Source organism: Actinoplanes sp. NBC_00393 (genome assembly GCF_036053395.1).
GTDB lineage: Bacteria > Actinomycetota > Actinomycetes > Mycobacteriales > Micromonosporaceae > Actinoplanes.
Genome location: NZ_CP107942.1, coordinates 9,585,566 through 9,816,251, shown reverse-complemented (window position 1 = coordinate 9,816,251; position 230,686 = coordinate 9,585,566). Strand labels below are relative to the sequence as shown.

Annotated in this window: 195 protein-coding genes, 4 tRNA genes and 4 pseudogenes (1 of these 203 only partly in view); 97 read left to right on the top strand and 106 right to left on the bottom strand. The window is 69.3% G+C overall.

Going from position 1 to position 230,686, the window contains the following annotated elements:
* Window positions 1-131: the 5' portion of a DMT family transporter gene (locus OHA21_RS45545; protein WP_328466176.1), read on the bottom strand. It extends 742 nt beyond the left edge of the window; only the first 131 of its 873 coding nucleotides appear in the window; the start codon lies at window positions 129-131; the stop codon falls past the left edge of the window.
* A gap of 155 nt (window positions 132-286) precedes the next feature.
* Window positions 287-493: a hypothetical protein gene (locus tag OHA21_RS45540; protein WP_328466174.1), complete on the bottom strand. Its 207-nt coding sequence runs from the start codon at window positions 491-493 to the stop codon at window positions 287-289.
* Between the two features lie 73 nt (window positions 494-566).
* Here OHA21_RS45540 and OHA21_RS45535 point away from each other — a divergent pair, with 73 nt between their 5' ends.
* Together OHA21_RS45535 and serA are read left to right on the top strand one after the other, a co-directional pair.
* Window positions 567-1,490 carry an aminoglycoside phosphotransferase family protein gene (locus OHA21_RS45535; protein ID WP_328466172.1) on the top strand — a complete coding sequence of 308 codons (924 nt, stop codon included), beginning with the start codon at window positions 567-569 and terminating at the stop codon, window positions 1,488-1,490.
* 179 nt (window positions 1,491-1,669) lie between these two features.
* Window positions 1,670-2,887: a phosphoglycerate dehydrogenase gene (serA, locus tag OHA21_RS45530; protein ID WP_328466170.1), complete on the top strand. Its 1,218-nt coding sequence runs from the start codon at window positions 1,670-1,672 to the stop codon at window positions 2,885-2,887.
* A 40-nt stretch (window positions 2,888-2,927) separates the two neighbouring features.
* On the opposite strand, the gene OHA21_RS45525 is transcribed toward serA, so the two are convergent.
* Both OHA21_RS45525 and OHA21_RS45520 read right to left on the bottom strand, forming a co-directional pair.
* Entirely contained in the window at window positions 2,928-4,229 is a 1,302-nt protein-coding gene (locus OHA21_RS45525) for a hypothetical protein (protein WP_328466168.1), read from the bottom strand.
* Between the two features lie 87 nt (window positions 4,230-4,316).
* A complete protein-coding gene (locus OHA21_RS45520; RefSeq protein ID WP_328466166.1) occupies window positions 4,317-4,973 on the bottom strand; it encodes a response regulator transcription factor in 657 nt (218 codons plus the stop codon).
* A gap of 225 nt (window positions 4,974-5,198) precedes the next feature.
* Between OHA21_RS45520 and OHA21_RS45515 the strand changes: the two genes are divergently transcribed.
* The 5 genes from OHA21_RS45515 to OHA21_RS45495 all read left to right on the top strand — a co-directional run bounded on the left by OHA21_RS45515 (window position 5,199) and on the right by OHA21_RS45495 (window position 8,854).
* On the top strand, window positions 5,199-5,690 hold the full coding sequence (locus tag OHA21_RS45515; RefSeq protein ID WP_328466164.1) for an HTH domain-containing protein: 492 nt from the start codon (window positions 5,199-5,201) through the stop codon (window positions 5,688-5,690).
* A 65-nt stretch (window positions 5,691-5,755) separates the two neighbouring features.
* Window positions 5,756-6,364, top strand: coding sequence for a class I SAM-dependent methyltransferase (locus tag OHA21_RS45510; RefSeq protein ID WP_442875210.1), 609 nt, complete (start codon window positions 5,756-5,758; stop codon window positions 6,362-6,364).
* Between the two features lie 9 nt (window positions 6,365-6,373).
* Entirely contained in the window at window positions 6,374-6,847 is a 474-nt protein-coding gene (locus OHA21_RS45505; protein ID WP_328466160.1) for a MarR family winged helix-turn-helix transcriptional regulator, read from the top strand.
* Window positions 6,844-8,487: an MDR family MFS transporter gene (locus tag OHA21_RS45500; protein ID WP_328466158.1), complete on the top strand. Its 1,644-nt coding sequence runs from the start codon at window positions 6,844-6,846 to the stop codon at window positions 8,485-8,487. The genes OHA21_RS45505 and OHA21_RS45500 overlap by 4 nt, the downstream gene beginning before the upstream one ends.
* 58 nt (window positions 8,488-8,545) lie before the next feature.
* Entirely contained in the window at window positions 8,546-8,854 is a 309-nt protein-coding gene (locus tag OHA21_RS45495) for an antibiotic biosynthesis monooxygenase family protein (RefSeq protein WP_328466156.1), read from the top strand.
* Here the strand turns inward: OHA21_RS45495 and OHA21_RS45490 are convergent.
* The gene (locus OHA21_RS45490; RefSeq protein WP_328466154.1) at window positions 8,851-9,654 is read right to left on the bottom strand and encodes a GAF and ANTAR domain-containing protein; all 804 of its coding nucleotides are present in this window, start codon (window positions 9,652-9,654) and stop codon (window positions 8,851-8,853) included. The two genes, OHA21_RS45495 and OHA21_RS45490, sit on opposite strands and share 4 nt — an antisense overlap.
* 49 nt (window positions 9,655-9,703) lie before the next feature.
* The gene (locus tag OHA21_RS45485; protein ID WP_328466152.1) at window positions 9,704-9,907 is read right to left on the bottom strand and encodes a hypothetical protein; all 204 of its coding nucleotides are present in this window, start codon (window positions 9,905-9,907) and stop codon (window positions 9,704-9,706) included.
* A 289-nt stretch (window positions 9,908-10,196) separates the two neighbouring features.
* Here OHA21_RS45485 and OHA21_RS45480 point away from each other — a divergent pair, with 289 nt between their 5' ends.
* The gene (locus OHA21_RS45480; protein WP_328466150.1) at window positions 10,197-10,400 is read left to right on the top strand and encodes a hypothetical protein; all 204 of its coding nucleotides are present in this window, start codon (window positions 10,197-10,199) and stop codon (window positions 10,398-10,400) included.
* On the opposite strand, the gene OHA21_RS45475 is transcribed toward OHA21_RS45480, so the two are convergent.
* Entirely contained in the window at window positions 10,397-10,915 is a 519-nt protein-coding gene (locus OHA21_RS45475; protein ID WP_328466148.1) for a DUF1360 domain-containing protein, read from the bottom strand. The two genes, OHA21_RS45480 and OHA21_RS45475, sit on opposite strands and share 4 nt — an antisense overlap.
* 39 nt (window positions 10,916-10,954) lie before the next feature.
* On the bottom strand, window positions 10,955-11,206 hold the full coding sequence (locus OHA21_RS45470; RefSeq protein WP_328466146.1) for a DUF6158 family protein: 252 nt from the start codon (window positions 11,204-11,206) through the stop codon (window positions 10,955-10,957).
* 86 nt (window positions 11,207-11,292) lie between these two features.
* On the opposite strand from OHA21_RS45470, the gene OHA21_RS45465 reads away from it, so the two are divergent.
* The 3 genes from OHA21_RS45465 (at window position 11,293) to OHA21_RS45455 (ending at window position 13,393) form a co-directional block, all read left to right on the top strand.
* Entirely contained in the window at window positions 11,293-11,724 is a 432-nt protein-coding gene (locus OHA21_RS45465) for a hypothetical protein (protein ID WP_328466144.1), read from the top strand.
* A 31-nt stretch (window positions 11,725-11,755) separates the two neighbouring features.
* A complete protein-coding gene (locus tag OHA21_RS45460) occupies window positions 11,756-12,079 on the top strand; it encodes a DUF3817 domain-containing protein (RefSeq protein WP_328466142.1) in 324 nt (107 codons plus the stop codon).
* A gap of 351 nt (window positions 12,080-12,430) precedes the next feature.
* Window positions 12,431-13,393: a C40 family peptidase gene (locus OHA21_RS45455; protein ID WP_328466140.1), complete on the top strand. Its 963-nt coding sequence runs from the start codon at window positions 12,431-12,433 to the stop codon at window positions 13,391-13,393.
* A gap of 71 nt (window positions 13,394-13,464) precedes the next feature.
* Here OHA21_RS45455 and OHA21_RS45450 read toward each other — a convergent pair whose 3' ends face one another.
* Window positions 13,465-14,466 (bottom strand): sigma-70 family RNA polymerase sigma factor, encoded by a 1,002-nt coding sequence (locus tag OHA21_RS45450; RefSeq protein WP_328466138.1) that lies wholly within the window; start codon window positions 14,464-14,466, stop codon window positions 13,465-13,467.
* Between the two features lie 524 nt (window positions 14,467-14,990).
* Here OHA21_RS45450 and OHA21_RS45445 point away from each other — a divergent pair.
* Window positions 14,991-15,680 carry an SDR family NAD(P)-dependent oxidoreductase gene (locus OHA21_RS45445; protein ID WP_328466136.1) on the top strand — a complete coding sequence of 230 codons (690 nt, stop codon included), beginning with the start codon at window positions 14,991-14,993 and terminating at the stop codon, window positions 15,678-15,680.
* Here the strand turns inward: OHA21_RS45445 and OHA21_RS45440 are convergent.
* Window positions 15,671-16,417 (bottom strand): thymidylate kinase, encoded by a 747-nt coding sequence (locus tag OHA21_RS45440; protein WP_328466134.1) that lies wholly within the window; start codon window positions 16,415-16,417, stop codon window positions 15,671-15,673. The two genes, OHA21_RS45445 and OHA21_RS45440, sit on opposite strands and share 10 nt — an antisense overlap.
* A 140-nt stretch (window positions 16,418-16,557) precedes the next feature.
* Here OHA21_RS45440 and OHA21_RS45435 point away from each other — a divergent pair, with 140 nt between their 5' ends.
* The 7 genes from OHA21_RS45435 to OHA21_RS45405 all read left to right on the top strand — a co-directional run bounded on the left by OHA21_RS45435 (window position 16,558) and on the right by OHA21_RS45405 (window position 21,894).
* Window positions 16,558-17,142: a nucleotidyltransferase family protein gene (locus OHA21_RS45435; RefSeq protein WP_328466132.1), complete on the top strand. Its 585-nt coding sequence runs from the start codon at window positions 16,558-16,560 to the stop codon at window positions 17,140-17,142.
* 1 nt (window position 17,143) lies between these two features.
* Complete coding sequence (locus OHA21_RS45430) at window positions 17,144-17,392, top strand: hypothetical protein (RefSeq protein WP_328466130.1); 249 nt, start codon at window positions 17,144-17,146, stop codon at window positions 17,390-17,392.
* The gene (locus OHA21_RS45425; RefSeq protein ID WP_328466128.1) at window positions 17,389-18,132 is read left to right on the top strand and encodes a metallophosphoesterase family protein; all 744 of its coding nucleotides are present in this window, start codon (window positions 17,389-17,391) and stop codon (window positions 18,130-18,132) included. The genes OHA21_RS45430 and OHA21_RS45425 overlap by 4 nt, the downstream gene beginning before the upstream one ends.
* Before the next feature lie 55 nt (window positions 18,133-18,187).
* Window positions 18,188-18,334 carry a GPGG-motif small membrane protein gene (locus OHA21_RS45420; protein WP_328466126.1) on the top strand — a complete coding sequence of 49 codons (147 nt, stop codon included), beginning with the start codon at window positions 18,188-18,190 and terminating at the stop codon, window positions 18,332-18,334.
* A 202-nt stretch (window positions 18,335-18,536) separates the two neighbouring features.
* Window positions 18,537-19,478, top strand: a complete 942-nt coding sequence (locus tag OHA21_RS45415; RefSeq protein ID WP_328466124.1) for an MHYT domain-containing protein — start codon at window positions 18,537-18,539, stop codon at window positions 19,476-19,478.
* Window positions 19,479-19,520: 42 nt separating this feature from the next.
* On the top strand, window positions 19,521-20,240 hold the full coding sequence (locus OHA21_RS45410; RefSeq protein ID WP_328466122.1) for an HD domain-containing protein: 720 nt from the start codon (window positions 19,521-19,523) through the stop codon (window positions 20,238-20,240).
* 28 nt (window positions 20,241-20,268) lie between these two features.
* A complete protein-coding gene (locus OHA21_RS45405) occupies window positions 20,269-21,894 on the top strand; it encodes a glycoside hydrolase family 13 protein (RefSeq protein WP_328466120.1) in 1,626 nt (541 codons plus the stop codon).
* Here the strand turns inward: OHA21_RS45405 and OHA21_RS45400 are convergent.
* The 5 genes from OHA21_RS45400 to xylA form a co-directional block, all read right to left on the bottom strand.
* Window positions 21,802-23,268, bottom strand: a complete 1,467-nt coding sequence (locus OHA21_RS45400; protein ID WP_328478936.1) for an MFS transporter — start codon at window positions 23,266-23,268, stop codon at window positions 21,802-21,804. The two genes, OHA21_RS45405 and OHA21_RS45400, sit on opposite strands and share 93 nt — an antisense overlap.
* Before the next feature lie 161 nt (window positions 23,269-23,429).
* Window positions 23,430-24,893 (bottom strand): RICIN domain-containing protein, encoded by a 1,464-nt coding sequence (locus tag OHA21_RS45395; RefSeq protein WP_328466118.1) that lies wholly within the window; start codon window positions 24,891-24,893, stop codon window positions 23,430-23,432.
* 2 nt (window positions 24,894-24,895) lie between these two features.
* Window positions 24,896-26,326 carry a pectinesterase family protein gene (locus OHA21_RS45390; RefSeq protein WP_328466116.1) on the bottom strand — a complete coding sequence of 477 codons (1,431 nt, stop codon included), beginning with the start codon at window positions 26,324-26,326 and terminating at the stop codon, window positions 24,896-24,898.
* Window positions 26,327-26,475: 149 nt separating this feature from the next.
* Window positions 26,476-27,876: a xylulokinase gene (gene xylB / locus OHA21_RS45385; protein WP_328466114.1), complete on the bottom strand. Its 1,401-nt coding sequence runs from the start codon at window positions 27,874-27,876 to the stop codon at window positions 26,476-26,478.
* Between the two features lie 2 nt (window positions 27,877-27,878).
* Window positions 27,879-29,066 (bottom strand): xylose isomerase, encoded by a 1,188-nt coding sequence (gene xylA / locus OHA21_RS45380; RefSeq protein ID WP_328466112.1) that lies wholly within the window; start codon window positions 29,064-29,066, stop codon window positions 27,879-27,881.
* 139 nt (window positions 29,067-29,205) lie between these two features.
* Here xylA and OHA21_RS45375 point away from each other — a divergent pair, with 139 nt between their 5' ends.
* Window positions 29,206-30,264, top strand: a complete 1,059-nt coding sequence (locus tag OHA21_RS45375; RefSeq protein WP_442875018.1) for an ROK family protein — start codon at window positions 29,206-29,208, stop codon at window positions 30,262-30,264.
* Between the two features lie 58 nt (window positions 30,265-30,322).
* Here OHA21_RS45375 and OHA21_RS45370 read toward each other — a convergent pair whose 3' ends face one another.
* On the bottom strand, window positions 30,323-31,912 hold the full coding sequence (locus OHA21_RS45370; RefSeq protein WP_442875017.1) for a VWA domain-containing protein: 1,590 nt from the start codon (window positions 31,910-31,912) through the stop codon (window positions 30,323-30,325).
* A 365-nt stretch (window positions 31,913-32,277) separates the two neighbouring features.
* The gene (locus tag OHA21_RS45365; protein ID WP_328466108.1) at window positions 32,278-33,336 is read right to left on the bottom strand and encodes a lactonase family protein; all 1,059 of its coding nucleotides are present in this window, start codon (window positions 33,334-33,336) and stop codon (window positions 32,278-32,280) included.
* Between the two features lie 161 nt (window positions 33,337-33,497).
* On the opposite strand from OHA21_RS45365, the gene OHA21_RS45360 reads away from it, so the two are divergent.
* Window positions 33,498-34,547: a LacI family DNA-binding transcriptional regulator gene (locus OHA21_RS45360; protein ID WP_328478932.1), complete on the top strand. Its 1,050-nt coding sequence runs from the start codon at window positions 33,498-33,500 to the stop codon at window positions 34,545-34,547.
* A 14-nt stretch (window positions 34,548-34,561) separates the two neighbouring features.
* Here the strand turns inward: OHA21_RS45360 and OHA21_RS45355 are convergent, their stop codons facing one another.
* Genes OHA21_RS45355 through OHA21_RS45340 form a run of 4 tightly spaced genes read right to left on the bottom strand, consistent with a single transcriptional unit; the run spans window position 34,562 to window position 38,705 of the window.
* A complete protein-coding gene (locus OHA21_RS45355; RefSeq protein ID WP_328466106.1) occupies window positions 34,562-35,161 on the bottom strand; it encodes a GTP-binding protein in 600 nt (199 codons plus the stop codon).
* Window positions 35,142-35,528, bottom strand: a complete 387-nt coding sequence (locus tag OHA21_RS45350) for a DUF742 domain-containing protein (protein ID WP_328466104.1) — start codon at window positions 35,526-35,528, stop codon at window positions 35,142-35,144. Before OHA21_RS45350 ends, OHA21_RS45355 begins: the two co-directional genes overlap by 20 nt.
* Entirely contained in the window at window positions 35,518-35,940 is a 423-nt protein-coding gene (locus tag OHA21_RS45345; protein ID WP_196419524.1) for a roadblock/LC7 domain-containing protein, read from the bottom strand. Before OHA21_RS45345 ends, OHA21_RS45350 begins: the two co-directional genes overlap by 11 nt.
* Window positions 35,937-38,705 carry a sensor histidine kinase gene (locus OHA21_RS45340; RefSeq protein ID WP_328466102.1) on the bottom strand — a complete coding sequence of 923 codons (2,769 nt, stop codon included), beginning with the start codon at window positions 38,703-38,705 and terminating at the stop codon, window positions 35,937-35,939. The genes OHA21_RS45345 and OHA21_RS45340 overlap by 4 nt, the downstream gene beginning before the upstream one ends.
* A 305-nt stretch (window positions 38,706-39,010) precedes the next feature.
* Here OHA21_RS45340 and OHA21_RS45335 point away from each other — a divergent pair, with 305 nt between their 5' ends.
* On the top strand, window positions 39,011-39,718 hold the full coding sequence (locus OHA21_RS45335; protein WP_328466100.1) for a hypothetical protein: 708 nt from the start codon (window positions 39,011-39,013) through the stop codon (window positions 39,716-39,718).
* Window positions 39,719-39,729: 11 nt separating this feature from the next.
* Window positions 39,730-40,737 (top strand): hypothetical protein, encoded by a 1,008-nt coding sequence (locus OHA21_RS45330; protein WP_328466098.1) that lies wholly within the window; start codon window positions 39,730-39,732, stop codon window positions 40,735-40,737.
* Window positions 40,738-40,802: 65 nt separating this feature from the next.
* Here OHA21_RS45330 and OHA21_RS45325 read toward each other — a convergent pair whose 3' ends face one another.
* Window positions 40,803-41,261: a hypothetical protein gene (locus OHA21_RS45325; protein WP_328466096.1), complete on the bottom strand. Its 459-nt coding sequence runs from the start codon at window positions 41,259-41,261 to the stop codon at window positions 40,803-40,805.
* Window positions 41,262-41,422: 161 nt separating this feature from the next.
* Complete coding sequence (locus tag OHA21_RS45320; RefSeq protein ID WP_328466094.1) at window positions 41,423-43,258, bottom strand: M48 family metalloprotease; 1,836 nt, start codon at window positions 43,256-43,258, stop codon at window positions 41,423-41,425.
* 90 nt (window positions 43,259-43,348) lie between these two features.
* On the opposite strand from OHA21_RS45320, the gene OHA21_RS45315 reads away from it, so the two are divergent.
* The gene (locus OHA21_RS45315; RefSeq protein WP_328466091.1) at window positions 43,349-44,554 is read left to right on the top strand and encodes a cytochrome P450; all 1,206 of its coding nucleotides are present in this window, start codon (window positions 43,349-43,351) and stop codon (window positions 44,552-44,554) included.
* Window positions 44,555-44,558: 4 nt separating this feature from the next.
* On the opposite strand, the gene OHA21_RS45310 is transcribed toward OHA21_RS45315, so the two are convergent.
* A complete protein-coding gene (locus tag OHA21_RS45310; RefSeq protein ID WP_328466089.1) occupies window positions 44,559-46,001 on the bottom strand; it encodes a family 20 glycosylhydrolase in 1,443 nt (480 codons plus the stop codon).
* On the opposite strand from OHA21_RS45310, the gene OHA21_RS45305 reads away from it, so the two are divergent.
* Together OHA21_RS45305 and OHA21_RS45300 are read left to right on the top strand one after the other, a co-directional pair.
* Window positions 45,988-46,533 (top strand): GNAT family N-acetyltransferase, encoded by a 546-nt coding sequence (locus tag OHA21_RS45305; protein WP_328466087.1) that lies wholly within the window; start codon window positions 45,988-45,990, stop codon window positions 46,531-46,533. The genes OHA21_RS45310 and OHA21_RS45305 overlap by 14 nt on opposite strands.
* Window positions 46,526-47,032, top strand: coding sequence for a GNAT family N-acetyltransferase (locus OHA21_RS45300; protein ID WP_328466085.1), 507 nt, complete (start codon window positions 46,526-46,528; stop codon window positions 47,030-47,032). The genes OHA21_RS45305 and OHA21_RS45300 overlap by 8 nt, the downstream gene beginning before the upstream one ends.
* Window positions 47,033-47,542: 510 nt before the next feature.
* On the opposite strand, the gene OHA21_RS45295 is transcribed toward OHA21_RS45300, so the two are convergent.
* The 3 genes from OHA21_RS45295 to OHA21_RS45285 form a co-directional block, all read right to left on the bottom strand.
* Complete coding sequence (locus OHA21_RS45295; RefSeq protein WP_328466083.1) at window positions 47,543-48,445, bottom strand: IS5 family transposase; 903 nt, start codon at window positions 48,443-48,445, stop codon at window positions 47,543-47,545.
* Between the two features lie 646 nt (window positions 48,446-49,091).
* A complete protein-coding gene (locus tag OHA21_RS45290) occupies window positions 49,092-49,649 on the bottom strand; it encodes an NADAR family protein (RefSeq protein ID WP_328466081.1) in 558 nt (185 codons plus the stop codon).
* A gap of 163 nt (window positions 49,650-49,812) precedes the next feature.
* Window positions 49,813-50,766 carry a helix-turn-helix transcriptional regulator gene (locus tag OHA21_RS45285; RefSeq protein WP_328466079.1) on the bottom strand — a complete coding sequence of 318 codons (954 nt, stop codon included), beginning with the start codon at window positions 50,764-50,766 and terminating at the stop codon, window positions 49,813-49,815.
* Between the two features lie 62 nt (window positions 50,767-50,828).
* Between OHA21_RS45285 and OHA21_RS45280 the strand changes: the two genes are divergently transcribed.
* The 4 genes from OHA21_RS45280 (at window position 50,829) to OHA21_RS45265 (ending at window position 56,482) form a co-directional block, all read left to right on the top strand.
* Entirely contained in the window at window positions 50,829-51,773 is a 945-nt protein-coding gene (locus OHA21_RS45280; protein ID WP_442875016.1) for an ATP-binding cassette domain-containing protein, read from the top strand.
* 2 nt (window positions 51,774-51,775) lie between these two features.
* Complete coding sequence (locus OHA21_RS45275; protein ID WP_328466077.1) at window positions 51,776-52,522, top strand: ABC transporter permease; 747 nt, start codon at window positions 51,776-51,778, stop codon at window positions 52,520-52,522.
* Window positions 52,523-52,542: 20 nt separating this feature from the next.
* On the top strand, window positions 52,543-53,628 hold the full coding sequence (locus OHA21_RS45270; RefSeq protein ID WP_328466075.1) for a magnesium and cobalt transport protein CorA: 1,086 nt from the start codon (window positions 52,543-52,545) through the stop codon (window positions 53,626-53,628).
* A gap of 268 nt (window positions 53,629-53,896) precedes the next feature.
* Complete coding sequence (locus OHA21_RS45265) at window positions 53,897-56,482, top strand: lipopolysaccharide biosynthesis protein (protein ID WP_328466073.1); 2,586 nt, start codon at window positions 53,897-53,899, stop codon at window positions 56,480-56,482.
* Between the two features lie 173 nt (window positions 56,483-56,655).
* Here OHA21_RS45265 and OHA21_RS45260 read toward each other — a convergent pair whose 3' ends face one another.
* Window positions 56,656-57,303: a hypothetical protein gene (locus tag OHA21_RS45260; protein ID WP_328466071.1), complete on the bottom strand. Its 648-nt coding sequence runs from the start codon at window positions 57,301-57,303 to the stop codon at window positions 56,656-56,658.
* Window positions 57,304-57,530: 227 nt separating this feature from the next.
* On the opposite strand from OHA21_RS45260, the gene OHA21_RS45255 reads away from it, so the two are divergent.
* Window positions 57,531-57,881, top strand: coding sequence for a PRC-barrel domain-containing protein (locus OHA21_RS45255; RefSeq protein WP_328466069.1), 351 nt, complete (start codon window positions 57,531-57,533; stop codon window positions 57,879-57,881).
* A 171-nt stretch (window positions 57,882-58,052) separates the two neighbouring features.
* Here OHA21_RS45255 and OHA21_RS45250 read toward each other — a convergent pair whose 3' ends face one another.
* The 3 genes from OHA21_RS45250 to OHA21_RS45240 form a co-directional block, all read right to left on the bottom strand.
* Window positions 58,053-59,039, bottom strand: coding sequence for a 3-oxoacyl-ACP synthase III family protein (locus tag OHA21_RS45250; protein WP_328466067.1), 987 nt, complete (start codon window positions 59,037-59,039; stop codon window positions 58,053-58,055).
* A 159-nt stretch (window positions 59,040-59,198) separates the two neighbouring features.
* Window positions 59,199-60,191 carry an MHYT domain-containing protein gene (locus OHA21_RS45245; RefSeq protein WP_328466065.1) on the bottom strand — a complete coding sequence of 331 codons (993 nt, stop codon included), beginning with the start codon at window positions 60,189-60,191 and terminating at the stop codon, window positions 59,199-59,201.
* A gap of 284 nt (window positions 60,192-60,475) precedes the next feature.
* The gene (locus tag OHA21_RS45240; protein WP_328466062.1) at window positions 60,476-61,342 is read right to left on the bottom strand and encodes a response regulator; all 867 of its coding nucleotides are present in this window, start codon (window positions 61,340-61,342) and stop codon (window positions 60,476-60,478) included.
* Window positions 61,343-61,493: 151 nt separating this feature from the next.
* Between OHA21_RS45240 and OHA21_RS45235 the strand changes: the two genes are divergently transcribed.
* Window positions 61,494-62,735, top strand: a complete 1,242-nt coding sequence (locus OHA21_RS45235) for an FAD-binding protein (protein WP_328466060.1) — start codon at window positions 61,494-61,496, stop codon at window positions 62,733-62,735.
* On the opposite strand, the gene OHA21_RS45230 is transcribed toward OHA21_RS45235, so the two are convergent.
* The gene (locus tag OHA21_RS45230) at window positions 62,732-63,157 is read right to left on the bottom strand and encodes a rhodanese-like domain-containing protein (RefSeq protein WP_328466058.1); all 426 of its coding nucleotides are present in this window, start codon (window positions 63,155-63,157) and stop codon (window positions 62,732-62,734) included. The two genes, OHA21_RS45235 and OHA21_RS45230, sit on opposite strands and share 4 nt — an antisense overlap.
* Before the next feature lie 70 nt (window positions 63,158-63,227).
* Here OHA21_RS45230 and ftrA point away from each other — a divergent pair, with 70 nt between their 5' ends.
* Window positions 63,228-64,214 carry a transcriptional regulator FtrA gene (gene ftrA / locus OHA21_RS45225; RefSeq protein ID WP_328466056.1) on the top strand — a complete coding sequence of 329 codons (987 nt, stop codon included), beginning with the start codon at window positions 63,228-63,230 and terminating at the stop codon, window positions 64,212-64,214.
* Here ftrA and OHA21_RS45220 read toward each other — a convergent pair.
* Entirely contained in the window at window positions 64,102-66,099 is a 1,998-nt protein-coding gene (locus OHA21_RS45220; RefSeq protein WP_328466054.1) for a beta-galactosidase, read from the bottom strand. The two genes, ftrA and OHA21_RS45220, sit on opposite strands and share 113 nt — an antisense overlap.
* A 45-nt stretch (window positions 66,100-66,144) precedes the next feature.
* Between OHA21_RS45220 and OHA21_RS45215 the strand changes: the two genes are divergently transcribed.
* The 3 genes and pseudogenes from OHA21_RS45215 (at window position 66,145) to OHA21_RS45210 (ending at window position 70,750) form a co-directional block, all read left to right on the top strand.
* A complete protein-coding gene (locus OHA21_RS45215) occupies window positions 66,145-68,265 on the top strand; it encodes a glycosyl hydrolase family 95 catalytic domain-containing protein (RefSeq protein ID WP_328466052.1) in 2,121 nt (706 codons plus the stop codon).
* A gap of 66 nt (window positions 68,266-68,331) precedes the next feature.
* Window positions 68,332-68,844: pseudogene (locus OHA21_RS52860) on the top strand (hypothetical protein); the annotation flags it as partial.
* A gap of 236 nt (window positions 68,845-69,080) precedes the next feature.
* Window positions 69,081-70,750 (top strand): annotated as a pseudogene (locus tag OHA21_RS45210) (ISAzo13 family transposase).
* A 601-nt stretch (window positions 70,751-71,351) separates the two neighbouring features.
* Here OHA21_RS45210 and OHA21_RS45205 read toward each other — a convergent pair.
* From OHA21_RS45205 to OHA21_RS45195, 3 genes are read right to left on the bottom strand one after another with little or no spacing between them, the layout of a single operon-like run.
* Window positions 71,352-72,287, bottom strand: coding sequence for a carbohydrate ABC transporter permease (locus OHA21_RS45205; RefSeq protein ID WP_328466050.1), 936 nt, complete (start codon window positions 72,285-72,287; stop codon window positions 71,352-71,354).
* Entirely contained in the window at window positions 72,284-73,294 is a 1,011-nt protein-coding gene (locus OHA21_RS45200) for an ABC transporter permease (protein ID WP_442875015.1), read from the bottom strand. The genes OHA21_RS45205 and OHA21_RS45200 overlap by 4 nt, the downstream gene beginning before the upstream one ends.
* Window positions 73,291-74,952 carry an extracellular solute-binding protein gene (locus OHA21_RS45195; RefSeq protein WP_328466048.1) on the bottom strand — a complete coding sequence of 554 codons (1,662 nt, stop codon included), beginning with the start codon at window positions 74,950-74,952 and terminating at the stop codon, window positions 73,291-73,293. The genes OHA21_RS45200 and OHA21_RS45195 overlap by 4 nt, the downstream gene beginning before the upstream one ends.
* 172 nt (window positions 74,953-75,124) lie before the next feature.
* Here OHA21_RS45195 and OHA21_RS45190 point away from each other — a divergent pair, with 172 nt between their 5' ends.
* The 3 genes from OHA21_RS45190 to OHA21_RS45180 all read left to right on the top strand — a co-directional run bounded on the left by OHA21_RS45190 (window position 75,125) and on the right by OHA21_RS45180 (window position 80,001).
* Entirely contained in the window at window positions 75,125-76,306 is a 1,182-nt protein-coding gene (locus OHA21_RS45190; RefSeq protein ID WP_328466046.1) for an ROK family protein, read from the top strand.
* 163 nt (window positions 76,307-76,469) lie between these two features.
* A complete protein-coding gene (locus OHA21_RS45185; protein WP_328466044.1) occupies window positions 76,470-79,301 on the top strand; it encodes a glycoside hydrolase family 3 C-terminal domain-containing protein in 2,832 nt (943 codons plus the stop codon).
* Between the two features lie 64 nt (window positions 79,302-79,365).
* Window positions 79,366-80,001, top strand: a complete 636-nt coding sequence (locus OHA21_RS45180; protein WP_328466042.1) for a LysE family translocator — start codon at window positions 79,366-79,368, stop codon at window positions 79,999-80,001.
* A 263-nt stretch (window positions 80,002-80,264) separates the two neighbouring features.
* Here the strand turns inward: OHA21_RS45180 and OHA21_RS45175 are convergent, their stop codons facing one another.
* Window positions 80,265-82,019, bottom strand: coding sequence for a cellulase family glycosylhydrolase (locus OHA21_RS45175; protein ID WP_328466040.1), 1,755 nt, complete (start codon window positions 82,017-82,019; stop codon window positions 80,265-80,267).
* 567 nt (window positions 82,020-82,586) lie between these two features.
* On the opposite strand from OHA21_RS45175, the gene OHA21_RS45170 reads away from it, so the two are divergent.
* On the top strand, window positions 82,587-83,141 hold the full coding sequence (locus tag OHA21_RS45170) for a hypothetical protein (protein ID WP_328466038.1): 555 nt from the start codon (window positions 82,587-82,589) through the stop codon (window positions 83,139-83,141).
* A gap of 18 nt (window positions 83,142-83,159) precedes the next feature.
* Here the strand turns inward: OHA21_RS45170 and OHA21_RS45165 are convergent, their stop codons facing one another.
* From OHA21_RS45165 to OHA21_RS45155, 3 genes are read right to left on the bottom strand one after another with little or no spacing between them, the layout of a single operon-like run.
* Window positions 83,160-83,774, bottom strand: a complete 615-nt coding sequence (locus OHA21_RS45165) for a GNAT family N-acetyltransferase (protein ID WP_328466036.1) — start codon at window positions 83,772-83,774, stop codon at window positions 83,160-83,162.
* Between the two features lie 23 nt (window positions 83,775-83,797).
* Window positions 83,798-85,363, bottom strand: a complete 1,566-nt coding sequence (locus tag OHA21_RS45160; RefSeq protein WP_442875208.1) for an APC family permease — start codon at window positions 85,361-85,363, stop codon at window positions 83,798-83,800.
* Between the two features lie 35 nt (window positions 85,364-85,398).
* Window positions 85,399-86,040, bottom strand: a complete 642-nt coding sequence (locus OHA21_RS45155; RefSeq protein WP_328466032.1) for a GOLPH3/VPS74 family protein — start codon at window positions 86,038-86,040, stop codon at window positions 85,399-85,401.
* 249 nt (window positions 86,041-86,289) lie between these two features.
* Between OHA21_RS45155 and OHA21_RS45150 the strand changes: the two genes are divergently transcribed.
* Window positions 86,290-87,138, top strand: coding sequence for a helix-turn-helix domain-containing protein (locus OHA21_RS45150; RefSeq protein ID WP_328466030.1), 849 nt, complete (start codon window positions 86,290-86,292; stop codon window positions 87,136-87,138).
* Between the two features lie 40 nt (window positions 87,139-87,178).
* Complete coding sequence (locus OHA21_RS45145) at window positions 87,179-87,391, top strand: DUF397 domain-containing protein (RefSeq protein WP_328478924.1); 213 nt, start codon at window positions 87,179-87,181, stop codon at window positions 87,389-87,391.
* A 614-nt stretch (window positions 87,392-88,005) separates the two neighbouring features.
* Here OHA21_RS45145 and OHA21_RS45140 read toward each other — a convergent pair.
* Together OHA21_RS45140 and OHA21_RS45135 are read right to left on the bottom strand one after the other, a co-directional pair.
* The gene (locus OHA21_RS45140; protein ID WP_328466028.1) at window positions 88,006-88,794 is read right to left on the bottom strand and encodes a hypothetical protein; all 789 of its coding nucleotides are present in this window, start codon (window positions 88,792-88,794) and stop codon (window positions 88,006-88,008) included.
* A gap of 68 nt (window positions 88,795-88,862) precedes the next feature.
* Window positions 88,863-89,159 carry a hypothetical protein gene (locus OHA21_RS45135; RefSeq protein WP_328466026.1) on the bottom strand — a complete coding sequence of 99 codons (297 nt, stop codon included), beginning with the start codon at window positions 89,157-89,159 and terminating at the stop codon, window positions 88,863-88,865.
* Window positions 89,160-89,316: 157 nt separating this feature from the next.
* Between OHA21_RS45135 and OHA21_RS45130 the strand changes: the two genes are divergently transcribed.
* The gene (locus OHA21_RS45130) at window positions 89,317-91,149 is read left to right on the top strand and encodes a sensor domain-containing diguanylate cyclase (RefSeq protein WP_328466024.1); all 1,833 of its coding nucleotides are present in this window, start codon (window positions 89,317-89,319) and stop codon (window positions 91,147-91,149) included.
* A gap of 39 nt (window positions 91,150-91,188) precedes the next feature.
* On the top strand, window positions 91,189-92,370 hold the full coding sequence (locus OHA21_RS45125) for a helix-turn-helix domain-containing protein (protein ID WP_328466022.1): 1,182 nt from the start codon (window positions 91,189-91,191) through the stop codon (window positions 92,368-92,370).
* A 35-nt stretch (window positions 92,371-92,405) separates the two neighbouring features.
* On the opposite strand, the gene OHA21_RS45120 is transcribed toward OHA21_RS45125, so the two are convergent.
* A complete protein-coding gene (locus tag OHA21_RS45120; RefSeq protein ID WP_328466021.1) occupies window positions 92,406-93,836 on the bottom strand; it encodes an LVIVD repeat-containing protein in 1,431 nt (476 codons plus the stop codon).
* 132 nt (window positions 93,837-93,968) lie between these two features.
* Here OHA21_RS45120 and OHA21_RS45115 point away from each other — a divergent pair, with 132 nt between their 5' ends.
* Entirely contained in the window at window positions 93,969-94,637 is a 669-nt protein-coding gene (locus tag OHA21_RS45115) for a DUF305 domain-containing protein (RefSeq protein WP_328466020.1), read from the top strand.
* A gap of 53 nt (window positions 94,638-94,690) precedes the next feature.
* Here the strand turns inward: OHA21_RS45115 and OHA21_RS45110 are convergent, their stop codons facing one another.
* On the bottom strand, window positions 94,691-95,890 hold the full coding sequence (locus OHA21_RS45110; RefSeq protein WP_328466019.1) for a cytochrome P450 family protein: 1,200 nt from the start codon (window positions 95,888-95,890) through the stop codon (window positions 94,691-94,693).
* A gap of 363 nt (window positions 95,891-96,253) precedes the next feature.
* Here OHA21_RS45110 and OHA21_RS45105 point away from each other — a divergent pair, with 363 nt between their 5' ends.
* The gene (locus OHA21_RS45105) at window positions 96,254-97,771 is read left to right on the top strand and encodes a sulfatase family protein (RefSeq protein WP_328466018.1); all 1,518 of its coding nucleotides are present in this window, start codon (window positions 96,254-96,256) and stop codon (window positions 97,769-97,771) included.
* Here OHA21_RS45105 and OHA21_RS45100 read toward each other — a convergent pair.
* A complete protein-coding gene (locus tag OHA21_RS45100) occupies window positions 97,764-98,414 on the bottom strand; it encodes an NADPH-dependent FMN reductase (protein WP_328466016.1) in 651 nt (216 codons plus the stop codon). The genes OHA21_RS45105 and OHA21_RS45100 overlap by 8 nt on opposite strands.
* Before the next feature lie 212 nt (window positions 98,415-98,626).
* Here OHA21_RS45100 and OHA21_RS45095 point away from each other — a divergent pair, with 212 nt between their 5' ends.
* On the top strand, window positions 98,627-99,217 hold the full coding sequence (locus OHA21_RS45095; RefSeq protein WP_328466014.1) for a DUF4190 domain-containing protein: 591 nt from the start codon (window positions 98,627-98,629) through the stop codon (window positions 99,215-99,217).
* Window positions 99,218-99,396: 179 nt separating this feature from the next.
* On the opposite strand, the gene OHA21_RS45090 is transcribed toward OHA21_RS45095, so the two are convergent.
* From OHA21_RS45090 to OHA21_RS45080, 3 genes are all read right to left on the bottom strand, one after another.
* Window positions 99,397-99,469: transfer RNA gene (locus tag OHA21_RS45090), tRNA-Lys, on the bottom strand.
* 59 nt (window positions 99,470-99,528) lie between these two features.
* Window positions 99,529-100,503: an SEC-C metal-binding domain-containing protein gene (locus OHA21_RS45085; RefSeq protein ID WP_328466012.1), complete on the bottom strand. Its 975-nt coding sequence runs from the start codon at window positions 100,501-100,503 to the stop codon at window positions 99,529-99,531.
* A 68-nt stretch (window positions 100,504-100,571) separates the two neighbouring features.
* Window positions 100,572-100,644 (bottom strand) — tRNA-Lys (locus OHA21_RS45080).
* 138 nt (window positions 100,645-100,782) lie between these two features.
* Here OHA21_RS45080 and OHA21_RS45075 point away from each other — a divergent pair.
* Both OHA21_RS45075 and OHA21_RS45070 read left to right on the top strand, forming a co-directional pair.
* Window positions 100,783-102,027 (top strand): L,D-transpeptidase, encoded by a 1,245-nt coding sequence (locus OHA21_RS45075; RefSeq protein ID WP_328466010.1) that lies wholly within the window; start codon window positions 100,783-100,785, stop codon window positions 102,025-102,027.
* A 151-nt stretch (window positions 102,028-102,178) separates the two neighbouring features.
* Window positions 102,179-103,408, top strand: coding sequence for an Ig-like domain-containing protein (locus OHA21_RS45070; RefSeq protein WP_442875014.1), 1,230 nt, complete (start codon window positions 102,179-102,181; stop codon window positions 103,406-103,408).
* Between the two features lie 52 nt (window positions 103,409-103,460).
* On the opposite strand, the gene OHA21_RS45065 is transcribed toward OHA21_RS45070, so the two are convergent.
* From OHA21_RS45065 to OHA21_RS45035, 7 genes are all read right to left on the bottom strand, one after another.
* Window positions 103,461-104,219, bottom strand: a complete 759-nt coding sequence (locus tag OHA21_RS45065; protein ID WP_328466007.1) for a hypothetical protein — start codon at window positions 104,217-104,219, stop codon at window positions 103,461-103,463.
* Window positions 104,212-104,724, bottom strand: a complete 513-nt coding sequence (locus tag OHA21_RS45060; RefSeq protein ID WP_328466005.1) for a SigE family RNA polymerase sigma factor — start codon at window positions 104,722-104,724, stop codon at window positions 104,212-104,214. Before OHA21_RS45060 ends, OHA21_RS45065 begins: the two co-directional genes overlap by 8 nt.
* A gap of 149 nt (window positions 104,725-104,873) precedes the next feature.
* Window positions 104,874-104,949, bottom strand: a tRNA-His gene (locus OHA21_RS45055).
* A gap of 74 nt (window positions 104,950-105,023) precedes the next feature.
* A complete protein-coding gene (gene orn, locus OHA21_RS45050) occupies window positions 105,024-105,620 on the bottom strand; it encodes an oligoribonuclease (protein ID WP_328466003.1) in 597 nt (198 codons plus the stop codon).
* 207 nt (window positions 105,621-105,827) lie between these two features.
* Window positions 105,828-107,021 (bottom strand): winged helix DNA-binding domain-containing protein, encoded by a 1,194-nt coding sequence (locus OHA21_RS45045; protein WP_328466001.1) that lies wholly within the window; start codon window positions 107,019-107,021, stop codon window positions 105,828-105,830.
* Window positions 107,022-107,134: 113 nt separating this feature from the next.
* Complete coding sequence (locus tag OHA21_RS45040; protein WP_328465999.1) at window positions 107,135-111,355, bottom strand: hypothetical protein; 4,221 nt, start codon at window positions 111,353-111,355, stop codon at window positions 107,135-107,137.
* Between the two features lie 141 nt (window positions 111,356-111,496).
* Entirely contained in the window at window positions 111,497-113,197 is a 1,701-nt protein-coding gene (locus OHA21_RS45035; protein ID WP_328465997.1) for a copper resistance CopC/CopD family protein, read from the bottom strand.
* Window positions 113,198-113,244: 47 nt separating this feature from the next.
* On the opposite strand from OHA21_RS45035, the gene OHA21_RS45030 reads away from it, so the two are divergent.
* The 4 genes from OHA21_RS45030 (at window position 113,245) to OHA21_RS45015 (ending at window position 116,067) form a co-directional block, all read left to right on the top strand.
* Complete coding sequence (locus tag OHA21_RS45030; protein WP_328465995.1) at window positions 113,245-113,784, top strand: sigma-70 family RNA polymerase sigma factor; 540 nt, start codon at window positions 113,245-113,247, stop codon at window positions 113,782-113,784.
* Window positions 113,785-113,864: 80 nt separating this feature from the next.
* Window positions 113,865-114,371, top strand: coding sequence for a MauE/DoxX family redox-associated membrane protein (locus OHA21_RS45025; RefSeq protein ID WP_442875207.1), 507 nt, complete (start codon window positions 113,865-113,867; stop codon window positions 114,369-114,371).
* Window positions 114,368-115,108 (top strand): DsbA family protein, encoded by a 741-nt coding sequence (locus OHA21_RS45020; protein WP_328465993.1) that lies wholly within the window; start codon window positions 114,368-114,370, stop codon window positions 115,106-115,108. Before OHA21_RS45025 ends, OHA21_RS45020 begins: the two co-directional genes overlap by 4 nt.
* Entirely contained in the window at window positions 115,105-116,067 is a 963-nt protein-coding gene (locus tag OHA21_RS45015) for a hypothetical protein (RefSeq protein WP_328465991.1), read from the top strand. Before OHA21_RS45020 ends, OHA21_RS45015 begins: the two co-directional genes overlap by 4 nt.
* On the opposite strand, the gene OHA21_RS45010 is transcribed toward OHA21_RS45015, so the two are convergent.
* Window positions 116,054-116,410 (bottom strand): Asp23/Gls24 family envelope stress response protein, encoded by a 357-nt coding sequence (locus OHA21_RS45010; protein ID WP_328465989.1) that lies wholly within the window; start codon window positions 116,408-116,410, stop codon window positions 116,054-116,056. The genes OHA21_RS45015 and OHA21_RS45010 overlap by 14 nt on opposite strands.
* 198 nt (window positions 116,411-116,608) lie before the next feature.
* On the opposite strand from OHA21_RS45010, the gene OHA21_RS45005 reads away from it, so the two are divergent.
* The 3 genes from OHA21_RS45005 (at window position 116,609) to OHA21_RS44995 (ending at window position 118,277) form a co-directional block, all read left to right on the top strand.
* On the top strand, window positions 116,609-117,034 hold the full coding sequence (locus OHA21_RS45005; RefSeq protein ID WP_328465987.1) for an S-adenosylmethionine decarboxylase family protein: 426 nt from the start codon (window positions 116,609-116,611) through the stop codon (window positions 117,032-117,034).
* Window positions 117,027-117,503: a thioredoxin-dependent thiol peroxidase gene (gene bcp / locus OHA21_RS45000; RefSeq protein WP_328465985.1), complete on the top strand. Its 477-nt coding sequence runs from the start codon at window positions 117,027-117,029 to the stop codon at window positions 117,501-117,503. The genes OHA21_RS45005 and bcp overlap by 8 nt, the downstream gene beginning before the upstream one ends.
* 690 nt (window positions 117,504-118,193) lie before the next feature.
* Window positions 118,194-118,277 (top strand) — tRNA-Leu (locus OHA21_RS44995).
* Window positions 118,278-118,339: 62 nt separating this feature from the next.
* Here OHA21_RS44995 and OHA21_RS44990 read toward each other — a convergent pair.
* From OHA21_RS44990 to OHA21_RS44975, 4 genes are all read right to left on the bottom strand, one after another.
* Complete coding sequence (locus tag OHA21_RS44990; protein ID WP_328465984.1) at window positions 118,340-119,296, bottom strand: expansin EXLX1 family cellulose-binding protein; 957 nt, start codon at window positions 119,294-119,296, stop codon at window positions 118,340-118,342.
* A 41-nt stretch (window positions 119,297-119,337) separates the two neighbouring features.
* Complete coding sequence (locus tag OHA21_RS44985; RefSeq protein ID WP_328465983.1) at window positions 119,338-120,147, bottom strand: MOSC domain-containing protein; 810 nt, start codon at window positions 120,145-120,147, stop codon at window positions 119,338-119,340.
* A gap of 73 nt (window positions 120,148-120,220) precedes the next feature.
* Window positions 120,221-120,469 carry a hypothetical protein gene (locus OHA21_RS44980; RefSeq protein ID WP_328465982.1) on the bottom strand — a complete coding sequence of 83 codons (249 nt, stop codon included), beginning with the start codon at window positions 120,467-120,469 and terminating at the stop codon, window positions 120,221-120,223.
* Window positions 120,466-126,618 (bottom strand): polymorphic toxin-type HINT domain-containing protein, encoded by a 6,153-nt coding sequence (locus OHA21_RS44975; protein WP_328465979.1) that lies wholly within the window; start codon window positions 126,616-126,618, stop codon window positions 120,466-120,468. The genes OHA21_RS44980 and OHA21_RS44975 overlap by 4 nt, the downstream gene beginning before the upstream one ends.
* An 856-nt stretch (window positions 126,619-127,474) precedes the next feature.
* Here OHA21_RS44975 and OHA21_RS44970 point away from each other — a divergent pair.
* From OHA21_RS44970 to OHA21_RS44950, 5 genes are all read left to right on the top strand, one after another.
* Window positions 127,475-128,233, top strand: a complete 759-nt coding sequence (locus OHA21_RS44970; RefSeq protein ID WP_328465977.1) for a TnsA-like heteromeric transposase endonuclease subunit — start codon at window positions 127,475-127,477, stop codon at window positions 128,231-128,233.
* Window positions 128,227-130,530, top strand: a complete 2,304-nt coding sequence (locus OHA21_RS44965; RefSeq protein WP_328465975.1) for a Mu transposase C-terminal domain-containing protein — start codon at window positions 128,227-128,229, stop codon at window positions 130,528-130,530. Before OHA21_RS44970 ends, OHA21_RS44965 begins: the two co-directional genes overlap by 7 nt.
* A gap of 238 nt (window positions 130,531-130,768) precedes the next feature.
* Window positions 130,769-131,317, top strand: coding sequence for a TniB family NTP-binding protein (locus OHA21_RS44960; RefSeq protein ID WP_328465973.1), 549 nt, complete (start codon window positions 130,769-130,771; stop codon window positions 131,315-131,317).
* A gap of 152 nt (window positions 131,318-131,469) precedes the next feature.
* Window positions 131,470-132,573, top strand: a complete 1,104-nt coding sequence (locus OHA21_RS44955; RefSeq protein WP_328465971.1) for a TniB family NTP-binding protein — start codon at window positions 131,470-131,472, stop codon at window positions 132,571-132,573.
* The gene (locus OHA21_RS44950; protein WP_328465969.1) at window positions 132,570-134,516 is read left to right on the top strand and encodes a TniQ family protein; all 1,947 of its coding nucleotides are present in this window, start codon (window positions 132,570-132,572) and stop codon (window positions 134,514-134,516) included. The genes OHA21_RS44955 and OHA21_RS44950 overlap by 4 nt, the downstream gene beginning before the upstream one ends.
* 1,191 nt (window positions 134,517-135,707) lie before the next feature.
* On the opposite strand, the gene OHA21_RS44945 is transcribed toward OHA21_RS44950, so the two are convergent.
* On the bottom strand, window positions 135,708-136,847 hold the full coding sequence (locus OHA21_RS44945) for a molybdopterin molybdotransferase MoeA (protein WP_328465967.1): 1,140 nt from the start codon (window positions 136,845-136,847) through the stop codon (window positions 135,708-135,710).
* A 425-nt stretch (window positions 136,848-137,272) separates the two neighbouring features.
* Here OHA21_RS44945 and OHA21_RS44940 point away from each other — a divergent pair, with 425 nt between their 5' ends.
* Window positions 137,273-137,605: a winged helix-turn-helix domain-containing protein gene (locus tag OHA21_RS44940; RefSeq protein ID WP_328465965.1), complete on the top strand. Its 333-nt coding sequence runs from the start codon at window positions 137,273-137,275 to the stop codon at window positions 137,603-137,605.
* A complete protein-coding gene (locus OHA21_RS44935; RefSeq protein WP_328465963.1) occupies window positions 137,602-138,216 on the top strand; it encodes a hypothetical protein in 615 nt (204 codons plus the stop codon). Before OHA21_RS44940 ends, OHA21_RS44935 begins: the two co-directional genes overlap by 4 nt.
* Window positions 138,217-138,243: 27 nt before the next feature.
* On the opposite strand, the gene OHA21_RS44930 is transcribed toward OHA21_RS44935, so the two are convergent.
* From OHA21_RS44930 to OHA21_RS44900, 7 genes are all read right to left on the bottom strand, one after another.
* Window positions 138,244-139,446 carry a hypothetical protein gene (locus OHA21_RS44930; RefSeq protein ID WP_328465961.1) on the bottom strand — a complete coding sequence of 401 codons (1,203 nt, stop codon included), beginning with the start codon at window positions 139,444-139,446 and terminating at the stop codon, window positions 138,244-138,246.
* Window positions 139,443-140,555 (bottom strand): helix-turn-helix domain-containing protein, encoded by a 1,113-nt coding sequence (locus tag OHA21_RS44925; protein WP_328465959.1) that lies wholly within the window; start codon window positions 140,553-140,555, stop codon window positions 139,443-139,445. Before OHA21_RS44925 ends, OHA21_RS44930 begins: the two co-directional genes overlap by 4 nt.
* An 813-nt stretch (window positions 140,556-141,368) precedes the next feature.
* Window positions 141,369-141,683, bottom strand: a complete 315-nt coding sequence (locus OHA21_RS44920) for a putative zinc-binding protein (protein WP_328465957.1) — start codon at window positions 141,681-141,683, stop codon at window positions 141,369-141,371.
* 59 nt (window positions 141,684-141,742) lie between these two features.
* A complete protein-coding gene (locus tag OHA21_RS44915) occupies window positions 141,743-143,011 on the bottom strand; it encodes a TIGR04053 family radical SAM/SPASM domain-containing protein (protein WP_328465955.1) in 1,269 nt (422 codons plus the stop codon).
* A gap of 48 nt (window positions 143,012-143,059) precedes the next feature.
* Window positions 143,060-143,350, bottom strand: a complete 291-nt coding sequence (locus OHA21_RS44910) for a sulfurtransferase TusA family protein (RefSeq protein ID WP_328465953.1) — start codon at window positions 143,348-143,350, stop codon at window positions 143,060-143,062.
* A gap of 389 nt (window positions 143,351-143,739) precedes the next feature.
* Entirely contained in the window at window positions 143,740-144,372 is a 633-nt protein-coding gene (locus tag OHA21_RS44905) for a hypothetical protein (protein ID WP_328465951.1), read from the bottom strand.
* Between the two features lie 33 nt (window positions 144,373-144,405).
* Entirely contained in the window at window positions 144,406-144,645 is a 240-nt protein-coding gene (locus OHA21_RS44900) for a hypothetical protein (protein WP_328465949.1), read from the bottom strand.
* A 375-nt stretch (window positions 144,646-145,020) separates the two neighbouring features.
* Between OHA21_RS44900 and OHA21_RS44895 the strand changes: the two genes are divergently transcribed.
* The 3 genes from OHA21_RS44895 to OHA21_RS44885 all read left to right on the top strand — a co-directional run bounded on the left by OHA21_RS44895 (window position 145,021) and on the right by OHA21_RS44885 (window position 147,748).
* Complete coding sequence (locus OHA21_RS44895) at window positions 145,021-145,788, top strand: SRPBCC family protein (RefSeq protein ID WP_328465947.1); 768 nt, start codon at window positions 145,021-145,023, stop codon at window positions 145,786-145,788.
* A gap of 246 nt (window positions 145,789-146,034) precedes the next feature.
* On the top strand, window positions 146,035-146,502 hold the full coding sequence (locus OHA21_RS44890; RefSeq protein WP_328465945.1) for a hypothetical protein: 468 nt from the start codon (window positions 146,035-146,037) through the stop codon (window positions 146,500-146,502).
* 442 nt (window positions 146,503-146,944) lie between these two features.
* A complete protein-coding gene (locus OHA21_RS44885; RefSeq protein WP_328465943.1) occupies window positions 146,945-147,748 on the top strand; it encodes a hypothetical protein in 804 nt (267 codons plus the stop codon).
* 60 nt (window positions 147,749-147,808) lie between these two features.
* Here the strand turns inward: OHA21_RS44885 and OHA21_RS44880 are convergent, their stop codons facing one another.
* Genes OHA21_RS44880 through istA form a run of 3 tightly spaced genes read right to left on the bottom strand, consistent with a single transcriptional unit; the run spans window position 147,809 to window position 150,226 of the window.
* Window positions 147,809-148,048 (bottom strand): hypothetical protein, encoded by a 240-nt coding sequence (locus tag OHA21_RS44880; protein ID WP_328465941.1) that lies wholly within the window; start codon window positions 148,046-148,048, stop codon window positions 147,809-147,811.
* Window positions 148,048-148,809 (bottom strand): IS21-like element helper ATPase IstB, encoded by a 762-nt coding sequence (istB, locus tag OHA21_RS44875; RefSeq protein WP_328465939.1) that lies wholly within the window; start codon window positions 148,807-148,809, stop codon window positions 148,048-148,050. Before istB ends, OHA21_RS44880 begins: the two co-directional genes overlap by 1 nt.
* Entirely contained in the window at window positions 148,802-150,226 is a 1,425-nt protein-coding gene (istA, locus tag OHA21_RS44870; RefSeq protein ID WP_328465937.1) for an IS21 family transposase, read from the bottom strand. The genes istB and istA overlap by 8 nt, the downstream gene beginning before the upstream one ends.
* Before the next feature lie 148 nt (window positions 150,227-150,374).
* Here istA and OHA21_RS44865 point away from each other — a divergent pair, with 148 nt between their 5' ends.
* The gene (locus OHA21_RS44865; RefSeq protein WP_328465935.1) at window positions 150,375-151,199 is read left to right on the top strand and encodes an MCP four helix bundle domain-containing protein; all 825 of its coding nucleotides are present in this window, start codon (window positions 150,375-150,377) and stop codon (window positions 151,197-151,199) included.
* Window positions 151,200-151,294: 95 nt separating this feature from the next.
* Here the strand turns inward: OHA21_RS44865 and OHA21_RS44860 are convergent, their stop codons facing one another.
* The 3 genes from OHA21_RS44860 to epsC form a co-directional block, all read right to left on the bottom strand.
* Window positions 151,295-151,771: a Crp/Fnr family transcriptional regulator gene (locus OHA21_RS44860; protein ID WP_328465933.1), complete on the bottom strand. Its 477-nt coding sequence runs from the start codon at window positions 151,769-151,771 to the stop codon at window positions 151,295-151,297.
* Between the two features lie 257 nt (window positions 151,772-152,028).
* Window positions 152,029-152,949: a cysteine synthase A gene (cysK, locus tag OHA21_RS44855; RefSeq protein WP_328465931.1), complete on the bottom strand. Its 921-nt coding sequence runs from the start codon at window positions 152,947-152,949 to the stop codon at window positions 152,029-152,031.
* Between the two features lie 3 nt (window positions 152,950-152,952).
* A complete protein-coding gene (gene epsC / locus OHA21_RS44850; RefSeq protein WP_328465929.1) occupies window positions 152,953-153,516 on the bottom strand; it encodes a serine O-acetyltransferase EpsC in 564 nt (187 codons plus the stop codon).
* Window positions 153,517-154,092: 576 nt separating this feature from the next.
* Between epsC and OHA21_RS44845 the strand changes: the two genes are divergently transcribed.
* Together OHA21_RS44845 and OHA21_RS44840 are read left to right on the top strand one after the other, a co-directional pair.
* A complete protein-coding gene (locus tag OHA21_RS44845; protein WP_328465927.1) occupies window positions 154,093-154,677 on the top strand; it encodes a TraR/DksA family transcriptional regulator in 585 nt (194 codons plus the stop codon).
* A 235-nt stretch (window positions 154,678-154,912) separates the two neighbouring features.
* Window positions 154,913-155,554 (top strand): rod shape-determining protein, encoded by a 642-nt coding sequence (locus OHA21_RS44840; protein ID WP_328465925.1) that lies wholly within the window; start codon window positions 154,913-154,915, stop codon window positions 155,552-155,554.
* Between the two features lie 275 nt (window positions 155,555-155,829).
* Here OHA21_RS44840 and OHA21_RS44835 read toward each other — a convergent pair whose 3' ends face one another.
* A complete protein-coding gene (locus tag OHA21_RS44835; RefSeq protein ID WP_328465923.1) occupies window positions 155,830-156,642 on the bottom strand; it encodes a DUF2249 domain-containing protein in 813 nt (270 codons plus the stop codon).
* Window positions 156,643-156,691: 49 nt separating this feature from the next.
* Between OHA21_RS44835 and OHA21_RS44830 the strand changes: the two genes are divergently transcribed.
* From OHA21_RS44830 to OHA21_RS44815, 4 genes are read left to right on the top strand one after another with little or no spacing between them, the layout of a single operon-like run.
* Window positions 156,692-157,429 (top strand): helix-turn-helix transcriptional regulator, encoded by a 738-nt coding sequence (locus OHA21_RS44830; protein ID WP_328465921.1) that lies wholly within the window; start codon window positions 156,692-156,694, stop codon window positions 157,427-157,429.
* Window positions 157,426-158,559, top strand: a complete 1,134-nt coding sequence (locus OHA21_RS44825; protein ID WP_328465919.1) for a hypothetical protein — start codon at window positions 157,426-157,428, stop codon at window positions 158,557-158,559. The genes OHA21_RS44830 and OHA21_RS44825 overlap by 4 nt, the downstream gene beginning before the upstream one ends.
* Window positions 158,556-159,785, top strand: a complete 1,230-nt coding sequence (locus OHA21_RS44820) for a hypothetical protein (RefSeq protein ID WP_328465917.1) — start codon at window positions 158,556-158,558, stop codon at window positions 159,783-159,785. Before OHA21_RS44825 ends, OHA21_RS44820 begins: the two co-directional genes overlap by 4 nt.
* Window positions 159,786-159,788: 3 nt before the next feature.
* The gene (locus OHA21_RS44815; RefSeq protein WP_328465915.1) at window positions 159,789-161,180 is read left to right on the top strand and encodes a multicopper oxidase domain-containing protein; all 1,392 of its coding nucleotides are present in this window, start codon (window positions 159,789-159,791) and stop codon (window positions 161,178-161,180) included.
* A gap of 216 nt (window positions 161,181-161,396) precedes the next feature.
* On the opposite strand, the gene OHA21_RS44810 is transcribed toward OHA21_RS44815, so the two are convergent.
* The 4 genes from OHA21_RS44810 to OHA21_RS44795 form a co-directional block, all read right to left on the bottom strand.
* On the bottom strand, window positions 161,397-162,863 hold the full coding sequence (locus OHA21_RS44810; protein WP_328465913.1) for a nitronate monooxygenase: 1,467 nt from the start codon (window positions 162,861-162,863) through the stop codon (window positions 161,397-161,399).
* 417 nt (window positions 162,864-163,280) lie between these two features.
* A complete protein-coding gene (locus tag OHA21_RS44805) occupies window positions 163,281-163,883 on the bottom strand; it encodes a hypothetical protein (protein ID WP_328465911.1) in 603 nt (200 codons plus the stop codon).
* Window positions 163,884-164,522: 639 nt separating this feature from the next.
* On the bottom strand, window positions 164,523-165,356 hold the full coding sequence (locus OHA21_RS44800) for a universal stress protein (RefSeq protein ID WP_328465909.1): 834 nt from the start codon (window positions 165,354-165,356) through the stop codon (window positions 164,523-164,525).
* Between the two features lie 664 nt (window positions 165,357-166,020).
* The gene (locus OHA21_RS44795; protein ID WP_328465907.1) at window positions 166,021-166,395 is read right to left on the bottom strand and encodes a hypothetical protein; all 375 of its coding nucleotides are present in this window, start codon (window positions 166,393-166,395) and stop codon (window positions 166,021-166,023) included.
* Between the two features lie 471 nt (window positions 166,396-166,866).
* Between OHA21_RS44795 and OHA21_RS44790 the strand changes: the two genes are divergently transcribed.
* The gene (locus OHA21_RS44790; protein ID WP_328465905.1) at window positions 166,867-167,364 is read left to right on the top strand and encodes a response regulator; all 498 of its coding nucleotides are present in this window, start codon (window positions 166,867-166,869) and stop codon (window positions 167,362-167,364) included.
* Window positions 167,365-167,554: 190 nt separating this feature from the next.
* Entirely contained in the window at window positions 167,555-167,767 is a 213-nt protein-coding gene (locus tag OHA21_RS44785) for a MarR family transcriptional regulator (RefSeq protein WP_328465903.1), read from the top strand.
* A 573-nt stretch (window positions 167,768-168,340) separates the two neighbouring features.
* On the opposite strand, the gene OHA21_RS44780 is transcribed toward OHA21_RS44785, so the two are convergent.
* Genes OHA21_RS44780 through OHA21_RS44765 form a run of 4 tightly spaced genes read right to left on the bottom strand, consistent with a single transcriptional unit; the run spans window position 168,341 to window position 171,064 of the window.
* Window positions 168,341-168,814: a nitroreductase/quinone reductase family protein gene (locus OHA21_RS44780; protein WP_328478920.1), complete on the bottom strand. Its 474-nt coding sequence runs from the start codon at window positions 168,812-168,814 to the stop codon at window positions 168,341-168,343.
* Window positions 168,815-168,816: 2 nt separating this feature from the next.
* Entirely contained in the window at window positions 168,817-169,788 is a 972-nt protein-coding gene (locus OHA21_RS44775; RefSeq protein WP_328465901.1) for an Acg family FMN-binding oxidoreductase, read from the bottom strand.
* 50 nt (window positions 169,789-169,838) lie between these two features.
* Window positions 169,839-170,327: a Crp/Fnr family transcriptional regulator gene (locus tag OHA21_RS44770; protein ID WP_328465899.1), complete on the bottom strand. Its 489-nt coding sequence runs from the start codon at window positions 170,325-170,327 to the stop codon at window positions 169,839-169,841.
* Window positions 170,328-170,377: 50 nt separating this feature from the next.
* Window positions 170,378-171,064, bottom strand: coding sequence for a CBS domain-containing protein (locus OHA21_RS44765; protein ID WP_328465897.1), 687 nt, complete (start codon window positions 171,062-171,064; stop codon window positions 170,378-170,380).
* A gap of 239 nt (window positions 171,065-171,303) precedes the next feature.
* Between OHA21_RS44765 and OHA21_RS44760 the strand changes: the two genes are divergently transcribed.
* From OHA21_RS44760 to OHA21_RS44740, 5 genes are all read left to right on the top strand, one after another.
* Entirely contained in the window at window positions 171,304-171,612 is a 309-nt protein-coding gene (locus tag OHA21_RS44760) for an STAS domain-containing protein (RefSeq protein WP_328465895.1), read from the top strand.
* Window positions 171,613-172,038: 426 nt separating this feature from the next.
* The gene (locus OHA21_RS44755) at window positions 172,039-172,380 is read left to right on the top strand and encodes a response regulator (protein WP_328465893.1); all 342 of its coding nucleotides are present in this window, start codon (window positions 172,039-172,041) and stop codon (window positions 172,378-172,380) included.
* Between the two features lie 561 nt (window positions 172,381-172,941).
* Window positions 172,942-174,567 (top strand): PAS domain S-box protein, encoded by a 1,626-nt coding sequence (locus tag OHA21_RS44750; protein WP_328465891.1) that lies wholly within the window; start codon window positions 172,942-172,944, stop codon window positions 174,565-174,567.
* Between the two features lie 702 nt (window positions 174,568-175,269).
* Entirely contained in the window at window positions 175,270-176,475 is a 1,206-nt protein-coding gene (locus OHA21_RS44745) for a PP2C family protein-serine/threonine phosphatase (RefSeq protein WP_328465889.1), read from the top strand.
* Between the two features lie 474 nt (window positions 176,476-176,949).
* The gene (locus tag OHA21_RS44740; protein WP_328465887.1) at window positions 176,950-178,158 is read left to right on the top strand and encodes a globin domain-containing protein; all 1,209 of its coding nucleotides are present in this window, start codon (window positions 176,950-176,952) and stop codon (window positions 178,156-178,158) included.
* Between the two features lie 54 nt (window positions 178,159-178,212).
* Here OHA21_RS44740 and OHA21_RS44735 read toward each other — a convergent pair whose 3' ends face one another.
* Together OHA21_RS44735 and OHA21_RS44730 are read right to left on the bottom strand one after the other, a co-directional pair.
* A complete protein-coding gene (locus OHA21_RS44735) occupies window positions 178,213-178,689 on the bottom strand; it encodes a hemerythrin domain-containing protein (protein ID WP_328465885.1) in 477 nt (158 codons plus the stop codon).
* A complete protein-coding gene (locus tag OHA21_RS44730) occupies window positions 178,682-179,866 on the bottom strand; it encodes an MFS transporter (protein ID WP_328478918.1) in 1,185 nt (394 codons plus the stop codon). The genes OHA21_RS44735 and OHA21_RS44730 overlap by 8 nt, the downstream gene beginning before the upstream one ends.
* Before the next feature lie 372 nt (window positions 179,867-180,238).
* Between OHA21_RS44730 and OHA21_RS44725 the strand changes: the two genes are divergently transcribed.
* Both OHA21_RS44725 and OHA21_RS44720 read left to right on the top strand, forming a co-directional pair.
* Window positions 180,239-180,619, top strand: a complete 381-nt coding sequence (locus OHA21_RS44725) for a response regulator (RefSeq protein WP_328465883.1) — start codon at window positions 180,239-180,241, stop codon at window positions 180,617-180,619.
* Window positions 180,620-180,772: 153 nt separating this feature from the next.
* Window positions 180,773-181,315 (top strand): PAS domain-containing protein, encoded by a 543-nt coding sequence (locus tag OHA21_RS44720; protein ID WP_328465881.1) that lies wholly within the window; start codon window positions 180,773-180,775, stop codon window positions 181,313-181,315.
* A 38-nt stretch (window positions 181,316-181,353) separates the two neighbouring features.
* On the opposite strand, the gene OHA21_RS44715 is transcribed toward OHA21_RS44720, so the two are convergent.
* Together OHA21_RS44715 and OHA21_RS44710 are read right to left on the bottom strand one after the other, a co-directional pair.
* Entirely contained in the window at window positions 181,354-182,343 is a 990-nt protein-coding gene (locus OHA21_RS44715; RefSeq protein ID WP_328465879.1) for an Acg family FMN-binding oxidoreductase, read from the bottom strand.
* A gap of 179 nt (window positions 182,344-182,522) precedes the next feature.
* Entirely contained in the window at window positions 182,523-183,335 is an 813-nt protein-coding gene (locus tag OHA21_RS44710; protein ID WP_328465877.1) for a universal stress protein, read from the bottom strand.
* 729 nt (window positions 183,336-184,064) lie between these two features.
* On the opposite strand from OHA21_RS44710, the gene OHA21_RS44705 reads away from it, so the two are divergent.
* Both OHA21_RS44705 and malQ read left to right on the top strand, forming a co-directional pair.
* Complete coding sequence (locus OHA21_RS44705) at window positions 184,065-186,443, top strand: phosphoketolase family protein (protein WP_442875206.1); 2,379 nt, start codon at window positions 184,065-184,067, stop codon at window positions 186,441-186,443.
* 348 nt (window positions 186,444-186,791) lie between these two features.
* Window positions 186,792-188,627, top strand: coding sequence for a 4-alpha-glucanotransferase (malQ, locus tag OHA21_RS44700; protein WP_328465873.1), 1,836 nt, complete (start codon window positions 186,792-186,794; stop codon window positions 188,625-188,627).
* Between the two features lie 17 nt (window positions 188,628-188,644).
* Here malQ and OHA21_RS44695 read toward each other — a convergent pair whose 3' ends face one another.
* A complete protein-coding gene (locus OHA21_RS44695) occupies window positions 188,645-191,080 on the bottom strand; it encodes a glycogen/starch/alpha-glucan phosphorylase (protein ID WP_328465871.1) in 2,436 nt (811 codons plus the stop codon).
* 337 nt (window positions 191,081-191,417) lie between these two features.
* Here OHA21_RS44695 and gap point away from each other — a divergent pair, with 337 nt between their 5' ends.
* From gap to OHA21_RS44680, 3 genes and pseudogenes are all read left to right on the top strand, one after another.
* Entirely contained in the window at window positions 191,418-192,419 is a 1,002-nt protein-coding gene (gap, locus tag OHA21_RS44690) for a type I glyceraldehyde-3-phosphate dehydrogenase (RefSeq protein ID WP_328465869.1), read from the top strand.
* A gap of 6 nt (window positions 192,420-192,425) precedes the next feature.
* Window positions 192,426-193,622, top strand: a complete 1,197-nt coding sequence (locus OHA21_RS44685; RefSeq protein WP_328465867.1) for a phosphoglycerate kinase — start codon at window positions 192,426-192,428, stop codon at window positions 193,620-193,622.
* Window positions 193,622-193,929, top strand: a pseudogene (locus tag OHA21_RS44680) (triose-phosphate isomerase); the annotation flags it as partial. The gene OHA21_RS44685 and the pseudogene OHA21_RS44680, both read left to right, overlap by 1 nt.
* 87 nt (window positions 193,930-194,016) lie before the next feature.
* Here the strand turns inward: OHA21_RS44680 and OHA21_RS44675 are convergent.
* The 3 genes from OHA21_RS44675 to pflB all read right to left on the bottom strand — a co-directional run bounded on the left by OHA21_RS44675 (window position 194,017) and on the right by pflB (window position 198,443).
* Complete coding sequence (locus tag OHA21_RS44675; RefSeq protein ID WP_328465865.1) at window positions 194,017-195,135, bottom strand: acetate/propionate family kinase; 1,119 nt, start codon at window positions 195,133-195,135, stop codon at window positions 194,017-194,019.
* A 231-nt stretch (window positions 195,136-195,366) separates the two neighbouring features.
* The gene (gene pflA, locus OHA21_RS44670; RefSeq protein WP_328465863.1) at window positions 195,367-196,173 is read right to left on the bottom strand and encodes a pyruvate formate-lyase-activating protein; all 807 of its coding nucleotides are present in this window, start codon (window positions 196,171-196,173) and stop codon (window positions 195,367-195,369) included.
* An 8-nt stretch (window positions 196,174-196,181) separates the two neighbouring features.
* Entirely contained in the window at window positions 196,182-198,443 is a 2,262-nt protein-coding gene (pflB, locus tag OHA21_RS44665) for a formate C-acetyltransferase (protein ID WP_328465861.1), read from the bottom strand.
* Between the two features lie 654 nt (window positions 198,444-199,097).
* Between pflB and OHA21_RS44660 the strand changes: the two genes are divergently transcribed.
* Window positions 199,098-200,747: an aspartate:alanine exchanger family transporter gene (locus OHA21_RS44660; protein ID WP_328465859.1), complete on the top strand. Its 1,650-nt coding sequence runs from the start codon at window positions 199,098-199,100 to the stop codon at window positions 200,745-200,747.
* A 233-nt stretch (window positions 200,748-200,980) separates the two neighbouring features.
* On the opposite strand, the gene OHA21_RS44655 is transcribed toward OHA21_RS44660, so the two are convergent.
* The 3 genes from OHA21_RS44655 to OHA21_RS44645 form a co-directional block, all read right to left on the bottom strand.
* A complete protein-coding gene (locus tag OHA21_RS44655) occupies window positions 200,981-201,856 on the bottom strand; it encodes a universal stress protein (RefSeq protein ID WP_328465857.1) in 876 nt (291 codons plus the stop codon).
* 346 nt (window positions 201,857-202,202) lie between these two features.
* Window positions 202,203-202,805, bottom strand: coding sequence for a GGDEF domain-containing protein (locus tag OHA21_RS44650; RefSeq protein WP_328465855.1), 603 nt, complete (start codon window positions 202,803-202,805; stop codon window positions 202,203-202,205).
* A gap of 340 nt (window positions 202,806-203,145) precedes the next feature.
* Entirely contained in the window at window positions 203,146-203,295 is a 150-nt protein-coding gene (locus tag OHA21_RS44645; RefSeq protein WP_328465853.1) for a hypothetical protein, read from the bottom strand.
* A gap of 261 nt (window positions 203,296-203,556) precedes the next feature.
* On the opposite strand from OHA21_RS44645, the gene OHA21_RS44640 reads away from it, so the two are divergent.
* The 4 genes from OHA21_RS44640 to OHA21_RS44625 are packed head-to-tail and all read left to right on the top strand — an operon-like array spanning window position 203,557 to window position 207,626.
* Window positions 203,557-204,444, top strand: a complete 888-nt coding sequence (locus OHA21_RS44640; RefSeq protein WP_328465851.1) for a universal stress protein — start codon at window positions 203,557-203,559, stop codon at window positions 204,442-204,444.
* Complete coding sequence (locus tag OHA21_RS44635; RefSeq protein ID WP_328465849.1) at window positions 204,441-205,601, top strand: GNAT family N-acetyltransferase; 1,161 nt, start codon at window positions 204,441-204,443, stop codon at window positions 205,599-205,601. The genes OHA21_RS44640 and OHA21_RS44635 overlap by 4 nt, the downstream gene beginning before the upstream one ends.
* Window positions 205,517-207,100, top strand: coding sequence for an acetate--CoA ligase family protein (locus OHA21_RS44630; protein ID WP_328478916.1), 1,584 nt, complete (start codon window positions 205,517-205,519; stop codon window positions 207,098-207,100). The genes OHA21_RS44635 and OHA21_RS44630 overlap by 85 nt, the downstream gene beginning before the upstream one ends.
* A 25-nt stretch (window positions 207,101-207,125) precedes the next feature.
* On the top strand, window positions 207,126-207,626 hold the full coding sequence (locus OHA21_RS44625) for a flavodoxin domain-containing protein (RefSeq protein WP_328465847.1): 501 nt from the start codon (window positions 207,126-207,128) through the stop codon (window positions 207,624-207,626).
* Between the two features lie 88 nt (window positions 207,627-207,714).
* On the opposite strand, the gene OHA21_RS44620 is transcribed toward OHA21_RS44625, so the two are convergent.
* Window positions 207,715-208,356 carry a response regulator transcription factor gene (locus OHA21_RS44620; RefSeq protein ID WP_328465845.1) on the bottom strand — a complete coding sequence of 214 codons (642 nt, stop codon included), beginning with the start codon at window positions 208,354-208,356 and terminating at the stop codon, window positions 207,715-207,717.
* A 71-nt stretch (window positions 208,357-208,427) separates the two neighbouring features.
* On the opposite strand from OHA21_RS44620, the gene OHA21_RS44615 reads away from it, so the two are divergent.
* The 4 genes from OHA21_RS44615 to OHA21_RS44600 are packed head-to-tail and all read left to right on the top strand — an operon-like array spanning window position 208,428 to window position 213,483.
* On the top strand, window positions 208,428-210,152 hold the full coding sequence (locus OHA21_RS44615; protein ID WP_328465843.1) for a GAF domain-containing sensor histidine kinase: 1,725 nt from the start codon (window positions 208,428-208,430) through the stop codon (window positions 210,150-210,152).
* Between the two features lie 45 nt (window positions 210,153-210,197).
* The gene (locus OHA21_RS44610) at window positions 210,198-211,007 is read left to right on the top strand and encodes a helix-turn-helix domain-containing protein (protein ID WP_328465841.1); all 810 of its coding nucleotides are present in this window, start codon (window positions 210,198-210,200) and stop codon (window positions 211,005-211,007) included.
* On the top strand, window positions 211,004-211,906 hold the full coding sequence (locus tag OHA21_RS44605) for an ABC transporter ATP-binding protein (RefSeq protein WP_442875012.1): 903 nt from the start codon (window positions 211,004-211,006) through the stop codon (window positions 211,904-211,906). Before OHA21_RS44610 ends, OHA21_RS44605 begins: the two co-directional genes overlap by 4 nt.
* The gene (locus tag OHA21_RS44600) at window positions 211,903-213,483 is read left to right on the top strand and encodes a hypothetical protein (protein WP_328465839.1); all 1,581 of its coding nucleotides are present in this window, start codon (window positions 211,903-211,905) and stop codon (window positions 213,481-213,483) included. The genes OHA21_RS44605 and OHA21_RS44600 overlap by 4 nt, the downstream gene beginning before the upstream one ends.
* Window positions 213,484-213,586: 103 nt before the next feature.
* On the opposite strand, the gene OHA21_RS44595 is transcribed toward OHA21_RS44600, so the two are convergent.
* The 11 genes and pseudogenes from OHA21_RS44595 to OHA21_RS44545 form a co-directional block, all read right to left on the bottom strand.
* Window positions 213,587-214,546: an Acg family FMN-binding oxidoreductase gene (locus OHA21_RS44595; RefSeq protein WP_328465837.1), complete on the bottom strand. Its 960-nt coding sequence runs from the start codon at window positions 214,544-214,546 to the stop codon at window positions 213,587-213,589.
* Between the two features lie 296 nt (window positions 214,547-214,842).
* Window positions 214,843-215,142: pseudogene (locus OHA21_RS44590) on the bottom strand (transposase); the annotation flags it as partial.
* A gap of 284 nt (window positions 215,143-215,426) precedes the next feature.
* Window positions 215,427-215,714: a hypothetical protein gene (locus OHA21_RS44585; protein WP_328465835.1), complete on the bottom strand. Its 288-nt coding sequence runs from the start codon at window positions 215,712-215,714 to the stop codon at window positions 215,427-215,429.
* Window positions 215,701-216,516 carry a slipin family protein gene (locus tag OHA21_RS44580; protein WP_328465833.1) on the bottom strand — a complete coding sequence of 272 codons (816 nt, stop codon included), beginning with the start codon at window positions 216,514-216,516 and terminating at the stop codon, window positions 215,701-215,703. Before OHA21_RS44580 ends, OHA21_RS44585 begins: the two co-directional genes overlap by 14 nt.
* A complete protein-coding gene (locus OHA21_RS44575; RefSeq protein WP_328465831.1) occupies window positions 216,513-217,175 on the bottom strand; it encodes a hypothetical protein in 663 nt (220 codons plus the stop codon). The genes OHA21_RS44580 and OHA21_RS44575 overlap by 4 nt, the downstream gene beginning before the upstream one ends.
* Window positions 217,172-219,544 (bottom strand): nitric-oxide reductase large subunit, encoded by a 2,373-nt coding sequence (locus OHA21_RS44570; protein ID WP_328465829.1) that lies wholly within the window; start codon window positions 219,542-219,544, stop codon window positions 217,172-217,174. Before OHA21_RS44570 ends, OHA21_RS44575 begins: the two co-directional genes overlap by 4 nt.
* 229 nt (window positions 219,545-219,773) lie before the next feature.
* Window positions 219,774-222,413 carry a bifunctional acetaldehyde-CoA/alcohol dehydrogenase gene (gene adhE, locus OHA21_RS44565; RefSeq protein ID WP_328465827.1) on the bottom strand — a complete coding sequence of 880 codons (2,640 nt, stop codon included), beginning with the start codon at window positions 222,411-222,413 and terminating at the stop codon, window positions 219,774-219,776.
* A 228-nt stretch (window positions 222,414-222,641) separates the two neighbouring features.
* The gene (gene narI / locus OHA21_RS44560; protein ID WP_328465824.1) at window positions 222,642-223,391 is read right to left on the bottom strand and encodes a respiratory nitrate reductase subunit gamma; all 750 of its coding nucleotides are present in this window, start codon (window positions 223,389-223,391) and stop codon (window positions 222,642-222,644) included.
* Window positions 223,388-224,056, bottom strand: a complete 669-nt coding sequence (gene narJ / locus OHA21_RS44555) for a nitrate reductase molybdenum cofactor assembly chaperone (protein WP_328465822.1) — start codon at window positions 224,054-224,056, stop codon at window positions 223,388-223,390. The genes narI and narJ overlap by 4 nt, the downstream gene beginning before the upstream one ends.
* The gene (gene narH / locus OHA21_RS44550; protein WP_328465820.1) at window positions 224,053-225,654 is read right to left on the bottom strand and encodes a nitrate reductase subunit beta; all 1,602 of its coding nucleotides are present in this window, start codon (window positions 225,652-225,654) and stop codon (window positions 224,053-224,055) included. The genes narJ and narH overlap by 4 nt, the downstream gene beginning before the upstream one ends.
* Entirely contained in the window at window positions 225,654-229,274 is a 3,621-nt protein-coding gene (locus OHA21_RS44545) for a nitrate reductase subunit alpha (protein ID WP_328465818.1), read from the bottom strand. The genes narH and OHA21_RS44545 overlap by 1 nt, the downstream gene beginning before the upstream one ends.
* Window positions 229,275-229,834: 560 nt before the next feature.
* Here OHA21_RS44545 and OHA21_RS44540 point away from each other — a divergent pair.
* Window positions 229,835-230,578: a YwiC-like family protein gene (locus OHA21_RS44540; RefSeq protein WP_328465816.1), complete on the top strand. Its 744-nt coding sequence runs from the start codon at window positions 229,835-229,837 to the stop codon at window positions 230,576-230,578.
* Window positions 230,579-230,686: the final 108 nt, after the last annotated feature.

Genomic DNA, 230,686 nt, shown 5'->3' with positions numbered 1-230,686 from the left:
AGCAGCGCCACCGCCCACCGCGACCAGCCACGATGGCCGTGCTCGGCGAGACGCTCCTGGGCGACGGCCGCGGTCGCGTAGGCGCCTGCAGAGAGCAGGGAGAGCCCGACCGCCCACCCCAGCGACCCCATCGCCCACCTCGCTGCCCCGCCGGACCGCGGGCCGCGAACCGCACGGCCCCGCACCGGTCGCTCGCGTCGCGGTCACGGCGTCACCCGATCGCGCGAACCTCGCTCCATCGACCATACCGACCAGGGAGTCGGCGAAATCTACAAAGGGGCATCATCTACCCATCCGGGCCGACCGGAGTCACCCGGGTCCGGGCTCGGGCCAGCCGGGCCGCGTTGCGCTCCACCAGACCGTGTGCCCGGCGCTGTGCGGCTGATCGCCGCGCGGCCGCACGCGCTGCCCGGCGCCGTGCCGCCTCCGCCGCCCGCTGCTGCAGATCGGCCCGCCACTCGCGGGCCGCCGACTCAGAGCTGTCGATGACCATGCCCGCATCATCGCGCCCGGGTACGACAAGAAATGCGTTTCCCGGTGGCGGCCGGTCCTGCCACGATCCCCGCATGGTCACAGCGAGCGGAGTCCGGATCGGCTGGGCGGATCTCCCCGTCCCGGTCCGGCACCGGGTCGAGGATGTCATCGGCGGCGGCCCGGTCATCGAGGCCCGGTCCCAGCCCGGCGGTTTCTCGCCGGGCACGGCCGACCGGGTCTGCACCGCCTCCGGCCGGCGGGCCTTCGTGAAGGCGGTGACTCCCGCCATCAACCCGGACTCGGCCGTCATGGCCCGGCGCGAGCTGCGGATCACCGCCGCGCTGCCGGGCCACGCGCCGGTGCCCCGCCTGCTGGGCGGCTTCGACGAGGACGACTGGGTCGTGCTGATCCTCCAGGACGTGGCCGGCGCGCATCCGCGTACCCCGTGGGTTTCTTCGGAGATCGATGCGGCCGTGACCGCGCTGCACGACCTGGCGGCCGCGCTCACGCCGGCGCCGGTGCCCGGCCTGCCCCGGGCGACCGACTATCTGGCTGCTGACTTCGGTGGCTGGGCGGCGCTGGCCGCCGGCCCGCCGGCCGACCTCGATCCCTGGGCGGCACACCACCTGGACCTTCTGGCGGACGCCGCTTCGCGCGGCATCACCGCGATCTCCGCCGGGGAGACCCTCGTGCACGGTGACATCCGGGCCGACAACATGCTGGTACGCGAAGACGGCCGCATCATCATCGTGGACTGGCCGTGGGGCTGCCTCGGCCCGGCCTGGCTGGACTCGGTGCTGCTGGCGGTGAACGTGATCGTGCACGGCGGCGACCCGGCCCGCGTGCTGGCCGGCGTCGACCGGGACGACGCGGTGGCGGTGATCGCCGGCGTGACCGGTTACTTCCAGCGCCAGTCCCGGCGCCCGCCGCCACCGGGCCTGCCCACGGTCCGGGCCTTCCAGCGTTTCCAGGGCGACGCGCTGCTGCCCTGGCTGCGAACCGCCCTGACCAGGTGACGCCGAAACGGAGCTGAACCACACCCGCTGCCTGCCCGTAACAGTTGACGGGTTGACCGGCAGATGGGACCTCAAGCACACCGCACCGGGCCCCGCTCGCCGGGGGACTAGGCTTGACGCCCTGTGAACTGGGCTTCGGCGTGGCGGCCCGGGCGGCCAACCGAAACATGGAACGGAAGATGATGATCGACCAGGCCAAGGTGCGAGTCCTGCTTTTGGAGAGCATCCACCCCGATGCGGTGTCCCGGCTCGAGGAGGACGGCTTCCAGGTCGAGTCCCTGCGCAACGCCCTCGACGAGACCGAGCTGATCGAGCGGATCCGCGGGGTCAACCTGCTCGGCATCCGCTCCAAGACGCAGGTGACCGCGAAGGTGCTGGAGGCCGCCGACAAGCTGGTGGGCATCGGCGCGTTCTGCATCGGCACCGACCAGATCGACCTGCCGGCCGCCACCGCCGGTGGGGTGGCCGTCTTCAACGCGCCGTTCTCCAACACCCGCTCGGTGGTCGAGCTGGCGATCGCCGAGATCATCGCGCTGACCCGGCGGCTCACCGAGAAGAACGCGCTGATGCACACCGGCGTCTGGGACAAGTCGGCGGACGGCGCGCACGAGATCCGCGGCCGCCGTCTCGGCATCATCGGGTACGGGAACATCGGCACCCAGCTGTCGGTGCTCGCCGAGAACCTGGGCATGTCGGTCTCGTTCTACGACACCGCCGACAAGCTGGCCCTGAGCAACGCGCACCGCTGCGCCAGCCTGGACGAGCTGCTGGAGAGCAGCGACATCGTCACCCTGCACGTGGACGGACGCCCCGGCAACGCCGGTTTCTTCGGCGCCGAGCAGTTCGCCAAGATGCGCCCGGGCAGCCTGTTCCTCAACCTGTCGCGCGGCATCGTCGTCGACCACCTGGCCCTGCGGGACGCGCTGAAGAGCGGGCACCTGTCCGGCGCCGCCGTCGACGTCTTCCCGAAGGAGCCGAAGGGCCGCGGCGACGAGTTCCTCTCCGAGCTGCGTGGCCTGCCGAACGTGATCCTCACCCCGCACATCGGCGGTTCGACCGAGGAGGCCCAGTCGGACATCGGCGGCTTCGTGGCGAACAAGCTGGCCAAGTTCGTGAGCGAGGGCAACACCACGCTCAGCGTGAACCTGCCGGGCGTGACCCTGCCCGAGCTGCCCGGCATGCACCGCATCGTGCACATGCACAAGAACACCCCGGGCGTGCTGGCCCAGGTCAACCGGATCCTCGCCGAGCACGGTGTCAACGTCGAGGGCCAGATGCTGAGCACCCGCGGGGAGTACGGCTACCTGATCACCGACATCGCCCGCGGCTACAGCGACGAGGTGCTGGAGCAGCTGCGCTCGATGGAGCAGACGGTCCGGCTGCGCGTCCTGTCCTGAGCAACGGCCCGGTGCGGCGTCCGGAGGGGCGCCGCACCGGTCAGGACTGCTCCACGGTCAGCTGGGTGATGGCGGAGACCGCGTCGACGTCGTACCGGTTCGCCTTCTGCCAGTCCTTCGGCGTCAGCGTGGAACCCGGCGGCAGGTCACGCAGCGTGCGGGAGCCGGCCGTGACCGTTGCCGCACCGCCGCCGACCCGCACCCGGATCGGGTTGTCCGCGGGCGCGCGCAGCACCAGTTCCTCGATCCCGCCGGTGATCTTCATCGGGACCGTCCCGGCCGCCTCGGCGAGCGTCATCTCGGCCCGCCGGGTTCCGCCGACCAGTTCGATCCGGGTGACCCGTCCGTTGCTGAGGTCGAGGACGCGCTCGGCGGCGTACCCGGAGAAGCGCAGCGTCCAGCGCACCGTGGCGGCCAGCACCACTTCGATCTCGCCGCCGGTGCCGGCCTGGTCGCGGGCCAGGTCCAGGGTGAGCCGGTCCTCGCGCAGTTCCGGGTTGGGGCGGATGCCGGCGCCGTCCGGGGCGCTGATCCGGTACAGGTCGGTGCCGAGGTCGGCGACGCTCAGCCGGACCCGGTCGGTCGCGGCGAGCAGTTCGAAGGTGGCGACGGTACGCCCGTCGAGCGCCCCGCTGACCGTCCGTTCGTCGTTCTTGCCGAGCTGCAGCATCTGGCTGAGCTCGGTGTCCGGCCCGGTGTAGTAGACGAATCCGGTCAGCGCGAGGGCGGCCAGGGCGACCGTCCCGAGCAGCGCCATCCCGAAGGAGACCAGGCGTGACTGCCGGCGCCTCGGGGGCGGGGCAGCGGCGGGGGTGTCGCTCCAGACCGTGGGTTCCGACGGCCCGGTGTCGCCTCCGGGCCACAGCGCGGCGACGGCCGGGGTCGCCCATCCGTCGACGGTCGCCGCCCGCGGCGCGGCAGGCTCGAACGGCACCGGGATCCAGGGAGTTGGCTCCGGAGCAGGATCCGCGGGCGGCGTCGCGGACGCGTCCACCTGGACAACCGGCAGCTCACCGGACTCGGTCGCGCTGCGGGCCGGATTGCGCAGCCCACCGATCGGCCCGTCACTGAACCCGAACGAGGCGCGCCCCGGCCCGGCCGGGGAGGCCGGTCCGAACGCCGGCGGCGAAGACGCGGGCGCGGGCGCAGGCGTGGGCGTGGGCGTGGGCTCAGCCGAAGGCGGGGTGTCCCCGAACCAGTTCACCGACGTATCGGACGGAACCTCAGCCGCCCGCGACGCCTGCGGCGTGCGCTTCGGCAAGGGCGAAGCACCGGCCGAGCCTTCCTCGGCCACCCCACTCACCACCGGCTCCGACGATGTGTCGACAGCGGTACGGTCCACTGCTTCCTCCCTGCCCCAGCGCCCTCGCATTGACGCCCCCGCAGGGAGTACGGATGAATCGGCCTGTCGGATGAGTGACCGGAAGGTTTACCGCGGGTCAGGTCGCACAAGTCCACGCCGGGTCGCGATCGCCACCGCCTCGAGCTGACTGTGCGCGCCCAATTTGGCCAGAACCGCCTTCTGATAACCACGGCACGTGTGCACGCTGATACCCAGCCGACGGGCCACCGCCCGGGCGTCCAACCCGGCCGCCATCAGCTGCAACACCTCGTCCTCGCGGGCGGTGAGACCACCGCCGCGGGGTGCGCTGACCGGCGTGGTGCTGCGCAGCAGCCGGGCCAGGATGTCGGTGGACACCGTCATCCCGCCGCCGTGCGCGGTGCGCAGCGCGTTCAGCACGTCACCGAGGGCACCGTTCTTCGACAGGAACCCGGCGGCACCGGCCGCCGTGGCACGCCGCACGAGCGCCTGCTCCTCGCTGGCAGTGAGGATCACCACACGAGTGTCGGGCTGGCGCACCCGGATCAGCTCGGTGATCGCGATCCCGTCGGCATCGGACAGTTCCGGATCGAGAACGATCACGTCCGGCACCAGCTCGGCGCAGAGCCGCAGTGCCTCCGCCCCGGTCCGCGCATGTCCCACGCACCGCAGGTCGGACTGCCCGGCGAGGGCGTGTCCGAGCAGCTCGGCGAAGGTCTGGTGGCCATCGACGACGAGCACTCTGATCGCCTCGTCGCTGTCCATACGTCACCTTCCTCTATCGCCCGGCGGGCTCCGCGCAGTCTAAGGATTACCCGAACCGAAGCCCGCCCTACCAACAGGTGCCCGTTGTGCCGCCGGGCCCGGCGGCGCCGGTACTGCCGACAGAAGGATGCCGCCAAGCGGATGCGATAACCAGTCTTTCGGCCGACTTACCCCCTCGCATTGGGGCTTGCCGCCGTACGGCCCCCGGCCGCACAGTTTTTGATCATGTACGACATCCAGCTCTTCGGCCACGTCGAGGTCCGCACCCGGGGTATCCGCCTCGCCGGCGACGACTTCGGTGGCGAGCGCCCGCGGCACCTCCTCGCGCTCCTCGCGCTGCGGGGTGAGCAGTCGCTTGTGGAGCTGGCCGACACGCTGGGTATCACACCGGCCACGGTGAAGAGCGATCTCAAGATACTCCGTGAGCACCTGGATCCGGGTACCCGTGGCCGTGACTCCGTCGTCATCGGCCACCGCGGCCTCTACTTCCTGGACCCGGAGCGGGTTCGCATCGACGTCGCCACCTTCGACGCGCTGATCAGCGCCGCCGCCGGCCGCCCGGCCGAGCGCGCCGCACGCCCGCTGACCGCCGCGGCCTTCCTCGCCTCCCGCCCGCTGCTGGAGGGCGAGGACGCCCCATGGGCAGCCGAGGCCCGCGCCGAGTACCGGGCAAAACTCGTGATGGCACGCCCGGAAAGCGCCGCCCAGCCGATCTGAGCGAGCGACGGCACGCCCGGAACGCCGCACAGCCGATCTGAACGAGGAGCAGAATCACCGGCGTGCTGCCGACGAAGCTGCAACCCGTCCCGTTCACCCCGGAACTCTCGCTCCACCTGGTCGACCGCCCGGTCGGCCTGTTCGACCTGACCGGCGGCGAGTTCCGCAGCGACGAACCACCACCGTTCTGGGCGTTCGCCTGGGCCGGCGGCCAGGCCCTCGCCCGCTACCTGCTGGACCATCCGGACCAGGTGGCCGGCCGCCGGGTCCGCGACGTCGCGACCGGCTCCGGCGTGGCCGCGATCGCCGCCGCCTTCTGCGGCGCCGCCGAGGTCGAGGCCGCCGACATCGATCCGGCCGCGGTCGCGGCCGCACACCGCAACGCCGCCGCCAACAACCTGACGCTGGCGGACCGGGTCACCGACCCCGAGGTGGTTCTCGCCGGGGACGTCTTCTACAGCCCGACCGTCGCACCGGCGATGACCTCGCTGCTGCGCGCGGCCCAGCAACGGGGTGCGTCCGTGCTGGTTGGCGACCCCGGCCGCGGGTATTTCCCGGAACGTCTCTTCGAGCTGGTCACCGAGTACGTCGTTCCGGTGCCGGCCGTCCTGGAGGAAACCGAGTCCCTGACGACCGGCATCTGGAAAATGCGTGGTCCACGCAACAAGTTGTAGGGTGCAAGCATGCAGGAGCAGGACATCACCCGGCTCGCCGACGAGATCGTGCGGTTCGTCCGGATGGGCACGCGGTTCCGGGGCATGCTGAGGACGAGTGACCTCGGCGCGGAGTTCTCCGCGCTGATGCTGCTCCTCCCGCTCCAGTCCTCCGGCCCGATGCGGGTCACCGATCTCGCCGAGATCAAGCAGGCCGACCCGTCGACGATCAGCCGGCAGGTCGCTCAGCTGGTGAAGGCGGGCCTGGCCCGGCGCGAGGCCGACCCGGTGGACGGCCGGGCCTCCCGGCTGGCGGTCACCGAGGCCGGCGAGGCCGCCTGCGAGCGGCTGCGCGCCGCCCGGGTGGCGCTCCTCGGCCAGGCGCTGAGCGACTGGCCCGCCGAGCGAATCACCGCGTTCACCGACCTCTTCGAAGAGTTCAACAGCTCGATCGAGGCGCTACCCAAGACCGAACCGATCGCACCCACACGGGAGATTCCGTGAGCCACGCCAGCCCAGCGGCCGTCAAGCCGGTGGAATTCACGCACCGCCAGATCCTGACGATCCTCGGCGGCCTGATGATGGGCATGTTCCTGGCCGCCCTCGATCAGACGATCATGGCGACCGCGACCCGTACGATCGCTGACGACCTGCACGGCTTCGACCTGCAGGCCTGGGCGACCACGGCGTTCCTGATCACCTCGACCATCTCCACGCCGCTGTACGGCAAGTTGTCCGACATCTACGGCCGGCGCCCGTTCTTCCTGTTCGCCATCGGCGTCTTCATCGTCGGCTCGTTCCTCTGCGGCCTGTCCGACAACATGTGGCAGCTGGCCGCCTTCCGGGCCATCCAGGGCATCGGCGCCGGCGGCCTGATGTCGCTCGCGCTGGCGATCATCGGCGACATCGTCCCGCCCCGCGAACGCGCCAAGTACCAGGGCTACTTCCTCGCCGTCTTCGGCACCGCCAGCGTGCTCGGCCCGATCCTCGGCGGGTTCTTCGCCGGCGCCGACAACATCCTCGGCACGGCCGGCTGGCGCTGGGTGTTCTTCATCAACGTGCCGATCGGCATCGCCGCGATGGCCGTGGTGGCCAAGGTCCTGCACCTGCCGCACCACCGCGTCGACCACCGGATCGACTGGCCCGGCGCGCTCACCCTGATCCTCGGCCTGGTGCCCCTGCTCACCGTCGCCGAGCAGGGCCGCGACTGGGGCTGGGACTCCGGCCGGGCGATCGCCTGCTACGTGATCGGCGTGGTCGGCCTGATCGGGTTCATCCTGGCCGAGCGGGCCTACAAGGAGGAGGCCCTGCTCCCGCTGCGGCTGTTCGGCAACCGCACGGTCGCGGTCGGCGCCGCCTCCAGCACGATCCTCGGCATGGCCATGTTCGGCGGCCTGATGACCGTCCCGCTCTACCTGCAGATCGTGAAGGGCTCCTCGGCCACCATGGCCGGCCTGCAGATGATCCCGTTCGTGGTCGGCATCATGGCCGGCTCGATCACCTCCGGCCAGCTGATCTCCCGGACCGGCCGCTACCGGATCTTCCCGATCGTCGGCAGCACCCTGATGGTCATCGCGCTGTTCCTGTTCTCCCTGGTCGGCGCGGACACCCCGCTGTGGCAGACCATGCTCGTCATGGTCCTGATGGGCCTCGGCCTGGGCAGCAACATGCAGCCGATGATCACCGCCGTGCAGAACGCGGTCTCGCCACGCGAGATCGGCACGGCCACCGGCGCGGTGACGTTCTTCCGCTCGATGGGCGGCACGCTGGGCACCGCGGTCTTCCTGTCGGTGCTGTTCAACGTGCTGCCGGGCAACATCCGCGACGCCTTCACCAGCGCGCAGAAGACGCCCGAGTTCCAGGCCGCGCTGCAGGCCGATCCGGCCCAGCAGGAGCTGCTCAAGCACGCCACCAGCAGCGACGCGCTCAACGACACGTCGTTCCTGAGCCAGCTCTCCGACGTGATCGCCCACCCGTTCAAGGTCGGCTTCTCGGACAGCGTGCACGTCGTCTACCTGATCGCCTTCGGCGTCATGCTGATCGGCCTGGTCGTGGTCTTCTTCCTGCCGGAGCTGCCGCTGGCCCAGCGCTCGGCGCAACAGGCCAGGGCCGAGGCCGCCTTGCAGGCGGAGACCGAGGACTGAAACCCTGTGGGGTACGGCGTAAGCACCATCTCCGTGCCCCGCAGGTAGCGTGACTGGCATGGCTGTTGTGAAGATCAACGCGATTGAGGTCCCCGAGGGCGCCGGCCCCGAGCTGGAGAAGCGGTTCGCCGCCCGGCACGGCGCCGTGGAGAACTCGCCCGGATTCCTCGGCTTCGAGCTGCTGCGCCCGGTGGCCGGCGAGAACCGCTACTTCGTCTACACCCGCTGGGAGTCCGAGGAGGCCTTCCAGGCCTGGTCGAACGGCAGCGCCAAGGAGGCCCACGCCGGCGAGCGCAGTCGCCCGGTGGCCACCGGCGCCAGCCTGCTCGAGTTCGAGGTGGTCCAGCAGGTCGAGAAGCCGGCCTAACCAGCGTTGCGGGCGGCTGCGGTCAGCAGCCGCTCGGCGACCGTGCGGCGGTCCAGGCCGAGACGCTGGGCGCTCTCGTGCAGCACCGCGTACGCCTCCTGCACACCGCACCCGCGCTGCGCGATGATCACACCGACCGCCCGGTCCACCTCGGCGCCCTCGGTGAGCACCTCCCGCCGGTGCAGCTCGCCGAGCAGCACCTCCGCCTGACCGGCCACCGCCATCGCGGTGAGCAGCAGTTCCGGGGCGATCTCGCCGGCCGGCTCCAGATAGACGCTGAGCGCGCCGACCGAGCTGCGCCGCACGTCGAGCGGGACCGCCACCAGCGCGCCGAGCCCGTCGGTCCGGGCGGCCGCGGCCAGCCCCGGCCAGCGCTGGTCGCCGGCCAGGTCGGTCGAGGTCACCAGGGCACGGTTGCGGGCCGCTTCGAGGGCCGGGCCGGTGCTCTGCGCGTACTGCTGCTGGTCGAAGGTCTCCACCTGCCGCCCGGCGGCGGCGCTGACCAGCGGCCCACCCTCGCCGATCAGAGCGACCGAGCAGCGCACCACCCCGCCCGGCAGCGCGCTCGCGCCGAAGGTGGCGAGCCGGTCCAGCGCCTGGGTGAGCCGGTCCGCGGTGAGCAGCCGGACGGTCAGCTCGTGCAGCAGCCCGGCCAGCTCCAGCGGATGCGGCTGCGCTGTCGCGCCGGGAAGGCCGGCCCGGGCGGGACGAGTGGTGCGGCGGAGGCCGGAAGGCAGGGTGCGGCGGCTCAGCCGGGCGCCACGGGGCACGGCCGGAACGCGGCGTTGCGGGACGGACACGCGAGGGATATTGCCACGTCGATCAAGAACTGTGGGCGACCAGGTGCCCCTATCGGGGGTAGTTGTCGGGATAAACCGTCTCATCCGAGCGACGTCGCTCGAGAAACGAGTCCGGGGCGGCGCCGGGGTCTTCCTCACGCTCGTCGGAGTCGGCGAGGATCGCCTCGGCCTGGGCTCGCGGGTCGGCACTGCCCGTCGTGAGCTCCTCCGGGAGGAGGTCGGCGGCGCGCTGCCCGGTCCGGTCATCGGTCATGGGTGATCGAATACCCGCGGGCCGGGCCCGGAAACAGCGCGCCGCTCCCCGGGCGGACCCAGGGAGCGGCGCGGATGCAGATGCCGGTGTGCAGGTCGCCTCGCGGCGAGTGGCTCGACACGGCTCCAGCCGAACGGTATTCCGTGAAGGCTAAGGGTGAGGCCCGGGGACACTGGGCACACCGGCATCTGTCCTCAACTGTCGGCAGGCCACCGCGATTCCTGCAGGTGCTGTGACCTGGATTACAGGCCCGGGTTTGCCCGCCGCCGGTACGGGTAGTGCCGCTCCCGTGACCGAAGACCTCCGTGCACTGGACGAGTTCCTGGACGCCGCGTACGACGCCCAGGAACGCCTGACCAGCGGTGATCTGCAGCGCCGCGCGCTCGCCTCGGACCTGCCGGCCGCCGCGCTGACCCGGATCGACGCCCTGCCCGAGGGCGAGTACGCCCAGGACGAGGCGGCCGAAGCCCTGCGCGCGGTGGACGTGGACTAGCCCTCGGCCTTCTCCTTGGCGATCGAGTAGGCCATCTGGAGGAAGTCCGAGACGGCCGTCGCGGTGAGCGCGGTCGCCGCCAGCCGGGTGAGCCGGGGCGCGATCACCAGGCCGCCGGTCAGTCCGGTCGCCACCCAGACCGCCAGGCAGAACGGGCAGGTGACCAGTTCGCCGATGCCGTGCCGGACGCTGCTGCCCTCGTCCCGGACCTCCTCGTTCAGCTCGGCCGCGCCGGCCGGCTCCGTGTACCGGGTGAACGGGGCCCGCAGCGGGCTGGTCACCGCATCCTTGGCGACCAGCCGGCTGAGCTTGTGCGTGGCGATCGACAGCAGCGCCACGTCGGCCATCGCGGGGCGCTCCGGCACCGGCCGGCCACCCATCCGGGCGGCGGCCACCAGACTGCCCGCGAGCGCCCCGAAGGCGCCCATCGCGACGAGGTAACCGTCGAGCGGCCGGTGGTCGTGCGGCGCGTAGGCCCGGGCCGTCCGGTTCAGCCGGGTACGCAACGAGGCCATCGGTCTCTCCTTCTGCTCAGGATGTCAGGCGAGCGCGGTTCAGAACGTCTGGGTGAGCCGGGCCGGGTCGACCTCCCGGCCGGGGTACCGCGCCATGTACTCGGTCTCGAGCTCCGCGGTGCGTTTGAAGTGGTTCTCCAGAGCCGCGTCCGGTCCGTGCCGCAGGGTCTGCAGCCTGGTCCGGTAAAGACTGCCGAGTTCGCGGAACAGGTCGTCGTCGGCCAGCCCCGCAGGGTCGATACCGGTGTCGAAGACCACTGCCGCGCCGTCCTCGAATCGCGCGTCCGTCATCGTGCACACCCCCTCATTCACCGTCGCTAGGCAGGACGGTTGCCCGTGCGGACGAACGCCAAACCCGCGCCGGTACGCTCGAGGACATGAAAGGGCTGTGGACCCCGGCGTGGATAGCCCGGCATTTCGTCGCGCTCGTGCTGACCGCGGGCTGCCTCGGCCTGGGCTGGTGGCAGTTCAGCCGCGCCGCCGAGGGCAACTCGGTCAGCTGGGGTTACATGTTCCAGTGGCCGGTCTTCGGGGGCTTCGTCGTCTTCATCTGGTACCGCGAGGTTCAGGTCGCCCGGCGCCGCGCCCGCGGCGAGACGGAGCCGGTGGCCGAGGAGACGCCCGCCCCGGCCGCACCCCGTCCCGCGGGCGCCCCGATCGTCCCGGGCCGCCCGGTCCGCGTGACGGCGCAGGCCACCGCGGCGGACGACGCCGATCCCGACCTGTCGGCCTACAACGACTATCTGGCCTGGCTGAACGCGCACCCGGGCGCCCGGCCCGCGGACTACCCCGGCCGCATCCCGCAGTAGACGTCTGAAGAAAAGCAAGGAGACACCCGCCGTGCAGGGAGCCCTCACCCGTTACCGGATCATCGCCTGGATCGTCGGCGTGGTCCTCATCCTCCTCGTGGTGATCGGCATGCCACTGAAGTACCTGGCCGACAACCCGACGGTGGTGGAACTGGTCGGCCCGTTCCACGGCTTCCTGTACATGGTCTATCTGGTGCTGACCTTCGATCTCGCGCGCCGGGCGAAGTGGCCGTTCGGCCGCATGCTCCTGGTAATGCTGGCCGGCACCATTCCGTTCTTCTCGTTCTGGGCCGAGCGCCGCGTCACGCACCACTGGCTGCCGAACTCCGCTTACGAACCGGCACTGAGCGAATAGTCCGTTTATCCCGCCGAAATAACGCTCAGCGGCCGTTGAATGACGGTCAGTTATCGGGATTAACCACGCAAGCCCGGCTATTGGCATAAATCACTCGGGCAGGCCTTGATTTCTTTTCTTCCGTCGATAGGTTAATGCGGTTGGTTCGGTCCGCAGCCACAAACCCTCGGGTGGCGCCGGCCAACGCCGCCTAATCATCAGTGCCGGCCGCCGCTTCCCCTCAGGAGCGGCGGTCGTCGCTACCGGACACCGGCAATCCAGCGGTAAGGGCCTTCTTCCCGCCCGCCGAGCCGCCGGATCCGGCGTCGACACCCCCGGTGGGCGGCCAAGCGGAAGAAAGGCCCCTGACCAGTGCCACACCCCCGTACCCGGCTCCGGGCGCTCGTGGTCGCGCTGACCGCCTTCGCGATCACCACGTCGGGCGCGACGGCCGCGCACGCGGCTCCGTCCGAGAGCGAACTCAAGAAGAAGATCGACGCCGCGTCGGAGAAGCTCGAGGACGTCACCGAGTCGTACAACAAGCTGCGGCTCGACCTGAAGAAGACGAAGGCCGACACGGCAAAGCTGGAAGCCTCGCTGAAGCCGACCGAGGCCGCGCTCAAGGTCGCCACCGCCAAGGTGCAGACCATCGCCGCCACCTCCTACATCCAGGGCAAAGTCGGCCCGCTGAACGTGCTCGTGGACGGCGACGAGAACAGCCTTCTGGAGCGGATGGCCTTCCTCGAGCAGATCGCCCAGTCGAACCAGCAGGACATCGACGCGTACGAGGAGACCACCGCGACGTACGCGGAGCGCAAGGCGGCGCTCAAGGCCACCCAGACCAAGCAGACCGCTCAGGTCCAGGAACTGGCCGACCGCAAGAAGAAGATCGAGGGCGACCTCGACGATCTGCTGGACATGCGCGAGCAGCTCTACGGCAGCAAGACCGAGGACACCGGTTCCTACACCGGCAAGATCCCCGACATCCCCGGTTCCGCCGGCAAGGCCGTGACCTTCGCGTTCAACCAGATCGGTAAGCCGTACGGCTACGGCGACTCCGGCCCCAACTCGTACGACTGCTCGGGTCTGACCTCGGCAGCCTGGGCCGCGGCGGGCAAGTCGCTGCCGCACAACGCGGCCGCGCAGTACAGCGCGACCGCCCGGATCAGCCGGTCCGATCTGCAGCCGGGTGACCTGGTGTTCTACCGCTCGAACGGGCACGTCGCCATCTACGTCGGCGGCGGAAAGATCATCGACGCGCCCTCCGCGGGCCGCGACGTTCTGCACCGGACGATCGACATCATGACGCCGAACGGCTACGGCCGGGTCAAGTAGTCCAAGCACCGCAAAAGGCCGGCGCCTCGAGGCGCCGGCCTTTCTGGTGTATATCGGGGGGCGAATCAGTGTCAGGCGGCCTGCAGGCCCTCGGCCCGGGCCAGCTCACGCAGCCGGCCGAGCGCCTGGATCTCGAGCTGGCGGATCCGCTCCCGGCTGAGCGAGAAGCGGGAGGCCACCTCGGTCAGCGAGTGCTCGCGGCCGTCCTCGAGGCCGTAGCGGGCCCGCATGATGCCGGCCGAGCGGTCGTCCAGGTGGTTGAGCAGACCCTCGATGCGCTGGCGCTCCAGAGCGTTCAGCACGATCTCCTCGGGCGACGGGGCGTCGCTGTCGGCGACCAGGTCACCGAGGTTGGTGTCGCCGTCGTCGCCGACCGGGGTGTCCAGGGACACGGTGTCCTGGGCCCAGCGGGTGAGTTCGTTGACCCGCTCCACGGTGACGCCGAGCGCCTTCGCGACCTGCTCCGGCTCGGGGTCGCCGCCCAGCTCACGGACGAGCTGGCGGGTGACATTGCGCATCCGGTTGACGTCCTCGACCAGGTGCACGGGAAGCCGGACGGTGCGCTCCTGCTGGGCGATGGCCCGGCTGATCGCCTGCCGCACCCACCACGTGGCGTAGGTGGAGAACTTGTAGCCGCGCTCGTAGTCGAACTTCTCGACGGCGCGGACCAGACCGGTGTTGCCCTCTTGAATCAGGTCCAGCATCGGCATGCCGGACCGCACGTAGCGGCGTGCGATCGAGACGACCAGGCGGAGGTTGGCCCTGATGAACAGGTCCTTCGCGCGCTGGCCCTCGGTGACGAGCCGCTCCAGTTCCTCCCGGCTGACGCCGCGACGGACCTCGCCCTGTTCGAGCAGGTGCTCAGCGTAGAGGCCCGCCTCGATTGCCTTGGAGAGTTCGACCTCCCGCGCGGCGTCCAACAGCGGCGTCCGGGAGATCTCGTGCAGGTAGACTCCGACGAGGTCGCGCTCTTCGGCGACCTGGTCGGTACGCATCACGGTGCTCTTCTCCACGTTGCCCACGGTCCCCTCATTGCCGTCACTAACCCGGTTACGGGCATTACCTGCGTCCATCAGCCCTCTCCCGTAACGTCCGCAGCTCGTGCATTGCGGTGCTGACATCCACATAACAAATTGCTGCCTGCGCTGATTCCAGCTGGTGGGTCGAAAGTGTCACGAATGCCTGGGTCTTACCTGAGAGCCCAGTGCGCGGTACCTGAGTGCGTTCTCTCGGCGCCCGTCTCGTAGACAGGCGGATACCCACGGCGCTCCTCATAACACCATTCGGCCTCTCATCGTCACAGCGACGGGCATCACCGGGGCTGCGCGATGCTCGTCACCCCCGTGTACGGGTTTCACGCCTGCGGGGTTCATGTGCAGCATCGGCCGGCCGACAACAGGCCTGAAACAAACGCCACCGCAAAATCCCGCGCGGTGTGCCGGAACGGGACCATCGGTCACGATGCGCCACGCTGCGCCACAGTTCACTCGCCCACACGGGTGACGTGCCGGGAAGCCGGAACATTCCCAGGTGACGGCCAGTTTCCACGGAGAAGTGAGGAAAATTACATCCCCTTCGGTGTGACAAGCTGCTCCGCATGACGGATACGCGTACGGCATTGGTGACCGGTGGTACCGGTGGGCTGGGCGGGGCCACCATCTCCGCGTTTCTGGCTGCCGGCTGGCGAGTGGTCGCTCCGGCACGGCCGGGGACGGCCGGCCGGCTGCCCACCGGCGTGGTCCCGGTGGAAGCGGATCTCACGGTCGAGGCGGAGGTACGGGCCGCGGCCGCCACCGCAGCCGGAGATCCCGGGGCGCCGCTGGGGGCCGTGGTCAACCTGGCCGGCGGGTACGCGGGCGGCGGTCTGGTCGCCGACACGCCGTTCGACGAGTTCGCGTCGATGCTCGCGATCAACCTCCGGCCGACGTACCTGACCACGGCCGCTGCCCTGCCGCACCTGGTGGCGGCCGGCGGCGGCTCGGTGGTCTGCGTCTCGTCGCGGGCCGCGGTGGCCCCCTTCCCGGGCGCGGCCGGATATGTAACCGCCAAGGCCGCGGTGCTCGGGTTCGCCGGGGCGGTCGCCGTCGAGTACAAGAAGCAGAACGTCCGGTGCAACACCGTGCTGCCCAGCGTGATCGACACACCGGCGAACCGCGCGGCCATGCCGGACGCCGACCAGGACCGCTGGGTGAGCCCGGAGCAGATCGCCGCGGTGCTGCTCTTCCTCGCCTCGGACGCGTCGGCGCCGACCAGCGGCGCGCAGATCCCGGTTTACGGTCAGGCCTGAACCGGCTCCGCCTCGGGCTCCGGCGAACGCGGCTCCGGCAGCGCCACCGGCCCGGTCGGTTCGGCCGCCATCTCACCGGTTACAAGGCGATCGCCGCGGAGCGAAGCGGAGCCAGCCAGCAGAGCCACCCGGATCAGGGCGCTCACCTGGTCCGGGGTGCCGTTCGCGTCGATCACCACGAAATCCGGGTACTCGGGCAGCGACTCGTACGCCTTCGTGGCGGCCCGCAGGTAGTCCATCGACTCGTGGTCGTACCCGCGGCGCTCGATCCGCTCGTGGGCGACCTCGGGGTCCACGGCGAGCAGCAGCGTCACGTCCGGCTTCGGGAACAGGCGGTAGGCCAGGCGGGCGCGGCGCTCGGCGGACGGCCGGGCGCCGTGGGAGCGCAGGCTCGCGTACTGGCAGACCGCGTACCGGTCCATCACGGCGATCTCGCGGCGCAGCGCCCGGCGCAGCAGCGTGCGGGCGATGGCGAGCCAGCGCAGCACCGACTCGACACCGAGCATGGCCCGGCGGCCCAGCAACTGCTCGCCGTCCTCCTTGCCGAACAGCCCGGCGAGACGGCCGAACCAGTGCCGCCCGCCGGCGTTGCGCCGGTACACAGCCGGCAGCCCGGCAGCAGCCAGTTCCGCGGCCAGCCGGTGCGCCTGGGTGGTCTTACCGGAGCCGTCGATGCCGACCAGGGCGACGGTGCGCACACGACGGCCGGCCGACGGGGACTGCGCGAGGAGAGCCATACCAACCGACGGTAGCCCGGTGCTGCACCTTCAGTTCCGCATCGCAACGGTTCCCGGCCGTACCAGAATGGTGCGAGGGGTTCAAGGTGTGGCGACTCCGGGTAGTCGTTCACGGACCGGACACGGGACAGGAGGTCTCCATGCCACACCGTGTGGACGAGGGTTTGGCCACCACCTTGAAGCGCGTCGCATCGGCCCTGAAAGCGGCCGACATACCGTTCGCGCTGGGTGGAAGTTTCGCGGTGTACGCCCGAGGTGGCTACTCAAGTGATCATGACGCGGACTTTCTGATCCGCGAGCAGGACAAGGACCGGGCGCTGCAGGAGCTCGCCGCAGTCGGCTTCGAAGCCGAGCAGCCGCCGGAGGACTGGCTGGTCAAGGTCTTCGACGAGGGCCGGATGGTGGACCTGATCTACCGCCCGGTGGAGTCGCCGGTGACCAACGAGACGCTGCACGACACCGACCAGATCTCGGTCGAGGCGATCTACATGCCGGTGCTCTCCGCCAGCCAACTGATGATTCACAAGCTGCTCAGCTACAGCCAGCACTACTGCGACTTCGCCACCGGGCTGCCGGTCGCCCGCTCCCTGCGCGAGCAGATCGACTGGGACCGGGTACGCCGGGAGACCCTGAAGTCCCCTTACGCGGAGTCATTCCTCGTGCTGCTGGACCGGCTGGAAGTCGTCCCGTTCCCGGGCGAGCGGGAGTTGAAGGTAGGGGGATGAGATGACCCACCAGATCGACCTGGAGGCCGAGATCCAGCGTCTGCTCACCGAGCACGACCGGATCGCCGAACAGGGCATCACGGTGCAACACCGGGAGAACGTGGTGGTGCTCGGCGGGGAGGTGGAGAGCGCCCAGCGGCGCGACGAGATCTGCCGCCAGATCACCAGCCGCTTCCCCGAGATCGAGATCACCTGTGACATCGGCATCACCCGGGCACAGGCGCCCAGCGAGGTGGAGGAGATTTCATGATCCGGATCGCTGCCGTGGGCGACGTCCACGTGGACAAGGACGTCGTGGGCCGCTACCGGCCGGCGCTGGAGCAGCTGCCCGACCGGGCCGACGCGCTGCTCGTCGCCGGTGACCTGACCCGGCACGGGACGGTCGAGGAGGCCCGCTGCTTCGCCGAGGAGTTCGGCGGCCTGGCGGTGCCGGTCGTCGTGGTGCTCGGCAACCACGACCACCAGAGCGACCTGCAGGACGACGTGAGCAAGGTGCTGACCGACTCCGGGATCACCGTGCTGGAGTGCTCGGCGACGGTGCTGGAGATCAACGGTCACCGGCTCGGCATAGCCGGCGCCAAGGGGTTCGGCGGCGGCTTCGCCGGGGCCTGTGCCAGCAACTTCGGCGAGCGGGAGATGAAGAACTTCGTCGGCACCACCGAGGACATCTCGGCCCGGCTGGGCGAGGCGCTGCGGTCGGTGGAGTGTGACGCGCTGGTCGCGCTCACCCACTACGCGCCGGTGCCGGAGACACTGGTCGGCGAGCCGCTGGAGATCTACCCGTTCCTGGGCTGCTACCAGCTCGGGCAGGCGATCGACTCGGCGCCGACCGCGCTGGCCCTGCACGGGCACGCCCACCACGGTTCGGAACGCGGCCGCACGCCGGGCGGCGTCCCGGTCCGCAACGTCGCACACCCGGTGATCAAGCAGGCGTACAACGTGTACCAACTGCTGTCCGAGGCTGTGGACACCGAGCTGGCACATGTGTGATCCGGCGAGCCGGATCACAGGTTTTCGATTTCAGGGGTACGGGTAATCCCAGCGCATGGCCTTTCTGCTTTGGATTCTCGCGGTAATTCTCGTGGTCGCCGGCATCCTCGCGCTGTTCCGGCGGCAGATCCTCTGGGGTGTCGTGCTGATCATCGTCGGTCTGCTGGTGGGCCCCGGCGGTGTCAGCATCTTCAATGTTTGACACACCCTGAAGGAAAGCTCCACATCCCCCTGAACACTACCGACGACCCGGAACCGGGGTCGCCGCCGCCTTGGTCCGATGCGGACCCGGGCGACGGTGGCCCCGGTTCTCTTTCGGCCGAGCCGCACACGAGGTGCGATGAACATCCGCTGATTTCTGACTCAATCTCGGCGTTCGATCGCCGACTTTCGCGAGGTCATCAGTGGCTCACGTCCATCACTTCACCTACGGGGCGTACAACCCGATAGCCGCCTATCTGCTGGCGTTCCTCGGGTCGTTCCTCGGGTTGCTCTGCACCGGCCGGGCGCGGGACGCGCACAACCGCGGCCGTCGCAACCGGTGGCTGGTGATCGCCGCGTTCGCGATCGGCGGTGGCGGCATCTGGCTCATGCACTTCTCCGCGATGCTCGGCTTCGACGTGCCGGACAGCCCGGTCCGCTACGACCTCACGCTCACCCTGCTCAGCCTCGCCTTCGCGGTGCTGACCGTCGGTGTCGGCCTGATGGTGGTCGGGCACGGCGAGCGCAGCGCCGCGAAGACTGTCGCGGCCGGGATCCTCACCGGCGGCGGCGTGATCGCGATGCACTTCACCGGTATGGAAGGCATGCGGTTGCCCGCCACGATCCACTACCACCCGGCGCTGGTGGCCGTCTCCACGATGATCGCGGTCGCGGCCAGCACCGTGGCGCTCTGGTTCGCCACCTCGGTCCGGGGCTGGGCGAAGGTCAGCGCCGCCGCCGCGATCATGGCGCTCGCGGTCTGCGGCATGCACTACACCGGGATGGCGGCCATGTCGATCGAGCTGGACCCGAACGCGCCCGCGCCCGGCGGCATCCGCCCGCTCACCATGCTGGTGCCGATCACGGTGATCACCGCGGCCACGATCGTCGGCGTCGCCCTCAGCGCCCTGCAGGCGATGACCGAGGAGGAGTTCACCGACGGCGCGGGCACCCCGAAGCGCGGGGTACACGCCGAGAACGCGCAGCCGTGGTCGTTGAAGCAGGCATCGATGGGCTCGGTCCGGCTCTCCCCCGCGGCGCGGGCCGTGATGACCAACCGGACGCCGGGAAACCGGCCCCGCCCTTCGCCACGGCCGGCCCCGGCGGCAACTCCCGTGGTGCCTCCGGCGACATCCGGTAGCTGATCGAAACCCATATCCGACCGTGATCCGGTATATCTGATCGGCATGGCACCACGGTTGCTGCTCTCGATGCCACTGCACGCGATCACGGAGGTGTACGGCGAGGCGGGCCTACGCGAACGACTCGTCCTGGAACTGGAGTCCTTCCCCGCCGACGAGCGCAAGCAGCTCACCGAGGCGCTCGAGCTGGCGTCCACGCTGCACGCCGAGGACCGCCGGGTCCGCGAGCCGTACCTGAACCACCTGCTCCGGGTGGCGATCCGGATCATCCGCTACTACGGCGTCCGGGACGTCGACGTGCTGACCGCGGCGCTGCTGCACGACGCCGTCGAAGACCACCCGGCCGAGCTGGGCGGATGCGACCCGGACCGGCCGTACCCGGAGGCCACCGAGGCCGCCGTGGCCGAGCTGGCGCGCCGGTTCAACCCGCGGGTCGCCGAGCTGGTCCGCTCGGTCACCAACCCGGAGTACGACCCGGAGCGGGACCGGCACGAGCAGTACCGGGAACACGTCGCGGAGAACCTGGAACGGGATCCGTGGGCCCGCGTGATCAAGATCTCGGACTTCACCGACAACGGGGTGGGGGTCATCCACACCACCATCGACAAGGCGCACCGGTCCGCGACGAAGTATCGGCCGCTCGTGCCCAAACTGCGGGAACTCGTGGGCCGCCCGGACACGCCGCTGTCGACCCAGGCCAAGGAGCACATCCTGGACCAGCTCGACCTCGCCGAGGAGCGTTTCGCGGCCATCCTCGACGACTGAGGACGGAGCCGGTCATACGCTGGGGTTCATGCCTCCCACAGACGCCTGGTGGCGCGACGCCGTCATCTACCAGATCTACCCACGCTCGTTCGCCGACGGTGACGGCGACGGCATGGGTGACCTGCCCGGCATCACCGCGCGCCTGCCGCAGCTCCGCGATCTCGGCGTCGACGCCGTGTGGCTCTCGCCCTTCTACCCCAGCCCGCAGCACGACGCCGGGTACGACGTGGCCGACTACCGGGGCGTCGACCCGCGGTTCGGCTCGCTCGGCGACGCCGACAAGCTGATCGGCACCGCGCACGACCTAGGCCTCAAGGTCATCGTGGACCTGGTGCCGAACCACACGTCCAGCGAGCACGTCTGGTTCCGGGCCGCCCTCGAGGCGGCGCCGGGCAGCCCCGAGCGGGAACGGTACATCTTCCGCGACGGCAAGGGCGCCGACGGCTCGGAGCCGCCCAACTCCTGGCAGAGCGTCTTCGGCGGCTCCGCCTGGGAACGGCTGCCGGACGGCCAGTGGTACCTGCACCTGTTCGACGTCTCGCAGCCCGACCTCAACTGGGACCACCCCGAGGTACGCGCCGAGTTCCTGGACATCCTGCGGTTCTGGCTGGACCGCGGGGTCGACGGTTTCCGGGTGGACGTGGCGCACGGCCTGATCAAGGACGCCGAGCTCACCGACTGGACCGCACCGTCGGTGATCCTGGGCGGCCTGGACTCGGTCGGGCCGCCCCCGCCGATGTGGGACCAGGAGGGCGTGCACGAGATCTACCGGTCCTGGCGGGCCGTGCTGGACGAGTACCCGGGCGGCCGGATCCTGGTCGCCGAGGCCTGGGTGCAGCCCGAGGAGCGGCTGGCCCGGTACGTGCGGCCGGACGAGATGCACCAGGCGTTCAACTTCCCGTACCTGGAAGCGCCCTGGTCGCCGGCGCCGCTGCGGGAGGTGATCGACTCCTCGCTGGCCGCGAACGAGACGGTCGGCGCGACCACCACCTGGGTGCTCTCCAACCACGACGTGGTCCGGCACGCCTCCCGGCTGGGCTACCCGGTCGGTGAGGGACGACGTCCCGGCATCGGCGCCGAGGACCCGCAGCCGGACACCGGCCTCGGTCTGCGCCGGGCCCGCGCGGCCTCGCTGCTGATGCTGGCCCTGCCCGGCTCGGCGTACCTGTATCAGGGCGAGGAGCTGGGGTTGCCGGAGCACACCACGCTGCCCGACGAGTACCGGCAGGACCCGGCCTGGGAACGGTCCGGGCACGCCGAGCGGGGACGCGACGGCTGCCGGGTTCCGATCCCGTGGGAGGCGGACGCTCCGTCGTACGGTTTCGGCCCGGCGGACGCGAGCTGGCTGCCGCAACCGGCGATCTGGGCCGAGTACGCCCTGGACCGTCAGGTCGACGTGCCGGGCTCGACGTACGAGCTGTACCGGGCGGCGCTGCAGGCCCGGCGTGAGCACGGCCTCGGCGGCGGCACGCTGGCCTGGCTCGAGAGCAGCCCGGACTCGCTCGCCTTCCGCAACGACGGCCTGGTCGTGGTGACCAACTTCGGCGCCGAGCCGGTGGCGCTACCGGCCGGTGCCCGGGTCCTGCTGAGCAGCGAGCCCCTGGACGCCGACGGCCGGGTCCCCACCGACGTCACCGTGTGGGCGGTGCTCTGACGCGACAGCGGCGGCCAGCAGGTCGGCGTGGGTCCGTTCCATGTCCCTCGCGACCGTCCTGCTGGCCAGCCAGTACATGATGCCGGTCGGCACGAAGAAGAACTGGAACGCGGCCAGCCCGACGGCGTAGTTCAGCGGCGGCGGGAACGCGCCGGAGAGGCCCCGGAAAGCCACTCCGACCAGCGCGTTGCCGCCGGCCCGGCCGACCCCGTTGACCAGGTTGCCGAGGCTGTAGACGGTGCCGCGGTGCTGCGGCGGGTTCACGTCGGCGATCATCGCGAACCAGTTCGGCGAGTTCGCCGAGGTCAGCATCAGTGCGAACACGGCGATGGCCAGGCACGCCGCCACGGTCGGCTCGGTCACCACGTTGGTCAGCACGCCACGGATGATCGTGCCGGTCCCGCCGCCGTCCGGCACAGTGATCTTCATCGGGACGAAGAACAGGACCACGTAGAACGGCACGGCGGCGAGCACGCCGACCGCTGCCACCAGGGCACGGCCCCGCGGGGTACGCCGTTGCAGCCGGTCGCCGGCCAGTCCGCCGAGGATGGACAGCGCCGCCCCGAGCTGGAAGACCGTCGCGAAGACGCTGCCGATCAGCACCGCGGTGGCCGGAGAATACCCCTGGTCCTCGGCTCGGGCGCGGAACAGGATCGGCAGCCACACCAGCGAGCCGAACGCGATCTGCGCGGTGCCGCCCTGCAGGATCAGCCAGATGTTGGTGCGCCGCTTCAGGATGACCGGGATGTCCTCGTGGCGGATCCGCTCGTCGTACTCGACCCCGGCCAGCTCGGGCTGGCTGTCCCCGCGCGGCACGTTGTAGGTGAACAGGTAGGCGAGGGTGGCCAGCACGCCGGCCGCCGCGGTGATCAGGAACGGACGCCGCCAGTCCTCGTGCCCGAGGATGCCGCCGACCAGCGTGCCGGCCAGCGTGCCCACGCCCTGCGACAGACCCCAGAAACTCATCACCAGGCCCCGGCGCTTCGGCGAGATCAGGTCGCTGACCACGGCGAAGCTCACCGAGGCCACGCCGCCGAGCCCGAACGCCGCGAGCACCTGCGCGGAGAGGAACGCCGGATAGCTTTCGGCCAGGCCGGACCAGGCGGTCCCGGCCACCCAGATCGCGGTGCCGGCCACCAGGACCGGTTTGCGGTCGGTGCGATCACCGAGGTACGCGAAACCGATCGCCGCGACCGCGCTGATGAGGAACATGGCCGTGGTCGCGAGGGCGATGTGTCCCTCACCGACGCCCAGGCTGATGCCGATGCTGCTGTACAGCGGCGGGACGATGCCGATCGCGACGTTGTCGAGCGCGGCCAGGATCACGAAGACCACCACGCTGTAGACGCGGTGCACGGTCCCGCCCTTGCTCATCACGCGCTAGAGGCTATCCGCATCCCGGACGCCCGGCGCGCTGACAGCCACCCCGCACCGGGCGGTGTGACGAGGTTGTGCCGGTGAACGAGCGGGCGGCGCTGCCCCCAGACAGCGCCGCCCTCTTCCCGTTCCCCCGCGGGTCTGTGTGACTCGGTGGTTCAGTTACCGATGTTGGCCTGCGGCCCGGCGTACTTCGCGAGCAGCGCGGGAACGTCCGCCGCCGCGTCCAGGGTGTACGAGTAGAAGCTCTTCGGGTCGAACGCGGACCCGTTGGTCTGCTGCTTGCCCGTCGAGTTCTTCACGATGCTGCCGCTCTGCTTGAGCTGGGCGGCCGACGTGTCGTTGTAGTACGGGTTCGCCACCTTGTCGAAGTAGCTGTTCTCCAGAACCATCTTCGTGCCGCCGCGCGACAGGTTGCCGTACGAAGTGATGTTCTGCAGGTAGTTGTTGTAGAGGTGGGCGAAGGCCACGTTGTCCGTGCTCGGGTTCCGCTGCGCGGTGTTCTTGATCCAGTTGTGGTGGATCGTCATCCGCGACGTCACGTTCTCGGTCCAGCCAATGCCGAACGCCTTGTTGCCGGTGTCCAGGACGTTCCAGGACACGGTCAGGTAGGTGGTGTCCTTCCGGCTGTCGATCATGCCGTCGTTCATCCGGGTGATCTTGCAGTGGTCGATCCAGATGTGGTCCGCGGTGTCCATCTGGATGCCGTCGTAGTCGAATTCCTTGTCGTCCGGGTCGTCCTCGGTCATCTGGGTGTCCCGGATGGTGAGGTTCCGGATGATGACGTTCTTGACGCCCGTGCCGAGGAAGAAGCCGCCACCGACGATCTCACCGGTGGTGCCGACACCGACGATGGTCTTGTTCGACTTGACCTTGAGCTCGGTGCCCTTCGGGGTGATCGTGATCGCGCCGGCCACCTTGATCACGTACGGCTCGGTGGCCGTGACGTACCTGGTCAGGTCGGCCAGGGTCTTCACGGTGACCGTGGTGCCTGCCGCGCCGCCCGTGGTGCCGCCGCCGGTCGAGGCGAAACCGTCCGGAGTGGCCGGCCAAGTCCGGTCGCCGCTGCTGCTGCCACCGCTCACCTGGGTGAACGTCCACTGCTTGTTGGAGTTGGCGGTGCAGGTCTCCTGGATGATCGCCGCGCCGTTGGCGGTCGACGCGCCCTGGTCCGAGACGCACAGACCACTGTTGACGTTGATGATCTGGAACGTGTCGGTGCCCGAGGCCGCGACCTTCCACTGCTGGTTGGTCTGCGAACCGACACAACCCCACTGCTGCAACTGCTGCCCGGAAGTCTTCGAACCGGCAGGCACGTCGATGCACTTGCCGCTGTTCACGTTCTGCAGCAGGAAGTTGCTGCCCGACGCCACCAGCTTGAACTGCTGCCACGCCGAGTTCGCGGTACAACCCCACTGCTGCAACAGGGCGCCGTTGTCCTTCGACGCGGCCGGCACGTCGATGCACTTCCCGCTCTTCTTCACGATGAGCTGATACGTGTTACCGGCCGTCGGGGCGGCCGCCGCGCTCGACGGGAGCACCGAGTAGCCGACGAACGCGGCCGGCACGGCCAGGACGACGGCTGCCAGAGCGGCGCGCTTCTTGTGCTTCGAGATGGCCATGATCAACCCACCGGGTTCCAGTTGTCCGAGCCCGCGAGGTACTTCTGCGGGGTGTAGTTGGCGGCCTGCGAGTCACTCAGCTGCGGCCGGTTGCTGTTGGTCGTCGCGCCGGAACCGGTGTTCTTGTACTCCAGGAACCGGGCGTTCTTCCACGAGTTCGAGGACATGTCGGTCCACGGCTGGGCGGTCTTGATGGTGGCGCTCAGGCTGGTCTCCCGGAACAGCACCTGCGCGTTCGGCCCCCACGGGCGGCCGAGCTGGGTGGTGTTGTTGGTCGCGCCGGTCACCGTGCTCTTGTAGATCAGGAAGCCGTACGCGTTTCCCGGGTCGGTCCGGGCCGCCGTGATCGGGCCGCCGCTGCTCCGCTTCTGGTAGATCTTCGTCGCGTTGAAGACCGCGGTGCCCGCGCCGAAGATGAAGTCGACCGTGCCCTCGACGTAGGAGTTCTTGACGTACGTGCGGCCGCTGTTGACCAGGAGCGTGTCCTGGGCGCCGAGGAAACGCACGTTGTCGAAGACCAGCTTGTCGCCGCCCAGGTTCGCGGCCACCGCCTGGCTGCCTTCGCCGTAGTCGTTCGAGATGGTCAGGTTGGCGGCGACCAATTCCTTGCCATTGGCGAAGAAGGTGGCGCTGCCCGAGGTGCCGTAACCACCGGCGCTGCTGCGGTTGTTGACGATCACCACGTCGTCGGCCGAGTCGCCGCCGCCCTGGAGCGTGACGAACGGCTTGTTCGACGGGACGGTCACGATCTCGCGGTAGGTGCCGGGCTTGATGGTGATCGTCCGGCGGGCCGTGTTGTTCGCCGGAACAGCGTCGATCGCCGCCTGCACGGTCTTGTAGGTCCCGGTGCCGTCGGCCGCAACCGTGAACGAGCCGGTGGTGCCACCCGAGACCTGGGTGAACGTCCACTGCTTGTTGGAGTTGGCGGTGCAGGTCTCCTGGATGATCGCCGCGCCGTTGGCGGTCGACGCGCGCTGGTCCGAGATGCACAGACCACTGTTGATGTTGATGATCTGGAACGTGTCGGTGCCCGAGGCCGCGACCTTCCACTGCTGGTTGGTCTGCGAACCGACACAACCCCACTGCTGCAACTGCTGACCCGAGGTCTTCGAACCGGCCGGCACGTCGATGCACTTGCCGCTGTTCACGTTCTGCAGCAGGAAGTTGCTGCCCGACGCCACCAGCTTGAACTGCTGCCACGCCGAGTTCGCGGTACAACCCCACTGCTGCAACAGGGCGCCGTTGTCCTTCGACGCGGCCGGCACGTCGATGCACTTCCCGCTCTTCTTCACGATGAGCTGATACGTGTTACCGGCCGTCGGGGCGGCCGCCGCGCTCGACGGCAACATCGAGTAGCCGACGAGCCCGGCCGGCACGACGAGCGCGGCCACCAGACCGAACAGCGTCCGCTTGCGGGATCTTCTCTCTGCCACTGCGGTCCTTCCTTACCTGCGGGGATGCCGGCCCGGGGATGGCCGGTCTTCCTGTGCAGGTAGGTAGATGCCGCGGTGCGGAGCAGACAACAAGAAAAGCCGGAAAAAGTTGGGGACGGCCCCGCAGAGCCGTCCCCGACAGCCGGAACTCAGCGAGTCCGGTCGATCACCGCGTTCTGCGCGGCGGCGTACTGCTCCCGGATGAGCGGGACGCTCGCGTCCTCGTACAGGGCCGGGGTTTCCGCCGACCACGCAGGCGGAGCGTCCCCACCCAGGGTGACCCACGCAGCCTGCCGGGCCGCACCGTCGGCGACATACTCACCGGGCGGCGGCACCAGGACCGGCTTGCCGAAGAGCGCCGGTGCAATGCGGCGGACCGCCTCGCTGCGCGCCCCACCGCCGACCAGAACGATCCGGTTGGCCACCGCGCCGTTCGCGACCAGCGCGTCCAGACCGTCGGCCAGGGCGCAGAGCATGCCCTCGACAGCGGCCCGGGCCAGGTGGGCCGGGTCCGAAGTCTTCAGCGTGAGCCCGTGGATCGCGCCGGTGGCGTCCGGCCGGTTCGGCGTGCGCTCCCCCTCCAGGTACGGCACCAGGACCAGCCCGTCCGCACCCGCCGGAGCGGTGAGCGCGAGCCGGGACAGCTCCTCGTGGCCGACGCCGAGCAGCTTGGCCGCCGCGTCGAGCACCCGGGCCGCGTTGAGCGTGACCACGATCGGCAGGAACCGGCCGGTGGTGTCGGCGAAACCGGCTACCGTGCCGCTCGGGTCCTGCGGCGCGACGTCCGAGGAGACGAAGACCGTGCCGGAGGTGCCGATCGAGACGATCACGTCGCCGGGCAGCGCGCCGGTGCCGAGAGCGGCCGCCGCGTTGTCACCGGCGCCCGGTCCCAGCGGCGCGCCGTTCGGCAGCCGGCCGGCGATGCCGGTCGGGCCGAGCACCTCGGGCGTTTGCAAAGACCGGCCGAACCCGAGTTCCAGCAGATCGTGCCGGTACTCGTTGGTCTTGGCCGACCAGTAGAGGGTGCCGCTGGCGTCGCTGCGATCAGTCTTGATGTCCGAAATATCGGTAGATCCTGATAACTTCCAGGTCAGCCAGTCGTGCGGCAGGCAGACAGCAGCGACTTTCGCGGCCTGCGACGGTTCGTTGCGGGCCAGCCAGCGCAGCTTGGTGAGGGTGAAGCTGGCGACCGGCACGATGCCGACCGCTTCCGCCCACTTGTCGCCGCCGCCCAGCTCATCGATCAGGTCGGCGGCCGCGCCGGCGCTGCGCGTGTCGTTCCACAGCAGCGCCGGGCGGACCACCTCACCGTTCTCGTCCAGCACGACCATGCCGTGCTGCTGGCCGGCGACCGAGGCGGCGGCCACGTCGTCCAGGCCGCCGGCCTCCTCGATCGCCGACTGCAGCGCGGCCCACCAGGCGTCCGGATGCACCTCGGTGCCGTCCGGATGGCTCGCCCGGCCCTGCCGGACCAGCTCGCCGGTCTCGGCGTCGCGGATCACGACCTTGCAGGACTGGGTCGAGCTGTCGATCCCGGCTACCAGAGACATCGCTACCGGGCCCCGAGGAGGTGGTCGATCGCGAGCTGGTTGAGCTTGACGAAGCCGTAGCCCTGGGCGCCGGCGGCGTCAGCGTCGTAGTCCTCGAACGCGCTGCGGTCGGCGAGCAGGTCGGCGTACGTCTCGCCCGGGTTGAGGGTCGGCGTGCCGAGCTCGGCGACCTTGGACGCGGCGAGCGCCTCCTGCACCTCGGGGTCGGCGCGGAACGCCTTGGCCCGCTCCTTGAGCAGCAGGTACATCCGGATGTTGGCCTTGGCCGACTCCCAGACGCCGTCGTAGTCCTCGGTGCGCGACGGCTTGTAGTCGAAGTGCCGCGGGCCGTCATACGCCGGGGCGCCGTCGACGCCGCCGTTCTCCAGCAGGTCGACCAGCGAGAACGCGTTGAGCAGATCGCCGTGGCCGAAGACCAGGTCCTGGTCGTACTTCGGGCCGTGCTGACCGTTCAGGTCGATGTGGAAGAGCTTGCCGTGCCACAGCGCCTGGGCGATGCCCTGGGTGAAGTTGAGGTTCGACATCTGCTCGTGGCCGGTCTCGGGGTTGATGCCGAACAGCTCGGGCCGGTCCAGCTCCTGGGTGAAGGCGATGGCGTGCCCGGCGGTCGGGAGCAGGATGTCGCCGCGGGGCTCGTTCGGCTTCGGCTCGATGGCGAAACGAAGGCCGTAACCCCGGTCCTCGGAATACTGCGCGAGCAGGTTGAGCGCCTCACGGTAGCGGTCGAGCGCGGCCTGCACGTCCTTGGCCGAGTCGTACTCAGAGCCCTCGCGGCCGCCCCAGAGCACGAGCGTCTTCGCGCCGAGCTCGGCGCCGAGGTCCATCTGGCGCAGCACCTTGCGCAGCGCGTAGCGGCGGACCGAGCGGTCGTTGCTGGTGAAGCCGCCGTCCTTGAACACCGGGTGGGTGAACAGGTTGGTGGTGACCATCGGGACGATCAGGCCGGTCTCGTCGAGCGCCTTCTTGAAGCCGGCGATGATGCCGTCGCGGGTCTGCGCGTCAGCGCCGAACGGCACCAGGTCGTCGTCGTGGAACGTGATGCCGTAGGCGCCGATCTCGGCGAGCTTGTGCACCGCCTCGATCGGGTCGAGGGCGGTGCGGGTGGCGTCACCGAACGGGTCACGGGCCTGCCAGCCGACCGTCCAGAGGCCGAAGGAGAACTTGTCGTCGCGGGTGGGCTGGAGTGCCACGGGGATACCTCCACGAAACATGGTGGATTTGTTTATTGGTTGAATTATTTGACTCGCGTGTGGCACTGTCAAGGGCGTGTTGAGCGCCCCCACGACGCCAGTGCGCCAGGCCAGCGTGCGAGCCCATAATCTCGCGCTGGTGCTGCACACCGTGGCGAACAGCGCGAATCGGCCATCTCGGGCAGCCATCGCCGCGGCCACCGGGCTCACCCGGGCAACCGTCTCGGCCCTGGTCGACGACCTCATCGCCGGTGGGCTGATCACCGAGCACGACCCGGCGCCGCGCACCGGCGCGGGCCGGCCCGCCGCCGGGCTCGCTCTCACCTCGGCCGGCCCGGCCGGCCTTGGTCTGGAGATCAACGTCGACTATCTGGCCGCATGCGTGGTCGATCTGACCGGCGAGGTACGCCAGCGCATCGTCGAGCACGCCGACCAGCGCCCGGCCGGCGCCGCCGCGTCCCTGGCCGCCCTCGGCAGGCTCGCCGCCCGGGCCCGGCTCGCCGCGGAGGCTGACGGGCTGACCGTGGCCGGCGCCGCGCTGGCCGTGCCCGGCCTGGTCACCGAGGGCGGGCTGGTCCGGGTGGCGCCCAACCTCGGCTGGCAGGACGTCGACGCACCGGCCGAGCTGCACCACACTCCCGAGCTGGCCGGGCTCCCGATCACCGTGGACAACGAGGCCAACCTGGCCGCACTGGGCGAACTGCGGGTGGCCGGCGGCGATCCGACATTCCTGTACGTGTCCGGCGAAATCGGTATCGGCGCCGGACTGATCCTGGACGGCGACCTCTACCGGGGTGTGCGGGGCTGGAGCGGCGAGATCGGGCACGTCACCGTCTTCCCCGACGGCCGGCCCTGCCGCTGCGGCGCCAACGGCTGCCTGGAGCAGTACGCGGGACAGGAGCTCCTGACCACCGACGAACCCCTCGCCGCCCAGGCGCTCGGGATCGCCCTGGCCGCCGTGGTCAACCTGCTCGACGTGCCGGTGATCGTGCTCGGCGGGGCGTACGCGCCCTACTTCACCCGGCTCCGCGACGGGATCGAGGCCGAGCTGAGCCGCCGCGTGCTGACCGCCGGCCTGGCACCGGTGACCCTGCGGGCGGCGACGCTCGGCACCGACGCGGCGATGCGCGGAGCCGCGGACAGCGTGATCCGCGCCGTACGCGACGATCCCGCCGCTTGGCTGCGCCGGGCCGGCTGAACGCACAGCGGCCGCCGTCCCACAAGGACGGCGGCCGCTGTTCTGCTCGCGTTGGAACCTAGCTGGCGCCGGTGCGCTGACCGATCGCCTGCGCGAAGATCGAAGTGATCTTCGTCGGGTCCTGGGCGAAGAAGGTACCGCTGCCCTTGACCGCGCCCTCGATGGCCCGCAGCTCTTCCGGGTTGACCTTGTCGCCGATGCCGATCAGCACCAGACGGATCGGCTTCTTCGGGTCCTGGATCCGCTTGAGCTCGGCCAGCAGTTGCGCCCGGGTCAGACCGTTCGCGTTGTCGTCCTCGCCGTCGGTGAAGAGGATTACCGAGTTGATCCGGCCGGCCTGGTGGCCCTTCTGCACGTGCTTGTACGCCGCGAGCACCGTGTCGTAGAGACCGGTTCCGCCGTCGGTCGGGTTGAGCACGTCGATCGACTGGCTGAGCTTGTTGCGCGCGGTGACCAGCGGCTGAATCGGCTCGACCTGCTTGTACGGCTTCGTGCCGTCCAGGTTCGTGGAGAACCGCCAGACGCCGACCTGCCAGTCGTCACCGAAGAGCGCCAGACCAGACCGCGCCGCCGCCTTCGTGACCTCGGCCCGGCTGGCGTTCCCGGGTGCGGTCGGCACCGCCTCGGCCATCGAGCCGGAGACGTCGAAGACCGCCAGGGCCCGGCCGGGCAGGGTGGTGGCGATCCAGGAACCGACCACACCACTCAGCAGCGCGCCGTCCACACCGGCGGCGCCCAGACCACCGGTGCCGGGCTTGTTGGCCGACGGGGTGATCGCGGGCGAGGCGGCGGGGGCGCCGACCGGCGCCTTGAAGGTGCTGCCGTACGTCCCGTCGGGAGCGCGCAGACCGGCGGAGCCCAGCGCGTCCTTGGAGCCGGCGCTGAGCAGTTGCCCCAGCAGCCCCTCCGCAGCAGCCGTCTTCTGCTGGTCGACCACCTGCGGCATGATCGAATACGGGTAGTCGAGCGCCGTCGGGCTGGGATCCACGTACAGCGCGCTGAGCCGCACCTGCGGCTGCTGGGCGTTGTAGGTGACCACGGCCTCCTCGGAGAGCGGCGCGGCGCTGAGGCCGGTGGCGAGCTCCTCCTCGGTGGCCGCACGCGGGAAGCTCGACAGCAGCTCGGCCCGCACCTTCGCGTCGCGCTCGGCGAGCGTACGCAGCGCCTGGACACGCTTCTCGCCGCCGTCCTTCTCGGAAGCGGCTGCCACGTTGATGGCGGCCAGGCTCAGCAGTCCGGACGCGTCCCGGGACGGGTCGATGATGCCGACCTGCAGCGGGGTGGCCGAGTTGAACTGGCTCAGCAGGCTCTTCCACGACAGCTTCTTGCCCTGCCAGCCGACCTTCTGAGCGATCGGCTCGGGCATGGCGACGACCAATGGGCTCTGCGCCACCGAGGTGACCTTGGTCGGCGCGAAGCCGGAGGCCTCACTGCGCAGACGCAGGAGCCAGCTCGACGAGTCCGAGATCCAGACGTCCGGCACCTTGACCGAGTCGGCCGCTGGGGCCAGACCGGCGAGGGAGACCGAGTGCTCACGGGAGACCGCACCGGCGACCGCTTCGGAGGTCAGCGCGGCGACGTCGACGAAGACACAGGTGCCGTCGACGTTGCCGTCGTTCTGGCTCCACTGGTCAGCAACCTGCTTCACAGCTGGAGCGATCTCCGGCGATGCGGATACGGACAGTCGCACAGAGCCGGTACAACCGGAGTCCGCGAACTGTTGATAGGTGAGCCACGTCCCGGCAATCACGACGACTATCGCCATCGCACCTCCGACGACGCCGGCTCCCTTCGAGTTGAAGTTCCTACGATGGCGGCCAGACACGCGCTCCATAGTGCGCATGTCAGAAGCTGAATGCCATATACGTTCGGACGAAAATTACTCAGATTGGCCGTTCCCGATCTAGAAAATACCCAGCGTGACGGGCCCGTCTCAACCAGTGGCGAGAGAAGGGCCCGAGACGCCGGATTTCGACATAAAGATCACGGACGTACCAGCCTGTCCGAACTCGCCTATGGCCTGATCATCGAAGGGCTCCACCTGAGCAGACAGGTGGGGCTCGGTTCACCGGTCGGTTCGCCTTGCGAAACGGGAATTCCGGTGTCCGGATCGATGCGGAAAACCGTCACGTTGTGTGATTGCTGATTGGCTACGTAGAGGTGATCCCCGATGAGGGTCATATGCCTCGGCCACACTCCTCCGGTGGGCACCTCGGCGATCAGGATCGCCGATTTCCCGTCCCAGGAGAACGCGGAAACGGTGTCCGGTCCCCGATTCGCCACGTACACGAAACGGCCGTCCCGGCCGATCGCCACCTCCGACGGGTGGGCCGGGCCGGGCAGCGTGGTGGCGGGGACGTCGCCGTACGGCTCGAGGCGGGGGCCGCCGGCCGGCCGGTACCACGACAGGTTGGCGGCCAGCTCGCCGGCGAGGATCAGCGCACCGTCGCCGGAGCGCACCAGGTGCCGCGGGCCGGTGCCGGGTTTCGCCTCGACCGCCGGCTCCGCGGGGCCCAGCCGGCCGGAGACCGGGTCCAGCCGGGAGCGCCACACCCGGTCCGAACCGAGGTCGGAGATCAGCACGTCGGCGCCGTTGGGGTCCGGGAGCACCTGGTGGGCATGCGGGCCGCTCTGCCGCTCCGCGTCCGGGCCGGAGCCGGTCAGGGTCAGCAGATCGGTACGCGCGCCAGGCACCCCGTCGGCGTCCAGCGGGAACACGGTGACCGCGCCACTGCCGTAGTTGGCCACCACCAGGTGCCGCCCGTCGCCGGTGACCGCCAGGTGGCAGGGGTCGGAGCCGCCGGTCGGCTGGGTCGCCAGCGGGATGAGCGAGCAGTCCGGCGCCACGGCGAAGGCGGTGACGGTGCCGTCGTCGAGCTCGTTCACCGCGTACAGGACCGGGAGGGTGGGGTGCTGGGCCAGGAACGACGGGGACGGGGTCCGGGCCGCGAGGCCGAGCCGGGTCAGCTCACCGGTGGCTGGATCACGCCGCAACAGCGTGATGCCGTCGCCCTCGCCTCCCTTTTCACCCGTGTAACAACCGACGAAGACGTATTCAGCACTCGAACCCATGCGCTGATCCTACGGCCGCCGGCTTTCCTTGACCGGTACAGAGGGGGTGACTACTGTACCGGTACAGAAAGCGCGTTGCCCGAACCATGGATCGCCTCCCGCCACCGTCCGGCGGGAGGCGATCCCTCGGGGCACGGAGGGGCGGTGACCGGTTGGCCAGGGTGACCCTGCAGACCGTCGCCGACCGGGTCGGCGTGAGCCGGATGACCGTGTCGAACGCGTTCTCCCGCCCCGACCAGCTCTCCCCCGCCCTGCGCGAGCGGATCCTGGCCGCCGCGCAGGAGCTCGGCTACGCCGGCCCCGATCCGACCGCCCGGGCCCTGGCCAGGGGCACCACCGGCGCCGTCGGCATCCTGCTCACCGACTCGCTGCGCTACGCCTTCACCGATCCGGTGGCCGGCGGCTTCCTCGGCGCGATCGCGGACGGGTTCGCCCCGACCGGGCTCGCCCTCACCCTGCTCAGCTCGTTCAGCTCCGGCGAGCTGGTGCCGGCCCGGGAGGTGGCGATCGACGGGGCGCTCGTCTACTCCTGCGACCCGACCTCACCCGCGGTGTCCTGGCTGCGCCGGCGCCGGCTCCCGATGGTCTTCGTCGATCAGGATCCGGCCGACGACGTGGCCTGCGTCAACATCGCCGACCGCGAGGGCGCCCGGGCGGCCGCGCAGCACCTGCTCGACCTCGGGCACCGCCGGATCGCCATCGCCATGAACGGGCTGCACGGTCCGCACGGCCGGGTCACCGACCTGTCCGCGCTGGTCGACGGGCACGCCTCACGCCAGCGCCGGCTCGGCTGGTTCGACGCGCTGACACCCGCAGGGGTCGAGACGGCCGTCATCCGTCACCCTTTCCAGCAGACCGATGACGTACGCCGTGACGCCCGCACCCTGCTCGACAGCACCGACCGGCCGACCGCCGTCCTCTGCTTCTCCGACCTCACCGCCGTCGGGGTGCTGCAGGCCGCCGACGACCTCGGCCTCCGGGTGCCGGACGACCTGTCGGTGGTGGGCTTCGACGACGGCCCGGTGGCGACCCGGGTGCAGCCCGCCCTGACCACCGTGCGCCAGGACATCGAGGAGAAGGGCCGGGTGGCGGCGGCCGCCCTGACCGAGGCGATCCGCCGGTCGCGGACCGGCCGGGCCGGACCGGTGCCGCACGTCCTGCTGCCGGCGACCCTGGTGGTCCGCGGCAGCACCGGGCCGGCCCCGGCCTGAGCCGTTCCCGCTGCTCAGCGCCGCCCGGCGGAGGTCAGCTGGCGACGGGCCACGTACTCGACCAGTTCGATCAGCACGTTGCGGGCCGCGACCTGGTCACGGGCGTCGAAGAGCACCACCGGCACACCCGGGTCCAGGTCGAGGGCGCGGGCGACCGCCTCCGGGGCGAACCGGTTCTGCGTGTCGAAGCAGTTCACCGCGACGACGAACGGCGTACCGCGCTGCTCGAAGTAGTCGATCGACGGGAAGCAGTCGGCCAGCCGGCGGGTGTCGGCCAGCACCACGGCCCCGAGCGCGCCCTGCGACAACTCGTCCCAGAGGAACCAGAACCGGTCCTGGCCCGGCGTGCCGAACAGATAGAGCTGGAGGTCCTCGGTGATGGTGATGCGCCCGAAGTCCATGGTCACCGTCGTGGTGGTCTTGCCCTCCACGCCGGAGACGTCGTCGGCGCCCTCGGCGCCGGTGAGGATCTCCTCGGTCTGCAGCGGCCGGATCTCGCTGACCGACCCGACCATCGTCGTCTTGCCCGCGCCGAACCCGCCGGCGATCAGAATCTTGAGCGCGACGGGGATGCGCGAGGAGCCGCCGTTGCGGTCAGAGCGCACGGAGTCCATTGACAACCGCCTTGAGTACGTCGACGTCGTGCGGCTGCGTGGCCGCCGGAGGTTCGTACAGCGAGATGAGGCCCGCTGAGCGTAGGTCACCGAGGAACACGCGGACCACGCCGATGGAGAGGTCCAGTTGGGACGCCAATTCAACCACGGAGATCGGCTCCCACGCGGCAGCCACGATGGCGTGGTGCTCAGGTTGCAGCTGTGGACCGAGCGGCATGTCGGGAACCGTGGCCACGACGAACGCGACCAGGTCGAAGTCGCCGTCGGACGGGGCGACCCGGCCCTGGGTCATCGCGTACGGGCGGACCACCGGCCCCGCGTCGTTGTCCAGCCAGTCGTGTGTCACACCCGGCTGCTCAGAGGGCATCGGACGGTGCGAGGACCGTCCGCTCCGGCGCACTCATGATCTGCCCCACCCGGGTGACCAGCATCGCCATCTCGTAGGCGATCAGGCCCAGGTCGGCGTCGGCGGAGGCGAGCACGGCCAGACAGGCGCCCTGCCCGGCGGCGGTGACGAAGAGGAAGGCCTCCTCCATCTCCACCACCGTCTGGCGTACCTGACCGGCCCGGAAGTGCCGGCTCGCGCCCTTGGCCAGACTCTGGAATCCGGCCGCCATGGCCGACAGGTGTTCGGCGTCCTCGCGGCTCATCGCCGCGGAACAGCCCAGCATGAGCCCGTCGGCCGAGAGGACCACCGCCTGCTGCGCGGTTGGCACCCGTTCGACCAGGTCGTCGAGGAGCCAGGTGAGGTTCGCGCTCTGCTTCGTCGTTGCCACTATGCGTCCTTCTCCAGCCTGAGATTCTCGTCGGAACCAGCGGCGCGGTCGCCGGGCGCGCCCGCATCGGTTCCGGATGGTGCGTTCTCCCGTGCCACCACATCGACGAGGGCCGGGAAGCTGACGGTAGCCGCATCGGAGATCGTTGCCCCGGCGGGCTCCGCGGTGTGTCCGTTGCCCGGGATCGCCGGCGTGTCGCCGGTGGCCGCCCGGGACGCGTCGACGCGGCCCCGGGTCGTACCGAGTTGCAGGGCGCTCATCAGTGAACGGACCTGCTCGGGCGAGCGCGCCGGCGCGCTCGACTCCGGCTGCACGACCGGCTTGCGCAGCTGCGGCGCCAGGTTGGCCTGGCGGACCCGCCGTGGCAGTCCGTCCGACGACTCGTCGAACTCCGCGAGGTCCGGCATCTCCTCGGCGAGGTCCGCGAGGTCGGGCGCCGGAGAGATCGGAACGGCCGGCGCCGAGTTGCGCGGCACGGACCGTGGCGCCGGAACCGCGTCGAGCGGCACCGGTTCACCGGACCGTTCCAGGGTCGGGGTGACCTCGAGGGGCTGCGGCTCGCTTCCCCGGCGGACCCGCCGTCGCTGGACCAGGCCCTCGGCGCTCAACTCGGACGCGACCGTGCTCGGCGAGGGGCCGCTGATCTCACCGGTGGCGCGGTGCAGGCCGGTCGGGCCCGAAGCGGCCGGCTCGGGCACCAGGTCGGTCGCGGTCGACCCGTCGTTCCCGGTACGCCGCCCGGCCACCGTGACCTGCCGAAGCTCCTCGTTCCCCTGCCACTGCAGCGCGGCCAGCGAGTTCCGTGCCGGGTCCTCGCTGCCGGTCCCGAGGATCGGGCTGTTCAGACCCCGGTCCCGGGTGCCGCCGAGGCCCGCCGGCATGACCGGTCCGGGCGCGGCGGTGACCAGGTCGGCCGGGATCAGCACGATGGCGGTGATGCCGCCGTACCCGGAGACCCGCAGCGACACCCGGATCTGGTGCCGGTTCGCCAGCTGGGCGACGACGAACAGACCGAGCCGCGCGCTGTCGGTGGGATCGAAGTCCGGTGGCTCGGCGAGCCGGCGGTTGAACTCCTCGATCGCCTCCGGGGCCATGCCGAGCCCGCGGTCCTCGATCTCCAGGGCGTACCCGTTCGGCAGCACCTGACCGACCACCTGGACCCGGGTGTGCGGCGGGGAGAACGACGCGGCGTTCTCGATCAGCTCGGCGAGCAGGTGGATCACGTCGCCGACCGCGCGGCCGACCAGCGCCGAGGAGTGCACCGAGCGGATGTCGACCCGCTTGTAGTCCTCCACCTCACTGATCGCGCCGCGGACCACGTCGATCACCGGCACCGGGTTGCGCCAGCCGCGGCCCGGTGCCGCGCCGGCGAGGATGACCAGGTCCTCGGCGTGCCGCCGCATCCGGGTGGCGAGGTGGTCGACCCGGTAGAGGTCCTCGAGCTCCTGCGGCTCGGTCTCCCGTCGCTCCATCCTGTCCAGCAGGGAGAGCTGCCGGTGCAACAGGGTCTGGCTGCGCCGGGCGATGTTGAGGAACACCTCGTTGATGCCGCGCCGGACGTTCGCCTCCTCGACCGCGGACTGCACGGCCGTACGCTGCACGTCGTTGAAGGCGTGCCCGAGCTGGCCGATCTCGTCCCGGCCGTACTCCAGCGGGGGTGTCTCCACCTCGACGTCCACGGCCTCGCCGCGCTGCAGCCGCCGGACCACCGACGGCAGCCGCTCGGACGCCATCTCCAGGGCCTCGCGCCGGAGCCGGATCAGGCGCCCGACGATCGAGCGGCCGAACCGGACCGAGACGAAGATCGAGAGGACCAGGGCTGCCAGTCCGAGCAGGCCGGCCACCGCCAGCCAGAGCAGGACGCTGGCGGCGAGCGGGGTGGCGTCCTCGGCGATCTGCTCGACCGCGCGCAGCTGAAAAGCGGTGAGATCCTGAGTGGACTTGTCGTAGACGGGCTGCCACTGGGCGCCCGAGATCGGCGTCGGCCCGCCGATGTAGCTGTCCTCGATCAGCCGGCTCTGCATCCGGGTCAGCTCGAGCAGGGTCGGGCTCATCAGCAGGCCGGCGAAGTCGCCCTGCACCGAGACCGGCATGTCGTTGACCCCGGCCTCCAGCAGGTACCGCGAGGTGCTGAGGCTCTCGATCAGCTCGGTCCGCGAGACGCTGTCGATCCGGCCGGCCGCGGCAGCCGCGGCCATCAGCGCGTCGGCGCGGCTCAGGTACTCCTGGCCGCGGAAGGCGCTGATCACGCCGCGGACCTCACGGTCGACCCGCTCGTTGAAGAAGACCGCGGCCGTCCGGGAGACGTCGAAGCCGAGGTCGATCACGCCGCTGAAGTACTCCATCTGGCCGAGCACGTCCATGTCGCGGGCGTCGATCCGGGCACGGATCTGCGGCAGCGCGCTGATCTTGGCGTCCACCTCGGCGACCTCGGCACGGACGGTCTCGTTCAGATCGGCCGCGTTGACCGACGTACGGAAGTCGGCGATCGCCTGATCGGTCGCCGCCCGCTGCTGAGTCAAATCGTTCAACGTCGAAGTGCGAACGGCGAGGTAGGCGGCGGAGAAATGGCGCTCCCGCTGCATCTGCATGATCAATTGCAGCCCCGGGTTGCCGAGGCGGTGCACGGCCTCGCGGGCCTCCAGCAGGTTCAGGGCTGGGCCGGAAGTCACCACCGTTGCGAAGATCCAGAGCGAGAGCAGTGCCGTGAGCGGCACCGCGACCATCGCGATGATCTTCGAACGGATCGACCAGTTGTGACTTCTCATCAGGCTCCGCCCGAGGGGTTCGGTAGGAAACGATCAACGCCTGGCCGGCCGCGACGGGCGATCAGAAAGCGACGGCCGTCCCGCCCGACTCATGCGCTCCGGAAGAATACGTAATGACGTCCGTCTCAGCTAGCTCCGTGCCGTATCGGATGCTGGGCTTCCATCCTGTTTGTCCTGGCAGATTGGCATCCGATCTTTTTGTGAGACGGTCGTCCATGTGACACACCGGCCGGGATGACTCTGCGTGAGGGGATTGGCGTCCGGTATCAAGTGGGAATACCTCCTGTGGAAGAAGGAGGAACCTGATGTCCGCCACCGCCACCATCATCCTGATCGTTGTCGTCCTACTGTTACTGGTCGCGATCGCCATCGGTGTCCGGATCGCGCGGCGCCGGAAGCTTCAGCAGAGGTTCGGCCCCGAGTACGACCGGGTGGTCGCCGACACCGGCAGCCGCACCGACGCGGAGCGCGAGCTGCTCGAGCGCACCAAACGGCACGCGCAACTCGAACTCAAGCCCCTCTCGCCGGAGTCGCGGTCGAAGTACGCCGCCGCCTGGGAAGAGGTCCAGATCCGCTTCGTGGACAACCCGAAGGAAGCGGTCGGAACCGCCGACGAGCTGGTCACCCGGCTGATCGCCGAGCGCGGCTACCCCACCGGCGACTACGACGAGCGTCTCGCCAACCTCTCCGTGGAGCACGCCGCCACCCTCGAGCACTACCGCGCCGCGCACGACATCAGCCGGCGCAGCAAGAACGACGAGGCCGAGACCGAGGACCTGCGCCAGGCGCTGGTCCACTACCGGGCGCTCTTCGCCGACCTGCTCGGTGAGGACCCGGTGGCGCACACCCGGCCGACCTCGCCGGCCGCTCCCACCGCCGCTGCCTCCGACGCCGACGACCGGGTCGCGGAGGGCACCACGGCTCCTGCGCCCCGCCGCCCCGTGGACGACACTGAGGACACCGCCACCGAACCCGGCGTCACGCGCTCGCGCCCGGACGCCACCAGCCGCTGAGGAGTTCCACGATGCGCTTCTTCTCCAACGAGGCCAAGGACAACGCTGACGAGCGGGACCCCGACGACCGGACCGACGCCGGACAGACCGATACGGTTCAGTCCGACCCGGTTTCGGTGCCGCAGCAACGGGCTGGTTCGCCGTGGCAGCACGGGCCCGCCGACAGCACCGACCGGCCGCCGGCACACGAGCCCGCTCCGCAGCCGACCGCGTTCGGCGCGTCCACTGTGGGTGGTGCGGTCGCCGCGTCGGCCGCGGCGGGTCCGTACGACGACACCTCCCGGGCCACCGACCGCACCACGGACGCGGCCTCCGGCGTGGCCGACGACCGGACCGCCCCGCTGAACAGCGACGACACCCGCGACGAGACCCGCGACCGGACCAGCGACGCGGTGGATGATGTCGACCGGACCGTTCCGCTGGGTAGCCGCGCCGCCGGCGACGACATCGCGGCCGTGCCCGTGGGCCACACCGACACCCCGGCGGCGGCCGCAGTTCGTACCGACCGCACCGACAGCGCCGCGAGTCGCAAGGACGACGACGCGGCAGTCGATCTGGCGCTCGAGGACAAGGGCACCTTCGACGACCCGAAGCTGGCCGAGGACGCCCGGCACGAGACCGACAAGGATCACGACGGGACCCCGGACCGGGAAGAGATCGCCGAGGCCTGGGCCGAGGACGACAAGCCGGCGGAGACCACACCGGCGGAGACCACACCAGCGGTGATCGCGCCGGCCGACACCAAGCCGGCGGCGACGGCCGGCCCCGCACCCTTCTTCCCGACCGCTGACACCCAGTCGCTGCGGGAGCGGTGGCGTGACGTGCAGTTGCGTTTCGTCGACGACCCGAAGGGCGCCACCGGGGAGGCGGCCGGCCTGGTGGACGAGGCGGTCGACAAGCTCACCAAGGCCCTGCGCGACCAGCGCGGCTCGCTGGCCAAGGGCACCGACGACACCGAGGCGCTCCGGGTGGAGCTGCGCAGCTACCGGGACATCCTGGACCGGCTGCTGGGCCTCTGAAAGCACCGAGAGAGGGAGGGAAGCCGGGCGGCCTCCCTCCCTCTCTGCTGTCAGAGCTTTCGCTGTCAGAGCTGCGGCGGCGTCTCCTCGACCGGCGGCCAGGACGGGTCCGGATCCTCGGTCGACTCGGTGGGTGGGGTCTCCGGGTCGTCTGCGGACGGCGAGGCGGAGACCGGCGCGGAAGACGAGATCGACGGCGACACCGACGGGCTCACCGGGACCACCCGGGTGGCCTCGACCGGCGGGGTGAACGGCGCCTCGGTGGTGGGCTCGACGGTCCGCGGGCTGAGCGGGGAGATCGTGTACCCGGTGACCGGGTCGGAATCGACCTGCGGGTCGCCCGCGCCGACACCACCGAGGTCGAGGTCGAGCTGTGATTCGGGGCCGGGAAGCTGCTCACCGACAGTGGCCGGCTGCACGGGCGGAGCGAGGTCGACCGTGCCCAGTTGGGCGCCGAGCCACAGGGCGGGACCGACGCCGATCGCCACAATGGCTCCGAAGAGCGCCAGCGGACCCCGTTCCATGAGCGCCCTCCCCCCGCTTCCGAGACGATCGTCGCGCGTCTCCCGACCCCCTGCTACCCATTTCCGGCGGCCACGAAGCGAACAATCGCTGAGGCTATTGTGACCCAAAGTGACGTAGCGATTGCTCATCCGTCGGGGATGAGACTTCGGATTAGTCCGCTTCAGCGGGTTCCGGCGAGGAAGGCGACCGCGTCGTCCCAGGCAGACCAGCCGCCGGGCAGTTCCTCGGTGTCGAAGGCCGGGCGCAGGGTCAGGCTGCCGCCGTCGCGCAGGCCGATCACCCAGCCGCGGCGCCGTCCCGGCAGCTCGGTGACCGAGGCCACGTCGACGAACGGGACGAACCGGCCCGCGTTCTCGGCCGGGATCCCCTCACCGGCGATCCGGGTGAGCCGCCGCCGCGCCTCGGCGGTCCGGCCGCGAGGCAGGCCGGGCAGCAGGCGGAGACCGAGATCAGTGATCAGCAGATCGGTACGCTCGCCGTCCGCGGTGAGGTTGACCAGGCCACCGAGCGCCTGCGCCCGGGCCGGCCCGGCGCCGTCGGCGGGCGCGGCGAGATCGACCCCGATCTTCTCCAGGTACTCCCGGACCGCCGCCGTGGTCTCCGGGTCGGCGGCGGCCACCGCCAGCTCGGCGAGGTTCAGATAGGCGCCGCCCACCCCGACCACCTCGGCCGCGCCGGTCCAGCTGTGCCGCCACCGGACGATCCCGCTGCGCAGCGCAGCCAGGGCCAGCATCAGGCCGAGCAGGTCGACGATGCGCGCGGTGGTCTCTTCCGGTGTGCCGCCGGGAAAGATCGTGCCGGCCGCCTCACGCAGCCGTCCGTTGCCGGCGAGCTCGAGGACCTGTTCCGGACCGGACACCGGGGTGCCCACCGCACGGGAGATGGTGGCCAGCGTGGCCTGGGCCTCCCGCTCCATCTCGGTGGTCCGGGCCAGGCTGAGGAATTCGTCCCAGGAGACGACCGCGCGGCCGCCGGGCGGGAACGCCACCGCCTGCAGTGCCCGCCCGAGTTCGGGCAGGTCAGGAACGAGTTCCTCGGCGGCCTCGGGAGACTCCTCCGACGGCTGTTCGGACGGCGTCAGCGCGGCCAGCCGGTCCGCGAGCGGCGGATGCGTGTCCCACGGCCCCACCGGCTCGGGTTCGCGCGTACGCAACCGGGTCAGGTCCGCGGACCGCGCGGCCAGCACCCGCAGCAGCCCGCCGAAGATGTCGTCCGGGACGTGCCCGGCCTGCCAGCCCGGCCCGACGTACTCGGCGTGGAACAACCGCTGCATCCCGGCCAGGGCCGGCAGGTCGCGCAGGGCCGCGACAGCCGGCCCCACCCCGGCGTGCTCGGCGGCGATCCGGTCGGCGGCCAGCTCCTGCTCCCGGCTGAACGGCGCGTCGACCCGCCGGTACCAGCCGGCGTAGGCCCGCAGCACCGCCCCCGCCGGGTTGCGCCGGGAGATCCGCGGCACCACCCGGCTCACCGCGACCCGGCCCCGGTACGCGATCGGCGCCCATCGGCTGGACTTGGGCGAGTAGTGCGCCAGCTCGTGCGCGACCACCGCACGCAGCCGGTCCGGGTCCCACGCCATCAGCAGCGGCAACCCGAGATAGAGGTCGCGGCGCCCACCGAGCAGGCCGAGCAGCCGGGTACGTTCACCGAGCACCACGGTCGCGTCGGCCACCACGGTCACCGACTCCGGACGGCGTACCCCGGCCGCCGCGGCGGCCTTGTCGACCAGTTCCCAGAGCCGCGGCGCATCGTCGCGGGTCACCACCACCCCGGCCGGAACCCGGTATCGGGTGTGCAGGGCACGCCAGGTCGCGTACCCGGCCGCGCCGAACGTGGCGATGCTCAGCGGAACACCGGCGCGCAGCGCGACCGTGCTCGGCAGCAGCGACAACACGATCCAGAGAACCAGCAGCACCGCCGCCAGTTGCAGCCCCGCGACGATCAGGAACCCGGCCAGGGCCGCGACCGATGCCCGGGCCGCGCGTGCACCGCTGTTCAAGCCGTTCTCCTCCCGCAACACCGGCCCCAGCGTAGGCGGGGAAACCGGGCGCGGCCGTTTCGCACCCGCGCAGCGGGATATACGAGCGACATGGCTGACTTCGATCAGACGCTCGCTGTCGCTCTCAAGGGGTATGCGTGGCTGCCGGATCTGCGCCGCCGCGCGGGTGGCGGTGCGGTCCGGACCCGGGTGATGGGACAGCCGGCGGTGGGCATCTGCGGACCGTCCGCGGCGCAGTTCTTCTACGGCGCGGGGAACCTGGAACGGCACACCGCGCTGCCCGGCCTGGTGGTGCACACCCTGTTCGGCGCGGGGGCGGTGCACACGCTGGACGGCGGTTCGCATCGGCTCCGCAAGTCCCTGTTCACCCACCTGCTGCTCGGCGACGGCATCGATACGCCGGCGAAACTCGCCGGTGAGGCGTTCGACGAGGCGGCCGCGCAGTGGCAGGGCGACACGCCGGTCGTGCTCTTCGACGAGGCGGCGCGGGTCATCGCGGGTGCGGTCACGCGCTGGGTGGGCGTACCCCTGGAAAAGCGTGACGAGCGTGCCCTGGCCGCGGACCTGGTGGCGATGGTGGACGGCTTCGCGACGGTGGGGCCGCGAGCCGCGCGGGCCCTGGCCGCGCGGCGGCGGCAGGAGCGCCGGCTTTCGAAGATCATTTCGGCGGTACGCGCGAAAGCACCCACTGCCGAGCCCTTGTCAGTCGTCGCGCATCACACCGACGAGCACGGGCTGCTCGATCCGCGGACCGCGGCGGTGGAACTGCTCAACATCATCCGGCCGACCACCGCGGTGGCCTGGTTCGTCGCTTTCGCGGCGCACGCGCTCGACCGGTGGCCCCGGCACGGGATCCGGTTGCGGGCCGGCGACGACGAGTACACCCGGGCGTTCGTGCACGAGGTGCGCCGGTTCTACCCGTTCGCACCGTTCCTCGGCGGGCGGGCCACCCGCGACCACTTCTTCCAGGGTGAGCCGATCCCGGCCGGCACGCTGGTGCTGCTCGACATCTACGGCCAGCACCACGACCCGGAGCTCTGGGACGAGCCGTACGCGTTCCGCCCGGAACGCTTCCTGGGCCGCGACATCGGCGACTTCGACCTGATCCCGCAGGGCGGCGGCGATCCGCGGACCGGCCACCGCTGCCCCGGTGAGAAGCTCACCATCGCCCTGCTCGGAACCCTGGTCCAGCGCCTGGCACGGCTCGACTACTACCTACCCCCACAGAACACCGACATCGACCTGTCCCGCATCCCGGCCCGGCCCCGCTCCGGCATCGAAGTGGTCGTCCCCTGACCGGTCAGAGCCAGTCGATCTCCGGGGACCGGTGGTAGGTGATGCCGGCGGCGTCCCAGCGCGGGCCGAACGCGGCGAGCCGGCTCCGGAACGACGCCCAGTCCCGGCTGCCACGCGGTGACCAGGCCACCTCGGCGATGGCCGGCAGCCGCGGGAACGTCAGGTACTGCACGTCCGCGACGCTGCGCAGAGTCTCCGACCAGAGCGGCGCCTCGACCCCCAGCAGCGATTCCTCGCCCACGCCGGGCAGCCGGTCCGCCGGGTCCCAGTCGTACGCCCGCTCGACACTCAGATGTCCGGCCCAGTCCAGACCGAGCCGGGTGTCCGCGTCGTACTTCATGTCCAGATAGGTACGGTCGGCCGGCGCCATGATGACCTGCCGCCCCGCCGCGGCCGCCCGGGCCACGTCGGGCGACTCGCCCTCGAACCGCCAGTACTGCACGACGGTGCTCTCCGGCAGGTCGGTCGCGGCGATCTCGTGCCAGCCGATCGCCCGCTTGCCGTACTTGCCGGGCAGCGGGAGCACCCGGGCCAGGAAGGTGCGGTAGTCCTCCGGCGGCGTGGAGAGGCACTCGTCGCCGCCGATGTGCAGGTACGGGCCGGGGGTCAGGTCGGCGACTGTTTTAATGACGTCTTCGACGAAGGCGTACGTCTCCTCGAGCCCGGCCACCAGCGAGCTGTAGCCGACCTCGGCGTCGGTGCGCGGCGCGACCGGCTGCCCGTCGGCGGTCAGTTCGGGGTAGGCGACGTGCACCGCGTTCACGTGTCCCGGCATGTCGATCTCCGGGACGATCGTGATGAAGCGCTCGGCGGCGTAGGCGACGATGCTCGCGTACTCGGCGAGGGTCAGAAAGCCCGGCCCGGCCCCGTCGACGCCGGTGCCGGCACCCCCGCTGACCTCGGTGAGCCGGGGCCAGCCCGGGATCTCCAGCCGCCAGCCCTGGTCGTCGGTGAGGTGCAGATGCAGGTGATTGATCTTGAACTGGGCGAGCAGGTCCAGGTGCGCCTTCACCTCGTCGGCGGTGAAGAAGTGCCGGGCCAGGTCCAGCATCGCGCCCCGGTACGGATAGCGCGGCGCGTCCTCGATCACCCCACCAGGAAGATCCGATCCGAGCTGGCGCAGCGTCTGGATGCCCCAGAACAGGCCCTGCGGCGTCCCGCCGGTCAGCGTGACCGAATCCGCCGCGATCTCCAGCCGGTAGCCCTCGGCCGGAAGCGTTTCGTCGAGGCGCAGACGGATCGCTCCGTCGGCACTGATCGGCAGATCGAGGAACGCGGCGACGGCGGCAGCCTCGGGTACCGCGCTCACCGCCGTACCGGGAGTGATCGTGAAATTTGCGGCCGGATCCGGCCGCACCGAGGCCGGCAGCGGGATCACATCGCTGAGCTGCTTCGTCTGGGGGCGCACTCTGAACACTCTAAACTGTTTCCCCATGACGATCACCACGCGTCACGGCTCGATCGGCGACGAGAAGTCGTTGCACGATCTGGCGGCCCGAACCTTCGGGCTGGCCTGCCCGCCGGGAACGGCGCAGGCAGACATCGACGCCTTCATCGCCGCACATCTATCGGTGGAGAACTTCGCCCGCTATCTCGCCGACCCGGACCGGACCATCGTGCTGGTGTCCGTTGACGATCAGCCGACCGGATACTCGATGCTGGTCCGCGGCCCGATCGCCGACCCGGACGTGGCCGCGGTGGTGGACGAGAACACCAGCATCGAGCTGAGCAAGTTCTACCTGGCCCCGGAGCGGCACGGCTCCGGCATCGCGAACGCGCTGATGACCGAGACCCTCGCCGCGGCCGCCGACACCGGCGCCGAGTCGTGCTGGCTCGGGGTGAACCAGCAGAACGTGCGCGCCGCGAAGTTCTACGCCAAGCACGGATTCGAGATCGTCGGGGTCAAACGCTTCCAGGTCGGCTCCGAGTGGCACGACGACCATATCCGGCAAAGGGCCCTATCCTTCGCGCATGCTTGAGGTACGCGCGGCGCGCGACGAGGACGTCGAAGCGATCTGCGACATCTGCGCGCGGGCCTACCACGCGACCTACACCGGCCTGGTGAGCAGCGACTACCTGAACCGGATGCTGGAAGAGTTCTACCAGCCGGAACGCGTCGCCAAAGCCGTCGCCGCGACCCCGCCGGACTGGCTCGGCTATCAGGTCGTCACCGACTCGCAGCGGGTGCGCGGCTTCGCCGCCGGTGGGATCGTCGGACCCGGCGTGGGTGAGCTCTTCACGCTCTACCTGGACCCGGGCGAGCGCGGCCGGGGCCTCGGTACGCTGCTGCTGGACCGGGTGACCGACCAGTTGCGCGCGCTGGGCGCGACGGAGATGTGGGCGGCCGCGCTGGCCGGTAACGAGCAGGGCATGCCGTCCTACCGGGCGCGCGGTTTCCTCAAGGAGGGCGAACGCCGGGCATACGGCGCGACCGACGCCGAGGACTACCGCTCCTGGCTGCTGCGCCGCCCCATCTGACCGCCTCCCCGGCCCGAACCCCTCCCTGATCCGACGCCTCCCTTGCCCGACGCCCCCTTGTCCGACGCCTCCCTTGCCCGACGCCCCCCTTGACCGACGCCTCCCTTGTCCGACATCTCCCCCGATCCGAACGCATCCCCGATCAGACGCGGCGGCCCGGTCCGCCGACAACCGGCCCGCCACATCGGCTGCCGGTGTCGGCACGCCTACAACGACTGTGCCCGTATCCGAACCACTCACCGAGGCCGAGCAGGTCTTCTTGGGTCTGGCACCTCGGCGGGGGTGACAGCGCCAGCGAGGGCCGCGTTCGGTCCTTTCGATCACTGCGCCGCACGTCAGCGCCGCTGCCGCGCGGAGAGGCCGCTTCACCGCGCGGCCGAATGATCAACAGGGCGCGAAACGAAGGCTCAGTCGCACGTCAGCGTGGTCACCGTGACGGCGCTGCTAATCGCGCGCGGACGAAGCTGGCCCGTGCGTCGTCCTGTTTGATCAGCACGGCTAGGCCGCGTTTTATAAGGCTCGTAGCCACTGGTTGATGATGGCGATGGTGACGGTGGCTTCGAAGCGGACGGCGAGTTTGTCGTAGCGGGTGGCCATGGCACGGTGCTGTTTGAGCTGGCTGATGCCGCATTCCACGGCGTGCCGCAGCCGGTAGACGACCGGGTCGAAGGCGGGCGGCCGCCCGCCTTTGGACCCCTTCGCTTTGCGGTGCGCGTCCTGGTCGGCCTTGCTCGGGATGCACACCCGGATCCGGCGGCGGCGCGCGTACCCGCGGTTGCCCCGGCTCGTGTACGCCTTGTCGGCCAGCACCCGGTCGGGCCGGGTCCGCGGCCGGCCGCCGCCGAGCCGGTACACCTTGATCCGTTCCAGCACGGTGATGAACTGCGGGCTGTCCCCGCGTTGCCCGGCGGTGATCACCATGGCGAGGGTCTTGCGGCCCTGCTCGCAGGCCAGATGCGTCTTGGTGGTGAACCCGCCCCGGGACCGGCCCAGCCCGTGATCGTCAGGCTCGGTCTGCACGCCACCCGGCGGCTCCTTCTGCGCCTGCCCGTCGCGGCGGGCACCGGCAGCGTGCTGGTGGGCGCGGCTGATCGTGGAATCGACGCTCACCGTCCAGGTAATCTTCCCAGCGGCGTCAGCCTCAGATTGCAGCCGTGCCAGGATCCGCGCCCACGTGCCGTCGCGCTGCCAGCGCCGGAACCAGCCGTACAGCGTCTGCCAAGGCGCATAGGCCTCAGGCACGTCACGCCACGGTGTCCCCGCCCGGACCCGCCACCGGATCCCGTCGATGATCTGGCGTTTCGTCCACTTGGGCGGCCGCCCCCGACCAGACTCCGCAGGCAGGACAGGCTCCAGCGCCGCCCACTGCGCGTCGGTGAGATCGTGCCGCCTCGCTGCCGCTACCCTGGGCACGAGGTCTCCGGTCGTTCTTCGGTTTGCTTGGTCGCTAACCGATCTACCGGAGACCTCTTCAGTTATCGATCACCGCCACGCCGTGACATCGATGCCCTTACCAAACACGGCCTTAAATGCGGGGGCCGTCATAAGTCCCAGCCGGCCCAGCATGTTCCGGACATTTCGATCGTCCGGCTGGCAGTTGGGCACCCTTCATGCCGGCGGAGGCAACGACAGCTCCCAGCCGGCCTCCGGGAGCGGGCCTGGTGGATCTCCCAGCTGGGAGTTGTGGCTGTCATGGTGATCCACCACCGGACGAAGGCTGTGCCACCAGAACACCGCCGGCACGTCCGATCTCAGCTGGCCCACCAGGCTGTTCGCGGGGGACAGGAAACAACCGTCAGCGCCAGCCGGACAACTCGGCTGGCCCACTAGGCTGTTCGCGGGAGACAGGAACAACCGTCAGCGCCACCGGGACAACTCGGCTGGCCCACCAGGCTGTTCGCGGGAGACAGGAAACAGCCGTCAGCGCCGGCTGGCGCAGGGAGGTGGCTCGCACGGGGTTACGGCGCGAAGGTTGCAGCGGCGGCAGCTGGTCCGGCGGCTCGGGCGGCTCCGAAGCGAGCGGTGCGCTAGGGGGCCTCGCATGTGGAAGCGCCGCAGGTCAAGGCGAGGTCACGGACAGATTTTCGCGCGCCTGCATCAAGGCGAAGCCGAGCAGGTTCAGGCCACGCCAGGCGGCCGGGTCGGCGGCGCGCGGGTCGGTCGCGGCCAGACCAATGCCCCAGATCCGGTCGACCGGGCTCGCCTCCACTAGCACCCGGTGGCCGGTCGTCAGCAGGTAGTCGCGCAGGCGGGGATGCTGCCCGAACTTCGCGATGCTGCCGGCGACCACGATGCCGAACCGCTCCCGCTCCCAGATCTGCTCGTCGAAGTTCCTGGCCCGGCCGCCGAGCTTCTTGGCCTCGGCGGGATGGCGGACGGCGAGGATCCGGGCCGCGGTCTCCTCGTCGCCGAACAGCCGGGCCTTGCGCCACATCATGTAGTGCTCGGCGGACCCGAAGGTCACGCCGTCCACGGCGAACTCGGCCGGCCACCACTGACTCAGGCAGCCCGCGCCGACGCTGCCGTCGCGCTGCGGCTGGTGGCCCCAGAAGAACAGGAACTTCGCCGGCCGCTCGAGGGCGAGCAGGTCGGGCACGGTGAGCGGCAGTGAAGGCACGCGGGAAGTATCCGCCGTCACCAGAGATCCGGCATCCGGTTTAAAGATCCAGGAAATCTTATATAAGCCACAGCTTAAACGTGACGGAAAAGTGTCGCACCCGGTCGGTAGTTTGATTCGTGCGGACCGGCGCCACGGGGGCGCCGGTCCGTCCAAAGAGGCCTCAGGCCGCGCCGCGGACCAGGGCTTCGCCGGTTGTGCGCACCTGCTCGCGCAGCTCAGGCGGCGACTCCACGGTGAACGGGGCGGCCAGCACGCCCAGCAGCATGACCGGCCAGCCCAGGTCGTCGACGCTCATCCGCAGGCGGGAGGAGCCGTTCGGCAGTGACTCCACAGTGGCCCATTGGCCGGCGAACGAGCGGACCACGTCGGCCTCGGCCCGGATCAGCACCGACACGTCGTATCGACTGGGGATGGTGGCCAGCCGGCCGCGCAGCCAGGCCACCGGGTCGCCGCCGGGCAGGTCGCGCGGGCGGAAGCGGGCGCCGGTCAGGGTGGGTGCGGTCAGCCGGTCCACCCGGAAACTGCGCCAGTCGCCCCGGTCCAGATCCCAGGCGACCAGATACCACCGGCGGCCCAGCGACACCAGCCGGTGCGGCTCGACGTGCCGGCGCATCGTCTCGCCCTCGCGCGGGGTGTAATCGAAGCGCAGCCGCTCCTCACCCCGGCAGGCCATCGCGATCGTGGTCAGCGAGACCGCGTCCAGCGTGGGACCGCCGCCGAACACGCCGGGAGCGGTGACCGCCTGCAACGCGTCGATCCGGCGGCGCAGCCTCGGTGGAAGCAGTTGGATGACCTTGGCGAGTGCGCGTACCGAGGTCTCCTCGAAACCGGCCACGGCGCCGGCGGCGGCGCTGCGCAGGCCGACCGCGATGGCGACCGCCTCCTCGTCGTCCAGCAGCAGCGGCGGCACCGCGGCGCCCGCCTGGAGTTGGTAGCCGCCGGCGACCCCGCGGGCCGCGTCCACCGGGTAGCCGAGATCGCGCAGGCGGTCCACGTCACGCCGCAGCGTGCGGGGGCTCACCTCGAGGCGGTCGGCCAGTTCGGCGCCGGGCCAGTAGCGATGGGTCTGCAGGAGCGACAGGAGTCGCAGCATCCGAGCACTCGTGTTCGCCATGAATCCAGACTCCATCGGATTGCGGTCAGAAAGTGGCCGCTAACAACTCTAGCGTCGTAGACATGATGATTGAGACGCGAGAGCTGACGAAGCAGTTCAAGGACGTCCGCGCGGTCGACGGCATCAATCTGACGGTGGCGCGGGGCGAACTGGTGGCGTTGCTCGGCCCGAACGGCGCCGGCAAGTCGACCACGTTGCGGATGCTCACCACCCTCATCCCGCCGACCGCCGGGAGTGCTTCGGTCGGCGGCTTCGACGTCGTTCGCCAGCAGCGCGAGGTACGCCTGCGGATCGGCTACATCGGACAGGGCAACGGCGCCGGCCACAGCCAGCGCGGGCGGGACGAGCTGATCAGCCAGGGCCGGGCGTACGGGATGCGGGTTCGCGCGGCGCGGGAGCGGGCGAACGAACTGGTCGACTCTCTCGGGCTCGGTGACGTCGCCGACCGGACCGTCTCCACTCTCTCCGGCGGCCAGCGCCGCCGGCTGGACATCGCGATGGGCCTGATCCACTCACCGGAGCTGCTCTTCCTCGACGAGCCGTCCACCGGACTCGACCCGCAGAACCGGGCCAACCTGCAGGAGCACATCCTGCGCCTGCGCGAGGCACGGGAGACCACGATCGTGCTGACCACGCACTACCTGGACGAGGCCGACTCGATGGCCGAGCGGGTGATCGTGATCGACCACGGCCGGATCATCGCGGACGACACCCCGCAGCGGCTCAAGGCCAAGCACGTCGGCGATCACGTGATCCTCGGTTTCACCGCGGAGCAGGACGCGATCTCGGCGGCCCGCACGCTGAACGCGGAGCGGACCGGCACCGACGTCCGCGTCACCGCCGAGGACGGCCCGCAGCTGGCCCCGAAACTGCTCGACGACCTGAGTGCCGCCGGTCTGGCCGCCTCCTCGATCGAGGTCACCCGGCCCACTCTCGACGACGTCTTCCTCACCCTGACCGGCCGCAGCCTGCGCGAAGGCCGTACCGAAGAGACCGTGGAGATCTGATCATGACTTCGCTCGTCAGCGACACCCAGGTGGTCTTCTCCCGGGAACTGCGGCCGGTCATCCGGGACCCGTTCTCGGTGATCTTCTCGATGATCCAGCCGCTCTTCTTCCTGGCGCTGTTCGCCCCGCTGTTGCCCGACACGGGCGACGGCTCGGCGCTGCAGTGGTTCGTCCCCGGGATCATCGTGATGTCCTGCCTCTTCGGCTCCTCGATGACCGGCTCCAACCTGCTCTTCGAGATGCAGACCGGCTCGCACGAGCGGATGCTGGTCACCCCGCTGCGGCGGCCCGCGCTGCTGATCGGGCGGGCCCTCAAGGAGATCGTGCCGATGGTCGCGCAGGCCGCGCTGATCGTCGCCGTCTGCATCCCGTTCGGTTTCGAGCTGCACCTGGCCGGCGCGCTGCTCGGCCTGCTCATCCTGGCCGGGTTCTGCATCGGGCTGGGCGCGCTCTCCTACACGCTCGCGCTGGCGTCGAAGAACAAGGAGTGGCTGTTCTGGACCGTGCAGCAGACGCTGCTCTTCCCGCTGCTGCTGCTCGCCGGGGTGCTGCTGCCGATCGACAACGGGCCGGGCTGGCTGCGGACGCTGTCGCACTTCAACCCGATGACGTACGTGGTGAACGCCGAACGCGCCCTGTTCTCCGGTGACGTGCTGGCCCGCAGCACGCTCGAGGGCCTGATCGCGGCGGTCGGCATGGCCGCGATCGGCCTGTTCATCGGCGTTCGCGCCATGCAGCGCTCGGACTGATCGCCCGTTACTCTCTCGCCGTGCGGGCACGGCTACTTCCGGATGCGATCGGCCGGCTGCTGGGGAATCTCACGCGGCCGGCCGATCCGGTTCCGGCTGTCCGGCGTGGCGACCCGGATTCCGTCGTCGACTGCGCGGTCTACACCGGTGGCGTCCGCCGGGGCCGCGGGCAGATGCCCTACTCCGAGGCCGCCCGGCTCGCCCGCCGGCGCGGCTCGTTCGTCTGGCTGGGCCTGCACGAGCCGGACCGGGCGACGATGAACGCGGTGGCGGAGGTGTTCGGCCTGCACGAGCTGCTCGTCGAGCAGGCCGTCTCGGGCGGGCACCGGCCGGGCGTGGAGACCGTCGGCGAGGTGACCCGGCTGGTGCTGCGCACTGCCCGGTACGTCGAGCACGACCAGCTCACGGCCACGTCCGAGGTGGTGGAGACCGGCGACGTCACGGTGCTGGTCGGCCCGTCGTTCGCGATCACGGTGCGGCACGGCCCGGTGGGCCCGCTCTGGGCGGTACGCCGGGAGCTCGAACAACGCCCGGAGGTGCTCCGGCAGGGGCCGTGGTCGGTGGCGTACGCGGTGGGCAGCCGGATGGTCGACAGCTACCTGGAAGTCTCCGAGCACGTGCAGCACGACCTGGAGCGGATCGAGGAGGAGACCTTCGCCGCCGTCCGCTCCGCCGAGTTCGCGCACATCTACCAGCTGAAACGGGAGCTGGTGGAGTTCAAGCGGGCGGTCCTGCCGCTGACCGACCCGCTGACCCGGCTGCTGGAGATGCGCGGGCTGCCGAGCGGGCTGCGGCCGTACCTGGTGGACGTCCAGGGCCGGCTGGCCCGGGCGGTCGACCGGGTGGCCGGTTTCGACGATCTGCTGAACTCGGTCCTGCAGGCTCGGCTGGCCCAGGTCTCGGTCGATCAGAACCACGACATGCGCAAGATCGCCTCGTGGGCCGCGATCGCGGCGGTGCCGACCGTGATCGCCGGGATCTTCGGCATGAACTTCGACGTGATGCCGGGGATCGACTCCCGGTTCGGTTTCGCCGCCACCATCCTCGCTATGGTGCTGATCGGCGGCGGCCTGCACCGGCGCTTCAAGCGGGTCGGATGGCTGTGAACAACCCGATTACCCAGAGTTATAGCGACGTAAGTCACAGTCTGGCGTCGGACCGGTTTCCGGGGTGACAACCGCGCCACAGACCCCCAGCATGGTGGGGTTGGTCAACCAATCGGAGCTTGTCAACCACCGATACGGCTAGTTTCCACACCGGACGGACGGCGAAGCTCGGGCGTCCTGCCGTAGCCCTTGAACACGGCGAGTTACTAAGTTCTCAGACTGCGTCGATCTTCGGGGATAGACTCCTCGATCTTTGGGAGATGACAGAGTGACAGCAACCGACGCCGCACCGCAGCACGCGGAGTCGACGGGCAAACGCGGCATTCTCGCGGCCTTGAAGGGCCACGTCGACCTGTTCCTGAACGCCGGGTCGTTGATGGCAACGACGTTGCTGACGTCGCTGTTCGGCTTCGCGTACTGGTGGGTGGCGGCCCGACTGGCGCCGATCGAGGCGGTCGGCCAGGCCTCCGCCGCAGTGGCGGCGATGACCCTGGTGGGCACCATCGGCATGTTCGGCATGGGCACCATGCTGATCGCCGAGTTGCCGTCGATCAGCCGCGGCAAGTGGGACCTCATTTCCACCTGTCTGCTGACCGCGGGCACCGCGGCGACCGTCGGTGGCCTGGTCTACGTCGCGCTCGCCCACCTGTGGATCCCGAGCCTGCAGGACGCGCTCGGCGGCTACGCCGCGACCGTTCTGCTGGTCGTCGGCATCGCGCTGAACGCCATGACCCTGGTCCTCGACGAGGCGATGGTCGGCCTGCTGCAGGGCCCGCTCCAGCTGATGCGCAACGCCTGGTTCTCGGTGATCAAGCTGGTGCTGCTCGCCCTGGTGGCGCTGCTGCCGGGCGCGCTGACCGGCGGCGGGATCCTGCTGACCTGGGTGGCCGGCATCGTGGCGTCGACGGTGATCCTGCACCGGACGCTCCGCAAGCGCGGCATGATCGACTCGCTGCGACCGCGGGCCGGCCTGCTGCGCGGCCGCGGCAAGAAGACGTTCGACCACAACCTGCTGAACCTGGCGACCTACCTGCCCCGGGCGGCGCTGCCGCTGGTGGTGACCGCGGTCCTGTCGGCCGAGGCGAACGCGGCGTTCTACACCGCGTTCATGGTGCTCTCGTTCCTGGCCATGGTCCCCGGCAACGTGGCGCTCACGCTCTTCGCGGTGACCGCCGGCGACAAGGCCGCGCTGCGCAGCAAGGTCCGTGTCGGCCTGCTGATCTGTCTCGCGATCGGCCTGCCCGCCTCGCTGGTGGTGTTCTTCCTCTCCGACTTCATCATGTCGCTGTTCGGCTCGGAGTACGCGGAGACCGCCGGCACCGCCCTGGCCATCCTGGCGCTGACCTACATCCCGTTCGTCTTCCACCACTTCTTCCTGGCCATCGCCCGGGTGCAGAACAAGCTGCGCGGCGCCGCGATCTTCGCGGTCTTCGCCGGTGTGGCGGAGCTGCTGGCCGCCTGGTGGGGCGGCAGCCAGGGTGACCTGAACGATCTGGTCACCGCGGTGCTCGTGGTCATGGTGATCGAGACGGTCCTGGTCGCGCCGATGGTTCTGAAGGTGGTCTTCGCCCCCGTCGTCGACATGTCCGCGGTAGCAGAGGGAGTTAACGTCATGTCCACCACCAGCCTCACCCTGCGCGAGCGCGCATGGCTGCCGCTGGAGTACATCCGCACGGTCGGCCCCCTCACCGGGGTCAACGCCGAGCGGGTACGCAACGCGCTGATCGGCCTGCACACCGCGGACCCGACCCATCGTGCGGTCTCCCGGCTGGACCGCAACGGTTCGAACTGGCAGCACATGGACGGGGCGTCGTTCCACCGCTACGTCCACGAGGCGGTGACCGACCTCGGCCCCGGCCCGGTCGACTTCGACGCGATGACCCGTCAGCTGCAGTCCGAGCCGCGCAGGCACCACCCGGTGCGGATCCTGGTCGGCGGCGGCTACTTCGCGCTGAAGGTGTCGCACGCGTACGGCGACGCCGGTCCGGTGAACACCCTGGTGCACGAGATCGTCCAGGCCGCGTACGAGCAGCGCTCGGCCCGCATCGCGCCCTCGAAGCGGCACCGCACCGCGCTGGTCAAGGCCTGGTGGAAGCAGTTCGGCCTGCATCCGGACCGGTGGAAGACCGGCCTGAGCTTCGCCCGCCCGCCGCACCCCGAAGAGGTGCCGATGCGGCCGTGGCAGGACAGCCTGACCGTGCGTACGGCCCGGTCGGCACGGGTGCTCGGCCAGATGCGCGCCTGGCGTGACGAGTACGCCCCCGGCGTCACCACCTCGGCCATCACGTTCGCGGCGTTCACCGCGGCGCTGATCGAGATGGGCTACCGGCCGGATCTGCGCGGCGGCACGTTCCTCGCCGACGCCCGTCGCTACCTGGACAAGGGCGTCAGCATCGACAGCAACTTCTGCCAGGGCCCGTTCCTGACGCCGCCGAGCCTCACCGACCCGATGGCGATCCACAAGACGCTGAAGGCGGAGCTGGCCACCGGCCGGATCCTGACGATGATGCTGCTGCGCGAAGGCAAGATCATGCTGACCGGGGCGCCCGGCATGCCGGACCCGTACCCCACCGAGGTTCCGATCGAGCCGCAGCCGCGGCTGACCTTCAGCAATCAGGGCCGGCACGACATGCTCGGCGACCTGCCGTGGGCGGTGGCCCCGGAGGGCCGGGTCAACCAGAGTGTGCCGACCCTGAACGGCCCGGAGGGCATCACGCTCACCACCAGCGAGATGAACGGTGTTCTGCACCTGGAGGCGACGTTCCACGCCACCACCTACGACCCGGCGCTGATCGCCCGTGCCCTGGACGTGGTCTGTTACGACCCGGCCGGGCTCATCATGGCGCACCGCTGATCAGCCGGCGCCCGGCCGGACTGCCCCCCGGCCGGCCGGGCGCCCACTCCCCGGCTTTCTTTACTGTGTAAACAATTGCACCCGGTTTGATATTCATAATGTGACGCGTGGCCGGCAGGAAGCCGGCCACGCGTCGTTATGCGGTGCTTGAAACGTCAGCCCTGGTTACCGGGTCAGCCCTGGCCAGCACCAGTGTTGTTGTGCTGGCCAGGACTGCCCTGCCCGGAGCCGCTGTGACCCCCGCCCGGGCCACTGTTCTGCCCCGGACCGCCCGAACCGCCATGCCCCGGACCGCCGGGACCGCCCTGGTTGGGCCCACCGGTGTGGCTGTGCCCGGGGCCGCCCGGACCGCCGTTGCCACCCGGCCAGGTGTTCTTCCGCAGCACCGGCAGCGACAGCACTGCCGTGCGCGTCATGGTGCGCGACCGCCACCCGCACTCGTCGTACGAGATGGTCGCCCACAGCTTCGCCACCCCGGCCCGCTGGCCGTACGGGGTGACCCGAACCCGCGTGTAGTCAGTGCGTCCCGGCCGCAGCGTGTCGCCGCGGGACAGCGTCGCCGAGCGACGGAAGCCCGGGTAGTCGACCCGTGCCCGGTCGCCGCGGACGCGGACCTCGACGTCACAGATCCGCCGGTCGGTACGCCAGTGGATGTTGACCCAGTTGCTGGTTTCCGCGCGGACCGGCTGGAGCCAGTTGGAAACCGGCTGCGGTCCGCGGGGAGCTGCTGCGGCGGGAGCTGCTGTCGACACCGCCGCGAAGCCTGCGGCCGCGGTGGCCATGGCAACGAACGCTCCGATTCGCCGACTGCTGTTCTGCATTTGAATCCTCCCGTGCCTCTTCTGTCCGTCGCCTCGATGGGCGCCTCCGACAAAAGGGACAATATGGGAAGGGATGTCGTGTCACTGAGTTTTCTGCGGCGTTTCGGTTGAAAAACCCATTCCTGTACAAAATGTTTAGAACGCCTCAACCGAAAAGATGATGTTGACGGCCGGCGGGCGGCCAGGCGGGTCGAGTTAAGCGGCAGGAAAGCGGGTAAACGGCGAGCATGACGGAGAAGAGCGAAACTGCGCCGGAGGACCTCGGCGCGCCGGTGGCGTACCTGGTCCTGAAGGACGGCACGCCGGTGTACGACCGCTCCGGCGACAAGGTGGGCAAGGTCGAGCACGTGCTGGCCGACGAGCAGTCGGACGTCTTTCACGGCCTGCTGATCAAGACGGGCGACGGTCACCGCTTCGCCGGCGGCGATCAGGTCGACGGCCTCTTCGAGCGTGGCGTGATCGTCAGCGAGCCGGCCGACCAGCTGGCCACGCCGAGCGCCGACTCGCCGGCCGGCCTGGCCGAGAGCCGCAGCACCGGCCTGAAACGCGCCTGGGACTGGCTGATCCAGCCCAAATAACGCAGCGCGGTCCAGCCCGAGCAGCACAACGCGGTCCGGGCCGGGCAGCGCAACGCGGCCAGGCAGCGCAACGCGGCCAGGCAGCGCAACGCGGCCAGGAAGCGCAACGCCGCGCCAAGCTGACGCGACGGGCCCGGGCGAAAGCCCGGGCCCACAGTAATAACAGCGAGGTCAGTGACCCCAGCGGAGCAGGCAGGCGCCCAGCGACATGCCGCCACCGAAGCCGGCCAGCATCACCAGGTCGCCGTCACGCAGCGAGCCGTTGCGGGCCGCATCGTCCAGAGTGACCGGAAGCGACGCGCTGCCGACGTTGCCGTACCAGGGCAGGGTCAAGTGGGTGTGCGCGTTCTGGAAGCCGGCCGACTCCACCAGCTCCTGCAGCATGATGCCGTTGGCCTGGTGCGGCACGAAGTGGTCGACGTCCTCGGCCTTCAGGTTGGACCGGCGCAGCAGCGCGTCCAGCGCCGGCGGCACCGCGGTCGCCACGAAGTCGCGAACGCCCCGGCCGTTCATCCGGAAGTAGTGGTCGCCCTCGGCGACCGTCTCCGGCGAGGCCGGCAGGCGGCTACCGCCGCCCTTCACGTAGATCAGGTCGCTGGCCTCGCCCCGGGAGGCGAGATCGATGTCGATGATCCCGTACCGGTCCGGCACGGCGCCGACCACTGCGGCGCCGGCGCCGTCGCCGAAGAGCACGGACGTACGCCGGTCGCCGAAGTCGAGGATCCGGGAGTAGATGTCCGAGGCGATGACCAGCACCAGCGCGCCGGGGTTGGTGGCGACCAGGCCGTTGGCCACGTTGAGCGCGAAGACGAATCCGGCGCAGACCGCGTTGACGTCGAAGCACGCCGCCCGGGTCGCGCCGATCTTGTGCTGCACCAGGTTCGACGTGGGCGGCTGCGGCGAGTCACCGGTCGATGTGGAGACGATCACATAGTCGATCTCCGCCGCCGTGACGCCGGCCCGCTCGAGTGCCGCCCGGGCCGCGTTGGCAGCCAGGTCCGACGCCGCCTCGTCGGGGGCCGCGAAGCGGCGCTCCTCGATCAGCGTCTTGCGCGACACCCACTCCGGATCCGCGTCCGGCACCAGGGCCAGCAGGTCCACATTGGTCACGACCCGCGCCGGGAGGTAGGAACCCGTCCCGAGAATGCCGACCGCCACGCGTATCCCCCGTTGTGCTCGGAGCTTCAAGTTTCACGTTTTTCGCCTTCCGAACCCTATCGATCCACGGCAACGACGTGCGGATCGATCCACTGTCGGTTCGGTTGATAAAAGCCGGACAGTCCGGCAGGCGAGCCTCGGTCGCCTTGGCGAAAAGTGCTACTGACCGGAACGGTCCCGATACGTCCAGGAACCACCCAGGGTCGGGCGCCCGGATCCCTGCTGCTGACCCTGCGGTTGACCCTGCTGCTGAGGCTGCTGCCAGCCCTGCTGCTGGGGCTGCTGCCGGCCCTGCTGCTGGGGCTGCTGCCGGCCCTGGTTCGCCTGCGGCTGCTGACCCCACAGCTGACCCGGCTGCGGGCCGGCCGACGGCGCGGGACGCGAGTCCAGGCGCTGCGCGAGGTAGGCGGCGGCCACCCGGTCCTCCTCGGTGGGCGCGGCCATCAGCGAATAGACCATGCCGATGATGGCGAACAGCACCGCGCCGCCGATCGGGACGAGCAGACCGCTGGCGGTCGCGCCGGCCACCGCGTCGAGGTTGGGCTCGGTGAGCACCGACATGGCGAGCATGCCGGTGAAGTGCATGCCGTTGACGGCGATGCCCATGACCAGCGCCGAGATGAAGATGACGACCGGCTTGTTGACGACCAGGGTGAGCCAGAGCGCGACCGTCGCGGCGACCACGGCGATCGCGATGGAGAGGGCGACCTCCCGGCCGGCGTAGTGGATCTCGCCGTGCAGCTCCATGGCGGCCATGCCGGTGTAGTGCATCGCGGCCACGCCGAGACCGGCGAGCACGCCGCCGATCAGGATCCGGGTACGCGGAGCGGCGGAACCGAGCAGCGCGATGGCCAGACCGACACCGACGGCCACGAACGCGATCAGGGCGCTCGCCACGGTCAGGCCGACGTCGTACCGGATCGGCGTGCCCTCGACCTTGAAGCCCATCATGGCGACGAAGTGCATGCTCCAGATGCCGGTCGCACCGATGGCGACGGCAGCCAGGATCAGCCACCAGGTTCGTTCCCCACCGGACTTGGCGGACCGCAGCCGGACCGCTGAGGTGAGCCCGAGGAGGGATCCGAGCACGGACAACACGTAGCTGACCGTCGGGGTAACCCATCCGTACTCGAAGTGATGGATCTCCGCCATTTCGCGCGTTTCCTCTCGCTCGCGATTCCGCCGGGCTGCATCCTGCCCGCACCACAGCCGTGGGCGTGACTGATTGTGACGCAGCTTTCGTTACGAGAGAACGTGCAGCTGATCTCGATTTGGATCTGCGGGCGATTTTATGTCGGGAAAGACGAGCCCACTGCCATCGTTTGGGCACATAGCAGGCTTGATCCGCCCGAGCACCCCAGACAGCAACAAATCGACCCGAAGCGATACTAGCGAGCGCTAATATAACGGTGGGTTACCTGGAGTCGTGCAGCGGATCAGCCGACGCGGGAGAGCAACCCCAACGCCGGCGCACGCTGAGAGTGCAGAGTCTGCACGGTGTCCTCGGTGCAGGTGCCCGGCTTGTCGTCCATCACGCAGAGGGTCCCGACGACGTGGCCCTCGGTGGAGTTCAGCGGGACGCTGGCGTACGACCGCACCCCGCTGATCGAGAAGAGCGGCGAGGACGCGTACTCCTCGTCGGCCCGGCTGTCGCTGATCAGCACCGGAACGTCTTCGGCCACGACGATGGTGTCCGGCGACCACTCGACCGGCACCCCGCCCGCCTCCTGCACCCACTTCGGCAGCCCGTACGAGCCGGCCACCACCACGCTGTCGTTGAGCACCAGCGTGATCGCCGCCATCGGCACCCCGGTGATCCGGGTCAGTTCCTCGGCGAACCGGTCCAGCGTGGCCGCGTGCGCCGGCCGGGTCAGGAAGTCGGAGACGGCGAGCAGCCGTTCCACGTCCACCAGCTGGGTGGCCGCGTCGTGTGCCGGGTGCTCGCCGGTCTTACGGGCGGCGAGGAGTTCGTCGGCCGCCTCGACCAGGTGCTTCGGGCGTACCGGTTTGGAGATCGTGACGTCGACCAGGCCCCGTGCGGCGGCCGGCGCCGCGGCAGACAGCATGATCACCGGAGTGTTCGCGGTGGTGTCCGTGGAACGGAGCCGTTCGGCGACGTCGAGCCCGCTCATCCCCGGCATGTGGTGATCGAGAATGATCAGGTCCGGGTTCGTCTCGGTGATCGCCTCGAGTGCCTCGGCCCCGTTCGGAGCGGTGTGCACGGTGTGGCCCGCGTTGCTCAGCACAGTGGCGAGCAGCGCGGCGATGTCGGTGTCGTCCTCGGCGACCACGATCGACGCCATGGCGTGCCCTCCTCGGTCCGTCGGCCGGTCGCCCCGACCCTAACGCCGCGTGCGACCGGAGATGCCCTGAACAGCGGATACTCTGACCTTTCCGGCCCTGCCGGGACCGCCGTAGGGTAGGACGCGACTGCCTCGGCGACCTGGGAGAGCAATGCGGGAACACCTCACGAACTGGGCCGGCAACATCGTCTTCGGGGCGGAGCGGGTGCACCGCCCACGCTCCGTCGACGAGGTGCGGGACATCGTCGCGGCGGCCGGCCGGCTGCGGGTGCTCGGCTCCGGGCACTCGTTCAACCGGCTCGCCGACACCGACGGCGACCTGCTGTCACTGGCCGACCTTCCGCGCGTCGTCGAGGTCGCGCCGGATCGCGCCTCGGTCCGCGTCGACGGCGGTATCCGGTATGGCGAACTGGCCGCCCGACTGGCCGCCGAGGGCCTGGCCGTGCACAACATGGCGTCCCTGCCGCACATCTCGGTGGTCGGCGCGGTCGCCACCGCCACCCACGGTTCCGGCGTGCGCCACGGCAACCTGGCCACCACCGTCTCCGGCATCGAGATGGTCCGCGCCGACGGCGAGCTGGTCACCCTGACCCGCGCCGACGCGGACTTCCCCGGCGCCGTGGTCGGCCTCGGCGCGCTCGGCGTGGTCACCGCCCTCACCCTGGATGTGGTGCCGGCCTTCGACCTGCGGCAGTACGTCTACGACGACCTGCCCGCGGCCGCCGTGCGCGACGAGCTGGACGAGATCCTCGCCGACGGGTACAGCGTCAGCCTCTTCACCCGCTGGACCAGCCCGGACGTCGACATGGTGTGGCTGAAGCGGCTGGACCCGCTGCCGGCCGGCGACTTCCACGGCGCCCGCCCGGCCGACGGCCCCCGGCACCCGGTCCCCGGCATGCCCACCGAGAACTGCACCGAGCAGGGCGGCGTGCCCGGTCCCTGGCACACCCGGCTGCCGCACTTCCGGATGGAGTTCACCCCCAGCAGCGGCGAGGAGCTCCAGTCCGAGTGGCACGTGCCGCGCGAGCAGGCCGGCGCCGCGATCGAGGCGGTGAACCGAGTGCGTGAGCGCGTCGCCGCGGTGGTGCAGGTCTGCGAGATCCGTACGATTGCCGCCGACGACCTCTGGCTGAGCCCCAACTTTCAGCAGGACAGTCTGGCCTTGCACTTCACCTGGATCGCCGACACCGAGGCGGTGCTGCCGGTGGTCGCCGACCTCGAGGAAGCCCTGGCTCCGCTGGGCGCCCGCCCGCACTGGGGCAAGATCTTCACCACCGATCCGGCGGCGCTGCGTGACGCGTACCCCCGCTTCGCCGACTTTGCCGGCCTGGTGCGGCGCTACGACCCGGCCGGCACGTTCCGCAACGCCTGGCTCGACGAGCTGCTCGGCTAGCAGCCGCAGGCTGCGCCGGCCGGGGCGGTCAGCTCGTCCACCGGACGGGTCTGGACGCCCTGGTCGTCGCGGACCGGGAAGCCCTCCCGCACCCAGTACTCGTATCCCCCGATCATCTCCTTGACCGGGTAGCCGAGTTTGGCGAACTCCAGCGCGGCCCGGGTGGCGCCGTTGCACCCGGGCCCCCAGCAGTACGTGACCACCCGGGTGCCGGGCGGGATCACCTCGGCGGCCCGGGCGGCGATCTCACGGGTGGGCAGGTGTACGGCGTGCGGGAGCCGCCCCTGCCGCCACGACTCGGCACTGCGCGAGTCGATCACCACGACACCGGTCGTGCCGGCTTCCAGATCGGCGTGCACGTCGCTGACGTCGGTCTCGAACTCGAGGCGGGCGGCGAAGAAGGCAACAGCGGAATCAGTCATGCCCTGATCGTCGTGGCCGGAGCCATCCCGGCCCAGTGGCGCGGGAGACACCTCTCGCTAAGATTCCGCCATGCGGACGGTATCGGTGCTCGCCTACGAGGGCATGTCGGTCTTCGAGATGGGCATCGTCACCGAGGTCTTCGGGCTGCCCCGCCCCGAGTTCGACGTCCCCTGGTACGAGTTGACCATCTGCGCCGAGTCGCCCGGCCCGGTCCGGCTGGTCGGCGGCGCCACGCTGCACACCGAGCACGGCCTGGACGCGTTCGCCGCCGCCGACACGCTGATCGTGCCCGGTGTGCCGGACGTCCGCGTCGACCCGTCACCGGCCCTGGTCGAGGCTCTCCGGACCGCCCACGACCGCGGCGCCCGGATCATGTCGATCTGCTCGGGCGCGTTCGCGCTGGCCGGGGCCGGTCTGCTGGACGGCCGCCGGGCCACCACCCACTGGCGGTACGCGGAGGCCCTGCGCCGCCGCCACCCGGCGGTCGAGGTCGACGCGGAGGTGCTCTACATCGACGACGGCGCGGTGCTGACCAGCGCGGGCAGCGCCGCCGGCCTGGACCTCTGCCTGCACGTGATCCGCCGCGACCACGGCCCGACCATCGCCAACGCGGTGGCCCGCCGGCTGGTCGTGCAACCGCATCGCGACGGCGGGCAGGCGCAGTTCGTCGAGGCCCCGGTGACAGCGGATCCGGAGGACGCCCGGGTGGCCCGGAGCATGGAGTGGGCGCTGGGCAACCTCACCGAGCCGATCACGGTCGACGTGCTGGCGCAGCGGGCGCACATGTCCGCCCGTACCTATCTGCGGCATTTCGCCCGGGCCACCGGGACGACCCCGATCCGCTGGCTGATCGACCGGCGGGTGCACGCCAGCCTGGCCCTGCTGGAGTCGACCCGGACGCCGATCGAGGCGATCGCGACCGCGGTCGGGTTCGAGACCGCGGTCACCTACCGCCACCACTTCGCCCAGGCGATGAAGACATCCCCGTCGGCGTACCGCCGGGCGTTCCACACCCAGCCGGCCGGACCGTCCGGAATCCGCCGCCCTGCACGGTGACCTCGCCCTCCGGCAGCGGCACGGTCGCCGCCTCCGGCCCGTGGTTGAAGAGGAACAGCAGGTCGCCGCGCCGTACCGCCTCCACCTGCGACGGCAGCCCGGGCAGCACCGGCTCCACCCCGGCCTCGGCCGCCACCTGCCGCAGCAGCCGGGCGAGGCTGTCGTCGGTCAGGGCGGTCGAGAGGTACCAGGCCGAGCCCGCGCCGAACCGGTTGCGGGTGACGGCCGGGGCGCCCGCCAGCACCCCGGCCGTGTACCGGGCCAGCGTCTGCGCGCCGGCAGTCTCCACCCGCTCGGCCCATCGGGAAGCCCGCAGGCCGTCGTCGAGGGCGAACTCCGTCTCCGGTGGCTGGGGGTGCCACTCGACCACGCGTACCCCGAGAACCTCGCGGAAGGCGCCCGGGTAACCGCCCAACCGGATCCGGCCCGCCGGATCCGCGATGCCACTGAGATGGCCCACCACCAGGTGCCCGCCTTCCGCCACATAGTCACGGAAGGCCGCGGCCGCCTCGTCCGACACCAGGTAGAGATGCGGCACGACGATCATGCGGTAGTCGCCGAGGGCGTCGGTGGAGACGCCGGGGAAGACGAAGTCGGTCTCCAGTTTGGACCGGAACAGCGCGCGATGGGCCTGCCGGACCGCGGCCAGGTAGTCGATGTCGGCGGACGGCCGGCCGCCGCCCTGCAACGCCCACCAGGAGGGCGCGTCCCAGGTCACCGCGATCCGCGCCGTGCGCGGCGCCGCATCGGCAACCTGCGGAGACAGGCTTTTGAGGGTACGCCCGAGGCCCACCGCCTCACGGAAGACCGGACTGTCCGGACCCGCATGCGGAACCAGCGCCGAGTGGAACAGCTCGGCCCCGCCGCGCGGCTGCCGCCACTGGAAGTACATCGCCCCGTTGGAGCCACGCGCCACATAGCCGAGGCTGTGCCGGGTGAGCCGCCCCGGTTCCTTGGCGTGCATCCGCCCGCGCGTGTAGATCAGGTTCGGCGCGGTCTCCATCAGCAGCCACGACCCGCCACCCCAGCCGCGGGCCAGGTCACCGGCGAACGCGGTCTCCTCCTCGGCGCCCGGCCCGGCGTCGTCCGGGTAGTGGTCGACCGCGACGAGATCGACCTCGGCGGCCCAGCGCGCGTGGTCCACGCTCACCCAGCCGCCCTGCACGAAGTTGGTGGTGATCGGCACGTCCGGGTTGGCGGCGCGCAGCAGGTCGCGCTGCTCGACATAGCCGCTGAGCAGCTCGTCGGAGAGGAACCGGCGGAAGTCCAGCACGTGCGCCGGATTCGGCAGGTACTGCGTGGCGCGCGGCGGCAGGATCTGCGCCCAGTCCGAGTACCGCTGGCTCCAGAACGCCGTGGTCCACACCTCGTTGAGGGTGTCCAGGTCGCCGTGCTGCTTCTGCAACCAGGTCCGGAACGCCGCGGCGGTGGCGTCGCAGCGGCAGTCGGTCCCGTACTCGTTGTGCACGTGCCACATCGCCAGCGCCGGGTGGCCGGCATAGCGTTCGGCCAGCCTGGCGGCGATGGTGCGGGCGGCGGCCCGGTACTCCGGGGCGGAGACGCAATACGTGTCGCGGCTACCGTGCGTGAGCCGCACCCCGTCGGCGGTCACCGGCATGGCCTGCGGATGGGCCAGGGTGAACCAGGGCGGCGGTGACGCGGTCGGGGTGGCCAGGGCGACCTTGATGCCGCCGTCGTGCAGGCGGTCCAGCACCCGGTCGAGCCAGCCGAACTCGTACCGCCCCGGCTCGGGCTCGAGGTTCGACCAGGCGAACACCCCGACCGTGGCGATGGTGACGCCGGCCTGCCGCATCAGCGCGACGTCCTCGTCCCACACCTCCTCCGGCCACTGCTCGGGGTTGTAGTCGCCGCCGAAGTGAAGCATCGCACCGCCTTGACTTTAGTTTAATCTCTAAACAAAGTAGGAGCCGTGCAGAGCCAAGTCAATCCGTCCTTCCGTGACGCCACCAGGACCGAGGACTGGGAGCACGCGCTGATCAGCGGCAACGGCCGGCAGGGCGCGCTCTGCTACGGCTCGCCCACCGCGCTGCGCTTCACGCTCGCCCACGAGGACCTCTTCCAGCCGGTCACCGAGCCGCTCCCGGCGCCGGCCACCGCCGCGGCGCTGCCGCGACTGCGCGAACTCCTCGACACCGGGCGCTTCAGCGACGCGGCTCAGGCTGTCTGCGACCTCGCGGTGCAAGAGCATCCGGGGTACGCCGAAACGCGCTGGATCGATCCGCTGATCGGAGCCGCCACGATCGTCGTCACGCCGGACTCCCCCGGCGACGGCTACCAGCGCGGCACCGACTTCGCGACCGGTGTGGTCCGCCAGGAGTGGGCCGGGGTGACCTGCGACGCCTTCGTCTCCCGGGCCGCGGACGCGCTCGTCGTGCGGCTCACCGGCAGCGATGCGACGGTTTCGGTCGGGCCGATCGACGGGGTGCCGGAACGGCCGATCGAATATGCGGTGGACAGCCTGGTCCTCACTGGACGGTTTGCCGGGCCGCGCTGGGCGGGGGCACTCGAGGGCTGGACCGTGGCGGTGCGCTTACGGCGTACCCCGCAATCGGTGTTGATCGTGGCTCGCACCGTGCCCGGCCTGCGCACTCCCGCGGCCGCCCTCGCCGAACTGCCGGAAGGCAGCTTCGAAACGCTCCTGGAAGAGCACGCCGTGCGGCATCGCGACCTCTTCGAACGGGTGTCGCTGGACCTCGGCGGGCGGCGTGAGCAGCAGCTCTTCGACGCCGGCCGATACGCGATCATCAGCAGCACCGGCACCCGCCCGCCGACCCTGCAGGGCGTCTGGAGCGGCACCTACTCGCCGCCGTGGCGCAGCGGCTGGACCATCGACGGCAACCTGCAGGCCGCGCTGCTCGCCGTGCACTCCACCGGCACGCCGGAGCTGATGCCGCCGCTCTTCGACCTGCTCGACAGCCTGCGCGACGACTTCCGGGAGAACGCCCGGCGCCTCTACGGCCTGCCCGGCCTCTACGCGCCGGCGCACCTCGGCACACACGGCCGGCAGAACCACTTCGGCCCGATCTGGTGCCTGACCTTCTGGACCGCCGGGGCCGCCTGGCTCGGCCGCCTCTACCTGGACCACTGGCAGCACACCGGCGACCGGGAATTCCTCGCCTCGCGGGCGCTGCCGTTCCTGCGGGAAGTCGCCTCGTTCCACCTGGCGTTCGCGGAGATCGTCGACGGGCGGGCCCGGTTCAGCCCGTCCTACTCCCCGGAAAACGACCCGGGCGGCGACCGGGACCAGGCCACGGTGGACGCCACAATGGACGTACAGGTCGTATCCGACCTGCTGCGCAACCTCCTCGCCGTCACCGACATCCTGGATTTCCGCGACCCCGACGAGCCGCGGTGGCGGGAGTTGCTGGCGGCCCTGCCCGCGTACCGGATCAACGACGCCGGCGAGCTGGCCGAATGGATCGATCCGCGCTTCCCGGACCACCATCAGCACCGGCACAGCAGCCACCTCTACCCCTTCCTCTACGCCGGCGACCCGGCCGTCGAAGCAGACCCGGCGCTGCGCGCCGCCGCGGTGCGCGCCGTGCGGTCCCGGTTGCGGTGGTGGCTGAGCGGGGCGTCCGACGAGATGGGGTACGGGCTCGCGCTGCTCGGCGTCGCGGCAGCACATCTCGGTCTGGCCGAGGAGGCGTACGCGGCCCTGCAACGAATCGCCGACGCCTACTGGCGGCCCAACCTGGTGCCCACCCACAACCGCGACCACATGTTCAACGTGGACCTGGCCGGCGGCCTCCCCGCCCTGATCGTGGCCATGCTGCTGGGCAGCGGCGACACCGGCCCGGACGGCGTCGCCCGGCTCCGCCTGCTGCCCGCGCTGCCGGCCGCCTGGCCCACCGGGCGGGTCCGCGGTCTGGTCGCCCGCGGGCCGGTCACCGTGGACCTGTCCTGGTCGCCCGGTCGCTTCGAGGCCGTCCTGCTTTCTCCTGTTGACCGGGAGGTGGAGCTGGCCCACCCCCGCGGCATGACCTCGCTGCGACTGACCGCTGGACGGCCCTTCCCGGTTTGCGGATGACTCCTAGGTTGCATGCACGCCTATCGGTGAGAGGTCGCGAGGCCGGCGCGGACAGCCTCCGGGGCCGACACGCTGCGCGGCGGCAGCGGACGAGACCTCCTTCACGGCGACTCCGGCGACGACTCCCTGTGGACCCAGCCCGCCGGTTCCCCGGGGTGCCCGGCGAACTCGCCGACGGAGGCAGCGGCACCGGCTCCTGCCGCATCCCCACCGGCACACGAGTCAGCTGCGAATCCCGCTGACCAGCCCACCCGGCGGTTCGCCACCCGCCCGGCTCAACCGGCTTACCTGCGTAGCCGACGGCCGGCCATCCCCCAGTGTCACCAACCCTTGGTTGATCTTGTATTCCCAGCACGGTCGGCCGCCGTTCGATCAAGGATTGCGCCCCAACCTCATGATCAACGGGCCGGAGTGGCAGTGGTGGCGATCCAGCTGGCTCTCACGGCTGCTTGCGGAACGCTGGAACAGCCGCGACAGCCAGCCGCGAAGATCCAGCTGGCTCTCACGGCTGCTTGCGGGGCACTGAAACAGCCGCGACAGCCAGCCACGAAGATCCACATGACACTCGACGCGCGTTGATCTTGGCGGGTGGGAGAGCGTTCGTTTGGCGACCTTTCAGCCGCCAAGATCGACTTAAGCTGAGCGGGATTGCGCCATCCCCAGCCGTCGCCCACGCCCCTAATCCGCCGTCCTGGTTACGTGCGTGAGTGGCGGCTCGCAGCCCCGAGCCGCCACTGAAGCATCGAATACAGTCCCGGTTAGGGCTCGTCGAAGAACAAGCCGTTGCTTGGCGGATTTCGATGCGTTGATCTGTTATGGCGGTATCGGAGGAGGAACGGGGCAGGCTGGCAGCGAAGTTTGAGGTGATCTTGCCGCATCTGGACGAGCGGCAACGCCGGTTGCTGCTGGGTGCTGAGGCTCGGGTGCTGGGGCATGGCGGGATCCGGGCGGTAGCGCGAGCTGCCGGGGTCCGGGAGGGCACGGTGGCTGCGGGCGTCGATGAGTTGGAGGCCGGGGTGGCGCCGCTGGGCCGGGTCCGCCGTGCCGGTGGCGGCCGGAAGCCGGTGACCGAACATGATCCCGCTCTGATGCCGGCGTTGTTGGGGCTGGTCGAGCCGGACGAGCGGGGGGACCCGATGTCGCCGCTGCGATGGACGACGAAGTCGTTGCGCCACCTTGCGCAGGAACTGGCCGGGCGGGGTCATAAGGCCGGGCCGGACACGATCGCTGCTCTGCTGCACGGTGAGGGATTCAGCCTTCAGGGCAATGCCAAGACTCTGGAAGGCAGACGCCATCCCGACCGCGACGCCCAGTTCGGCTACATCAACGAGCAGGTCAAGGATTATCTGTCCAGCGGTGACCCGGTCGTCAGCGTCGATACGAAGAAGAAGGAACTCGTCGGCGCGTTCGCGAACAAGGGCCGCGAGTGGCGGCCTGCCGGTGAGCCGGCCGTAGTCCGCACCCACGACTTCGCCGATCCGCAGCTGGGACAGGTGATCCCCTACGGGGTCTACGACCTGGCCGCCGACACCGGCTGGGTCGCCGTCGGCACCGACCACAACACCGCCGCGTTCGCCGTCGCCACTCTGCGCCGCTGGTGGGACGGCTACGGCCGTGACCGCTACCCGAACGCCGGACGGCTCTTGATCACCGCGGACGCCGGCGGATCCAACGGCTACCGCACTCGCGCCTGGAAAACGGATCTGGCCGCTCTCGCCGCCGAAATCGGGCTACCGATCACCGTCTGCCACTTCCCGCCCGGCACCAGTAAATGGAACCGTATCGAGCATCGCTTGTTCGCCCACATCTCGATGAACTGGCGGGCACGACCCCTGACCAGCCACGAGACCATCGTCCACACGATCGCCGCGACCACCACCAGCAGCGGGCTGCGCGTGCACGCCGAACTCGACACCGGCCACTACCCGACCGGCGTCGTCATCACCGACGAGCAGATGAGCACCCTGGCCATCGACCGTCACGACTGGCACGGCGACTGGAACTACACCCTGCGCCCCGACCCGGCCACACCCGCCGGCGAACCCGCGACAGCCCTACCACCGCTGCATCACCTGGCCGCGCTGGTGCACCCGGCCATCACCGGCATGCCCGACAGCGCATGGAACGACCTGATCAACCGGCTCACCGTTCCCCATCAAGCCCAACACGAAGCGTTCCTGCACAACCTGCGCGGCCACGCCCGGCCCGCGGCGGCGGCCGCAAGATCCGCGTCACCCTCAGCCACCAACTACTGGCCACCTTGCTCCACGACCGCTACCAACTGCCCCGCAAGGTCATCGCCGATCTGTTCGGCGTCGCCGGCACCACCATCAACGTCGCCATCCGCAACACCCGCACCCTGCTCACCCAAATCCAGCACCCCATCGAACCCAGCAACATCCGCCTCACCAACCACACCGACCTCGCCGCTCACACCCGCGCCGCCGGATTCACCGCACCCGCCTTGATCAAAACAGCGAGTTAAAAATCGACGAGCCCTTACATGCCTGAGCGACGGCTCACCACCCCCAGCCGCCACTGAGGCATCAAATACGGCCCCGGTTACATGCCTGAGCGGCGGCTCACCACCCCCCAGCCGCCACTCAAGCACCGAACACGACCCCGGTTACGTGCCTGAGCGGCGGCTCACCACCCCCAGCCGCCACTCAAGCACCGAACACGACCCCGGTTACGTGCCTGAGCGGCGGCTCACCACCCCCAGCCGCCACTGAAGCACCGAACACGGTCCCGGTTACATGCGTGAGCGGCGGCTCGGGGCGACCGGGGCGCCGCTGCTGTAGGGGTGACGGCGTGCTTCAGCCCGGCGGGCACGTTGGGGCCGCGACGGCTCGGCGCCCTGGGCCGTCGCCTGCGCAGAGAACGACAGGCCGCTGCCGACGCAGTGTGCCGGCAGACCCGGCACATCAGCCGCGGCGGCGAATGAGGGCTGGCCACTGCGACCACCTGCATGGGCCCGGCGGGCGCGGTGGGGCCTGGAGTCACTGCCGGCTCGCGTGGTCGAGCGGGGACGGGTCCGATTCGGCGGGAGCGGGGCAAACCCGTACCAAAAGCAGGAATTGCCGGGCTCAGCCCTTGACCGCGCCGATGATGACGCCCTTCGTGAAGTGGCGCTGGACGAACGGATAGATGATCAGCGCGGGCACGATGGTCACCACGACCACCGCCATCTTGATCGCCAGGCTGGGTGGCACCGTCGAACCGAGGCCCGGGATGGCGATGGCCGCGCCGGACGTGGACGGTGACTGCCCGGCCAGGATGAACTGTTGCAGCACCCGCTGGACCGGCTGCAGATCGTTGCGGTCGATGTAGAGGATCGCGTTGAAGAAGGCGTTCCAGTACCCGACCGCGTAGAACAGCCCGACCACCGCGGTCACCGCCTTGGAGAGTGGCAGCACGATCCGGAGGAGGATGCGCAGTTCGCCGGCGCCGTCCATGCGGGCGCTGTCGTAGAGCTCGGCCGGGATGTTCATGAAGAAGGCCCGCAGCACGACCAGGTTGAACGCGCTGATCGCGGTGGGCAGGATCAGCGCGAGCAGGTTGTCCTTCAAGCCCAGGCCGGTGACCACCAGGTAGGCGGGGATCATGCCGGGGTAGATCAGGAAGGTGAGCAGGAAGTAGAAGAGGATCGGTTTGTGCCCGAGGGTGCCGGGCCGGGACAGGCCGTAGGCGGCGAGCACGGTGACCAGCAGGCTCAGCGCCGTTCCGGCGATGGTGACCACGGTGCTGACCAGGATCGCGTCGGTGACCTGGCCGCCGGAGAAGATCACCACGTACGCGCGGGGATCGAACTCGCGCGGCAGGAAGACGTAACCACCCGCCTCGTTGATCGTCTTCTCTGACGAGAGGCTGGTGATCACCACTACCCAGAGCGGCACCAGCACGACCGCCACCACCACGGTGAGGATCGTGCCCTTGCCGAACTGGCCGAGCAGTGTGGGCTTCTCCTCCCACACCGGCCGGGACGACTTGCGGCGGGGCCGGATCACGGTTTCTGCGCTCATGACTTCGAATAGATCCCTTGCTCGCCGAACCGGTGCGCCAGTTTGTTGGCGCCCACGATGAGGAGGATTCCGACCACGGCTTTGAACAGGCCGGCAGCTGCGCCGACACCCCACTGCTGGACCGCGATGCCCTGGTAGTAGACGTACGTGTCGAGCACCTCGGCCGCTTCCCGGCCGACCATCTCGCGTTGCAGCACGAACTGCTCGAAACCGACGTTGAGCGCGTCGCCCAACCGCAGGATCAGCAGCAGCACGATGACCGACCGCAGGCCGGGCAGGGTGATGTGCCACATCCGCCGCCACCGGCCGGCACCGTCCGCGGCCGACGCCTCGTAGAGCGAGGGGTCGATGGCCGCCAGCGCCGCCAGGAAGACGATCATGCCCCAGCCGGCGTCCTTCCAGATCGCCTGCGAGGTGATCAGGAATATGAACGTGTCCGGGTTGGTCATGATGTCCGGCGCGGTGTACCCGGCTTCCCGCGCGGTCTGCGCGATCAGGCCGGCGCCGCCGAGCATCATCTGGAACAGCGAGACCACCAGCACCCAGCTGAAGAAGTGCGGCAGGTAGACGACGCTCTGCACCAGCGACCGGATGCGTGGCGACATGATGCTGTTCAGCAGGATGGCCAGCAGGATCGGGATCGGGAAGTAGAACACCAGCTGGAACGCGGTGATCGACAGGGTGGTGAGCACCGAGTCCCAGAACGCCGGGTTCTTGAACAGGTACTCGAAGTTGCCGAACCCGATCCACTCGCTGTAGAGGAACGCCTCCAGCGGGTCGTCCCCGACGAACGGGTTGTAGTCCTGGAAGGCGATGACGTTGCCGAGCGCCGGGATGTAGTGGAACACCAGCAGCAACGCCATCGCCGGGAGGCACATGAGCAGCAGCGGCCAGTCCCGCTGCAGCCGCTGCCCGAAGGTCAGCTGCTGCCGCGAGACCGCCTTGACGTTCTTCTTCGCCTTCTTCGCCGTGACGTCCGGCTCAGCGGCAACAGGTGGCGCGCTCATCGTCCGTTGTCAGCCAGAACCTTGGCGTAGAAGTCACGGCCCGCGTCACCACCGGCGGCCCGCCACTCGGAGACCACCTTCTCGAAGTCGCCGATCGGTGTCCGGCCGCGCATGATGTCGGTGATCTTGTCCTCGGTGGGCTGTGCGAGGGCCGCCTGCTGGCTCGGCGTCTCCACCTTGATGCCGGACCACGGGTTCGTCTCCAGGTACTGCGCGGCGTCGTTGCCCCAGTTCACGAAGTCCTCGGCGTACGTGGGGATGTCCGGCCCGCCGACCACGACCGGGGGCCGCCCGCCGAGGAAGATGAACTGGTTCGCGAACTCCTTGACCCACAGGTCGTTGGTGACCGGCGCGCCGTTGGCGTCCCGCTTGAAGTGGGTGCCCTCGACGCCGAAGTTCTGCAGCTCGTACTCCTTGGAGCCGAACGGCGCCGCGGTGTAGTTGAGGACGCGCAGCAGCTCCTGGGTGCGCTCCTGCCCGAGGCCCTTCTTGATGAAGGTCCACATGATGGAGGGATTGGTCTGCCAGCGGACCGGCGGCTTGCCCTTGTCCGCGCCGAAGACCTTGATGGCCTGCATGTTGAACTTCGGGTTGATCTGGACGGCCGGACGCCAAGTCTCCTTCCAGGCGCCGCCGCCGGTGCCGTACATGAAGATCTTGCCGCCCTTGAACAGGGCACCGGTGTCGCCGCCCTTACTGCCCGCCACGTCCGGGTGGACCAGCTTCTCGGCGTAGAGCCGGGTCATGAACTCGACGGCCCGCTTGTACTCGGGCAACTCCATACGGTGCACGACCTTGCCGTCGGCCGTCTTCAGCCAGCCGTTCTCGGAGCCGCCGGCACCGCAGATCTGCTGCACCTCGAGCCAGATGTCGCCGAGCGCCCACTCACCCTTGTCCGGGTTGGTGAACTTCTTGGCGAAGTCATAAAGCTCATCGAGTGTGGTCGGCGCTGCGATGCCACGCTCGTCGGCGACGTCCTTGCGGTAGTACAGCAGAGACGGGTACGGCGAATCGGTGGGGAACGGGACGCCCATCAACTTGCCGCCCCACACCGAGTCCTGCCAGGCCTTGGTGTCGAGGCCAGCCAGCAGCGGGTAGGCGTTCACCTTGTCCCCGGACAGGTACGGCGTGAGGTCCTCGAAGAGCGCGTGCACGCCCTCGGAGAACCGGGCCAGCTTGTTGATCTCCCAGCCCGGGATGCAGGTCAGCTCGGGCACGTCCCGGGCGCCGAGCATGGTGTTCAGCTTGTCGCCGTACGTATTGCCGTCCTGGATGCTGAATTTGACCTCCGCACCCATGTCGGCGTTGACCGCAGCGACCAGCTTGTTCGCGGTCGGCGGCGCCGGGCCCCACCACGGGGTGCTGGCCGTCACCGGCTTGCCGCTGCTGACCGCCTTCTCGGTGACCGCATCGGCGAGCGACGTCGGGTACTTCACGTAGCCGTCCGCCATCGGCCGGACGCCCTTGACGTCGGGCGGGACCAGGGTCGAGTCCTTGAAGTTGGGGACCACACCGGCGGCCTGCTCGGCGGTGGTCGCCGAACCTTTCGCGCCCGGCTCCTTGCTGCATCCGGCCAGCACTCCGCCGCTCGCGAGTGAAGCCGCACCGAGGCCGACCAGCCCCAGGAAGTTCCGCCTGTTCGTCGACGCGCCCTGCACGGCGCACCACCCTTCCGTTATGGGTTTAGTTTGGTTAGCGTCTAAACTAAGTACATCGAGCACAAGCTAACCGACGCGGTGAAGCCCCGACAAGAAGCATTTGGGAGCGCACCCATCCGGCGGCACCGAAACAGGGAGACGACGAACCGCTGTGATGCGGCAAGATGACGATGTGAAGACGGCCGACTTCACCGACGTGCGCGCCACCAATCTCGCGGTGGTGCTCACTCACCTGCGCGCCAACGGGCCCAGCTCGCGCGCCGCGATCGCCGCGTCGACCGGGCTCAACAAGGCCACCGTCTCCAGCCTGACCAGCGACCTCATCGGGCAGCGGCTGCTGCGCGAGACCGGCCTCACCGGCAACCGGATCGGGCGGCCGGCGACCGAGCTGTCCCTGGACGGTTCGGCCTATGCGGCGATCGGCCTGCAGATCGCGGCCGACCGCCTCACCGCGCTCGCGGTCGACTTCGCCGGTGAGCAACTGCTGCTGTGGCACCGCGCCTTCGAAAAAACCGACCACCCCGGCCGGGCGGTCAGCGCGATCACCGCGCTCGCCCAGCGCGCCGCCTCCCGGGTGCGCCAGCAGGGCCGGCACGTCCTCGGCCTGACCGTGGCCGTGCCCGGCCTGGTCGCCGACGGCAGCACGGTCCGGCTCTCGCCGCCCCTCGGCTGGGCCGACGTCGATCTGCACGACGTGCTGTCCGGCTCGCTGCGGCAGTCCGGCCTGACCGTGGCGGTGGCCAACCACGCCGGTCTGGCCGCGGTCGCCGAGCAGCGGCACGGCGGGCATCCGGGCGGCGCGAACCTGACGTTCGTCTCGGGTGCGGCCGGCATCGAAGTCGGCATCGTCGTCGACGGCCGCCTGCTGCACGGCGCGCACGGCTTCACCGGCCAGATCGGACGGTTTGCGCTCGGTCCGGCCGGCGCACCCACGCTGCAGGACCTGGCCGGCGTCGAGGCGCTGGTTCGCCGCGCCCTGCCGGAGCTCGACCCGGAGTCGTTCGGCGATCTCACCCCGGCGATCGAGCAGTTGATCGTGCAGGCCAAGGCCGGTGACGCCACCACCCTGGGCGCGTTGCGCGACACCGGTTGCCACCTCGGGCGGGGCCTCGCACTGGTGACCAACCTGGTCAACCCCGAGCTGATCGTGCTCGGCGACCACTACGCGGCGCTCGCCGAGTGGTTGATCCCCGCCGCCGAGGCGGAGCTGGCCCGGCACACCCTCGCACCGGACGCGGGTGGCGCCCGGCTGGTCGCTTCGACGCTCGGGCTGCACGCGGCCGCGCTCGGCGGCGCCGTCACGCATCTGGACAGGGTGGACACCGGGGCGCTGCCCCGCCTGATCCCGGCCTGACGCACCCGGGAAATCGATGGTCAAACATGGCCGTCGTGCCTTGACCCAGACGTAACAGGGGTGCGAGCCTCAGGGAACTCCGACCGAAACATTGACGAAATCACTCGCCATCCCCATTGTCGAAGCGCTTCGACACACCGGCTCGGCCCCGAAGGAACACGTTGTGATCGATTCCCCCACGCGCATCGTCTTTCGCGACCCGCACCAGAAACTCGCCACGCGGGTCTCCGACCTTCTGGGCCGGCTCAGCCTGGCGGAGAAGATCGGCCTGCTCCACCAGCAGCAGGCCCCGGTCCCGCGGCTCGGCATCACCGGTTTCCGCACCGGCACCGAGGCCCTGCACGGCGTCGCCTGGCTCGGCACCGCGACCGCTTTCCCCCAGGCGGTCGGGCTGGCCAGCACCTGGAACCCCGATCTGCTGCGCCGTGTCGGTGTGGCGGTCGGCACCGAGGTCCGTGCCATGCATCACCGCGACCCGGAGAACGTGGGACTCAACGTCTGGGCGCCGGTGGTCAATCTCCTTCGCGACCCCCGGTGGGGCCGCAACGAGGAGGGCTTCGCCGAGGACCCCTGGCTGACCGGGGTGCTCAGCACCGCGTACGCCGGTGGCCTGCGCGGCGACCACCCGTTCTGGCTGCGCACCGCGCCCACCCTCAAGCATTTCCTGGCCTACAACAACGAGACCGACCGCTGCCTGACCTCCAGCAACATGCCGCCCCGGGTGCTGCACGAGTACGAGCTGCCCGCCTTCCGCCCGGCCCTGGCCGAGGGCGCGGCGGTGGCCGTGATGGCGTCGTACAACCTGGTCAACGGGCGTCCGGCGCACCTCAGCCCGCTGATCAACGAGACGTTGCGGTCGTGGCCCGAGGACGACGTGATGGTGGTCGGCGACGCGTGGGCGGTGCACAACCTCGCGGGCGACCAGCACTGGCACGACGACCACGTGGCCGGGTTCGCCGCCGCGATCCGGGCCGGCATCGACTGCCTCACCGAGGATCACGACGCCACGATTGAGCGCCTCACCACCGCGGTGCAGGCCGGGCTGCTCACCGAGTCCGATGTGGACGACGCGGTGCGGCACATCCTGTCGGTGCGGATCCGGCTCGGCGAGTTCAACCCGGAGGACGATCCGTACCGGGAGATCGGCCCGGAGGTCATCGACTGCGCGGAGCACCGGACGCTGGCCCGCGAGGCCGCCCGGGCCGCGGTGGTGCTGCTCAGCAACGACGGCATCCTGCCGCTCGATCCGGCCGGCGCCGGACGGGTCGCGGTGATCGGGCCGCTCGCCGACGTGACGTTCGACGACTGGTACAGCGGGACTCCGCCGTACCGCACGACACTGCGCGACAGCCTCGCACGGCGCCTCGGCGCCGGCTCGGTGCTGCACCACGAGGGCACGGATCGCATCGCCTTGCGCTGCGCTTCCGGCCTGCTCACCGCAGTCCCTTCACAACCCGTCTCGGTACGCGCAAACGACACCATCCCCGACACAGCGCTCTTCGACGTGCTCGACTGGGGACAGGAGACGTTCGCGCTGCGGGCCGTGTCGACCGGCCTCTGCCTCGGAGCGGACGGCCTCGGCCCGCAGGCGCACGAGCTGGTCAGCGACCGGCCCGGGCCGAACGGGTGGGAGGTCCGCGAGACGTTCCGGTTCGAGCCGGTCGACGACGGCGTGCTGGTGCGGCACGTGCAGAGCGGTCAGTACCTCGCGGTCGACGCCGCCGGCCTGGTCCGGACGTCCGCCCCGGCGGCTGCGGACGCGACGGTGTTCACTGTGGACCTGCTGGTCGACGGGGTCGCCGCGGCCGCCGCGGTGGCCGCCGAGGCCGACACGGTGCTGCTCGCCCTCGGTAACCACCCGCTGGTCGCCGGACGGGAGACCGAGGACCGGCGGGACCTCGCGCTGCCCGGGACACAGGACGACCTGATGCGGGCGGTGGCGGCTGCGAATCCGCGTACCGTGCTGGTGTTGACCAGCAGTTATCCGTACGCGGTGGGCTGGGCCGAGAAGAACCTGCCGGCTCTGCTCTGGTCCGCGCACGGCGGCCAGGAGCACGGTGACGCCCTGGCCGACGTCCTCTTCGGCAGCGAGCCCACCGGCCGCCTCACCCAGACCTGGTACGCCGACGCCGCCGAGCTGCCCGACCTGCTCGACTACGACATCGTCGCCGCCGACGCCACCTACCTCTACTACCGCGGCACCCCGCTCTTCCCGTTCGGCCACGGCCTCGGGTACACCACGTTCCGCTACGAAAACCTGCGCCTGAGCAGCAGTTCCGCCGACCTCGACGACATCGTGACGGTCAGCGTCGACGTGATCAACACCGGCGAGCGGCCCGGCGACGAGGTGGTGCAGCTCTACACCCGGCAGCAGCGGTCCCGGGTCAAGCAGCCGGTCCGCCGGTTGCGCGGCTACCAGCGGATCCGGTTGGCCCCCGGCAAACGCTCCACGGTGACGTTGCGGCTCCCGGTGGCTGATCTGGCGTTCTGGGACGTCACGCGGTCCCGCTGGGTGGTCGAGGACGCCGGGCACACCGTCGCGGTGGGCCGGTCCAGCACCGACTGGGCCCTGACCACGACGCTGCGCGTCCGCGGCGAAACCATCCCGGCCCGCTGTCCGCGGACCGGCCTGCGTCTGATCGACAACGATGGGTACGACGCGACGACTCCGGTACCGGTCCACGGCGACCCGGCCGAGGGGCTGCGCAGCGTCGCCCCCGGTGCCTGGGCAGTCTTCGACGAGGTCGACCTCACCGGAGCGCTGTCCCGGGTGCGGGCCACCGTGGCAGGTGCGGAGGGCGGATCGGTCACTCTCCGGCTGATCGATCCGTACGCGGGTCCGGTCCTGGCCACGCTGCCCGTGCCGGTGGTGACCGAACGGGAAGCGCTGACTGAGGTGGTCGTCTCGGCGCCTCCGGTGGGCGGCGTGCACAGCGTGTTCGTGCTCTTCGACCGGCCCGGCATCACCGTCGCCCAGGTCTCGTTCGAGCCCTGACGGTCCGCGGCTCCGAAAGTGTCGGAGGGGCGTGGCACAGTGGCTGCGGACCTGAGGAGGCGATATGACGACGGTCGGGCAGACGGTGGCGTTCGCGGGGGTGATCGCGCTGGCCGCGGCATCACCCGGGCCGGATTTCGCGGTCGTGGTGCGGCGGTCGGTGGTGGCCGGCCGGGTGCACGGGATGGTCGCGGGCCTCGGGATCGCCGTGGGCGTGTTCGTGTGGTCGGTCGCCGCGGCGATGGGGGTGGCCGCGCTGCTGACCGCTTCCGCGGTGGCCTTCACGGTCGTCAAGATGGCCGGCGCGGCCTACCTGCTCTGGCTGGGCGTCAGCGCCCTGCTCGCGGCGAAGCGCGGTGGTGGCCCGCTCGATCAGGAGGACCGACCACAGACCTCGGCCCGCGCCTGGGTGTCGTTCCGCGACGGGCTGCTGTGCAACGTGCTCAACCCCAAGGCCGGCGTCTTCTTCATCGCCGTGCTGCCACAGTTCGTCCCGGTCGACGGGGCCACCGCCGACGTGCTGCTGCTGTCGCTGGTCGCGGTGGCCGTCACCGTCGCCTGGTTCTTCACGGTGGCCAACCTCGTCGCCGCCCTGCGCCGCGTCCTGGCCCGGCCGGCTGTACGGCGCTCTCTCGACGCCTTGACGGGCGCCGTGATGGTTGGCCTCGGCATCCGCCTGGCCGCCTCCACAGCGCCCTGAGCCGGTCCTGGCCGGCTTGGGCTGGGCTTCCTTCGGCTCAAGCTGGGCTGGGCCGGGCTTCGGCTCAAGCTGGGCTGGGCTTCGGCTCAAGCTCGGGCTGGGCTGGGCTGGGCTGGGCTGGGCCGGGCTTCGGCTCAAGCTCGGGCTGGGCCGGGCTCGGGCTGGGCCGGGCTCGGGCTGGGCCGGGCTCGGGCTGGGCCGGGCTCGGGCTGGGCTGGGCTGCCGGTGGCTGTTTCGGTGCCACCGGCAGCGGAGCCGGATGGTCAGGCGGCCGGCGTGCCGGTCACCTCGCTGCCGGAGCGGGTGACCTGGTAGGTCAGGATCTCGCCGCTCCAGAAGTAGAACTTCAACGTCACCGGGGAGCTGTCGGTGACCTCGGCGAAGAAGTCCGGGGTCAGCTTGATGGCGCCGGCGGTGTAGTCGGGGGCGAACGCCCGGTCGAACTCCTTGTACGGAGTCCAGCCGTGCGGTCCGGCGTTGGTGCCGTCCGCGTAGGTGGCCGTCATCGTGGCGAGCCGGTCACCGTTGAAGACCGTCGGCACGGCGAACGACGCCGTCGTCCCGGTCGCGGCGGAGAGCACCGGAGTGTCGTAACTGACGACGTCCAGCCGCCACGGGACGCCCCGGGAGAATCGGAGGGAGAGTGAAGCGCTTACGCCGTACCCCTGGGTCTTGGTCAGTCGGGTGAGCAACCCGGCAGTGAGCGTGAGCTTGTCGCCGGAGACCGTGTAGTCGGGGCCGCGCCGCAGCGTGGCGTTGCCGAGCCGCAGGTGGGTGAAGCCGGTGCCGTTCAGGTTCAGGGTGATGGTCTGCGCGGTGACCGGCGCGGAGCGGCGGACGAAGACCAGGTCGCTGGCGGCGGTGCCGGAGCGGGTCCGCCAGCTGGAGCGGATCTGGCCGAACAGTTCGGGGTCGCGCCAGACGCCGGCGACGCGGTCGAAGTGCTGGCCGTTGTCCCACAGCATGGTGGCGACGTTGCGGGCGCGGGCCTGGGCGCCGAAGAGCTCGAAGAACTTGAGCTTCTCGCCCTGCTCGATGGTGCCGGTGTGCCGGTCGAAGCCGAGCAGGCCGTATTCGCCGATCACCACCGGGATGCCCTTGGCGACGAACGACGTGTGGATCCGGGTGAACATGTCGAGCAGATCCTGTTGCGCGGTCGCGTCGAACCGGTAGCCGCCGGCCACGTTGACGCTGAACGGCCAGTACCCGTAGAAGTGCACGGTCGCGATCAGGTTCGGGTCGTTCAGGGCGGCGAACTCCGCGCTGAGATTGTCCAGGTGGACCTGGTCGGACGAGGTGTGCAGCGTCGGCAGGACCAGCAGCCGCTTGGTGTTGCCGCCGCCGCTGCCGCGCACGATCCGGTGGAAGGACGTGTTCAGCTCGGCGAGCAGCGCGGCCGGGTCACCGCCGTTGAACTGCGGCTCGTTGACGCTCTCCAGGACCAGCCGCGGCGACGCGTCCCGGAAGGCCGCGGCGACCTGCGTCCAGATCGCGTTGTAGCGGGCCAGCACGGTGTCGTGGTCGCTGGGCATGCTGTTGATCCACTGCCACGAGTCGTGGTGGATGTTGAGCATCACGTAGAAGCCGTCGTCCAGAGCCCAGCCGACCACCTCCTTGACCCGGTCCAGGTACGCCGGGTCGATGGCGTAGTCGGGCGCCGGCCCCTGGTGCTGTCCCCAGGTCACCGGGATGCGGATGCTCTTGAAGCCCTGTGCCCGGATGCCGTCGAGCAGTTCCGGGGTGACGCGCGGGTTGCCCCACGACGTCTCGTCGGCCCCGGTCGAGTCGAACGTGTTGCCCAGGTTCCAGCCGGGCTGCATGGCGGCGACGGCCTGGGCGGGCGTGATCTCCCGCGCGGCTGCGGCTTCCCCCGCGGCCGCGGCTTCCCGCGCCGCTGTGGCCGGCCGCGCGGCTTCCGGTGCAGCTGAGGCTGGGATTCCGCCGGCTGCGGTGAGGCCCAAGCCGGTGAGCAGGGCGAGGACGAGGCCGACGCCTCGCGTGCCGAGTAGACGCGACATGACGCTCCTGATGAGGACGCGCGGATGCGGGAGTACGGAGCTTGGGAGCGCTCCCGCTCTGATCTCGGCAGATTATGTTTGGAGGCCAAACTATGTCAATCGATCGATGCGCATGGGAGCGGGCCATCCCGGGCGAGAGGGGGATGTGCTACCCGCCGGGATGACCCGCAACCGTCTGACCGGCATCACGACCCGCCACGTCGTCGAAGGGTGTGCCGTCCCGGCCGAGCGCACCGTGCTCATCACACGGAGGCCAGTACTCGGTGCATTCCACAAAAAGGCTGATCCACGGGATACTGCACTCTTTCTGAAACCGATTCCCGGCCCGTCTCAACGTATTACCAGCGGCGGCACCAGCGGGTGCGATCCAGCTTCTACCTGCAACTTTGCAAGTTGCATGAAAGTTTTGCCCAACAGCATCCCTCCTAACTGGAATTGGCACATTGAATTCGCGAACACGCATTGTCGCGGAGCTATTGCGCTTCGTACAGTGATGGTCACCTGTCATCGATCTACATCAGTGCGATGAAGCGGCAGCTCCGCACGGGGCCCGCGGGGAGGGCAGCCATGCTCGTCAAAGTCATCGACCGGATCACCGACGGACAACTGCAGGAGGCCGCCTGGAAGCTGTACCAGGACGCGTTCGAGGAATTGAACACGCTCGCCGCCCAACGGCACCTCATGTACCGGTCCGAGTTCGACGAGGTCATGCAGGATCCCCGGATCGACAAGTACCTCGCCTTGGAAGAGGACGGCACCCTCTCCGGGATCTCCTGCTACACCAACGACCTCGACGCCATCCCGTTGATCGCCCCGCAGTATTTCGAGCGGCGCTGGCCCGATCACTACGCAGCCAAGAGAATCTGGTACATCGTGTTCGTCGCGGTCAACCCCCATGCCCAGGGCCGGGAGGCGTTCGCGCAAATGGTCGAGCAGATGTACCTGGTGGCGGCCACCCAGAACGGCCTGGTCGGTCTGGACATCTGCACCTACAACGACGAGGTGCGACACATGTCCCGCATCTTCCGGCTCATGGTCGGCCGGCTGTGCAACAACAACATGCGATTCAACCGCATCGACCAGCAGTCGTTCTGGCTGTACGAGTTCCCCTCCGCCGCGTAGACGGGATGATGCGTTCTGTCATGCCATAGGCGACCTCCACATCGTCCAGAGCGGAGGCCCGTCGGGTAGCTCGATCACGGAGCGGATCTGATAACCGTGCCGCAGGTAGAGGTCACGGTTCCGGGGATCGTTGGCCTCCAGATAGGCCGGGATCCCGGCGTGGTCGAGCCGGGCGTGATGACGATCGAGCAAGGCGCTTCCGATGCCGCGGTTCTGACTGTCCGGACGCACGGCAAGGAACGCCAAGTAGTGGTGCGGTTCGAACGGGTGGCGCTCTTCGATCGCGGCGTCCAACTGACAGGCCCGGTCGAAGGCATCCCCGGCCGCCTCCTTCAGCCGGCGCTCATAATCGACCGGCGGCGGAATCAGCGAGGTCAGCGGGAACCACAGGGCCACACCGGTCAGCCGGCCGCTCTCCCCGTCGGCAGTGGCGTAGACCTCGCCGTACCGGGTGGCGTGATCGACGAAGATCGCGAAGTAGTGGGGCGCTTCCCGGCGGCGTACGTCAGGATCGGCATGCAGCCACCGGGCGACCGGACCATCGCGCATCGCCTCGGCGACGAGATCGGTGATCTCGTCAGTGTCGACCGGGCTGACATCCCGGATGACCAGTTCCTGGATGGCGTACGTCATCGTTTCCTCTCTCGGTCAAGACTTCAGTAGTGGTGGCCGCGGGATCCCACCGGCGCGGCCGGAGGTGGTAGCACGTCCGGGAAGTCGGTGTCGGCCGGTGCGATCACCCGGACGTCGGCACCACGACCGATCGCCGCGTACAGGTCGGGCCGGACCGCCCGCATGATCAGGGCCCAGATGAAGCCGATCGCGGCCACGCCCAGGTAGGCCACCGGGATCAGCCATTGGAAGACCGAATCACTGGACACCTGCAGCAACTCACCGAAGCCGATGATCGTCGCCGCCAGCACGATGGAGAGCAGCAGGAAGGCCAGGAACGGCGCGACATAGGCACGCCAGACGTTCTCTCCGCGGCGATGTCGCTGGAAGAACGCGATCACCGCGGCCGAAGCCGACCACATCAGGATCAGCACGCCGAGACCGCCGATCGTGGTCAGCCAGGCGAAGAGGTAGAGCAGCGGTTCGGCGCCGGCCGCAGCGTAGGCGCTGATGACGATCAGGGCGAGCACGCTCTGGGTGATCGAGCCGACCAGCGGCGCACCGGTTCGCGGATGCGTGTAACCCCAGGCGGACGGCAGCACGCCCTCCCGGCCGAGCGCGAACTGGTAGCGCGCCACCGCGGCATGGAACGCGAGCAACGCCGCGAAGACACTGGTCATGAACAGGACGTACCCGATGTCTACGAGCGCGGCCGGCAGATGCGGCCCGACCAGGGTGAAGACCAGATCGGTCTGGTGCTCGGCGGCGACCCCGAGGATCTGGTCCGGGCCGGTGGTCACCGACATCGCCCAGGCGGAGAGGCCGCACAGCAGGCCGGCGAGCAGCACCGCGAGGTGGGTCGCGCGGGCGATCGTCCGCTTCGGGTCGCGAGCCTCCTCGGACAGCACGACAGTGGCCTCGAAGCCCACGAAGCCTGCGATGGCAAGCACCAGGAGTGTGCCGACGACCGGCGTCAGCAGCGGCGCCGGCGACAGCGTGGCGAAGCTGATCTCGCCTCCCGCCGGGTTGGACACCATGACGAAGTCGTAGATCAGGACGATGCTGATCTCGGCGACCAGGAGCACGGCGAGCACCCGGCCGCTCAGGTCGACCCACAGCACCCCCAGCACGGTCACCAACGCCCAGGCCACCAGGGCGCACACATACCAGGAGGCCTGCAGGCCCAGCTCGGCGAGAATGCCGGAGGCAGCCACTCCGAACAGGCCGAAGAGACCGATCTGCATGAGCGAGTACGCGGGAAGCGCCACGAACGCCGCCCCGACGCCGACGACCCGGCCCAGCCCATGGCTGATGTACGAGTAGAACGCGCCGGAGTTGACGATGTGCCGGCTCATCGCGACGAAGCCCACGGTGAACAGCGACAGAATGCCGGCCACCACCAGATAGGCGATCGGGACCGCCGTGCTGCCCTGAATGGCGTAGATGGCCGAGATGGAGCCGATGATCACAGTGAGTGGCGCGGCGCCCGCAACGCCGAAGAACACGACGGACGGGACACCCATCCGGTTGCTGGCCAGCGCGCGCGTGACGATGTCCGGCTCGGAGGGCCCCTTACGGTCCAGCAGGAGCCGCCCGGCCCATTGATCCATGTTGTGCTGGTGGAGGTGGTGGCGCCCGACGGAGGTCATCGGCGGCCAGCGGTCAGCACCGAACCGATCGAGGCTTCGGTGTAGTCGACCAGCTCCCGGAGATCGCTCGGCAGCGAGGCCGCAGCGTTCGGCACGTACTGGAACGCCTGCGGATACATCTCGAAGCCGTACAGCACGTGGCGGGTGAGGCCGGTTGCGGAGACCAGGCTGACCAGCACCCGATCGGTGACGCTCAGCTCCATGCCACGGATCAGCAGGTTGGCGAGGCGAGTGGAGGCCCAGGCGGCAGCATTGCGCTGCTGCGCGCTGTTCGGCATGTAGAGGGTGTGTGAGGCGCCCAGCATCCGGCGGCGGGTCACCGGCTCGACCGCGCCGAGCCGCATCAGTCGCTCGCCCACCCGCAGGGCAGCATCCTGGGAAAGAAAAGCAAGCCAGGTACGCACGTCGCGGTGCTGCGGCTGAGCGATCAGAAGATCAAGAATGTCGTGTTCCAGCGCATCTCTCGTCGGATGCCGATCAAGAACGAAAATGTCGCCGTCGGTAACACCTATACGGCCTTCCAGGACGAGTTCGGCCAATAATGCTGCGGCCAGGCCCAGGCCGGTTGCACGGGGATGTAGCCGGGACCGACCGGTGCGGTCCTCGTGTGCGATCAGGTAGTACTGGTCAGCCAACACTCCGCCCACGCCCCTTAGACGCCAGTTCAATGATCATTTTTCCAAATGTAGGAAACAAGACAGAACTCGATGTCCGCAGCATCATGTACCCAACAGCAAGGTCAATACAAGAAGTACTAGACTTCTTATTCAGGCCCCGCAGCTCACCACCCGATTTGCGATCATGGGAAGCACGATCATGAATGGGGAGACCGGGATCGTGAAGAATCGGTCGTAATATCGACTGCATCAGGACCGTAGGGAGTCCAGGTGTCCGATATCGAGGGTCCGACGCTGCGACGCCGCCGGCTGGGCGCGGAGCTCAAACGATGCCGTGAGGCTGCCGGGCTCACCCAGCAGGACGTCTCCCGGCATTTCGAGTGGCACGCTGCCAAGGTCACCCGGATCGAGACGGCGCGGGTCGCTGTCACCCCGCGGGACGTCAGGGACCTGCTCACTCTCTACAACGTGCGGGATCAGGGCTATCGCGAGGCGATGGTGGAGCTGGCCCGGCTGTCCCGCGAGCGCACCTGGTGGACCGACTACCGCGACATCCTGCGGCCGGGGAACTTCGTGGGGCTGGAGGCCGCCGCCTCGTCCATGCGGACCTGGGAACCGATCCTCGTGCCGGGGCTGCTGCAGACCGAGGCGTACATGCGCGCTCTGATCAAGACCGGTCGCGCCTCCGACTCCGACCATCACATCGACAGGCGCGTCGCATTGCGCCTGACCAGGCAGAGCCGGCTCGGTGGGGACCGGCCGCTGGAGCTCTCCGCCATCATCGACGAGTCCGTGGTGCGCCGCGTCATCGGCGGCGAGGACGTGATGACGGGGCAACTAGAGCATTTGATCGAAGCGGCTAAGTTACCGAATGTAACGCTGCAGATCATGCCGTTCAGTGCCGGCGAACATCTGTTCCTAGGCGGTCCAGCAGCACTTTTGGAGTTCCGCGAGACCACCCATTTGGATGTTGTCTACCTCGAAGGCATTGCGGGAGACTATTACGAAGAGCAACCAAACGAGGTTGCCCGGTACCGGCAGGAGTTCGAGCGAATGAGCGCCAAGGCGCTCGACCATCGGACCACCATAAAGATGATCGAGGACCTGCTCGTCGCGTAGCACTCCCGAAGGATTCTCAGATCGAAGGGAGGTGCTTGAGTTGCTCGCGCACCAACTTGACGGTGCCGTCTGGAAAAAGGGCAGTCGCAGTAACGGTAGCGGTGGTAGCAACTGTGTCGAGGTCGCATTCCTCGACCAGGGAATCGCCGTCCGTGACAGCAAGAACCGGACGGGCCCAGCTCTCATGTTCACGCCGGCGGAGTGGACCGCCTTCGTGGACTCTGCCAAGGACGGCGAATTCGATATCACGTGAGAGCCTAGCGATAGGCGCGCACCGATGGAAGCCCCGGAGACAAGGTCTACTTCCGCGATGTGCGACTTGACGGGTGTTGCGGCGTCCCTCATTCGGGGGACGCCGGACACTCACCCCACGCCCTGCCGCCGAAGCGCGGCAGGGCCGATACGCGTTTCCGGCCATTCGCATTCCAGCCGAATGCGCGAAGAAACCGGCGAGCATCTTTTGCCGGCGATCCAGCAGGGCTTTTGGAGTTCCACGAGACCACCCGTTTGGATGCTGCCCACCTTCGAAGAACATGCAGGACGTTCAAGGGCATCACTCTTTTGGGGCGTCCCGGCTCACCGAGCGCACCCAGCGGGCAGCGGTGCCGCAGGCGGCAGTGACCATCAGCGGACAAGGCGCTACCGGCTGTGAAGTCGAACGATCATGGCCGGCCAGGTTCGTGCGGCCGCCCGCGACGGTCGGCTGGGAGCGGCCCGGAAGTGGATCTGGCCGCTATTGATCACCGGCGGCTGATCGGCCGTTTCGGTGCCGCACCGGCTCTCAGCCGGGCGCGACGGCCGGTGTACGGCCCGCGACCTGGAAGTTCAGATGCCGCACCCCGCAGGTGAAAGGCCGGCGACAGGCGATCAGGCGGCGCCGGCGAGGGCTGAACGGCGGATGCCTTCCGGCTCGGCTGTGGTGGCCGGCGGGAGCAGGTGCCGGGCCACTGCGGCGCGGGCTTCGGCGATGGTGGCCTCGCGGCGGAGGCTGTCGCGGCTGCGCCGGGCCAGCTGGGCGTCGTGCCAGGCCGCGCGCTCGGCCGCGACCGCGTCGCGGTGCAGCGACTGCAGGTGGGCGCGGCTCGCCCGGTGAAGGGCCAGCTCCTGCTCGACGGGGTGCAGCCGGGCATCCCATCCGCCCCGGCCGCTCAGCGCGTCGGCGACGGCGTCGGCAGGCAGTTCGCCACGGTCGGCGGCGGCGTGGACGGCCCGGTGCAGGAAGCGCTCGCGGTCCGCGTACTCCGCCGGGTTCTGGGCTGTGAACGGCGTGCCGAAGGCCGCTGTGGCCTGGCTGCGGGCCCAGCGCGCCTCGGCGTCCTGCCAGGCCTGCCAGGTCGCGTCGACCTGCTCGGCGGCCGCCTCCCAGTGGCCCTGCCAGCGCTGCACCGCGTACCCCGCCTGGTCGGCCGCCACCTGGATCTCCTCGGCGTAACGCACCGCCTGCGCCGCCTCCTGGCGGCGCCGGGCGCGCTCCTGCTCCCGGCGCTCCTCGCGCTTGCGCAGGAAGGTCACCGTCTCGATCAGGGCGAGGCGCGGGTTGCGCACACCGTGCGGGCTGGCGAGCACCACCAGGGCGGGCAGGGTGAGCAGCATCAGGACGACCCAGATGGCCACCGGGGCGGGCTCGGTCAGCAGCATTTCGGCAAGCATGTTCATGGCGATGTCCTCGGTTCCGCAGGTATGGGCGCACGGGGACCCGGGACGGCGAGGGCGCCGCCCGCAGGTCAGGCTGCGGAAGGAGGAGCGCGGGAGCCGGCGACGCCGGCGAAGAGCTGGGTGCGGAGGGCACGCGTGAGGTCCGGGATGTGGCTTTCCGGGGTACGCGTGACAGCGTCCGAAACCTCAGCCGAAGCCGCCCGTGGTGCTGCGTCGTCGCTGATGACGCTGCTGACGACGGGTCCGGCGGACTGTCCCGGGACCGAGGCCGTGGCCTGGACCGGCGCGCCGAGGAGGGCGAGGAGCAACGCCAGGAGAACGGGGAAAGACCGCAGCACCGAGGTGCGCCCAGCGGTCTTCTCCATGGCTACAAAACTACGCATAAACCCCTAAAACGCCTGTTCGCCGCGCGCGAGCGTCACCCGTTGGAGGCGGCCATTGAGTTCGTGTATCGGATAACTCTCGCGGCACGCGGCCAAGCCTTTTCTCACCTCGGCACCCGCGCCGCCGATGGGGGCCGTCATGCGGATGCGAGCGGAAGCCAAGGACCCCGTCCTGCTGGCGCTCGTGGCGCTCGGCGTGCTGCTGGCGCCCTGGTTCCTCCTCGGGCCCGGCGGCGCCGTCACGCCGTGGGTCCTGCAGGCCGGCATCGACATCGCAATGGCGTACTTCGCCTGGCGGCTGGCGACCCACGCGGAGATGACCGCGGACGGACGCCGGTTCTGGCGGGTGGTGCTGCTCGCCTGTGCCTCCTGTGCGGTCGGTGACACGTACCAGACCGTGCTGATGCTCGCCCAGCCCGGCTCGACCCGGATCAGCCTGGTCCAGACCGCCTTCGTGGTGGTCGGCATGGCGACCGTGGTCGCGGCGACGCTGCGGCACCCGCTCGTCGGCGTCGGGCGGCAGCGTCTGCGACTCTGGTTCGACGCGGCGACCGTGCTCACCGCCGTCGCGGTCTTCCTCTGGTACTTCCTGCTGGCGACCGAGCTCAGCGGCAGGCAGGCGGCCGACCGATGGGCCGCCTCGGCGACCGCGGTGGTCATGCTGCTCATCACGTTCGGCCTGCTCAAGTTGATTCTCAGTGGGACGGCGCCGTTCACCCGGACAGCCGGGGTGCTGGCGAGCTTCGGGGTGGCGGGCACCGCGCTGGCCGCGCCGGTCACGACCGGGCTGCTCGGCGACCCGGGGCCCGGCCTGATGACCGTGGTGCAGCTGCTGCCGTGCGTGCTCACCGCGTTCAGCCTGCGGCTGCAGCAGTCCCAGGTCCGGCGCCTGGCCGAGCGGCAGAACGCGATGCTCGGCCGGCGGTCGAGCCGGATGCCGTACCTCGCGGTGATCGCGACCCAGGTGCTGCTCGTCGTCTCGCTCCGCGACGGGATGATCGACCTGCGGGTCTGGGGTGTCGCGATCGGCACCGCGGCGATCACCGCCCTGGTGCTCGGCCGCCAGGTCGCCGCGCTGCGGGACAACGAGCGGCTGCTCAGCCAGATCGACGAGCAGAGCGAGCGGTTCCGCGCGCTGGTGCAGCACACCTCCGACCTGACCCTGGTCATCGACGGCAGCAGCACGGTCAGTTACGCCAGCCCGGCGGCCCAGCGGGTGCTGGGCATCCCGGCCGAGGACCTGGTGGGTCAGGTGCTGCACGCGCGTACGCATCCGGACGACGTGCCGCGGGTCAGCGTGCTCGAGCGGCGACTCGCCGCTCACCCGGGAACCGGCATCACCATGCAGGTGCGGTGGCGGCACGCCGACGGCTCGTACCGGTGGATGGACATCGTCAGCACCGACCTGCGGCACAACCCGAGCGTCCGCGGCGTGGTCCTGAACGCGCGGGACGCCACCGAGGCCCGTGCCCTGAACGACGAGCTGGAGCGGCAGGCCACCCACGACGCGCTGACCGGGCTCGGCAACCGGGTGCTGCTGCACCGGCGGCTGACCGAGGCGACCGGCGCGGTCGGCATGCTGCTGATCGACCTGGACGGCTTCAAGGAGATCAACGACCGGCACGGTCACCATGCCGGGGACCAGGTATTGCGTACGGTCGCGGAGCGGCTCACCGGGCTGCTCGGCCGCGGCGAGGTGGCGGCCCGGCTGGGTGGTGACGAGTTCGCCGTTCTGCTGCCCGGCACCGGCGTGACGGAGTCGGGGCAGCTCGCCGAGCAGATCGCCGCGGTGCTGGCCGAGCCGATGATGATCGGGCAGACCTGGCTCACCGTCGGGGCCAGCATCGGGGTCTCGGCCGGTGAGCCGGGCGACGGCGATGATCTGCTGCGACAGGCGGACGCCGCGATGTACCGGAGGAAGAACCAGCGCAGGGCCGAGCGACGGGAACAGCAACAGCCCGCAGACGCGTGATTCCCATCGATGTCCGCGGCTGTTACCTTGCGGTAACCCATGGATCACGAAGCGGCGGCCACGGCCCCGCGAGCGGCGACCACCACGTCCCGGGCGCTCGCGGCGCTGGTGCATGGCCTGGCGGCGGACGCGCGGCTGGTCGATGACGTGGTCGCGGCCGCCCGGGCACAGTCACCGGAGGCGGCCCGGCTGCCGCTCGAGGAGAGCCGGCGCCACGTCGCGGCGCTGATCCAGGCGGGCTGCCACGCGTTCCTGCGAGCCGGCGAGGACGGCGACGACGACTTCAGCGAGGCGCTGCGGTTCGGTGCGGAGGGCGCGGCGCTCGGCATCCCGGTGGCTGCGCTGCTCTCCGGGGCGCACGCGGGACGCAGCCGGATCCTGGAGATCGCCATCGTCCGCGGCCGGACCGCAGGGTTGCCGGACGACGTGCTGCTGCACGGCCTGCTCCGCCTCGACCGGTACGGCAACGCGCTGGAACGGCACGTCCTGGACGGTTACCGGACGGCCGAGCGGCACCTCGACATCGACCGCCGGGCGGCCCGGATCCGGTTCCTTCGTGGGCTGCTGTTCGGCCAGGACGGTGGCGGCGGCGATCCGGGGCAGTTCGGGCTCGACGCGGACGGCCGGTATCACTGCGTGGTCTCGGATGCCGCCGATCCGGCCGGGGTACGGGAGCTCGAGCAGGCGTTCGCGCGCTGCGGCGGGGTGCTGGCCCCGGTCGGCGGACGGCTCAGCGGGGTGACGCCGCGGCTGCCCGGGTTCGGGGCGGCGGCGCCGGCGTTGATCGTGAGCACTCCGCCCGTACCCCTGAATCAGGCTGCGGAGGCGCACACCCTCGCCCGGACCGCGCTGCTCGCGGCTCGCGACCTGGGTCTGTCCGGGGCGCACAGCGTGGTGCGCCTGGCCGGCGAGAGTGCGCTGGCCGGGCAGCCGATGCTGGCCGGCTTTCTGCGTGACGAGCTGCTCGCCCGGCTCGATCCGGCCGACGAGTTCCACCGCGACCTGGTCGGGACCGCCCTGGCATATCTCGATCGCGGGCAGCGGCTGGACCGGACCGCTGAGTCGCTGCACCTGCATCCGAACACCGTGCGATACCGGTTGCGCCGGCTGCGGGAGCTGACCGAGTTCGGCGCGGCCGAGGCGCAGCTCACGGTGCTGGAGACGGTGCGCTGGTGGTGGGCGCTGCGGACCTGGGCACGCTCGGCGGATCCGGCCGGCTGACCGGCCGGACCCGCCTCGCTGTTGCTCAGCTCAGATCACCAGCGACGGAAGTCGTCCTGGGTCTGCGCGTTGAACTGCCAGGTGCGCTTCCGCTCGGCCCGGTCGATCCGGCGGTCGCTGACCTCGAGGACGTCCAGACCCTTCTGGATGTCGTTCGAGTAGATGTGGCCGTTGTACCAGTACGCCGACCAGGAACCCGCCAGGATCGAACGCTCCAGGCTGATCGGTCCCCGCTCCCAGTACGCGATCTCGACCGGCTTGCGGGAGTTGGTGAAGTCCCAGATCGAGATGCCGCCCTGGTACCAGGCCTGCACCATGATGTCCCGCCCGGCAACCGGGATCAGCGAGCCGTTGTGGGCCACGCAGTTCTCGGTGTCCGCGTTCTCCCGCGGGATCTTGAAGTAGCTGCGGAACGCGAACTTCGCCTTCTTGCCCTTACCGACGATGTCGTAGATCGCGTCGGCCCCGCGGTTCGGACCCGTCTCGGGGTTGCAGACCGCGCCCACGCCGCCGCCGAGCTCGTCGGTGAAGACGACCTTGGTGGCGTTGTTGTTGAACGTCGCCGAGTGCCAGAACGCGAAGTTCTCCGTGTCCCGGACCGTGGTGATCACCTTGGGGTGCACCGGGTTCGAGATGTCGAAGAGAACACCGTCGCCCATGCAGGCGCCGGCCGCGATGTCGCGCTGCGGGTAGGCCGTGATGTCGTGGCAACCGGTCGTCGCCGAACCGGTCTCGCTGCCGGGGAAGCCCCCGTCCGGGAAGAGCACCGGCGTGGCCACCAGAGCGGCCGCCTCCGGGCTCCTCAGCGGAACCTTGACGATCGAGATCTTGTCGTGCGGCAGCGCGCAGTTCGGCAGATCCTTGGTGTCGAGGTTGTAGGAGGAGACGTAGACGTAGACCGACTTGTCCCGGTGCTTGCCCGGAACCAGGGTCAGCGTGTGCGAACCGCAGTCGGTCTTAACTGCCGACACGTACTGCGGGTTGCGCGGGTCGCTGATGTCGAAGACCTTGATGCCCTCCCAGCGCGGCGTCTCGGCCGGTGCGCTGTTGGGCACCGCGACGCTCTCGCAGGAGTCGTCGTTGCGGATCGAGTCGGTGGCCAGGAAGAGCAGGTCACCGTAGACCGAGATGTCGTTCTGCGAACCGGGGCAGAGCACCTGCTTGGCGATCTCCGGGTTCTTCGGGTTGCTGATGTCGTAAACGGTGAAACCGAGGAAGTTGCCGGCGTACGCATACTTGCCCTGGAAGGCGATGTCGCTGTTGTACGCGGACTCCGCCGCGAAGAGGTCGGATTTCGGCTCGTTGGCGATCAACTTCAGGTTGGGGCTGCTGACGATCTCGTCGACGCCCGGGATGTCGGCGACGCCGGCCTGAGCCGGCGCGGTGACGAGGAAGCTCAGTAGAACAGCCGCGGCACCGACAGAGGCCAGACTTCTAAGTCGCCCTCGTGGGGCAGGGTGCTTCATGAAGCTCCTTCCGGCTACGAAGCCACCGGCGACACGTCGAGTCGTGTCGCACGCACCGCCGGTGACAGCGATGTCGGTCGTTACGATAGTCGCCGAAGGCCGATCGTGGGTGACCCGGCCGGAAAGGTATTCATGAATCGCCGACGCGCCCTGAGCCTCGCCGCCGCGGCCGCCGCCCTCCTCGCGGCGGGCACGATTGCCCTGCTCAGCAGGGGTACGGGCGACGACCAGCCGACCGCCGCCGCGCCCTCCCCGTCCACCTCGAAGGTTCAGGTGCTGATCCCCGGTCGCCCCGGCGAATCAGCGAGGGTGGCCGATTCTGATCAGATTCAGGCACCCGACGACACGGCCTACAACGCGATCGACGTGGCGTACGTGCAGATGATGATCGTCCACCACACGCAGGCCGTGCAGATGGCCGACCTGGCCCCCGGCCGCGCCGAGAACCCCGGCGTGCTCGGCATCGCCGGCCGGATCAGCGCCGCGCAGCAGCCCGAGATCGTGGCGATGCGCTCCTGGCTGCGCGATCGCGGTCAACCGGAGAGCGACCCGAAGCACGACCACGCCACGATGCCGGGCATGCAGACCGAGGCGGCGATCGCTGAACTGACCGCCTCGAAGGGCGCCGATTTCGACCGCCGGTTCGTCACGATGATGACCGCGCACCACGAGGGCGCCCGGCAGATGGCCGGCGACGTGTTACGCGGCGGAGCCGATCAGCGACTGTCCGAACTGGCCAATGAGACGATCGTCGAGCAGGTGACCGAGATCCGGCGGATGGCCGACCTCAATGTGACTTAATCCACTGTGGTGGAACACGGCCATTTCCGGCGGTCAGCCGCAGCCGCCGGGCCCTACAGCAGCACCGGAAGGGTCTCGAGGCCGCGCAGCAGCAGGCCGGGACGCCAGCGCAGGTCTTCCGGCGGGACCGCGAGCCGCAGGCCGGGGTGGCGGGCCAGCAGCGCGGTGAAGGCCACCTGCGTCTCCAGGCGCGCCAGCGGGGCGCCGAGGCAGTAGTGGATGCCGTGCCCGAACGCCAGGTGCGGATTCTGCGTACGGTCCAGACGCAGTTCGTCGGCCGCCGGGAACCGGTCGCCGTCCCGGTTCGCCGACAGCAGGACGACCACGACCGGGTCGCCGGCCGAGACGGTGACACCGCCGATTTCCAGGTCCTCGGTGGCGACCCGGAAGGTGGAGGTCTCGACCGGCCCCTCGAACCGCAGGAACTCCTCGATCGCGGTGGGGAGCAGGCCGGGCTCGGCGCGCAGCCGCTCCCACCGGTCGCGTTCCCGCAGCAGCAGGTAGGCGCCGTTGCCGATCAGGTTGACGGTGGTCTCATGCCCGGCGATCAGCAGCAGGAACACCATCGAGGAGAGCTCCGCCTCGGTGAGCCGGTCCTGTTCGTCGCGCACCTGGATCAGACCGGAGAGCAGGTCGTCGCCGGGGCTGGTCCGCCGCTCGGCGAGCAGCGCCAGGATGTAGCCGACCATGGCCCGGATCGCCGGCTCCAGCCGGTCACCGGACTGCGACCCGGCGACGATCACGTTCGACCACTCGCGGAACGCGTCCCGGTCGCCGGGCGGGACACCGAGCAGCTCGCAGATGACCTGGATCGGCAGCGGGAAGGCGAACGCATCGATCAGGTCCGCCCGCTCGCCGCCCGCCATCGCGTCCAGCAGGTCACCGGTGATCTCCTCGATCCGCGGGCGCAGGCCCTCGATGCGGCGGGCGGTGAACGCGGCCGACACCAGGCGGCGCAGCCGGGTGTGATCCGGCGGGTCGACGGCGAGCATGTGCCGGGACAGCACCCCGGCCGGGCCGGACGGCCGGTTCGCCGTCGAGGAGGAGCCAACCGAGAAGGCGGACTGCTTGGACAGGCGCGGGTCGGCCAGGGCTCTGCGGGCGTCCTCGTACCGCGTCACCAGCCAGGCGGACAGGCCGCTGGGCAACCGGGTACGGCGGACCGGTCCGGTACGGCGCCACTGCGCGTACACCGGGTGTGGGTCGGCCTGGAACGCCGGGTCGGTGAAATCGATCTGGAGTTCCTGCGTCATCGCGCCCTCCGAGCCCCCGTGCACCGGACCCCGACGATACCCGTCGATGTCTTGCGGGGTCACGCTCCGCGCGGGCGCTCGGTCCGCACGCCGCGGGGTGAACGTGGTGGGCGCAGCGGCAGGCGCGGGCGGCGGGACTCGATGCGGCGGGGACGGCGCGGCCGCGGCTGATTGCTGTCCATGGGCGTCCACTATCCGCCGATAGTCCGGCTCCGATCGGGCCGTTGAGACATTCTTAAAGATCATCTCAGCGTCAGGTAAACATCCGTTGGGCTGGGAACCGGACTGGTCGTCTGCCCCGCCTCCGCGCGGCCGATTACCCTCCTGAGGTCAACCCTTCCGGGACGGAGTAGCCGCAACACCATGACTTCTCGCCCTCGCCGCGCCCTCAGTGTTCTCCTCGCGTTCACGTCTCTGCTGGCCACAGCAGCGTGCGCCCCGCAGAACGGACGCGGTGTCGCCTTCGCGGTGGCTCGTCCCGGCCGCACCGAATCGGCATCGTCCAAGACCAACATCGTGCTGGTGCTGACCGACGACCTGTCGAAGAACCTGGTGCAGTACATGCCGAACGTGCTCGCCCTGCAGAAGGAGGGCACGACGTTCACCAACTACACGGTGACCGACTCGCTGTGCTGCCCGTCGCGGGCGTCGATGCTCAAGGGGCAGTTCCCGCACAACACCGGCATCTTCAAGAACCACGGGTCGGACGGCGGGTTCCGGCTCTTCTACAGCCGGGGCGAGGAGAAGTCGACCTTCGCCACCGATCTGCAGGCGGCCGGGTACCGGACCGCGTTCCTCGGCAAGTACCTCAACGAGTACCAGACGAAGAACCCGCTCGGCACCGGTCAGCCGTATGTGCCGCCGGGCTGGGACCAGTGGTTCGCCGGTGGTAACGCGTACAACAACTTCAACTACACGCTGAACGAGAACAACCAGGTTCGGGCGTACGGCAACAAGCCGCAGGACTACCTCACGGACGTGCTCTCGGCGAAGGCCTCCGACTTCATCACCACCTCGGCGGCGACCGGGACGCCGTTCATGGTGGAGGTCTCGACGTACGCGCCGCACAGCCCCTACACCCCCGCACCTCGCGACGCCGAGTCGTTCCCCGGGCTGAAGGCGCCGCGCACGGCCGCGTACAACAAGCTGCCCTCGGACGCGCCGGCCTGGCTCCGGCAGGTCAAGTCCCTGACCGCGGCACGCAAGGCCCGGATCGACAACGAGTTCCGCAAGCGGGTGCAGTCGGTCCAGTCGATCGACCGGATGGTCGGCTCGCTGCGGGCCACCCTCACCAAGGCGGGTGTCGCCGACCGGACCGTGGTGGTCTTCGCCTCCGACAACGGCTACCACATGGGCGAGTACCGGCTGCCCTCCGGCAAGCAGACCGCCTTCGACACCGACATCAACGTGCCGCTGGTCGTCGCGGGCGCGGGTGTGGGGGCCGGGCGGGCGGTCGACGCCATCGTGGAGAACATCGACCTGCGGCCCACCTTCGCCGACCTGGCCGGCCTGGCGCAGCCCGGCGAGGTCGACGGGCGCAGCATCAGGCCGCTCTTCGACGGCGAGACGCCGGGCGGGTGGCGTACCACCGCGCTGATCGAGCACCGGGACCCGGCCACCGACCCGCTGGACCCGGACTACACGTACGACAGCCCGAACATCCCGCCGGCCTACGACGCGCTGCGGACCACCCGCTACACGTACGTCAAGTACGTCGACGGCTCCCGCGAGTACTACGACCGCAAGACCGACCCGCTCCAGCTGCGCAACCTGGCCCGCACCCTGACGCCGGCCCGGATCGCCGAACTGGACAAGGCGCTGGTGGAGCTGACCACCTGCGCCGGGCCGGAGGCGTGCTGGGCGGCCGGGCGGATCAGCTGACCGGACCGGCCCACGGCGGGCGCTGACCGCCGACCCGGAACGACGGCGCGTCCTGCCGCTGCAGCACCGGGTAGACGCTCGAATGCGCCTGCCAGGACGGCTGCGGACGGGCCTGCGGCTCGGCCAGGCAGCGCATCAGGGCGTGCAGCATGTCCTGCAGCGCCACGTGCAGCCGCGGGTCGGTGACGATGCCCTCGCCGTCGACCGTGCCGATCTCCAGCGGGACCCGGATGCAGGCCGGGCGGAGCAGGCGCGCGCCGGCATGGCCGAGCACGGATTCCAGCCCGGTACGGGCGCCGTCGTCCTGCCCCGGCGCGACGACGGACAGCCAGGCGGCCGGGCGGCCGGTCAGCTCGCCACCGTCGACCAGCCAGTCGAGCAGGTTCTTCAGGCTGCCGGGGAGCGAGCCCGCGTACTCCGGGGTGCAGAAGAGCACCGCGTCCGTGTCGAGGACCCGGCGGCGCAGGTTGGTGACGGCCAGGGCGGGAGCGGGGTCGCCGGGGACGAACGCGGGCAGGTCGGCCAGTCCGTCGTACCGGACGGCGGTGATCTCCGGTGGGGCGTACCTCGCTGCGGTGCGCAGGGCAGCGGTGTGCAGGGATCCGTCGCGGGTGCTTCCCGAGATGAGCAGGACGCGCGTCATGCGCCCGACGATACGGCCCGGCGAGCGCTGATCCGGGCCTCGGCGCGGACGCGTTCGGGTTGTCGCCGAGCGGCTGGATCGGGGCCGACTTTCGTACCGAATGGGTCTCGGTGGCTAGTCAGGCCGACGCCGCGGCGGGCAGCATGGGCAGACGGTCCAAACGGGTGGGGACCGGTCCAAGTTCCGCCCTCTTGCGCAGGAACGTGGATCCGATGTCGCAGCCCACCCCGCCGCCGAACGACCCGACGCAACCGTTCGGGCAGCAGCCGGGGTACGACCCCGGGCAGCAGCCGGCCTACGACCCGTATCAGCCGCTGCCGCCGTACCCCGCTCCGGACAGCGCGCCGCCCACCCAGGCCTACTCGCCGCAGCCGCCCTATCCGGCGCCGGACAGCGCGCCTCCGACCGCGCCGTTCCCGCCGCAGCCCTACTCGCCGCCCTACTCCGCGCCGCCGGTGTCCGGTTATCCGCAGTCGCCGGCGGGCTACCCCCAGAAGGGCTATCCGGCGCCGCCGATGTATCAGCCGATGGTCGTCGGCCACATGGGCCCGCCCACGTCCGGCTGGGCGGTGGCCTCGATGGTTCTCGGCATCGTCGGGCTGCTGCTGGTCTTCTGCGCCTGGGGCATCCCGTCGCTGCTCGCGGTGATCTTCGGCCACATCGGGCTCGCCGAGACCAAGCGCGGCGAGAAGTCCGGGCAGGGCATGGCCGTGGCCGGTCTGGTCCTGGGCTACATCCTGATCGGCCCGGCGATCCTGATCGCGGTGCTGGGCGGGCTCAGCGCCGTCTTCAGCGCAGCCTAGGCAGATCGGCCAGCCGGCGGCCGGCCCCCGGGCCCGCTGCAGTGAGTAACCACCGGCCGAGAGGTGGCCGCCAGGCCACGGCAGCGCTCCCCCGATGTCGGATGCTTTCTCGAGCGCCAGAACCCGCGCCCCGGAACGGCAGCAGGCCCCGCCCGGATGGGCGGGGCCTGCTCGTGTTGTGCGCCGCGTAGGACTCGAACCTACAACCCGCGGATTAAGAGTCCGCTGCTCTGCCAGTTGAGCTAGCAGCGCCTGCAACGAGGCAGAACGTTAGCACATCGCCCGGATGCCGCTCAGCGGGACCCGGGCACTCAGGCGCGGGACCGGGGCAGGCAGCACTTCTTGTACTTGCCTCCGGAACCGCACCAGCACGGCCCGTTACGCCGCGGCGGCCAGGCCCTCGCCCCGGCCAGATTCTCCTGCTGATCCTCGTAGCCCGCCCGCACCCCGGGGTCGGCCGGATCACCGCCGTCGCGGGCGGCGAAGGCCACCAACCCGTCCGCCGACCCGGTGAACAGGACCAGCCCGGTCTCCCCGGCATCGTTACGGACAGTCAGCTCCCGCTCCAGCCGGGCGCGGTGCTCGTCCCAGCTCCGCCCGTACGGGTCCGCCAGTACCGGCCAGCGCAGCAGGATCCGGTCGAACTCCGGCTTCGGCCAGAAGAGCAGCCCCCGGCCGTCGGCTTCGCGCTCGCCGGCCGGCTCGAGGCCGTTCATCACCTCGCGCATCCGGTCGGCCAGCTCGTCGTGCTCGTCGGCCGGCAGCTCGAGATCCCGGCGGATCCGGCGGCGGGCCTGGGCCAGGTGGTAGAGCAACTGGGCGTTCGTGTCGCTGCGGTCCAGGACCGACTCGAGCGCCGCGGTCAGCCACTGCTCGGCGATCGGCGCGTAGCCGCACTCCTCCATCGCCTCGGACAGGTAGGTGGCGGCGTCCGGGTCCCGCTGCAGGCGCGGGCGGAGCGCGGTGAACTCGGCCAGCGCCTCGTCGTCGCGGCCCAGCCGGGCCAGCAGATCCCCGCGGTACGCCCGGGCGAACCCGTCCGTGTCGTCCCGGTAGAGGCCGACCGCCCGGTCGACCAGCCCCAGCGCCGGAGCCAAGTCACCCTGCCGCTCGGTGATCTCGGCGGCCAGGGTCAGCGCATAGCCGGCGTCCGCCGGATCCGCCAGACGCCGCTCGTCCACCGCGGCGACCAACTCCGCCACCATCACCATCGGGTCCTCAGCGGTGAACGCATCCTGTCCGATGACATCCAGATCGTCACTGGTGAGCGTTTTATTCGATGACACGCGTCACCTTACCTTTGCGCAAGAACACAGAAAGCCCCGACCAGGGGTCGGGGCTGTGTCGTGGAGAGTGCGTCGCGTAGGACTTGAACCTACAACCCGCGGATTAAGAGTCCGCTGCTCTGCCAGTTGAGCTAGCGACGCTCGCCGTGCAACGAGAAGAACGTTAGCACGGGCCGCGAAGATCCTTGAAATCGGATACTTCCCACCTGGAGGGGGACCCGCGACTTGCGTCCATGAGTCAGTATGTCTGCGCTGAGAACTCCAGAACGGGGCCCGACGATGGTTGACCTGCGCCGCTCCTTAGTGGCGATCTTGGCAGTTGCCCTGATCGCCCCCCTCACCGCGTGCGGCGACGACGCGACGCCGACCTTTTCCGACCCGGCGAAAGCGGATCCGGCTGCCACCAGCGGCGCCTCCGGAGCGCCGGTGACGGAGAACACCACCGCCGCTGAGCCGGTCGCGCTGACCATCACGCCGGCCAAGGACAAGAAGGACGTACCGGTCAGTACGGAGATCGGGCTGAAGGTGAGCGGCGGCGAGGTCACCTCGGTCACCCTCAAGGACGCCAAGGGCAAGGCCGTCACCGGCGAACTGCGCGAGGACGGTTCGGCCTGGGTGCCGAGCAAGCCCCTCAAGACCAAGCAGACGTACGCCGCGACGGTTGTCGCCACCGGCAAGGACGGGGGTACGACGACCGCCACCACCTCGTTCACCACGATGGGCGCGCCGGGACGCCGGACGGGCACCGGTCTCTACCTGTTCGACGGCAACACGTACGGCGTGGCGATGCCGGTCGTGGTCGAGTTCAACCCGGGCATCAAGAAGGCGGACCGGGCCGAGGTGCAGAAGCGGATGTTCGTGCAGACCAGCCCGTCGCAGCCGGGCACCTGGTCGTGGACCGCGTCCGGCACGCAGGCGTACTACCGGGCGCCGAACTACTGGCAGCCGGGCACCACGCTGAAGGTGCGGATCGCGGTCGGCGGCCTGCCGACCGGCAAGAACATCTACGGCGACCAGGACCGCTCAGCCACCGCCAAGATCGGCCGTAAGTTCGAGATGAAGGTCGACAACGCCAGCAAGAAGATGACGGTGCTGCAGGACGGCAAGACGGTCAAGACGATGCCGGTGAGCCTCGGCAAGAAGAGCACTCCGTCGTCGAGCGGTCACATGGTGGTGATGGAGAAGAAGGCGGACACCGTCTTCGACACCACCGACACCGACGGCGACGAGGGCTACCGCACCGAGATCCAGTACGCGCAGCGACTGACGTGGAGCGGACAGTACATTCACTCGGCCCCGTGGTCGACAGGTGATCAAGGTCGCCGAAACGTGTCGCATGGATGTGTCAATGTGTCGCCGTCCAACGCGCGGTGGCTGTTCGACAAGACCCTGATCGGTGACCCGGTCACCGTAAAGGGGACCGACGACAAGCTCGACTATGGCAACGGCTGGACGCCATGGGACGTGAGCTGGGAAAAGTTCGCCGAGGGCAGCGCGCTGGAGGTGCCCGCCGGGCTGAACTGACCAACCCCGTCACCCCATGGTGGTTCGATGGCCCGTCCGGGGTACATCGATGGCACCGGTCCCGTCACGGCACAGATCCGGGATTGGTCAACAGCCTTTTTTGGAGCACTATTGGGCGCCGGGTATTCGACGCCGTGAGGGGACCATGGAGATGGATGGAAGTCGCCGTGCCGGTCGCCGCCGCTGGCGCGCGGCCGTGGTCTCGCTGCTGGCGGGCACGCTGCTGCTGACCGCCGCGTGCAGCGGTGGCGGCGACGACGCGCCGTCGTGGCAGGGTGGTGGCAACGGGTCCGCCGCTGCGGAGGCCCCGTCGCCGGAGCCGACGCTGAGCACAGTCGCCGTGACCTCCCCCGCGATCGACGCCACCGGGGTCGAGGCCTGGTCCGAGGTGAAATACAACAGCGAGGACCCGGACAACACCACCGTCGAGGTGACCGACGCCAAGGGCGAAGAGGTCAAGGGCACCGTCGACAAGGACGAGAACGTCTGGAAGCCGAGCGAGTCGCTGGAGTGGGGCGGGAAGTACACGGTCACCGTCAGCACCCCGGAGGCCGAGGGAAAGAACAACACCACCACCAGCTCGTTCACCGTGATGAAGAAGCCGGCGAACCTGGTACGGGTGTCGAGCTTCCTGGGCGACAACCAGACCGTCGGCGTCGGGATGCCGCTGATCATCCGCTTCGGCCGCTCGGTCCCGGAGAAGTACCGGGCGGACGTCGAGCGCAAGATGACCGTGACCGCCACCCCCGCGCAGGAGGGTGTCTGGCACTGGACCAGCCCGACCGAGGTGCACTACCGGCCGAAGGTGTACTGGAAGGCCGGCTCCAAGGTCTTCTACAAGGTGCAGCTCAAGGGCGTGAAGATGGGCGACGGGTGGTATGGGCGTTCCGACCTCACCGTCGACATGAAGATCGGCCGTTCGATGATCATGACGGTGTCGAACAAGACCAAGAAGATGACGGTCAAGCAGGACGGCAAGGTCATCAAGACCATCCCGGTGAGCCTCGGCAAGCCGAAGACCCCGTCGTCGAGCGGCACCATGGTCGTCATCGAGAAGAAGGAACACACCGTCTTCGACACCCTGGACGAGCTGGGCCCCGAGGAGGGCTACCGCACCGAGATCGACTACGCGCAGCGGATCACCTGGAGCGGCCAGTTCATCCACGCCGCCCCGTGGTCCGAGGGCGTGCAGGGCCGGCGCAACGTGTCGCACGGCTGCGTCAACGTGTCGATGGCGATGGGCAAGTGGCTCTTCGACCGCACCATGATGGGCGACGTGATCACGGTCTCCGGTACCGAGGAGAAGCTGAAGAACGGTAACGGCTGGACCGACTGGAACATGAGCTGGGACGAGTACAAGAAGGGCAGCGCTCTGCACTGAGAGCTCGCAACGAGACGGGCCCGGTCCTCGAGGACCGGGCCCGTTCTAATTCTCAGTTCTTGAATTGGCCGGTGACCTCGACCTTCTTGTCCCCTGCCCAGGCGATGGCGCCGTACGAGTCGCCGCCGGTGTCCCGTTCTCCGGTGGCGTGCATGTACTGCGCCGCGAAGACGTACTGCCCGGCGGCCAGGGTCTTGCCGTCGTGGAGGGTGAACCGGTAGACGAGCGCGTCCTTCTCCTCGTCCACCACCATGGTGATCATCTCGGCGGGCACCGAACTCCACTTACCCGCGTCCTCGACCCCTTCGGTACGCGCCACGCTGATCACCACGTCGAGCCGGGTGATCGTCTCGGTGGTGGTGAGGGTCAGGTTGCCCTGCGCCCACGTGTCGTTGGAGTGGCTGTCCAGCACGGCGGCGGAGCTGAGGAAGCCGGAGGACGGCTGCCAGTGCACCCCGGGCGCCGTGCTCCGCTCGCCGGTCCGGGTGGTGCGACTGGGACGGGTGGGCTTGTCCGGCTCGGCGGAGGCGGCCACCGTCGGACTCGGGGTCGGCGCCACCGAAGCGGCGGCCGGTGGTTCTGCGCCACCACCGCGGTCGCCGGCCAGCCGGATCCCGGCGAAGCCGACCACCAGGGTCGCCACCACCGAGGCCGCGGCGGCGACCGGGCGCAACGTCGTGAAGGCCCATCGGCTGCGCGTGGCCGTACGCTGCTCGCTGATCCGGGTGAGCATCGCCGCGCGGTCCGGGACGTGCCGCTCGGCCTCCTGGCGCAGCACCGCGCCCAGATCGGGCTCGGGACGCTCAGCCATGGTGGCCTCCCATCATCAGCGGCATCCCCCGCAGGTACTCGCTCAGCTGAGCAGCGCCCCGCGAGGTGTGACTCTTCACGGCGCCGACCGAGATGCCGAGGATCGCGGCGACCTCCCGTTCCGGCACGTCGAAGGCGTACCGAAGAATCACGCACTCGCGGCGCCGCAGCGGAAGGCGCCGTAGGGCCGCTCGCACGTCGAGGACCGCGGGGGTGTCGCTCTCGCCGCGGTCGCGGCGCAGCAGCCCGAGACGCAGCAGACCAGCCCGTTCCCGGCTCTGCCGCTTGATCCATTGACGGGCCAGGTTGGTCACGATGCCGCGAGCGTACGCGACCGGGCTGTCTGCCGCCTGCACCCGCTCCCAGTGCCGCCACACCTCCACGAACGCGTCCGCCGCCAGGTCGTCGGCGGCCTGCGAATCGCCGGTGACCAGGTAGGCGAGCCGGGACAGGTCGGTGTGATGGTCGTCGAAGAAGCGCCGGAAGGCGTATTCGGCTTCGGACAAGGACTGCTCCCGGGGAACAAAGGGTGATCCACTCCCCTGTGGGCCGGCGAACCCGAAAGGTTGCCCGGTCCGCCGAGAAATTCTCCGGAATCCCGTCTTGTGGGAGCGAGCCCACGAAAAAAGGCCCCGTCCGCAGACGGAGCCTTTCTTGGGGTGATCGACGGGACTCGAACCCGCGACCCCCGGGACCACAACCCGGTGCTCTACCAGCTGAGCTACGACCACCATGACCGCGGCTGTTTCCCGCGGTGCCGCACAATCATAGCCAGTGCCCCGGGGAGCCCGTCGAGCGGGTTACCTCAGAGCTCGGCAGCGACCGCCTTGGCCGCCTCGACATCCGGCCCGGGCTGCGGCACGAAGATCGTGCGCCGGTAATACTCCAGCTCACGGATGCTCTCCCGGATGTCGGCGAGCGCCCGGTGCGACAGCCCCTTGGCCGGCTGGCCGAAGTAGACCCGCGGGTACCACCGGCGGCAGAGCTCCTTGATCGAGGAGACGTCGATCATCCGGTAGTGCAGGTGGGCGTCGAGCGCCGGCATGTCCCGGGCCAGAAAGCCCCGGTCGGTCGCGATCGAGTTGCCGCAGAGCGGGGCGGTGCGCGGGTTCGGCACGAACTCCCGGATGTACTCCAGGACCGCCTCCTCCGCCTCCGGGATGCTGATCGCGGAGCGGCGCACCTCGTCGGTGAGACCGGACTTGGCGTGCATGTCGCGCACCACCGGCGGCATGGCGTCCAGCGCCGCGTCGTCGGCGTGGATGACCAGGTCGACGCCCTCACCGAGCACGTTGAGTTCGGGATCGGTGACCAGCGCCGCGACCTCGATGAGCTTGTCCTTGCCCAGGTCGAGACCGGTCATCTCACAGTCGATCCACACCAGAAGATCCGCCACGGGCACAGCCTACGCCGGGCTGCGGGCCGCCGTTTGACGTGTACGGCCATCGACGGCCTACCTTCGCGCTGTTTGTCCGCTTTATGGCTGGGACTTCCCACTTGGCCGGTTGCGGGGTAAAGTGTACTTAACGGACGAAGCCCCCCTTCGGTTACTCCGTTCCCCCCGGTAAAGGGCCCTCCGCGTCGGCAGCGCGGAGGGCCCTTTCGCATGTCACGGCCGCCAGGACCGGTCGAATCCGGGGCCCACCGTCGAGCCGTCCTCCCAGCGGATCTCCGCCTTGCCGGCCTCCGCTTCGCTGGCCTCTGCCTCGCCGGGCGCCGCTTCGCCGGCCGCCGCCTCGCCGGCCGCCGCCTTGCCGGCTTCCGGCGCCACGAACGCCAGCAGCCGGGCGCCCTCCTCCTCGACCGCCGCCCGAGCCGCCGCGGGAAGCGGCCGGAACGGGGCGACGGTCAGCGTCGCGCCCTGCAACGACCAGGTCGCGGCCACGAAACCGTCGACCAGGACAGTCGGGCGCACGATCGACCAGCCCGGCATCACCAGCGGCCGGTCCCCCGGATGGATGATCCGGGCGCGGTCGTCGTGGCCGAGAACCGCGTTGTCGAACTCCGGCAGGAACACCACCGGCGCCGGCAGGTCGGGGTCGGTCAGGATGGCGTCGGGTAGGTCGTACAGATCAATGTTGTTCTCGTCCTTGAAGACCCGCAGTTGCGGGCGCAGCTCCGCGAGGAGCGCGCCCAGGCGGGTCAGGCCCGAGAAGACCTGCAGGTCCTTGACCGACGCCGGGCCGTAGGCCGCCAGGTAGCGCATCACCAACGTCTCCGGGCTCGGCCCGGCAGCCAACGGCCGGCCGAGCAGATCCTCCGCCGGCACGCACAGCACGCGGCCGCGATGCCCCCACGTCCCGGAAGGCGGTGGGTGCAGCAACGACAAACGCAGATGTACGACGTACGTGAGCGCCTGCCGATCATGTCCCGGGAACCGCTCGATCAGCCGGCGGGCCAGATCCGGACGGGTCATCGGCCCGTCCGCCAGGATCTCCCGGGCCGCGTCGGCGAACTGCACTGGATCCACCCCGTCCAGCTTCACGCCGCGCCCGGCGAGCCGGTCCAGGGTCGGCTGAAGCGTGGGCCGCAGCCAGAGGTAGTCCTCGCCGGTCGACAGGTGCTGGGTGCCGCGCAGCATCGCGCCGCGCACCACCTCGCCGTCGTGCAGCAGCGTGGTCAGGTCGTCGTGCCGGAAGCCGGCTATGCGCGACCAGAGACTCAGGTATGGGGAGTCCGGCTCCTGGCCCTGCATCGCGATCAGATGCCGGATGACATCGGAGGCCTGGCGCGGGATTCGCTCGGAGAGGAATTGGCGCTGCAGGTAGGTCCGGTTCAGCTCGCGCGTGGTGAGGACTCTCATGTCCTTCACGGTAGGCGGGATAGCGGCCACTTCCTGTCCGGAATCGGGCTGGGTGGCCAACGCGAAGCGGGCCATCCTTATTCTTCGGATGGCCCGCTTTCCTCTATGGGAGATCAATTGCCGCCGGTCTCGCCCTTCGGCCGGTCCCGCTCAGCAGGACGGCCCGAAACGGTACGCCGACGGCGGCGCTCACTGTTGCCGGCCAGTAGTTCCGCGGCTTCCTCCCGGTAGGAGAGCGCCCGGCCGGCGGGCTTCTCCGCCCGGCCCTTCTGCTCCACCCGGCCCTTCTGCTCCACCGGGCCCTTCTGCTCCACCCGGCCCTTCTGCTCCACCCGGCCCTTCTGCGCGCCCGCCCCGGCATCCTTCGCGGCCTTCGGCTGGACTGCCGCCGGCTCCTGTGTCACTCGCGGCGCCCCGGCTGCCTGCTCCTTCACCACCCGAGGCGGGACCGCCGCCGTGGGCTCCCTCGTTACGTGCCGTTGAGCTACCGCCGCCGCTTGCTTGGCGACCTGAGGCTCGCCCGCCGCCGGCGCCTTCATATCCTGCGGCTGCTCTGCCTTCGCCTCCTGCGGCGAGACTCCGGTGGCCGGCTCCCTCGTGACGCGCGGCGGGACCGCGGCGGCCGGCTCCTTCGGGCGCGGGACGCTTCGCCGGGCGGGCCGCAGCGACTCCGGAATGGCCGGAATCGACGCCTGCGACTTCCCAGCGTTCGGCCCCGCCTCAGGCGACTGCACGCCGGCCGGGCTGGTCACCGAGTCAGCCGCCTGGGCGGCACGCGCAGCCACGGTCTCGGCAGCCTTGATCCAGGCCGCCGGTGCCCGCCGGGTTGCCGGCCCCGGCCGAGCCTGGGCGGCAGCCGCGGCCTTCCCAGTGGTCCGGCTCTGCGCGCGAGAGAGCGGTTGATCAACCTGCCCAGCACGCCCGGACGGCTTCCCGTTCCCGGCCTCGCTGGCCTTCTCGTCCTCGGCCCGGCGGGTTTCCCCGGTCTCGGCCGCATTGGCTTTCGCGTCCTCCGCGCTGCCGGCTCCAGCCTTCTCCGCCCCGCCGGCTTGAGCGTTCTCCGTTCCGCCGGCTTGAGCGTTCTCCGTTCCGCCGGCTTGAGCCTTCTCCGCCCCGCCGGCTTGAGCCTTCTCCGCCCCGCCGGCTTGAGCCTTCTCCGCCCCGCCGGCTTGAGCCTTCTCCGCCCCGCCGGCTTGAGCCTTCTCCGCCCCGCCGGCTTGAGCGGGACCTGTCTGCCCCGGCACCGCCCGGGCCGGCCCGTCCAGCTCCACAACGTGCATCGACGCGCGTGGTGTCTCCGGCCGAGGCGCCGTGGCCGTCGCCGCACCGGAATGCTCGGCGCCGCCCGTGGCTGCCGCTTGCGGGGCCAGCCGGTCACCGTCGCCCGGTGCCGGGTTACCGGCCGGAGGCCGTCCCGACTCCATCGCATGCATCGAAGCCCGGCTCAGGCCGCTGAGGCCCTGACCAAGCGGTCCCCGCGCTGCCGATCCCGCCGGCCGCCCCGGAACCTGCCCGGGCACCGCACCGGCACGGCCCTCCTTCTGCGGCTTGTTCACCTGCGGCTGCGCGGCCACGGAACTCCCCTTCGGCTGCTCGGTTGCGGTGTCTTGATTCGCTTCCGCGGCCGGCGTCGGCACGGTTTCCTTCGCAACCGAGGCGGCAGGTTGCCCCGCCGTTTCACCGGCCCGGACCGGCGGCCACGTCGGCGGCTTGCCAGCATCCGGCTTCGCCATCGATGGCATGGGCGCGTCGGCGGAGCCCTCCGCCGGGCTTGTTTCCTTGCCGTCCTGAGCATTCGCGCCAGCATCAGTCCGCAGCTCTGCCTCCGCGGAAGAATCCCCGGTGACTGCCTGGTCAGCAGCCGGCTCAGGCTTCGCGGCAGGGTTTGCGGGCCGCTCGGGGGCGGCCCCCGGCTGGGGGGATGCAGCCGGGGGCTGGGCGGCCGAGGCCGCCTTCGGCACAGCTGACGTTGATGGGACGGTTCCGGCTTCGGGCCGCGATGCCGCCTGGGGACCCGGCGCATGCTCCGGTTGGGTCTTCGGGCGGTCGACGCTGGGGCCGAGCCGGGTAAGTCCGGTTGCGGTCCAGTCGGTGGCCGCCGGGCCGGTGCTCATCGCAAAACGGGGAACGACCGGAACCGGCTCCGCCGGCCGTTGCGGGCGCGGGCTCGGCCGGTTCCCACCGGTGGTCCGGGCCTGCGCCGCGGCGCGACCTTCCAGGCCGCGGCGCTCAGAGTTGTGCTTCTCCGCGCCTTCCTTCGCATTGCTGCGCTGATCAGGGCCGCGCTTTTCGGCGCTGTTCGGCAGTGGGTTCCGCTGCTTGCCCGCTGGAGGGTTGCCGGGCGTGGCCGCGGCGGGCGGCTTGCTCGCCGTTTCCTCGGCCTGCGCCGCCCCGCCTTCGGCGACCGACTTTTCCGGCCGCGCGTTTGTGCCGGCCTGCTCGACAACAGAGGTCGCTGCCGCATCTTCCGCGGCCGCCCGATCGGACTGGGCCGGAGGCCGCGCCGCGGGCGGGGTTGCCGGCTTGCCCGAAGGCTGCGCTGCTGCCGGGGCCGGGGACTGGGACTGGGACTGGGCCGGGGACTGGACCGACGACTCCGATGTGGGCCGGGTTGCCGGCTTGCTCGACGGCTGGGCTGCGGGACGGGCCTGAGCTGTGGGACCGGCCTGAGCTGAGGGACCGGCCTGAGCTGAGGGACCGGCCTGAGCTGTGGACTGGGTCGAAGGCCGAGCCGCCGGCTGTGAGGTGGGCCGGGCTGAAGATTGGGCTGCCGGCTGTGAGGTAGGCCGGGCTGGAGACTGGGTGGCGGGGGTGTCGGCGCGGCGCTGTTCGTCGGTGACTCGCTTGCGGGGGGCCGCGATCGGCAGGCCGGCCGGCTTGTCCTGGACGCCGCCGGGGTGAGGCTTTCCGCCGCCTGCGGACTTGCGGGCTGCGGCCTCGGCCAGGCGGGCTGCTGCGCGGGCCTCGGTTTGGCGGGCGCGTTCCGGGGCGGTGGCGGCGACCCACGCGCCGACTGCGGTGGCGTGGAATTCCGGAAGGTCTGTCGGGGCCGGGGCGCGCCGGCGGCGGGTGGGCAGTGGGCCGGGCTGCAAGCCGGCGAGGGCAGGGGTGTCGCCGAGCAGGTTGAGCGGCTTGCCAGCGGCCGGCGTGAACGCGCCGGCAGGAAGCGTGGGGGCGCCGGGGAGCGTGGGCGCGCCGCCAGAAAGAGCAGACGCGCCGGCAGGAAGAGTGGAGCCGGCAGGAGGAGTGGAGCCGGCAGGAGGAGTGGAGCCGGCAGGAAGAGCAGATGCGCCGGTGGGAAGGGTGGCGCCGGCAGGAAGAGTAGGCGCGCCGGTGGGGAGGTTGGGGGTGGCGCTGAGAGCTGCTGGGCCGGCGAGGGCTGGGCTGACCGGCGCGGAAGAAGTGGTGGAGGCCGGCGCCGCAGGGTCGGTAGGGGCCGGGGCGGTGGCCAAGGCGACGCCGCCACCTGCGGGGAGTTCGGGGGTGCCGCCGCGCTTCGGGGGCCAGGAGAACTGTGGGAGCGCCGGGGGGCGGCTGGGGCGGGAGTCGGCGAGCGTACGCGGCCGGTGTGCCCCGCCCTGCTGACGTCCGCCGCCGGAGAGCGGGCCGGACAACGGCAGCGGCGCGCCGATGGCCTGCATCAGGTCGGGGACCTGGCTGGGTTCGACGACGTAGACCACCTCGCGCCGGCGGCCCGGCCAGGCCAGGACGATGACGCTGGCCATCACCAGCAGGGTGCCGAGGGTGAGCAGGCCCCAGGTGCTGGAGTTGAGCCAGCTGGGCCAGACCTCGGCGGCCGAGGCCATCCGGTTGATCGAGCGGGCCGACTGGTTCATCACGACCAGGCTGTACGGGCCGCCCTTGAGCTCACCGGGGGTCCAGCTGAGCTGGCCCTGCCCGGCCATCGTCCAGAACGCCTCGCCGCCGGGCATTCCGGCGGGGACGGTACGCCCGGGCATGCGGGTGGTGGTCAGCGGCAGCGGGCCGGTGCCGATGTCGACGGCGTCGACCCGGGTGTACGGGACGCCGGCCAGATAGCGTTCGACGTCGCGGGCGGGGGCGAGGCCGATGAAGGCGGGGCCGGCGACGGTGACCGCGGAGTAGCGCAGCCGGGTGGAGCCCACCCGGGCGAACGGCGCGTCGTCGCGCAGTGTCCGGTCGATGTCGGGGACCACGAGGGCGTACCCGGGCACCGCGAGCCCGCGCATCTCGCCGCTGAACGCGCCACCGGGGTCGCGGTGCTGCATGAGCGCCCACAATCCGCCACCCGCCAGCAGCGCTGGCAGTCCGATGGTCAGTAACAGCATGCCGAGGATCGTGCGGAACACCCGCATCTGTCTCTCCCCCTTCCCGGGCCGTACTGCGCGGACCATACCGAGTCAAATAACCCCAAAGTGGTCAAACAGGCACGGTGGCCCCCGATAGATATGCGGAACGGCCCGGCCCACCAGGGGCCGGGCCGTTCCGCGGGAAGCTCAGGAGACGGTTGCCGTCATGGTCAGCGTGGACTGGTCGATCTCGCTGGTCCGGGCGGTGAACCTGAAGGTCCACTCACCGGCGGCCGGCAGCGCGATGTCGCCGATGGCGTGGAAATCGGTGATCCGCAGCAGCGGGATCTCGATCGGCTCGATCCCCTTCGCGGGCAGCGTGGCGGTCGCCTTCCACTCGACGACCGGCAGGGGCTTGTTGTCCAGCGTGTACGCGTACAGATGGATCGAGTTGTTGCCCACCTTGGCCGGGAACACATCGACCTGGAGCGACATCTTGTCCGAGGTCAGCGTCTGGCTGACGGTCGTCGTGGTGGCACCGGTCTCGGCCGCCTCGGCTGTCCGCGGCGGCGCGACCTGCACCAGCACCGAGGTGACGCCCAGGATCACCGCGATGACCGCCAGCTCGGCCAGCACGATCCGGCGCAGCGGCTTGGGTGACTCCTCGGCGGCTCGGGACTTGACCAGCCTGCGGGAGAACGCCGCCACCCCGAGCACCGCCGCGGCCAGCCCGACCTTGACCAGGATCAACCGTCCGTAGGTGGTGTTGAACAGGCCGTTCAGCGACGACACCTCGATCAGCGCCTGCACCACGCCGGCGAAGACCAGGGCGCCGACGGCGGCGGTCGCCCAGCGCGACCAGATCGGCAGGATCGCGCCGAGCTCCCGGCCGTTCGCCTTGGGCAGCAGGAAGCCGAAGAGCATCACCAGCCCACCGACCCACACCGCCGCGGCCGCCAGGTGCAGCGCGTCGATCACCACCGAGACGCCGGCCACCGGGGACGCCGTCGGGTGCCCGGTCAGCGGCCAGGTGGCGATCGCCGCCACGCCGAGGACGCCGAGCAGGGCCAGGTCGAGCTTCGACTCGCCACCGGCCGGGCCGGTCAGCAGGGGGCGCAGCAGAAAGGCGGCGGCGGTCACCACGCCCAGCCGGACCAGCATCACCGCGCCGAACGTGCTGCCCAGGACGTCGCGCAGGTCACTCACGCCGACGTCGAAGAGGCCGACACCGAGCGTGTACGGCGCCTGCAGCCAGAGGCCGAGCAGGGTGCCCCCGGCGACCAGCCCGATCCCGGTCCAGATCAGCCGGCCGGGGCCGCGCCGATCGAGCCGTTGCGGCCAGAGCAGCGCCAGGACCAGCACCGGGCCGACCAGGAGCACGAGTCCGGCGTACCCCAGGTATTTGCCGACCGGAATGAGTGCGCGGACCACCGGATCGACCTGGGCATCGGCCTCGTCCGCCGAAGGCGGCGTCGACGCCGCGCCCACCGAGAAGCTGATCGTGCCCGCGACCGGGTGGCTGTCCGCGGAGATCACCCGGTAGCTGACCAAGTAGGTGCCCCGGCCGGCCCCGGTACGCAGCGGGATCGTCACCTGCGTGCCGCTGACCGAGGGTTCACCCTGGTCGGCGCGGGAACCGTCCGGACTGATCACCCGGATCTTGTCGGAGAGCAGCTGGACCGACTCGCTGAAGGTCAGGGTCACCCTGTTCGGCGCGTCCGGGACGATCGTGCCGTTGCCCGGGTCACTGCCCACCAGAGCGGCGTGCGCGCTGGCCGGCGCGGCCGCCAGCAGGGATCCGAAGAGTCCGAGCAGCAATCCGGCCAGCACAGCCAGGACTCGGCGTCGCTCAGTCAACAGTCGCTCCCTCTCCGATTCATAGGCGATAGTCGCCCGGGGCCCTTGCATGGTTCCAGATGGAGACCTATGTCGCTGATGCGCGTACCATCTGGCCCGTGACCGAGGAGACGGACGAGACGACCGCGCTGGCGCTGACCGCCCGAAACGGCGACCCAGTGGCCCAGGCCGCCTTCGTCCGGGCCACTCAGGCCGAGGTCTGGCGGTTCACCGCCGCCCTGATCGATCCCGGCACCGCGGACGATCTGACCCAGGAGACCTTCCTCCGGGCATTCCGGGCGCTGGACAGTTTCGAGGGCCGGTCCAGCGTACGGACGTGGTTGCTCGGCATCGCCCGGCGCACCTGCGCCGACCACCTGCGATCGGTGGTCCGCCGGCGCCGCCTGGATGCCAAGCTCGCCACGCAGGCCGTCACCGAGCTGCCCGCGCCGGACCCGGCACACCGGCTGACCAGCGCCGATCTGCTGAGCCGGCTCAGTGATGAGCGGCGCACCGCGTTCGTGCTCACCCAGGTCCTCGGCCTGTCATATGCGGAGGCCGCCGAGGTGGAGGCCGTCCCGGTCGGCACCATCCGGTCCCGGGTGGCCCGTGCCCGCGACGAGCTGATCACCGCGGTGTCCCGGGCCCAGGCCAGCTGACGGGACCTTCGTCCCTGGTCGGCCCCCGGTGGGTGACGGTCACAATGGTCGGGAACCCGAACGCGACCGCAATCGTCTAACTGGGCGTGACCATGGAAACCCTGCGGAGTGTCCGCACGGCGGCCGTCTGGCCGTGGATCTCCACCCTGGCCCGGCTCGCCCTGGCCGCCGTCTGGCTCGTCGCCGGCGGGCTCAAGGTCGGTGACCTGGCCGCTTCCGCCCGCGCGGTGCACGCCTACGAGCTGATGTCCTACGACACGGCCGAGGTGGTCGGTGCGATCCAGCCCTTTCTGGAGATCGCGCTCGGCCTGCTGCTGCTGATCGGCCTGGCGACCCGGCTCACCGCCGCGATCTCCGCGGTGCTGATGGTGATCTTCATCGCCGGCATCACCTGGGCGTGGGCCAAGGGCCTGCAGATCGACTGCGGCTGCTTCAGCGACGGCGGCGCGCTGGCCGAGGGCAAAGAGGCGGCGTACGGCCTGGACATCCTGCGCGACCTCGGTTTCCTGGCTCTCTCCGGGCTCCTGGTGTGGCGACCGAAGACCCGGTTCTCCGTCGACGGCTTACTCATGGGGGATGCGCGATGAGCAAGGGCACCAAGGAACGGGCCGCCAAAGCGCGGCAGATCGTCGAGCAACAGCGGGCCGCCGACCGGCGCCGCTCGGTGACGCTCTGGACCTCGGTCGCGGTGGTCGTGGTCCTGTTCATCGCCGGTCTGGTCGGCTACAGCCTGGTGGCGGGCAAGGACGACGGCAAGGTCAGCACACCGGCCTCGGCGGTCGACGCCGGCACGGCGTTCGCGGTCGGCACCGGTCCGGTCACCGTGGACATCTACGAGGACTTCATGTGCCCGGCCTGCAACAACTTCGAGCAGGCGGCCGGACCGACCCTGAAGCAGCTGGTCGACGACAACAAGATCACGCTGCGGTATCACCCGGTGGCCATCCTGGACCGGTTCTCCAACGGCACCGAGTACTCCACGCGGGCCGCCGCCGCGTCCGCCGCCGCGGCCGCCGAGGGCAAGTTCGTCGAGTACCACGACGTGCTCTACGCCAACCAGCCGGCCGAAGGAACCGACGGGCTCGACAATGCGAAACTGATCGAGCTCGGCAAGTCGGTGGGTCTGACCAGCGACGCTTTCGCCGACGCGGTCAACGAGGGTACCTACAAGACATGGGCCACGCAGGCCACCGAGAAGTTCTCCGAGAAGAACTTCACCGGCACGCCGACGATCACGGTCAACGGCGAGCAGCTGAAGGGCCCGGGCGACACCCTGCCCACTCCCGAGCTGCTCACCGAGGCGGTGCAGAAGGCGGCCGGGTGAGGCGACTCCTCGCCATGATCCTGGCAGTGGCCGGTGCGGTCCTCGCACCGGCCACTCCCGCGTTCGCGCACACCGGCGACACCGAGGGCGTCAGCTCGTACCGGATCACGGTGACCGGGCTCAGCAGTCCGCTCGACGGGCTCACGGTCAAGGTCGTCGAGGGCGGCGCCCGGCTGGAGCTGCGCAACGAGACCGGCCGGCCGATCGAGATCCTCGGGTACTCCGGCGAGCCGTACCTGGAGGTGCGGCCGGACGGCACCTACGAGAACGTGAACTCGCCGGCGACGTACCTCAACGAGACCCTGACCGGGGACAGCGCCCTGCCGGCGAGCGCCGATCCCACCGCAGCGCCCGCCTGGCGCCGCGTCTCCGGCGACACCACCGTGCGCTGGCACGACCAGCGCACCCAGTGGCAGGAGGCCGGCCTGCCGCCGCAGGTGGCCGCCGACCCGGACAGCGAGCACCGGGTCCGCGAGTGGGTGGTCCCGCTGCGCGAGCAGACCCGGACCTTCGAGATCCAGGGCACGCTCGACTACGAGCCACCCCCCACGGCCTGGGCCTGGTGGACCGGTGCGGCCCTGCTGGCCGTCGCGGTCACGCTGCTGGCGATGCGGTGGCCGGGCTCGGTGGCGCCGCTCACGCTTTTCGCTGGCACAACCACACTGTGGTACGCGCTGTCGCGCATTCTGGACGGCGGAGGCTGGTTCGGCGTACCGGTCATCGCGGGCCTGCTCGCCTGCGCCGCTGCTTACCGGCACCCACCGTTCTACCTGGCGCTCTCCGGTTTCGTGCTGGCCGCCTTCGCCGGTTTCGGCAGCGCCGACGTGTTCACCGCCTCGGTCGTGCCCGCGGTGGGCCCGGGCTGGCTGGCCCGGGCCGCAGTCACGGTGGCCATCGGCGCCGGGGCGGGCCTCGCGCTCACCGGCGTGCTCCGGCTGCGGGCGCTCACACCCCGGTGATGTCGTCCACGTTGACGTTGACCGCGAGGACGTTCAGCCCGTAACCGGTCAGCGCCTCCTTGACCTTCGCCTGCACCTCGGCGGTGACCTCGGCGACCACCCGGCCGGCCTCGAGGACCAGCACCACGTTCACCGTCACGTCGCTGCCCTTGACCTTCGCCGAGACGCCGCGGCTCGCGTCGCCGACCTCGTCCAGGCCCACCTTGTCGAGCACGCTGTTGAAGAACCGGGCCACGTCACCACCCAGGTCGGCGACACCCGGAACCGCCCGGGCAGCCGCGACCGCGATCTTCTCCACGACCTCGCCGGCGACGGTGGTGCTCCCGTTCGTAGCCTCGCTCATAGATTGATCTCCGCTCTCGACGTCAGTGCCGGGGAGCGTACCGCGAGTACTCCGCACGGTGCGCACAACGCAATCGATAAGTGATTGTCCGGCGGCGGAAGCCATTGTTTTCCTATTTTCCGGCACATCGGGAAACGGATTCCCTATTGTCGGAAATTGGCATATCGACTCTCCGCAATGCAGCGGTAACGTTCAGTTGTGGCCCACTACGGAGATGAACTCACCCTGCGGCTCTCGGCCATCACCGACACCCGGCTCCTCGACGACGACCAGGCCCTCACCACCTTCATGCGGGACCTCGTCGACCGCATCGGCATGACCGTCATCGCCGGCCCCCTGGTCGCCACCGAACAGGGCCCGCCCGAGAAAGCCGGCAAATCCGCGGTCGTGATCCTCGCCGAATCGCACGCCGCCATCCACACCTACCCGCACCTGCGGGAGATCTTCGTCGACATCTTCTCCTGCAAGCCATTCCGCGAAGCGGACGTACTCGCCGAGTTCCACCGGCTGGTCGGCGACTACTACGTCAGAGAACGCACCCTCACCCGCCGCGGCGAGGAATGGCCCCGCGACCTCCACGCGGCCCAGCAGCACTGGGCGGCACTATCGTCGGTGCATGACTGAAAACGTGCGTCTCAGCGCCGGCGACGCCGCGCCCGACTTCACTCTGCCCACCGACACCGGCGACAACCTCACGCTGAAGGACCTCCGGGGGCGCAAGGTCGTGCTGTACGCGTACCCCGCCGCGATGACGCCCGGCTGCACCAAGCAGGCCTGCGACTTCCGCGACTCGCTCGCCTCCCTGCAGGCCGCCGGGTACGAGGTGGTCGGCATCTCCCCCGACAAGCCGGCCAAGCTCGCCAAGTTCCGCGAGCACGACGCCATCACGTTCCCGCTGGTCAGCGACGAGGACAAGAGCGTGCTGACGGCGTACGGGGCGTTCGGCGAGAAGCAGCTGTACGGCAAGACCGTGACCGGGGTGATTCGCTCCACCTTCGTCATCGACGAGAACGGCGTGGTCGAGCGCGCCCTCTACAACGTCAAGGCCACCGGGCACGTCGCCAAGCTGCGGCGCGACCTCGGACTGGACTGAAAACCGGCGAAATCCACAGGTCCGGGCTGTGCGAACCGAAAGGGAGAGCACACGGCAATCCCGGACTCACGGCGGTCGTCATGCGGTACCAACCCGCAAGGCGGCCGCCGTGCACGGATGACCCGAGGGGATGTGGGCACGCGGCCTGCGTGGCTGACGATCAGCGTCGCTGCGCAAAGCCACCAGCACGAGCCGCCCGCCACGCGCGTTACGACCCGGCCCAAAGACGCCTGAACGGCGGCTGGCCGGCACCAGCCGCCCGCCACGCGCGTTACGACCCGGCCGAAAGACGCCTGAACGGCGGCCAGCCGGCACCAGCCGCCCGCCACGCGCATTACGACCCGGCCAAAAGACGCTCGAACGGCGGCCAGCCGGCACCAGCCGCCCGCCGAGCACGTTACGACCCGGCCAAAAGACGCCTGAACGGCGGCCAGCCAGGACCAGCCGCCCGCCGAGCACGTTACGACCCGGCCAAAAGACGCCTGAACGGCGGCCAGCCGGCACCAGCCGCCCGCCACGCGCATTACGACCCGGCCGAAAGACGCCTGAGCGGCGGCCAGCCAGAACCAGCCGCCCGGTGGCCTCCGCTTGGACGAACGCGCCCAGGCCAGATCCGAGGTGTGCGAGACGCCACGGAAGCAGGCAACCGATTACACTCTTCACAGCGCTTTGCCTTAACAGGCAAAAAGGGCGGGAGTGGCGAAATTGGCAGCCGCGCGGGTTTTAGGTGCCCGTGCCCGAGAGGGCGTAGGGGTTCGAGTCCCCTCTTCCGCACCGATCAACGGCAAGTCTTGGCGAGTCACCTGACGGTGACTCGCCAAGATTGCGTTCGGGGATCAGCAGGTGGGGGCGGCTGGTTCGGCGGCGGCAAGGTCGACCGCAGGCTGTTCGCCGGGGGCCGGCGAGGCAGTCGTTGCGGACTCGAGCAGCGGCGCGGCCGAGGTGGCCGGTGAAGCGGGGGCGGGGGACGGCGCGGCCGAGGTGGTGGCGACGGCCTTCTTCTTTGCCGGGGCCGGGACCGCGGTGGTGGCCTTGGCGGCCGGCTTCGTGGTGGTGGGGACGGTGGAGCCGCTGGTGATGCGGGCGCTCGTTTTCTGGACTGTGCCGGGCTTCATGTCGATGCCGCTGACCGTGACCGTGTGGCCGTACACATCCGTGATTTTGATCTTGTAGGGGCCGGGCCCGGCGCCGCTGTCGATGAGCCAGTAGTTGAAGTCGGTGCGGTGGGCGCTGGTGAAGCTGCGGCCCGGGCCGGCGACCTTGACGGACGACAGCAGGTTCGCGTGGTTGTCGATGCGGGCGGCGAACCAGTACTGCGACGCGCCTTCCTTGATGCGGACGCTGATCGGTGCGGGCACCGAGGGGTTGGTGACCAGCTTGTACTTGATCGGGATGATGCCGTCGACCTCGGCGCCGATCTTCTTGAAGGCGGTGCGGCTCAGGTCGAGGTGGCCGGCGGCGCACTCCGGGCAGGAGTCGAAGACCTTGACGCGTACCTTGCCTTTGGGGCCGCTGACGTCGAGGTAGGCGCCGCAGGAGGCGCCTTCGGAGTACTGGCTGGGGCCGAGCGCGACGTACAGGTCGTCGGCGGGCACCTCGAAGGAGCAGTTGCCCGAGGTGCTTGCCAGGTCGTAGAAGGTGGCCTTGCCGGTCTTGCTGGTGGTGCTCGGTGGGGCTGCGCAGGCGGATCCGCCGGTCTGCAGCAGCAGGGCGACCCCGATGAAGCCGGCGAGAACTGCGGCGCCGCCGGCTGCCAGCCATCGGACCGGGAATTTGCTTTGGTGAGCACTCACCCGGGCATCCTGGTCGGCGCGACGGGCCCGGGGCAAATTTTCTAAGACTCTTCTAAGACGAGGTCACCGACCCGGATGACACCCCTTGCGCCGGCGGGCAGGTCCGGGATCAGATTGATCGCGAAGAGCAGGCCCTGGGCGAAGCGCCGGTGTTTGCCGAGCACGTGCAGGGGCTGCCGGCCGGTCTGGCCGGTCTCCTGGTCGATGGTGGTGACCCGGCAGCGGTCGCAGGGTTTGTCGGCGCGGTAGGTGAGGTCGCCGATGCGCAGCCGGTGGCCGATCCAGTCGTCCTCGGCCCAGGCGGGCGCGCCGCTGACCACCAGGTTGGGACGGAAGCGGTGCATCGGGACCGGGTCGTCGCCGCCTTCGGCCAGCCAGTCGTTGACGGCGTCGAGCGAGGCGGCGTTGGCGAGCAGCAGCGGGTAGCCGTCGGCGAAGCTGACCCGGTCGGGTTCGGCGAACTCGAAGACGGGACGGCTGGTCGGGTCGGACTGCCAGGCGAGCCGGGCGTCGCGGCCGAGGAACTCGCTGATCCAGTCACTCTCGGCTATCCGCGCCGGGTAGCTCGGCTTGTTCCGGAAGACCCGCACGTCGATCTTCGGGCCGTCGGCGGGTTCGTCCAGGTCGAGGCCGGGCTGCCCGGGTGCGCTGAGTTGCAGCCCGCCGGGCCGCGGCCGGGCGGTGAGCTGGGTCAGGCGGGGCGTGTCACGCTGGGTGATGCCAACGCCGTCGGCGTCGACGACCATCCACCGGCGGTCGCCGGCGAGGCCCCAGGATTCGACGACGGCTTCGTCGTGGTCCAGCCGGTGGCAACCCTTGACCGGGTACGAGTGGAGCGCCGTGATCCGCATGCCGTCAGCCTCGCACAACGGGGCGAGGACTCCGCCACCTTTATCCAGCGGCGGAGTCCTCGGTGCTGACCCGTCAGCGGGCGGCCAGACCGGCGCCGAATCTGCGCAGGTAGTCGGCCGTGACCGGGTCCTCGGTGCGGTCGGCGAGGCCGGACAGGACCTGCCCGATCTCGGCCGACTCGGCCGGGGACAGCCGGCTCAGGCAGTCACCGACGATCTCCTGGACGCTGACCGCGAAGTCGGGATCGACCTGGTCCGCGTCAGCGGTGTCCAGCATCACGATCGTCGTGGCGAGTGCCTGGACGACGGGTTCCAGGTTCATGGAGCAGCCACCCTCACCATGATCGTTGTTACTCCGGCGTCGCTCAGCCAGCGGGCCGCTTCGCCCGCCACGTGGGCGTTCGGGACTTCATAGACTGCCTGCAGGCCGTGGTAGGCGGCAACCGCGGCTTGCCGCCGGGCCTGGTCGATCATGCTGTTCGAGGTGAACGGGATGACGCCGAACTTCCGGTCGATGATCTCGTTCCCGTTGACGCCGTCGAACTTGGCGGTGACGTCTCCGTCGCGGCCGGGCATGGAGAGCCGCGGAACCTGGGCGCGTCCGGTCTGTGCGTTGGAACGGGCACCGTAGGCGCCGGATTCGTACTGGTAGGCGCGTTGCTGGGCGGGGGTTCCGGTCGGGCCGAGCCGCCGGTCGGCGCCCTCGTCGACCCAGTCGGCGATGCTTTCGGCGTCGGGCGGGCAGGTCCGGTTGTGGACCAGGACCGCGGTGGAGCCGGCCGCCACGTGGTACGTGTGCAGCCCGTCGACCGTGAGGTCGTAGGTGCGGCGTCCGTCCTGGTAGGACTCGACCGCGGAGAGCTGCACCCAGGTGCCGGACGAGGTCCGCAGCATCTCGCCCTGCCGCAGGTCGCCCGCCTCGACCCATTCCCCGCGGGTCTGCGACCAGAACGGGTGGGTGCCGGTGGTGGTGATGGTGTGCTCGCCGTCGTCGTCCTTGACGGTCACGTCGACGAACTTCTTGTCGTCGTCGGTGCGGATGGTGTGGGTGACCTGCCGCGCCTCCGTCTCACCGCTCTCCGGGTCGGCGGCCTGCACGGTGTCGCCCGGCTCGACCTCCTCGATCGGCTTGGTGGTGCCGTCGGCGAGCAGGACCGCGGTGCCGGCGACGAAGCTGTGCGGCGCGTCGACCCGGCAGGACGGCGCATCGCCGCCGCTGTCCCCGGCCTGTCGCTTCGTCTTCGCCTTGGCCTTTGCGGCCATGGCTTTCGCCTTGGCTGCCGCTTCGGCCGCCGCTTTCTTGGCTGCCGCTTCGGCTGCTGCCTTGGCTGCCGCGGCTTTCTCCGCCGCCGCCTTGGCTGCTGCGGCTGCTGCCGCCTTCGCCGCTTCGGCTGCCTTCTCGGCGCCCTGGATGATGGCCCGGGCCCACTTCAGTTCCTGGAAGAAGGTGACCACGGCCTTGCCGGCCCGGAAGATCGACTCGGCGATCTTCTTGGCCTTGAAGATCTTTCCCCAGGGAAGCGCGCCGACGACCATCGAGACGCAGGCGACCAGGTCGCCCTTGAGGCAGTTGAGGATGTCGTTGATCCCGAGGAACTCCATCAGGATCTGGCCGCCGGCCTCGAGGATCACGTCCAGGGTGCTCTTGCTCTGGATCTGGTGCGCCTTGGCGATGTCCTCCGGCGACGGGCCGGTCTCGACCGTGGGTCCGGCCGAGGTGGTCGGCCCGGCGTCCGGGACCATGCCGGTCGGGTCGCTGTACGCCACCGGGTTGTTCGAGGCGTACGTGTAGGCCGAGGTCGCGCCCTGCGAGGTGGGCATCGGATCGCGGCTGCTGAACCGGCCGGTGCCCGGGTCGTAGTTGCGGGCCCTCAGGTAGTAGTTGCCCTCACCGGAGCTGGAGTCCTGGTACGCCCCGCTGTACTGCATCGGGTTCTCGACCGCCTGGTCCGGCAGTTGCTGCCCGGCCAGGGTGGGCCCGACCCGCGGATTGCCGAACGGGTCGTAGTCGTACCCCTTCTCGATGGTGCCGGTGGGCGACAGCATGTTGGCGATGCCGCCCAGCCAGTCGTGGGTGTACGGGTGCACCCCGCTGGCCGGATCCAGCAGGGCGAGGGGTTCGTCGTCCGGCCCGTAGTTGAAGCCGCGTTTCTCGACCGTCTCCCCCGCCGCGTTCTCGACCACGTCGAGGGCGATCTGCGGGAGTGTGCCGGCCACGTCCCAGGACCAGCGCTGAGTCTCGGACTTCGCCCCGACCGTCGTGGTCGACGCCAGTCGCAGGCCGGTGGCGTCGTACGCGAACGTCGTGCTCTGCCCCGAGGCCAGCGTCGCCTTGGCCAGCGTGTTGTCCAGGTTGTACGCGAACCGGTCGCCGCCCGCCTTGATCTGGTTGCCGCGGGCGTCGTAGGCGTACTCGGTCTCCCGCTCGTGGCCGGGACCTTCGACCTCCTCCTCGACGAGTTGGTCGGCGTCGTCGTACTCGTACTCGGTGACGTCGTTGCCGGCGGTTCCGGTCCGTTTCATGCTGGTCCGGTTGCCGACCAGGTCGTACTTGTAGTCGATCCGGCCGGCCGGCTTCGCCGTCTTGTCGGTGCACGTGGTCACCGCGTAGCAGGCCGACGTGACCCGGTTGGCCTCGTCGTAGGCGTACGCCACCGACTCGGCGACGCCGCCGCGGGTGGTGACCACCCGGCTCGGGTTGCCGACCTTGTCCAGCGTGAGCTCGTACTTGGAGATCGGGTCCTGCACGCCGGGCACCGGTTCGCCGGTGCGTTCGGTGCCGATCGAGGTGAGCCGGCCGGCGTCGTCGTAGGTGCGGTTCTCGGTCAGGCCGGTCGGCGCGGGCAGTGTGGTGCTGGTCCGGCGGCCGGCCACGTCGTAGCCGAAGCTCCAGGTCGTGGCGGCGGATCCGGCCGCACCGCCCTGCGTGGTGAGTGCGGTGATCCGGCTGGCCTTGTCGTAGCCGTACGAGACGGTGGTGCCGTCCGGGTACTGCCGGCTGGTGACGTTGCCCCGGTTGTCGTAGTCGTAGCCGAAGACCTCGTCGGGACGGCCTGTCGTCCTACGGGTGACCGTCTTGATCTGGTCCTCGTCGTCGTAGACCACCTCGCGGACACCGGTCGGGTCGCCGTACGAGGTGACCCGGTCCTTGCCGTCGTAGCGGTACTGGTAGACCGGCCCCTCGGTGCCGAGGGTGCGGGTCTCCAGACGGCCGACGATGTCGTACGCGTCGACGGTCGTACGCTTGCCGCGTTCCTTGGCGCTGAGGTCGTCGAGCTCCTCGTCGTCGCCGAGCGTGATCGTCTGGGTCCGGTTGCTGTCCGCGTCGTAGGTCGCGTAGGTGCTGCGCCCGAGCGGGTCGGTGCTGCGGACCAGACGCCCGGCCTCGTCATAGGACAGTGACGTGCGGTTGCCGCGCGGGTCGCGGACCGACGCCAGGTAGCCGTCCTCGCCGTACGAGTAGACCGTCGAGTCCTCGTCCGGGTCGTCGCTGTCGAACCGGACGTCCGGCGCGGTCACCGTGTACGGCTGGTCGTCCTCGTTGTAGGTGTAGTGCGTGGTGTTGCCGTTCGCGTCGGTGCTCGACACGGTCCGGTTCAGCGCGTCGTACTTCGTCGTGGTGACGTTGTCGAGCGCGTCGATGCCGCGGACCTGGTTGCCGGCGAGGTCGTACTCGAAGTGCGCGGTGAAGCGCTCCTTCTCGGCGCCCTCGACGTTGCCCCGCGGTTCGGTGAGCGCCGACAGGAACCCGTCGTCGGTGTACTCGTAGGTGGTGATGCCACCGGTCGCCGAGATCGACTTGATCTTGTTGCCGGCCGCGTCGTACTCGGTGCGGGTCTGGTTGCCGGCCGCGTCGGTGATCCCGGTCTGCCGTCCGGTCTTGTCATACGACATCGCGGTGGTGCGGCCCAGGTTGTCGGTGGTGCCGCTGACCTGCCCGGCGTTGTTCCGGTCGAATTTGGACACCGCGCCGAACTCGTCGGTCTTCTCGACCGTGCGGTCCAGGTCGTCGACCTTGATGTCGCGGACCACGACCTGCCCGTTCGGGTACGGCCGCCGGATCTGGATCATGTTGTCGTTGCGGTCGTACTTGTACGAGGTGGTGAAGTCGGCCCTGTTCGCCCCGGGCAGGTTGCCGCGCGGCGAGGTGGTCGACTCGACCAGGCCCTTGGCGTTGTACGCCCAGCTGGTCACCAGGTCCGGCTGGTGCTTCATGTCGATCGCCGCGGTCAGCCGGCGGCCCGCCGCGGTGTAGGTGTGCAGCAGCGTGCGGCGCGGCTCGTTGACCGCCCGGAGCAGACCGTTGTTCAGGTACGCGTAAGTGGTGCTCAGCCCACCCGCGGTGGTCGACTTGCGGAGCCGGCCGGCCGCGTCGTACTCGGCCCGGTCCGGGTTCTTCTTGGTCGGGGCCAGCACGGCGACGACCCGGTCGAGTTCGTCGTACGTGGTCCGGGTGGTGTAGTTCTGCGGTTTCGCCCCGGCCACGGTGCCGCGCGGGTCGGTGACCGCGATCTGCCGGCCGACCTTGTCGTAGCCGTACTCGGTGCGCCGCCCCTCCGGCGAGATCGCCGCCCGCAGCAGACCGGCGTTCTGCTCACCCGCCGGGATGTTCTCCGCCCGGGACACCTTGCCGCGCTGGTCGGTGACGGTCGTGACCAGACCGCGGTCGTCGTAGGTGTAGGTGATCGAGTGGTTCTCCGGGTCGGTGCTCTTCACCAGCTCGTCGAACTCGTTGTACTCGTCCTTCCACGTCTGGCCCTCGGCGTCGACGTGGGTGGTCGGGTTGTTGCGCGCGTCGTACTGGGTCTTCTCGCTGAACCGGCGGCCGGGCGCGTAGTGCTCGACCAGGTTGCCGGCCGCGTCGTACCGCGACTCGTGCTGGTTCTGGTTGCCGTTGACGACGAGGTTGCGGTTCAGCGTGCCGTCGTAGCGATGGCTGCTGGTGTCGCCGTTGCCGCGCTGCGAGAAGATCAGGACGTTGCTCTGGTAGCCGTCCCAGACCACGACGTCGTCCGCGTCGGTGGTCCGGGACTCCTGCTTGCCCGCGTTCCACTCGAAGGTCGTCGGCGCCCCGAGCGCGTCCAGCTGGCGGGCCATCCGGCCGTCGGCGCCGTACTCGTTGGTCAGCGCGACCACCTTGAGCGGGTCGACCACCTGGGTGAGCCGGGCCGAGGCGTCGTAGCGGTACTGCCAGAGCTCGCCCGCCGCGTCCTTCACCTTGGTCAGCAGGCCGCTGGTGTAGAAGAACTCCACCTTGCGCTGGTCCGGCAGCGACACCGACTGGATCAGGCCGCCGGCCAGCTTGACCAGCGCCTTGCGACCCGACGGGTCGGTCACCGTGATCAGGGTGTCGGTGTGCGTGAACCGGAGCCCGACCTGGCGCGGGTTGAGGATCGAGGCGAGCCGGCCCTGGGCGTCGAACGCGTAGACGATGTTGTTGCGGGTGACCAGCTCCCAGCCGTCACCGGCCCGGCGCAGCGTGGAGGTCACGCCCGGCGGCCGCTGGTAGGAGTCGCCGTTGAGGGTGTAGACCACGTCCGAGCCGTCCTCGGCACGGACTGAGGCGCCGGTCTCGGAGGGGGTGATGCGCATGTCGTACACCCAGGCCCAGCCCGGGCCGAGAGCCGACGGTCCGGTGTTGAGCGAGGAGTACGCACGACCCGAGGCGAACGGGATGGCGAACGACGACATCCCCAGGTCCTGCTCGATCCGGGTGAAGGCGCCGGTGCCGGTGTTCACCCCGATCGCGCGGATGGCCTGGCCGGCCCCGGTCGCGCCGAGCGCCGCGCTGCACCCGCAGCCGGCCGCCTGCCGGTTCGGCAGCGCCGGCGGGTCGATCGTGGTCCGCGGCTGCGCCTCTTCCGAGTTCTCCGACGGCACCTCGCCGTCCGGGTAGATCGCGGTGATCGTGACGAAGTACTTCTTCTCCGCGTCGAGCTGCCAGCCCTCGGCGGCGCCGAGCGACTTGCAGTAGGTGCGCGGCGACTCACACTTGCTGTCCGCGAGCTGGTCGCGGTTGAGCACCACGGACTCCTGGCGGGTCTGCGACCCGGCGTCGAACAGGTCCACCCGCCACGAGTCGAAGGTGTCGTCGGCCAGGTTGAAGTACGTCACCAGTGAGGTGTCGCCGAGCACGAAGCCCGGCCGGAGCAGCAGGTCCTTGAAGGCCTCACCGGGCGCCGCTGCGGCGGCACGGGCCACCTCGGCCTTCCCGACCTTGCGCGCCGCTCCGCCGGCGTCCACCCCCGGCGGCACGACCGGCGGGCGGTCCTTCTCGGCGACGGCGGCGTCCGGCGCCGCGTTCGCCGGCACGCCCCGTTGCTGGGGCGCCCGGCCGGCGCTGACCTCGGGAACGTCGCCGGGCTCGGCGCGCGCCGGCACGTCGGCCGGTGGTGCCAGGGTGGTGACCAGCAGGACTGCGGTGAAGCCCGCGAGCCATCGGGCGCGGGCGAATCCATGGGCGAACGACACGATCAATGACCTCCCCCGTGAGTTGACCTCACGAAGCGAAGCATTTCGATTCATCTATAGACAAGATCTGTCGCCGATCTGTCACTCCGCCGACGGCTGCTCGTGCGACTTTTTGTTTTAGTTGGCCGATTCGGATGCCGTACTTTGTCGATGGTCGTGCAGTGGCTGGTTGAGGCGTTGCCTTGGGCGGCGCTGTCGAGCATCCGCGGAGTAAGGGTCGAGGATGAGGGTGTCGGCGAAGGTGGTCAGCCGGATGCCGCGCCGGCCGGGCCCGGACAGGCAACTGGTCGGCGGCAGCCTAGACATAGTCAAGAATCCAGCCGAGGACGTCGGCGATCTCACCGAGGTTCAAGAGCTGGCCGAACGCGCCAGGCGAGGAGGCGTGCACGCTCGACGGGCGGACTGACAACCGTGCCCGATGTCTTTGCTTGTAGGTGTGCGGGTGGGTGGCGCGAGTATCGGGGTGTCACACGCCGGCCCATCGCGTGACCGACGCCCACGCCTGCCCGTCGCAGTCGCACCCCGGACGACCACCACGCGCCGTTCGGCGATGGGCCAGTCGCATGCGAAGTACAGGCGCGACCATGGTTAAGGTCCCCATTTCGGCTGATCTTGCTCCAGGTCGATCGCCACGACCCGGCCGGCCGACACCGGCGGGGCCTGCGACGGTCACACAAGTTTGTGACAGGTTCCGATGTGACGGCGTGTCGCATTAGACATTGCGACACGGACAGCCTTCCATGCGTCTATGTCAGCTGAGATCGGGCGGACCGGCCGTCACAAGGTTGATGCCACTGGTGCGTCACCAATCTGGTCTCACACCTGCGGGTGGAGAGCCCTGACGATCCTTGATCATGTGACGGAGGAAGCACGGGCAGAGCTGGACATCGGCTCCGACTGGACACGCCGATGGACAGCGGTCTGGAAGTACACCGGGCAGAAGATCACCAGCACTGTCCACGGCCTGGTATCGATGCCTGCGCGTGGTTGTGAACCGGTGAGGGCCTTCAACTTCAGCTTCGCTCAGCCGAGCCGGGCTGGGGTGGAGTTCCTGCTATCCACGGGGCGTCGGCACGGGTACGAATCGTTGGAAGAGTTGATGTTGCTGCATGCCTTGGACTTCGCGGGCGACCTGGACGAGGTGCAGTCGCAGCCCATGCGGCTGCGTTTTTCGACAACCTCGGGACAGCAAGAGCACATCCCGGACTATCTGGCGTACACCGCTGCGGGGATGGTTCTCTTCGACGTCCGACCGGCCGCCCTAATCCGTGACAAGGATAGGGTGAAGTTTGCGGCAGCCGCCGAGGTGGCGTTCGCACTGGGGTGGCGGTACGCGGTTGTCGCAGGCTGGAGACCGCACGTGGTCGCGAACTTGAGCGAAATGCGTGCCCGATACCGGCCAATGACCGATCCGTTAGGAATGTCGGACCAGGTTCTTGCACAGCTGCGTTCTGTGCCGCGGCGGTTCGACGAGATCGTCGAGGCAACATCGGTGCCGGCGATCGCCCGGACTCACTTGACGCATCTGCTGTGGCATCGCCGGGCGGTCATCGATATGAGCCAGCCACTGGGTGACGCTTCGCTCGTGTGGGCCGCTGGAGTCGGCTCATGTTGAGGTTGCAACCCAAGCTGGACCTCTCGCTGCGCTCCGTGATTGTCCGTGACGGGACGCACTGGTCTGTCGTGAAGCTCGAGCCGCAGTACAGCCGTGTGACGCTGCAGTCGGCTGACGGAGAGGTCCGGCTGGCGCACGTGCGGGACCTCCTGAATGATCCGCGCTGCCGGCAGTCGAGCCGTTCGTCGCCGCTGCCCGCCGATCGTGGCCGTCAGCCGGCTGACTTCGACGACCTTACTCCGCGCCAGCGGGATCTGACCCTCTTGCGCGTTGCCCACATCAACGAACTGCGGACCGGGTATCGCAGCGGAGATCCGCTTCAGGCTCTGGAAGGAGAACCGAAAGCCGAATACGACCCGGCGGTAACGCCCTCCCTGGAGGCGCGGCGTCGCGCCAAGGAGGCCGAGTTGGAGAGGCTGGACCGACTAAATACGTCGCTGCTGGGGCTGCAGAAGGCAAGCTTTCGGACGTTGAAGAGGCGGGAAAAGCTTCTCGATGAACGCGGGATCATGGGCTGCGCCGATAACCGTTGGCTCCGTGAGCGTTGCGGTCACTATCGCCTAGACGAACGGGTCCGAGAGGCGATTTACGCGGCTTACGAAGAGAGCTTGGTTCGCTCAAAAGTGAGCATGGAAACCAAGTTCCTTTGGGTCCATCAGTATCTTGCTGAGACCGCCGAGCCCGGCGCTGCCCCGGTGAAGGTACCGAGTAACAGCACGTTGCGCGGCTTATGGAAGGAATGGTTCGGCCCGGGTGGATCACGGCAGCGGTATGCGGTGTCGGCGGCTGCGCTCGAGGGTCACATGTCGCCAGAGCGCAAGCAGCATGTCGTGGTGTACCGGCCCGGTCAGGTGGTCGCGTTGGACACCACACCGGTTCCCGTCATGGTCATTGATCCGATCTCCCGGGAGCCGGTCAGGGCCAGACTGACCTGGGCTTTGGATGTCTACACGCGATCTCTGGTGGCGTTCCGGCTGACGCTGTCGTCAGAGAAGTCGGTAGACGTGGCGATGGTGCTGCGTGACATGACCATGCCCCTACCGATGCGGCCGGGCTGGGACGACGACATGGAGTGGCCCTATCCGGGCGTTCCTGCGCACCTGGTCGCGCAGTTCGCGGGCCACAAGGTCGCGGGGCTGCCGTTCTTCACACCGGAAACGGTGACGACTGATCACGGCGGACCGTATCGCAGCCACGACCTTGTCAGAGCACTGGATGTGCTGAAATGCAACATCCTGCCGGCCCGGGTACTGCGGCCGACTGACAAGCAGGCCGTCGAGCGTGCGTTCAAGTCCGCTCAGAGCCTGCTGTTCGAGGCGCTGCCTGGCTATACCGGTGCCGACGTCGCTGACCGCGGTATCGACCCGGAAGGCGACGCTGCGTTGACAATCCAGCAGCTTGAGCACTTGATCGCAACGTGGATCGTGAAGGACTGGCAAAACCGGCGGTTGGGTTCCTACGCCCCTTCGTGGGACCCGATGGGTGACCAGAGCCCGAACACCCTGTTCGCCGCATCGATGGCGCAGGGCGGCTTCGCCATGGAGATCCCAGAACCGGAGACCTTCTATCGGCTGCTTCCAAGCAGTAACACGCAGATCCAAAAAGGGCGCGGCGTCAAAGTCAAGAAGCTGTACTACTGGGGGCCTATCCTCGATCATCTGGACCTTCCGAGGCGCGGCGGGCGGCACGGCAGGAAGAAATGGCGCATTCGTTACGATCCGCGGGACCGTCGCACCGTTTTCTTCCAGGATCCGGATACTCACGCGTGGCACGAGTTGCGATGGACTGGCCTACCGGCTTCAGGTCACATTCCGGCGTTCAACGATGCCCGGGTCGATCAGATGCTGAAACTCGCGAAGACTCGGGGGATTGTCCCGAAAACGGATGCAGAACTTCGACCGCTGCTCTTGGAGTTGCTCAAAACCCATGCACCGGTAAGCGAGTGGCGTAGCCAGCTGAAGAAGAAGGAGAAGCTTGCGCGCTCCCGCGAGATCCATCAGGGTGCTGCCGCCGCAGCAGACCGGCCGATGCCAGCCCAGCCCTCGCCGCTCGATGCCGACGGTCTCGAGTTGCACCCGGCGACAGCCCGGCGGGCGCCGGCCGTCGAGCACAGCTGGGAAGAACAGGACCAGCTGGTGCAGGATTCGCTGGACGCCGAACGGGCTTTGCGCCGGCAACGGGCCGTTGCCCCGCAACCCGTGGCCCCGGGCACGCGACTGGGCGGATCGGAGAAAAGGAACCTGTTCCTCATACCCGACGAGGAATGGCTTGAAGGAGAAACGGAGGAAGCTTCATGACTTCTGACGCGGACGACACTCACGACGTGAAAGAAACCGATCATGGCGTACGACTACGCGACAGCGGATCCTTGATTCAAGACCGTAGGGAAGAAATCATGATTACGGGAGGCGGTTGCCAAGGAAAGACAGAGTCCGCGTATGAACTCACGGCTCGATTCGACGTTGAGGAAGGCCCCGCATGACTTCCGGCTCAGCATCAAATCCCCAATGCCGGAGACGCATCATAACGATAGGGTTGCGAGGTGATGTTTTCAACGGATACCCGGGGAACCAAGCCGGGATATTGGTTACGGACGGCGGCCACCTCGGGCATACCGAAAACACGTCGGAGATTGCAGCCAAGCTTGAGAAAGAATGGCTCACCAGAATCAATAAGCTGCGCCCCCAAGAGCTATCCGGAAGGAAGGCCGATGACGTTCCGGTGGTCTACGTGCAGCTGCCCGCCGCAGCAAGACCCCGGAGCATCTGTCGGGCGATCCTGGCCTTCTTCGGTGCCGATCATCACCGGATGGGCCTCGCCGAACTGACCAAGGCTGCTCGCATCTCGTTGAACGACCACGGCGTGCGGGTGCTGTTACTCGACGGCTTCACCCGGGTAAATGTGTACCGCGTCGACGACCAGGACACCCTGGATCTGCTTCGCGCTTTTGTGAGCATGAACACGACGCTAGTTCTCATCGGCGTCGACGCCCCCGGGTCCACAGACTGGCCGGATCGTGTTCCGAGGCGACGAGGACGGAGGCCAGCGACGGCTCTGTCCAAGGCCAAGGAGGATCCGTCGTGACTTCGGGTTCAGCGTCAGGCTGCCGAGACCTGCCGTTCAGCCTTCCGGGAACGACCGCCACACGCGAGACCGTCCAAGGATGGCACCAATGGCGTAGTACTCGGGAGGATTTCCTGCCAGCTCCAGTGATCACGATAGACGAGTATAGGGCCATGAGACCGCGCGAAAGGAATCTGCACGACCTGCATCGCATTGCGACCCACGTGAACATTCCGATGCAGGAAACGCCGATGACACGGCACTTGAAACGAATCATGATGATGCGGTTTCGCAACAACAGTTTCAAAAGGCGGCCAGTGACCCGATCCGGAATCATGATCACGGGAGGCGGCTACCAGGGTAAGACCGAGAGTGCGTGTGAGATTGCAGCGCAGTTCGAGGAAGAATGGCTGACCATAACTAGGCGCCTCAACCCTCAGGCCCTTCCCGGCACGAGGGATATCCACGTTCCGGTGTCCTACGTGCAAACGCCCGTCACGGCCAAACCCATCGCCACCTGCCGAGCGATCCTAGATTTCTTCGGTGCCGACTATCACAAGATGGGCCTGACCGAGCTGACCAAGGCTGTTCGCACCTCGTTGAACGACCACGGCGTGCGGGTGCTGATACTCGACGACATCACCCGACTGAAGATGCATCGCGCGGACGACCAGGACACCCTGGACATGCTGCGTGCATTCATGAGCATGAACACAACGCTGGTCCTTATCGGCGTCAACATCCCCGGCTCCGGGCTCTTGCGCGAAGGGACTCCGGATCCACGGACTGACCAGATCGTGTTCCGTGTCGAGAATGACGAAGACCCGGCGACACAGACGGAACGCAGATTTGATCTACTCCACCTGCGTCCCTTCAGCTACGACACTGACCGCGACATCAAGGCCTGGGAAACGTACCTCGCGAGCCTGGAGACCCACCTGCGGCTTTTCAACGCGCCACGGAAGGGGATGTTGACGGGCGGGACCATGCCCGAATACCTGTTCCGGCGGACCAACGGCGTTGCCGGCCTTCTCGAACGGCTCATCGAAGACGGCTGCGCCGAAGCGATGAACACCGAGGCCGAGGTGCTCACCGAAGAACTGCTCGATGACATCGGCATCAACCTCGGCAACGACCCGCGTCGTGACGCGGCGGCCGGCGAGGTGCCTGCTGTCCCGGCAAAGACACCTGCTGCATCGAAAAAGCCTAGCCACCGTGGCCGCAACAAGGTTTTCGATGATCACGGGATTCCCCTCGGGGAAAGCATCAGCGCATGACCACCGTCCGGGTTCTACCCCGCAGCCTCGTTCCACTGGCGGACGAGTCGATCAGCGGTTTCCTGCTGCGGCTGGCGCATCGGCTGAGCCTCACGCCGAGCCGGCTGGTGGTTTCGACCGGGCTCGACGTTCGGACAGACCGCTACCGTCAGCGGTTGGCTCCCGTGTTGCTGCTCGTCAACGTCGAACCCGATGTCCTCCGCACCTTCGCACACTCCGCCAGCCTCACCGAGACGGAGGCGCGGTCGCTGTTCCTTGCCGGCTACAGCGGCCGGTACCCGCCTGCCCGCGGGCCCCACCGGGTCGTCGGCAGCAAGGTCTCCCGGCACAAGCTCGATGGTTGGCTGTCCGTCAAGTTCACCCGCTACTGCCCCGAGTGCCTCGCCGGCGACGGCAGCCCGATACAGCGCGAGCTCGGTGGAGCCTGGAAACGGGCCTGGCGGCTCCCCGCAGTGTTCGCTTGTCCAATCCATCGCCGATATCTTCACCATCGCTGCGCTGCCGGGCATGTCGCCCATCAGCAGGAGAACGGGTTTCTGCCGCGTTGGTCGGACTACAGCCTCCATCCGACGCAATGCCGTAGCCACCTGCGACAACGACGCCATCAACGTCAGGATCTCGCCCCGGCGTGCGGCGCCTGGCTGACCGAAACGCCGGCACAGTCACCGCCAAACGCCGCAGCTCTCGCCCTGCAACGCAAGATTCTGCAAGCCCTGGATCCCACAGCCCCGGACAAGGTCACGGTAGCCGGGCAGCCAGTGACAGCAGCCGAGTATTTCTGGGATCTGTTCAAGCTCAGTCACGCCGTCCTGCGCGCCTGGCCGCTGAGCCGGCACCTGCTGAGCGACGCGACACTCGCCGACGCGTTGGAGCAGTATGTCAGCGAAGTAGAACAACAAGTAACAACTCGGTGTAAGCCGGGCAGCAAGGAGCACAATCTCACCAGGCATGCCGCGCACCGCACGCCTCCCCCGGACGCGATGGCGTGCGCGGCAATGCTGCTGGCCGCGGACACGATGCTTTCCCATTCCTCACCACGGGAACTGGCGAACGACCTGCGCTACCTCCTCAGAGACGACGAAGGGCTGTTGACCACCGCTGACTGGAACCGCAGGTTCCTGGAAGGCATGCCGGAGAACTCGCTGCCATTCGGTCACGCGTTGACGCTGACCAGACAGACGATCGTGCGGGTACGACGACCTCGGCGCCGGCCTGCCGTTCCGCGCTGGGTGAAGTTCGGACCTGAGCATGTTCCGCAGTTCCTGGAACCCGACTGGTACCAGCGGTTCTTCGCGCGCTTCGACGGCGTCGCGACGAAGTATCTCCGGCGGACTGCCGCACTGCGCGTCGTGCAGATCGTCGCCGGTTGCGGCGTTCGGGAGGCTGCCGTCAAACTGGGCCTGCCGGGGGACGACAGCGCCTACAGTCGCTGCGCGACGACCGTGTTGAGAGTCAACGAGTGGGCCGCAGGGCTCGACAATCCTCACGCGTTCGACGATGCCGTCTACGACCTGATCGATCACATCAACGGCCTGTCACATCGCATCGACTACGACCGGCGGCGCAAGGCTCTGCGGGACTGGTGCATAACCCCCAAAGAGTGGCGTGCTCTGGTCGCGCAGATGCCGCAGCAGGCAGACTTGTTGCGGCCGCCTGACTTCGGCGACCGCAAACGCCAAGCAGCCTCGATCGTGGTGTGGACACGGCTGACGCACGGCGAGCATCGGGTCGCGCCGCAGCCCATCCGCGATCAGCAGCCCGCGGACGAGCACCTGTCTTGGCGTTCGAGCACCGACACACTGTTCAACCGGCTCCGGACGAACTTTCCCGGAGAGCACTATCAGGCGCTGGACCGGGTGCTGCAGGAGTACGCTAGTGAACTCGCGGCCCGAATCGATTCGCCGCACGGCCTGCGCCGCCGGACACCTACCGGTCGCCGGTGACCGATGGGGCTTGTACCCCGCACCCTGCCGCCACCAGGGTCGGACGGCTTACGGTCCTGTCTGGCGAGGCAGCCTGTCAAGAACTGCCGGCGGTTGCCGGGCCACCTGCGGGCAGCCGTGGGCCCTGGAGTGCGTTCGGTGCTCGATCGGCGTCAGTCACCGGTGGCCGGCGAGTTCACGGCGGCGAGCCGCAGAACAGGCCGAATGGCCCCTCATCGGCAGCCCGTGCCTGCCGATGAGGACGGCAAATATCGCGCTAGTTGTGGCCGAAGGAGGCGACATCATGGTGCAGGCAACCTCGCCAGAGCAGCGCTCAGAGCGGGACGGCTCCCGTAGTTCGGGGGGAGGCTTCCGGGTCGGGGCGAGTCACGATTCCCCGGTATGGACCGCGTCCACAACGGGTCCGGCCGGCAGTGCGAAGCTTCCGCCGATCGAGTGGCCGCGAACCGACTACCGCAAGATCATGCTCGCTGATCTGACAGGCACTGGGAAGAGTCTCGTGATGGCGTTGCTCATGTTCGCCGTGTTGATCACGGGCGGGATAAGTATCGCGGTCGTGGTGACGACTATCCTCAGCGCCCTCGGAGTCGATCCCGCCTCGCTGTACTGAACCCTGCACAGGACCTCGCCGCGCTCTGGCCAGGGATGGTTCCCGCTCGCACGCTATCGCCGGTGCCCGGACGGCACCGGACACCGGCGACGCGTGTATTGGACGGAACTCCGCAGCGAAATGCAGACGTCCGTCACCCGGCAACTCGCTGATCCCGCCGATGATGCGGGGGCACAGAGCGCAGGCTTACACGTTCGCGCCGCCCGCCCACGCATGCAGCGGGCTTAGACGGCCTCCTCACGACCGTCGCGGGGGGTGCCCTTGTCGTCGCGTCAACCGCGCAGCTCAATGCCCTGCTCAGCGGGCAGACGAGGGGTCTGTTGTGTGACCATGGTCTGCGGCATCGTCGCCGGCAGATTGGCGTCAGGTATCCCGGCGCCCCCAGGCCGGTCCCCTCCGACCCAGGTTGCTGTCTCGCTGCGGCGGGTTGCGGGCCGTGACCGGCTCCAGTAGGTCGGCATGCTGCGGCAAACCGGTAATGGCGGGTGAGGCCCTCGGCGGGCATTGCCGGTGACCGGATGTTCGGCTCGCCTGCCGGGTTTGCGCTTGATCCTGCTGGTCTCAAGACACGGCAGGTCGGGTTATGGCACGGCGAGGATGGCCGCCGGGGCGCCGTTGGTCCATCCGATGGGCAGGACCGCCAGCGCGTCAGCGGCCGCGGCGGCGCGGAGACCTGCGGAACCGGTGCCGGGGAGGATCTGGGCGGCTGCGCCGGTAAAGCGGACCGGGACGATCCGCACGGCGCCGGATGTCAGCTTCGCGGTGCCGGTCACCAGACAAGTGGGTAGCTTGCCGGCGGGTTGGCCGGCGAGGGTGCGCAGGAGCGGTTCAAGCAGGGTGAGGGCGGCGGTGAGGCCCGCGTAGGGGTTGCCGGGCAGGCTGATCACCCATCGTCCGTCGGCGAGGGCGGCGAGGGCTTGGGGGTGGCCCGGACGGCAGGCGACGCCGTTGACGTGCCAGGTTGCGTGCTGCTCGTTCAGGACGGTGTGCAGGTGATCGGCGGCCCCGGCCGACGACGAGCCGCTGACCACGATGACGTCGGTATCGGTGTCGTCGAGCGCCGCTTGCAGGAGGGCCTTGTCGTCGCGCAGGTACGAGCAGGCGCGCAGGATGCCGCCGGCCCGGCTGGTCACGGCAGCGACGAGGCCGCTGAAGCTGTCTCGGACCTGCCCCGGCCCGGGTGTTCCGCAGGCGATCACCTCGTCACCGGTGACGAACAGAGTCACCGTCGGCGGCCGGTGGGTGAACACGTCGTCGACGCCGGCTTGGACTGCGGCGGCCGCGACGGTGGCGGTCACTGTGCGGCCGGCCGGCACGATCACGTCACCGGGGCGGACGTCGTCGCCGGTGCGGCGGATGTGGGTTCGGGTGCCGATGGTGCCGGTCACGGTCGACCCGGCGCGGTGGCAGTTCTCGTAGGGCAGTACCGCGTCAGCGCCGACGGGGGCTGGTGCTCCGGTGCCGATCTCGACGCCCGTTCCAGCCGGCAGGGCGGAGCATGCGACAGGTTGGCCGGCGAGGATGCGGCCGGTGATGGTCCATGGTCCCGGGCCGGCGACGGCGAAGCCGTCCATCGCTGCGGCGTCGAATGCCGGCGCCGGCGTTCGGGCGAGGATCGGGGCGGCCAAGCTGAGGCCGGCCGCCGCTTCGACCGGGGTCTGCTCCGGTGGCAGCGGCTTCGGCGTGTCGCGGGCAGTGTTGTAGGCCTGTTCCCACGGCATTCCGGCAGGGTGCCGGTGCGTTGCCTGGGTGCCGGCCGTGGTGGCTGGCGGGCCAACAGCCGGGTTCACGGTGCCGTTGAGGTGCCTGGTGGGCTGCGGTGCTTCGGTCAAGTCTTCTTCCTATGGTGATGACATGGCGCGGGGTAATGCAGCGGCCGTGATCGTGGTGGGACCACTTCAGTTTGCCGCTGGGGCCGGTGGTGCGCACGCGTTCGGTGTACCTGGGCGGCGCCGTGCCGCCGCCCAGGCTGTGTAGCCGACTGCCAGTGAACCGGGGATGTCCAGTGGGAAGTAGGGCTGGAGGTCCCTACCGGGGTCGCCGTCGTCGGCGTGCAGCGGCCAACTGTCGCGTCTCCCTTCAGATGCAGAAGCGCCACTCCCTGACCAGATTGAATCGTGAATCGCGATTCACTACTGTTAACTCTGTGGCGGTACAGCAGCTGCGACGAGTCTCGTCGGCGGTGTTTGGTAACAGGTACCGGCTCGAACTGTTGACTGCGCTGGTAACGGCGGGTGCTGAGGGGGTATGCGTGAAGGATTTGGCCGCGTCGTCCGGCGTGCCGACGAGTGTCTTTCACCCGCCGCTGCGAGCGCTCACGGCCGCCGGCTTGGTCACGCGGCTACCTCAGGTTGGCCAAAGCCGGCGGGTGTTCTACGCGCTCACAAACGTGGGCGCATGGACGGGGCTGCGGCAGCTGGTGCAAGATCTCGAACCGGTTGTTCCGGGTGACGACGCGGGTGAGGGGATGGGTTCATGAGCGTTGCAGCGACGCTGGAGCGTTTCGCGGCCGCCATGCCCCCCACCGTCGCGGAGGAGATCGGCATCTCCCGGGTCCGAATGTTCGGGGTCCGCGGGTGGGTGGCCTACCGTCCTGATCAAGAGCAGTTGCGGGTCCGTCAGGAGCACGGGATCGTGCCGGTTCTCGCTCTTGATCTGCTCGACACGCTCATGGGGCTGCCGCTCGGGCAACCGATCGCGGTGCAGTCGGTGGCGCCCGCCGGACGGCGGCGTCTGCGGCGTCTGCCGGACGGGGCGGTCGCGTGGTCTTCTGCGACGGTGACCCGCCGGATTGCTCCGCCGGTGACGCCGGTTCTGGCGATGGTGCAGGCGACGGACTGGGCGAAAGGGTTGCGGGCCGCGTCGCGGTTCGCGATGTACTGCCGCAGGTTGTTGGTGGTTTCCGAGCTGCCGACCGATGCAGATGTCGCGTTGGCTGAGGCGTCGTTCTACGGCATCGGGGTCGCCGTGCGTGACCGTGAGACGGTGACGATGGTGCTGGAGCCGGAGATGTTGACCGACTGGCAGCCGACCCCGGCGTGGTGGTGGTTCACCGAGGAGGTGTTCCGGGGTGCCGAGCGTAGCCGGTGAGCCCGCCGGGGACGGCGGGCTGAACGGCTATTCGGTGGGCCAGGCCGGCAGTTTGGCCCACTGCTTCAGCGGGGTCTGAACGGGCAAGGGGTCGACCTGGCGGAGACGTTTGGCGAACATCTCGTGCTCGGCGACGGCGCTGTGGCAGATGTTGCGCCAGTATTCGGCGCGATCCCGCACGGTCGGCTGGGCGAGCAGGCCGTCGGCGATGATCGACCAGGCTGCGACGGCGTGCGCGATGGCTTCCGGCTGGTCCTCTTCGTAGAGGAAGCGGGTCAGGGCCTGGTTGCCGCAGGTTTCGCAGGAGCATTTGGGGGCTCTGCTAGGTGCCGCACCGCACAGCTTGTTGATCTTCGACCCTTTCCACCAGCACATGAGCTCGGGGATCAGGACGCTGGGCGACTTGTCGTTCTGGACGAACGCGAAGGGCTTGCGGGGTGGCGGAACGGTGTGGCGGATGCTGCCGCCGGTGCCGATCGCCGCGGCGAAGGCGCCGTGGGCCATCAGGTCCAGGCCGTTGAAGTCGGTGCAGATGGGCATGAGCGGCACGGTGGCAGCCAGCGTCCGCAGGTTGGGGATGATGCGTGCCGACTGGGTCAGCGGATCGCCCTGTTTGCCGAGCACGAGCGCGACCGGGCAGCCGGCATCCTGCAGGATGGCTTGGGTCTGGGTGAAGAACGCCCGGTCGAGCAGTGAGATGTCCAGCGGTGCCACGAAGAGCACGTCGGTGCGGCCGAGCGCCTTCACCTGCTGCGCGGCGGCCTGCAGGCTTGCCGTGTCCCCGGCGCCGATGTACCCGGTCGGGGTGCAGGCCGCTGTGTATCCGGCGTTGATCTGCGCGTTCAGAACGTCGCCGAGGGTGGGGTTGGTGCCTTCGAGGCCGCCGTCGGGCAGCAGGAACGGCTTGTCGGGCGTGGCCCGGTGGTGGCCGTAGGCGTCGGGGTCGAGCAGAATCGGGCCGTCGTACTCGAAGGATTCCGCGAGGGGAATCGGCTTGCCCGGGCTGGGGCCGACGATCACCAGGCCGCTGCGGGCGGCTCCGATGACCGGCCGCACAGCGGGGACGTGGCTTCGGCGTGCGTACACCAGCACACGGTCAACGAGGGCACCGACGGCTCCCGGCGGGATCGGCGGATACGGCTGACGGCCCAGCCATCGCCAGCGTTGCGCCAGGTCACCGGCGAGGTTGCCGTGGGCCGGCGCCGTCGCCTTGTCCCCAGGTTCGGTCATCGTCCATCCTGGTAGGTACTCGTGCCGGTGACGGCGTCACCGAACAGATTGGTCAGGCGCGCCGGCGTCGTGCCGGCCGCCGCTGCTGCGGCGTCGACACCACCGGTCGCGTGGATCGCTGCCCGGACGATCTCGGGAACTCGCCGGGGGGTCTCCGCCGGCAGCGGTTCCGGTTCCTCGGTACGCCAGCCCAGCGCAGAGATCTGCGCGCTGATCGTCCGGTAGCGGGAGTCGGTGATCACCGCCAGGTCGGCGGCACGGCGCAGCACGGCCGCGGCGGAGATCTGCCATTTGGCCTTGAGTTGCAGCAGCCGGGCCGGCGTGACGGGGGCCGCGGTGAGGTCCGGGTAGATCTGATCGTTCGGCGCGAGGAACTCCCCAGCGAACGCCTGGGCCATCTCCTCCGCGTCAATGCCGGAGCCGGGAACACTGACGCAGTGTCCGACCTCGTGCATCAACGTGAACCGCTGACGGTCGATCGGCGCGTCGGTGTTGATTACGAAGATGGGCGGCTCGCCCGGCGGATGCAGGCTTGTCGCGTCCACCTCGCGGCCACCCAGCGACATCGGCATCACCAGCGCCCCGAGCTGCTCGGCGACCTTCGTGGCCGAGGCGACGGCGCCCGGGCCGATCCCGAGTTGGGCGCGCAGCTGGGCGGCAACCGCCTGCGGGCCGACGGCGCCTTCCACTCGGGTCGGCGACACCGTGAACGCCGGCAGTGGGACGTCGGCGGCGTCCGCGAGCCGGTTCAGATAGAGGCGGGTGAGGTTGATCTGGGCGTGCAGCCGCCGCAGAGTCGATGCTTTCGTCGAGCGCCGGTTGCGGTGGTACAGGCAGCCCTCACCGAGGGCCCACAGCTTGACGTCCAGGATCAGCAGGTCCGGGGTCGTCTCCAGCACCGTGGCGAACTGCTTCAGCCGCGTCCCGATGACCGACAGCGCACCCTTCTCCGCCCGGGAGACGTAGCCCTGGGTGGTCTTCACGGTGCTTCCGGAAAGCCGGCTGAGGCGGTCGGCGATGTCGGCCTGCGTCAGCCCGAGCGCTTCGCGGGCGGCGACCAGCAGCTGAGGATTCGCTGCCGGTTCCTCGATGGAGAAGAGTGCTCCCACAAAGTGGACCCTACTCCATGCCGACAAAGATGCGCAAGATTATTCCGACGATCATTCGGCAGATTGCTCGAGGTGATGGGGCGGATGGAATCCGGCAGGATCCCCGGCCATCTCCGTCAGTGTCGGCGGTCCGGGTTGCCGTCCCGGAACCCGGCCGCGTACCAGGTCACGAGGCTTTGCCGATGCGGGCGCGCCGCCTCAGCCACGCCCACACCGCCGCCGCCCGCCGTCGGAATCGGTCCGCCACATTGCTGGCCGAGGCTTGATGGTGCCGGTCGGAACGGTCGTGGCCACGGTCCTTGGCCCGCTGCTTTCGGACCACTCGCTCGTTACGGCCGGGAGCCGGGAGCCGGGAGCCGGGAGCCGGGAGCCGGGAGCCGGGAGCCGGGAGCCGGGAGCCGGGAGCCGGGAGCCGGGAGCCGGGAGCCGGGAGCCGGGAACCGGGAACCGGGAACCGGGAACCGGGAACCGGGAACCGGGAACCGGGAACCGGGAACCGGGAACCGGGAACCGGGAACCGGGAACCGGGAACCGGGAACCGGGAACCGGGAACCGGGAACCGGGAACCGGGAACCGGGAACCGGGAACCGGGAACCGGGAACCGGGAACCGGGAACCGGGAACCGGGAACCGGGAACCGGGAACCGGGAACCGGGAACCGGGAACCGGGAACCGGGAACCGGGAACCGGGAACCGGGAACCGGGAACCGGGAACCGGGAACCGGGAACCGGGAACCGGGAGCAGCCGCTCAGTGTCGACATCTTCGAAGTCGGCATCTCGGCGCTTGCGAACGCCGTGGTGGCTGAGGATGACCTAGCAGTCCGGAACTATGCCGTGTCGGCGCAGTATCGCTTGAACGCAGACGAGGGCACAGCCGTCGAGCGCCACGATCGGACGGCCGGAGCGGGCCAGGCGCATCAGAGATGGCACGTCCCTGCCGGGCCAGGCGATACAGGACATCTCCGCGACGCCGAGCCGGTCGAGCCTGATCGCGAGTGCGTTGGCCAGCTGCGCCGCGCTGGAACAGCCGGAACAGGAGTACACCAGCGGGATGCGGTTCGCCGATGAGCTGCCGTCGCCGTCCCGCTGGGCTGTGGTCACGGTGCGTTGCTGCATTTCGTCGGCCATGGCGGGCTCCCTGTGGTGGCCTGCAGGATCGGGTTCGGCGTGGGGCTGACCTCCGTCGATCACAATGGTTTCTGCGGCAGCAGTTCGGCCAGGTCGTCGGGGTAGGCGAACGAGCCGGGCTGGTAGCTACAGGCTGGTTCCTCGGCGTGCAGGTTGCCGGTGACCGCGTAGGCGCGGGCCCGGGATCCGCCGCACACGGTGCGGAACTCGCAGGCGCCGCACCGCCCTTGTAGCAGGGTGGTGTCGCGGAGGTCGGTGAACAGTGGCGCGGTGCGGTAGATGTCGACCAGCCGCTGCCGGCGTACGTCACCGCCAGCTACAGGCAGGAAGCCGCTCGGGTGGACCTGGCCGCGATGCGAGACGAAGACGAAGCCGTTGCCGGCGCTGACCTGCAACGGTGGCCGGCGGGTGCGGCATGGCCCGTCGAGCAGGCCCAGCTCGTCGAGCTCCTGCCTCAGCCGCCGGTACAGCGGCCCGAGGCCCAACGCCTCGACGGCCGGGACCCCACGGCGGGCCAGGACGGCGCGTTGCAGGCACACTCGCCGGAAGTGGTGAGCCTCGGTGGTCTTGACCGGAATCGTCTCGCCGAGGTCGTACAGGATGTTGAGGACGTCCTCGGTGTCGGCGGCGCCGAGACCGGGCAGGGCACGGCCGCGTCCAGTGGGTACCAGGAAGAAGACGCTCCACAGCATGGCGCCGCGATCGCGGACCTGCGCGGCGATCTGCGGCAGGTCGTGGAGGGTGTCGCGGGTGACGGTCGTGTTGATCTGGACCTTCAGCCCCAGGTTCGCGGCGTCGTGCCATGCGCGCATGGTCAGCGCGTACACGCCGTCGACACCTCGGAACCCGTCGTGGGCCGCCGGGCCGGCGGCGTCCACGCTCAGCGAGATGGCGCGGGCGCCGGCGTCACGCAGAGCGGCGAGGGCCTCCCGGGTGAGGGTAGGTGTGCCGGACGGGGAAACCGACACTGCGAGGCCGAGGTCCGTGCCTCGGCGGATCAGGGTTGTCAGGTCGGGGCGTTGGAACGGATCACCGCCGGTGATGACGAACAGGGGCGCGGGACGGCCGAACTGCGCCACCTGCGCCATGAGGTCGACAGCCTCGCTTGTAGTCAGCTCGTACGGGTCCCGCTGCGGTCGGGCTGAGGCGCGGCAGTGGAGGCAAGCCAGTGGGCAGGCCTGCGTCGCCTCCCAAATGACGATGAACGGCCGGTCGGACGTCGACTGCCGGGGCCGGCGAAGCTCGCGGGCGCGGTCGCGAGCTTCGCGGCCTGCGCCGGGCCTGCGGTCGCTGGCGTTGGCCAGGTCGGTGAGGTCCCGCACTCCCATCTCCACTCGTTCGAAGCGTCGCGACCATCGCCATGGCGGGTTCGCGTGTCAGCGAACCGGCCGCCACGGATGGTCGGGGTCGGTCGGCGTGGCCCGGTCGCCGGTCACGCGAATGCGGTAGCCCGGCGCGGCGTAGGTGTCGGGCACAGGGCCGAGGTAACTGTGGCCGGTCAGGTGACACCAGGCGGGCAAGTCCAGCGGTGCGGCCGGGTCGGTGGTAAGCAAGTGAATGATGGTGCCGGCCCGCACCGTCCGGATTAGGGCCCGCAACTCCAGCAGCAGGCGTACGCAGCCGCGATCACCGCCATCAAGCAGGACGAGCGGTTCAGTGGGCGGCATCGGCTCTCCTGCGGTGCGGTTTCGGTCGGACGGTTCGCCTGTCCGGTGCCGATCAGCGTGCCTGTTGCACTGGCGACGCGGATAGAGGACAAGGTCCCTACCGCCGCGGACTTTCACTGATGTGCCGACGACTTGCGTCGAGCCGTTGGCGAGTTGCAGCCGCTGACGACGGGCCGTTCCTGACGGCTATGTCCGGCGAGCGGCTAAGAGCCCGGCCCGAAGACCTGATGTTGTGGGACTGGGACACCACCTGGGTCCAGTTCGACAACGAGGAACACCCGGAGCAGGCCGCCTGGAAGCAGGAACTTCAGCCCGCCGTGAGCTGACCGGCCGGCGCCGCCGGAAGTATGTCGGTCCCGCCCGTGGCGCACCCCGGCGGGACCCACAGGTCAGGAGGAGGCCCGGGTCGCTGCCAGCACCCGCTCCTTGGCGGCACGGCTGGCAACGGCCCACCGGGCGACCAGCCCGGAGACGATCGCCGCCGCGGCCAGGAAGACACCGGCGCCGGCGAACGTGACGGCCGGGGCAGCGTCGATGGCCAGTGGCAGAGTCAGCATCCCGACCGTGCCTGCGGATCGTATGACGGTCTGGTCGACGGTGATCAGCCACAGCCGTTCGGGCCCTTCGAAGTCCGCCAGCCGGGCACGTAGCGTAACTGCGGCGGCCGGAGTCGCCAGGCCGGACAGCAGCCCGAAGCCGATCATCACCGGCAGCGACGGGGCGGCACTGTAGCCGATCAGCGCGATACCGGTGACCCCCCACGCGCAGCAGTACGTCGGTAGCCACCGGGCCGCCTGCACGTTTCCGATGATCAGGTTCCCGGCCAGCGCCCCGACTCCGATCGCGGCCAGCACCAGGCCATACCCGGCGGCGCCCTGTCCGAGCCGGGAAGCGAGTACTGCCGGAATCCCGACCGCGGACACCGCGGCCACGAAGAAGCCGATCCCATGCAGACCGAGCACGAACACCAGGACGAATAGGGTGACCAGGCCGCCCCGGTCCGGAGACCACAGCAGCGGCACGGCGCACGCCGCGGCTGCGCGGCCGGCGTCGAGCTAGGCGAGGGCCCCGAAAGACGAGAACCGGGCGATCAGCCGACGGCCGAAAGTGCCGATCACGATGTACGGCACCGATTCGATGACCGCGACCAGGCCCATCATCGCGGCGGAGCCGGTCGACGCGTATACGACCCACATCACGGCAAGGCCGTACAGCCGGTTCCCGAGCACGCTGAGCATGGCCGATGACCACAGCACCAGGACCGGCCGCTGCCGCAGCAGCCCCAGATAGCCCACGCCCTGCACCTCCGCAAGATCAGGTGACGGATCCGTGCCGTGCGGATGCGTGCGACTTTGGTCAGCGGCTTGGGCCGCAGGTCATCGCGGCAAGGTAGTCCGTCGATCTGACGCGCGCGACCCCAACACGTTAGCGAGGTCCCCTCGTCACCCATCCGTGCGCGCTACTCCCGGCACCCGGGAGCGGCACACGTCGTCGACGGTGCGGAGGTTCCTGGTCGTGGGACATGGCCGCGTACTAAACAGCGTGTAGATGGTCGGCGGCCGGGCCTGCGGAAGCAAGCGAGCGGGGTTCGGGATCGGGACGCAGGTCCCTGTTCGACACCGTGCAGCGGAGAGCAAGCTGAACCTGCGGACCGCAAGAATGGAGGCACGATGACTGAGCCCAGCTCTGGAGCGATGTGGAGTCGACGGTCGCACGCGTTCGGCCTGCAGCGGCAGGCCCGCAGCGAAGCTCTCACCCTGGCCACCTCCTGGCCCTTGGCTGCCGGGGCGGCGGTTGTCGGCCTGGCGGCGGGTGTGGCGTACTCGCGGCCTGCCCGCCGCTGGTATCTCACCTGGGGTGCCACTGCCGGTGAAGCGACCACACGGCTGCCCGGCGACGAGCTACTTCCGCGGGCCGACGTGACGTCGACGCGTGCGGTCGCTATCGACGCGCCAACCTCTGCGGTGTGGCCTTGGCTGGTACAGATGGGGAGCGGCCGCGGTGGCGCCTACACATACGACTGGATCGTGAACCTGTTCGGGCTCGGTATGCACAGCGCCGACGAGATCCTTCCGCAGTTTCAGAACCTCGCCGTCGGTGACGTGCTGCCGGTCGGCCCGGGTGGTCCCGGCATGCGAGTCACGATCCTCGACGATCAACGGTCGTTGGTGTTCTGGTCCGTCGATGGCACCTGGGTATGGATCTTCCATCTGCAAGCTGACGGCTGCATGACGCGGCTGGTGAGCCGCAATCGGATCGTGTTGCCGGACGCTTCTTGGTTCGGTCGGCTGGCCTACCGGCTGGTGATGGAGCCCGGCAGCCTGATCATGGAACGACGCATGCTGTTGGGCATCAAGGAACGCGCTGAACGGATCGCCCGCCGCAGCGTCGCGAGACCTGTCCGGCAACACGGCGCGGCACCTGGAACGACTCCGTGATCCTCTATTTAGCCACGGGACTGGCAGGTGCCAGCGATTCGGACTGTTAGGGCATCATCGGCCCTTACGCGCCGCGCATGCAACCGCCCAAGCTTGTCAGCGGCGCGTTTCACCGGTTCAACGTCCGCACCAGCGCGTCAGTCCGCCGTTGGCTTCGCAGCCGCTGATCTCCAGGGTCTATAGGCCGTGCTGGTCGAGGCCTCCGGGCCCTGCCAGCAGCCGATCTGGTGCCGCACGCTGAATCCTATGATCTCTGTTGCTTTCGGCCTGATCGGTGCTGTCCTGATCATCGCTGGCTTTGTCATGACCGCCCAGGGCTGGGCAGGACGTCGGGATGTCGGCCGAGAGTTAGCACAGCAGCACATCAGATTCCCGGCCGGAGAGAAGCTGCCCGCCGCCCTGACGCGTTATGCCGGCGTGCAGGTGCAGAACGGGGTGCAGGCGCGGGCCTATTCCGAGCTGATAGCAGTTCACGTTGTCAAGGCCACCGGCGGCCGCACGTACTCGCAGATCGCCGACGAATGCATGGCGGGTGGACGCGATGATGAGCGTTTGGCGCGCCTTCGTGAGACCGCGTTCATGGGGCAGAGCTTGCGCGGGGCTCTCCTGGGCGCATACCAGGCCTGGCAGGTCACCTTGCTGGTCATGGGTCTGGGTGCGCTGTTCGCCGCAGCCGGAGCAGCATTTGTTCTTCTCGCGCTGCAGGGTAGTTAGCGATCCGACACGGGCAGTGCGACACCTCTACCACCGAACTTCAGTTGTTGGTGCTTTCCGAACACATCGTGCGCTTCGGTGGTATTCGCTGGAGAACAGCCGACTGCCTGCGTAGGCCGGCTGCCAGCCTCGGTGGAGGAGTGCTCAATGAACGGAGCGGTGATGGACAAGGACCGTGAGCGGCAGCGCCGCCGCCTGCAGGCTGACCTGCCAATGCTCGGTAAAGTCCTGTCGGCAACGTCAACGAAGTCCGCGCGACCATCTGTCGGGGTACTCGCTGTTCTGCAGAGGCAAGTACGGCTGATCTTGCAGAGCTCAGCTGCCTCGACTGGGGGTACTGGTCAAGGATTGCTACTGGTTGGATCAGCCGTGCTGTAGCCGCTGCTGATGCGACATGATGATCACTGTGCCGGTCATTCGTCTGAGTTTCAGGGTCAACTCTGTGGAGATCGTCAACGATGGTTGGCGCCTGGAGGGTAAACCGGACTTCCATGTGCGGCACTGGCCGCAGCCCGGCGAGCGGTTCGACACCGTGACGCAAGAACACGGGCGTCACGAGCGAGCGGTCCAACTCACCGTCGCCGAACTCACCGCAACCCATGCCATCGTCACCGGCGTCGGAGGCGAGTTGCTCCGGCCCGGCGACTACCTGTTCGGTGAACGCAACGCTGAACCGAATGGTGGCGATGTTGACCTCGGCGCGCTTCTGGGCCTGTCTCCGTCGACGGCGGTGCTCGACTGGTCAGGAGCTGAAGCTGCTCTGGGCGTCACTCTGCCGCGCGACTACAAACGCTTCATCGGCGCCTATGGGCCGGGCACCATCGACGACTGCCTGATCGTGAACGGCATAGGAGGACAGTACGACCTGGCCGAAGAGAATCGGTTGGCCCGATCGTTGGTGCGCATGGATTTCGGTGACCTGGACGCCTGGTCGGAGGAAGCGGAGTGGCAGCTCGGCGACGCCGCGCACTGGACACCCGACCGGGCCGATATCCCGAGCTGGTTCCAGCCGGGCGACGATCTCGTCGCGTGGGGCAGTTGGACCTCCTCACCCCTTTTCCTGTTCTGGCACGTTCGCCCGAACGTTCCCGCTGACGCCTGGACGGTGGTACTGAAGGAGCGGGGCCCTTACTGGGAGCGCTTCGACAGCGGCTTCACCACGACTCTGGCCGGCTTGCTCACCGGCGACCTGCAGAGCAGATATCTCAGCCGCTGGCTCAGTGGGCCGCACACTTACAACCATTGATCAATGCGGCTGTTCTGAAGCGGGATCGAACGCCCAAACGACAGCCCGGCCAGCGAAGCGTTAGGAACTAGATCCGTCGCGGTAGGCCGGATCCTGGAGGTGTCGGCGGGTCAGGCTGAGCATGTCGATCAGCCAGCCGGGGCCGCCGGTGACGCCGTGGGCGCGTAGGAAGCGGTCGACCTCGGCGCGGGTCGCCGGGTTGGTGTGGGTGAAGAAGTCTTCGCAGACTTCGAGCAGCAGTTCCAACAGATCGTCGTGGCCGGTGACCGTGAGATCGTCGGAGCTGGCCGGCGGTGGCATCAGGCGACGTTCTCGATGGCGGTGAGCCGGTTCTTGAGCCGGTAGCTGGGTCCGTTGATCGGGACGACGTCGCAGTGGTGCAGGAGCCGGTCGAGGATGGCCGTGGCCAAAACCTCATCGCCGAAGACCTGGCCCCATTCACCGAAGCCTTTATTTGAGGTCAACAAGGTCGAGCCCTTTTCATACCTTTTTGAGATGACTTGGAAGACCAGGTTGGCTTCGGGCCGTTCGAGGGGCTGATACCCGACTTCATCGATCACGAGGACGGCCGGGCGCAGGTAGGTGCGCAGTTTGCGGGTGAGCCGGCCGATCGCGTCGGCGGCCTTGAGCTGGCGGACCAGGTCGTCGAGGGTGGTGAAGTAGACGGTGAACCCGGCGCGGCAGGCGGCGACCGCGAGCGAGACGGCGATGTGGGTCTTGCCGACGCCGGGCGGTCCGAGCAGGGCCACGTTGGCCTTCGCCTGCACGAACGCGAGGGTGGCGAGGTCGCGGACCTTGCGGGGGTCCAGGTCGGGTTGGTAGGCGAAGTCGTAGTCGTCGAGGGTCTTGTGGTGCGGAAGCTTCGACAGGCGCAACCCGGCGCGGAAGCGGCGTTCGTCGCGGACGGCGAGTTCTTCTTGCAGGACGAGGTCGAGGAAGTCCAAGTAGCCGAGGGACGCGATGTCGGCGCGGCTGGTGAACTCCTGCAGCGTCTTGGCCAGATGCGGCAGGCCGAGTTTGGTTGCGCTGGCTTGGATGCGGTTGGTGACCAGCTCAGTCACGAGAGACGTCCTTCAGGTGTGGGCGGGTGGTGAAAGGGCTGGCCTGCGCGATCTGCTCATAGACCGACAACGGGCGGGTCTCGACGGTGATCTGCGCGGCCGCGGCTCGGGTGAGCAAGGCCTGCAGCGGTCCCCGGCCACGATCGTTGCCGGGCTTGCGAGCCGGTGGCGGCTCGGTGGGTTCGCCGGTGGTGACGGCGCGGGTGTGTCCGTCGGGCAGCCCGTCCCAGTGCGTTTCGTCGACGATGCGGGCGCCGCGGCCGACGGCTCGCTCGTGGGTGGCCAGCAACGTGCTGCCGCCGGGCTCGGCGACCGTGGCGTGGATGGTGATGGTGGCGGCGGTCGCCCGGATCTCCACGAGCTGGCGGTGGCGGACTTTGCGGGCCGGCACCGAGTAGAGGTTGCCGGCGTAGGCGACCAGGCAGTCCTTGCCGACGTGGCGCAGGTGCCGGTCAGCGACCACATACGGCTTGGCCGGAGCCGGGCGCAGCGCCGCGTGATCCCGGACGGCGCGGACCCCGATGAGCTCGCCGTGGGTCCGATGCCGGCGGGCCCGTCGCTGTGGCACCCAGGCAGCGAACGCGGCGTCGAGTTCGTCCAGCGACGAGAAGGCCCGCCCGGCCAGAACGTGATCGCGGACGATGGTGACCTGCCGTTCGACGCGGCCCTTGCCGGTCGGCCGGTAGGCGGCCAGGACGTCGATGTCGAAGTCGTAGTGCCCGGCGAACGCGACCGCTTCCGGGTGCAGCGGCACCGCCTGGCCGGGGGCGACGTGCCGGCGGACCACGGTCTTGGTCCGGTCGTAGACGATCGCGCCGGGGACCCCGCCGAAGTGCGCAAACGCTCGTCGGTGGCAGCCCCAGAACGCGGCCAGGTCCTGGCTGGTGGTGAAGCAGCAGAACGGATCTCGCGAATACGACAGCACCATGTGGAAGGAGTAGACCTTCGCGATCCCGACGTGGGCCAGGATGCCGCCCTCATCGCCCCAGTCCACCTGCGCCTGGGCGCCCGGGACGACCTCGAACCGGCGGTGCAGCCCGGCCAGCTGATCCGGGCTGATCCCCAGCTCGGCGGCGATCCTCGGCCGGGCCTGCTGCAGATACAGCTTCACCCGCTGGTAGTCGCCGGTGAACCCGTACTGCTCGACGAGCCGTTCGTGGATCACCGTGCCCTTGAGCAGCACCTCCGCCCGCAGCCACGCGTCGACGACGTGCGCGAACGCGTCGATCATCTGCCCACGGGGCCGCCGGGCCCGGGGCGGTGGCGCCACCGCAGCCGCGCCCGCGGCCAAGTACTTCTTAACCGTCCGCCAGTTCAGGCCGGTCTCGCGAGCGATCTCCGAAACGCTGGCCCCAGCCTCGTGCAGCGCCCGGAACCGGCGCACATCCAGCCACCGCTGCTCATCCAACGCTCCCATCGCCAGCCGCCCCACGCCCGCTCGACAACGACCCGAGCAGCGTCACGCCGAGCGTTTCGCGTACGACGGACAAACCGTGCTACCTCTGCACGTTCACCCGTACGCAGCTCTGCACTCTTAGCCGTACGCCGACACCATCCTGCGGCACGTGATCAGCGACGACTCCGGAGAGAGGAAGAAGCTGGACCAGGAACTCGCCGGCTTTCGCGGCCAGGTTGACGTCCTGTGGAGCGAATACATCTCGACAGAGGCCACCACCGACGAGCAAACCGCCCGCGATGGGTTCCGGACGGGATTGGCTGCGTCTCGCCGGATCGCCGACGAGCAGGTCCTGCAGCCCAGCCGCGCCGGCCGGATTGTGGAAGCAGCTGCGGCCGCGAACAGCAGCTACGACCTAGCATTCGACCAGGTCAGCGAAGCGCTCTTAGTCCTTGACCGGTTGGAAGAAGCTCAGGCTCAGGCCGGCGCTGACCATGCCGAGTCGACCTATCAGTCTGGGCGCACCCTTCTGATCATCATCCTCGCTGCCGGTTTCGTCCTCTCTCTGGCCATCGGTGTCCTCGTGGCCCGCACGGTCAGCACCGTGCGGCGACGTAGCCCGTACTGTCTCCGGCGTCGCCGACGTAGCCGCCGCGACCGCCGAAGGTGCGCGCACCACCCAGCAAGCCGCAGACAGTCTCACCCGCCTGGCCACCGACCTCACGGATATCGTGGGCAGTTTCCGCCATTGACGCCGGAATCCTCGGCATGCCAGCGAACTCGCGATCAATCCCTCATCCCTAGGGAGTCTGCTGCCGGGCCGGCCAGCGGGCCGACGGGCCGGCCCGGCCAGGCGCCGTGGGGGTTTTCGCATGCGCCGGCACTGCTGCTGACGAAGAACGCACAGATACGAACGGTCTCGTCTGATCAGACGAGACCGTTCGGAGGAAACGTCCTCCGCCGCGAGCGAGCGTTTGCAGGAGGGCGTCCTTGATAACCTCCCTGCGAGTCTGACACGGTACGGACGTCAGACGGATTCGTTCCGCTCAAGGGGGCATCCGCGCAGCCGCACCCACCAGCTGTTGGGTGTCATAGGTCGCCTTGGTGGCCGCTGGCGCGTTGGCAGTCCGCCAGCCGGCGGCGGGCCGAGTGCAGGCGGTCGCCCATGACCTGCAGGAAGCGTGTCGTCAGTTCGTAGCCCAGTCCCGGATCACTCTGGAACAGGGCGCGAACCAGTGGGCCGTTGAACGTCAGGGCGTGCGTGGTGTTGACGGCGACCGCGCCGAACTGCCAGCGATGCGGTGGAAAGAGCCAGGAGCAGCCCAGCACGGTCGGGGATCGCAGGGTCTCCAGGACGAAGTTGTCGTAGCCGGACACCTCGCTGTCGAGGAATACTCGGCCATCGGTGATCAGCCAGAACTGCTCGGCCGGTGTGCCCTCGCGGAAGATCCGGTTTCCGGCGTGGAACATCGATCGGCTGGTCAGTGGTGCCAGCAGACTCAGTTGGTGGTCGGTCAATCCGGCCAGGAACGGCTGTTGTCCGAGCGTTTCGACGGTGGTGAACACGTCTGCTCCTCAGAGTCGGATTGCCGGCGGGGGTCACCGGCGTACACCCTTTAGTCAAGCGTCGATGGGCCGCGCTCGGTGAGGGCCGTACGGTATTCCCCTGCCAGGGCGAAGGGCCCACGCGGCAGGAGGTGGCAGGAGTTGATCGGTCCGTGCGTGGCGGCGGCGCCAGCCTCGGAGCATTCAGCCAGGTCCTTGGTGACGTGATGTCCGACGTTCGCTCGCTCCTCAGCCATGCAGATCGCGTCCGAGGGTGGTCAGCCCGCCGTGAACAGCGGGGTGCTGAGGTAGCGTTCGCCGCCGTCGGGTAGCACCACCACGATGGTGTGCCCGTGGTGGTCGGGCTGGCGCGCGATGATGGTCGCGGCGTGCAGGGCGGCGCCGCTGGAGACCCCGACGAGCAGTCCTTCGGTCTGGGCCAGCTGGCGGGCGGCGGCGCGGGCCTGTTCGATGTCGACGCGGACGACGTCGTCGTAGACGGTGGGGTCGAGGACTTCAGGGATGAAGCCGGCGCCGATGCCCTGGATGCCGTGTGGTCCGGCCGGGCCGCCGGACAGCACGGGCGACTCGGCGGGTTCGACGGCGATGACGCGCAGGGCGGGGTTCTTTTCCTTGAGGACCTGGCCGACTCCGGTGATGGTGCCGCCGGTGCCGACGCCGGCGACGAGCGCGTCGACGTTGCCGTTGGTGTCGTCCCAGATTTCTAGGGCGGTGCTGTTGCGGTGGGCGTGCGGGTTGGCGGGATTGTCGAACTGGCGGGGCAGGAAGGCTTTCTGTTCGTCGGCGAGTTGCCAGGCGCGGTGCACGGCTCCGGGCATCCCTTCAGCGGCGGGGGTGAGCTCAAGATGTGCCCCGTACGCGGCGAGCAGGGCGCGTCGTTCGGCGCTCATGCTTTCCGGCATGGTCAGGGTCAGTCGGTAGCCGCGGGCAGCGGCGACAAGGGCGAGGCCGATGCCGGTGTTGCCGCTGGTCGCTTCCACGATCGCCGCGCCCGGCGTCAGTTCGCCGCTGCGTTCAGCGGCATCGATCATTGCGATGGCTATGCGGTCTTTGACGCTGCCTCCCGGGTTGGCGGACTCGAGTTTGCCCAGAAGTTGCGCGGGCAGGTCGGCAGCGAAGCGGGCCAGCCGCACGAGGGGGGTACGGCCGATCAGTTCGGTGACGTCGCTGTAGATCATCTGTCAAGGCTCCTGGACGGTGCCGGCCTGATGCCGGGCGTAGGCGGTAGAGAGGGAAGGTGTCGGCACGGCAGTGGGGGCACGCAGCCGCGCCCCGGCGGGCACGTCGGTTGCGACCAGGCAATGAGCACCGATGTCGGCGTCGTCGCCGATGTTGACGGGCCCGAGGACGGTGGCACCGACACCGAGGATCACCCGATTGCCGATGGTGGGGTGGCGGCGGCTTGCTTTGCGGTCGCGTCGCCAGCCCCGGCCGCCGAGGGTGACCCGGTGGTACATGGTGACGTCATCGCCGATGCGGGCGGTTTCGCCGATGACGACGCCGGCGCCGTGGTCGATGAACAGCCGTCGGCCGATGGTGGCGCCGGGGTGGATTTCGATGCCGGTGAGTAGCCGGGTCAGCTGCGACAAGGCCCGCGGCAGCAGCGGCAGCCGGCAGCGGTGCAGGCGGTGGGCCAGGCGATGCGACCACAGCGCCCACAGGCCGGGGTAGAGCACGGCCTCCAGCACGCGGACGCCGTAAAGAGCGGGATCTTGGCGGTATACGGCACGCAGGTCTTCAAGCACGTCAGCTTCTCCACGAAAGACGGTGTCGGGGTGAAGTGACGGCGAGCGCGGAAGGGCCGCCCGTCGCGGGCATGGCCCGTCTGTCCTGGCGGAGGTTGTCCGGGGCGCCGTCAGCGGCGCAGACACCATTCGTCGAAGACGCGTCGCACATGCGCGCCGGTCATGGGCACGGCGAATCGGTGGCCGGCCAAGAGGTGCCGTGTCGTCCCGGGTTCGCTCATGATCGCAACCGTAGGCCCGTGTAACGCCGCCGGACAGGGTCCAACGGCCTTGTCACAAGCGACACGGAACGTGAGTCGGGTGAGCATCGTGAACGGTCAATCGGCACGGCAGCGGCATTGACCGGACCATACGGTCCGGCGTGCGTCCGGAAACTGCTTCCAGGTCGCATCGTTTCTCCGGCTCGCGGCGCACGTGTTGCACGGCCGACGAAGCCGACTCTCGTTCATGGGCGGCGTCAACGGATCGGTGGCGGTTGCGCAGCGTACGGAAGTCGTCCGGTGCAAGCGTGCGCGCCGAGGCCCGCGGTGGATCGCCGCATTGGTTTCCTCGGCACGGGCGGCCTATGGTGGGCCCATGCTTGCTGCCGCGCGCCTCATGGACGCGGGCGTCGCCGTCGCGACGCCCGCGCCGGCGCGCGCACACCGGACCGCTGCGGCGCGTCTGGTGACCACCGCAGTGCCGCAGTCGACGACGGTGGCGTCCACCTACGGGCTGCCGAGCCCGATCCGTGCCGGGCGTGGTCCTCCCGCAACCGTTCCATCGCAGGAGACGGCCAGGAGGGCGAAGCTACCGAGCTTCGGCCTTTTTTGTTTTCCGGAAAGGATCGGTTTCGACATGAGCACTGACATCCACGGGCACGCAGACCAGCAGTGGCTCGCCACTCAGCGGGCGGCGCTGACCACCGAGTTCGCACAGCAGAGCGCCCGGCTCACCGAACTCACCGCGGACACCGGCGACCCTGCTGAGGCAGACACCCGCCCGGCTCTGCTGGCGGCCACCAGGCAGAATCTGGCGCAACTCGGCGACGCGCTGCGCCGGATCGCCGAAGGCACCTATGGCCGCTGCCAGGGATGCGGGCAGCAGATCAATCCGGAGCGGTTGGAGATCCTGCCGTACGCCGCCTTCTGCATGCCCTGCCAGCGGCTGCAGAAGGGCTGAGCCCGCTCGGGGCTGCAGCTGCCGTGCCGGTTCAGCCGGCGCGGCGGCACCCCGATTCTGCCGTCTGCGCCACCCTGTGTCGCCCTTCCCTGTGCGCTTGAATGAGGTCACCGTGACCATGCCATTGGAGTCCGTAACCACGAGCCCCAGCCGGACTACGCGTGCGCCTTCTCCGACCGCCGTCGCGGTCGATCTCGGCAGTGGTTGGGTCCGGCTCTGGGCCTCCGATCGGGGGATGCTGCACGCTTCCAGCGGCACCCTCGTACGTCGCGGCAGGATCGTCGACGCGCCAGGCTGTCAGGCCCTGCTGACGGGACTCGCGCGCCGCTTCCGCAAGCCGCTGCCGGCGGGGGCCGTGGTGGTCTGCTGCCAGCCGGTCAACGCCACCACCGCCGAGCAGTACGCCCTGCGACGCCTCATGACCACGGTCTTCGCTCCGTCCCGGCTGATGTTGCTCGACACGGTCCGGGCCGCCGCGATGGACGCCCGTGTCCCGACGGGTCCTCTGCTGGTCGTCGACATCGGCGCCCAGCTGACCGAGATCGCCGTCCTCGACCGCGGCTTCGTCGTGGCGGCTCGCAATCTTGATATCGGAACCTGCGACGTCGGCCCCGCCGCCGGCCCCGAGGTGCTCACCGACGTCATCAATCGAAACGTCGCGATCCTGCTCACCGAACCGGCTGTCACCGAGGTCGCCTCCGCGGCAACCGCCAACGGAATGCTCCTGGCCGGTGACGGCGCCCTACTTTCTGGTCTGCCGGAGTGCCTGTCCCGTGTCCTGGGCATCTCGGTGCGATGCGCCGCCTCGCCACGGACCGCGGCCCTTGACGGTGCCGGGCAGGCCGCGCTGGCGGCCCTGCGCCACCCCGCTGTCTGACAGGGTGCAGCGGGAGGTCGCCACGCGAACCTCCAGCTGGGAGCCAGCCAGGCGCCGATGTCAGACACGGGACTGAGCGGGGAGGGGGAGGCGACCCGCCTGGTCCGGCGCGGCGCAGTCGCGGCAGCGTCTTCTTACTGCGAAATGCCGGAAGCTGCGCAGCTCGCCGACGCCGGCGGACTGAACACCGGCTGAGGCCAACGCCGGTGTACGTCCGCCGCCGGACCGGCACGGGACAGGCGCTGCCGGGTCCGGCGGCGATGGTCGCGGTGTGTTCAGGCGGCGACGGGTACTCGGTGCAGCCGGATCTGCCACACGTCGGGTCCGTCCTGGAGCCAGTCGGCGGTCATTCGCCCGCCGTAGTGGGCGTCGATTTCGGCGAGCAGCGGCAGCGGGGCGTGCGGCGCCACGAGTACCAGAGCACCGTCGGCGGGCAGGGTGTCGAGCGCTGCCAGGACTTGGGCGTGCCGCTGTCCGTGCGGCAGGTCGCGTACGTCCAGGCGCGGGTCGATGGTCAACACCGCGGCCGACGCGGCGGCGGCGCCGGGAGCGTCGCCGCCGCAGCCGCAGCTGCCGTGGCCGCCGCAGCCCCCGCCGGAGGGTTGTCCGGTGTGACCGCCGATCAGGTCGTGCAACCCGTCGAGTAGGGCGGCGAGGCTCACCCCGGCGGCGGCAACGAGCAGGGGAACGACGAGTTCGTTCTCTTTGCGCAGGTGGGTGGCGAAGACCGCCTGCAAGGCGCGGGCCGCTGCGGCGGCCGCGACCGGCGCGCTGGTTTCCGCGAGCTCGGTGACGAGCGCGGCGATGATCCGATGTTCGTCCAGCATGCCGTCGATCAGCAGCCGGCCTTCGGGCAGTTCGGCCGCGGCCGGGTACAGCGCTGCTTCTTCAGCTTTGGCGTGCGGGAGCAGCTCGGCGTGCAGCCATCCCAGGAGGTCGTCGCGGAACTGCCAGACCTGCCGCAGGCTGCCGATCTCCGCCGCTTGCAACAGGTTGTTGACGTGCCTGGTCAGGTCCGCGGCCAGCTCGCTGTGGTGTGCGACGACGGCCTGTGCCGCGCGCCGGTCCGCTCCGGAATCTTGTGACATGAAACCCTCCAGGATTTTGACGCCGTTTGGCGTTGTAACGTTAGACCCCGTGGAAACCACGCGGATAGGCCCGGTCGGCGAGACGATCGACACTCCCCGGCACCGGGCGCTGGGGTCGGACAGCCGGGTGACCATCCTGGGCCTGATTCGTGACGCAGCGGGCGGGTTGACCGCCGCGGACGTGGCCGCCCAGACCGGGCAGCACCTGTCCACGACTCGTGCTCATCTGGAGCGTCTGGTCACGGCGGGGTTGCTGGTGAGGGCGCGGGCCAGTGGTGGGCTGCCAGGGCGGCCTGCCTGGCGGTATCGGGCCACCACCGCCGACCCGGCTCCGGCGCCGTACCGGTCGCTGGCCGCGGCCCTGCTGGAACACCTGGCCGGCGCCGACGGCGATGTACGGGAGGCCGCGGGGCGGGTCGGCCGGGACTGGGGCCGACAACTGGCCGCGGCCGGCCCGGCGACCGACGATCCGGTCGAGGCCGTCACCACGGTGTTGGGCGGCCTCGGCTTCGACCCGCACCCGCAGTCCGCTCCCCCGGGCGCGCCGGTCGCGGTGCATCTGCGCACCTGCCCGTTCCTGGATCTGGTCGGACAGAACCCGGACGCGATGTGCGGCCTGCACGCCGGTGTCGTGCGCGGGGTCCTCGAGCAGCGCAGCGTGCCCGCCGACGGAACCGTCCTGGAACCGTTCGGCGCACCTGCGGCGTGCGTCGTCCACCTACCGGCCGCCGTGTCACCGGGGACGTCCCGGCTCGCCGGGCCCAGCACTTCCGAGGTGCAGCAGTGAGCACACCGCCCGGCCGGCTCCCGGTCGCCTGGCGGGTACCGGCTCTGGCCGCCGGCGGGTTCGCGCTCGCGACCGGCTTGTACGCCGCGATGCTGCTGCTGGCCGTGCCGGTGCCCGCCCCCACGACGACGCTGGAGCAGGTGCACGGACCGGTGATGGTGTTCGGGTTCGTCGGCACGCTGATCGCCCTGGAACGAGCGGTCGCGCTCGGTGCCCGCTGGGCGCTACTGGGGCCGGCCTGCTCCGGGACGGGAGCGTTCGTGCTGGTGCTCGACGGCCCGAGTGTGCCTGGGTACGGGTTGTTGATGCTGGCGTCGGTGGTCCTGCTGGGTGTGTATCGGGCGTTGTGGCAGCGCCAGCCGAGCGTCGCTCTGCTCGCCCAGGCGGCCGGAGCGTTCGCCTGGTACGCGACGACGTTGCTGTGGCTGGCCGGGTTCGCCGTGGCCGAGACCGTGCCGTGGCTTGCCGTGTTCGTCGTGGCGACCATCGCTGGTGAACGGCTCGAGTTGGCCCATGTCGGACTGCGTGACGCGCGGGCACCCCGATGGTTTCTCGCCGCACTATTTGCATTGGTGGTCGGTGCCGCAGCGAGTACCGTCGCCCCCGCGGCCGGAACCCAGCTGTTCGGCGCCGGGCTGCTGGCCGTCACCGGATGGCTGGTGGTGTACGACGTGGCCCGGCGGACCGTACGGGCGACTGGCCTGCCGCGCTACATCGCCGTGGGCCTGCTGGCCGGCTACGCCTGGCTCGCCCTGGCCGGCCTGCTGTGGGCCGGCATCGGCGCCGTCCTGGACGGACCCCAGTACGACGCGGTGCTGCACGCGGTGTTCCTCGGCTTCACCATGTCAATGATCTTCGTGCACGCGCCGGTGATCCTGCCCGCCGTGCTGCGCCGGCCGTTGCCGTACCACCGTCTGCTGTACGTGCCACTCGCCGTTCTGCATCTGTCGCTGCTGGTCCGCATCGGGCTCGGTGACGCCGCCGGGCTGGAGGCGGTGTGGCGGTGGGCAGGAGTGGTCAACGTGGCTGCGGTCGTCAGCTTCGCCGGCTGCGCCCTCGGGCTGTCGATTGCCCGGTCCAGGGCGGGCTCCACAGCCGGCCGGCCAGCCGCCGTGGTGGTGACCCCATGACCAGTATTCAGAGCTCCGCATCGGCCGGGACCGCCGGTCTGAGCGAGCGCGCTCGGTGGCACCGGCGGCTGGCGGCGCTGCCGCTGGCCTACCTGGCCGCGCTGGTCGTTGTCGCGGTGGCCCATCCGTGGCTGCCGGCTTGGCGGTGGCTGGGCATGCATCTGCTGCTGCTCGGCGCGGTCACCAACGCGATTCTGGTGTGGAGCGCCCACTTCACCTCCACCATCCTGCGGGTGCCGGCACCGGCACACCGCTACAGCGTGGTGGGTCGGCTGGTGCTGCACAACGTCGGGGTGGCTGGTGTTCTGGCCAGCGGCGTCACCGATCGGCCCTCGATGGGCGTGGCCGGCGCAGTCGCCGTGTTCACCGCCGTCGTCTCCCACCTGGCCTGGCTGATCCGCCGGCTGCACGCGGCCGTCCCAGCGCGTTTCACGGTCACCGTTCACTACTACCTGACCGCCGCGGCAGCGTTGCTGGTCGGTGTCCCGGTCGGCGCGTGGATGCTCGTCGTCGACGACGCCGCACGGCCGCGGCTGCTACTGTTCCACGCCCACGTCAACCTGCTCGGCTGGGTCATCCTGACCGTGCTGGGCACGCTGCTCACCTTCTGGCCTACCGTGCTGCGCACCCGGATTCCCGACGGCGCGACCGCGGCCAGCCGCACCGCGCTGCCCGCCGCGGTGACCGGCCTGACCATCCTGGCGATCGGCGTGCTGGCCTGGTGGCCACTGCTCGCCGTCGGAGGGCTCGCCGTGTTCGCTGCGGCCGCCGTCCTGACCGCCGTGCCCGCGTGGCGCGCCGCCCGCGGCAAACCACCGGCCTCCTTCGCGTCCTGGTCCATCGCCGCGGCCGGCGGATGGCTGTCCATCGCCCTCACCGTCGACGCCGTCATCCTGGCCAGCGCCGACAGCCCGGCCGCGGCCGCAGACCGGTTCAGCACCGTGCTGACTCCCCTGCTCGTCGGCTTCGTCGCGCAAGTGCTGATCGGCTCGCTCGCCTACCTGCTACCCATGGCGCTCGGTGGCGGTCCGGCCGCAGTACGCATGCGCGCCGCGGTCCTCGACCGGCACGCCGCCCAGCGGGTGAGCATGGCCAACGCCGCCCTGGCCGTCTTCCTGCTGCCGGTCGGCCCGTACATCCGCATCACCACGTCGTTACTCGTCCTGGCGGCCGTCGTGCAGTTCCTCATCCCGGCCGCCCGCGTGCTGCTCACCGCCCGGAGGTAACCCATGCCGCACCCCACTCCCCCGGCCGAGCCGCGACCCGCGACGGGCGGACACCGGCCTCTCGGCGGGTTCGCCACCGGCCTGGCCCTCGTCCTCCTCGCCGTGCTCGTCGGCGCCGCCGCCCAGCGCATCACCGGCGGCAGCCCGGCACCGGCGTCCGCCGCCGCCCAGGTCACTGCAACCGGGCGCACCACCACCGTGGCGGTCACCGCCGACGGCATGCGCTTCCACCCGGACCGGATCACCGTTCCCGCCGGCGACCGGCTCGTCATCGAACTGACCAACAAGGACCGGCGCCGCCACGACCTCGCCCTGGCCACCGGCGCCAAAACGCCGACCATTGGCCCGGACGACACCGCCCGTCTCGACGCCGGCGTCATCGGCGCCACCGTCGAAGGCTGGTGCTCCCTGCCCGGACACCGGCAGTCCGGCATGACCCTCACCATCACCACCACCGCGCAACAATCACTGGCAGACGGCGATCACAACACCGGCCACGCAGCCAGCGACGTTCCCGCGGCGGCACCTTCGATCGACGCCATGGCCACCCCGGCCGCCGGCTTCACCGCCCGCGATGCCACCGCACCATCGGCCCCCACCGGCCGGCTGCACCGGCTCGACCTGCGCGTGCAGGAAGTCCAACACGAGATCGCACCCGGAGTCGTCCAGCAGCTGTGGACGTTCAACGGCACCACTCCGGGTCCTGTCCTGCGCGGCCGGGTCGGTGACACCTTCGAGATCACCCTGATCAACGACGGCAGCCTCGACCACGGCGTCGACTTCCACGCCGGCGCGCTCGCCCCCGACGAGCCGATGCGGCCCATCAACCCCGGCGAACGACTGGTCTACCGGTTCACCGCCACCAAGGCCGGGATCTGGATGTACCACTGCTCGACCATGCCGATGCTGCACCACATCGGCAACGGCATGTACGGCGCCGTCATCATCGACCCGCCCGGCCTGCCGGCCGTCGATCACGAGTACGTCCTCGTACAATCCGAGCTCTACCTCGGCGCCGACGGAAAACCCGGCGACCTGGCCAAGATGCAGGCTGAGCAGCCCGACGCGGTGGTCTTCAACGGCTACGTCAACCAGTACGCGCACCAGCCGCTGACCGCCCGCGCCGGTGACCGCGTCCGGATCTGGGTCCTCAACGCCGGACCGAACCGCACCAGCGCATTCCACATCGTCGGCGCCCACTTCGACACCGTGTACAGGGAAGGCCGGTGGCAGCTACGCCCCGCCGACGCCGGAGCCGCCCAGGTCCTCGACCTGACACCAGCCGGTGGCGGATTCGTCGAAACCGTCCTGCCCGAACCTGGCCACTATCCGTTCGTCAGCCACGTCATGGTCGACGCCGAACGCGGCGCCCGCGGCCTGATCGACGTCCAGTGACGAACTGACATAGTCAGGCGGGCCCAGTTCGGCGGCGACGACACCGTTGGGCACGTTGTGCCGAATGTCCAAGCGGCAACCGGTCAAAGCGAAGGCCTGCACCTGCCGAGCGGCCACGGCACACCCGGTCGCGCCGTGGCTAACGCCCTGGCGGCGTACGTCCGCAAGCACAAGCCGCTGCGCTCGTCGCGGGATTCGCGAGGACATCCGGCGACGTCAGGCCGCCGTGTCCGCCGGCGCGGCGGCGAGCAGGTATCTGACGACGTCCGCGGCGGTGTAGTCGTCGCCGTCCGGGGTCAGGTGCGGCAGGAAGGCGAGATCCTGTCCGAGGGTCACTAGTGGCGGTTCGACGTAGTTGTCGGGCCGTCGCTGGCCGAATCCCACGGTGGCGACCAAGCCGTTGCACAGACATCGGCTGCCTACGGTGTCGTCCGCCGACCCGCCCTTGCGCACGTATTCGTCGACTGGTTCCGCCGGGCAGCGGAATCCCACCTTGCCGTCGGATCGCCGGTACGGGTTGCGCAGGTAGCCGAGGTCGCATAGCCGTGGCCGCTCGGCGTAGACCTGTTCGTCGGCGGTGGTGCCAGGCAATGACACCATTTTGAACGGGAACCCGGTGGGCGAGGCCCGGACATCGTTACACACGATCAGGGTCCCCTGGGCGGCCTGGCGGAGCAGCCGCTTCCTGAGATCGTCATCGAGTCCTGACTCCCGGCACAACGCGAATGCCGTGCCGACCTGGATTCCGGCGGCGCCCGCGGCCTGGGCAGCGGCCAGCCGTTCGGGGCTGCTCTGCCCACCGGCCAACCAGAACGGCAGTCCGAGAGCGGCAACCTTGGGCACGTCGAGGTGATCACGCGGGCCGTACACAGGTTCTCCGTCGTCGTCGACGGTCAGCCGCCCGCGAGGCCGAGCGCTGTGACCACCCGCGCCCGAGGTCTCCAGGACGAAGCCGTCCGGGCGGGTCGCCTCGTCGCGGGCCAGATAGGCGGCCAGCGTGGCCGACGACACGATGGCCAGCAGCCGAGGCCGCCGCAGCCGGCCGATGTCCCCACCCAGCAGATCGTGGGGATCGATGGTGACGTGACGGTCCTCGCCGGGCGCCGCCCCGTGCACCGTCACGGACAGCTGCGCGAGGCGGTGCCCCGCCAGCGCGTCCAGCAGACCCGGGACCTCGGTGGGCAGCCCGGCGCCCATCAGGACGTAGTCCACTCCGGCGAGCATCGCCCCGTACACCGCCGCCGGCGTTGCCAGCTGAATCTTCTCCAGGTAGTTCACACCGACCGGGCCGTCATGTCCCTGCTTGGCCAGGAACACCTCCACGAAGTTCGCCACGATCGTCAACTGCTGAGCGTGACGCTGAGGCCGCAATCCGAGCTGCGGTACCGGCCGCAACGGCCGGCCGTCCGGCACCCCGCCCGGCACGAAATACCGGTCCAGCACGCACTGCGCAACCGAGGCGACCGGAAAGTGCGCCAAGGCATGCCGCACGTGCCCGCCCTCGTCGCCGTGCTGCAGCCGCCGCGCGAGCAGGGCGTCGAGGGCAACCCCGGACACCACTCCGAGCTGCCCGGTCCGGCCCACAGCGCGGGCGAGCCGCCAGCCGGAGACGCCGACGCCCATCCCGCCTTGAATGAGCACGGGAGGATTGGTGGGATCCGGTGTCAGTTCCGCGGCCGTCATCGACACGGCCTGCCAGCCCGCAGTGGGCGGGCCAATGGTTCAGCCGCTGCCAGACCGTCGGCAGCCGAACGCAGGCCGGTACCGCTCTTGACCGCTTCCCCCAACCGGTAGGGAACCATGCTCGCCCTCCTCATCGCTGCACTGTCCGAACCGCGTGCCGGCGCGGGCGGTTCCTTCTCCGCAAGCTGGATCCGCACCATGTCATGGGTGACCGCATCACATTTCCGCAGCTCGATGGTCCATGTGCAGCCTGCGTAAACGCTTGGCGTACCGGTAGGGGCGGATGGCCCGATCGAGCATGCCCTTGGTCATCGGCGTGCGCGCAGAGGCCTCTTCGTAAGCAACCCGTCTCGGTCAACATCTGCGGTAAACGACCCCGCATGTGGTCACGGTGGCACCCACGTGACTCCCGACGTGTCAGTCCGGTGGCGTGGCGAACAAGGTGGCGACCGGCAGGATCAGGTCGATGAGACTGGCGATGACAGTCAGCCCGCGGGCGGAGACGCCGTACGCCACGAGAGCGCCGAGGACGACGGCCCTTTCCAGCAGTCCGGCTGCGGCCATCTCGGCGAGCAGTTTGTGCGCGCTGTCGCGGCTCCAGCCTTCGGCGTACTGGTTGGTGTCGAACAGGACGAGGTCGGTGATGTACTCACGCACGGTCGGATCGAGTGTGGCGGGCTGCCCGTTGTCAAGGTTTGTGGCGCCGAGCGCGCCTGCCCAGCCGGTGAGCCGGTTCGGGCCTCGGTCGTCGATCACGACCATGGCGCTGCCCGCCGACAGCTGTGCCGCCCGCTGCACCACCTCGAATGTCGGTGTCGCGACGACAACGGCGCCGGCCCCACCGGGTAGGTGAACCATCGGCAAGGATTCGCGGCTGCCGCTGCGGCAGCGGAAGATCGGACCCACATTGACGGTCTTACCCGCGACGACCGACACGACCGGACGATTACGCGCGGCGGCCTGCTGTTCCGCCCACCGCTGCGCCATCCCCGACGCGGCCTGACCGCTACGGCCGGGCACGTACGGCACCCACGCTGCCCTGAAGGCATGGTTCACGGCCAGATCCGAGGCGACGCTGGTCCACGCACCAAGGCGGTTGCGCCGCCGTTCCGCACGGCGGGCTGCGTTCGTGCGGTTTCGGGTGCTGCGGGAGGTTTCACGACGATCACATCCTTACCGCGGGTGAACGGACCATCACGGTTTCGGACGTTAGTCCGTCACCGGAGGCACCGTCACCCTCCTAACGGACAGCCGTGTCACACGGGACGCGGCCGATCAGCCATCGTCCGATCCGGCGGCGACCCTCCCCGCCCGCAGCGCCACCCGCCCAGCTTAGGCGACTGGAGGTGAGGTTCCGCAATGGTGCTCGCGCAGTCAGGTGACACCCGTATTGCTGTCCCTGTCTGTCGCGGCCTCCTCCGCTCTCGCCCATGCGATGCCCCACTTGTCCGCGTCGTCTACGGGGAAGCGGAAAGCCCGGCCATTGCTGGCGGACAGGGTCGGCTGACAACCGTTGATGCCGGCTCGCCCATGGTGAACCGGTTGCCCTTGCCGCCAGGCCGGCCCGCCTCGTCAGCGGCGGCGACGCTCCCCGCGGCACCGCCGTTGCAGTCCCGCCACCGTCCATCCGCTGCGTTGAGCGCGATGGCCGCTGCACCCCTACGCCGCATGCCAGTTGGTTGGCACGAGCAGGACGGGGCATAGCTGGTGGCTGACCTGCGCTACGCCCGCCGAACCGGAGACGGCCCTGGTCAACGGGCTGTCGTGGTCTATACCGGCCACGAGAAGACGGCCCCGCCAGGACGCTCGCTGCATCGCGTGAGCGATATCGACGTCGCTGACGAGCAGCCGATCCACCAGGACCCGCGCCCGAGTACTCCGCCAGGCGTTGATCACCTCGCCGATCCGGTCGCCAGCCAGCGCAGCACCGGTCGACGTCTCGGTGTCCATCTGAACCACCACGAGGTGACGCCCACCGCGGGCTGCGATCTCGTAGGCACGCGCGAGGACCGCGGTCTGATCGCTGTGCACGGCGGCAACCACTGGACCTTGAGACGATGCCTGCCCTCGGTACACGAGCACCGGACAACTGCTGCAATGCGCCAGCCGCGCCGTGGTCGATCCCCATCCGTCGTGAGGTCCCACCGTGTCGTGGTGCCCCATCACGAGCAGAGAGGCGGACGTCGAACGTTGAACCAGCGCCTGGGTAGGGCTGTCATTCACCCATTCAGTGGTGACCTGCAGCCCCGGGGCAGCGGCTTGCGCGCGACAGACCGCTAGGCCGAGCAGATGACGCCCCTGCGAGGAGTCCGGCGTCCGGTATCGGGCTGACTCGCCCTGCCCGCTCGGCCACGCATGGACAACGACCAACGGGACGTCCCGGTACGCCGCTTCCATCGCGGCGACGTCTACAGCGTTCAGCGCATCCAGCATGTCGCCGACGCCGACCACCACCACGGGCGGCTTCGAATCGGCTGGCCGGACGCTACGCATGTTCGCAGGCTATGCCCGCGTTGCCGTAGGCCGGCAGGGCCGATCGGCATTGATTGATGGGGCTGGAGGCCCGGGTTGCCCTACAACCACTGAAAGCAGCGTCTGTACCGGCGCCCGGAGACCGTTGCTCTCACGGCCGAAGGCAATGCCCGAACACACGGCAGGTAGGTGTCCAGCCCGCAGCTCCTCACCGTCCGCGGCACCACTGTCGACGCTGTACTGGTGGGCTTGGTCAGGATTCCCAGCCAGCGCCGAGCAGGCACGTTCCGCAGCCGCGGCAGTCGCCGTCGCCGTCGACCGACCCGTCGGCGCGCACGGTGTATGGGCATGGCGCACCGGTAGGGGTGGCGTAGCGGCGGGGAGGGCCTGTGGATGTGGTGGGTGCTGGTGTCGCGGGGCGTTCTTCAGTCGATGTACTCACGTCGGGGCCGCCTTCCGTCCGCAGTCGTGAAGTGGGCCGCAGCCCCAGTTGAGCGGCTGCGGACCTGGAGTGGATATCGGTCGGCCGGTATCTCGGCCCGGCCTGCCGACCGTTTGAGCAGATCCGGGTAGGCGAAAGATCAGGATTTGATGATCACGCCGAATGGGGCGGTGCGGCCAGGGACTTTCGTCCCGTTCCCGTTCCACCTGCGACCTGGACCTGAGCGAGCCGAGGATTGCACGGTCAGGCTGCCATCACGTACACGCGCGACGGCACCGCCAGAGAAGGTGCGTCCGGGACGTCCACGTCGGCGATTTGTGGGCTGGTCACGACCATGGCTCCGTGTGCCGTGGCCCAATCATTGACAAAGTCCTCCGCGGCCGCCGGCGTCGTGTGGGCGAGCAGCGCGGTCAGCGCATCCCGCAGCGACCGCAGGGCGGCTGCAGTCATCGGTATCCGGGTCGTGGCGTGGTCGCCAATCTGCAGCGCGTACGGGTAGATCGTGTCCGCGGTGGCCTCTACCCGCACCAGAGGGTGTCCGGCTTGCTGCCAGGGCCGTGCGGGGCGGGGCTGGTCGGTCTTGGTCGCCGGCGTGGCGGTGGCCGGTAGCTCGGTCATGGTGGTGTCCTTGCGACGACGGGTTGAGGCTCGGCTGACCATCGTCTCGGCGGCCTGGTTCCCGTCCGGTGCACGACGAGAGCGGGTTGATGGCAGGCCAGCAAGAGTGGCCCTCGCCCGTGCCGGTCGGTAGCGGACGTGGGCAGGCTCAACTGGTGCCGGTTCGCATCGCGGCCCCGCTCTGCTGATGCGTCAGCACCGACAGCCCGGCCACGCGGGTTGGTATGGAGGCCTCGTCGCGGCCCCGCCCGCGGCGGCCAGGACCAGTTCGTGAAGCCTTGGCCGACAGCAGCACTGCGATACGGTCAGCACAGAAGGCCGATTCCCGGCGGCGTGGGATGGACAGACATTGTCCCTGCGTTGAGCGCACGCGCGAATCTGCTTGCCGTCATGCGGGCAACGAACCGTCATCGATCCGGGCCGCTACAGCAGCTCTCTCGGTGCGGCAGGCGGACTGGCCGCGGCGGCCGCGTGACCTGGGAAGCTCTGGCAGCGGCTTCTCGGCTCGCTCCGCAGATGCAACGGCAGGCAACTGAACGGCAGCCTGCACCGGCCGATGGTCAGGGCGCAGCCGACAGAAAGGGTATCGCGATGAAGAAGGACCTGGTGCTCGTCGCCGAGGACGACCGGGACATCCGTGAACTGCTGACGATCGCGCTGGAGTCCGCCGGGTATCAGACCGTAGGTGCCCGTGACGGCAGAACCGCCGCTCGCATCCTCGCCAACGCTCAACCGGTCGGCCTGATCACCGACGTACGGATGCCCGACATGAACGGCATCGACCTGTGTCGGCTCGTCCGCAGCACACCCGAAATCAACAACACCGCCGTCCTCATGTACTCCGCCGGCGTCCATCAGTACGACGTGGAGGCCGGACTCCACGCCGGAGCTGACCGGTACCTGCCGAAGCCCGTGTCGCCTCGCCGCCTCATCGCCGAACTCTGTGATGTGATTGCCAGCAGGCACTGATACCGAACGCTCGACAGCCACGGGCTGAGCTGGGCGCCGGACGGCTCCCGGAACATCAAATGGCGTTTCGTGGAATGCGGCCGGGAAGCACGCCATTGTCGTTTCCTGGTCGGGCTGGTGGGCGGGCCACCGAGTTGGCGGCAGCCTCAGCCCGGTTCTCTTGCACAGGTCGCATACGGACTCGCTCTGATTGAGCGAGCGGATCCCCCTGTCCACGCCAGCCACCACCGCATTGCTGAATCGTCTCGAATCGGAAGGGCACATCATCCGTGCCCGCGAGCACTCCGACCGGCGCAACATCACTCTGCGTAGCGGCGAGCGCATCCAGGGGCGGGCGGACGAGTTCTTCGGCCCGCTCGCCTACCGCCTCGACACTGCCATGGCGCACTACCCGCCGCCCTAGCTTCTGGAACAGTTCCAAGTGTTCATGGCCGACCTCAACTCCACCGTGGATACCCACCTCACGGAAAACAGGGCGCGGCGGCACCGCACTCCTCCCACACCTCTGGTAGCCAGAGTCCCTGACCGGCGTGGTGTCGATACCAAGGCAGAGCACCTGACAGCGGTCGCCACCTCTTGCCTCTCGTCTGCGCCGGCGACCCGGTCCGCTTTCATATCCGCCTAAATGTGCGGGAATCCATTTCGTGCAGCCCGGGGCCCAAGATCCAGCGGTACGCGGAACAGCTCAACGCCCATCCGGAAGCGCTGCGCAGCTAAATCCGGTAGGCCGATGCCGGCGAACGCGTTGATCGGCCGGCCAGCGACATGCTGCAGGAGAACCGCAGGCTGTTGAGGGAGAAGGCGTAGGTGCGCCGGGCGTGGCGGCGTGAACCGCGCGGCAAGGACCTGCCAATCGCCGCCTCGGCCGATACGGATTCGCGCCCGGCACGTCCAGCGCTGGGCGGGCTCGCCGCAATCTTTTGTGCCCTGCGTCGGGATTGCTGTCCGAGGTCGCCGATCTCGCCGGGGACGATCGTCAGTGCTCGGTCTGCGCCGAGATGCGGAAGACCGGATAGTTCGCGGCGATCCGTTCAAACTGCTCCACTGGCTCTGTCCGGTCGACTGGCAGGTGGGCACGTGCGCCTGGCGCGACGTCCAGGTATCGGCGCAGGATCGGGGCCCGTTCGGCGACCGGCACATCGACGAGCCGAACTGGACGGGCTCGGCCGTGCCGCAGGATCGCCTCGCCGTTCGCGGCGCGCACGTTCGCCACCCAGTTCGCGTTCTCCCCCAGCATCGACACCAGATACCGTTCGTCTTCATAGTCGGCGACGACCAGCGGGAATACGACCGGGCGTCCGCTGACTCGGCCGGTCACCTCCAGCGTGACCCAGCCGGTCGGGGCCAGGAAACCGGTGCTGAACTGTACGGCCGAGAGCCGGTTCAGCAGCCGGGCCAGCCGGTTGGGGCGGCCGTCGCGGTACATCCATCGCCGCCAACGTCGGGTCATTGTCACGGCTGCAGCCTTTCGAGGATGTCGTCGAGGGTGCGGCGGGGTGTCGCCGCGGCCGGTTCCGCGTAGCCGAGCCGGATGATCATCTGCGCCCACCGGTTGCTGGAGGTGTCGGTGAGCATTTCACGCACCGCGGGGATTTCGACGGGTTGGCTGATCGGGGTGGTGGCCAGGTGCAGGCAGGTCGCGGTCAGCAGGACTCGTTGCAGCGCTTGTCCGGCCCGGATCCAGTCCGGCGGGGCGTCGCCGTCGGTGGCGAGCACCGCGATGGTCGGGTGGGCCTCGAACCGTTCGGTGGGGCGCGACGGTTGCCGGTGCACCAGTCCGAAGTCGCGCAGCGGCATGTGTTCCATAGCGTCCCACGGCCCGTAGGCGGTAGGTGGGATACCGTCGCGCCGGTGCGTGCGGGGCTGGGTCCATCGGCCGAGTTCGGCGCGGTAGCTGCCGCGGGCCCGGAGCCGGGCCTCGGCTGCCTGGCCGAGGCCGATGATCGTGTCGCGGCTGACCGCGCTCGCCCGGGTGAGTACGGCGCCTTCCTGGGCGGCGGCGACGGACAGTTGCTCCATACTGTCGGCGGGCACGACGGCGTCGGCGAACGGGCGCCGGTTGGTGTGCCGGGCGGTGATCGCGGCGGCCAGGGCATTGACCTGCGCCGACGGCGTCGTGGCACGGCCAGTCCGGATCCGGGCGACGAGATCGGGCAGCTCCGGGTCGGGCAACACGGTGAGCAGCGGTATCCGGCCCTGCGCGCCGACGGCGAGGCGCAGGGTGAACACGGCCGCGCCGACGCTGATCAGCAGTTCCCGGCCTGCCGGGTCGAGAACCTCCAGTTGCCTGTTGCGGTCGGCGAACACGTCGACGGTGCCGTCGGCGATCCGGAAGCGCCATGGTTGGCTGTTGTGCAGCGACGGTGCGAGCGCGGCGGTCTGCACGCAGCGAGCGAGAGTTTGCTCGTCCAGTGGTGTCGTCATCGCCGCGCTCCCTTTCAGTCAGCTGTCGCCCTGGCACCAGGGCGACCGGGTCAGCGGAGCTGTCCCGGATCGGCGTCCGGGTAGGCGTACAGTTCGGCGAGCCGGGCGCGGGCGTGGTGCAGCCGGTCGGCGAGCACCGCTAGGAAGCGGGCGTTGAGGTCACGGCCGAGCTGCGGGTCGTCGGCGATCATGTCGCGTACCCGGGCGGCGTCGAACTCGATGGCGTGGACGTTTTCGGCGGCCACGGCCCCGAACCGCCACCGGTAGGGCGGGATCAGCCAGGACCAGCCGACGACCGAGCCGTGCCGCAGCCGCTCGATGACGATGTCGCCACGGCCCGGCACCGCGAAGTCCAGCACAACCGCGCCGGAGTTGATCAGCCAGAACTTGTTCGCCGGGTCGCCTGCGGAGAACAGGCGGTGCTGGCTGGGGTGAAACACCGGCCGGCCATACTCCGCCCACCGGTGCAGCCAGTCGGCGGGCAGGTCGGCGGCGAAGTCGTGCATGGCCAGCTGGTCGTAGACATTCAACGACGACATGACGCACCTACTCTCTCAAATGGCCGGACGATAGGCCGGTCCGGCGATGTTCAGGCGACGCCGTATCCGAGGCCGGTCACCGTCTGCCGGTCGTCCACAACCCAGGTAATCGCGTTGACCACGGTCACCACACCGGGCACCTGCCGGGTGACGTGACCGGCCGACTCAGCGGTCGAGGCCAGGTCCACCCTTCCGGTGAGCGTCACGACGCCACCACTCACCTGTGCGTCGACATCGTCGACGCCGTCTGCGAAGTAGGCGGCCAGCATGCCGTCGACCACGTCCTCGCGGATTTGGTCGTCCGGGCGCAGATGCGCCTTCAGCAGGTCGCTGCGCGCGACGATCCCGATCAGCCGGCCGAGGTCGTCAACGACCGGCAGGCGCTTGACATGCTCGGCGTCCATCAGCCGGGCCGCGGCCGCGATCGACATGTCGGCGCGGGCTACCACCGGTGGGGCGCTCATCAGATCCGCGGCGGTGCCCACCGTGGCCTTCGCCCGTTCACCGCGCCGCCGGCGGCCCTCGAACAGCCGCGGCTTCTCATCTCCCGCATATTCAATCTTGCGTAGCAGGTCGGCTTCGGATACCACGCCGGCAACCTGCAGGGCCTCGTCCACGACCGGCACCGCGCTGATCCGCCTTTCGACCAGCAGATCGACGACGGCACGATAGGAAGCGCTCGGGTCGACGGTCACCACCGCCGTCGTCATCACGTCACCGACTGTCCAGACTCGCATCACGTCCTCCTCGTCACTTTGACGGTAGAACCCGCGCGGCCCGCCGGGGCAGGACCGGCAGACCTCCGCGTCGGGCCTTTCGGCCCCCGGCGGGCGTTCGCCGACGTCCGCCTGCACTGCCGGGCCGGTGATCAACAGCTCCCAGGGCCGTGTCGGGTATCCGCGACAACGGCATGCCACATGCCCGGACGGGCGGCTACGCTGATCCGGCCTGACCGGCATGACGGAGCGGAACATCGATGAATGTCACCAGCGGCCGCACATCAGCAGGCGTGATCCACATCTGGGTGTACGGAGAGATCGACATGGCGACCGTGGATGACGTCCAGCAGGCCGTCAACGAGGCGGTCAGCGCCGACGGTGTCCGTGACGTCGTCGTGGACCTCGCGGAAGTCACGTTCTGTGATTCATCCGGCCTCGCGGCGTTTGACGAGGGATACTGTGCGGCCGCCTCGCGCGGAATACGGTTGCGGATCGCCAATCCGCAGCCCGGTGTGCGCCGGATCCTGGAGATCGTCGGGCTGTGGGACACGTTGAAAGCGCAGTAGATCGCCAACGCGGCCGAAACTTCCGCCGGCACACGCCGGCGATAGGCGTGGTCACCGCCCCGCGCGGCAGGCTGGTACCACGGTCACCGTCGAGCGCAGCAGTGGTCTCGTTCGCCGCCAACTCGAAGTCACCGGCCTGGCCGACGTGTTCGGCTGCGCACCGCGGTAAGCGCCACACCCCTGTGGCCGGTCAGCGGCTGTCGCTCGCTGCTGCGCACGCGACGCTCTGCAACACGGCCACCCGCAGTCGGGCGGCACAGCTGCGATGCCTGCCAGCCGCACTTCATCGGCGGCGGAGGCCTCCGGGCTGCACTCGATCGGCGGATTATGCGCGCCACTCGGACGGCCCAGAACGGGTGAGCCGGCAAATAATGGCACTGTTGTCGTGGCAGAAGACGAAGTGACATCCGCGAAATCATCGGCAGGGTGCTCCGCAGGGCCGGGCACACAGTGGTTCTGGCCGCCGACGGCGGCGCAGGCCTCCAAGCGATCCGGGAACATGTTCCCGACGTGGTGGTAAGCGATATCGACATGCCGGCAATGACCGGCGTCGAGTTGTGTCAGGCGCTGCGAGCCGATCCGACGACGAACAATCTGCCGGTCGTGTTCGCCAGCGACAGCCTGATGCCGGGTGACTCCCTACCGGAAGACGCGCAGGCGACCGGGTTTCTGCGTAAGCCGTTCGAGCCGCGGGAGCTCGTCGGCTGCGTCGACAAGGCCCTGCACAGCGGACATGAGGACGGTCAGGTTCCCTTCGCCTGCCCGTGACAGCGCAGCACCGAAGACACTCCCGGGTTCCGATCGAAGGGGCCGACTCACGTCAGCAGGAGGCCCTGGTCCGGCCTTGCGCAAAGGAGCCGGTCACGGCCGCCGGCCAGCGAGGTGACAGAGCGTCGATCCGCGGACGCCAGGCATAGATTTGATCCGAGAACGCCAGTCCTATCGTGGTGCAGCGGTGACTTCTCTCCTCACAGCGACCAGGTCAGGCCATCGGGTACGGCGGTTCGCGATGATCATCCCCGCCGCATCAACCCACGGCCCAGGCCGCGGGACCCACCAGGCTTTGTAGCATGTCCTACCGCTTCTGGTGTGCGGCCGGCACACCCTCTCGCATTGGACACGGCGCCGTCGAGGCGGTGCGGGTTTGCGTATGTGGCAGTCGCTCGTCCGACGATGCGGTACGAAGAACACCGGGTCGACGCGAAAGGGGGTGGCCACGTTGTTGGGTACCAGCGCGGTCCTTCGTCCGGTCGGCGCTACCAGCGCACCGCCGGGACAGCTCTGGCCGCCGCACGGCAGACTCCGCCGCTACTGGGACGGAGCGGACCGGTGACTACAGCCGACGACAAGCACCTGGTGCCGGACGACTCGCTGTTTCGGCAACTGGTCGATGCGGCGCCGGACCCGATGGTCGGTGCGGATCGGCACGGGCGGATCGTGTTCGTCAACGGGCAGGCCGAGCGGCTGTTCGGTTACGGCCGGGACGAGTTGATCGGCCAACCGATCGAGGTCCTCGTTCCGGACGACCTCGCGCAGGCACACCGTGAAATGCGAGAGCGGTACTTCGCCAACGCGGTGCACCGGGCCATGGGCGGCGGTGAACCGCTACGGGCGCGCCGCAAGGACGGCGTGGTGTTTCCCACTGAGATCAGCCTGAGCGGTTTGCGTACCGACAGCGGACTGATCGTATCCGCGGCGGTTCGCGACATCAGCGACAGGCTACGCGCCGAGGCCGAACGGGTCCGGCTGCGGGAGGAAGCCGACCGGGCGGCACTGCAAGCCCAGCTGCTGCGCACCCAACGGATGGAGAGCCTGGGTCAGCTGGCCGGTGGTGTCGCCCACGACTTCAACAATCTTCTCGCCGTGATCGTCAACTATGCGGCATTCATCTCGGACAGCGCCGACGAACAGCATCCGGCCGGGGACGGACCGGAGATGTGGGCTGAGGTCCGTCAGGACGCGCAGCAGATCATGCGAGCCGCCCGCCGCGGCGGTGACCTGACCCGGCAGTTACTGGCCTTCGCCCGCCAGGAGGTCGTGCGGCCGCAGGCCGTCGACTGGGCCACCGTCGTGCACGGCGTGGAGGACATGCTGCGCCGCTCGATCGGCGAGCACATCACCCTGTCCATCACCTGCGGCGGTGACTGCGGACCGATCATGGCCGATCCGGGACAGCTCGAACAGGTTCTGGTCAACCTGGCCGTCAACGCCCGCGACGCCATGCCGGGTGGCGGCACCCTGAGTATCGAGACCGACAGCGTCATGGTCGACGGCGACCACGTCACACACGGCCCGGCGATCAAACCGGGTGAGTATGCGCGGTTGCGGGTCAGCGACACCGGCACCGGCATGCCCCGCGAGGTCGTCGACCGGATCTTCGAACCGTTCTTCACCACGAAGGCACCGGGTCAAGGCACCGGCTTGGGCCTGGCAATGGTGTACGGGATCGTGACCGGTGCCGCCGGAACCGTCACGGTCTGCTCCGAGGAGGGTGTGGGAACCACCTTCAGCATTCTGCTGCCGGTAACTGATCAACGGCCGACGACCGCACGCCCCGCGGAGCCCAGGCTGGATCAGCTTGCCGGGCACGGAGAGACGGTGTTGCTGGTCGAGGATGAACCCAGTCTGCGGCAGGTGTGCCGCCGCTTGCTGGACACCAGCGGATACCAGGTACTGGCCCCGAATGACGCCGCCGCCGCGGTCGAGTTGGCCGACCGGCATCCCGGCTCAATCGACCTTTTGTTGACCGATGTGGTGATGCCCACCATGCTCGGTACCGCGCTTGCCGAACGCGTCACCGCGAAGCGTGCCGGCACTAAGGTGCTGTTCATGTCCGGGTACGCCACCCCGTTCCTGGCCACTCACGGCACCCTCGACCCGGCGAACACGCTGCTGGAGAAGCCGTTCACCCGGCGGGAACTGCTGACCGCGGTCCATCAGGCACTTGCCGGCTGAGCCGGCTGGCCTCTACCACGCTCACCGTCGGTCGTGACCGTGCGGACCGGACTTCCACCCGCCGAACCCGTCATAAGACCCGCGCCGGTTTGTCGTCGGGCCGTGATCAGGCACCTCGCTGCCGAGGTGTGTCCACGGCTTGAGCGCCCGTCTCCCGACGGTAGGTTCGGCCGAGAGGTCATCGCTTTGCCCCGAGCCGTCATCCGCTGCCGCAGTCAACAGGTCGGCGGCGCGACACCGCAGCTGCGCCACTGCTGCTTGCATCTGATCAAGCGCGGCATGGACAGCCACCAGCTCAATCGGCGGCACTCCGCCCTCGGCCAGCCGGCACACCCTCGTCCGCAGCACTAACAAGGTCGAGTCGAGCCGGGATACGAGGCCGGCGAGTAGTGGGCCAGGCTCGGCAGGCATGTCGCCAACCGTACGACCTGGCGGCGCCGCGCCGGACCAAAACAGCGCCCACGCCGCCTGAAAGCTTCGGCACCATCCAGCCGGCCGTCCCACACCGGTCCGGCACGGTGCCGGACCGTCCAGGTGCAAACATTCGCCGCCCGGCATCCCGCGTCGCCAGGGGAACGGCGTCATCCAGCCATACCGACCGCCCTGATCCTCGGCATGAGTCTGCCCGGTGGGCGGCAGCATTGCGGCACCCTAAGGAGGCACCAGACTGACGTCTGATGCGCCGACGCATACGCTTCGCGTGTGGCAGCAGCCAACATGCAGCGCAGTGAACGACTCCGCAGATTCGCGGATTCCACCTGTGCCGCGTTGTCTCGGATTCAATCTGCGAACCCACTCGACGAACTACTCGACGAGATCCGGAAGCTTCTCAGCGCCGACACCGCGACATTCCTACTGTTCGACGAGACTGCTGGCCAGCTCATTCCTGTCGCGGCCAGAGGCCTGGAAGAAGAACTCCTCCATGGAATCCGCATTTCGTACGGGCGCGGCTTTGCCGGCCAGATCGCAAAAAGCCGTCAGTTGATCACTATCAACAATGTCAACTCCGCCAATGTTGTTAATCCGGTTTTGATCGAGCGAGGTCTCCGATCTCTCCTTGGCGCACCCGTCATTACAGATGAGCAACTCGTCGGGGTTCTGCATGTAGGCACGCTGACGCGGCGGGACTTCACCGCCGAGGATGTGCAGATGCTCCAATCCGCAGCTGATCGGCTGAGTGAGGTGAGGCGTCTGAGCGAGTACGCGCGTGAGCGGATCGCCGTATCCACGTTGAGCCGGAGCCTGATACCCGCGGGGCTGCCGACCGTAGCGGGTCTCGAACTTGCCGCCCGTTACGTGCCGGTCGACGATTCCGGTGTCGGTGGAGACTGGTACGACGCTTTTCCACTGCCATCGGGATGGCTCGGGGTGGTCATGGGTGATGTCTGCGGTCGCGGGCCATCTGCCGCGGTCGCGATGGGGCGTGCCCGCAGCGCACTGCGTTCGTATTCGCTGCTGTGCGCGGATCCTGCCGCTGCATTGTCCTTTCTCGATCGCGAGGTGCACCATTTCGAGAACGATCGTTTCGCCACCTGTCTCTATCTGATGATCTCTCCTGAACGGGCGGCCGTACGTATCTCCTCGGCTGGTCACTTGCGCCCGATACTGTGCGCCGGCGGGCACGCTGTGGAGCTCACCGATATCCCGGTCGATCCTCCCCTTGGTACCGGCGAGCTGCGGCTCGACCGCCGCAGCGTCACGATGGCATTTCCCTCCGCCGGTACGCTGGTCTGCTACACGGACGGTCTGGTGGAACGCCGCGATCAACCTATCGACGTGGGTATCCGAGGCTTGCTGGCCGCCGCCTGCGCGGACACCGCGGAGGGCGTGTGCTCGGCCATCATGGCGGCCGCCCCACGCCAGCCGGAGGATGACATGGCGCTGCTGGCAGTTTCACGTCGTCGGTAAGGTCACTCCGAAGCGTTCACCATGCGGGTTGTCCGGGCCTGCGGCGCCCTCGATGCGGTTCGCTCCTCGTCCAGCGCACGGAGGCAGTGAGCCGTTCGGCGATGCCGATCGGGGTGTGCATGTTCTGGTCCTGCCAGGGTCAGGCACGGCCGCCGAATGCTGTGAACGCTCCGGACACTGCCGTCGGGCACACCGATCTCTCAAGAAGGTCGCTCGTTCCCCGTTGGTTGAGCTCGGCCTGAGCTCGAACATGCGGCGGGGCAATATATATCAGCGGCAGCGAAATGTCGGGGCGCGTTGGCTGATCTCCGGCGGTTGTCCGGCGGAACGTGGTTAGTCTCGGAAAGATCCGTCCCTGCGGGGAGGTAGCGCCGCGGGAGAGTGGCCGATGCCACTCGGGGTACTCATCAACTGCCCTGAATCTGGACTGCCGCGTCCAGACATCAGGGTGCCGTCTTTCACCGGGAGGTCACTGTGCTGTCGGACAAGGCCCGGCCGATTGTCGAGGCCACGCTGCCGGTTGTCGGCGAACACATCGAGGAGATCGCGAACCGGTTCTACGCCCACATGTTCGCCGAGCACCCGGATTTACAGGACGGGATGTTCAACCGCGGGAACCAGGCTGAGGGCAGCCAGCCGAAGGCCCTGGCCGGGTCGGTGGCGGTGTTCGCCACTGCGTTGGTGAAGAGCCCGCAGCAGTTGCCGGAGCGGTTGCTAACCCGGATTGCGCACAAGCATGCGTCGCTGGGCATCCGCCCCGACCAGTATCAGATCGTGCGGGACAACCTGATGTGGGCGATCGGTGACGTGCTCGGTGACGCGGTCACCCCGGAGGTCGCAGCCGCGTGGGACGAAGTCTATTGGCTGATGGCGTACGCGCTGATCCATCAGGAGCGCGGCCTGTACAGCGCCCGCGGGGTCACCGCGGAACGGGTGTGGCGGCAGTGGGCGGTCTCCGAGAAGATCCGGGAAACCGACGACGTCACCGTGTTCGTGATGCGCCGGGTCGACGACCGGCCGGTGAAGACGTCGCTGCCCGGCCAGTACATCACCGTCAACGCGCTGATGCCGGACGGCGTGCGTCAGCCGCGCCAGTTCAGCCTGACCCGCGCCGACGACGGCGAGCACCGCTACTTCGCGGTCAAGCGGGTGCACGGCGGCGGGAAACCCGACGGGGAGGTGTCGACGTTCCTGCACGACCGGGTTCAGGTCGGCGACGAACTAACCATGAGCGTGCCGTACGGCGATGTCGTCCTCGACGACGGCGGCCGGCCGGTGGTCTTCGTCAGCGCCGGGATCGGGGTCACCCCGATGGCCGGGATGATCTCGCACCTGGTCGCGGCCGGTTCGCACCTGAACGTGACGCTGCTGCACGCCGACGCCAACGAAGCGTCGTTCCCGCTGCGGCAGCAGCTTGTCGGCGATCTCGCCCGGCTGCCCGGCTCGGCGTTACACGTCTGGTACGAGGACGGGAGCGGCAGTGAGCTTCCCGTCGCCGCCGCGCACGCCGGCATGATGGACCTGAGCGGGGTGGAGTTGCCGCAGAACGCGGTCTACTACCTGTGCGGGCCGATCGCTTTCATGCAGGCGATTCGTGGAGCGTTGCTCGAACGAGGTGTCGGTGTGCGTGACATTCAATACGAAGTGTTCGGCCCGGACTTGTGGCAGGCCGACACCGACTGACAGCTGAAAGCGACGTAGCCGCCCGCGGTGCGGGCGGCAACGTCTTCTGCTCGCTCAGGCGGTGGCGTCGTGATGCAGACCGCTGCCGACGCGGGCACGGACGGCGTCGACGGCGTCCCAGTCGGCACCGTCGAGCGTGGTCAACGCGGCCGGGAACACACCGTCCTGTTCCTTGAGGATGTGCGCCCGCAACTCCGACAGCACATCCATGAACGCAGCTGGCCGGTCCGGGTCGGCCGGCGTTGCGGTGGCGGCGGCGCCGAGAACGGCCTCGACGTGGCGGTGCTCGGTCCGCAACGCGTCCACCTGATCGGGGAAGTCGGGGGCCAGCAGAGGGAAAAGTCCCTCTTCCTCCACGGCAGTGTGCGGGCTGAGGATCTCGCTGATCCGGCGGGCCAGCACCGCCATGCCGTCGACGTCGCCAGCGGCGTGTGCCGTACGCACGTCACTCATCAGGGCAACGACCTCGTCGTGTTCACGGGTCAGGTCACCGATCGCGGTGACCTCCTGGCAGCCGCAGTACTCACACATGAACGACTTCCCCGCCTCGTGCGGTCTCGCGGCCGGCGCTGCGGGCGACCGACAGGATGTCGAGCAGCAGGGCGGCCAGGGCGACCACGGCGAGCAGGGCCAGGCCGAGGGCGTACGACTCGAAACTGCCGTAGATTGCTCCCATCACCAGCGGCGGCACGAACCCGCCGAGTCCGCCGGCCGCGCCGACGATGCCGGTGACCGAGCCGACCTGGTTGGCCGGAGCGACCTGTGCGACCAGGGCGAACGTGGCACCGCTGCCGGCACCGAGCGCGGCGGCCATGGAAAGGAACGCGATCGTGCCGACCGGTGCCAGGCCCGGGGTGAACGCTTGCACGGCCGCACCGACGAGGACCACGCCCAGGCTGGCGGCCAGCACCCGGCTTGGGGCGACCTTGTCGGACAGCCACCCGCCGACGGGGCGCATGATCACCGCGAGGACGACGAACCCGGCCATCCGGTTGGCGGCGTCGGCCTGGGCCAGCCCGTACGCGGTCTTCAGATAGGCGGGCAGGTAGACGGAGAACGCGACGTAGCCGCCGAACGCGACCGCATACAAGGCCGACGCCTGCCAGGTAATCCGCAGCCGTAGCGTCGCGCCAAGCCGGGCGGCGAGCGGGGCGGTCGGCACCGGCCGGTCCGGGGCGTCACGCATGACGAGCCAGGCGACGACCGCGTAGACGGCGAGCACCGCAGCGGTGATCAGAAACGGGGTCGCGGTGCTGCCGGCGTCGACCAGCTTGACGGTGGTCAGCGCGCTGATCGCGGTGCCACCCATGCCGGCACCGAACACACCGACGGCGAAGCCGCGCCGCTGCGGCGGGAACCAGGCGCTGACGAACGGGACACCGACCGCGAACGCGGTGCCGCCGATGCCGAGGAAGAACCCACCGATCAGCAGCGCTGCCAGGGAGCCGTGCCCGAGCAAGCCGAGGTACAGCACCGGCACGATGGTGGCGAGCGACACCAGCGGAAACATGAGCCGGCCACCGAACTTGTCAGTCAGCGCCCCGACCGGGATCCGGCCGACCGAGCCGACCACCACCGGTACGGCCACCAGCAACGCCTGCTGGAACGGGCTGAGATTCAGAGCGGCCGTGAACCGGACGGCGAGCGGGCTGAGCAGCGCCCATGCCCAGAAGTTCACCGCGAACCCGACCGTGGCCAGTGTCAGCATCAACCCCGGACGGCCGTTCGGGTGAGGGTCCCGTGTGAGGCGGGCCGACGAACTGCTCATGGAACTCTCCGCTGTTTCGACGTCGGTAAGCGACGGGCAGCCCGTGCCCATCGCTGCTGTCCACAGACCGGCCGCATCGCGAGGAACGGCCTGAAGGTCTGCCTCATCAGGTTCCCTGGGCGCAACCCGCGCGAACAGGGACTTTGGACCCGCCCTGCCGGGACCCCTACCGACCACGTCGAGGCGGTCCGTCACCGGTTGGACCGTGCACAAGACATGCAACCGGTTCGCACCGCGACCAAACCCGGCTTGCACTCAACCACCGGACAGTCTGTGACCATCCCTCGAAACGACAGGCGGATGGACGGTGCCATGGCGGTGATCCTGGTCGTCGACGACGACCCCGACATTTTGGATCTGATCGTGTTCGTTCTGCAGGGCGCCGACCATGAGGTTCTCGCCGCATCCGGGCCGACACCGGCGCTCGCCCACGCTGCCAGCCGCGACCTCGACCTGGTCATCACCGATTTCCATATGCCGGACATGACCGGCGCCGACCTGGTGCGACAACTACGGAAGAGCCCCAGCCGTAACGACGTTCCTGCCATCCTGGTCACCGCCGCCGCCACCAAGTCGACAGTCCCTGACGGCCTGTTCACCCGCTGGATCACAAAACCATTCGCTCCTCGGTCACTACGCGCCGAGGTCAACGACGTGCTGGCCACCACACCCAATCCCCGTCGACTCCGATGACCGGGCACACGGTTCTTGCTCTTGTGTTCACCGCGGGGTCACCAGGTGAGGTGGGGTAGCGGCCGACCGGTAGCACCATTTCCCCGTCGCGGCCACCTCAGCTTCGCCGGCGATCAGGAGGTACATCGCGGCGCGCTGGGAGAAGATGCCCGTATGAGGGCAGTGCGGGTCCAGCCGACTGGTATCGAGCGGACTTTCCGCGAGGATGAACTCATCGTCACTAAGACGGACCCGAGAGGTGTCATCACCTACTGCAACGACGTCTTCCTGCGCGTCGCGGCGCTGGCTGAGGCAAGAGCCGTCGGGCAGCCGCACAACATCATCCGGCATCCGGACATGCCGCGGGCGGTGTTCAAGTTGATGTGGGACACGCTCAAGCAGCGGCAGGAGATCTTCGCCTACGTCCTGAACCTGGCCGCGGACGGCGCCCACTACTGGGTCTTCGCACACATCACTCCGTCGTACGACGCGGACCGCAACGTTGTCGGCTATCACTCCAACCGGCGGCTGCCGTCGCGGGAGGCGGTCGGCGAGATCCACATCCTCTACCAGAAGATCCTGGAGCAGGAACGACGCCATTCTACGGGCGATGCGGCTGTCGCTGCCGGCTCACGGGCGCTGCAGGAGGCGCTCTCGGACGTAGGGCTGCAGTACGACGAGTTCGTCTGGGTGCTGACCAACCGGCACACGCACTGACCCGTCGTGCTGCTGTCGGCTACATCCGTCCGCACGGTTCAGGATCGGGTGATGACTGCCGCTGCCGGCAGCCGTGGGGTGGCCGAGGGCGCGATGCTGCTGCCCGCTGCGGCCAGCCGCAGCACCAGGAACGGGTGGCTGGTGAAGTTCAAGGCGGCGCGGATGCGGTCGCGGGTGGTGGCCACCTCGGCGACGATGCTCAGCGGCAGGACCGCGATCTGGGTGCTGGTCGCGGTCAGCCAGCCCGCGGACAGCGCTTCCCCGGCTCGCAGCCAGGTCTGCGGGAGATCGTCGGGTCCGTGCAGGACGGTGAACACCGCCGCCCGCTGCTGCGAGTCCGCGATGAGAGCGGCCCCGGCCCGGCGCAAGGCCCGGGCCGGCGCGGTCAGCAGGTAGGGATCCTCTGGCAGTGCAGTGGTGGGGATGCCGGTCCCGTCGGGACGGTTCCCACCGACCCAGCCTGCTACTTCCACCTGCCATTGCGGGTCGAGGGCTTCGACGTGGTGGGCGGCCTCGACCGCCTCCGCGAGCGTGACCAGTTGCCGCGGTGACAACGGGATGAGGCCGCATCCGTGGCTTTTGACCGCTTCCCGGATCCGCCGGACCAAGTCGAGATCGACCGGGGCGGCCGTAGCAGTACGGCGATCGGTTCTGCGGTGTGGCACCTGTTCTGCCAGCGCCACCGCATCCTGGTCGGCAAGCATGGTGCCAGTTACCCGCACCCGGGCCAGCAGGGTCGGATCGGCGGTGTCGGGTTGGCGCTGCACGGTCACGGCCTGTCCGTCGGCGGCGAGCCGGATCACGGCATGGTGCAGGGCTGCGCCGCAACTGAGGATGGCGAGCCGGGCGTCCGGGTCCGTGGCCGGCAGCACCCGTCGGGTGTCCAGCGACAGTTCGAGGGTGTTGTGATGGACGTGCCAGTGCCAAGGTTGGGTGTTGTGCAGCGACGGTGCCCGCGCGGCGAAGACGGCGGCGTTGGTCAGCATGCTGGACGGGTCCGGGATCATGTTCGTTGCCTTCCACGTCACGGGTTTGCAGGTCCTGACGGTTCTGGTCGAGCCGGCCTTCCCCGTTGCGACCACGTCTGGGTGAAAGCTCGTGCTGCCGCGTTGCTTGCGGGTTCGTTCCTCTGGCCGACGCTGTCGAGGCGGTTTGGCCGCTCACCTCCCCACGGGCCGACCGGTGATCCAGCACCGATCGTGGGCGCTCATAGCGGGTCACCGGATCGCTGATCGGCGGGTACCACCGCGACCGGGCACGGGGCCTTGTCAGCGACGGTCACGACGACATCGCCGGTGCGGACCCGGCCGAGCGGCCCGCGTCGTTTGTCGCCGACCACGAGCAGGGCAGCGCCTGCACCGGCCTGGATCAGAGCGGCGGCGACATTGCCGTGCAACACCGTTGAGACGACGGGCACATCCGGGTAGGTGCGTTGCCGAGCAACGACATCGTCGGCCAGGCGCTGTACGGCTGCCTCCGGCTGCCGCTCGCGGTGGGTGAGAACATGAACCGCGGCGAGCGGCAGCCGATGCTCTTGCGCGAAAGCGAAGGCGAAGTCGACTGCGGCGCCACCGGCGGCACTGGCATCGACGCCGACGACCACCATGCCGGCGAACGATTCCTGCGGTTGTGGCGTTGTGTTGCGCACGATGACAGTCGGGCAGTGTGCACCGCGCAGGACCCGGCGGGAGGTCCTGCCGCCAGCGCCGACGACCAGCAGGTCAGCCCCCGATGATGCCTCGACGAGCCGTGACGAGGCGTCTCCCGAACGAATGGTCAGCCCAACCCGCCGACCGCCCAGTTTCCGGCGGCTGGCCGTGACAGCGCGAGCCAGCCCTGGATCCGTCAGTTCCACCTCAGCAGCCGTCGGTTCACCGTCACCGCGGTCCAGCATTGATCCCGGCGGGCAGACGTGCACCAACACCAGCCGGCCCCCGGACTGATGGCCCTGCTCGACGGCCCACGCCAGGGCATTCCATCCGCCGGCTCCTCCGACACCAACCGCAACTGAGCGACGCATCCTGCTCGCCCTCCTCGTTCGGAAACCGCAACCGGCGCCACCTCGGGTCTCAGCAAAGGGACCTTCCGGCGAACACCAGCGGTGACGTCCTTCACAGCTCACAGTGACCGCGCGGGGCGGTACTTGTTCAGGGCCGAAAGTCCCTCGGCGGCGCAACACGGCCGCCATTCACCGATATGGCGTACCGCACGGCCGACCCACCGGCATGCCGCGCACGCGCTCTGATCGGCGGCCTTCAAGGACTCGCTGGCCAGCCCTGCCCGATGCATCCGCCAAGGGGACGGTGAAGCGGTCACTGACTCCGGCGTGAGGGGATCGGCGTGCGCCCGCTGCGCCGCTGTATTCCTACTTGGGCAACGACTGCGGCGAAGGTGGTTCACGACGGCCGTGGCCTCGGCGACCTCCGTGGCCGCGACCCCGGAGTGACAATCTCGGACAGCCGGCCCAGGGGCCATCGACTCGCCATGGCCAGCGGCCCGCCGCCTGCCGTACACAGGACGGCAAATCATCGGACACTCGCCTCGCCCGGCGTGTCACTCACAAGATCTCGGCGCTGCACAGCCTGAGCTGCGAACACGACCGCACGGCACTGGCCACGGAATCGTCCTTTCGCTGCGAGCCACCGTGCGCGTCAATAGCATTCGATCGAGGTGCCATCGCAACGAGAGGACCACATCTGTGACCGCCGTTTCGGACAACCGGGCCACCCGGATCGACCATGAAGAAGTCGTGCGGCGGCTCGCCGCACCGGACGACGCCGAAGTCGCCGGCCTCGATGCCTGGTGGCGGGCCAACAACTATCTGACGATCGGTCAGATCTATCTGCAGGGCAATCCGCTGCTGCGGGAGCCGCTCAAGAACGAGCACATCAAGCCACGCCTGCTCGGGCACTGGGGCACCAGCCCCGGCCTGTCCTTCATCTACGCCCACGTGTCGCGCCTGATCAAGCAGACCGGCCAGCAGGCCATCTATCTGGCCGGTCCGGGGCACGGCGGCCCCGCCCTGGTCGCCGCCGGTTACCTGGAGGGCACCTACTCCGAGGTCTACCCCAAGGTGAGCCTCGACGAGGGCGGCATGCTGCGGCTGTTCCGGCAGTTCTCCAGCCCCGGCGGCATCCCCAGCCACGTCTCGGTGACCACCCCCGGCTCCATCCACGAGGGCGGCGAGCTCGGCTACGCGCTGGTGCACGCCTTCGGCGCGGTGATGGACAACCCGGACCTGCTCGCCATCGCGGTGGTCGGTGACGGCGAGGCCGAAACCGGGCCCCTGGAGGGTTCCTGGAAGGGCATCTCCTTCCTGAACCCGGCGCACGACGGCGCGGTCCTGCCGATCCTTCACCTCAACGGCGCGAAGATCGCCGGCCCGACGGTGCTGGCCCGCAAAGACCCGGCCGAGGTGCGCAAGCTCCTCGAGGGCCACGGGTACGAGGTGCTCGAGGTTGAGGGAGCCGACCTACCGGGGATGCACCACCGGTTCGCGGCGGTGCTCGCCGAAGCCTGGGACAAGATCCAGAAGATTCAGGACGCTGCCCGTGGCGGGGCGTGGGACGGCCAGCGGCCGCGCTGGCCGCTGATCGTCATGCGTACGCCGAAAGGCTGGACCGGGCCGGAGAAGATCGACGGCATCACGGTGACCGGCACGTGGCGCTCGCACCAGGTGCCGCTGTCCGGGGTGAAAGGCAACGAGGATCACCTGCGTGAGCTCGAGAAGTGGCTGCGCTCGTACCGGCCGGAGGAGCTGTTCGACGCCACCGGGGCCCCGGTCGAGCAGGTCCGCGCTCTTGCGCCGGACGGGGATCTGCGGATGAGCGCGTCCCCGCACGCCAACGGCGGCCTGCTCACTCGCGACCTGGACATGCCCGACTTCCGGGACTACGCCATCGGCGTGGACAAGCCGGCGTGCGGCAGGGCGGAGTCGACCCGCAAGCTGGGCGAGCTGATGCGTGACATCTACACCCGCAACCCGGACCGGTTCCGGCTGTTCTGCCCGGACGAGACCAACAGCAACCGGCTCGGCGCGGTCTTCGAGGTCTCCGACCGCGGCTTCATGGAATCGGTCACCGACGACGACGTGAAGCTGAGCCGTAACGGGCGGGTCATGGAGGTGCTCTCCGAGCACAACTGCCACGGCTGGCTGGAGGGCTACAACCTGACCGGCCGGCACGGCATGTTCGCCACCTACGAGGCGTTCGCCATGGTCAGCGCCTCGCAGACAGTCCAGCACGGCAAATGGCTGCAGGAGGCCTCGCATCTGTCCTGGCGGGCCAAGGTGCCGAGCCTGAACATCCTGCTCACCTCGACCGCCTGGCGCAACGACCACAACGGGTTCTCGCACCAGGGTCCCGGCCTGATCCAGGTGGTGCTCACCCAGCGCGGCGACGTCGCCCGGGTCTACCTGCCGCCGGACGCGAACACCCTGCTCTCGGTGGCCGACCACTGCTTCCGGTCGAAGTCGTACATCAACCTGATCGTGATCGACAAGCAGCCGCAGCTGCAGTGGCTCGACATGGACCAGGCGATCGAGCATTGCAAGAAGGGCGCGGGCATCTGGGAGTGGGCCGGCACCGACGACGGCAGCAGCGACCCGGACATCGTGCTGGCCTGCGCCGGTGACGTGGTGACGATGGAAACCGTGGCGGCCGCCCGAATCCTGATGGAGAAGCTGCCGCAGCTCAAGGTGCGGGTGGTCAACGTGGTCAACCTGATGACCCTGCCGCGGCCGAAGGACCACCCGCACGGCATGAGCGAGACCATGTTCCGGGAACTGTTCACCGACCACGTGGATGTCGTGTTCTCGTTCCACGGCTACCCGGGCGCCATCCACCAGCTGGTGCACGGCCGGCCGGACGCCGACCGGTTCCGGGTGCGCGGCTTCATCGAGCAGGGCACCACCACCACACCGTTCGACATGACGGTGCGCAACCGGGCGTCCCGCTACCACCTGGTGATGGACGCGATCAACAACGCCAAGCGGCTGCCGACCGGCGCTACCGACCTCAAGGCCTGGTGCGAGGCGCAACTGGCCAAGCACGAACGGTACGTCGTCGAGCACCTCGAGGACATGCCGGAGGTCCGGGACTGGTCCCTCGGCGACTGGGCCCAGCACTGACCGACGAAGACGGGCAGGTCCGGCGCCGAGGTTGGCACGGACCCGCCCGTGTCGTTCCCTGGGGCGCACTGTCAGATAGACCGCATAGTCCACGGGTGACGCGCCAGTCTTCTACGCGCGGCCCGCGGCTGCGGGCACCGCGCTCGCTATGGCGTCCGCTGGAGACGGTGATCCGTTCGTCGGCCAGCTGGGAGTGGACGGTGAACCACGTCGCGGCACCGGCGCCGGCATGACGACGCCGGCAAGCCGAGGATCATGGACCTGACGGTGAACCGTGTGGGGCCCTGCACCCGGATCGCTCCCTGGAGATGCGGCCGGTGACAACTGGTAACCGCGACTGTGAACGGCATGACTGCGCCATCGCCTGTTGTTGACCTCGCCGCTCTCGGGGTCGTGCCGGGTTACGTCGATGCCTTCGGCGTCGAGCGGACGCTAGCCGACTCGACCCGCCGCGCCCTCGCCGATAGGTTTCTGCGTAGCAGCATGCTCGCGACGGAGCCGATCGTGGCCACTCCTGGACGGCACCACCCCCGGTTGTACGGGCAGTTGCAGTACGAGGACGGTACGACAAGTCGGGTCTGCGGTGTCGTAGACCGGGTCGGCTACCACACGCTGACTGCTGACGACGGAACGGTGCATCAGGTGCTGGCCGCCGAGGAATACCTGCCGCAGCCGCCACGAACCTCTGGACTCGCGGTGCAGCTGTACGCCGCTCGCAGCCGTGACTCGTGGGGAATCGGCGACTTCCGTGATCTGGCCTTCATCGCCCGGTCAGTCGCGGCGCGCGGGGCGGGGGTGCTACTGGTCAGCCCGGTGCACGCAATGGCCCCCATTTGCCCCGCCCCGAACTCCCCGTACAGCCCGGCCAGCCGGCAGTGGCTCAACGTGTTGCACATCGCGCCCGGCGACGCTCCCGGCGCCGAACGCGTCAACCTGTCCGACCTGGCTGCGCAAGGCCGATCGCTCAACGCCAACCGACGAATCGACCGGGATGCTGTCTCCCGGCTCAAAGGGGAGGCGTTGGAGCGGATCTGGGCGGCTGTCCGTGATGAGGAGCCGGTTGAGTTCCGCGACTGGGCCACAGGTCATGGTGACGATCTGAGCTCGTTCGCGACCTGGACGGTGCTGGCGGAAACGTACGGCGGCGACTGGCGAGGTTGGCCCACCGAGTTCGCCCACCCGCTCGCACCGGCGGTAGCCGCGTTCGCCGCGCAGCACGCCGACCGGGTGCGCTTCCACATGTGGTGCCAGTGGGTCGCCGACCGGCAGTTGGCGGTAGCCTGCCGCAGCGGGGCCACCATCTGCCTGGACGCCGCCGTCGGCTTCGACTTCGGCTCCGCCGACGCCTGGCTGCACCAGGATCTGCTGGCCCTCAACTTCGAGGTGGGCTGCCCCGCTGACCCCTGGAACCGGGAGGGCCAGCGCTGGACCCTGCCGCCATTCGACCCGCACGCCCTGGCCGCTGCCGGATTCGCTCCGTTTCGCAACCTGGTCCGCTCGGCACTGCGGCACGCCGGCGCCCTGCGCATCGACCACGTCATGCAGCTGTGGCAACTATTCTGGATCCCGGTCGGTGGCCGGATCACAGACGGCGCCTACGTGCGCTACCCGGTCGACGCACTGCTCGCGGTACTTCGCATCGAGGCCGGCCGCGCGGGAGCATGGATCGTCGGTGAGGACATCGGCACGGTCGCCGACGGCATCCGAGAGACCATGGCCGCAATCGGCATGCTCGGCTACCGTACCGAGATCGCCGGACGCTGCGCCGGGAATCCGGAGAACACCGTCGGCACAACCGGCACCCACGACCAGGCCACCATCACCGGCATCCTGACGGGTTCCGACCAACGTGACATGGCCCGCATCGGTAAAGCCTTCGACGCCACTGACATCGAACAAACGCGAGACCAACTACGCTGCCAGGCCGGCATCGAGGCGTCACAGCCGATCGGCACCAACCAAATACGTGCGGCGATCCTCGCCCAGTACCGGCAACTGGCGGCCTGCCCATCCCGCGTCGTGCTTGCCACGCTGGATGATGCCGCCGGAGTCACCGAGCGGCCCAACATGCCGGGCACTATCGACGACTACCCGAACTGGCGCATCGGCCTGCCCGCACCGGTCGAGGACCTGCTGAATGCACCGTTGGCCAACGACGTGATCGCCGCCATCAGCCGTCGGTAGCCGCCTGACACATCCGATCAGTCCTCGCGGGCAACCGTCACGGCGGCGACGCGCCACACGCGGGCGGCGTAGTCCGCCACCGTGCGGTCGGAGCTGAAAAAGCCGCTGCGGGCGGTGTTGAGGATCGACATGCGGGTCCAGCGGTCCCGGTCATGCCATGCCTGTTCGACCTGTTCTTGAGCGTCGAGGTAGGAACGGAAGTCGGCGAGGGTTAGGTATTCGTCCCAGCCGAGCAGGGAGCCGGCGACCCGCTGGCCGACGTCGCCGAAGGCGCCCGAGCCGAGGGCGTCGAGGGCGGCGCGCAACTCGTCGTCCTGTTCGTAGAAGGCGCGTGGGTGGTAGCCGTTGATTCGGGCCTGGGCTGCCTCGTAGGCGTCCAGCCCGAAGAGGAAGAAGTTCTCGTCGCCGACCCGGGCGCGGATCTCGATGTTGGCGCCGTCCAGGGTGCCGATGGTGAGCGCGCCGTTGAGCGCGAGCTTCATGTTGCCGGTGCCGGACGCCTCCTTGCCAGCGAGCGAGATCTGCTCGGACAGGTCGGTCGCCGGGATGATCTTTTCCGCCAGGGTGACGTTGTAGTTCGAGGGGAAGACCACCTTGAGGTACGGCGAGACCACCGGGTCCGCCTCGATCCGGGCCGCGATCGTCGCGATGAGCCGGATGATGTCCTTCGCCGCGTGGTAAGCAGGGGCCGCCTTGCCTGCGAACAGAATCGTGCGCGGCACAAAGTCACCGCCCGGGTTGTCTCGGATCCGGTGGTAGAGAGAGATGACGTGGAGCAGCTTGAGCTGCTGCCGCTTGTATTCGTGGAACCGCTTGATCATCACGTCGGTGAGCGAGTCGGGATCACCGACTGCCAGGTGCGCCTTGTTGGCACGTTTGATCGCCGCCCATCGGTCCAGGAACCGGGCGTCTCCGGCCAGCGGTTCCAGGCCTGCGAGCTGTTCCAGGTCGCGAATCCAGCCGTCACCGCCGAGACCCTCGGTGATCAGGTCGGACAGGCGCGGGTTGGCCAGCTTCACGAACCGGCGCGGCGAAACGCCGTTGGTGACGTTCTGGAACTTGCCCGGCCACAACTCGGCGAAGTCGTCGAGCACCGTCTCGCGCAGCAGTTTCGAGTGCAGCTCGGCGACCCCGTTGACGGCCTCGGTGCCGACCACCGCGAGATGCGCCATCCGGACCATCCGCGGCTCCTCGCCGATGATCGACATCCGCCGGAGCCGGTCGGTGTCACCGGGGAACCGGGCCTCGACCTCGCGCAGGAACAGCATGTTGATCAGGTAGATGATCTCCAGGTGGCGGGGGAGCAGCCGCTCGAACATGTGTACCGGCCACGTTTCGAGGGCCTCCGGCAGCAGGGTGTGACAGGTGTACGCGAACGTCTTCCGGGTGATCTCCCAGGCCCGGTCCCACTCCACCTCGTACTCGTCGACGAGCAGCCGCATCAGCTCGGGGATCGCGATCGTCGGGTGCGTGTCGTTGAGCTGGATCACCGTCTTCCCGGCGAACTCGTCCCAGCCCTCGTTACGCAGCCGGAACCGCCGGATGATGTCCCGCAGCGAACACGACACCAGAAAGTACTGCTGCTTGAGCCGCAGCTCCCGGCCCAGCTCGGTGCTGTCGTCGGGGTAGAGGACCTTGCTGATGTTCTCGGCCCGGACCGCCTCTTGAACGGCCTCGGCGTACTGCCCGGCGGAGAAACGGGACAGGTCGAACGACGCCTCGCTGGCCTTGGCGCTCCACAGCCGGACGATGTTGACGGTCTCGGTGCCGTACCCGGGGACCAGCATGTGGCTGGGCTCGCCGAGCACGATCTCAGCGGGCACCCACACCTTGCGGGTCGTTGATCCGGGAACCGGCTCGGTGTGTCCGTAGAAGCCGACGGTCTGCCTGTCGTCCGGGGCTGGGAACTCCCACGGATTACCCTGGAACGCCCAGTCGTCGGGCAGCTCGGTCTGCCCGTTCTCGGTGATGACCTGACGGAAGATCCCGAGGTCGTAGCGGATGCCGTAGCCGACGGCCGGGATGTCACGGGTGGCCATCGAGTCGACCAGGCAGGCCGCGAGCCGGCCCAGGCCGCCGTTGCCGAGACCCGGCTCGACATCCAGGTCCTCCAAATCCTCCAGACTGAAGCCGAGGGCCTTGACCGCCTCGGCGGCGATCTCGCCAGTGCCGGAGTAGAGCAGGTTCTGCTCGAGCTGCGCGCCGAGCAGGTATTCCGCAGAGAGGTAGTAGACCCAGCGGGGGTTGCTGGCGAACTGCGCGGCGGCGGTCCGCGCCCGCCGTTCGGCGAGCCGGTCGCGCACGGTCTGGGACAGCGTCTCGTACGCGTCCCGTGCGCTCGCCGACTCGACGGTCGTGCCGCGCCGGTAGTAGAGGTTGCTCAACAGGTCCTGCTGGAACTCGTCGGCGGTCCTGCCCAGTTTGCGTAGCCCGATGCCGTGTCGAAGATCCATGCCGCCATTGTGACCTTCCAAGGTTGCTGGCGATTGACGTTCACGAGGAGCAGTGCCATCGTCCCGGTAGGTCAACTCAGCAACCCAAGTCGCGGACAGCTCGGCCGGTGTTGGTGAAAGACCCGGCGAGCAGCACTCCGTGGGTAGGGTCATCAGTGACGGCGACGTGCTGGAAGTTCGGCCGAACCCCTCGCGGTGACGCCCCGAGTCTGCTGTGGCGTTCTCGAAGTCAAGGGCGCGGCGGCCGGACACCCCATGAGCCGGCCGTCCCTACGGTCGGCATGCAGACCCCTCCGCCGGTCGCAGAATCCGGCGGACCGAAACGAGGAGACCACCTGTGACCATCCGGGTTGGCATCAACGGCTTCGGCCGTATCGGTCGTAACTTCTTCCGGGCGGTTCTCGCTTCCGGGGCCGACATCCAGATCGTCGGCGTGAACGACCTGACCGACAACGCCACGCTGGCTCACCTGCTGAAGTACGACAGCATCCTGGGCCGCCTCGGCCACGAGGTGAAGGCGACCGCCGACGAGATCACCGTCGGTGGCAACACGTTCAAGGCGTTCGCCGAGCGCGACCCGAACAACCTCCCGTGGGGTGACCTGGGCGCCGACGTGGTGATCGAGTCGACCGGCTTCTTCACCGACGCCTCGAAGGCCAAGGCGCACATCGACAAGGGCGCCAAGAAGGTCATCATCTCGGCTCCGGCCAAGAACGAGGACATCACGATCGTGATGGGCGTCAACGACAACCTGTACGACGCCGCGCAGCACACGATCATCTCGAACGCTTCCTGCACCACCAACTGCCTCGCCCCGATGGCGAAGGTCCTGAACGACAGCATCGGGATCGAAAAGGGTCTGATGACCACGATCCACGCGTACACCCAGGACCAGAACCTGCAGGACGGCCCGCACAGCGACCTGCGTCGCGCCCGCGCCGCCGCCCTGAACATCGTGCCGACCTCGACCGGCGCCGCGAAGGCCGTCAGCCTGGTGCTGCCGGAGCTGAAGGGCAAGCTGGACGGCTACGCGCTGCGGGTGCCGATCCCCACCGGCTCGGCCACCGACCTCACCTTCACCGCCGCTCGCGAGACGTCGGTCGAAGAGGTCAACGCCGCCATCAAGGCCGCCGCCGAGGGCGCGCTCAAGGGCATCCTGGTCTACACCGAGGACCCGATCGTGTCGGCCGACATCGTCACCGACCCGGCCTCCTGCATCTTCGACGCCGGCCTCACCAAGGTCATCGGTGGCAACCAGGTCAAGGTCGTCGGCTGGTACGACAACGAGTGGGGCTACTCGAACCGCCTCGTCGACCTGGTCAAGCTCGTCGGGGCCTGATCTGCCTTGAAGACTCTCGACGACCTGCTCGGCGAGGGTGTCTCGGGTCGGCGCGTCTTCGTGCGCGCCGACCTGAACGTCCCGTTCGACAAGGCAAACCCGGGTGTCATCAGCGACGACGGCCGCGCCCGCGCGGTCCTGCCGACGCTGATCGCCCTGCGTGACGCGGGCGCCCGCGTGATCGTGGCGTCCCACCTGGGCCGCCCGAAGGGCGCGCCGGATCCGAAGTACACCCTGCGCCCGGTCGCGACGCGGCTGGCCGAGCTGCTCGGGTCGTCGGTGGTCTTCGCTGACGACACCGTCGGCCCGGAAGCCACCCAGGTGGTCGCCGAGCTGCAGGACGGCCAGGTCCTGCTGCTGGAGAACCTGCGGTTCAACGAGGGCGAGACCTCGAAGGACGACGCGGTTCGCGGCGCGTTCGCCGACCAGCTCGCGGCGTTCGCCGACTTCTACGTGGACGACGCGTTCGGCGCGGTGCACCGCAAGCACGCCTCGGTGTACGACCTGCCGGCCCGCCTTCCGCACTACGCCGGTGGTCTCGTCCTCAAGGAGATCGAGGTCCTCAAGCGCGTGTCGGAGAGCCCGGAGCAGCCCTACGTCGTCGTGCTCGGCGGCTCGAAGGTCTCCGACAAGCTCGCGGTCATCCAGGCCCTGCTGCCGAAGGTGGACAAGCTGCTCGTCGGTGGCGGCATGTGCTTCACCTTCCTCAAGGCCCAGGGCCACGAGGTCGGCAAGTCGCTGCTCGAGGCCGAGATGATCGAGACCTGCCAGGAGCTGCTGAAGCAGGCCGAGGGCCGGATCGTGCTCCCGGTCGACGTGGTGGCCGCGACCGAGTTCTCGGCGGATGCGGACCATGTGACCGTGGACGCCTCCGAGATCCCGGCGGACCGGCTCGGCCTGGACATCGGCCCTCGCTCCACGGCGCTGTTCGCCGAGGCGATCGCGGGCGCCAAGACCGTGTTCTGGAACGGCCCGATGGGCGTCTTCGAGCTGGCGCCGTTCGCCGCGGGCACCCGCGGCGTGGCCGAGGCGATCACCAAGATCGACGGCTTCTCGGTCGTCGGCGGCGGTGACTCGGCCGCGGCGGTTCGAACTCTCGGCCTGGACGAGTCCGCGTTCGGCCACATCTCCACCGGCGGGGGCGCGTCCCTGGAGTACCTCGAAGGCAAGACGCTGCCGGGCGTCGCCGCACTGGAGAAGTGATGACGACCCGTAAGCCGATCATTGCCGGCAACTGGAAGATGAACCTCAACCACTTCGAGGCCAATCTGCTGGTCCAGAAGCTGGCCGCAAGCCTGACCCCCGCGCAGCTGGACGCCGTCGAGACGGTCGTGCTGCCGCCGTTCACCGACCTGCGCACCGTGCAGACCGCGGTGGACGGTGACAAGCTGGCCATCGCGTACGGCGCCCAGGACATCTCCCAGCACGCGTCCGGCGCGTACACCGGGAAGATTGCCGACTCGATGCCGGCGAAGCTGGCTGCAGCTCCGTGGTGCTCGGGCATTCCGACGCCGCCGGTGCCTCGGACCTGAAGGCCTGGCTCAAAACCAGCTCAAGACACAACACGTACGCGGTCGAGACCCTCAACGACATGTACTCAATGCGGCCGGGCGGCGAGCGCGCGGCGGGTCTCGTTCGCAATCTCGAGTTCCTCCTCGGTCGGGACCACGCACACAGCGATGGGTGACCCATCAACAGAGATGACAGGGGCGTCGGCCTCATTGCGGTTGCTATCAAGGAAAATGCCGAACGCCTCAAGGCCGGAGAGTGACTGGCTGCGGACAAGCGCTGAGTGCTCACCGATACCGGCGGTGAACGTGATCGCGTCCGCCCGCCCCAGGACGGCCAGGTATGCACCGACATACTCCTTGACTCGCCGGCAGTAGATGTCGAATGCGCGGCGGGCGGCCGGGTCATCAGCGTCCCGCCGCTGTTCGATCAGACGCATGTCGTTGTCACCGGTGAGGCCGAGTAGTCCGGATCGACGGGTGAGCAGCTCTTCGATCTGGTCGAGGGTGAGACCGGCAACGCGATGCAGATGGAAGATGACGCTCGGGTCGATGTCTCCGGTGCGGGTCCCCATGACCAGGCCGCTGAGCGGGGTGAGACCCATGGACGTGGCGACGCTGCGGCCGGCGTGGACTGCGGTGATGCTGGCGCCGTTGCCCAGGTGCAGGATGATCAAGTCAGTGTCCTCGACCGGTTTGCCGAGCAGGCGTGCAGTCGCACGGGAGACATAGGCATGGGATGTGCCGTGGAAGCCGTACCGTCGGATCCCCCACCGCTCGGCGATCTCGGTGTCGAGTGCCCACATGGCGGCCTCGGTCGGGATGGTGGAGTGGAACGCGGTGTCGAAGACGGCGACCTGGGGAACGGAGGGAAGCAGTTCGCGGCAGACCCGGATGCCGGTGACCGCGGCGGGGTTGTGCAGCGGCGCGAGCGGTATCAACTCGCTGATCGCGCTGATGACGTCGTCCGAAACGACCGTCGGCGCAGTGAATGTGACCCCGCCGTGCACTACCCGGTGACCGATTGCGGTCAGGCCGTTGAGGTCGACGGAGTCCATCAACTGCTGAAGAGCCTGGCGGTGGTCGGCAGGCCCGCCACCGGGTTCTCCGATCCGTTCAGTCAAGCCCTTCGCGGTGGCGGTATCGCCGTTGAACAGTTTGTACCGAACCGACGACGAGCCGCAGTTGAGTACCAGCACCCGGTCCATGCCGCCTCCGATCGATTCCTCCGCTCGCTTGCCTGGCGCGGCGTAGTCCCGAGCGCGGCGGCGCGGTGTTCGCACGGATATTGTCGCTCGTGTTCTCCGTGGTCGTGGCCGAAGTCCGCACCTTCCCGCAGTGCGACCCCTTGATCACTGCTCGGCCGGTGCACGGTCGGCGATCATGACCGTGCACCGGCCGATGCGATAGCACACTGAGTTAGAGACAGTCTTACGGATTCAGGCGATCGTCACGCGCAGCCCGCGGTCGGTGAAGTGTGCGGCGGCCGCAGTCAGCTGCTCGGTCGTGGGCGGCTCGGTGTCGGCCAGCGGGTAGCGCAGTCCGAGCTCCTTGTATTTGGCCACGCCGAGGCGGTGGTAGCCGAGGATGTCGACCTGCTCGACCACCCCGCCGTGTTCGACGCTGCCCCACCGGGCGGCCAGGTCGGCTACGCCTGCGATGTTGTCCGGGTCGTCGGTCAGGCCGGGAACCAGCACGAACCGGATTCGCATCTGGTTGCCGCGCTCGGCGAGGCGGTCGCCGAAGACGATGGTCGGGTGCAGGGCGACGCCGGTGACCTTCCGGTAGGTCTCCGGGTTGCTGGACTTGATGTCGAGCAGCACCAGGTCGGTGTCGTCGAGCAGCCGGTCGCTGGCGCGGACGCCGAGGAACCCGGCGGTGTCCAGGGCGGTGTGCATGCCCTCCTGCTTGCAGCGGCGCAGGTACGCCTCGACGAAATGGTTCTGCAGCAGCGGCTCGCCGCCGGAGACCGTCACTCCCCCACCGGACGCGGTGATGAACGCCTTGAAGGTGAGCATCTTGGCGACCAGGTCGTCGAGGGTGACGTGCTGGCCGTTACGGCCTTCCCAGGTGTCCGGGTTGTGGCAGTACAGGCAGCGCAGGTGGCAGCCGGCGAAGAAGGTCACGAACCGGGTGCCCGGACCGTCGGCCGCAGTCACGACATCCCACGAGTGCACCGACGCGACGAGTTCGCCTGGCGGGTGCGTCCCGACCGGGGTGATTCCCAGGTCGGGACGCTGGATCACGGTGCCGTTCACAGCGCGCCGTGGAAGGTGCGGGAGATGACGTCGGCCTGCTGTTCCTTGGTGAGCCGCACGAAGTTGACCGCGTAGCCGGAGACCCGGATGGTCAGCTGCGGGTAGTTCTCCGGGTGCGCCATCGCGTCTTCCAGGGTGGCCCGGTTCAGCACGTTGACGTTCATGTGGAAGCCGTCGACCGCGGTGTATCCGTCGAGCACCCCGACGAGGTTGCGGATCTGCTCGTGGCGGCTGTTGCCGAGACCGTTCGGGGTGACCGTGGTGGTCAGCGAGATGCCGTCCTGGGCGTGCTCGTACGGCAGTTTCGCCACCGACAGCGCCGCGGCGACCATGCCGTGCTTGTCGCGGCCGTTCATCGGGTTCGCGCCCGGCGCGAACGGCTCGCCGGCGCGCCGGCCGTCCGGGGTGTTGCCGGTGTGCTTGCCGTAGACGACGTTCGAGGTGATCGTCAGCACCGACTGGGTGTGCACCGCCTGCCGGTAGGTCGGGTGCTTGCGGATCTTCGCCATGAACGACTCGACCAGCCCGGCCGCGATCGTGTCGGCGCGGTCGTCGTTGTTGCCGTAGGTCGGGAACTCCCCGTCGACGGTGTAGTCGACGATCAGGCCACGCTCGTCACGGACCGGCCGTACGGTGGCGTGCTTGATCGCGGACAGCGAGTCGGTGGCGACCGACAGGCCGGCAATGCCGCAGGCCAGGGTGCGCAGGATGTCGGTGTCGTGCAGGGCCATCTCGATGCGCTCGTAGGCGTACTTGTCGTGCATGTAGTGGATGATGTTGAGCGCGTTGACGTAGGTGGCGGCCAGCCACTCCATCATCGTGTCGAACCGCTCGGCGACCTGCTCGTAGTCGAGGACGTCGCCTTCCAGCGGCGGCAGCTGCGGGCCGACCTGGGCGCCGGAGTTCTCGTCGCGGCCGCCGTTGATCGCGTACAGCAGGGTCTTGGCGAGGTTCACCCGGGCGCCGAAGAACTGCATCTGCTTGCCGACCGCCATCGCCGACACGCAGCAGGCGATCGCGGTGTCGTCGCCGAACCGGGGCCGCATCAGCTCGTCGGACTCGTACTGGATGGCGCTGGTGTCGATGGACACCTGGGCGCAGAAGCTCTTGAAGCCCTGCGGCAGCTGCGGTGACCAGAAGACGGTCAGGTTCGGCTCCGGCGCGGGGCCTAGGTTGTACAGGGTCTGCAGGTAGCGAAAGCTGGTCCGGGTGACCAGCGGCCGGCTGTCGGAGCCGATCCCGCCGATCGACTCGGTCACCCAGGTCGGGTCGCCGGAGAACAGCTCGTCGTACTCCGGGGTGCGCAGGAACCGTACGATCCGCAGCTTGATCACGAAGTCGTCGACGAGTTCCTGCGCCTGCTCCTCGGTGAGCCGGCCCTCGGCGATGTCGCGTTGCAGGTAGATGTCGATGAACGTGGAGGTGCGGCCCAGCGACATCGCGGCGCCGTTCTGCTCCTTCACCGCGGCCAGGTAGGCGAAGTACAGCCACTGGATGGCCTCACGGCCGGTGGTGGCCGGGCCGGAGATGTCGTAGCCGTACGAGGCCGCCATCTGCTTGAGCTCGGCCAGCGCCCGGATCTGCTCGGACAGCTCTTCGCGCCTGCGCACGGTGTCCTCGGTCATCGGCTGCGCCGCGCAGGCGTCCTTGTCGGCCTGCTTCGCGGCGATCAGGGCGTCGACGCCGTAGAGCGCGACCCGCCGGTAGTCGCCGATGATCCGGCCCCGGCCGTACGCGTCGGGCAGCCCGGTGATGAGGTGCGACTTGCGGGCGGCCAGGATGTCCGGGGTGTAGGCGTCGAACACACCAGCGTTGTGGGTCTTGCGGTACTTGGTGAAGATCTCCGCGACGGCCGGGTCGGGCGCGTAACCGTACGCCTTCAAGCCGCCCTCGACCATCCGCCAGCCACCGTTCGGGATGATCGCGCGGCGTAGCGGCGCGTCGGTCTGCAACCCGACGATCAGCTCGCTGTCCTGGTCGATGTAGCCCGGCTTGTGGCTGGTGATCGTCGACGGGGTGACCGCGTCGACGTCGTAGATGCCGCGCTCACGCTCGGCCGGAAACATCGCCGACAGCCTGTCCCAGATCCCCCGAGTCCGGGCGGTCGGCCCGGCCAGGAACGACGCGTCACCGGTGTACGGCTCGTAGTTGGCCTGAATGAAGTCACGCACGGCGATGCCGGCCCGCCATCCGTCACCGATGAACCCGCGCCACGGGTCCAGGCCGGCAACGGTGGTGCCGAGGACGGTTGCGCTCATGTCGTTCCCCCAGGTCGTGTGCTGACGGATTCGCCGTCTGCTCTTCGGTATGATCCAGCAGGATCTGAGCCCGGTGTGATGTACGCCGGTAGTACGGATGACCTCCTGGGTATTCAGGTTCCCCGACCAACGCTGCACCGAACAGGGCCTTTGTGCCCGCGGTAGTAGTGCGGACGCACCGGAGTGCCTAGCCAGTTGCGAGATGGCTTTCTTCTGCGGCAACGAGGCCACCGGCGGCGCCAGCGCACTCGGCACCAGCGTGCGCGAAGAGATCGGCGGCGTGGAAACCGTCGCCCAAGCGCTCGGCCCGGCACACGGCACTCTTGTCTCTCGCCGACCAGGCAGAGACCGCCGCGCTATTGCGGCCACCGCCCGTATCTATGACCCGGCGGGCGACCGCCCTGAACGGCAGAGCACTGGCCCGCACACTCGTAACAGGCGAATCACACCATAGCCGCTCAGCAGACGGCCAACCATCCGAAGGCCTCCGCCGTACCGGCGATCCGTTCGGCGAATCCCCGCCGCGCCGACGAGGGACTCATTATGCCGGTCGCTCAAGACAGATGAGTGCGGAATCCCGGCAGGCAACCCCTACGGGGGAGCTCTTTGGTGTAGGCCGCGTCGGCCTGCACAGGGTCGCAGACGATGTCGGGTGTGATCTTGCCTCCGATCGACCTACTGGCGGCCAATGCCGTCCTGCTGTGCGCAGTGGTCCTCGGCGTCGGGCACCTGCTCGGCAGCGTCCGGGTCCACGGCGTCGCACTGGGCGTCGCGGCTGTCTTCTTCGTTGGCCTCGGCCTCGGCGCCCTCGACGAACGGCTACGGCTGCCTGACTTCGCCGACCAGTTCGGGTTGGCTTTGTTCGTCTATCTCATCGGTCTGGCCAGCGGACCCACCTTCTTCGCCGCACTGCGCCGGCGCGGTCTGCGCGACAATGCCTTCGTCGCCGGAGCCCTCGCCGTCGCGGCACTGATCGCCGTCGCAGCCGCTGCCGCCTTCCACCTCAACTCGGCCACCGCCGCCGGGGTGTTCGCCGGCGCGCTGGTCAACGTGCCGGCGCTCGGCGGTGCCCAGGAGGCGCTGCGAGCCATCGCCCCCGCCCACGCGGCGGCCCTGGCCAACGACGCGGCAGTCGGAATGAGCCTGACCTATGGGTACGGCGTGGTCGCCATGATCGGTGCCCTCGTCACCTACATGATGTTCGTCCGGGTCGACTTCGCGCGCGAGGCCTCCGAGAACACGCACCTGGCTACTGCTCCGAGAAAACTGGTCGAACGAACCCTGCGCGTCACCCGAGGCGCCGGCATCGACATCCATGAGCTCACCAACGAACTGGCCCGCGACGGTGAGGCGCTACTGGTTCGGCTGCGACGCGGCGACCGCATCCAGCTGGCCGTATCGGTCGCCACCCTGCATTACGGTGACCTGTTGTCGGTCGTCGGTACCCGTGCAGCCACCAGGGATCTCGTCGCACGCCTCGGAGAGAAAGCCGGTCCGGCGCTGTCGCTGGACCGCAGCACCCTCGACTTCCGCCGGATCACGGTCTCCGATCCTGCGCTGGTCGGCAGGACCGTCGCTGACCTGGACCTGCCCCGCCGATACAATGCGCTCATCACCCGGTTGCGGCGTGGCGATCACGACCTGATCGCGACTCCCACCACCCGATTGCTTCTCGGCGACCGGGTGCGGGTGGTCACATCACACGACCGCATGCCCGCCGTGACGGCCTTGCTAGGCGACTCCGACCAGTCGCTGACCCGGGTGGACTTCGCTGGCCTCACCCTCGGTCTCGCGTTCGGCCTGCTGCTGGGCGCGGTCACGGTGCCACTTGCCGGTGCCGCGACACTGCGTCTCGGCCTAGCGGCAGGGCCGCTCATCGCGGGCCTGATCCTGGGCCGGATCGGACGGACCGGCGCGATCACCTGGCACCAGCCCCGATCGACGATCCTGGTCCTTCGGCAGGTCGGCGTCGCGCTGTTCTTCGCCGGCGTCGGACTCAAGTCCGGTGGCGCGCTCATCCACGGGTTCTCCGACGGTGGCGCCTGGAAGATGATCGCAGCCGGTGCGCTGGTGGCGGCCGGCACCACCGTCGCCTGCATCGTCGGGGGCAGGCTACTGCGCATGCCTCTCTCTTGGCTGATGGGTGTCATGGCCGGCATCGACACCAACCCGGCTGTGCTGACCTTCGCCGAAGACCGAGCCAAGAATGAGCTGCCGGCCCTGGCGTACTCGACGGTTTTCCCGGTCGCAATGGTTTTGAAGGTCCTCATCGCACAGCTGATGATTGTGCTGCTGCACCATTGACCTGACCGGTGGCATCATCGACATCGAGTCCGTGACGGGAACTGACGTACTCCGCCGATCCCGCCTCGATCGGCGGACCAGCGGTGGCACCGGTGGCCGGGCTGTCTCGACCCGTCGAGCGGAGCGCGTACGGATTACTTGTCTCTGGTCCGGCGGCTGCGTCCTCGGTCTCCTGCTGGCACAGCCTGGAGCCCGGCACATGGATGCGGCAGATTGCGGTAACGCGCCCGGGCTCAGGCACCTGCCCTGTCGTCATGCCGCACGATGAGGACCGGACTCTCGGCGTGGTGCAACAGTTGCAGCCCGACCGAGCCGAGCAGGGCTCCGCTCACCCTGCCGTGGCCGCGGCTGCCGACGACGACCAGGCGCGCCTTGCCCGACGCCGCGACCAGCGCCGCGGCCGCACCCTCCCTCGTCACCATCGCCTTGACCGGCACGGCGGAGTACTTCTCCCGCCACGGAGCGAGCTGCTCGTCGAGCCGGGCGCGTTCGTCGTTCTCCTGCTCGGACGTGTCTATGACGTCAGCGACGCCGGCGGCCGCCACCCAAAGCGGGACCGCCGGCGGGTATGCGCGTATCACCAACAGCGGCGCATTCCATTCGGCCGCCGCCGCGAAGGCGGCCTCGAGAACCACCTCCGCTGCCGGGTTCTCGTCAACCCCCGCGACGATCGGTCCTTCGGTACGGCCACGGACGACCACGACCGGGCACGAAGCGTTCGTGGCCATGCTCGCGCTGACCGAACCGAGCAGCAGACCGGCGAACCCGCCCCGGCCGCGGCTGCCGACCACGAACAGGTCCCCGCCGTGCGAAACCTCCAGCAGACACGGCACGGCATGCCCGATCAGCAGATTCGTCTGGATGGCGATTCCGGGCGCGACCTGCCGCGCTCGGTCGCGGGCGGTCGCGACGATGCCCTCGGCGACCTGACGCGCGATGTCGACGTAGTCGCTGCCGCCGCCGGGGCGTACCTTCACCCAGTCCCGTTCGTAGGCGTGCACGATGCGTAGCACCCCATGGCGCCGCTCGGCTTCGCGAGCCGCCCATGCCACGGCCCCGAGGCTGGATTCCGCGCCATCGGTGGCGACGATGATGGTTCCGGTCGTCATGTCGGACGTCCTCTCTATCACCTATCGATCTTCGAGCGCTTCCACGCTGACGATCAGGGAAGGAGACCCGCACAACCCAGGCCGGAAGTCCCGACTGCGCTCGGACACGTTGACGCCACATCGATAATCACAACTTGGTCGACAGGTAGGCTTCCACCTCGCTGAGTTCCTGTGCCCCCGTGAAGTCGTCGGCGACCAGCGCGCGCTTGGACGCGGCCGTAGGGCGCGACCACCGCGGTTTGCCTGACGGCCATCCGCCAGCCGAGCATGACGACGCGGCGGCGGGGGGCGACCAGGTTCTGCGCGGCGCCAGAATCGGCGTCCAGACGCAGCGCCTTACAAGTCGTCAGGCGGCGTGCGCTAGCTCGAACGAACCTTTGCCCGAACGCTTGGCCGCGTACATGGCACCGTCGGCCCTGTGCAACAAGGCCGAGGCGTCACGGTCGTCGTCGGCCGCCATCGCCCCCGACGCTGGCGTGGACCGGACCTCGGTGCCGCCTTCGAGCCGGCACGGTTCACCGAGCGCCTCGACGATCCGGTCGGCGACGGCCGCGAGGTCGCCAAGCTGTGCCTGCTCGATCAGCACCGCGAACTCGTCGCCGCCGAGACGGGCGGTCACACCGGCCGAGCCGGCACTGAGCCGCAGCCGCTCTGCGGTCCGCATCAGGACCGCGTCGCCCGCGGCATGCCCGTAGGTGTCGTTGACCGGCTTGATGTCGTCGAGGTCGATGAGCACACCCACTCGACTGTCGCCTCGGCGTAGCGCGTCCTCGAGGCGTTCGAGGAACAAGGCCCGGTTGGCAAGGCCGGTGAGGCCGTCCGTGAAAGCCATGGTGTGCAGCCTGGCCGCCAGGACGTCACGCTCAGCGAGCAGTTCCTGGATGGCGACGAAAGACGTGAGGAACCAGCCGGACAGCGTTAGGGTGACCGCAGTCGCGGTGGCGGGCACCGCGACCCCGAGACGCGGGCTGCTCACCTGACCTCGTCACCGGCAGGTCCGGCCGGCCGCTGCCGCGAGTGGCGTGTACGCACCTCGTCCCCGTTCTTGCGATGCCGCGGGCGGCCTCGCGCACCACCCAGTTCAGCTTTCGCCTCAGTTATCGGCAGGCAGCGCCGCGGAATGAGAGAGAGCTCCGGCATTCCGACCGGCGGAGGAGGCGGACCTTGGCGCGACGCCACCGGCGCGTCCGACCAGGTACGGGACCAGCAAAAAGTCCGAGATCAGCCGCCCGACGCGACATGGGCCGACGAGCACCGCGTCCGGCCAGCCGCGCTGCTGCGTTCGCCCGTTAGAAGAAGTCACCGTACACATCGACACCCCGGGCATGCCACTGCTCAGCCTCATCCGCGTGATTGGCCCGGCAATAGTCGCCGATCGCCCGCAACACCGGCATCGGGTTGCGCTGCAGGTCGAGCACAGCAAGCCGGGCCAGAGTCACGACCGTGCTGCGTCCACCGCGGCTGCCTGAAGCATCCGGCGCGGCACGAGCAGTGCCGACGGCGGTGTACAGCGTCGGGGAACCAGCCCTTGCGGCCCGCCCGCCACCGCCAGACGACCCGCTGGGACGCCCGGCAGGTGCGTTCGAAATCGCCAAAGCCGGGCGGAACAGGACTCCCGGCCCGCCGCGGCGGGCCGTGCCGCCCTGCCGGCGGGCATCGGTACGGATGAGGCTGAAGGAAGGGAACGCCAAGGAGGAATCATGCGTACGCCAGCGATCGTCGTCGCAGTCGACGGCACCGAGCCCAGCCGGGCGGCAGTGCGTTGGGCCGCACGGGAGGCGGAACTGCGCAAGCAGCCGTTGCTGCTCACCCATGTCCTGGACCGGGATTGGGCGGGCACGCAGTACGACGTCGATGGCCGGCACTTCGAGACGGCCCGTAGGTTCGGTGAAGGCATCGCCGTGCGCGCGGCGCAGGAGGCGGCGACGGTCGCATCGGCGATCGAGATGGATACCGATGTTTTGACCGGCGACCCGGCGGCCCAGCTGATCATCGCCTCCGAAGGTGAGGACCTGCTGGTGCTCGGCAGCCGCGGCCGCGGCGGCTTCGCCGGCCTGCACCTCGGCTCGGTCAGTCAGCGGGTGGCCATGCATGCCGACTGCCCGGTCGTCGTGGTCCGCGGACGCACGGATGCCGGCAAGGGCCCGGTCGCGGTGGGCGTCGACGACAACGGCTCAGCCGATCGGGTCCTGGAAGCGGCGTTCACCGCGGCGCGGGCCCGCTGCACCTCGTTAACCGCGATCCGCTCATACCTGCCGTCCGTACTGGTCTACTCGGGGCATCTCCCGCCCGCTCAGGTGTATAGCCCGGAGCAGGACCAGGCCGAGCGGGCCAACCTGACCACGCAGCTGGCGCCGTGGCGCGAAAAGTTCCCCGACGTACCGGTGGAGATCCTGCTGTCGCACGACAGCGCCGCGGCGGTGTTGGTCGGCGTCTCCCGTGGCGCACAGCTGGTGGTGGTCGGCAGCCGCGGCCACGGCGTGATCGCCGGCACCCTGCTCGGCTCGACCGGTCTGCAACTGCTGCATCACGCCGACTGTCCGGTCCTGATCGTGCGGCCGCACGGCAAGCGGGACAGCGGGCGATGACCGTGCCCGGCCGGGTGGTTCCCGGCACGGATCCGGTCGACGCGCTGACCGCCGACGGCGGCATCGTGTCGATCCGGTCTGTCACGGCCGCGGACCGCTCGGCCGTTACCGCGCTGTACGAGCAGGCGTCGGCGGCCAGCCTGCACCTGCGGTTCTTCGCCCAACCCAGCGCCGCCACGCTGAGCGCCGAGGTGAGTCGGTTGTGCCGGCCGGAGTCAGCGCACCACGTGAACGTGCTGGCCTACGAGGGCGACGAGCTCGTTGGCGTCGCCTCCGCCGAGCGGTTCGGCGACCGGCCGCGTTCCGAGTTCGCTCTGCTGGTCGCCGACCGGCACCACGGCCGCGGCATCGGCACCCTGCTGCTGGAACACCTCGCGGCCCGCTGTCGCCGGTACGGCATCACCGAACTCTCCGGCGAGGTGCTGCCCGGCAACGTCGGCATGCTGCGCGTCGCGCGGGACCTCAGCTCGCAGGCTCGGCACCGTTTCGACCGGGGCGTGGTCGACGTGACCTTGCAGATCAGTAATGACGGGAGCACCGCAGCGGTCGTTGACGAGCGGGACCGCACGGCGGAACGCGCCTCGCTGCGCGCGTTGCTCAGCCCGTCGTCGGTCGCCGTGGTGGGTGCCGGCCACCAGATTGGCGGTGTCGGCCGGGAAACCTTGCAGTCGCTGCTCGACTACGGGTTCACCGGTCCGCTATACGCGGTCAACGGCCACGGTGACGCGGTCGGTTCGGTACCCGGCTACCGCAGCCTGCGTGACCTGCCGGGCCCGGCGGAGCTGCTGGTCATCGTCGTGCCCGCCGAGCAGGTCGCGGGGGTGCTCGCCGACGGTGCCGCCGTCGGAGCGCGCGCGGCCGTCGTGCTCAGCGCCGGCTTCGGCGAGGCGGGTCCGGACGGCCGTAAACGGCAGGCCGAGCTGGTACGGCGGCCCGCTCCCACGGCATCCGCCTGGTGGGCCCGAACTGCCTCGGGGTGTACAACACCGACCCGCGGATCCGGCTCGCCGCGGGCTTCGCCCCGGCGCTTCCGGCCCGCGGCGCGTTGGCGGTTGCTGCTCAGTCCGGCGCGGTGGCCATCGCCGTGCTGGAGCACGCGGCCCGCACTGGCGCTGGGGTGTCCACCCTGGTGTCGCTCGGCGACAAGGCCGATGTGAGCGGCAATGACCTGATCGCCTACTGGTACGACGACCCGGAGACCCGGGCGGTCGCCCTTTACCTGGAGTCGTTCGGCAACCCGCGCAAGTTCGCCCGTACCGTGAGGGCCTTGTCGCGCCGCAAGCCGGTGCTGGCCCTCAAGAGTGGCCGTTCGGTTGCCGGGCAGCGTGCCGGCGCCTCGCACACCGCGGCCGCCGCGGCCCCGGCAGCCGCCGTCGACGCCTTGTTCGCCCAGGCCGGTGTGATCCACACGGAGAGTCTCGGTGAGCTGCTGGACGCCGCCCGGATGCTTACCGATCAGCCGTTGCCCGCCGGCGAGCGGCTCGCGGTGGTGAGCAACGCCGGCGGCCTGAACGTCCTGGCCGCCGACTCCGCGGAGCTGGCCGGACTGCACCTGCCGACAACTGGCGAAACTGCGCAGGATAATCCGCTCGACCTGGGCGCTGGCGCCTCTCCGCAGCAGTTCGCCGCCGCAGCCGAGGCCGCCGCCAGCGGCGTCGACATGCTGCTGCTCATCGTGGCCTGCACCCGGGCAAACCAGCCCGCGGAAATCCTGGCCGCGCTCGGTGGCGTCGCTGACCAACACCCGGATCTGAGCGTCGCCGCGGTGGTGACCGGAGGCACCGGCCTGCCGAACCGGCTCGGCGCCCGTGGCGCACCCGTCTACGACCTACCGGAACCGGCCGTTCGCGCGCTCGCGCACGCCGCCTCGTACGCTTCCTGGCGGCGCCGGCCGCTGGGTGGCCGCGCCGAGCTGACCGGTATCGACCGGCAACGCGCACAAGCCCTTGTCGACAAGGCACTCGAACACGGACCCGGCTGGCAGACCTACGCCCGGACCGCGGAGATTCTCGCCGCGTACGGGATCGACGTCGTGCCCGCCACGCTCGTCCGTGACGCGTTCGCAGCCGCGGTGGCCGCCGGACAGATCGATGGTCCGGTCGTCCTGAAGTCGGCCGACCCGCGGCTGGTACACAAGAGCGACACCGGCCGGGTCCGCACCGGACTGAGGGGTCCGGCCGCCGTACGGGAAGCCTTCGACACGGTCGCCGCGGCCGGCCGCCCCGGCCAAGGCGTGCTGGTCCAGCCGCACCTGAACGGACCCGTCGAGCTGGTCGCCGGGCTGGTGCACGACCCGCTATTCGGATCGCTGGTGCTGCTCGGCCACGGCGGAACCTCGACCGACCTACTCGACGACCGGGCCCTGCAACAGGTTCCGATGACCGACCTGGACTCCGGCCGCATGTGGCGTTCGCTGCGCTGCGCCCCGCTGCTCACCGGCTACCGGGGAACCCCGCCAGTGGACACCGCCGCCCTGCAGGATCTGCTGCTGCGGCTGAGCCGGCTCGCCGAGGACCACCCCGAGATCGCCGAACTCGACCTCAACCCGGTGCTCGCCGGCCCGGACGGGATGCACGCGGTCGACGCCAAGCTACGGCTCGCACCCGTCGGCGGCGAACCCGACCCGGTGCTGCGGCGCCTGCGCGACCCGGGCTGACCGGTACGGATGGAGACGACCTGTCATGAAAGCGCTAGTGGTCTACGAGTCCATGTTCGGCAACACCGCCACGGTGGCCCGCGCGGTTGCCGCCGGCCTCGCCGGCACCTTCGACGTCACCCTCGCCGACGTCCAGGACATGCCGCCGGTGGCTGGTGCCGACCTGCTCGTGGTCGGCGCGCCCACCCACGCCTTCGGGATGAGCCGGCCCAGTACCCGCACCGACGCAGCCAAACAGGGTGACGTACGCGCGGGCGCCCAGCAGACCGGCATCCGGGAGTATCTCGACAACACGCCGGAACTCGCCGGGCTGCCGGTGGCCGCCTTCGACACCAAAGTGAAGATGGCGTTGCTGCCCGGCTCGGCGGCCGGCAAGGCGCTGCGGCGGCTGCGCGGTCTCGGCGGCCGCCCGGTCCTGTCCGCGGAGAGTTTCCGGGTCGTCGGCACCGCTGGTCCGCTGGTCGCCGGCGAACTCGAACGCGCCCAGCAGTGGGCGCAAGGCATCGGCGCTGCAAGCCCGCCGTGACCACCCACGCAGTCGAAGCCATCGGTCCGCCGCCCGTTGGCGCGCACCCGGCTCGACGGCCGGTCTGGTGGTCGGTCGGCGTGGCAGTTCAGTGCGGATGCTCGCCGAGTAGGCGAGTGGCCAGCACGGCTGCCTGGGTGCGGCGTTCCAGGCCCAGCTTCGCCAGCAGGCTGGACACGTAGTTCTTCACCGTCTTCTCGGCGAGGAACATCCGGGCGGCGATCTCCCGGTTGGTCAGCCCTTCCGCGACGAGTTCGAGGATCTTGCGTTCCTGGTCGGTCAGCCCGGCCAGTTCCCGGGGCTGTTCCACGCCGTTGCGGATCCTTTCGAGCACGCGCTGGGTGACCGCCGGGTCCAGCAGCGACTGCCCTTCGGCGACCCGGCGGATCGCATCCACGAGGTCGTTGCCGCGGATCTGCTTCAAGACGTAGCCGGATGCTCCGGCCATGATCGCGGCGAACAGGGCTTCGTCGTCCTCGTACGAAGTGAGGATCAGGCCTTTGATCGACGAGTCGACGGCGCGCACGTCGCGGCACACGTCGATGCCGCTGCCGTCCGGCAGCCGGCCGTCGAGGACGGCGACGTCGGGGCGCAGCGCCGGAATCCGGCGGGTCGCCTCCTGCGCCGAGCCGGACTCGCCGACCACTTCGATATCGCCACTCGCCTGCAGCAGGTCGATCAGGCCGCGGCGGACCACCTCGTGGTCGTCGAGCAGGAACACGCGAATCATGTGTACTTCATACCGTCCGGCAGTGGTTACCGGCAAAGAAGGTCCGGGAGGCTCTGTATAGCCTGTCGGTCATGGTTGAGCACCCCACCGACGGATCGCGGCCGGAGCCTCCCTCGTTGGGTCTGAGTCCGCTGTCGCGGGTCCGCCTCGACGAGTTGTTGCAGGAGATGCTCGACCGGGTCGGTGAGGTGCTCTCGAGCCGGGAACGGCTGCGGGCCCTGCTGGACGCGGTGGTGGGGATCGGCACCGACCTTGACCTGCGCAGCACCCTGCAGCGCATCGTCGAAGCAGCCTGCACCCTGGCCGGAGCCCGCTACGGCGCGCTCGGGGTTATCGGCGCCGACCGCACCCAGCTGGTCGACTTCATCACCCACGGCATCGACCCAGCGATTCACGCGAAGATCGGAGATCTGCCGCACGGCCGGGGTGTGCTCGGTCTGCTCATCACCGATCCGCACCCGGTGCGGCTGCCGGACATCACCAAGCATCCCGACTCGTACGGGTTCCCTCCCCACCATCCGCCGATGCACAGCTTCCTCGGTGTGCCCGTGCGGACCCGTGACCAGATCTTCGGCAATCTGTACCTTGCGGAGAAGCAGGGCGCCGCCGAGTTCAGCTTCGACGACGAGGAGATCGTCGTCGCGCTGGCCGCTGCCGCCAGCGTTGCGATCGACAATGCCCGCCTGTTCGCTGTCGCGCAACGCCGGGAACGGTGGCTGGCCGCCACCGCCGAGATCACCGCCGTGCTGGTCGGCGCCGTTCGGCGCACCGAGGCGTTACGGTTGATCGCCCGCCGTGCCCGCGAACTGTCCGACGCCACACTGGTCATGGTGCTGTTGCACGACAACGTGAACGACCGGTACACGATCGAAGTCGCCGAAGGCGCCGACCCGGGCTGTTCGGGGCTGGCCGGTAAACCCGTCCAGCTGGACGGACCGACCGTCACCGGGTTCGCGGACACGACGCACCGCACGGTGCCGGACCTGCAGGCCGTCGCCGACTGGCCCGGCCCGGTCCCGGCCGGCCCGGCGCTGGCCGCTCCACTGGCCGGTACCGACATGCCGCACGGCGTGCTGATCGTCGCGCAGCCGGCCGGACAGCTGTTCGGCGACGAGGACGCGGCGCTGCTGGCCGCGTTCGCCGGGCAGGCCGCCCTGGCGCTGGAACGGGCCCGAGCTCAGGAGGAACGCGAACAACTGGTGGTGCTCGAGGACCGTGAACGCATCGCCCGGGACCTGCACGACGTGGTCATACAGCGGTTGTTCGCCACCGGCATGCAGCTGCAAGGTGCGGTCGCCCACGCGGTACGCCTGGAAGCAGTGGACCGGATCAACACCGCGGTCAACGACCTGGACGCGACGATCCGCGACATCCGCCGGTCGATCTTCGAACTGCGGTCCCCGACCGGACCGTCATTGCGCGCCGACCTGCGCGAGGCCGTCGACGCGGCTGCCGCCGCCCTCGGTTTCCGGCCGGTCCTGGACACCTCCGGCCCGGTCGACAGCGCCGTCCCCGACGACATCGTCCCGGAACTGCTGGCCGTGGTCCGCGAAGCGCTGTCCAACATCGCCCGGCATGCTCAGGCCAGCCAGGCCCGGGTCAGCGTGCACGCCACGAACACCAACGTCACGCTGCGGATCGAGGACGACGGGATCGGCCTTGATCCGAGCCTGGCCCGCGGCGGTGTCGTCAACATGAGCGACCGGGCCGACGACCTGGGCGGCACCTTCGAGACCGGTACCGGTCCGAACGGGCGCGGCACGATACTGACCTGGCGCGTCCCGCTGACCGGCTGAACCGATGGTTGACTGTGACGTTACGTCACAGCAGACACTGGCCTGGTGCGCATCGCGGAGCTGGCGGACCTGACCGAGACGACCGTCCGGACGATCCGGTACTACCACCAGATCGGCCTGCTCCCGATCCCGCCGCAACGTGACGGTCGCCGCGATTACGACCTGTCGCACCTGGCCCGGCTGGTGCGGATCCGCTGGTTGAGGCAGGCTGGGATCCCACTGACCGCTATCACGGCGATGCTCGATGAGACACCGGCCGTGGCTACGGATGGCTCGGCGCCTGTTCTGACCGACCTGCGGGCGGCCGTGGACTCCGTCGACGTTGAGATCCAGCGGTTGCACGACCGCCGCGACCGGCTGCTGAACCTGATCGACGCGGTAGAACGCGACGGGCACCTGTCGCCGATGCCGGCGTCGATGGTGCGGTTCTACGACCAGATGTACGCCCGTGCCACCGATCCGCAGACCCGGCGGGTGATCCGCCGGGAACGTGACTTCATGGAGCTGGCGTTCTACCGCGGCGACATGCCACCGGAGTCAGCGGCCGTGTACGAGGGGTTCACCGACACCGGTCTCGTGGAGAGCTCGGCGTTGTTCGGGCAGATCGCTGAGAGGAATCAGCACGGCGACCATCTTGACCCGCAGGAGATGGACCGGATCGCGGCAGCGGTCGTCGGCCGGGTCGCCCGGCATCTCGGTTCCGACCTGCCGCGGCTGCTGCGAACGATTGACCTGAATGTCGCCCGCAGGGCGGTTGACCTGTATGTACGCCTCGCCGAACCGAACGAAAGGCGGATCGCCCAAGTGATCGGCGACGCGGTCCTGGCCATGATCGAGAAGGGACAGGCGGAGTGACAGAGCTGGTTGTCGACGTCGCCGCGCTGGTCAAACGGTTCGGCGTGTTCACCGCGGTCGACGGTCTCGATCTGCGGGTCGGGCGGGGCGAGGTGCACGGTTTCCTCGGCCCCAACGGTGCCGGCAAGTCGACCACGATCCGGGTGCTGCTCGGCCTGTACCGGGCCACGTCAGGCCGCGTTCGGGTGCTCGGTCATGACCCGGCCCGGCGCGCGGCCGAGGTCACCGCCCGGATCTCGTACGTGCCCGGTGAGGTCACCCTGTGGCCGAACCTGACCGGACAGGAAATCCTGGACGCGTTCGCCGGTCTGCGGGGCCGACGCGACGCCGACGCCGAGCGGCGCCTCGCCGACGCGTTCGCGCTCGACCCCCGCCGGCTGGTCCGCACCTACTCCAAGGGCAACCGGCAGAAGGTGGTGCTCGTCGCCGCGTTCGCCGCCCCCACCGACCTGCTGATCCTCGACGAGCCGACGTCCGGGCTCGATCCGCTGATGGAGGAGGTGTTCCAGCAGTGTGTCCGCGACGCGGTCGCGGCCGGGCGCACGGTCCTGCTCTCCAGCCACATCCTCGCCGAGGTCGAGGACCTCTGCGACACGGTGACGATCATCAAGGACGGCCGGCTCGTCGAGTCCGGCAGGCTGGCCGACATGCGGCATCTCGCCGCGTCCACGGTCACCGCGCGGCTGCCTGCCGAGCAGGCCGTCATGATCCTGCAGCAGCTGCGTCAACCCGGCGTCAGCGTCGACGCCGGCATCGACACGGTGCGGCTCGCCGTGCCCCGCGACCGGGTAGGCACCGTGCTGGCGGTCCTGGTCGACGCGAACGCCGACGACATCACGTGCACGCCGGCGGGGCTCGAAGACCTGTTCCTGCGCCACTACGAGGTAGCAGCCCGATGACACTGACCCGCCTACTCGTTCGCCGGCACCGGCTGTTGCTGGCTTCCTGGCCGGTGCTGCTGGTGGCGTTGTGCAGCACGATGACCGCCTACCAGGACACCTACGCCACCGAAGCGCAGCGGCGGACCGCCGTCGAGCTCGCTCAGCAGAATCCGGCGACGACCCTGCTGTACGGGCGGCTGCCGGATCCCGGCACCCCGGCACAGTTGTTCACGTGGGAGATCGGGGGGTTCGTCACGATCCTCGCTGCGATCATGGCGGTCCTGGCCGCGGTGGCGGTGACCCGCGCGGTCGAGGACGACGGGTCACTGGAGCTGCTACGCGGCTGCGGAATCGCCCCGTTGCAGCCGCTACGCAGCGCGCTGATCATCCTGGCGGCGATGGCCGGCGTGCTGACCACAGGCTGCGCGGCCGCGATCATGGCATCGGGCGGGCAGGTCGAAGGAATGACCGTGGCCGGCGCTGCCGCGTTCGGGGCGGTGGTCGGGCTGACGTTCCTGATCGTCGCCGCCGCGACCGTGGCGCTGGCACAGGTCGCGCCGACGGCCGGGCAGGCCCGGCTGCTGGGCTTCACCGTGCTGGGCGCTTCGTTCGCGGTACGCGCGTTCGCCGACACCGAGCACGTCGACGTTCTCAACTGGGTGAGCCCGCTCGGGCTGCGCGCGACGGTCGAGCCGTTCACCGACGACCGGTGGGCAGCCCTGCTTCCCGCGCTGCTCACCTCCGCGGTCTTGGCCCTCACCGCCGTGCGGCTATGCGCACGCCGCGAGTTCGGCACCGGTCTGATCCGCCGGCACGACACCAGCACCAGCCGGCTGCGCGTGCACACAACCGTCGGGCTGATCGCCCGGCTCACCCGGTCGTCGGTCCTCGCCTGGACCGTCGCGGTCGCGGCGATCGGCACGTTGTTCGCGACCATGGGTTCGGGCGCGGTCGAGCAGCAACGCGACGGTGAGATCGGCGGATTCCTCGGCGCCCAACTCGGCACCGGCGATCCCGCCGCTGGGTACCTCGCGTACTGCGGCACGCTCGTCGGAATAGTCGTGTCCGCTTTCGCGATCCTGTCGATCCTGGCCGCCAGACGGGCTGAGGAGACCGGCCTGACCGGCCTCGTACTGGCCACCGGCGTGCGCCGGTGGACGCCGGTAGCCGCCCACGCCGGTGTCACCGCTGCCGCCAGCGCCGTCATCCTCACTGTCACCGGTGTGATCAGCGCCATGATCACACCTGCCGTTCTGGACGGCGACGACATCGCCGTGCGCAGCCTCGGCTACACCATCGGGCAATGGCCGGCCGTAACAGTCATGACCGGCTGCGCCACGCTGCTGGTTGGCGCGGTCCCCCGCCTGGCCGTGCTGGCCTGGCTGCCCCTGCTGGCCAGCAGTGTCCTGGCCATGCTCGGTGACCTGCTCGGCGTTCCCGAGCAGGTCCAGGACCTGGGTTTCTTCGGCCAGGTGCCGGACGTCGCCGCCGAGAACCCGCACGCCGGTGCGCTGCTGCTGCTCACCACGATCGGCGCGGTCCTGATCCTGCTCGGCACGTTCGCCGTCACCCGCCGCGATCTGCGGACCGGGTGATACTCGCCCGGCGACTCGAGTCAGCGAGCAGCGCTTGGTCGAACGGAACGGCCAGATGACTGCCGCCGCGCACGTACCTGGCGGCGTCATCCGGCGCAGCAAATCAGGTACAGACGGAATCTGGCAGAAGGACATCAGCCAGCAGCCGTCGCGGCGTGGCGGTGGTGGCCGGGCCGTACCCGACTCGAAGGACCATCTGAGCCCAAACACCCGCGCTGGTGTCGGTGAGCCGTTCGCGGACCTCCGGTACCTCGACGGACTGACAGATCGGTGTCGTGGCCAGGTTCTGCCAGGTCGCGGTGAGCAGCACCCGCTGCAGGGCCTGGCCGGCGGTGACCCAGGCGGTCCGGTCGTCACCGAAGGTGGAGAGCACCATGATCGTCGGATGCGGCTCGAACTCATCAGTCGGCCGCGGCAGGTGTGACTGCAGCTGTCCGAAGTCCCGGATCGGCATGCTCTCCATGGCGTCCCAGGGCCCGGTCGCCGTCGGCGGGACGCCGTCGTGCCGACGGATCCGCTGGGTGGTCCAGCGGGCCAACTCCTGTTCATAGCCCTCAGCGGCGCGTAGGCGCCGATCGGCCTCCTGCGACAGCGCAAGGATCTCGTCCCGGCTGGCTGGGTCTGCCAGCACCAGGCGGGCGTTTTCCTCAGCGGCGGCCTCGACCATGGATTCGATCGCGGCGTCTGGGATGGCGGTGCCGGCGAATGGGGACCGGTTGGTGTGCCGGTGCGGCACGGCTGCTGCCAAGCGTTCGATCATCGGGTCGGCAGCCGCCTGGCCTGTGGTGCTCACCCTGGCCACGAGGACCGGATCATCCTCGGCCGGAAAGATCGCGACGCTAGGCAGGTAACCGGCGGCCTGCAGGCTCACTCGCAATGTGAAGACCGCGGCACCGACGCTGATCATCAACTCTCGGCCGACCGGATCGAGAACGTCGAGTCGCCGATCGGGATCGGCGTACACGTCAACGGTTCCGTCACCGATCCGGAACAACCATGGCTGACTGTTGTGCAGCGAAGGCGCGAGCATCGCTGTTCTGACACAGTTCTCAAGCACGTCCACGGTGGGTATCGCGGGCGTTTGAAGATCGTCGACTTCCGTGGTGAGGTCCACGGTCATCGCCTCCCGGTCTCTCGTTCTGCGCGGAGGCGTGTCAGGCACCGTCCGGCGGGCTGCGGTCCGCCGCGCACGGCCTGCGCTGGCGCCACCGCCGTGTCACTTCAAGTATTCGATATCGTCCTGTTCACCGGGCCGTTTTCAGTGCCAGCCGGCTGGAACGTTGTCGTCGTCGGCAGTCACGGGCGTTCTTTCGGCCCCTCCCGGGCCATAACGTCCGCCTGTACGCGTGAGGCGCCTCCCGCTCGCGACCAGTCCAGATTGCCCGCCGCTTGCAGCTCCGGCTGCAGCACCTCACGCAGTCGCTCCCATGTACCGGCAGCGTTCCACTCTGCCAGGCGGCGCCAGCAGGTCATCCCTGAGCCGAAGCCGAGTTCCTTGGATAGAGACTTCCATTGGATCCCGGTGTGCAGCACGAAGAGGATCCCGCACAGGACCTGCCGGTCCGGCAGACGCTCCCGCCCCGGGCTACGGACTCGACGCGGCTTGTCCGGCAGCAGCGGCTCGATCCGATGCCATAGGTCGTCCGAAAGGATCCACAGCGGCGGTGCCTCACGTTCCACCTCACCGACGATGGAAGATCACTGCAAGCTACACACTCGAACCGGTTCGCCTCACCACATCGTGTGTAGGGTTCCTCGTTCAGGATCACCTCCGCATACACGGTCAGCCGACCGGTTGATCCCTTCGTCCGGCGGATATAACGGTGTCATTGGCCGCGCAATCCGCCAGTTGGCGCGTTGCACCCACACGGTGAAGCACGTGGTCCCCGCGCTGTCCACCCTCAGCCGGCACCGGCCGAGAGAGCGGATCACGTGGTCGAGGTTCAGGCCGTGGCCTTCGTGCGGTTGCGGAGGATGCGGCGGACGCCGAGCATCGCGGTGCCGACACCGGCACCGGCGACGAGGAAGCCGAGGAAGAGGAACAGGAAGATCGGGCTCAGTCCGAGAGTCTCCGCCTCGGCTCCGAGGACGGTGCCGATGAGAAATCCGAAGAGCGGGCCCAGCACCGCCACTCCGCCACCCAGGATGACCAGCCAGACGCCAGGCGCCACCGGGGTCAGCTGGACCGGGCGACCCTTCTGCGGGCCGGAATCCACATCACTGGGCATCATGCGTCCTTTCCGTAGCTTTGATCACGGGCGAGGCGCCGTTGACGCCGCGCGTGGCCTGTCCACGGATGGTGTCGAGGAACGGGCCGATGATGTCGATCGGCAGGGGAAACACGACCGTGGAGTTGTGGTCGGCACCGAGCTCGAGCAGGGTCTGCAGGTAGCGAAGCTGGAGGCTCGCCGGGCTTTCGCTGAGCGTCTTCGCGGCGTCGCGCAGTTGCGCCGAGGCCTGGAGTTCGCCACGGGCGCTGATCACCTTCGCCCGGCGCTCCCGCTCGGCCTCGGCCTCGCGCGCCATCGCCCGCTGCATCGCTTCAGGGATCTCGACGTCCTTGATCTCGACGACCTCGACCTTGATCCCCCAAGGCTCGGTCATCGCGTCGATCGACTTCGCGAGGTCCTCGTTGAGGTCTGCCCGATGGGCGAGCAGCGTGTCCAGCTCCGCGCGACCGACGACCGACCGCAACGTGGTCTGAGCGATCTGGGAAGTAGCAACCGCGTGGTTCTCCACCGACATCACCGATTTCACCGGGTCGACCACCCGGAAGAGAACGACGGCATTGACGCGGGCCGGCACGTTGTCGCGGGTGATGACCTCCTGCGGCGGAATCGTCAGCGTGACCACCCGCAGATCAACTCTGACCAGTTTGTCCAGGCCCGGCACCAGGACCCTGATGCCCGGGTCCAGTGGCTCGCGCAACCGTCCCAGCCGAAACGCCACGCCGCGTTCGTACTCTTTCAGCACCTTCAGCGAGACAGCGGCCAGGACGAGCAGTACCGAAACGACGACGACACCGATGATCATCTTGCGGTCTCCGTTCCTGGTTCACGTCGGTCGGATCCGTAACGCGAGCGCCTGCGGGCCACCGCCGGTGCGGCCGCTTCCCGTTCGGCGACCGGCTCATCGAGCGAGCGGTGGACCACGCCCTCGGGGATGAACACCGCATTGCGGCGCAGGTGGGACCAGAGCGGCACGCTGAGCAGCAGTGCCACAACCATGGCGACGGCCAGGACCAGCAACGCGTCCGGCCCCGGGCCGGTGAGTGCGGCGCCCAACGGCCACACCAGACCAAGGATCACCACGGCGCAGGCAATCCCACGGTGGAAGCGGGCAGCCTCGGAGGCCGGCCACGAGTCGATCGAGCGTTGGATCTCGCGCCCGGTGAAGGATGTTGTGCAGGTGTCCTTGACCGGGCAGGCGTTGCAGATCGCCGGAGTGCCGCGGTAGCGCATTACACGGTTTTCCGGGTCGAAGGATTGCGGCCACAGCCATTGGTCCTGCGGGCACCGCCACGCGTCGTGGTCGGAGTGGTAGGCGAAACCGCCGGAGATGCCGCCTTCGGAGACCGACGCTGCTCGGCGCGCCAGCGCGTCGATGACGTACGCAAGCCCGACAACGGCCACGCAATAGCCGGATGCCAGCCAGGCCTCCACCCCGACGGCGGAGGCCGAGAACCCGGTCACGGCCCTTCCGCCTCCTCACGAAGGTCGGAGGCGTAGCGGCTACGCGATCGGCGCAGCCCACCCTCGGCGCCGGCACTGCTCATGGCCGGAAGACCGGTGCGGTCCTGCGCGGCCTCAGCGGTCTCCTCGACGTAGAGCGTCTCCGGTGGCAGCTCGGTCGCCGTCGGCTTGATGCCGTGGCGGATGCCGAGATACGTGATCCACAGGAACGGCAGCACCCCGCCGATGATCAGGATGAGGTCGCCGGGCATCCGCATCCATTCGAGGAAGGCGTTGCCCGGTTCGGTGATGTAGCCGAGCGTGCGTGCCTCGAAGTACCCGTCGTTGACCGAGTGCCACAGTTGCAGGATGCCCAACGGCAGCAGGGTCACGAACACCATCCAGGCCAGCCCGATGTTGAGCGACCAGAACGAGATCTTCGCCAGTTTGTCCGGCCATTTCGACGCGGGAACGATGTAGCGCAGCGCGAAGAGCGCCAAGCCGACGGCGAGCATGCCGTAGACGCCCATCATCGCGCCGTGTCCGTGGTTGGCGGTCAGCGCTGTGCCGATCTGGAAGTACGACACGAGCGGCAGATTGATCAAGAAGCCGAAGACGCCCGCGCCGACGAAGTTCCAGAAACCCACGGCGACCAGGAACATCACCGCCCATCGGTGCGGGAACGGCGCGCTGCTACGAGCCTGCTGCCGAGAGCCCAACTGCAGGAAGGTCCACGCTTCGACGGTCAGGAACGTCAGCGGGACCACCTCGAGCGCCGAGAAGAACGCGCCCAGCGCCATGTGCTCCACCGGTGTGCCGGAGAAGTACAGGTGGTGCATCGTCCCGATCACGCCGCCCGCGGAGTAGAGGATGACGTCGAGGAAGATGATCTGGATGGCGATCCGGCGCCGGACCACCCCGAGCATCACGAAGATGTAGGCCACCATCACCGTGGTGAACAGCTCCAGGAAGTCCTCCACCCACAGGTGCACGACCCAGAACCGCCAGAACTCCGCCACGGTCAGATGGCTCTGCGCCGACGCCAGCATGCCGACCGCGTAGAACGCCGGGATCGCCAGGCCGGCGTAGAAGAACAGCCATGGCATGTTGAGCCGGTGCTCGGTCCTCAGCCGGGATCGGATCCCGCGATAGACGATCGCGATCCACAGGAACAATCCGATCACCAGCAGCGCCTGCCAGAACCTCGGCAGGTCCAGATATTCCCACTGCTGGTCGAAGAAGATCGACCCCTTGGCCCAGTCGGCGCCGAAGATGCTGATCGCTTCCCCGGTCATGGAGCCGACCACCACGATCACCAGCGCACCGAGCAGCCCCCACGCCAGCCAATGCTGCCGGCGCGGTTCCCGGCCTGCGATGATCGGCGTGAGGAACACGCCGGCCGCGAGGAACGCTGCCGCCGTCCAGAACAGCGCCAGCTGTACATGCCAGGTGCGAGCCAGGTTGAACGGCAGCACCTGCGCGAGATCGATGCCGAAGAACGTGCTCAGATCGGCGCGGTAATGCTCGATGGCCCCGCCCAGCAGAGACTGCACCAGGAACAGCGCGGCCACGACGAAGAAGAACCACGCGGTCACTTTCTGTGCCTTGGTGATCTGGACCTCGCCGGGCTGACGGAACGCCAGGCTCGGCTGCTCGGAGGCGTGCCAGCCGATAGTCCGGCTCCAGCGCCCGTACAACGCGAACAGCGCGCCGAGGCCGACCAGCAGAGCCGTCAGCGACAGGCCTGACCAGACCACGATGTCGGCGGTCGGGGTGTTGTCGACGCGTGGTTCGGGCGGCCAGTTGTTGGTGTAGGAGTAGCTGTGCCCGGGCCGCTCCGCGGCGCTCGCCCAGGCCGTCCACGAGAAGAACGCGGTCAGCTCGTGGATCTCCTGAGGGTCGGTGATCACCTTGGGCAGGAGACCGTACTTCGTGCTTTCGGCGCCGAAGAAGTCGGCGTAATGCCTGGTAGCGGCCTCGAAGGCAGCGACCTGCTCGGCGGTGAAGGCGAGGCTGCCGGTCGCCTCGTCGTACCGGTTCTCGCGCAGCATCCGTTTCGCTGCCTCGGCGGGCTCCTGCTGTCCGGAGACGGCGAGACCGTCCCTGATGTGCTCGGCCGAGATGCGCAGATACTCGGCGGTGTAATCCGGACCGAGGTAGGCGCCGTGCCCCATCACGGAGCCGTACTGCTGCAACCCGCGGCGCAAGAAGGTCTGCTGCCCGGCCGTCACCTCCGCGCCGGTGTAGAGCACTTCACCGCTCGGGCCGGTCACCTGCTTCGGTAACGGCATCGAGTCGGTGTAGGTCCTCAGGGCCAGCATGCCCATGACGAAGAAACCGAAGACCATGACCAGGGCAACGCCCTGGACCCATCCCTTCGAGAGGCGCAACTCCGCACGGTCGGAGCCCTTTACCCGCGCTTGATCAGACACCAGTCGGCCCTTCGTCGCACCAGCGATCGACCCGACCGTAGCGAGAAGTCAGATGCCGCGGACGAAGAAGCGGTTCTTACCCTCGAACGTACGAATAAGCAGCATTTGAAACCAAACCGGCCGATCTTGATTCGCCGGGTCGGGCGGGCGCCGGATGGCCTCATGCGTGCGGCCACCCGGCGCGAGGTCAGCCGTGTGTTTCGTCGTGGCCGGTGCCGTAGTAGGCGGCGCGCATGAGTTCCTGCATGTCGTCGAGCATCGGCATCCGCGGGTTGGCCGGCGCGCATTGGTCCTCGTAGGCGTTGAGGGCCTGTTGCGGCAGGGAGGCGAGGTACGCCTTCTCGTCGACGCCGATCTGGGAGAACGACGATTCGATCCCGACTGCGGTCCGTAGCCGTTCGACCGCCGCGGCCAGCGCCTCGACCGCCTCGGCCGGGTTGGCGGCCGGCAGTCCGAGCATGCCGGCGATGTCGGCGAACCGCTGCGGCGCCTTGTAGTTCTCGTACTTGGGCCAGCCGGACAGCTTCGACGGCGGGGTGCCGTTGTAGCGGATAACGTGCGGCAGTAGCACCGCGTTGGTGCGGCCGTGGGCGATGTGGAAGGTCGCGCCGAGGGTGTGCGACATGGCGTGCACGATGCCGAGGAACGCGCTGCCGAACGCCATGCCGGCGATGGTGCCGGCGTTGTGCATCCGCTCTCTCGCCTCGGTGTCGCCGTGCACCACCGACTGTTCGAGGTTGGCGAAGATCAGCCGGATGGCGTGCAGGGCGAGACCGTCGGTGAAGTCGTTGGCGTACACCGACACGTACGACTCGATGGCGTGGGTGAGTGCGTCGAAGCCGCTGTCGGCGGCGATGGCCCGCGGCATGCTGGCGGTCAGCATCGGGTCGACGATCGCCACCGTCGGCGTGAGCGCGTAGTCCGCCAGAGGGTATTTCTTGCCGGTGCGGTGGTCGGTGATGACCGCGAACGGGGTCACCTCCGCGCCGGTGCCCGAGGTCGTCGGCACGCAGACCAGGCGGGCCTTCTCGCCGAGGTTCGGGAAGGCGAACGCCCGCTTGCGGATGTCGAAGAACTTCTCCCGCATGTCGTCGAAGTCGACTTCGGGGTGCTCGTATTTGAGCCACATCACCTTCGCGGCGTCCATGGCCGAGCCACCGCCGAGCGCGATGATCGTGTCCGGGCGGAACGAGCGCATCAGTTCGGCGCCCCGGTCGACGGTGGTCATCCGCGGTTCGGGTTCCACGTCGTCGATGATCTGCAACGCGACCTGGTTCGGGCGCCGCTGCAGGACCCGGTTGATCCGGTCGACGAAGCCGAGCCGGGTCATCGTCGCGTCGGTGACGACGGTAACGCGGTGCACGTCGGGCATGTCAGCGAGGTAGCGGATGGCGTGCGGCTCGAAGTAGATCTTCGACGGCACCTTGAACCATTGCATGTTGTTGGTGCGCCTGCCGATCCTCTTGACGTTGATGAGGTTGACCGCCGACACGTTGTTCGACACCGAGTTGCGTCCGTAGCTGCCGCAGCCCAGCGTCATCGACGGCAGGAACGCGTTGTACATGTCGCCGATGCCGCCCTGCGAGGCCGGCGAGTTCCAGATCACCCGGACCGCTTTGACCCGCTTGCCGAACTCGACGACCAGCTCCTCGTCCTCGGTGTGGATCGCCGCGCTGTGCCCGAGCCCGTGGAACTCCACCATCTCGGTCGCGGCGCGCAGGCCCTCATCACGCGACCGGACCCGCAGCACCGCGAGGACGGGGCACAGCTTCTCCCGGGTCAACGGCTCGTTCGGGCCGACCTCGCCGACCTCGGCGAGAATCACCGATGTCTTCGGCGGCACGCTGAACCCGGCGTGTTCGGCGATCCAGGCCGCCGACTGGCCCACCACGTCCGGGTTGAGCTTCGCTCCGCTGCACGCGGTGCCGTAGGCGGCGGTGCCGAAGATGAACTCTTCCAGCATCCGCTTCTCGTCGGCGGAGGCGACGTAGGCGTGCAGGGAGCGGAACTCGTCGAGGGCGGCGTCGTAGATCTCGTCGTCGATGATCGCGGCCTGTTCGGAGGCGCAGATCATGCCGTTGTCGAAGGATTTCGACAGCACGATGTCGTTGACGGCACGCTTGAGTTTGGCGCTCTTCTCGATCCAGGCGGGCACGTTGCCGGCGCCGACGCCGAGGGCGGGTTTGCCGGCCGAGTACGCCGCCCGGACCATGTTGTTGCCGCCGGTAGCCAGGATCGTGGCGATGCCGGGGTGGTGCATCAGCGCGGTGGTCGCCTCGACCGACGGGTGCTCGATCCACTGGATGCAGTTCTCCGGCGCTCCGGCCGCGATCGCGGCGTCCCGGACGATCCGCACCGCTTCGACGCTGCACCGCTGCGCCGCCGGGTGGAACGCGAACACGATCGGGTTGCGGGTCTTCAGCGCCAGCAGCGCCTTGAAGATCGCCGTGGAGGTCGGGTTGGTGACCGGGGTGATACCCGCGACTACACCGACTGGATCCGCGATCTCGGTGATGCCGCTGATCTCGTCCTCGCTGATCACACCGACGGTGCGCAGCTTCGCCATGCTGTGCGTGACGTGCTCACAGGCGAAGATGTTCTTGACCGCCTTGTCCTCGAAGACGCCACGGCCGGTCTCCTCGACCGCGAGCTTCGCCAGCACGGCGTGCCGGTCCAGGGCCGCCACCGACGCCTTCTTGACGATGTGGTCGATCTTCTCCTGGTCGAAGGCGTCGTAGTCGGCCAGCGCCTTCAAACCCGCGGTCACCAGGGCGTCAATCATGATGGAAACGTCGGACGGTGCGGCGGTCTGCTGATCCGCGGTCATGCTCTCGTCACCTCGGCTGTCGTCGGTACTTTCGGCTCTCGCGTGTGCTCGCTTCCCCGCCGGGCAGGTGCTCCTTTCGAGCATGTCCCGCAGGCGCCGGTCGGACCCGCCGTATCGATCAATACTGAGATGCGGTTCCCGACACCTTCAGCCTGGTCGATCATCGATCTCGATGCCCGAGTCGCCGGTCCCGGCGCAACAGGCCACAAGTCCCGGGTTCGCGCCGGGTCACTGCCTGTTGACGGCCGGGTGGCGGGTGGCGTCGCGGACCGCCGCGGGCGCCTGCTGGGCGGCGGGGGCGGGGCCGCGCCGGCGGCGGTAGACGACGTACGGGCGCCACAGGTACGCCATCGGCGCGGACCACACATGCACCAGGCGGGTGAACGGCCAGAGCGCCAGGAACAGGAACCCACCGAGGGCGTGCAGTTGGAAGACCAGCGGCGCCCCGGTCATCAGCGCGGGATCCGGCTGGAACCAGAAGATGCCCCGGAACCAGACCGCGATCGTCTCCCGGTAGTCGTATCCCTCGCCGAACAGGTTGATCACGACGGTGCCGCTCATGCCGAGCACCACCATGGCCGCCAGCGCCACGTACAAAACCTTGTCCATGGTCGTGGTGACCTTCCGGACCCGGCCGCTGACGACGAAACGGCGCGCGATCAGCAGCGCCAGGCCGGCCACCAGCATCACGCCGGTGACCGTGCCGCCGGTGACCGACACCACGTGATAGGTGTGCTCCGAGATCCCCAGTGCTTCCGTCCACGAGGCGGGAACCAGCAGGCCCATCGCGTGCCCGCCGATCACCCCGAACGCGCCCAGGTGGAACAGGGGCGAGCCGAGCCGCAGCAGGCGGTTCTCCAAGAGCTGGCTGGTGTGGGTGGTCCAGCCGAACTGGTCGTGCCGCCACCGCCACACGTGTCCGGCCACGAACACCGCCAGGCAGGCGTACGGGATCACGACCCACAGCAGAACGTTCATCTCGAGGCCTCCGCGGGTGAGCAGGCGGGGTAGGCGGACAGGTCGGGTCCGAGGCCGATCGTGTCGAGGCCGACGGTCTCGACCGGTGGGCCGTCGAAGGCGAGGGCGGCGATCGCGGCGCGGTCGTCATCGGTGAGATCAGGCAGGGCGGCGCAGACCGCGTCCAGAACCTTGGCGTACGGCGTGCGCGTCTCGTGCAGTGCTGCTCGTAGCAGTTCGATGCCCTGCCGGTGCTGCCGCAGTGGCGCCTCGCCGTCACCGGGTCCGACGGTGGCCGCGAACTCCAGGACGATCGGTAGCAGGTCGGGAAGTTCCCCGTCGGCGAGCCGCAGCCCGCGGGCGCGGTAGCGCTGCTTGAGCATGAGAAGCGCCATCCCGCGCTTGCGGGTGTCACCGTGCAGGTAGTAGGTCAGATAGAGCCCTGACCGGCGCCGCAGGTCGAACGTCTGCACGTAGTGGCGCTGCGCCTCGGTCGGGCTGGCGGTGAGCAGCCAGTCCAAGAACTCTTGGATCTGTGGGAGGTCGGCGGCGGCCGTCCGCAGTTGCGGACCGGCGGTGAGCAGCTCGTCGTCCGGGTAGGTGAGTAGCAGCGAGGCGAGCTGGAAGATCCGGGCCCGCTCGGCCGGCAGGACCGATGCGGTGGGACGAGCGGATGTCAACGTCATGACCGGCCCCGCAGCGGGTTGATGGTCAGGCCACGCCGGCCGTCGCCGCGCCGGGAGAACAGGCCGGGCCGCCCCGGGCGTACCTGTTCGGCGTCGACCAGGTGGAACCGTTCGACGACGGCCTCACCGCCCATGCCCGGGCCGCCCTCGCAGTCCAGTGAGCAGTCCGGTTGGGCGGCGGCCTGAGCTTCGAGGGCGGCGGCGTCCTTGGCGTGGGCGGCCGGGATGACGTACCGCTCGTCGTACTTGGCGATGGCGAGGAGCCGGTACATGGCTTCGACCTGCGCGCCCGTCATGCCGATGCCGTCGAGGATCTCCTGGGCGACGGTGCCGTCCAGGGTGCGGGCCCGCATGTATGACCGCATCGCGGCGAGTTTCATCAGTACTCCGCCGGCCACCTCGGTGTCGCCCGCGGTGAACAGCGACGCCAGGTATTCGACTGGGATCCGCAGGTCCTGGATGGTGTGGAAGATGTCGTCAGCGTCGGTGTCGTCGCGCCCAGCGGCGCCGGCCGCGTCCAGCACCGGTGACAGCGGCGGGACGTACCAGACCATCGGCAGCGTCCGGTACTCCGGGTGCAGCGGCAGCGCGATCCGGTACTCGCTGATCAGCTTCCAGACCGGCGACGCCATCGCCGCCTCGATCCACTCGTCCGGGTGGCCGGCGTCGCGGGCCGCCTGTTGCACGGCCGGGTCGAACGGGTCGAGGAAGACCGATCGCTGGGCATCCAGCAGGTCAGCGTCCGAGGGGACTGATGCGGCGGCAAGGACGGCGTCCTCGTCGTACCAGAGGATGCCCAGATAGCGCAGCCGGCCGACGCAGGTCTCGCTGCAGATGGTGGGCTGCCCGGCCTCGATGCGCGGGAAGCAGAAGGTGCACTTCTCGGCCTTGCCGGTGGCGTGGTTGACGTAGACCTTCTTGTACGGGCAGGCCGAGACGCACATCCGCCAGCCCCGGCAGCGGTCCTGGTCGACCAGGACGATGCCGTCCTCCTCGCGCTTGTACATCGCGCCGGACGGGCACGCCGACACGCACGCCGGGTTGAGGCAGTGCTCGCAGATCCGCGGCAGGTGAAACATGAAGGTCTTCTCGAACTCGAACTGAACCTTCTCAGTCATGTTCTTCAGGTTCGGGTCCTGCTCGAAGGTGCTGCCGCCGAGGGAGTCCTCCCAGTTCGCGCCCCACTCGATCTTCATCGGCTCGCCGGTCAGCTGCGAGTAGGGCTTCTTCACCGGGGTGTCGGCCAGGCCGCCCGGTGCGTTGACCAGGATGTCCTTGTCGAAGGTGGCCGGCTCGTAGTAGTCGTCGATGCTCGGCAGGTCTGGGTTCGCGAAGATCCGGGACAGCCGCTTGGCCCGGCCGCCGGAGCGCAGCACCAGCCGGCCTTTCGCGTCGAGTTTCCAGCCGCCCTTCCAGCGTTCCTGGTCCTCGTAGTGCTTCGGGTAGCCGATGCCGGGCTTGGTCTCGACGTTGTTGAACCAGACGTACTCGGTCCCCTCCCGGTTGGTCCACGTCTGCTTGCAGGTGACCGAGCAGGTGTGGCAGCCGATGCACTTGTCCAGGTTCATCACCATGGCGACCTGCGCGCGGATGCGCATCAGTACTCCACTTCCTGCCGGCGGCGGCGGATCACGGTGATCTCGTCGCGCTGGCTGCCGATCGGGCCGTAGTAGTTGAAGGCGTAGGTGAGCTGGGCGTGGCCGCCGGCCAGATGGGTCGGCTTGATCAGCAGCCGGGTCATCGAGTTGTGGTAGCCGCCGCGCCGGCCGGACTTCTCGGCCTTGGGGACGTTCACGGTGCGTTCCGGCGAGTGGTACTGGAAGACCGTGCCCTCGGGCATCCGGTGGGAGACGACCGCGCGGGCGACCACGACGCCGTTGCGGTTGTGCGCCTCGATCCAGTCGTTGTCGGCGACGCCGACCTTGAGGGCGTCCGGGACGCTCATCCAGATCACCGGACCGCCCCGGGAGAGGGCGAGCATCAGTTCGTTGTCGTGGTACATCGAGTGGATCGACCACTTGGCGTGCGGGGTCAGGAACCGTACGGTCACTCCCCCGTCCACGGCGTCGCCCGGCTTGCCGAAGTGCCGGGCCATGTTCAGCGGCGGTCGGAATCCCGGTAGTTGCTCGCCCAGTTCGGCGACCCAGTCGTGCTCGACGAAGAAGTGCTGGCGCCCGGTGATCGTGTGCCACGGCTTGAGCCGCTCCACGTTGATCGTGAACGGCGAGTAGCGGCGGCCGTTCTTCTCCGAGCCGGACCACTCCGGGCTGGTAAAAACCGGTTGCGGGGCTTCCTGGGTTTCCGGATAGGTGATCCGGTCGTTCTCGTGGCCCTCGATGAAGTCGGCGAACCGTTGCCCGGTGCGCTTCTCCAACTCGGCGAATCCGGCGTGGGCGACCCGGCCGTTGGTGGTGCCGGAGAAGGCGAGGATCGCCTCGCACATCCGGTCGGCGGTGGCGAGTGAAGGCCTGCCGTCGATCACGCCGTTCTGGTGCTTGAGGTAGTCGATCTCAGGATTGACGTCGACCGTGATCGCCTTGGTGGTGGTGCCGAGCTTGTCGAGCAGCGGGCCGACGGTCCGCATCTTGCGGCCGATCTGCGTGTAGTCCCGCTCGATCGCGATCAGCTTGGGCATGGTGCGGCCCGGCATCGGATCGCACTCGCCGAACTTCCAGTCGCGGACCCGGCCGCTGGGCATGGCCAGCTCATCCGGAGTGTCGTGCTGCAGCGGCGCGGCCAGGACGTCCGTCCGTACGCCCAGATGGTCGACGGCGAGCTCGCTGACCTTGTCGGCCAGCGCGAGGAACGTGTCGTAGTCGGTGTGCACGTCGCCGGGCGGGTCGACGGCAGGGCTGAACGCGTGCACGAACGGGTGCATGTCGGTGGTGGAGATGTCGTGCTTCTCGTACCAGGTGGCGGCAGGTAGGACCAGGTCAGAATGCAGGCCAGTGTTGGTCATCCGGAAGTCGATCGCGGTGAGCAGGTCGAGCTTGCCGACCGGCGCCTCGTGCCGCCAGGTCACGTCGCGCGGCCGCTGTCCGGGCTCACACTCGGTGGCGGTGGCGGTGCCGTCGACGCCGAGCAGGTGGCGCATGAAGTACTCGTTGCCCTTGCCGGAGGAGCCGAGCAGGTTGGCCCGCCAGAGCGTGAGGCAGCGCGGGAAGTTGGCCGGGTCGTCGGGGTCCTCCGCGACGGGCTTGAGGCGGCCGGCTTGCAGCTCCTCGACGATGTACTGCTGCACCGGCTTGCCGGCCGCTGCGGCGGCCGGGGCCAGGTCGAGGGGGTTGCGGTTGAAGAACGGGTGACCGGGACTCCAGCCCATCCGCTGGGCAGCGGCGACGGTGTCGGCGAACGCCATCCCGGTGAACCGCCCGGTGCCCAGCGGCGAGGACAGCTCGTCGGCCGGGACCCGCTCGTAGCGCCACTGGTCGGTGTGCAGGTACCAGAACGGGGTGGACGCCTGGTGCCGCATCGGCCGCTGCCAGTCGAAGGCGAAGCTCATGTGCTGCTGGCCGGTGATCGGCCGGGCCTTCTCCTGACCCACGTAGTGCGCCCAGCCACCACCGTTCACACCCTGGCAGCCGGTGAGCGTGACCAGCGTGATGAACGCCCGATAGGTCATGTCGGAGTGGAACCACTGGTTCGCCCCGGCACCCAGGACGATCATCGACCGGCCGTTGCTGCGCTCGGCGTTGCGCGCGAACTCCCGGCCGATCCGGGTGGCGAGCATGGCCGGCACGCCGGTGATCTTTTCCTGCCAGGCCGGGGTGTTCGGCGAGTCAGCGTCGGCGTAGCCGAGCGGCCACTCGCCGGGCAGGTCGCCGCGACGGACACCGTACTGGGCCATGACCAGGTCGAAGACCGTGGTGACGGCGTGCCCGCCAATCCACCGGACCGGCACGCCGCGACGGATCGTGGTACCGCCCTCGGTCTCACCCTCGTCGAACCGCGCCAGGTCGATCTCGACCGTCTCCCCGTCGACGTCCAAACCGAGCTGCGGAACGACGTCCCCGAGATCAAGGTTCCAACGGCCGGCGCCGGCATCGCCGTAGCGGAAGCCGAGCGAACCGTTCGGCACCACCGGCTCACCGGTCCGCTCGTCTATCAGCACCGTCTTGTGCGCACCGTCCGGATCACCGAGGTCCGCGGCGGTGAGGAAACGGTCCGCGGCCCACGCCTCGCCGGTGTTGCGCAAGGTCACCAGGAACGGCAGGTCGGTGAACTTGCGGACGTAGTCGGCGAAGTAGGGGACCTCGCGGTCGGCGAAGAACTCCTTGAGGACCACGTGCCCCATCGCCATGGCCAGCGCGCCGTCGGTTCCGGGATGCGGCGCCAGCCAGTCGTCGGCGAACTTCACGTTGTCCGCGTAGTCCGGCGACACCGCGACCACCTTGGTGCCCTTGTAACGGGCCTCGGCCAGGAAATGCGCGTCCGGCGTCCGGGTCACCGGGATGTTCGAACCCCACATCATCAGGTAGGTGGCGTTCCACCAGTCCCCCGCCTCCGGCACGTCGGTCTGGTCACCCCAGATCTGCGGGGAGGCGATCGGCAGGTCGGCGTACCAGTCGTAGAAGCTGAGCAGGGTTCCGCCGAGCAGCGCGTGATAGCGGGTGCCGGCCGCGAACGACGCCATCGACATCGCCGGGATCGGCGAGAACCCGACCACCCGGTCCGGCCCGTACTTCTTCGTCGTGTAGACGTGCGCAGCCGCCACCAGCTCGATCGCCTCGTCCCAGCCGGCCCGCACGAACCCGCCACGGCCACGCTGCGACTTGTAGGCCAGGGCCTTCAGCGGGGTCTCCACGATCTCCGCCCACGCGGCCACCGGGTCACCCAGCCGCTGCCGCGCCTCACGGAACATCTCCGCCAGAACCCCACGCAGGTACGGGTGACGCACACGGGACGGCGAGTACTCGTACCAGGAGAAGCTCGCCCCCCGCGGGCAGCCGCGCGGCTCGTAGTCCGGGGCGTCCGGCCCGGTCGTCGGGTAGTCGGTGGCCTGGTGCTCCCAGGTGATCAGCCCGTCCTTGACGAAGACGTTCCACGAGCAGGAGCCGGTGCAGTTGACCCCGTGGGTGGACCGGACCACCTTGTCGTAACGCCACCGGTCCCGGTAGAACGCGTCCCAGTCGTTGCCGTCGACCTGATGCAGGGTCCGCCCGTGGTCGCCGACCGTCTCCCGGGTGAGGAAGCGGCGCGCCGCCAGCAGCGGAGCCATACCGGGAACGGTGTCCGTCGAGGGGTCTCGTGACACGGTGTCTTCCTTCGCCGTGGACCAGCCACCGGACGGTCGCCCAGCGCAAGATCAGCCTGTTCGAACGCACTGCCACTGGCCTGAGCCGCCGGTCCCGCTTCGTAGGGGACTAAAGTCCCGAACTTGTCGGAGAGGCAGCGGTCGCAACTCGTCGCCCACAACCGCCGAACAGTGCAGCGCCGGAACGGAGCGGCCAGTCGTCTGCCGCAAGGCCACGACGCGTCGCGGTTCTCCCGCTGTACTCGGCGGCCAAAATCGGCGTGCCGTTGCGGACCAAGCGGCGCCCGGCCGGTGCGGTCTCCGTTACTGGAGAACACTTCACTGTCGGCGGGCCACTCATGGTGCTCAACGGAATCATCGATTGACGTGCGGCTGCCTGCGATGGTTGTCCGCAGTCACGTTTGCGGGCCGGAAGACCCTTTCTTAGGGCCCTCCGACGCCATAGCTTGCAACGCGTGGAAGATGCCTCCCTGCACGCAACGATCGGTGCTGCGGGCCGCACGACGGTTCGAGCTGAGGGTGGCATGAGCCGTCCCGTTCCCAGCCGTCGGCGCAGCATGCGCCGATACATTCCACCGCAGCACGGCGCGTGGGCGATGTTGCTGGTGCCGTACCTTGTCGGTCTGCTCACCGCTGGTTTCCGCTGGCCGGATCTGCCGTTGTTCGGCGCTTGGCTAAGCGGCTACGTTTTTTCCTACTTCGCCTTCCAGTCCATCAAAACTCGCCGGCCCAGCCGAGTCCGGGCACAGCTGCTTTGGTACGGCCTGATCACCGTCGTACTCGCCGTTCCAGTCCTGCTCGCCCGGCCGCGGGTACTGTTCTTCGCGCCCGCGTACGTGCTGCTGCTCGCCATCAACGGCTGGTATGCCCTGCGACGCCGCGAACGCGCGCTCCCCAACGACTTGGCATCGGTCGTCCAGAGCTGCCTGATGATCCCGGTCATCGCCGTCATCGCCGAGGTACCGGCGGATCGGGTGTTCGTGCCCTTCCTGCTCGTGCTGCTCTACTTCACCGGCACGGTGCTCTACGTGAAGACGATGATCCGGGAACGGGGCGTCGTCGCCTACCGGCGGGCCTCCGTCGGCTACCACCTTGTCGCGTTTGCGGCAGCAAGCCTGACTGGCGTCGGATCGGCGCTGATTTTCGTGCTGCTGCTGGCCCGCGCCTGGCTGCTGCCCGGCCGCCCGCTCAGCCCGAAGCAGGTCGGTCTGATCGAGATCGGGGCGAGTGTTCTGGTGCTGACGGTTGCCGCCCTCGCCATGCCGTAGGACGCGAGTGCCGGTGGCGTGCTGCGATCGATGTCCGGCGGCCCGAACGCGGCACCCGGAACGAGCGCGTTTCGCCACACCGCTATCCGGCCCACGCACCTCGTGCGC

Excerpts from the sequence above, each read along its gene's own strand:
- narH (WP_328465820.1), bottom strand. The coding sequence starts at position 225,654 with ATGCGCATCCGCGCGCAGGTCGCCATGGTGATGAACCTGGACAAGTGC.
- OHA21_RS45130 (WP_328466024.1), top strand. The coding sequence starts at position 89,317 with ATGCGGATGCGAGCGGAAGCCAAGGACCCCGTCCTGCTGGCGCTCGTG.
- OHA21_RS45010 (WP_328465989.1), bottom strand. The coding sequence starts at position 116,410 with ATGAGCGAGGCTACGAACGGGAGCACCACCGTCGCCGGCGAGGTCGTG.
- OHA21_RS44800 (WP_328465909.1), bottom strand. The coding sequence starts at position 165,356 with ATGCGTAGCGTCCGGCCAGCCGATTCGAAGCCGCCCGTGGTGGTGGTC.
- OHA21_RS44935 (WP_328465963.1), top strand. The coding sequence starts at position 137,602 with ATGAGCGTTGCAGCGACGCTGGAGCGTTTCGCGGCCGCCATGCCCCCC.
- OHA21_RS45475 (WP_328466148.1), bottom strand. The coding sequence starts at position 10,915 with ATGGCCTCGTTGCGTACCCGGCTGAACCGGACGGCCCGGGCCTACGCG.
- OHA21_RS45115 (WP_328466020.1), top strand. The coding sequence starts at position 93,969 with ATGAATCGCCGACGCGCCCTGAGCCTCGCCGCCGCGGCCGCCGCCCTC.
- OHA21_RS44980 (WP_328465982.1), bottom strand. The coding sequence starts at position 120,469 with ATGAACCTGGAACCCGTCGTCCAGGCACTCGCCACGACGATCGTGATG.
- OHA21_RS44625 (WP_328465847.1), top strand. The coding sequence starts at position 207,126 with ATGAAAGCGCTAGTGGTCTACGAGTCCATGTTCGGCAACACCGCCACG.
- OHA21_RS45020 (WP_328465993.1), top strand. The coding sequence starts at position 114,368 with ATGAGCAAGGGCACCAAGGAACGGGCCGCCAAAGCGCGGCAGATCGTC.
- OHA21_RS45485 (WP_328466152.1), bottom strand. The coding sequence starts at position 9,907 with ATGACCGATGACCGGACCGGGCAGCGCGCCGCCGACCTCCTCCCGGAG.
- OHA21_RS45095 (WP_328466014.1), top strand. The coding sequence starts at position 98,627 with ATGTCGCAGCCCACCCCGCCGCCGAACGACCCGACGCAACCGTTCGGG.
- OHA21_RS45300 (WP_328466085.1), top strand. The coding sequence starts at position 46,526 with ATGCTTGAGGTACGCGCGGCGCGCGACGAGGACGTCGAAGCGATCTGC.
- OHA21_RS45230 (WP_328466058.1), bottom strand. The coding sequence starts at position 63,157 with ATGACTGATTCCGCTGTTGCCTTCTTCGCCGCCCGCCTCGAGTTCGAG.
- OHA21_RS44640 (WP_328465851.1), top strand. The coding sequence starts at position 203,557 with ATGCGTACGCCAGCGATCGTCGTCGCAGTCGACGGCACCGAGCCCAGC.
- OHA21_RS45350 (WP_328466104.1), bottom strand. The coding sequence starts at position 35,528 with ATGCCCTCTGAGCAGCCGGGTGTGACACACGACTGGCTGGACAACGAC.
- OHA21_RS45520 (WP_328466166.1), bottom strand. The coding sequence starts at position 4,973 with ATGGACAGCGACGAGGCGATCAGAGTGCTCGTCGTCGATGGCCACCAG.
- narI (WP_328465824.1), bottom strand. The coding sequence starts at position 223,391 with ATGAACGTTCTGCTGTGGGTCGTGATCCCGTACGCCTGCCTGGCGGTG.
- xylB (WP_328466114.1), bottom strand. The coding sequence starts at position 27,876 with ATGTCTCTGGTAGCCGGGATCGACAGCTCGACCCAGTCCTGCAAGGTC.
- OHA21_RS45120 (WP_328466021.1), bottom strand. The coding sequence starts at position 93,836 with ATGAAGCACCCTGCCCCACGAGGGCGACTTAGAAGTCTGGCCTCTGTC.
- OHA21_RS45540 (WP_328466174.1), bottom strand. The coding sequence starts at position 493 with ATGGTCATCGACAGCTCTGAGTCGGCGGCCCGCGAGTGGCGGGCCGAT.
- OHA21_RS45365 (WP_328466108.1), bottom strand. The coding sequence starts at position 33,336 with ATGGGTTCGAGTGCTGAATACGTCTTCGTCGGTTGTTACACGGGTGAA.
- OHA21_RS44585 (WP_328465835.1), bottom strand. The coding sequence starts at position 215,714 with ATGATGCCCAGTGATGTGGATTCCGGCCCGCAGAAGGGTCGCCCGGTC.
- OHA21_RS44600 (WP_328465839.1), top strand. The coding sequence starts at position 211,903 with ATGACACTGACCCGCCTACTCGTTCGCCGGCACCGGCTGTTGCTGGCT.
- OHA21_RS44815 (WP_328465915.1), top strand. The coding sequence starts at position 159,789 with ATGCCGCACCCCACTCCCCCGGCCGAGCCGCGACCCGCGACGGGCGGA.
- ftrA (WP_328466056.1), top strand. The coding sequence starts at position 63,228 with ATGCGGACGGTATCGGTGCTCGCCTACGAGGGCATGTCGGTCTTCGAG.
- OHA21_RS45245 (WP_328466065.1), bottom strand. The coding sequence starts at position 60,191 with ATGGCGGAGATCCATCACTTCGAGTACGGATGGGTTACCCCGACGGTC.
- OHA21_RS45280 (WP_442875016.1), top strand. The coding sequence starts at position 50,829 with ATGATGATTGAGACGCGAGAGCTGACGAAGCAGTTCAAGGACGTCCGC.
- OHA21_RS44985 (WP_328465983.1), bottom strand. The coding sequence starts at position 120,147 with ATGCGGATCACGGCGCTCCACTCGTACCCGGTCAAGGGTTGCCACCGG.
- OHA21_RS44615 (WP_328465843.1), top strand. The coding sequence starts at position 208,428 with ATGGTTGAGCACCCCACCGACGGATCGCGGCCGGAGCCTCCCTCGTTG.
- OHA21_RS44760 (WP_328465895.1), top strand. The coding sequence starts at position 171,304 with ATGAATGTCACCAGCGGCCGCACATCAGCAGGCGTGATCCACATCTGG.
- pflB (WP_328465861.1), bottom strand. The coding sequence starts at position 198,443 with ATGAGCGCAACCGTCCTCGGCACCACCGTTGCCGGCCTGGACCCGTGG.
- OHA21_RS44720 (WP_328465881.1), top strand. The coding sequence starts at position 180,773 with ATGAGGGCAGTGCGGGTCCAGCCGACTGGTATCGAGCGGACTTTCCGC.
- OHA21_RS45140 (WP_328466028.1), bottom strand. The coding sequence starts at position 88,794 with ATGAACATGCTTGCCGAAATGCTGCTGACCGAGCCCGCCCCGGTGGCC.
- OHA21_RS44930 (WP_328465961.1), bottom strand. The coding sequence starts at position 139,446 with ATGACCGAACCTGGGGACAAGGCGACGGCGCCGGCCCACGGCAACCTC.
- OHA21_RS45260 (WP_328466071.1), bottom strand. The coding sequence starts at position 57,303 with ATGCAGAACAGCAGTCGGCGAATCGGAGCGTTCGTTGCCATGGCCACC.
- OHA21_RS45395 (WP_328466118.1), bottom strand. The coding sequence starts at position 24,893 with ATGGCCATCTCGAAGCACAAGAAGCGCGCCGCTCTGGCAGCCGTCGTC.
- OHA21_RS45200 (WP_442875015.1), bottom strand. The coding sequence starts at position 73,294 with ATGAGCGCGCCACCTGTTGCCGCTGAGCCGGACGTCACGGCGAAGAAG.
- OHA21_RS45420 (WP_328466126.1), top strand. The coding sequence starts at position 18,188 with ATGGCCTTTCTGCTTTGGATTCTCGCGGTAATTCTCGTGGTCGCCGGC.
- OHA21_RS44835 (WP_328465923.1), bottom strand. The coding sequence starts at position 156,642 with ATGTCACAAGATTCCGGAGCGGACCGGCGCGCGGCACAGGCCGTCGTC.
- OHA21_RS45165 (WP_328466036.1), bottom strand. The coding sequence starts at position 83,774 with ATGACGTACGCCATCCAGGAACTGGTCATCCGGGATGTCAGCCCGGTC.
- OHA21_RS45275 (WP_328466077.1), top strand. The coding sequence starts at position 51,776 with ATGACTTCGCTCGTCAGCGACACCCAGGTGGTCTTCTCCCGGGAACTG.
- OHA21_RS45035 (WP_328465997.1), bottom strand. The coding sequence starts at position 113,197 with ATGCAAGGGCCCCGGGCGACTATCGCCTATGAATCGGAGAGGGAGCGA.
- adhE (WP_328465827.1), bottom strand. The coding sequence starts at position 222,413 with ATGACCGCGGATCAGCAGACCGCCGCACCGTCCGACGTTTCCATCATG.
- OHA21_RS44955 (WP_328465971.1), top strand. The coding sequence starts at position 131,470 with ATGAGACCGCGCGAAAGGAATCTGCACGACCTGCATCGCATTGCGACC.
- OHA21_RS45285 (WP_328466079.1), bottom strand. The coding sequence starts at position 50,766 with ATGGCGAACACGAGTGCTCGGATGCTGCGACTCCTGTCGCTCCTGCAG.
- OHA21_RS45045 (WP_328466001.1), bottom strand. The coding sequence starts at position 107,021 with ATGAGAGTCCTCACCACGCGCGAGCTGAACCGGACCTACCTGCAGCGC.
- OHA21_RS45240 (WP_328466062.1), bottom strand. The coding sequence starts at position 61,342 with ATGGCGTCGATCGTGGTCGCCGAGGACGACACCGACATCGCCGCGCTG.
- OHA21_RS45100 (WP_328466016.1), bottom strand. The coding sequence starts at position 98,414 with ATGACGCGCGTCCTGCTCATCTCGGGAAGCACCCGCGACGGATCCCTG.
- OHA21_RS44775 (WP_328465901.1), bottom strand. The coding sequence starts at position 169,788 with ATGACGACACCACTGGACGAGCAAACTCTCGCTCGCTGCGTGCAGACC.
- serA (WP_328466170.1), top strand. The coding sequence starts at position 1,670 with ATGATGATCGACCAGGCCAAGGTGCGAGTCCTGCTTTTGGAGAGCATC.
- OHA21_RS45400 (WP_328478936.1), bottom strand. The coding sequence starts at position 23,268 with ATGAGCAAGGGCGGGACCGTGCACCGCGTCTACAGCGTGGTGGTCTTC.
- OHA21_RS45505 (WP_328466160.1), top strand. The coding sequence starts at position 6,374 with ATGCAGGAGCAGGACATCACCCGGCTCGCCGACGAGATCGTGCGGTTC.
- cysK (WP_328465931.1), bottom strand. The coding sequence starts at position 152,949 with ATGATCTACAGCGACGTCACCGAACTGATCGGCCGTACCCCCCTCGTG.
- OHA21_RS44910 (WP_328465953.1), bottom strand. The coding sequence starts at position 143,350 with ATGCCGCCCACTGAACCGCTCGTCCTGCTTGATGGCGGTGATCGCGGC.
- malQ (WP_328465873.1), top strand. The coding sequence starts at position 186,792 with ATGACTGCGCCATCGCCTGTTGTTGACCTCGCCGCTCTCGGGGTCGTG.
- narJ (WP_328465822.1), bottom strand. The coding sequence starts at position 224,056 with ATGACGTTGACATCCGCTCGTCCCACCGCATCGGTCCTGCCGGCCGAG.
- OHA21_RS45175 (WP_328466040.1), bottom strand. The coding sequence starts at position 82,019 with ATGTCGCGTCTACTCGGCACGCGAGGCGTCGGCCTCGTCCTCGCCCTG.
- OHA21_RS45065 (WP_328466007.1), bottom strand. The coding sequence starts at position 104,219 with ATGGCTGAGCGTCCCGAGCCCGATCTGGGCGCGGTGCTGCGCCAGGAG.
- OHA21_RS44725 (WP_328465883.1), top strand. The coding sequence starts at position 180,239 with ATGGCGGTGATCCTGGTCGTCGACGACGACCCCGACATTTTGGATCTG.
- OHA21_RS45220 (WP_328466054.1), bottom strand. The coding sequence starts at position 66,099 with ATGCTTCACTTCGGCGGCGACTACAACCCCGAGCAGTGGCCGGAGGAG.
- OHA21_RS45135 (WP_328466026.1), bottom strand. The coding sequence starts at position 89,159 with ATGGAGAAGACCGCTGGGCGCACCTCGGTGCTGCGGTCTTTCCCCGTT.
- OHA21_RS45255 (WP_328466069.1), top strand. The coding sequence starts at position 57,531 with ATGACGGAGAAGAGCGAAACTGCGCCGGAGGACCTCGGCGCGCCGGTG.
- OHA21_RS44655 (WP_328465857.1), bottom strand. The coding sequence starts at position 201,856 with ATGACGACCGGAACCATCATCGTCGCCACCGATGGCGCGGAATCCAGC.
- OHA21_RS44710 (WP_328465877.1), bottom strand. The coding sequence starts at position 183,335 with ATGCGTCGCTCAGTTGCGGTTGGTGTCGGAGGAGCCGGCGGATGGAAT.
- istA (WP_328465937.1), bottom strand. The coding sequence starts at position 150,226 with ATGGGAGCGTTGGATGAGCAGCGGTGGCTGGATGTGCGCCGGTTCCGG.
- OHA21_RS44580 (WP_328465833.1), bottom strand. The coding sequence starts at position 216,516 with ATGATCATCGGTGTCGTCGTCGTTTCGGTACTGCTCGTCCTGGCCGCT.
- OHA21_RS44845 (WP_328465927.1), top strand. The coding sequence starts at position 154,093 with ATGCTTGCTGCCGCGCGCCTCATGGACGCGGGCGTCGCCGTCGCGACG.
- OHA21_RS45110 (WP_328466019.1), bottom strand. The coding sequence starts at position 95,890 with ATGACGCAGGAACTCCAGATCGATTTCACCGACCCGGCGTTCCAGGCC.
- OHA21_RS44540 (WP_328465816.1), top strand. The coding sequence starts at position 229,835 with ATGAGCCGTCCCGTTCCCAGCCGTCGGCGCAGCATGCGCCGATACATT.
- OHA21_RS45340 (WP_328466102.1), bottom strand. The coding sequence starts at position 38,705 with ATGAGAAGTCACAACTGGTCGATCCGTTCGAAGATCATCGCGATGGTC.
- OHA21_RS45425 (WP_328466128.1), top strand. The coding sequence starts at position 17,389 with ATGATCCGGATCGCTGCCGTGGGCGACGTCCACGTGGACAAGGACGTC.
- OHA21_RS45305 (WP_328466087.1), top strand. The coding sequence starts at position 45,988 with ATGACGATCACCACGCGTCACGGCTCGATCGGCGACGAGAAGTCGTTG.
- OHA21_RS45325 (WP_328466096.1), bottom strand. The coding sequence starts at position 41,261 with ATGGAACGGGGTCCGCTGGCGCTCTTCGGAGCCATTGTGGCGATCGGC.
- OHA21_RS45515 (WP_328466164.1), top strand. The coding sequence starts at position 5,199 with ATGTACGACATCCAGCTCTTCGGCCACGTCGAGGTCCGCACCCGGGGT.
- OHA21_RS45315 (WP_328466091.1), top strand. The coding sequence starts at position 43,349 with ATGGCTGACTTCGATCAGACGCTCGCTGTCGCTCTCAAGGGGTATGCG.
- OHA21_RS44890 (WP_328465945.1), top strand. The coding sequence starts at position 146,035 with ATGATCTCTGTTGCTTTCGGCCTGATCGGTGCTGTCCTGATCATCGCT.
- OHA21_RS45355 (WP_328466106.1), bottom strand. The coding sequence starts at position 35,161 with ATGGACTCCGTGCGCTCTGACCGCAACGGCGGCTCCTCGCGCATCCCC.
- OHA21_RS45070 (WP_442875014.1), top strand. The coding sequence starts at position 102,179 with ATGGATGGAAGTCGCCGTGCCGGTCGCCGCCGCTGGCGCGCGGCCGTG.
- OHA21_RS45450 (WP_328466138.1), bottom strand. The coding sequence starts at position 14,466 with ATGGACGCAGGTAATGCCCGTAACCGGGTTAGTGACGGCAATGAGGGG.
- OHA21_RS45435 (WP_328466132.1), top strand. The coding sequence starts at position 16,558 with ATGCCACACCGTGTGGACGAGGGTTTGGCCACCACCTTGAAGCGCGTC.
- OHA21_RS44920 (WP_328465957.1), bottom strand. The coding sequence starts at position 141,683 with ATGGCCGACGAAATGCAGCAACGCACCGTGACCACAGCCCAGCGGGAC.
- OHA21_RS45430 (WP_328466130.1), top strand. The coding sequence starts at position 17,144 with ATGACCCACCAGATCGACCTGGAGGCCGAGATCCAGCGTCTGCTCACC.
- bcp (WP_328465985.1), top strand. The coding sequence starts at position 117,027 with ATGACTGAAAACGTGCGTCTCAGCGCCGGCGACGCCGCGCCCGACTTC.
- OHA21_RS45465 (WP_328466144.1), top strand. The coding sequence starts at position 11,293 with ATGAAAGGGCTGTGGACCCCGGCGTGGATAGCCCGGCATTTCGTCGCG.
- OHA21_RS44620 (WP_328465845.1), bottom strand. The coding sequence starts at position 208,356 with ATGATTCGCGTGTTCCTGCTCGACGACCACGAGGTGGTCCGCCGCGGC.
- OHA21_RS45235 (WP_328466060.1), top strand. The coding sequence starts at position 61,494 with ATGCGGGAACACCTCACGAACTGGGCCGGCAACATCGTCTTCGGGGCG.
- OHA21_RS45535 (WP_328466172.1), top strand. The coding sequence starts at position 567 with ATGGTCACAGCGAGCGGAGTCCGGATCGGCTGGGCGGATCTCCCCGTC.
- OHA21_RS44675 (WP_328465865.1), bottom strand. The coding sequence starts at position 195,135 with ATGGACCGGGTGCTGGTACTCAACTGCGGCTCGTCGTCGGTTCGGTAC.
- OHA21_RS45105 (WP_328466018.1), top strand. The coding sequence starts at position 96,254 with ATGACTTCTCGCCCTCGCCGCGCCCTCAGTGTTCTCCTCGCGTTCACG.
- OHA21_RS44820 (WP_328465917.1), top strand. The coding sequence starts at position 158,556 with ATGACCAGTATTCAGAGCTCCGCATCGGCCGGGACCGCCGGTCTGAGC.
- OHA21_RS45410 (WP_328466122.1), top strand. The coding sequence starts at position 19,521 with ATGGCACCACGGTTGCTGCTCTCGATGCCACTGCACGCGATCACGGAG.
- OHA21_RS44915 (WP_328465955.1), bottom strand. The coding sequence starts at position 143,011 with ATGGGAGTGCGGGACCTCACCGACCTGGCCAACGCCAGCGACCGCAGG.
- OHA21_RS44695 (WP_328465871.1), bottom strand. The coding sequence starts at position 191,080 with ATGGATCTTCGACACGGCATCGGGCTACGCAAACTGGGCAGGACCGCC.
- OHA21_RS45170 (WP_328466038.1), top strand. The coding sequence starts at position 82,587 with ATGCTCGTCAAAGTCATCGACCGGATCACCGACGGACAACTGCAGGAG.
- OHA21_RS45440 (WP_328466134.1), bottom strand. The coding sequence starts at position 16,417 with ATGGCTCTCCTCGCGCAGTCCCCGTCGGCCGGCCGTCGTGTGCGCACC.
- OHA21_RS45040 (WP_328465999.1), bottom strand. The coding sequence starts at position 111,355 with ATGCGGGTGTTCCGCACGATCCTCGGCATGCTGTTACTGACCATCGGA.
- OHA21_RS44895 (WP_328465947.1), top strand. The coding sequence starts at position 145,021 with ATGACTGAGCCCAGCTCTGGAGCGATGTGGAGTCGACGGTCGCACGCG.
- OHA21_RS45405 (WP_328466120.1), top strand. The coding sequence starts at position 20,269 with ATGCCTCCCACAGACGCCTGGTGGCGCGACGCCGTCATCTACCAGATC.
- OHA21_RS45445 (WP_328466136.1), top strand. The coding sequence starts at position 14,991 with ATGACGGATACGCGTACGGCATTGGTGACCGGTGGTACCGGTGGGCTG.
- OHA21_RS44945 (WP_328465967.1), bottom strand. The coding sequence starts at position 136,847 with ATGCCGTGGGAACAGGCCTACAACACTGCCCGCGACACGCCGAAGCCG.
- OHA21_RS44840 (WP_328465925.1), top strand. The coding sequence starts at position 154,913 with ATGCTGCACGCTTCCAGCGGCACCCTCGTACGTCGCGGCAGGATCGTC.
- OHA21_RS44965 (WP_328465975.1), top strand. The coding sequence starts at position 128,227 with ATGTTGAGGTTGCAACCCAAGCTGGACCTCTCGCTGCGCTCCGTGATT.
- OHA21_RS45495 (WP_328466156.1), top strand. The coding sequence starts at position 8,546 with ATGGCTGTTGTGAAGATCAACGCGATTGAGGTCCCCGAGGGCGCCGGC.
- OHA21_RS45125 (WP_328466022.1), top strand. The coding sequence starts at position 91,189 with ATGGATCACGAAGCGGCGGCCACGGCCCCGCGAGCGGCGACCACCACG.
- OHA21_RS44735 (WP_328465885.1), bottom strand. The coding sequence starts at position 178,689 with ATGTGTGAGTACTGCGGCTGCCAGGAGGTCACCGCGATCGGTGACCTG.
- OHA21_RS44770 (WP_328465899.1), bottom strand. The coding sequence starts at position 170,327 with ATGTCGTCGTTGAATGTCTACGACCAGCTGGCCATGCACGACTTCGCC.
- OHA21_RS44810 (WP_328465913.1), bottom strand. The coding sequence starts at position 162,863 with ATGACGGCCGCGGAACTGACACCGGATCCCACCAATCCTCCCGTGCTC.
- OHA21_RS44635 (WP_328465849.1), top strand. The coding sequence starts at position 204,441 with ATGACCGTGCCCGGCCGGGTGGTTCCCGGCACGGATCCGGTCGACGCG.
- OHA21_RS44880 (WP_328465941.1), bottom strand. The coding sequence starts at position 148,048 with ATGCCACCGCCGGCCAGCTCCGACGATCTCACGGTCACCGGCCACGAC.
- OHA21_RS45330 (WP_328466098.1), top strand. The coding sequence starts at position 39,730 with ATGCGCTTCTTCTCCAACGAGGCCAAGGACAACGCTGACGAGCGGGAC.
- OHA21_RS44545 (WP_328465818.1), bottom strand. The coding sequence starts at position 229,274 with ATGGCTCCGCTGCTGGCGGCGCGCCGCTTCCTCACCCGGGAGACGGTC.
- OHA21_RS44795 (WP_328465907.1), bottom strand. The coding sequence starts at position 166,395 with ATGACCGAGCTACCGGCCACCGCCACGCCGGCGACCAAGACCGACCAG.
- OHA21_RS45205 (WP_328466050.1), bottom strand. The coding sequence starts at position 72,287 with ATGAGCGCAGAAACCGTGATCCGGCCCCGCCGCAAGTCGTCCCGGCCG.
- OHA21_RS44765 (WP_328465897.1), bottom strand. The coding sequence starts at position 171,064 with ATGCGAGTCTGGACAGTCGGTGACGTGATGACGACGGCGGTGGTGACC.
- OHA21_RS44730 (WP_328478918.1), bottom strand. The coding sequence starts at position 179,866 with ATGCTGACACTGGCCACGGTCGGGTTCGCGGTGAACTTCTGGGCATGG.
- OHA21_RS44950 (WP_328465969.1), top strand. The coding sequence starts at position 132,570 with ATGACCACCGTCCGGGTTCTACCCCGCAGCCTCGTTCCACTGGCGGAC.
- OHA21_RS45160 (WP_442875208.1), bottom strand. The coding sequence starts at position 85,363 with ATGGATCAATGGGCCGGGCGGCTCCTGCTGGACCGTAAGGGGCCCTCC.
- OHA21_RS45470 (WP_328466146.1), bottom strand. The coding sequence starts at position 11,206 with ATGACGGACGCGCGATTCGAGGACGGCGCGGCAGTGGTCTTCGACACC.
- OHA21_RS45180 (WP_328466042.1), top strand. The coding sequence starts at position 79,366 with ATGACGACGGTCGGGCAGACGGTGGCGTTCGCGGGGGTGATCGCGCTG.
- OHA21_RS45075 (WP_328466010.1), top strand. The coding sequence starts at position 100,783 with ATGGTTGACCTGCGCCGCTCCTTAGTGGCGATCTTGGCAGTTGCCCTG.
- OHA21_RS45335 (WP_328466100.1), top strand. The coding sequence starts at position 39,011 with ATGTCCGCCACCGCCACCATCATCCTGATCGTTGTCGTCCTACTGTTA.
- OHA21_RS44780 (WP_328478920.1), bottom strand. The coding sequence starts at position 168,814 with ATGACCCGACGTTGGCGGCGATGGATGTACCGCGACGGCCGCCCCAAC.